Consider the following 227,559-nt stretch of genomic DNA (forward strand, 5'->3'; position numbering starts at 1 on the left):
AGAGCCACCAGCGGCCAGAGGATGAGAACGCCCTGAGCGATCAACGCCTGCATCGCTTCATCCCCTCCGCGCGATGCAGTTGAGCGCGCTCATCAACGCGCCGGCCATGGCAGCCCGCTCGCACGACCCTTCACGCTGGCGGACAGCCTCAGTAGGCATGCTTGTCCCAGATCAGGCGCACGACAGTCTCGAGGATGATCCGCAGATCAAGCAAGGGCGACCAATTCTCGATATAATAGATGTCATATTCGACACGTTTCTTGGCTCTCTCGATCGTATCGATCTCTCCGCGCAAGCCCCTAACCTGCGCGAGGCCGGTGATCCCGGGCTTCACGCGATGCCGCGCCGCATATCCACGGACCGCGTCGTGATAATAGGCATCGCCGACGCGCATCGCCAAGGCGTGGGGCCGCGGCCCGACCAGAGACATCTCACCCCTGAGCACATTCCACAACTGCGGCAGTTCGTCGATGCTGGTGCGACGAATGATGCGCCCCACCCGGGTGATCCGCGGATCGCCCTTGCGCGTCCGTTCGCCACCACTGACATCCTGACGATCGGTATACATCGACCGGAACTTGAGAACCTCGATTTCCAGATTGTTGAAGCCGAGGCGCTTCTGGCGGAACAGGATCGGCCCCTTGCTCTCCAGCCGGATGGCGAGCGCGGTGAGGATGAGCAGCGGCGCCAGAACGATCACGCCGATGAGCGCAAGAAGGCGATCCTGAATCTCCTTCAGAACGCCGTCGAAATCCCGCATCGGCAGTTGCCACACGCTGAGCACCGGCAGGGAGCCGATATAATTGACGCTGTACCGATCCCGCAGCACCAGAAACTCGCGCGGCATGATGCAAATGTCGATCGCGCCGGCACTGAGCTGCTCGATGATCTGGTTGAGGCGCTCCTGTCGCACCAGAGGCAGCGCCACGATCACCTGGTCCAGCATCCCCTGCTGCGCGAGGCCCAGCATCTCGTCGAACCCGCCGAGATACGGAAATCGCCCGATCATGCCCGTCTCGACCCGAGAGCGCCGGTCGTCTGCAAAACCAACGATGTTGATATGGGGCAGCCGCTCGATTTCCAGCAGTTCCAGCAGCCGGCTCGTTACCTCCCGGTCCGCGCCATAGATCGCCACGCGCTGTCCGATAATCTTGTGCTTCATCGCCACGCGAACGAGTTGCCGGAACAGCAGGCGCGAAAACACCAGAAAGATAAGGCAGACCAGCGAGAAGACGAGCGCGAAGCGGAGCGACAGATCGCCGCCTTTGCCAAACTGGACGAGGATGAATCCGGTCAGCGTCAAAGCCACGAGGAAGTCGAGGAATGTGCTGCCGCCAAGATCATCGCCCTGCCCTCGGAAGCCGGAATAGGCGTCCCGGGAAATCCGGATCAGGAAAAAGTTGATCGCCATGACGACCACGACGGTCGAATGCAGACGCGCGTCCAGATAATAGCCCAGGAAACTGCGGTAAAAGGCGACCGTGATCAGATAGGACAGCAGGAAGCACAGGCTGTCATTGATGATACCGCCCGAGCGCAACACGTTGGACGTGAAGCGGACATATTTGTTACGCGCAGGACGCTGAAAGCTGATCATGGTTCGCCGAATTACAAAACGGTGTCAAAAGCGACCAAACAGGCCGCGATCGGCCGGTTTGCCTGGGGGATCATCCACGAGATAGGCTGTCCGGGCATTGTCCAATCCATTCTGAGCCACGCTCGCGCAGGTCCCATCTTGTATGGCCGCGCATTGCGCCACGAGCAGGCTCCACGCCTTTTCCGACGACGGCAAAGCCCGGGCAAAATTGCGCGCGACCGACATACTCCGCGCCCTATCCCCCGAGTCATGAAGATATTGCATATAAGATTGCACCAGAGGAAAATTCTGGGGAATCTGCTTCAAGCCCTCTTCGTAGACCTGGCGGGCACGCCAGTTCTCGCCGCGCGCCCGATAAAGCTGCGCCACGGCCTGATAGGCGTCGGGATTGCGCGGATCGTTCGCCAGCGCCAGCTGCGCCGCTTCCAGCGCAGCGCGTGCGTCGCCCCTTTTCGCGGCATAGTGCGCGCGCAACAGCAGCGCGTCGACATTCTCGGGATCCTGCTTGAGCAGCGATTCGACCTGCCCCTCGACTCCCTTATCCTTACCGGTTTCCATGAGCAGGCGCAGCTTGAGCGGTGCGATCAAATCCTTGGCGCGCCCATCCGGCACGGAATTCAAAAGCAGATTGGCCGTCTCGCGATTTCTGCGCGCCAGCAGATAGCGCGAAACCGTCAGGACGGCGAGCGGGTCACGCCAATCCGTCGGCCCGCGCGCGACGTCGGGCGACAGCGGCGTGGGGTCGAACTCCCACCAGATTCGGGTGAGAACCTCATAATCCGACGGCTCTCGCAAACCCTCGCGGAGCAGCGCCAGGCTGGCCTCGCGGGCCTGCGGCAGCCGGCCCATCTTGTAGAGCAGGTTGATGCGGTCCAGCTTCATGGCCGTCCCGGCATTGCCGGTCGCGACCAGCCGGCCCAGCGCCTCAGCCATCGGCTCGGGCTTGCCCAGATAGCGGTACAGATTGACCTTGTTGGTCAACAGCGCCGAGGAATCGCCGGAGACACGCAACGCGTTGTCGATCAGGGCGATGGCCTCTTCCGCCTGCCCGCGCCGCGCCAGCACCCGCGCCTTCACGATAACACCGGCCTCATCCGTCGCCGAGCGCGCGAGAATCCGGTCCGCATAGGACATCGCATCGTCTAGCTGCTCGCGGGCCAGGGCGATCATGCCCTTCGTCTGGAGCGCGGGCATGGCATCGGGTTCCAGCGTCAACAGTCGGTCCGCTGCCGCTTCGGCATCTGCGATCTGCCCGAGCTGAACGCCGAGATTCGCCACATAGGCGAGGGCCAGGCGGTTCGTGGCATCGAACTCCAGCGCCCTCTGGAACGCCCGATAGGCCCCCGCAGGATCGCCCGACTGCAAGGCAATCATGCCAGCCAATTGCTGGAAATTAGGTCCATCTTCCCGCAGACGGATCGCCTCGCCAATCGCCCGTTGGGCACCGGCAAGGTCGCCCGCCTGCAGCAGCGCTTCCGCCGCCTGTGCCCGCTCGGCGGCCTGCTCGCTCGGGCTCTTGCAGCCGCCCAAGGCCGCAAGGATCAGCAAAGCCGCCAAAGCGTTCGATGATGGGCCTCTGCCCGTGGCCTTCGGCATTCGACTGCCGAAACGGGCAGCGCTGCCATGAGCGAAAGTCAGCCTGCCAAACCCGGTCATATCGCCCTGTCGTGAATATCGCCCAACCCGCGTCGCGTTACAGGGCTTAACCCCAGCAAGCAACGAAAGTAACCATTGCCCCCACATCATTAACCGAGCTTTTACGTAGTGACGGCATAGGGTTTTGGTATATGAAGCCTGCATTCCCGGCCAAGTAGAAGGATCCTCAACCGTGCGGTTTCCCGTAATTTCATGGTCCATGGCGGGCCTTCTTGCCGCCGTCGCAACGCTGCCAGCGATGGCGCAGCAGAACGCCGCTGCGGCAGGCGGTGCATCCAATCAGGTCGCCCGGCCCTATACAATTAACCCCGGCGACCAGATCGAGGTTTATGTGTGGGGCGAGGAGCGTCTGCAGCGCTCGATCCGCGTGCTGCCGGATGGCAGCTTCTCCTTTCCGTTGGTCGGCCGCATCGTCGCGCAGGGCATGCTGCCCGAGCAGGTCCAGACTGCGATCTCGAACGGATTGGCCAGCCAGTATCGGGGCGAGCCCCCGCAGGTGACCGTCTCGGTCGAGACGCCGTCGGGCTTCACCTTCTCGGTGGTGGGCCGGGTCCGCGGCCCCAGTTCGTTCACCCCGGGTCGCTATGTGAACCTGGTCGAGGCCATCGCCATGGCCGGTGGACCGGATGAGTTCGCCAATCTCGATAACGTCACCATCATCCGCAAGAACGGCAATGAGCTGTCCGCGCTGCGCTTTCGGCTCGGCGGCGCGATGAAGGGCAATCTTTCCGAAGAGGCTGCCCGCGCCATTCCCCAGATCCAGACCGGCGACACGGTGATCGTTCCATGAATAAGACGAAGCTGATCGGCTCGGCAGCCATCGCCGCCCTCATGCTCGGCAGCGCCGCGCAGGCTGACACCCGCATTGGCGCGGATCTCGGCGTCACCGGCGGTGTCGCCAGCAATCCCTATGGCACGGTGGGCGGCGATAGCGCCGCTGCCACGCTGGCCGGCAGCTTCGCCCCCACCGTCACGATCAATTCGCCGACGGGCACGACCCAGTTGCGCGGATCGGTGACGCATACGGAATATTCGCGACTCTACGACGGCACCACAGATTACGGTCTTTCCGGCAACATCAGCCGCCAGATCAGTCCGCTAACCTCGTTGACTGCAGGTCTCTCCTACTCCAGCTACGTGCGCAACGGCCTGTATCCGGTCTACGATCCGATCGTGGGCGGCCCGGTCGATCCTGGCGCCCCGATCATCGTCGATCCGAGCGGCAGCGTGAACTATCGCCAGCGGTCAGACGTGTTCTCCGGCCAGTTGGGGCTCGGCTTTACCCTCTCGCCCCGCGACACGCTCAACGTGTCGGCCAACGGCACGCGCGTGCGGTTCCCGGACAATATGGGCCTCTCCAAGGAATATGACACCTACGGTGGCGGCCTGACCTATATGCGCGCAATCGGTGCAAACACCTCGGTGGGTGTGGGCTTCAATGCGGCTCGCAGCGACTATCTCGATCCCGCCTTCGGCAAGACCACCCAATATACGCCGACCGCCCAGCTCAACACGCGGCTGGCGCCCCGGCTGAGCTTGAAGCTCGCGGCGGGCTTGACCTTCAGCGAGACGCAATTCCCCGCCGTGTCGATCAACAACACGTCCTTCTACGCCTCGGCAGATCTCTGCCGTGAAGGGGATCGCACGAGCTTCTGCCTCACGGGCTCGCATGGGGTTTCCCCCTCGTCGATCGCCGGCTCCTCGCGAGTCACGGCCATCGGCGCGCTGTACAATTACAAGATCGATCAGCGGAGCAGCTTCAACGCCAGCGCCTCTTATTCCCGGTCGAGCAGCCTTGTGGGAACCGGCGGCAATGATAGCGATTATGCGCGGGCGAGCGTCGGTTACGAGCGTTTGCTGCGTCCTCGGCTGTCTGCTGTCATTTCGGTAACCTATAGTGACACATATACCTCGCTCGTCTCACGCAACGCAAACATCCACGGACTCGTTGGATTGCGGTACAGGCTCGGTCAGAACTGATGAACAACGTCCACGCCAATTACGACACGGCTGAGGAGTCCGGCGGGGCATCGTTCCTGCCGCATATCCCGACGATCCTCATGCAGCGCAAATGGCTGGTCATCGTGCCCGCCCTTCTGCTGCTCCTGGCCGGCATCGCTACGGCGTTCCTTCTGCCGGTGCAGTACCAGTCCAAGGCGGTTCTGCTGGTCGAAGCCTCGCTTCTTCCCGAGGATGTGGCGGGCGATCCCCGCAGCGCAGACGGCACGAGCGTCGTCGACCAGCGCATGGCGCGCATTCGCCAGCAGGTCCTCAGCCGTCCGCAGTTGGTGGAACTCATCCAGAGGAACGGGCTCTACCAGACCGAGCTGCGGACCCAGTCGCTCTCCGAAGTCATCACCACGATGCGCGAAGCGATCGCCATCGAACCGGTCACAGCGGACATTCAGGCCGCCAATGGCGGGCGCCGCAGCACCATCGCCTTCTCGATGAGCTTCAACTATTCCGACCCGGTGAAGGCCCAGGCCGTCGCCCAGGCGCTGACCGACCAGGTGCTGCAGCTGGACGCGAGCACCTCGGCCGCGCAGTCGGTGAACACCATTCAGTTCCTCACCGACCAGCAAGCCGATTTGCAGACGCAGATCGCCGCGCTGGACAAGCAGATCGCCGACATCCAGCTGAAGAACGGCCTCACGCTGGCCAGCAGCACCATGGCGACGACCGGCGGCGGCACCATCGGCATCGACAGCCGCATCGCCGCACTCCAGTCCGCCAATGCGCAATTGCAGGCGCAGCGTGAACTCACGCAGAGCGCGGCTGACCGCGATCCGGTGATCGCCGAAGCGGAAGCCGCTGTGGCCACCGCCCGGGCGCGTTACACCGAGCAGCATCCGGACGTGGTTCTGGCCAAGCAGCGGCTCGCCGAGGCGCGGGAGCTAGCGAAATCCAATCAGTCGCGCATTCCTACTTCCGCTATTTCCGCGCAGATCGCCGCCAATAATCGCGAGATTTCCCGCCTTGAATCGGCGCGTGCCGCCGAAGAAGGCCGCAGCGCCTCCATTCTGAGCGCCCAGATCCGCGCGCCGGTGGTGCAGCAGGAACTGGCGCAGCTGCAGCAGCGCATGACGGGTCTCAACGAGCAATATCAGAAGGTCTCCAACCAGCTGATGAACGCCAAGGCTGGCAAGCGTGCCGAGGACGAGCAGCAGGGCGAGCGTCTTTCCGTGATCGACCCGCCGGTGGTGCCGGACGATCCCTATTCGCCCAATCGCCCGAAGATCATCCTGCTCGGCGCCTTCGCAGGCCTGGGTCTCGGCTTTGGCCTGATCTTCCTGATCGAAATGCTCACGCGGCCGATCCGTGGCGCTGACGCCGTCCTGCAAGCGACCGGTGCGTTGCCGCTGGTGGTCATTCCCACGATCATGTCGCGGGCCGAGCAGCAGCAGCGCGGTTTGAAGCGCCTGTGGCCCTTTGGCGGGCGCAAGGGCCGCACGAAGCCCGATGACGATGATGACGACGACTGATCCGCGCGCACTGTATCCAAGGAGTTTGAGCATTGTCTGATCAGCTTGCGCCATCGGCCCTGCAGGGCGCGCCTTTCCGCATTCCCGCGCCCAATGAGACGGCGCTGTTTACACCCGACCCGAAGCTTCTCGAAGCCCAGCATGTCGTGGCGTTCAGCAACCGGCACCTTGCCTCCCGCCCGTTCAGCCTGCTGCGCTCGCAGGTGGTCAAGCGGATGGCAGCGGGCGGGCACCGGATCATCGGGGTCACCTCCCCGGCTCCCGGTGCCGGCAAGTCGTTCCTGACCGCCAATCTTGCCGCCACGCTGAGCCGCCTGCCCGGCAAGCAGGTCCTCGTGTTCGACCTCGACATTCGCCGGGCCTCGCTCGCGCAGAATTTCGGCTTGGTGGGCGAAGTCGGCCTGGAGCGCTTCCTCGCCGGCGAAACCGACGATCTGCGCAAGATCGGCCGCCATGTCGAAGGCACCAACCTCACGCTCTACCCCTGCTATTCGAACGATCTCGACAGCATGCCGCTGCTCGCCGGCGACCGCTTCGACCGGTTCGTCAAAGCCCTGCGCACGCTGGATGACGATACGATCATCCTCTTCGACATGCCGCCCGTGTTCGCCAATGACGACGCCATGGTGATCGCCGGCCATGTCGATGCTTATCTGATGGTGATCGAACAGGGCCGGACCAACCAGAAGCAGGTCACCGATTCGATCCGCCTGCTCGACCCCGCCGAATGCCTCGGTTCCGTCCTCAACCGCTACGATGGCGGCGTGACCGATCCCTATGGCTATTCCTACGGCGGTTACGGCAAGTATACGGACTACTTCAGCAAGGAAGACTGAGCGGCTCCGGTTCGCCAGCCTACCGCATTGTTGCGCTGTAGCGACCGCACTGAATACAAGGGGTGTGAAGCGCTCGCTAACTCCCACCGTCACCCCGGGCTTGACCCGGGGTCCAGCTTCCTAATCCTCAAATACATTCCGGCGCACGGATGCACGGTTTGGTTGAAACTCCCTCCCCCGCAAGAAGCCTAGCGGGGCCCTCTGAGTTCACAAACGAAGTGCAACACCTCAGACAGGTGCTGCCATGTCCAGCTATCGCCAGTTATCGCTCGAGGAACGGTGTTCGATTGCCCGGCTTCATGAAGCCGGGCAATCGATCCGGCAAATCGCTGCAACTCTGGATCGCCAGCCGTCGACCATCGCGCGCGAACTGAAGCGCAACGCCGGTGCGCGGGTCGGCTACCAGCCCGCTTATGCGCAGCAACAAGCCCAGGCACGGCGTTGGACTGGCTCGCGGCTCGAACGCGACAAGACCCTGCGCGAAAATGTGCTCGACCGGCTTGCGATGGGCTGGTCCCCCGAGCAGGTCTCAGGGCGCCTCGCGCATGAGGCCGGGCGCAAGATCATCAGCCATGAGACCATCTATCGCTTCGTCTACACCCAGTTGAAGCGAACCAATGACAGGCTCTGGCGCTTCTATCTTCCTCGCGCCAAATACAAGCGCGGCTGGCGCACCAAGGGAGGCTGGCCCCGCTATGCCGATCGCCCTTCGATCCATGATCGCCCCCACAGCATCGCCACCCGCCAGCAAGCCGGCCACTGGGAGGCCGATGCCATGCTCTTCTCTTGCCCTGGTCAGGCCATCCTCGTCGCACATGAGCGCCACTCAAGGCTGACCATCGCTCTGCAGCAAAGCAGCCTCAAAGCTGACCCCGTCGCAGCAGCTCTTGTACGAATGCTGGGGCCAATGCCCGCCGCCTTGCGGCGCTCAATCACGTTCGACAATGGAACAGAGTTTAACCGGCATCAGCATATCGCCAACCAGCTCGGCCTCAGCACCTTCTTCTGCGATCCCCGCGCACCGTGGCAAAAAGGCGGCGTCGAAAATGCCATCGGCAGACTGCGACGAAGCCTGCCCAGAAAGACCGACGTCGACCAATTGCATCAGCTGAAAATCGATGACATTCTGGCTCTGTACAATCACACGCCCCGAAAATGCCTCGGCTTCCAAACCCCCGCTGAAGCCTTCCTCAACCCGTTGCACTTCAAATGTGAATCCACACCCGGGTCAAGCCCGGGGTGACGAGGGTGGTGGGCCGGCTCGTCGGGCGTCAGGCCGACGTCATGAGTTCGACCAAAGGCCGATAGCGCTGCACTCCAAACCCTCTCCCTCTGAGGGAGAGGGATGCGCAGACTACGCAGCGTGCTGCCTGGTCGAAGCTGGGAGAGGGGTAAGGGATCCGAAGGATCGCGCGAATCCGAAATCCGCTTCCCCCCATCACCGGCCAGCGGCGGCCTTCTCAAGCAACGGCCGCCACCATTGCTCATTCTTCAGATACCAGTCCAGCGTCTGGGCGAAGCCCTCGCTGAAGGTGCGGCGGGGCGCGTAGCCAAGTTCCGAGCGCGCCTTGGTTTCGTCAATCGCGTAGCGCCGGTCGTGCCCAGCGCGATCGGGGACGAAGGTCTTCAGCGTGTCCGATGCCTGTCCCCGCGCGGCTGGCGCATCGGGGAAGCGCTGCGCGAGCTGCGGATCGGCAGCGAAGGCGCGATCGACCGTCGCGCAAATCTCCTCGATAACGGTGAGATTGGGCAATTCCTGGCCGCCGCCGATATTATAGGTCTCGCCCGGTCGCCCGACCTGCAAAACCTTCTCGATGCCGTGGCAATGGTCCTCGACATGCAGCCAGTCGCGCACGTTCATGCCATCGCCATAAATAGGAAGGTTACGGCCATAGAGGCAGTTGAGCAGGAACAGCGGGATCAGCTTCTCGGGAAACTGGAAAGGGCCATAATTGTTCGAGCAATTGCTCGTCGTGACCTCAAGGCCATAAGTGTGGTGATAGGCGCGCACCAGATGATCCGAACCCGCCTTGCTGGCCGAATAGGGCGAGTTGGGCGCATAAGCGGTGGTTTCGCTGAACGCCGGATCGTTCGACCCGAGCGAGCCATACACCTCATCGGTCGAGACATGATGGAAGCGGTGCGGACGGCCTGTGCCGGTGTCAAGCCACAGCTTGCGCGCAGCCTTGAGCAGGCTGTGCGTGCCGATGACATTGGTCGTCACGAAGGCGTCCGGCCCTGTGATCGAGCGATCGACATGGCTCTCGGCAGCGAAGTGGACGATGGTGTCGATCTGCTTGCGGGCCAGCAGATCCTCGACGAGCGGCGTATCACAGATATCGCCCACCACCAGTTCGACATCGCTCAGGCCATCGAGATTGGCTGGATTGCCCGCATAAGTGAGCGCATCCAGAACCGTGACAACGTCGCCAGCATGATGGGCGCGCCAATAATGCACGAAGTTCGCGCCGATGAAGCCGGCACCGCCGGTGACGAGCAGATTAGCCATTCGCCTTGATCACTCCGAGCATGTCACGAAGATGGACGCGCCAGTGCGGCGCGGGTGCGCCGATGTGCGCAACGGTGCTGCTCTTGTCCAGAACCGAATAAGAGGGTCTTTGCGCCGGCGTGGGATAATCGCTGGTGCTGATCGGCAAGACCGGCACCGTCCGGCTCAGCAGGCCAAGCGCGACCGCTTCCTCCTGAATCGCTACGGCAAAATCATACCAGCTCGCCGCACCGCTGTCGGTCCAGTGATGGAGGCCGCTTGCCCGGACGGTTTGCAATCGCCAGAGGACGTCGGCCAACCCGGCGGCATAAGTCGGCGTGCCGATCTGATCGGCGACCACACGGACCTCGTCCCGCTCCGCCATCAGGCGCAGCATCGTCCGCACGAAATTAGGGCCGGTGTCGCCATAGACCCAGGCCGTCCGCACGATGAGGGCGTGCGGACACGCCGCAAGCACGGCTTCCTCCCCCGCCCGTTTGCTGGCGCCATAGACACCCAGCGGGGCAACGGGGCTGTCCGGCCGATAGGGCGTGCCCTGTGTGCCGTCGAACACGAAATCGGTCGAGACATGCACAAGGGTCGCGCCGCTCGAAGCCGCTGCCCGCGCCAGGTTGGCCGGCCCATCCGCGTTGATCCGCCAGGCAAGATCGCGTTCGCCCTCTGCCTTGTCCACGGCCGTATAGGCGGCCGCATTGAGTATGAGCGCGGGTTGGATCTCGGCGATGCACGCCGAAACCGCCGCCGCGTCCCCGATATCCAGCGCGGCCCGGTCCAGCGCGACTATGTCCGCATCCTCGGGCGCGCATCGCTGCAGCGCCTGGCCGAGCTGACCGCCGGCCCCCGTGATGATGACCTTCACGGGAAGGTCACCGCATCCGCCAGCGGCTTGCCCGCCATGTCCTTGGCCGAAAGCTGCGGTACGATGTCCCCCAATGGCCAGTCGATGCCGAGCGCCGGGTCGTTCCACAGCAGGCTGTGCTCATGGCTGGGATCGTAAAAGCCGCGGCACTTGTAGAGAAAGTCCGTGCCATCCTCCAAGCAAAGGAACCCGTGCGCCATGCCTTCGGGCACCCAGAGCATCCGCTTGTTGGCCGCGCTCAGTTCGACGCCCACCGATTTGCCGAAGGTCGGCGAGGACCGGCGCATATCCACAGCGACATCGAAGACCGCGCCGGCCGTGACCCGCACCAGCTTCCCCTGTGGGCCAGGCTGCTGATAGTGCAGCCCGCGCAGCACCCCGCGCGAGGAGCGGCTGTGATTGTCCTGCACGAAGTCGATATCGAGCCCGGCATCCTTGAACGCCCGCGCGTTCCAGCTTTCCAGAAAGAAGCCGCGCTCATCGCCGAAAACCTTTGGCTCGATGATGAAGACGCCATCAATGGCCGTTTCTATGAGGTTCATCAGGCTTTGCCGTCCAGCAGCTTGAGGAGATACTCGCCATAGCCGGACTTGCGCAGCGGCTCCGCGACGCGCAGCAGTTGCGCATCATCGATAAAGCCCATGCGCCAGCACAATTCCTCAGGGCAACAGATTTTGAGGCCCTGCCGCTCCTCCGTGATCCGGACATAATTGGCGGCGTCCGTCAGCGAGCCGTGCGTCCCGGTATCGAGCCAGGCATAGCCGCGGCCCATGAGCTCGACATTCAGCTCGCCGGCTTCCAGATAGACGCGATTGAGATCGGTAATCTCCAGCTCGCCCCGGGCTGAAGGCGCCAGCCCGGCCGCACGCTCCACCGCCTGCCCGTCGTAGAAATAAAGACCGGTCACGGCATAATTGGATTTGGGCTGCGCGGGCTTTTCCTCGATCGTCTGCGCCTTCCCATCGGCATCGAAAGAGACGACGCCGTAGGCTGTGGGGTCGCTGACATTATAGCCGAACACCGTCGCGCCATGCTCGCGCGCATTGGCGGCCTGCAACAGTTCGGTGAGACCATGGCCATAGAAGATGTTGTCGCCGAGGATCAGCGCGGACGGGTCCGTGCCGATGAAATCCGCACCGATATGATAAGCCTGCGCCAAACCTCGGGGCTCCGGCTGCACGGCATAATGCAGGTCCAGACCCAGCGCGCTCCCGTCGCCCAGCAAGGCCTGGAATGCCGCCTGATCATGCGGCGTGGTGATGATCATGATCTCCCGAATGCCCGCCATGATCAGCACCGAGAGCGGATAATAGATCATCGGCTTGTCGTAGACTGGCATGAGCTGTTTGGAGACGGCCTTGGTCAGTGGATAAAGCCTCGTCCCCGATCCGCCTGCCAGAATGATTCCCTTACGCAATAGCAACACTCCATGGCTGTGCCCGGACGGGCGCTCCGAGGTAACGCATCATCTTCACAATGCAAGGCGACCATTTTCGGCCGGTCCCGGGCCTGAACCATTTTGGCATGGCGGGATTATGCATCCATAGGACGAAAAGATCGTGAATCGCTTTGCGTTTTCATTTCAGAAAAATTAGCGGTTTCGGACCGATCGATCCTGCGATCAAAATTGTGCCGCCTGACGGGAGAAGACTGCATGGAAACAGTTTATGACTGGCTCTCTCTGGCGATATTTGCTGGCATCATCGTGCTGTTCCTCCAGCGCTCGTCGATGGAAAATCCGCCGGACCGGATGATCGACTATCTGCCGCCGGCGCTTGGCTGCGCCATTGCCAACCAGGCCGGCAATTATGCGATCGAGCATGACAGCATGATCATGCATGCCGCCGGGATTTTGCTGCTGGTCGGCGTGGTGGCCTATGTTTGGCTGGTGTTGAAGCCCAGTTTTAAATAGGCCTTGCGCCTGTTGGCGGCGTCGGGCTGCCGGCGCATCCACCGTGATTACGGCAAAAAGGGCGTGTTCCTGTGAGAATTACAATGATCGGCTCGGGGTATGTGGGCCTCGTCTCTGGCGCGTGCTTCGCGGATTTCGGCCATGACGTCATCTGTTTCGACAAGGACGAGGCGAAGATCACCGCCCTCCAGGAAGGCCGCATCCCCATCTTCGAACCCGGCCTCGATCATCTCGTCGCCAGCAATGTCGCGGCCGGCCGGCTGTCCTTCACGACGCAAGCGGCAGACGCCCTCGCCGACCCCGACGCGATCTTCATCGCCGTTGGCACGCCCTCGCGGCGCGGCGATGGCCATGCGGACCTGAGCTATGTGTACGGCGCGGCCGCGGAAATCGCGCCGTTCCTCAAGCGCTTCACCGTGGTGGTCGACAAGTCGACCGTGCCCGTCGGCACCGGCGACGAGGTCGAGCGGATCATTCGGGAGACCAACCCCGACGCCGATTTTGCCGTAATCTCCAACCCGGAGTTCCTGCGCGAAGGCGCGGCAATCGATGACTTCAAGCGTCCCGACCGCGTCGTGATCGGCGGCGATGATCGCCGGGCCCTGGACGTGATGCGGCAAATCTATCGCCCGCTCGTCATCGGCCGCTCGCCGGTGATCGAGATGAGCCGGCGCGGTGCGGAGCTGACCAAATATGCCGGCAACGCCTTTCTTGCGACCAAGATCACCTTCATCAACGAGATCGCCGATCTGTGCGAGAAGGTGGGCGCGGACGTGCATGAGGTCGCGCGGGGCATCGGCCTCGATAATCGGATCGGCGCCAAGTTCCTGCACCCCGGCCCCGGCTTTGGCGGCTCCTGCTTCCCCAAGGACACGCTCGCCTTGTTGAAGACCGCACAGGATTATGAGGCGCCGCAGCGGATCGTCGAAACGGTCGTCGCCGTGAACGATTCGCGCAAGCGCGCCATGGGGCGCAAGGTCATTCAGGCGATGGGCGGAGAAGTGCGTGGCAAAACCATCGCCGTGCTTGGTCTCACCTTCAAGCAGAATACGGATGACATGCGCGATTCGCCCGCCATCGCGATCATCGAGACGCTGCAGGACGCGGGCGCCGAGATCCACGCCCATGATCCCGAGGGCATGGAGCAGGCCAAGCTGGTGCTGCGCGACGTCACCTATTTCGGCAATGCCTATGACACGATGGCCGGCGCCGATGCGCTGGTGTTCATCACCGAGTGGGACGCCTTCCGCGCGCTCGATCTGGCGCGCATCAAGTCGCTGCTGAAGACACCGGTGATGATCGATCTGCGCAACCTCTACCCGCGCGATCTGGTCGAGGAGGCCGGCTTCTCCTACACGGCCGTCGGTCGGTAATTCGGCGGAACCGAGTTTCGTACCGACCGTTCTGACCTCGGCCTGGATGGATGCCCCACCAAATGGGGGCTTTTCATCCGGCCTTTGGGGCGGCCAATCGAACAATATGCGGTATCTTTACCTTAATGCTCGATAGGCACGTCCACGACTGACAGAGCAATCAGGGGGTTCATTTGACGATACGCAAAGCTGTCTTCCCGGTCGCCGGGCTTGGCACCCGCTTCCTGCCCGCCACCAAGGCGGTGCCGAAGGAAATGCTTCCCGTCGTCGATCGCCCGCTGATCCAATATGCCGTCGATGAAGCGCTGGAAGCCGGCATCGAGACGATGATATTCGTCACCGGGCGCGGCAAGGGCGCCATCGAGGACCATTTCGATATCGCCTTCGAGCTGGAGCGGACGCAGGCCGACCGCGGCAAGAGCGTCGCGGCGCTGGAAGGCACGCGCCTGACGCCCGGCAATGCGATCTTCGTCCGGCAGCAGGAACCCCGTGGCCTTGGCCATGCGATCTGGTGCGCGCGTGATATCATCGGCGATGAGCCCTTTGCCATCATCCTGCCGGACGAGCTTCTCGTCGGCCGTCAGAAGGGATGTCTGGCCCAAATGATCGAGCAATATGAAAAAGTCGGCGGCAATCTGGTCTGCGCATTGGAAGTCCCGATGGACGAAACGCCCAGCTATGGCGTGATCGATCCGGGCGCCCGCGACGGCGTGCTGACCGAAGTTCGGGGCCTGGTCGAGAAGCCGGCGCTGGGCACGGCGCCCTCCAACCTGATGCTGCCCGGCCGCTATATTCTGCAACCCGAGGTCATGGCCCTGCTTGCCACGCAAGAGGCTGGGGCGGGCGGCGAAGTGCAGCTCACCGATTCCATGGCGAAGCTGATCGGCCAGCAGCCCTTCCACGGCGTGACCTTCGATGGCGAGCGCTTCGACTGCGGCTCGAAGCTCGGCTTTGCCCAGGCCAATTTCGCGCTCGCCTGCCGCGACGATGCCATGGGCGGCGATCTCAAGAGCTGGGCTCGCGATTTCCTCGCCTGAGAGGCCTGCCAGCGCCCAGTAGCGAACATAGGCTTGCGCAGCAGCGCCTGACGCAAGCACGATCTTCAGACCGATCGGCACATAAAAAAGGGCGGATCCAGCGATCCGCCCTTTTTCTTATCTCGTCGGGTCTATCGACCCGGGCAGGAACCCTCAGTGCTTCTTGTTCGCCCAGATGTTCTGGTACGACATGTAAGCCAGCACCGTCGCGAACAGCAGGAAGATCACCACGGCGATGCCGGTGCTCTTGCGCGCTTCCATCTTCGGCTCGGCCGTCCACATCAGGAAGGCAGCGACGTCCGTGGCCATCTGGTCGACGGTCGGCTTGGGCTGACCCTCGCCATAGGTCACCTGACCCTCGGCCGTCAGCGGCGGCGCCATCGCGAGATTGAGGTTCGCGAAGTACGGGTTGTAGTGCAGCCCTTCCGGCGTCTTCGCGTCGGGGAACTTGCGCAGCAGTTCGGCCGGCTGCTCACGATAACCGGTCAGCAGCGCATGAACATAGTTCGCACCGTCATGACGGGCCTTGGCGATCAGCGAAAGATCCGGCGGAATGGCGTTGTTGTTGGCGGCAGCGGCAGCCACGCTGTTCGGGTAGACCAGCGGGAACTTGTCCGCCGGCACGCCTGGACGCGTGCTGGGTTCACCCGTGCTGGGGTCGATCGACGGCACCTGACGGGCTGCGGCGATCGCCTTGATCTCGGCTTCATTATAGCCAAGGTCGGCGAGGCTGCGGAACGCCACCTGATGGATCGAGTGACAGGCCGAGCAGACTTCCGTGTAGACCTGGAAGCCGCGCTGCAACTGCGCGCGATCGAATTTGCCGAACGGCCCTTCAAAGCTGAAGCCAGCCTTTTCGGGGTGGAGGTGGAACTCCTTCTCAGCCGTGGGCTGCGGCGGCTCGCTCACATAAGCGACCCCACCCCAGATGAAGCTGAGCAGCAGCATGCCGGAGAAAAACAGGCCGACAAGGAAGGCCAGGACACGAACCATTGACGGACCCCTTAATTAAGCTGCGCCGGTGGGCTGGGTATCGCTGCCCATGCCCGGAGGTGCAGACTGTTCTCCCTCGAACTTGCCCTTGGCCAGCACCGCTTCGGTAATCGAACCGGGGAGCGGCAGCGGCCGCTCGATGGACGCAATGATCGGCAAGATGATCAGGAAGTGCGCGAAATAATAAGCCGAAGCGATCTGGCTGATCATGACATAGGGCTCTTCCGCCGGTGCGCCGCCGCAATAGCCGAGCACGAGCACGTCCAGAATGAGCAGCCACCAGAACTTCTTGAACAGCGGGCGGTAGTTGCCCGAGCGGACCGGCGAGGTGTCGATCCACGGCAGGAAGAACAGCAGCAGAATGGACGAGAACATCGCCATCACGCCGAGGAGCTTCGCGGGAACCAGCACGATACCGGTGAACGGGATCACCAGATCCATCGTGAAGGCGCGCAGAATGGCGTAGAACGGCCAGAAGTACCATTCAGGCACGATGTGCGCCGGCGTCGAAAGCGGGTTGGCCTGGATATAGTTATCCGGGTGGCCCATCGAATTCGGCGCGAAGAACAGCACCAGTGCGAACAGGATGAGGAACACGCCAAGGCCGAAACCGTCCTTCGCCGTATAATAGGGATGGAACGGCACCGTATCCTGCGGCCCCTTCACTTCCACACCGGTCGGGTTGGACGAGCCGGGAATGTGCAGCGCCCAGATGTGCAGGATGATGACACCCGCGATCACGAAGGGCAGCAGATAGTGGAGCGAGAAGAAGCGGTTGAGCGCGGCATTGCCAGGCGCGAAGCCGCCGAGCAGCCAGGTCTGGATCGGCTCACCCACCACCGGAATGGCGGCGAAGAGGCCGGTAATCACCTGCGCGCCCCAGAAGCTCATCTGACCCCAGGGGAGCACATAGCCCATGAACGCCGTCGCCATCATCAGCAGGAAGATGACCACACCGAGCAGCCACACCATTTCGCGCGGCGCCTTGTACGATCCGTAATAGAGGCCGCGGAAAATGTGGAGATAGACGACGATGAAGAAGAAGCTCGCGCCGTTGGCGTGCGCATAACGCAGCAGCCAGCCCGAGTTCACATCGCGCATGATGTGCTCGACGCTGTCGAACGCCACGCCGGCATTCGCCGCATAGTGCATGGCGAGGATGATGCCGGTGATCAGCTGGATCGTCAGCGCGACGCCCGCGAGGACACCGAAGTTCCAGAAATAGTTGAGGTTGCGCGGCACTTCGTAGCCGCCGCCGACGGCGTTGTAGACGAAGCGCGGGAGCGGCAAGCGCTCATCCACCCACTTCATCACGGGATGCTTCGGCGTGTAATGCTCAGCCCAGGGAAAGCTCATTATCTTTATCCTCAGCCTACGAGAATGGCGGTGTCGGAGGTGTACTTATACTGCGGAACCACTAGGTTCTTCGGCGCAGGCCCCTTGCGGATGCGCGCGGCAGTATCATAGCTCGAACCGTGGCACGGGCAGAAATAACCGCCGAACTCGCCCCGGTTCTCACCCTCGCCGGCACCGAGCGGCACGCAACCCAGATGGGTGCACACGCCCATGGTGATCAGCCACTGCTTCTTGCCGTCGACCGTGCGCTCTTCCAGCGTCTGGGGATCGCGCAGGGTGGAGACGTTGACGGCGTCCGCTTCGGCAATTTCCTTGTCCGTCAGATGCCGCACGAACAGCGGCTGCGAGCGGAACACCGTCTTGATCGCCTGGCCGGCCTGGATCGCCGACAGATCGACTTCCGTCGTCGCCTGCGCCAGCACGTCCGCACTCGGACTCATCTGGGTAATCAGCGGATACAGAACGGCGAGACCGCCAACACCAGCGAAACTCACGGCTGCGATGTTGATGAAGTCGCGACGACGCACGCCTTCGCCATCGTCCATGACAGCTTCCGTCCCTTGCACTTCAGTGGCCATGCTTTGTCATTGCCTCCCTTTGTCCACGATCGCCCGAGAGCGTCGTGCACGCCGAAATCTCGATTCGGGCGCCAGTCGATCGCGCGGTCGAACCGAAAGGCTTCCTTATTGGCCGGAAGTCCGCTCGTCCGCCGAATGATACGACACACCGCACGCCAGGATGGTCCCGGCGCGTTCGGGCGCCTGATAGCGCCCTTGATTGCGATTTGCCAACCTTCAATTTCGTGGCCCGCCCGCCTTTTTCCAGCCGGGCGCAAGAGGGGTGGGATTGCGCAAGGGCCGTGGCTAGGAGGTAAGGATGCGCATCGCCCTCTATCAGCCCGATATCGCCGGCAATGTCGGCACCATCCTGCGACTGGCCGCCTGCTGGCAGATCCCGGTCGACATCATCCTTCCCTGCGGCTTTCCGGTGTCCGACGCGCAGCTGCGCCGGGCGTCCATGGATTATGGCGCGCAGGCCGATGTGACGCGGCATGTGGACTTTGAGAGCTTCCTCGCCGAGCGGCTGAAGGATGGCGCGCGTCTGGTGGCGTTGACCAGCGTGGGCAGCGTGCCCCTGCCTCAGGCCAGCTTCCAGCGCGACGACATCCTCTTGCTGGGCCGCGAGAGCGCCGGTCTGCCCGAGGCGATCCACGCACAAGCGGCTTTGCGCGTGCGGATTCCCATGGCGCCGGGCTTTCGCTCCTTGAACGTCGCGGTAGCAACTGGCATCGCGCTTGGCGAAGCTCTCAGACAGACCGGACTTTTCCCCGCATGACTTCCACCGCTCCCAACAGCCTCGACGATCAACAGCTGGCCGCCCGCGCCTGGTTCGAAAGCCTGCGAGACCGGATTTGCGCCGCGTTCGAAGCGATCGAGCGCGAGGCCGGCAGCGATGCGGCGTTCGATTATCTGTCCTGGTGGCGCGAGAGTGACGGCCAGCCCTCCGGCCCGATCGAACAGGGCGGTGGCGGCGGCGGCGTGCGCGGGGTGATGAAGGGCAAGGTGTTCGAGAAGGTCGGGGTGAATGTCTCGACGGTCGGGGGCGCCTTCTCGCCCGAATTCGCTCGTACGATCCACGGCGCGGGCGAAGAGCAGCCGGGCTTTTTCGCCACCGGCATCAGCCTCGTGGCGCACATGGCCAATCCGCATGTGCCGGCCGTGCACATGAACACGCGCATGCTGGTGACGACCAAGCGCTGGTTCGGCGGCGGCGCGGACCTCAATCCGCCCATCGTCTATGAGGAAGACACGGCGGACTTCCATGACACGCTGCGCCGCGCCTGCGATGCGCATGACGAGAGCTACTATCCGCGCTTCAGCAAATGGGCGGAAGAGTATTTCTACATTCCCCACCGGCAGGTTCACCGGGGCGTGGGCGGGATTTTCTACGACCATCTCGAAGGGCCGTTCGAGGAGAGCTTCGCCTTCACCCAAGCGGTGGGCGAGGCGTTTCTGGAGGCCTTTCCGCGAATCGTGCGCCGCCGCATGGGATTGCCATGGACGGCGGAGGAGGAAGCGCAGCTGCTCGAATGGCGCGGCCGCTATGTCGAGTTCAACCTCGTGCATGATCGCGGCACGCTGTTCGGCCTCAAGACCGGCGGCAATATCGACGCGATCCTGATGAGCCTGCCGCCGCGCGTCACCTGGAGCTGAACGGCGCTCCGGCTGCCGGCGCACCCGCCGTCGCCCGGTAAAGCGCGGCGCAGATCAGCACGACGAGCACCGTGCGGGCGGTTTCGACCAGCGCCGAGACCATCGCGATCAGCAGATCGGCGATGTCGGCGGGCAGCAGGAGCTCGGCGACCACCCCGACGACGGAGGTGAGCACGACCCCCAGCACAATCATCATGATGAAAATGAGGCCGAGCACGCCGAACACGCGCCACCCGTTCCCCCGCGTCAGCGCGGCACTGCGCTGGAGGATAGTGAGCGGGTTGCGCTGCGACTCCGCTGCGGCGACCGGCGCGATCAAGGCCAGCCGGCCGATCAGATAGCAGCCGGGCAGAATGAACAGCATGAAGCCGCCCATTGCGCCCAGTCCCTGCAGCAGATTCGCAAGGAAGAAACCGGGCAGGACTGGCAGTGCCATGACCAGAGCCTCCCGCACCGTCGGTCGCTCGCCGCGCAGCAGCAGCGCGTGCATCGCCAGCACGGCGAAGGACGAGATGGCGGCGAAGGCCAGCAGCGCGGGCCAGTTCAGCTCGGCATATTGGGTCAATCGCGCCAGCATCATGTCGTTGGTGGCGTTCTCGGCCAGTGGCTCGGGCTGCTTCACGAGCTGCTCGGCCACCAGAGCGGGCAGGAACATGAACATGCCGGCCACGGCGCCCAGAATGTCACGGTTTGCCGCGCCCATCTGCTTGGCGTCGTCCCATATCGCTGCCAGATCGATCCTGCTCAACCGCTTGTGCTCCCGTTTGCGCGCTCGATAGGCAATATCTGCCCCGCGCGCCATAGGCGAGCCTTGCCTTGCCAAATTTGGTCGCAGATCGCATCTCGGGCGGGATGACCGCCCCTTCCCTCCCCGAACAGGATTTCCCGGCCAGCCCTGAGTGGCGGATCGAGCCGGGATTGCTCGATTATGAAAGCGCGCTGGCCGATATGGATGCGCGCGTCGCGGCGATTGCGGCGGGCGAGGCGCGCGAGCGCATCTGGCTTGTCGAGCATCCTCCGCTCTACACTGCGGGCACCAGCGCGCTCTCGACCGATCTTCTGGCACCAGTCTTTCCCGTCCATGTCACGGGGCGCGGCGGGCAATATACCTATCACGGCCCCGGCCAGCGCGTCGTCTACCTCAATCTCGATCTGGGCCGACGCGGACGCGATGTGCGGCGCTTCGTCCGCGCGCTCGAGCAGTGGATGGTCGCCGCGCTGGCCGATCTCGGGGTCGAGGCCTGGACCGTCGATGGCCGCGTCGGCGTCTGGACGCAGGGGCCGCACGGGGCGGAGGCCAAGATCGGCGCCATCGGCGTGCGGGTCCGCAAATGGGTGACCCTGCACGGCCTCTCCATCAATGTCGCGCCGGACCTTGGCCATTATAGCGGCATCGTGCCCTGCGGAATCAGCGATCTGGGCGTCACCAGCCTGGCTGATCTGGGACGCCCGGCCGACATACACCACCTCGATGCCATTCTCCAATCGCATCTGCTGGCCATGCTGGCAGCGCTTGACTCCGACGGCGGGTGAACGGCCGCAGCCATGGGGTGGTCGGGTTCCACGGCCCCTTGAGCCCTGCGGCATCCCTCTTTAAGACCGGCTCTTCGTGCTGCCGAGGGGGCCTCGACCGATCGGGAAATCGGCCACGACCAAGAAGACCAGAAAGGATGCCGCTGATGCGCAAGACCCATGTTCCCCTTCTTCTGCTCGCGGCCATGGGCGGCCTCGCGCTCGCGGGCTGCGACGGCGCCGAGGACGCGCCGGGCAACACGGTCGAAATGCGCGACATGAATGTGCTGGAAGGCACGGTGAACGATTCGATGACCGATCTCGATGCCGTGAAGGCCGATGGCCTCGGCGCGGTCGGCAATGCCGGCAGCGTCAGCCGCAAGCAGACGAGCGAGCCCGCCGCCAATGCCAGCTCCGAAGACACTGAGACCGTCGCCTCGGAGTAACCCTACTTCAGCCCGAGCAGCTTGTGGGTCTGGAGGGACAGTCGCCAGCGGCTGTCTGACAGGACAAGCGCGATGGCGGCCTCCCGGTTAGCGGCATTGGCCTCCGGGGTCCCGCTGTCCATCGGCTGCACAAGAAACTGGCCGAAGTCCCAATCCAGCAGCTCGGCCGGGTCGATTCCAGGCTGTGGCCAGACCAGCTTGAGCTCATCGCCCCGACGCTGCGTCACGCTACTGCCGGCCTTGGGGCTGATGCAGAGCCAATCGACGCCCGGCGTCGCCGCCAGCGTGCCATTGCTCTCCACCGCGATTTCAAAGCCGGCGGCATGGAGCGCCTCAATCAGCGCCGCATCGAGCTGCAGCATCGGCTCGCCGCCGGTGATGACCACGAACCGCTGGCCGGCCTCATCACCCCAGAGATCGGCCACGGCCTGCGCGAGCGCCCGCGCCTCGCCGAAGCGGCCTCCATTCTCCCCGTCCGTCCCCACGAAATCCGTGTCGCAAAACTGGCAGATCGCACTCGCCCGATCCTGCTCCCGCCCGGACCAGAGATTGCAGCCGGCAAAGCGCAGGAACACCGCCCGGCGACCGGCCTGCATCCCTTCCCCCTGCAAGGTGAGGAACATTTCCTTGACGGCGTAGCTCATGCGGGCGGCTCAGGGATGCGTCGCGTAACGCGTCGGGTCGGGCAGGCCGGCTTCCTGATAACCCTTCGCGCGCAAACGGCAGCTATCGCACAGGCCGCAATGCAGGCCTTCGGGCGTCGGATCGTAGCAGGACCAGCTCATGCCGGCGTCCAGCCCCAACCGCGCGGCCTCGGCGGCGATCTGCGCCTTGCTCATATATTGGAGCGGGGTTGCGATCTGCACCGGCGCGCCTTCCACGCCCTGCTTGGTGGCCAGCGATGCCATATGCTGAAACGCGGCGATGAACTCCGGCCGGCAATCGGGATAACCGGAATAATCCAGCGCGTTCACCCCGATGTAGATGCGCTCTGCCCCCACCACCTCGGCCAGTCCAAGCGTGAGCGAGAGGAAGATCGTGTTGCGCGCCGGCACATAGGTGATCGGAATGCCCTCACCCACGCCCTCCTTGGGCACGTCGATGTCGGCGGTCAGCGCCGATCCGCCGAACAGCGAGAGGTCGAGCGGCAGCACGACATGGCGCTCCACCTCAAGCGCGGCCGCCACCCGCTTGGCGGCCTCCAGCTCGACACGGTGGCGCTGCTGATAATCGATGGTGAGCGCCGCCAGACGAAACCCCGCCTCGCGCGCCAGTCCGCCGGCGACCATCGAGTCGAGTCCGCCGGAAAGGAGGACAACCGCCATGGGGCCGTGCGATGCAGACGATATCGGTGACATGATGCCCCGCGCTAGCGCAAATCCCCTGCCCCTGTCACGGGATGAGATGATTTGGCGTTTTTCGAACGGGCGCTCGGGCGGGAGAACGCCGTTGCGGCAGTGCTAGCCCCTCCTCTTTAGGGGATCGTTGCGAAAGGGGTGATTGGGTCTTTTTCGTAAGCGACGGCGGATCTGGGTGCGTACTAGGGCCCTGAAGAGGGCGGCGTTTCGGCATCGGGAGGCCGCCCTCTTGGCGTTCTGGTGTCTGGCTCAAGCCAGTTTAAGCGATCGCTTCATGTTGTAGGCAAGGGCGAGCAGAAAGCAGTGACTTCGGTTTGCTTTCAGGCCGTTATAGCGCACCGCCGTAAACCCCATCCATCGCTTGAGCGTGGCGAACACGCCCTCGACCTGGGCACGGATGGGGGAGATCAGGTCGTTGTGGCGGCGCTGCAAGGGTGTAAGCGGCGGGCCGCCGCCCCAAGTCTTGTGCATGATCCGCGGCTTGATCCCGGCTGCCTTGAGCCACTGTCGCCGCGCCCGCTTGGCATAGGCCTTGTCGGCATAGACCGCCTGCTCGTCGCCGCACACGAGGCGCTCTGCCATGTCGGTGTCGGCCACATTTGCTCCGGTCAGTACCAGCCGGCGGATCAGGCGGCTGTCCTGATCCGTGCCGATATGCACCTTGTAGCCATAATGCGCGCGATGCTTGCGCATGGTCAGCGTCGCATCATCGTCCACTGCCTCGCGCGTGCCGCTGCTCGAGCCGGGGCGGAAGGGCGTTGCCACCAGCGAGGCATCGATCATCGTGCCGCGCTTGAGCACGAGACCGCGCGCCTCCAACTGGCGCGAGAACGCGCCAAACAGCTTTTCACTCAGCCCGGCCTCGGCCAGGCGATTGCGGAACCGGCACAGCGTCGTGTGATCGGGCGACGACGCTTCGAGCGGCAGGCCGATGAACCGCCGGAACGACACCCGATCGTTGATCGCCTCTTCCAGATCGGCATCCGACAGCCCATAGAACTGCTGTAAAAGCAAGGCCTTGAGCATCAGTAACGGCGGAAACGGCGGCCGTCCGCCCCCTTGATCGAGCCGCACCAGCAGCTTCTCGAACCGATACCACCGCACGTCCTGCGATAGCCGATCCAGGCTCTCGTTCCGACCAAGTTTGGGCGATACCCAACCCTCCGCAAAACCGAGCTGACCTGTCATCACCTGCCTCCTCAACGCAAGGCAAGTGAATCAAATGTCACACCGTTTTGCAACGATCCCCTTTAGAGGAGGGGAGACATGTCGTCAGCGCCCCGCAGCACCCGGGCGGCAGGCCCCCACCCGTCGGGCTTCCATCTCATGCGCAAAAGGGAGTCCATCGGACACGCCCTGCGACGAAATCTGCACGAGCCGCGAGGTCTCGATCCGCAGATCGGTGCGACCACGGCCGCCCTCGCCGCAGTCATAGGATGCCGCGACGGCACGCGGCGACTGGCGAATCAGGTAACGCTCGCACTGCCGATAGGGGTGCTTGGGCTGGAGCAACTGGCTGCCATCGCTGATGCAAATCCGGCGCGCAGCCTGATTGCTCCCCCGCTCGAGCAGCTCCCATTCGCCCGATTCGACCGCATCCAGCCCGCCGGCCTGCGGCGCCTGCGCCTTGGACATGGGCGCCAGCAAGCTGCCCAGCGCAAGCCCTATCGCCAGCATCGCTGCCTTAAATGCCATGTCGCTTCAGCCACTTCTTCGTTTGCAGGCGGCAACGGCCGACGAGGCCGGATACCTCAATATTTCAACGATGGAAATGCACGGCTTGTCGCAGATTGTCAAATCTGCCGGCGGGCGTGCGCCTCAGTGCGGGGCCTGCAACTCGGCCAAGGTGATATCGAAAATCCGCGAACAGAACGCGCAGTCGACCGCGATCACCCCGCGCTCGTCGGCCATGGAGGTGCGCTCGGCGGGGTCGAACCGGCCCAGCACGCCGCGAATCCGCTCCGGGTCGCACCGGCAGCCCTTGCGCAAATCGGCGCTGGAGAGCGCGCGAATCTCGTCTTCCTCATGGAACAGGCGCCAGGCGATATCCTCCAGCCCCAGTGCGGGATCGGTCAGTTCTTCCTCGGACAGGGTATTGCCGAGGATCATGACATGCTCCCAATCGGGATGATCGTGCCGCACATGCAGCCGCTCCCGCCCCACCTCGCCTTCGGGCAGATGCTGCAGGAGCATGCCGCCGCCAATGCAGCCCTCTTCCGCATCGTGCCGAACCGCGATTTTCACGATGCTCGGGATCTGCTCGGACTGGGCGAAATAATGCTCCGCCGCCGCGCCGAGGCCGGTGCCCTCGAGCGGGACGATGCCCTGATAGCGCTCGCCCGTGACCGCCTGATCGAAGGTGATCGCCAGATAGCCCTTGCCGAACAGACCGAACAGCGTGGGATTTTCGCCCAGCTCGGCGAGGCGCTGCTCATCGAACTGCGCATAACCGCGCACCGCGCCGCCCATATAATCGGCGACCAGCAGCGACACCGCACCCTGCTCGGTCTGCGCCTGCAGGGTGAGTTGGCCCTCATCATCCTTGAGCATAGCGCCGAGCAAAGCGGCCAGCACGAGGGCCTCGGCCACCAGCTTCTCGATGACGGGCGGATAACGATGGGCGGCGAGCACATCGTTCAGCGCAGGGCCAAGGCGCACGAGCCGACCACGGACATTGCGGGCAGGCAGGGCGAAACCGAGGACGCGGTCCTCTGTGCGGGTAGGATCGAATTCTGACATGGCGCCTAGATAGGCACTCCCCTCACGAAAGTCTAAGGGGCGAGAGTCTAAGGCGCCGCCTGCGAGGAAGCAGGCGGATGAGGCCGCGCCTCCAGCCGGGCCCGCAACCAGCGCCGCGATGGTGTCTCGAACAGGCGGGAGAGCACCGCGATGATGACCACGCTGGTCATAAAGATCAGAAAGAAGGCCGGCTCGCGCGCCATTTGATGGTCGGTCGCCAGACCCGGCACAGCGAGCAGCAGCACCAGCTGGACGGGAAAGTGCCACAGATAAATGCCGTAGCTGGCATCCCCCAGCCAGCGCGTCCGCTGTAACAGGCTCGCCCGCAGGCAGGGCTCCAACAGGGCGGCCAGCAGCACGATCGCCATGCTGAACAGCGGAACAGAGAGATAGCGCCGAATATCGAGACTATCGTCCCAGCTCGTCCATCCCCCTGCCCCCAGCAGCAGAACGACCAGCACGGAGAGCCAGATGGCGCGATTGGCGTGAACAGCAAACAGCGCCGCGCCGCCGAAGAAACCTGCCGCGCACATGAAGAGGATGTAGCCCTCGAACAGGAAGCATCCGGCGATGGCCGCTGCGGCCAGCAGGGCGGGCCCAAGCACGCCCGCGCGAAACAGCACCGGCAGGCTCAGCCAGAACAGCGCGTAGACGAGAAGCTCGATAGACACCGACCAGATCGGCGCATTGAAACTGTAGACCACCGTCGGCCACCAGTTGGAGGCAAGGCCAAGATGCAGCAGAAAATTGCCCAGCGTATTGTGCTGGTAGACGAGGAACGCGCCGAATTTTGCCTGCGCGATTCCCTGCAAGCCCGCCACGATCAGCAACGTCAGCACGTGAAGCGGATAGAGGCGCGCGACCCGGTTCACGACAAAGTCGCGCGTGCTGCTTTTCCGGCCATGATAGACATGGGCGAAGACGAAGCCGGATATCACCCAGAAGAGCTGCACGGCATATTTGCCATGCTCATAGAGCCAGCTGGCCTGCTCGAAAAAGGGCTGCTGCGGGCGGAAGCCGGCCATCGCCCGCTCGGCGCCCGGCGGGTAGAAGAAATGCTGATAGTGCCAGAAGATGATGACCAGCGCGGCCACGCCACGCATCGCATCGATCAGCAGAAAATGCCCCGACGTCCGCTCGGGCGGCGCGAACAGCGCGGCAATCCGCCGTGCCCCGGCGCCGATCATGCGTGAATGATGCCGGAGCGCGCGTTGGGCGCCCCGGCATATCCTGTGGGACTCCGGCACGGCGCCGGATGTCCTATACGTGGCCTAAGACGGACCAACATTCAGATGATGGCCGCCAGCGCTGAGTGACGGCTGGTCCTAGCCAATCAGGCCCGCCGCCCAGAGCAGCACCGACTTCTGGGCATGGAGCCGGTTCTCGGCCTCATCCCAGATCAGCGACTGCGGACCATCGATCACCTCTTCCAGCACCTCTTCCCCGCGATGGGCGGGAAGGCAGTGCAGGAACTTGGCATCGGGCTTGGCGCGGGCCATCAGCGCGGGCGTCACCTGATAGGGCATCATCGCGCGCAACTTGGCGTCGCCGCCGGCCTGACCCATGGAAATCCATGTGTCGGTCACAACGACATCCGCGCCGCTGGCCGCCTCCACCGCATCGCGGGTGAGCGTGATCGTCGCACCCCCGGCCCGCGCTGCCTGCGCAAAGCGCGGATCGGGATCGAACCCTTCCGGCACGCCGATGCGCACGTCGAACTTGAACAGCCCGGCCGCCTCGATGATCGAGTGCAGCACATTATTGCCATCCCCCAGCCAGGCCCACTGGCTGCCCGGCAAGGCGAGGCCATGCTCGATGACAGTCAGCAGATCGGCCATGATCTGGCAGGGATGCGAGAGGTCGGTCAGGCCGTTGATCACCGGAACGGTCGCATGATGCGCCATTTCCTCGATCTTGGCGTGATCGTCGGTGCGGATCATGATGAGATCGACCATGCGGCTCAGCACGCGGGCGGTATCCGCCACCGTCTCGCCACGACCGAGCTGGGTCGTGCCGCTGTCCAGGATCAGCGACGAACCACCGAGCTGGCGGATCGCCATGTCGAAGCTCACACGCGTACGCGTCGAGTTCTTCTCGAAGATCATGGCGAGCGTGCGACCCGCCAGCGGCGCGTCCTTGTCGACAGCGCCCTTGGGCATGCCCGCGCGCGCGGCCTTGCGGGCCATCGCATCGTTGAGAATGGCCGCGAGCGCGTCGCCGCCTGCATCCGTGAGATTGCGGAAATGCCGGATCATGATGCGTTCGCCTCTGCCTTGATGCTGGCGGCCCCAGCGGAGAGTTTGGCGATCGCTTCGTCGATATGAGACTGCTCGATCACCAGCGGGGGCAGGATGCGCACGACATTCTCGCCGGCCGCCACGGTCAGCAGGCCATGATTGTCGCGCAGATGCGCCACGAAGTTGCGCGCCTCCACCTGCGGCTTCAGCTTCACGCCGAGCATGAGGCCGAGGCCACGCACTTCCTCGAAGACATCGTCATGATTGGGGATAAGCTGCTCCAGCGCACCGCGCAGCCGCTCGCCGGTTGCAGCGACCTGCTCCAGGAAGCCCGGCTCCAGCAGCACGTCGAGCACCGCCATGCCCGCCGCCATCGCCAGCGGATTGCCGCCATAGGTACTGCCATGGGTGCCGAACACCATGCCCTTGGCGGCTTCTTCCGTCGCAAGGCAGGCGCCGAGCGGGAAGCCGCCGCCAATACCCTTGGCCACGGCCATCACGTCGGGCTTCACGCCATAATGCTCATGCGCGAAGAACTTGCCGGTGCGGCCATAGCCACATTGCACTTCATCGAGCACCAGCAGCAGCCCGTGCTTGTCCGCCGCCTCGCGCAGGCCCTTGATGAAGTCGGGCTTGCCGGCGGTCAGACCGCCCTCGCCCTGCACCGTCTCCACGAGGAAGCCGGCGGTCTCATCGTCGATCTTGGAGAGCGCCGTCTCCAGATCGTTGAACGCGACATAATCGAAGCCGGGCAGAAGCGGCTCGAACCCGTCGCGCATCTTGGGCTGGTCGGTGGCGCTGATCGTGCCCAAAGTCCGCCCGTGAAAGGCGTTCTTGAACGTGATCAGCTTGTGCCGCTGCGGGTTGCCATTGGCGAAGTGATAGCGCCGCGCGGTCTTGATCGCGCATTCCACCGCTTCCGCGCCGCTGTTGGTGAAGAACACCGTATCGGCAAAGCTGTTCTCGACAATGCGCTGCGCAAACGCCTCACCCTGCGGCGAGCCGTAGAGGTTGGAGACGTGCATGAGCGTCGCGGCCTGCTCGGCAATCGCTTTCACGAGGTGCGGGTGGCCATGGCCCAGCGCATTGACCGCGATGCCGCTCGCAAAATCCAGATAACGCTCGCCGCGCTCGCCGATCAGATAGCAGCCCTCGCCTCGCACCGGACGCACATCGCACCGGGGATAAACGGGCATGAGCGGGGTGATAGACATAAGACTACTCTTCCTTCCTCGCACGGCTTTTCAAACAGAAAAAGGCGGCCCGTGCGAGGCCGCCATCGTCAGGGGGTGGCTATAGCTGGATGCGGACTGGTTGGCAAGAAAAGCGCCTAGCGGACCTTCACCACCGCCGGGACACCGACCGCGAGAGCACCGGGGGGCACATCCGTCATCACCACCGCGTTGGCGCCAATGGCGGCGCCATCGCCAATCGTGACGCGCCCCATGATCACGGCACCGGCGCCAATGTTCACATTGCGCCCGATAATCGGGGCTTCATCCAGCCGCTGCAGGGACCGCAAGCCCAGCGTGCAGTTCTGCCGAATGATCGATCCATCGCCAATGATGCTGGCCCCATGCACCACGATGCCGCCCTGATGCTCGACGATCACGCCCCGGCCGATCGTCGCGGTATAGGGAATCTCGATGCCATAGACATTGCGGCAATGCCGGTAGCCCCAGCGATAGATCATACTGAGCGGCGCCCGCAGCAGCTTGGAGCGCACCGTCATCCGCCAATTGCCGAACCGGTGCCAGAATAAGGTGCGGAAACCCGGCCGGGTCCATTCGCGCCCATGCGCCGCATAATCCTCGCGCACGAGCTGACACATGTCTTTGAAGCTCATGGCCGCGCACTCCCTTCTGCGCCCTTATATTCGATGAGGCGGGCCGGCGCTCCCCCGCGCGCGCGCAGATGATAGCGCGCCAAGCCGCCGAATTGCGCGAACTTGCCGAGCATCATCCACAGACCATAGCCCATGGCGAAGCGCAGCGGCGACCCCGCCGCGCGCTTGCGGGCCGCGATCCGCACGACCTGCGCGGGATACATCAGCACCATCGCAAGCGCAGCCCAGATCAGCGGCGCCACGCCCGACACCAGCCCGAGCAGGATCGCGCCCAGGATGAGGAGCGGGATCATACCGCCCCACAGCAGGATGCTGTTGCGCTGGCGGCGCCAGCTCGGAAATGCCGCATCGCCATGGCGCGCGACATGCTCTGCAAAGGCATAGCCGGCCCGGCGCGCACGCAGCCATTGTTGGCGCGCATGATGAATGTCGGCATCATGCAGTGTCATTTCCGCGTCGATCCGCCGGACCTGCCAGCCCATCCGACCAAGACGCAGGCAAAGGTCGGGCTCTTCGCCGGCAATCAGGCTGCCGTCATAGCCATCGGCTTGCGACAGAGCCGCCACGCGGAACAGCACATCGCCGCCACAGGCCTCGACCTGCCCGATGGGGACATTCCATTCATCGTCGCACAGCGCGTTGTAGAAGCTGGCAGCGGGGAAGCGCTCGCGACGCCGCCCGAAGACCGCGCACAGTCCCGGCTCGGCATCCAGCGCTTGTTCGGCCCGACCGATCCAGTCCGGCGCAAGTTCGCAATCGCCATCGACGAATTGAACGAAATCGAGCGTGGGATGATCCGCCAGCAGGCGCCGCCATCCGGCATTGCGCGCACGCGCCGCAGTGAAAGGCTTCGCGACGTCAAGCTCCACCACGCCGATGCCGAGGCTCCGCGCGAAGGCGATGCTGCCGTCCGTCGAACCCGAGTCGACATAGATCACTGGACAATCAGCCGGCGCGCTTCTGAGGCAGCGCTTCAAGCGCTCGCCCTCGTTCCGCCCGATCGCCACGATGCCCGTGCGCGGCGCCACGACGCTCATGGCGCGGTCCAGCCCGGCGCACGGCCTGCTGGCTCATCCCACCGGGGGATGGAGGCGCGCCCATCCGCCCGCTTGGGCCAGAAGCCATGCCGCAAGGTCATCGACACCTCCTGCGGAACGGCGTCGGCCCTCGGTCCACGCAGGGGGCGCAGCGCAAGCGCCAGCGCCCGCCCGGCAAGCCACGCAAGGTTGGCACAGAACAGCCGCGCAACGCCGCCGGTGCGCACAAAATAACGCCGCCGCGCCTCGAAACGATAAGCCGGATAGGGCCGCACCGCGACCTGCGCGCCGCTCGCGACGCCCGTGGCGGCCCCGGCAATATGGATCACGCGGCTGCCCGGCACGAACCACATCTCCCAGCCGGTGCGGCCCATGCGGTGCATCAGTTCGACTTCCTCGAAATACAGGAAAAAGCCGTCGTCGAACAATCCGGTCTCTCGAAGGGCCGCACTACGAAACAGGACGCTGGCACCGGTGAGCCAGTCTGCCATGACAGGCGCGTCACCCTCGACCAAAGTCGGCGCAATGCCGAGCATCGTTCCGAGCTTGGCCATGCCGCATCCCCGGACGAACTCCCGGCCCGGCGTCGGGAAGCGAAAGGCGGAGCCCGCCAGCGCGCCATCAGGCTCCAACAAGCGACTGCAAACGGCCCCGGCGCGCGGGCGCGCGTGCATGGCCTCCAGCAAGGCCGTGATCGCGCCGGGCTGGACCAGCGTATCGGGATTCAGCACATGAATGAAGGCGGGCGGCATCGGGCGCTGGAGCAATTGCAACATCGCCTGATTATTGGCCCAGCCAAAGCCGCCGTTGCGCTCCAGCGGCAGCACCGTGACCCAATCCCGCCAGTGCGGTGCGGCGAAATGCGCGGTGAGTTTTTCTGCCGATCCGTCAGCCGAGCCACCATCAACCACGATGACCTCGAACGGCCCTGCCCGCACCCGTTCTGGGACCAGCGACTCCACGCAGCGGATGACATAATCCGCAGTCCGGTAATTGACGATGACGATCGCGAGATCGGAAGGAGAAGTGGCAGGCATGTCGGTTCCGATAAGGCATCATGGGCCGGCGCGGTCGACGCCGCCCCGCCCCGCTCTTAGCGGCATTTCCTAAACGAAAGCTATGGTCAGCGCGCGGCGCTGTAGCGGGCGCCGCCCTGATGCAGCGTGCCGACCGCACGGGAGACCGCCTGCATCAGCTCCCAGCGCTGTGGAATGCCCACCGTTGTCTCGCCGATCATCACCGCAATCGCATAGCTCGAGCCATCCGGCGCGGTCATGATGCCGACATCATTATAGCCGGTCGAACGCGGCGCCAGATCCTGCCCGGTGCCGGTCTTGTGGAGATAGGTCCAGCCCGCCGGAACGCCGGCCTTGATCCGCTGCGGACCGGTCTTCGCGCGCTCCATCGTCGCCAGCAGAACCTGCGTCGAAGATGGTGAGAGCATCTCGCCCTTCTGGAGCCGCGCCAGCGCGCCCACGATGGCCAGCGGCGCCGCGCCATCGGGCGGATCGGCCAGATAGCTGTCGAGCGCGCGCTCGCGCACGGAGCGCGGCAGGTTGGACCGCGCGGCATAGAAATTGCGCCCGGCGGACATGTTCTGCGACCAGGTCAGCCCGGCCGTCTGGCTCTGCAACAGCCGCTCGCCGGGGCCGAACCTGATGCTGTCCGATCCGATGAACCGGCGCGCCAGATAGCTGCGCACGGCGTCCGGCCCGCCCACGGTGCGCAAAACCGAATCGTTCGCGGTGTTGTCACTCTGCGTCATCGCCCGCTCGAACAGGCTGCGCAGCGAGGTGGTATAGCCCTTCTCGCTGTTCACCAGCGCCGCGATAGGCTGATGGAACAGCGTCAGGTCGGACGGGCGAATGGTGACATCCCGGTCCAGGGTCAGCTTGCCGCGGTCCACGGCATCGAGCATGGTCATCGCCACCCACAGCTTGGAGACGCTCTGCTGCGGGAACAGCAGATCGCCATTATGCGAGACGGTCCACCCCGCATCCACGCTCTGCACGGCGATGCCGACCTTGCCATTGAACTGGCGCCCGAGCGCCTGAATGCTGGCGACCAGCGCCGGCGGCGCCGCCCTGACCGGCACGCGCGGCGTGGGAACGGCATTGCGATTGGGCAGCCAAGGCGCGCTCACCGTGCCGCCGCGCTGCACCCGCTGAACGGCGGCCTGCTGCGGGACCGGCTGTACGACTTCACGCGGCGGCGCGTAGCGGACGGCGGGCTGCGCCGGCGCCGCGATCCGCGCGCTTGGATGTGTCGATGACGGAATGGCGGTGCACGAACTCGCCAATGCAAGCACCGCGAGCGCCGCCGACAATGGCCCCAGACCCTGCCTCACGCGCTGAAATCTTCCTTGCCGAACATAGGGATATACTGACCGAGCCCTGCGCATAATTCCAGAACGAAGCGATCAGTTGCGGTGTACCGAATCCCTTTTGCGACAAAGTGAGGATGTCGCGGGAACAAGCGCTGCCCTAATTATTGCAAATCGCAACGGTTTGATCTCTGTCAAAGCGCGCACTGCCGGCATCGCCCATAAACATTGTGACGCGACGATCCGCAGTCGAAGCGTTGAAGGCAGCTCTGCTGTTTTCCCTCCTAGTCAGAACCTCAGGGCGCGACGGCCTGGCCATCGCGCCCTTTTTTTTGCTCATTTTGACGTCAGGGCGCCAGCACCGTATCGACAGCCTCCGGCAGCATGTCGGGATGATCGAGCGTGTAATGCAAGCCCCGGCTCTCCTTGCGCTTGAGCGCGCTGCGGATGATCAGCCGGGCGACTTCAAGCAGATTGCGCAACTCGATGAGGTCGGACGTCACGCGGAAATTGCCGTAATAATCATCGACTTCGCGCGCGAGCAGGTCGGCGCGGTGCTGCGCCCGCTCCAGCCGCTTGGTCGAGCGGACGATGCCGACATAATCCCACATGAACCGGCGGATTTCCTTCCAGTTATGGGTCACGACGACTTCCTCGTCGCTGTCCGTCACACGGCTTTCGTCCCACGCCCGGATCGGCGGCGGCGCGGGGAGATCGGCCCATGTCGCCCGGATGTGATTGGCAGCCGCCTCACCGAAGACGAAGCATTCGAGCAGCGAGTTGGAGGCCAGGCGATTGGCGCCATGTAGGCCGCTTTCCGTCACCTCACCCGCCGCATAGAGGCCCGGCAGATCAGTGCGCCCGTCGAGGTCGATCACCACGCCGCCGCAGGTGTAATGCTGGGCCGGCACCACTGGGATCGGCTCCTTGGTGATGTCGATGCCCAGGCTCAGCAGCCGCGCATAGATGGTCGGGAAATGCTCCTTGATGAACTCGGGCGTCTGGTGGCTGATGTCGAGATGGACATAATCCAGCCCAAGCCGCTTGATTTCATGGTCGATGGCGCGGGCCACGACATCGCGCGGCGCGAGTTCGCCGCGCGGATCGAACCGGTCCATGAACCGCTCGCCGCCGCCGGGCACGCCCGCGGGCAGTTTGAGCTTGCCGCCCTCGCCCCGCATCGCCTCGGTAATCAGGAAGTTCTTGACCTCCAGATTGTAAAGGCAAGTGGGATGGAACTGCATCATCTCCATGTTGGAGACACGGCAGCCGGCCCGCCAGGCCATGGCAATCCCGTCCCCGGTCGCGCCACGCGGTGCAGTCGAGAACAAATAGGTGCGGCCTGCCCCGCCAGTCGCGAGGATCGTCGCCCGACCCACAAAGGCTTCCACGCGCCCGGCCTTGCTGTCGAGCGCATAGACGCCCCACACCCGGCCATCGCCGGAATAGCGCTCGCCATGACGGGAGGTGATCAGGTCGATCGCGACCATATTCTCCATCAGGGTGATGTTCGGATTGGCGCGTGCGGCGGCCATCAGCGCGACCTGCACCGCATGACCGGTCGCATCATCGACATGCACGATGCGGCGGTGCGAATGCCCGCCCTCGCGCGTGAGGTGCCAGCGCTCGCCAAAGGCCTCGCCCGCATTGAATGGCACGCCCAGCGCCGCCAGCCGCTCGATCGCGGCCGGGGCTTCGGACACGACGAACTCCACCGTCGCCCGGTCGTTCAGCCCACCGCCGGCGACCATGGTATCCTCGACATGCGCCGCAAAGCTGTCCCCGCCATCGAGCACCGCAGCAATGCCGCCCTGCGCCCAGTTGGTCGAACCGGAATCGAGCGCGCCCTTGGCAAGCACCAGCACCTTGTGCGTCTGCGCCAGGTTAATGGCGGCGGTCAGGCCCGCCGCGCCCGATCCGATGATGATGATGTCATGCGTGGAAATGGTCATGCACAAGGTCCCGAGCGGCCGCGTGGTGGAATGGCGCGCAATGCCGTGTCCTAGCCTGCGCGCGGCGCTTTGCAATGCGGCAGCTCGTAATAGACTGATCGAGAACGATCTTTCCGATTATTCGGCGGAAGCTCAAGGGAAGATAGTTAACGAAGAGGAAATATATCGCGAAATGGAGTACAAAGCCTCGTGTGACGCCTTGTGCGTTTGCGTGTGGGAGAAAAGATCATGAAATCACTTTATTTTCTGGGGGCGGCTGTCGCGCTCGCCCTGACTGGCCCCGCCATGGCGGCCAATCTCGTCACCAATGGTGGCTTCGAGTCGGGCAGCTTCAGCGGCTGGTCGTTGAGCAATGTCGGCGGCGGCACGGCTCCGGTGGTGATCGCTTATGGTCAGGGCTCGGGTTACCCGACCGGTGCCTATGGCGAATCCATTCCCGCCCCGGCTGGCGGCGGCACCTATGGCGCCTATTTCTCGTCCGACACGGCCAACCCTGACTCGCTCTCGCAGAGCGTGAACGTGGTTGCCGGCGTGAGCTACTATCTGTCGTTCGATTACTTTGTGCCGCTGAATGGCTATGGCAATCCGTTCGACGCCTCGCTCCAGTTCCTGATCGACGATGTACCGGCGGGGCTGACTCTCACGGCGGGCAGCGTGAGCGGCACCACGCCGCAGACCTGGTACACCTTCACGACGCAGTTCACCGCGACGAACAGCGGCCCGGCCAATCTGAAGTTCAATTTCTTCGGTGACGGCAGCACGGCAGCCGACTTCGTGGTCGACAATGTGTCGATGGCTGCGGTTCCCGAGCCGGCGACCTGGGCTCTGATGATCGGTGGCTTCGCGCTCGCCGGCATGCAGCTGCGTCGTCGTCGGGTTTCGACCAGCTTCGCCTGAGCCTCGCTCAGTCTGAACACATGAAAGGCCGCCGGTGCAAATCGGCGGCCTTCATTTTGCGCATCGTGCCTGGCGCGTGAGAGATTTCTTCAACCGTCCGCGCGGGTGAGAGTCAGGAAGACGTCTTCAAGGTCGGGGTCGTGCGTGGAGACGTCCACGATGCTATAGCCCTGCGCCTGCACGACATTGATCACATCGCCCGCCGTGGCCTTGTCCTTGAGATAGGTGATCTTGAGGCTCCGCGCGTCGGACCGCTCGACCCGCTCGAACCGGTCATGCGCGGGCAGCGTGCCGAGGTCGCGGTCGACGGTGACTTCCACCACCTTTTCCCGCGCCATGCCGACCAGTTCGCGCGTCGGCTTGTCCGCGATCAGCCGGCCGTGATTGATGATCGCGATGCGATCGCACAGCTCCTCGGCTTCCTCCAGATAGTGCGTCGTGAGCACGATGGTCACGCCCTGCGCGTTGAGCGAGCGGACATAGGACCAGAGCTGCTGGCGAAGCTCGATGTCCACGCCGGCGGTCGGCTCGTCCAGCACGAGGATCGGCGGGGCATGGACCATCGCCTTGGCGACCATCAGCCGCCGCTTCATGCCGCCCGACAACGTGCGCGAATAAGCCGATGCCTTGTCCTCAAGATGCACCGCGCGCAGCAGGTCCATCGAGCGCCGCTCCGCCTTGGGCACGCCATAATAGCCGGCCTGATTTTCCAGCGTTTCCAGCGGCGTGAAGAAAGGATCGAACAGGATTTCCTGATTGACGATGCCGATCGAGAGCCGCGCGTTGCGCGCATCCCGGTCGATATCGAACCCCCAGATCCGCGCCGTGCCGCTGGTCTTGTTGACCAGCCCGGCGAGGATGTTGATCATCGTCGACTTGCCGGCGCCATTGGGGCCGAGCAGGCCATAGATGCTGCCGCGCGGCACGGTGAGGTTCACGCCGTCCAGCGCGCGCTTGCCGCCCTTGTAGGTCTTGCAGAGATCCTGAATTTCGAGAGCGGCTTGCGTCATGGTTCGCGCCCTAGACCAAATCGCGGAGCAAGGGAACGCTCAGCGCTCGGCCGCCAGCGCGCAATAGCGCGCCGCGTTGAGGAAATCAGCGCGACGACGTGCGAGCCGCGCGCTCTCTTCAGCATCCTCGCCCCATTGCTCGGCCTGCCAGGCCTCATCCAGGCTCGCCGCCGCAAACAGATCCTGCGCCGACAGCCTGCCTTTCATCAGCGCGAGCGAACCGACCAGCGTGCCGCTGATCTGCACGAGCGTGGCAAAGCCTGCGAGCAGCCACGGATCAAGCGCTTCGACGGCGGCGCGCAGGCCCGCCAATGTCAGCGCGGGCTGATCCACCGGGATGATACCCTGCGTGACGACGAAGGCGATGCCAAAGCGCTCGCCAGCCCAGTCGAGCAAGGGCTGCCATTGGGCTTCCTGCCGCGCGATCAGCGTCTGCGGTCCATCGGCGCGGTAGCAGAGCAGATCGCTCTCGGCATAAGCCGCCACCTGCCCGCGAAAGTCGCCCAGCGCCGGCAGGACGCGGTCGATCGTCGCATTGGCAAAGCCGGTCATCGGCATGGTTGCGGGGTCGATCTCCTCGCCCTGCCCGTTCCATTCCTCCGCAATCGCCTGCGCCAGCGCCGCACCGGGCACGATCAGCAGCGCGCGCGCAGGCGTGCGCACCGCCCGCCCGTCCAGCCCGATCGACCAGCCGTCCTCGCTCGCAATTGCCTGCGCGGAAGTCCAGAACCGCTTCATGTCGGGGCTTAGCCTTTGTCCTTCGGCGTCGCGAACGCGCGCGCCAGCATCCGGGGCACGATGAGAAACTGGATGAAGCCAACGGTGGAGACGATCACGCCCATCCACTTCGCCTTGTCACCCTGCACCCAATCGAACCGCTCCAGCGAGATTGCCATGCCGAACAGCAGGATGAACGCGCCGGACAGCCGGAACAGGCCGATCGCGTAAAAGCGCTGCTTGGCTGCGGCCGCACGGCGGGCCTGCGCTGCGGGGTCGGACGGGTCCGGACCGGCGCTGTTGGGTGTCGTCTCTGTCATGAAAGGCCGATATGGCGCGCCAGCTCAGCACTGTCCATGGCCACGGATGCAGCACCGGCTTCGATCAGCTCTTCGGCGCGATGATAGCCCCAGGCCACACCCAGCGCCTGGACCCCGGCCGCCCGCGCCATCAGCATATCGAAGCTGGTATCGCCGATCATGACAGCGCTGGCCCGCTCGACGCCCGCCTCGGCAAGCGCCGCGCCGATCATCGCCGGGTCCGGCTTGGAGGGATTGCGATCCGCGGTCTGCAACGAGACGAAGCGCCTGGACATGCCATGATGCTCGAGCAGCAGCCGCAAGCCCCGCTCCGATTTGCCGGTAGCGATGGCGAGCAGCCAGCCCTGCGCTTCGAGCCGATCCAGCAGTTCGGCGATGCCCGGATACAGCGGCTCGCGCAGCCCACCAGAGGCGCGCAGATGCTGGAAGCGCAGCTTATAATGGTCGCAAATCTCGTCGCGCAGCGCCTCGGAGCCATCGGGCACCAGCCGGGCAATCGCATAAGGCAAGGAGAGGCCCACGACCGAGAGGCACTGCTGGCGGTCGGGCGGCACCAGCGACACCGCCCGAAACGCGCCATCCATGGCCTCGACGATGCTGTGCTGGCTGTCGACCAGCGTTCCATCGCAATCGAAAATGGCAAGACGCAGGCTCATGACAGGCGAGGCATCCGGATCAGGCGGGTGTGGCTGGACGGGCAGACCGTCCAGCCGCCCGTGCCAGACGCGCCGAGGGCACGCAAGGCCAGCGATGGCTGCCCCTGCGGACATCGCGCGAGGACAACACAGCCGGTCAGTCCGATTGCCGCGGGTCCTTCTCGCCCAGCTCGGGGTAGAACAGCGCCCGATTGTGGCGGGATTCGTTGAACACCGCGCGCTTGGAAAACAGCCATTTGCCGTCTTCCTTCACATAATCCTCGATGACATGGCCGAAGTAGAGCACCTGCACATCCGTCTGCGGCGTATTGTTCGTGAGCGCGAACCAATACACGCGGCCCGACGCGGTCTTGCCGTCAGGGTTCACCGTGATGTCGTGGTTGAGCACATAATGGCGCGTGCGTGGCTGCGACTTGGCGTCCGCTGGAATCGTCGCCTTTTTCGCGATCTGGCCGCGCCATTCCTCGATGGCCTTGCGGATCGCTTCGCGGCCATGTTCCACCCCGCCAATCCAGTCGAGCACGCCATCACTGGCGAAGCTCTCGGCATAGGTCTCGGCATCCCGCGCGTCGGACGCGATCATGAGCCGGTTCGACAGGTTGACGATCTCGGCGCGCGCGACCGCATAGTCCTCCGCCGAAAGGCTCTGCGCCCGGGCATTACCAGTCATGGCCAGCCCCATCGCTACGGCCGTCAGGGCCAGGCACCGCAGTCTCGTCATGGCCATATCTCTCTCCTCCTGTTCTTGTTGCCTCAAGGGCCTCGGTCTCATCACGCATCGATGCCTCCTGCTTTTGGAAAGGGCGCCAGTTCGTCCGGCCGCACCCAGATGCCGTGGACTTGCGGACCCGCGCGGAACGGCAGGATCACGCGGGCGATGTCGCCCTCCTCCAGCCGCTGCGCATCGGCAATGATCAGCTCGGAGCGCATCTCCGCATAATTGGAAGCCGTGCCGATCAGATAGCCATCGCCCTCCGGCGCGTCGGCATTGCGAGGAATGAAGCAGCACTCCTGCAGGCTGTGCGTATCGCCTGGGAAATAGCGATCGACCTTGTTCGTATGGAGATCGAACCGGGCATAGCTGTTCGTCACGCGCCCGCGCAGATTGCCCGCCCGCGCCTCGTCGAACGGCCGGGTCGGATCGGTGAAGCCCGTGAAGCAATAGCGGTTTTCCTGCGTCAGATAACGCGGATCGATCCGCCCCAGATCGCCGATGGGCAGCGGGAACAGGATCTCCTCCTCCCAGCTATCCTTCCTGGAGTTGAGGTCGAAGGTCAGGCGGCGCACATAGGCCTTGGCCCGCGTCGGGTCCCAGGGGGAGCCATCGACATTGGGGAAGAAGGGGAAGAAATTGGAATCGTAGAAGGGGGCGTAGAGCACGACCTTGTTGCCGATGGTCTGCGCGTTGAACGTGTGCATCATGCACCGCTCCGGGCCCTTGAACCAGCGGATGTCCTTGCCGTTGCCATCGCGCGGCATGATGCCGATGTAGCTGTCCTTGCTGCGGTCCCACCCCCAGTGAACCTTACCTTCGCGCAAGCGCTCCATGCTGGTGACATAACCACCGAACGGGAAGAGGATGTGCTTCTCCGTCAAGGCAATGTCATGCATCACCGAGACATAGGGCACCTCGAACCGCGTCTCGCGCGTCACCCGGCCCGCCTTGTCCATCGCGTAGACGAACACGTCCTTGGAGGCCGGCCCCGTCGCCTCATAACCATAAGCGATCATCTCGCCGGTGAACGGGTCGATCTTCGGGTGCGCCGTGAAGGTCTGGCTCTTATACTTGCCGTCGAAATCCCACGCGCCGATCGTGTCCAGCGTCACCGGATCGATCTGCTGCGGCAGCGAATCCTCCTTGAGCGTGAACAACTTTCCGCCATGGACCAGCGGCGTGGTGTTGGAGACGGTGCCGTCGATGCCCTGCACGCTGGGATCGTCGGTAAAGCGATTGCGATAATAGCCAAAGAGCTGCCGACCCGCCTTGAGATTGGCCTGGAAGCGCGGCGTGCGGACGAACTTGCCCTTGTAAGAGACGCGCCCATCCTTGAACCGGAAGGTGCTGACATAACCGTCGGTATGCAGCATCGCATCGTCCGGCTTGCTCGGCGGATAATACCATTCACCGCCCAAGCGCACGAAGGTGCCGACCAGATCGGCGGGCAGTGTGCCCTGCACTTCGCATTCGAGAATCTCGGCATCGTAGCGCTGCGGGGAAAAGAAGCCGCGCTTGGCCGGATCAGAAGAAAAATCGACCACTTGAACCTCCGGTCAAGGGCAGCCGCACATCTCGGCAGACCCGTTCAGACATAACAATTCACTCTGCGCAGCATCTCGTCCGACAGCGGCTCCACGCCCTCGCCGCTGCGGCACCCGCGCGGCGGATGCCAGGGCGCGGCGCGGCCGGTGCGGTCCAGCCACGGTTCGTTGGAATGGAAGGACAGCACGGCATCCATCCGGGTTGGTCCAGCCGCACGCGCCAGCACGGCGGAGCCGCCCGCGCCGATCAGCAAGGCGCCGACGCAGGCCCCGCGCAACATCTGGCGGCGGCTGGCCAGAAGCCCCAGTTCATGCGCCAACCGGGGACGATGCGCCCGATTGTCCGACTCCACCGACACGTGCTGCTCTCCTGCAATTGCACATGATCGATAAAAGGGCCGGCCCCGCGGGGCTTTACTGGCGACGCATCGTGCTTTGCATTGCCGGGAACAAAGTGCAGGCAGGCGAACGGCCTTGCGCCGCGTCCGGCAGCGGGCGGTCAGCCGAACCGGCGCAAAAGCTCGCAGAGTTGGGCGATCCGCTCCTGCCCGATGCGCGCATCGAAATGCGCCTCATAAGCATCGTGGCAACGCCGCAGCTCGGCCAGAAAATCCGTTCCCGCCGCCGTCATCCGCAGCAGGCGCACGCGACGATCCGCCTCGCTCACCTCACGCGCCACGAAGCCGCGCTTGACCAGATCGTCGAGAAGGCGCGTCATATTGTTGGAGGTGATGCCCATGATCTCAGAGAGGTCGCCGGGCGCGCAACCGGGATTGCTGTGGATCAGCAGGAGGACGGAATAAGCGCTCGGCGTCATGTCCGTGCCGGCGAAGAAGCGGTTGAACGTAGTCGAGGCATCGCGCCAGGCCGCATGGAGCAAAAAGCCGAAGGTGTGCTCCAGCCCGGCCAACTGGAAGCCCCTTTCTTTCAGCTGCTCTGTTCGTTCCACCGCCGCCTCGCTCATGTCCGCTCCAGCCTTGGCGCGGGCGATGCGCCCTGTCGACCCTCATGCGCGCGTGCCGGCCATCTTCGGCAGCCCAGTTCACCGGCAGACGAACAAGAGTTCCCTGTCCGCAAATTGCGAACGGACCGGACTTCCTAGAATGAGGCGAACCAGAGGAGCCTGCCATGCCCGCTCACCCCGGCGTCAGCAGACGAACGGCATTGAAAGCCGTCTTTGCTGCGACGACCGCTCCCGCCATCATTCTGCCAAGGGCTTTTGCGATGACATCATCCGAACCGATTGCCGACACGCAATATGGGCGCCTGCGCGGCAGCCTCGAAGGCGATGTCATGGCGTTCCGCGGCATTCGCTATGCGCGGGCCGAGCGCTTCCGCCCGCCCGTCGCGCCGGAGGCCTGGACAGGCATTGCCGATGCGCTTGCGTTCGGGGCCAGCGCGCCGCAATCCAACCCCAATCCGCCGCCCGGCCCGCCCTATGTCATCCTTGCGCAACTGCCGCGCCCGGCCAATGCGCCACCCCCACCCCCGCCGCTCCCGGAATCGGAAGACTGCCTGTTCCTGAACATCTGGACCAGCGGGTTGCGCGATGGCCGCAAGCGGCCGGTGATGGTCTCTCTGCATGGCGGCTTCTTCTATGGCGGCTCAGGCTCGGCGGTGGACGGCAGCAAGCTCGCAGCGCGCGGCGATGTCGTGTTCGTCAGCCTCAACCATCGTCTCAACGCCTTTGGCTACACCCACCTCGCCGGCCTGACGGAGAGCGACGAATTCACGCATGCCGGCAATGCGGGAATGCAGGACATTATCGCCGCGCTCGGCTGGATCCGCGACAATATCGAGAATTTCGGCGGCGATCCGGCGCGCATCATGGTGTTCGGCACCTCCGGCGGCGGAATGAAGACCAGCTTCCTGATGAGCAGCCCCGCCGCACAGGGCCTCATCCACCGTGCCGGCGTGCAGAGCGGCCCGGCGTTGCGCTTTATGGAGCGAGAGGATGCCGCGACAGCGACGGACCGGCTGCTGCACCGGTTGAACATCCCGCGCGACGACTGGCAAAGCCTGCTCACCCTCCCCGTGCAGACCCTGCTTGCAGGCTATCATGAGGTGGCGGACGAGCTGAAGCCGTGCAACTTCGCGCATCTGCCCTGTTTCGCCCCGGTGCTCGATCCGCTGTTGCTCCCGCGACACCCCTTCTCGCCCCGCGCGGCGCCGCTTACCAACGCCATCCCGATGCTCATCGGCTGCAATGCGCAGGAAATGAGCTTCTTCTGGGGCAATGATCCCGGCGCCTTCACGCTGGACGAGGCCGGCCTCGAGACCCGCTCCCAGGCAGTCCTCGGCGACCGCACTGGGACAGTCCTCAGCCGCTACCGGCAGGCCTATCCCGAGGCCACGCCGAGCCGGCTCTTCCTCCAGTTGTTCAGCGACTATTCCATCCAGGCACCGATCATCGCGCAGGCCGAGCGCAAGGAAGGCGCGCCCGCCTTCATGTACCGGCTCGATTATCAGAGCCCCGCGCTCGGCGGTAAGCTGGGCGCCCTTCACACCATGGAGACGCCGTTCATCCTCAACACGCCGCAATCCGCCCGTGCCCTGCTGGGCGAGGGCGACGCCCCGGCCATGCTCGCGGCCAAGATGAGCAGCGCCTGGGTCGCCTTTGCCACCAATGGCGATCCCAATGATCAGGCGAGCGGATTGCCGCACTGGCCGGCCTATGAGCGGAGCACCCGCGCGACGATGCTGTTCGACCAGTCGTGCCGCGTGGAGCCCGACGCAGGCCAGCTCGCGCGCGAGATCATGGGCGATCTGGTGGAAGGCTAGGCACGCGGGGACCGCAAGGACATTCCCTCCGTTCGTCCTGAGTAGCCGCTGAGCTTGTCGAAGCGGCGTATCGAAGGGTCGGCCCTTCGAAACGATGCTTCGATACGCCTCTTAGGTCCGCGCCTACTTCCCGTTGCCCGGCCCCCAGGGCGACGTCGCATTATAGGGCGCCGTGATGAACGTGGCTTCCACCCCGGTAATCATGCCGCCCTGGATCTTGAACATTTCCAGCAGCGCCCAGCTATGCGGCTCACGGAAGATGGATCGACGCGGCGTGCCGTCGGTCAGGGTGTAATCGGCCAGAACGCCCTTGTGATCGATGAAGCCGCGGAACAAGGAAATGCCCCGCTCCTCATCGACGAGGATCGGCACCCGCCTGACCTTATTGTTGAAGGCATAGCGACCCAGTCGGAAATCCTTCTCGATGTCGCCGAAGATCATGCCGTTTTCGTAGCGGATCGCATCGGGCGCAAAGCGCGTGTTGCGGATTTCGCCGATGTTATTCTCCAGCGTCTGGAAATAGCCATCGCCCAGGCTCAGCAATTCCTCACGGCTGTTGCGGCGCGCCTGAGGCACCGGCGTTGCACGGTCGGCGGGGCGCACAAAATCCTTGGGCTCCGCAAACGGCGTCGGCGGCGAGCTCAGGTTGCGCTTGGTCGAGAGCATATGCTCGACCTCGGTAATCTTCCGGTTCTCGATCTTCAGCCGGACGGCGAGATAGCCGGGAATTTCGCTCTGGTTGATGGCCATGAACGCCGCGGCCTGCCCGGTCTGCGGGTCGGAGAGCGTCAGCGCCGTGCCGACTTCCTCCGTCACAGTATCCCAACTCGCATCGGGAAACGCCATCTCGATATTGTTTTCCGTGAAGCGCACATGATCGGCAAAAGGCGCAGCCGAGACATCATGGGCCAGATAGGCCGCACGATATTGGCCCATAATCTCTTCAAGACAGGCTTTGTCGCAGCCAGCCTGGGCCTGCGCCGCGCCACTCGACATCGCCATCATCATCAATGCTCCCACACGCGCCAGAACCAACCGCATCGCATCCTCCACTCGATCGGCTGTCAGCCTAGCATCGTCACGCCCCCGCGCTTGTCGGGGTGGACACGCGCGTTTTGTCCGTGCGTGAACCGGCATCCAGCATCTGCGCGCGGTACGTCTTGGGCGCGGTGCCGAATTTTTCCCGGAAGGCGCGGCTGAAATGCGCGGAACTGCTAAAGCCGTTCTCGAAGGCGATCTGCGTCAGCGTCGTCTGCGCCGCCTTGGGCGACGCGAGCGCGGCGCGGCAGCTTTCAAGCCGCTTTCCCCAGATATATTCGCTGATCGTCTCGTCGCCATTGAAGACCTTGTGCACATAGCGCTTCGAGCACTTCATCGCTTGGGCGATCATATCCACGGACAAAGCGGGATTGCCGACGTTCCGCCGCACAAAAGCACGGATGCGGTCCTGGGTAAGTTCGCGCATCGGTGCCACGTCGCTGCCCAGCCGCTGCTCGTGCAGCAGCATGCGCATGAAATCGATCATCGTCTCGCCAAGATCGGCATCGAGCCGGTCGTCCGTCTCGGCAGTCGTGGTAATCGCGCCGTGCAGGCAGGCCTGCAGCATCCGTGCGATGCCGCCGCCGACCTGCAGCGCACCGGGCAGCCGGGCGATTGCGTCCTGCTCGTGGCGCGCCAGCCGGCCGAGCGGTAGTTGCAACGCCAGCTTGCGCGAGGCTTCCAGATGCGTCGCCACATAGGGATATCGCCCGTCGCTCACAGACCATTGCCCGGCCCGCACGATATGTTCGCCATGGCGGGTCGAGACGATTGTCGAGCCGCGGTGCTGAAACCAGATGCGGACATGCGGATCGCCTTCGCCTGCGGCAATCAGGCGCCGCGTCCACGCCGCGCGATGCGGGGACGTGTCGAGCCGAAAGACCTTGGCATCGCCGAGCGCCCGGCGGACGACGACGCCCTGAAAGGCGTGGTCCTCGATCCTGTCGGCTTCGACGCCGCCGATCGCCGCGGCGCCGGCATTCCAGAACCCCAGCCGGTCGCGGTCCGGGATGTCCTCAGTCGAGACTCTGCGCGCTGCGCCCACTGCCCTCTCCCGTCCTCATGTCCGGGCCGCTCTCATCCTTCTTAGGACCGGCCGCCCGCATTATCTCTTTGCGAGAGATTGTTTCGTGAGACCGCATACAAGTCAAGCCGCTTACAGTGCGGCCACTGTTGCTCCCGTGCATCATGAAACAAGTCCGGGTGCACCATTGGAGAAGGCAAATGCCTTTGCCTGCCGTAATTTGGCGGCGGTCTGCCTGATCACGGCCCTCGACCGGTCGGAAGAAAGAAACGGCCAGTCCCGATTTTGCGCTTCGCATCCTTAGATATCCCAATTATAGTAGGACAAAATAAATTACACACAGGGGAGATGTCATGAGAAAGTTCCGTTTTGCGCTCTTGTCGTCCGCGATCGCGCTGATCTCGTCGACCAATGCTTTTGCTCAGGATGCCGCGCCGCAGGCGGGCAATACGCAGGCCGCGAGCGACGGCGATATCATCGTCACCGCGCAGTTTCGCGAGCAAAATCTGCAGGATACGCCTATCGCCATCACCGCGGTGAATTCGGCGATGCTGGAGGCACGCAGCCAGACCGATATCAGCCAGGTCGCCAACCAGGCCCCCTCTGTGACACTGAAGCCACAGGGCGCTGCTTATGGCCCTGCTCTGGGCGCTAACATTCGCGGTGTCGGCCAGTTCGACTTCAACCCCGCGCTTGAGCCTGGCGTCGGCTTCTATGTCGATGACGTCTATTACGCCACGCTGACCGGCTCGATCCTTGACCTGCTCGACCTCGATCGCGTCGAAGTGCTGCGCGGCCCGCAGGGCACGCTGGCCGGCCGCAACTCCATCGGCGGCGCGGTAAAGCTCTATTCGCAAAAGCCGGAAGGCACGAACAGCGGTTATGTTGCCGCCGCTTACGGTAGCCGTAACCGCATCGATCTGCGCGGCAGCGCCGATTTCAACATCGCGCCGGGTATCGACATGCGCCTCGCTGGGGTGGCCAAGAAGCAGGAGGGCTATGTCACCCGTCTCGACTATGGCTGCGTCTACCCCGCTGGCGGCACGGCAACCTTGCCGACCACCGCACCGCTGAATGGCGGGAGCCTGATGAATCCTGTCGGCGGGATTCCTGCCCGCACCAGTCGCGCGGACTGCGTGCTCGGAAAGGAAGGCGAAGTGAACTACATCGCCGCGCGTGGCCAATTACGCCTGCGTCCGTCCGAGACGATCGATATCAACATCATCGGCGATTATACCGACGATGATCGTCAGGCCGCCGGTTCGGTGCTGCTGGCGCGCACGTACCCTAATGGCGGCCTTGCGAGCCCCAACTTCCCGCTCGCGCCGAACCCGCCCTACACCACTGGCACGCCGCCCTCAGGCGCGGTGCCGCGAGATATCCAGCCTTTTGCTGCAGTCGTGCCTTATGACACGCGCTTCGTGTGCGGGCCCTATTGCAACTACGCAACGTACGACATGCCAGCAGATGGCCCCTATCGCGCATCCAGCGGCAATGGCCGGGTTCGCTTCAAGGGCTGGGGCGTTTCGGGACAGATCGATTGGGAAATCGCGCCCAATCTGCAGATCAACTCGATCACGGCCTATCGTGAATATGAGTCGAACTTCAGCAACGACAACGACGTATCGCCGCTGGCCCACAGTCTCGGCTATGGCCCGCTGACCTTCCGATTCTTCAGCCAGGAACTGCGCCTGAACGGGTCGATCAACGACCAGATCGATTTCACCCTGGGCGGCTATTACAGCGATCAGAAGTCGGTCTACACCTCCTTCCAGGATCTGCGGTCCTCGGCGCTGCAGTTCCAGCAGAGTGATCCTGTCAACGCGGATAGCAAGGCTGCGTTCGCTCATATCTCCTGGAACCCGGTCGACGCGCTGACGCTGACTGGCGGCATCCGCTACACGGAAGAGGCAAAGACCTACACCTATGTGCGCCAGCGGCCCTATCTGGACCCCACGTCGGTCACGGCGAACGGCGTGCTGCCGCTCAACGGAACGGTGGGTAACTACAGCGGCAATCGCGTCGATTACCGCGCGAACGTCCAGTATGCCTTCTCGAACGACGTAATGGCCTATGCGCAGTTCTCCACCGGCTTCAAGGGCGGTGGCGTCAACCCGCGGCCCTTCTTCGTCCAGCAGGCCCTGTCCTTCGGTCCCGAGACGCTGAACGCTTATGAAATCGGCCTGAAGACCGACCTGTTCGACCGCATGCTGCGCTTCAACGTCGCTGCGTTCCTCAGCAAATATAAGGACATCCAGCTCTCGCTCGGTAATTGCACGGCTATTACCGGCGCCGGCTTCGGCGCGCCATGCGCCCTGCCGGTCAACGCTGGCGATGCCGACATCAAGGGCGTCGAAGTCGAAGTCACGCTGCGTCCCACCGAGGGCATGAGCATCGATGGCGCCCTGAGCTACATCGATTTCGAATATAAGAAGTTCGGCACCTACACGGCCGGCACCTCCACCGTATCGGTCGGCGGCCCCACCAATCTCAGCGGCCCGCAGTTCGGCGACTATGCGCCCTACACGCCAGAGTGGAAGTGGAGCCTCGGCGTACAGTATAAGATCGATCTCGGCACCGCCGGGTCGCTCACACCGCGGGTCGACGGCTCTTATCAGAGCAAGGTCTACACCGTGTCGGCCAACCGCTCGAGCAACCGCATCGACGCCTATGGCGTCGCGAATGCGCGGTTGACCTGGCGGAATGCGGATGAGGATCTGGACGTCTCGTTCGAGGTCACCAACCTGTTCGACGAATATTATCTGCTCACCATCTATGATCAGACCGTCGGCAGCCAAGGCTACTCCAACGGCCAGCCCGGCCGTCCGCGCGAATGGGCTGTGAGCGTGAAGAAGAAGTTCTGATCGCGGGCTACTAACGAAAAAGGAAGGGCTGCGACCGGCACAGGGTTGCAGCCCTTCTGCATTTTGGCTTCCAAACACACTTGTTGCATATTCTGCATGTGTCTTCTCGGCATCGTCATGCCGAAATCCCCTGATGGCCCTTCTAAGGATCGGGCGCAGATGCTAAGGCGCCACCACCGACGCCATGAGCTGTCGGCACCAGTAACTGACTGGGGATAAAAGCTATGTTCGCGGAGGCCGACGCTCTCCTGCTGGCGCGTATCCAGTTCGCTTTCACGGTGAGCTTTCACTTCATCTTCCCGGCCTTCTCGATCGGCCTGGCCAGCTATCTCGCCGTTCTGGAAGGGCTGTGGCTCAAGACGGGCAAGTCGGTCTACATCGACCTGTTCCGCTACTGGCTGAAGATCTTCGCCATCGTCTTTGCGATGGGCGTCGTCTCGGGCATCGTCATGTCCTACCAGTTCGGCACAAACTGGTCGGTCTTCTCGGATGTTGCCGGACCGGTCATCGGGCCGCTCATGGCCTATGAAGTCCTCACTGCCTTCTTTCTGGAGGCAGGCTTCCTCGGCGTCATGCTGTTCGGCATGAACCGCGTCGGCAAGAAGCTGCATTTCTTCGCGACGTTGATGGTCGCCATCGGCACCTTCGTCTCGGCCTTCTGGATTCTCTCGGTCAACAGCTGGATGCAGACCCCGCAGGGCCACATCATGGGCGCGAACGGCCAGTTCCTGCCGGGTGACAGCTGGCTGCCGATCATCTTCAATCCCAGCTTCCCCTACCGCCTCGTCCACACCGTGACCGCTGCCTATCTTACCACGGCGCTGGTCGTCGGCGCGGTCGGCGCCTGGCATCTGCTGCGCGATCGCGCCAATGCCCATGCGCGCAAGATGTTCTCCATGGCCATGTGGATGATCGCGCTGGTCGCGCCCATCCAGATTTTCGTCGGCGACATGCATGGGCTGAACAGCTGGGAGCATCAGCGCCCCAAGGTGCTCGCCATGGAGGGCCATTATGAGAGCTATCCGGATGGCGCGCCGTTCATCCTCTTCGGCGTGCCGAACGCCAAGGAAGAGCGGGTCGATTATGCCGTGAAACTTCCGGGCATGACCTCCCTCATCCTCGAGCACGACATCCACGCCCCGATTGAGGGCCTCAAGACCATTCCCGTTGACGAGCGCCCGCCGGTTGGCGTCGTCTTCTGGTCCTTCCGCATCATGGTCGGGCTGGGCATGCTCATGCTCGCGCTGGGCATGACCAGCCTGTTGGCGCGGTGGCGCAAGGGCCTGTACGACTGGTCGCTGCTCCACCGCTTCGCGCTGGTCATGGGGCCGGCGGGCTTCGTCGCCGTCATCGCCGGCTGGGTGACGACCGAAGTCGGCCGCCAGCCTTATGTGATCTATGGCCTGCTCCGCACTGCCGATGCGGCCTCGCCGCTCGCCGCGCCGGCCGTCGCCGCTTCGCTGCTGGCCTTCGTCGTCATTTACTTCGCGGTGTTCGGCGCAGGCACCTGGTATATCCTGCGCCTCATGAACATGCCGCCGCACCCCGGCGAGACGGGCGTGGAGGAGACCGAACGCGGTCCGATCCGGACCGCCGGCATCACACCTGGTCCTGCACAAGGCGACCCCAGGTCGACGTCACCAGTTCAGCCGACAGTACAGGGGAGGGCCGACTCATGATCGATCTCACGGTCATCTGGGCGTTCATCATCGCCTTTGCCGTCTTCGCTTATGTGGTGATGGACGGGTTCGATCTGGGGATCGGCATCCTGTTCCCCACCATCACGGTCGGCCACGGGCGCAATCGCGCGATGAATTCGGTCGCGCCGGTGTGGGATGGCAACGAGACCTGGCTGGTGCTCGGCGGCGGCGGCCTGATGGCCGCCTTCCCGTTGGCTTATGCGATCATTCTGCCGGCCACCTACCCGCTGGTCATCGCCATGCTGCTGGGGCTCGTCTTTCGCGGCGTCGCCTTCGAGTTCCGCTGGCGCGATCCGGGCCACCGCGCCTTGTGGGACATGTGCTTCTTCGGCGGCTCGGTGGTCGCCGCGCTGGCGCAGGGCATGATCCTGGGCGCACTGCTGCAGGGCATCGACGTCACCGGGCGATCCTATGATGGCAGTTGGTGGGACTGGCTGACGCCCTATACCCTGCTCACCGGCGCCGGCGTGGTCGCGGGCTATGCCCTGCTTGGCGCCTGCTGGATGATCTGGAAGCTGGAAGGCGAGGTGCAGGAGCATGCCTATCGGCTCGCCTTCAAGGCGGCGATCGCCACGCTGCTGCTCATGGGTGCGGTGAGCGCCTATAATCTGCTGCTGCTGTCCGATTATCGCGCCCGCTGGCTGGAAATGCCGAACATCCTATTCGCCAGCCAGGTGCCGCTGCTCACCGCCATCGTCGCCGGCGCGCTGTTCTACGCGCTCAAGACGCGGCGCGAACTGATGCCCTTCCTGCTGGCGCTGGCCCTGTTCTTCCTTGGCATGGCCGGTCTTGGCGTCACCATCTGGCCCTATGTCGTGCCGGATCAGATCACCATCTGGGATGCGGCAGCGCCTGAGAAGAGCCAGATTTTCATGCTGGTCGGCGTCGCGATCACCCTGCCGCTCATCCTCGCTTATACCGGCTGGTCCTATTGGGTCTTCCGGGGCAAGGTTGGCCATGAGGGCTATCATTGACCCGCGTCCCTGAAGAGGCACCGCTGTGGCAGCGCCTCGGCTGGATGGCAGGCATCTGGCTGGCGAGCGTGTGCGTGCTGGGCGTCGTGGCCTGGGTCCTGCGCCTCTGGATTGCCTGACACGCCGCCACGCCTAACTAGCCGGCATGATAATAATCAGCCGGCGCGCCGGGGGCCAATCCGCCTTTCGCTCATTATGCTCCTGCAACAGGAGCACCGCCATGACTGCCAACCCCTTTTCAATGTGGTTCGATTTCGCGCAGACCTGCATTCGGGCGACCGAAACGATGGTGAGCACGCACAATGTCCTGCTCGCCCGCACACCCATCATCATGGCGGCATGGCAGTCCCCCTTCACCGCCGATGGCCGCGAGCTCAGCCTGATGGTGACGGAAAAGACCGACGCCTTCGGAAAGGCGGCCCGCGCGCAGGATCGCGGCGCCCGCCGCTTGCGCCAGACCGGCGCGGCCAACGCCCGCGACATGCAGCGCCTCGCCTCGGGCCAGCCATTCTGGCCTCACGACTGGATGCGGCTGATGGAGCGCAATGTCGCGACGACCGTCGCCATGATGGCCCTGCCGGGCAAGATGCTGGCGCCTTATCACAGCGCCGTGACGGCTAACGACCGGCGTTTGCGCTAAGCGCTTATCGAGGCAGAGATCGTCGGGGCAACCTTGGCCCCTCCTCTTCAGAGGAGGGGTTGGGGTGGTGCAACAAACTTGAGAACACTCGCCAGCCCTGCGATGCTCGCGCATCGCCACCACCCCCGACCCCTCCTCTGCAGAGGAGGGGAGACTGGGCAGTCAACGCCTGGAACCCGGCGACCCTAAACCAGATCCTCCACCATATAATCGATCGGCCGAAAGCTCCCGCCATTGCTGGCATATGCCGAGCAGGCCGTCAGGCCGATGATCAGATCCATCTCCGCCTTGAGGACAATCCGGTCGCCCGCCGCGCTCAGCGGCGGCAGAACGCTGATCTTGCCGTCCGCCCCCACCGGCACATTCATGAAGCAATTGAACGCAACCGGGATCATATCGGCCGTGATGCCATAAGGCGCCAACGCCGCTGCTAGATTGCCGAAACAACCCGGAACGACCGGCTTGTCCGGATAAAAATGCAGGAAGGTATCGGTGCTGCACGGCGTCAGCAGAAAATCATGGCAGCCGACCGTATCCTGCTCGATCGTCAGCAGCACATTGGACCGGTTCGACCACAGCCTGTTGCCCGTCGTCAGCCGAATGGTCTCCTCATAATCCAGCGTGCGTCCATTGCTGAGCACCTCGCCAATGTCGGCGCGATTATATGCCAGCAGGTCCGCCACCTGGCACCCTTCCGGGTCGATCACGGTCAGATACTGGCCGGCAAGCAATTCGAACGCCACGCCCGAACGGGGCGGAATACGCTCTGCCATCACGCGACCTCGCGGGGGTCATGGAACGGGCATTTCCAGTCCTCGCCGACATGCCGCCCGCTATACTGCGCGGCCTCGCTGCTCGTGCCGTGGCGTGCAAGCATTGGATTGGCCTCACCGGCAAGATCGACATCGCGGGCGATGATCGTCTCTCGGATCTTTTCGTAGCGCCCTTCCTGACGCAACTGCTCGAACTGATCGTGCAGGTTGAACACGATCACCGGCCGCTCGAAACGCCGCGCCGGGCGGCTCGCTGCCGGATGCAGACCCACTGCGAAAAAGGCTTCCCCGCCAAAGCTCAGCGAGAAATGGGGATCGTCCGGATCGCGGCTCACCCGCTCATCATAGGGCAGGCCAAGCCACGCATCCTTGTCGGCCAGCGATTGCAGGCGGTCCCACATCGCCTGCTCATAGGCCTTTTCATCCAGCGGCGCCGCATGCGCGAAAATGATCGCGAGGCTGCGGAACAGCCCCGGATCGCTCGCATAGGATTGCGCCCAGGCCATCAATTCGCCGTGCAGGCGCAAATCGTCCCAGCCGCTGTCGATGGACCAGCCCACGAGAATGTTCAGCGTCCCGCGCGAGAGGGCCGATTTGGCCCCCACGCACGGAAAACTCCGGTCCATGATAAACGCCTCGAAAGAGGCGCGCAGCCGCGCTTCTTCCTCCTGTGAAATCAGCATCCGTCCTATATCCGCTATCTACTCAGTCTAATTCAGAAATCCTGCCCGGGGCATTCGTTCCAAATCGAGGCGGGTTCCCCGCACTAACAAAAAGCAAATGGCACGGATGGAGGGCTGGATTACTGCGCAGGAACGGGGAAGCCACGCTTGCGCAGCAGCGCATTCACATCCGGGTCGCGGCCGCGGAATGCCCGATAGGCTTCGGCCCGGTCGGTCTCGTTGCCGGTCGCGAGCAGCGCCTTGTTGAAGCGCGCGGCCAGCGCCGGGTCCCAGACATTGCCGGTCTCCTCGAAGGCGGCCCAGGTGTCCGCATCCATCGTCTCGGACCACAGATAGCTGTAATAGCCCGCCGAATAGGCATCGGATGAGAACAGGTGATTGAACTGCGGCAGGCGGTGCCGCATGATCATCTCCTTGGGCATACCGATTTCCGCCAGCGTCTCCCGCTCGAACTCATCGATATCGGTCGGCGCGTCGGGGCGATTGTGCAGCTTCATGTCGACGATGGCCGAGGAGAGATATTCGACCGTGGCAAAGCCCTGGTTGAAGGTGTCGCTGGCCTTGATCTTGTCGACCAGAGCCTTGGGGATTGGCGCGCCGGTCTGGAAATGGCGCGCATAGGTCTCGAGAATATAGGGCGTCAGCACCCAATTCTCATGAACCTGGCTCGGATATTCCACGAAGTCGCGCGGCGTCGTGCCCAGCCCCGGCCAGGTGATGTCATAGCTCAGATAATGCAGCGCGTGGCCGAACTCATGGAACAGCGTGGTCGCATCGTCGAGGCTGATCGTCGTCGGCGCCCCGGCGCTGCCCTTGGCGAAATTGTTATTGTTGGAGGCCAGCACATACTCGTTGCCGTTCAGATGATCCTGCCCCTTATAGGTGGTCATCCACGCCCCGGAGCGCTTGCCGCTGCGTGCCCAGGTATCGAGGTAGAACAGCCCGACGACCTTGCCGCCGCGCGTCACCTCGAAGGTCCGCACATCGGGGTGGAAGACCGGCACGGCGCCGGTATTCTCGGTGAAGGTGAAGCCGTAGAGGCGGTTCGCCATGTCGAACATGGCCGAGACCATCTTGTCGAGCTGGAAATAGGGCTTCACCTCATTCTGATCGAGGTCGTACTTCGCCTTGCGGACCTTCTCGGCGTAGAAGCGATAGTCCCAGGGCTCGATGGTGATCTTCGGCCCCTGCCCGGCCTTTGCCTCCGCATCAGCGATCGCCTGCATGTCCGCCACTTCCTCACGCACGCGGGCGACGGCCGCCGGCCACACCTTCATCATCAGGGCCATCGCCTTGTCCGGCGTCTGGGCCATGGTGTCGCGCATGCGGTATTCGGCATGGGTCTTGAACCCGAGCAGCTTCGCCCGCTGGGCACGCAGCGCCACGATCCGCGCGATGGTCGCATTGGTGTCATTGGCATCGCCATTGTCGCCACGATTGGCGAACGCCTCGAACACGCTCTTGCGCAGGTCGCGCCGTGTCGAGCTTTCCAGGAAGGGCTGCACATAGGAGCGGGTGTTGATCAGCAGCCAGCCATCCACGCCCTTGTCCTGCGCCGCAGACTTCATCGTCGCCACGAAGTCGGCCGGCAAACCCGCGAGATCGGCCTCGCTGGTGAAGGTGATGAACTTCTCCTCATCGGCCAGCACCTTGTTCTGGAAGCTGCTGAACTCCTGCGCCAGCGCGGTCTCGATGCCGATCAGTTCCTTCTTCTGCGCGGCATCCAGCATGGCGCCGTTGGCGACCAGATCCTCATAAGTGCGGGTCAGCAGCCGCATCTGCTTGGCATCAAGGCCCAGCGTGTCGCGTTTGTCGTAGAGCACCTTCACCCGCGCGAAATAGCGCGGATCGAGCGTCAGTTCGTTGAAGAAGGCGCTCAGCTTCGGGCTCCACTCACCCTGAATGCGGCGGATGTCGTCATTGGAGAGATTGGAGACATACACGCCCCAGATCGGCATCACCCGGTCGGACAGCGTCTCCTTCTGAAGCGCGGTGATCGTATTGTCGAACGTCGGGGCGGCCTTATTGGCCAGCACACCCTCGAACTGCGCCTTCACCGAGGCCATCACCGCCTCGAACGCGGCAGGGAATGCCGCCGGGTCCACCTTGTCCCATGCGGGCACGCCGCCATAGGGGCCGGTCCATGGCGCGGTGATGGTCTCCGCTTTTTGGGCGGCGAGCGGCGTGGACAGCGCGAGCGCGACGGCGCTCAACGGGGCAAGAACATGCTTTGAAGGCATTTGTCGGAAAACCTCAATCCTTGGGGAAACGCAGTGTCGCGTCACATGAGGCCAAACTTATCGGCTACCCGCTTGGTTTCAACCCCTTGCAGCCGACGCGACAGTCCTCTCGACAAGCCCCCTCGCCTATTGGCACGACGCGGACGCTACGGCGCAGCGTGATCGCCTTGCGCGCAGACCGCATGCCCGCCGGACCAGAAAATCGTCGTCACGCCGATGTCAAAGCGGGTGGCGCAGGCATTGCGCCTTGCCGGTTCGAGGCCGAAGCATCGAGATACGCGGCGATGGCCGTTGGTATCACGGCCATCGCCCTCGCCCACTCGGAGCACCAGCATGAATGCTCCCACGCAGACACGATCTGCTGCCCCATAGGATCCGCTGCTCCTCACCCCACGCGCGGATAGCGGATCGCCCCTCGGGTCACGCCTTCGCCGGCGATCCATCTGCATCTGCCAGAAGGTGATCGACCCGGCATCTCCCAAACGGGATATGCGCACGCTGCGACCCGCCATGGGACAACCGCATCCACAAGAAAGGGGCGCCCGGCCCGTGCCGAACGCCCCTTTCCAATCTTAACCGATACGCCGCGCTCAGGCCGCCTTCGCCTGCTCCTCTGCCGGCGCGAGGCGGATCAGATAATCGAAGGCGGAGAGCGCGGCGGTGGAACCTTGCCCCATCGCGATCACGATCTGCTTGTAGGGCACGGTGGTGCAATCGCCCGCCGCGAAAATGCCCTGCTGCGAGGTGTGCGCCCGCGCATCGATCTCGATCTCGCCGCGATTGCTCAGCGCCACCGCGTCGGTGAGGAATTCGGTGTTGGGCACCAGACCGATCTGGACGAAGATGCCTTCCAGTTCGACCAGATGCGATTCATCGCTGTTGCGGTCGCGATAGGTCAGGCCCACCACCTTTTCACCATCGCCATGCACCTGCGTTGTCAGGGCGGAGGTCACCACCGTCACATTCGGCAGGCTATGCAGCTTGCGCTGGAGCACGGCATCGGCGCGCAACTGGCTGTCGAACTCGACCAGCGTGACATGCTTGACGATGCCGGCGAGGTCGATCGCGGCCTCGACGCCGCTATTGCCGCCGCCGATCACCGCGACGCGCTTGCCCTTGAACAGCGGGCCATCGCAGTGCGGGCAATAAGCCACGCCCTTATTGCGATACTCGTCCTCGCCGGGCACGTTCATCGTGCGCCAGCGGGCACCGGTGGCGAGGATCACCGCCTTGGCCTTGAGGGTCGCGCCGCTCTCCAGCTGCACTTCGGCGAGGCCGCCCGGCGCCTTGGCCGGCACCAGCTTGCTGGCTTTCTGCAGGTTCATGATGTCGACATCATAATCCTTCACATGCTGCTCCAGCGCGGCAGCCAGCTTCGGCCCTTCGGTGTGCGGCACGGAGATGAAGTTCTCGATGCCCATGGTATCCAGCACCTGCCCGCCGAACCGCTCGGCAACGACGCCCGTGCGGATGCCCTTGCGCGCGGCATAGATGGCCGCGGCGGCACCGGCCGGCCCGCCACCGACCACGAGCACGTCGAACGGCTCCTTGGCGGCGATCTTCTCGGCCGCGCGGGCCACGGCGCCGGTATCCAGCTTGGCGAGGATCTGCTCGATATCCATGCGTCCGGAGGCGAACGGCTCGCCATTCAGATAGACGCTCGGCACCGCCATCACCTTGCGCTCATCGACTTCCGCCTTGAACAGCGCGCCATCGATGGAGACGTTGCGGATGCGCGGATTGAGCACGCTCATCAGGTTGAGCGCCTGCACCACGTCCGGGCAGTTCTGGCAGGAGAGCGAGAAATAGGTCTCGAACTGATAGTCGCCCTCCAGCGCCTTGACCTGCTCGATGACGTCATCGCTCACCTTGGGCGGGTGGCCACCGACCTGCAGCAGGGCCAGCACCAGCGAGGTGAACTCGTGCCCGAGCGGAATGCCGGCGAAACGCACGCCGATATCCGTGCCGACCCGGCGGATGAGGAAGCTTGGCTTGCGCGCGTCGCCTTCATCGGCCGCAATGGTCACAAGATCGCTCAGCCCGGCAATGTCTTCCAGGAGGCCCCGCAGCTCCGACGCCTTGGCGCTGTCGTCCAGCGACGGCACCAGCTCGATCGGCTGCTTGATGTTGGCCATATAGGCCTGCAACTGGCTCTTGATATTGGCTTCCAACATGGGATTTCCTTTGAATTTCTCCTGCTTTCAGCAGGGTAGGGTGGTGGCGATGCGCAGCACCGCGCAAAAGCGAAAGGTCGCAGCGTCGCCGTACCACCCTCTGCCCCTCCTCGCATGAAGAGGGGAGAGAACGACGGGATCGCCACGCGACCCCGTCGCGAAGCAGTCTTAGATCTTGCCGACGAGGTCGAGCGAAGGTGCGAGGGTCTTCTCGCCTTCTTCCCACTTGGCGGGGCAGACTTCGCCAGGGTGGCTCGCCCAATATTGCAGCGCCTTGATCTTGCGGAGCAGTTCGGCAGCGTTGCGGCCGACGCCTTCCGGCGTGATCTCGACCAGCTGGATCGTGCCTTCGGGGTCCACGACGAAGGTGCCACGGTCAGCAAGGCCGACGCCTTCGCGCAGGATCTCGAAATTGTTCGAGATGCTGTGGTTCTGGTCGCCCAGCATGTAGTAGCTGATCTTGCCGATGGCCGGCGACGTGTCGTGCCAGGCCTTGTGGCAGAAGTGCGTGTCGGTGGAGACCGAATAGACTTCCACGCCCATGCCCTGGAGCGTCGGGTAGATGTCTGCCAGATCCTCAAGCTCGGTCGGGCAAACGAAGGTGAAGTCAGCCGGGTAGAAGAAGAAGACGGCCCACTTGCCCTTCACGTCCGCCTCAGTCACGTCGACGAACTTGCCTTCCTTGAAGGCCGTGGCGGAAAACGGCTTGATCGGGGTGTTTACGAGACTCATGTCTGCTCCTCTTGGTGAATTGACGCCTTGCACATAGGCATCATTGTTGTTCAGGCAAAATTGATTAATCTCAACGCAAAGATCGATTTTGTCGATCTCTGCGCTGTCAATTGCGCGCCTGTCACACAGTTAGGGAAAAAAACATGTCGGCTAAAGGACAGGCGCGACCATCCAACGCACATCGCGCCCTGCCGGTCTTGAACCGGGCAGGGCGTCATGTGGCCAGAGCGGTGCCGCGCTCGCCTTTCGCGAAATCAATCCTTGGCGAGATGCTCGGCAAAGAAGGGCAGGACGAAGGCCCGGAAGCGCTCGCGCACGCGATTGCCATGGTCGCCCTCATAGACGGTATAGCTATGCGCAACCCCCATCCGGTCAAGCAGCTTGGCCATATCGCCATTATCCTTGATGAGGGTGTCCTTGTCCCCCACGTCAATCGCGATGGCCTTGAGGCTCTTGAGCGCCGGCAGATATTGCGGGGCCATGGCGAGCGGCGCATTGGCCGCCCATTGCGCGATGATCTGCGGTTGGACGACGCCCTTTTGCGTGCCAAGGTCGAGATAGAAGGGCGCCTTATCCGGCGCGGGCGACCAGGCCGAGGCTGCCGCGAAATCGGCCCGCACGCCAAAGTCGCCTTTGAGTGCTTCATCCATGCTCATCGCTTCGAGGCGTTGGCTGCGCTCTGCATCCACCGGCCGGGCGGAGAGGCAGCAGGCGCTCATCGCGTAGATGCTCGAAAACACGCCGGGATATTTCATGGCGATGCGCAGCGTTCCATAGCCGCCCATGGAGTGGCCGCTCAGGCCGCGGGACTCTTGCTTGGCCAGCGTGCGATAGTGCTTGTCCACATAGGCAACGAGATCCTGCGCAATGAAGCGCTCGAAATTGCCCGTGGTCGGTGAACTGGAATACATCGAGCCGCCATGGCGGGAGTTGGAATCCGGCACGACCAGAATCGCCTGGCGATTCTTGGCCTCGGCGGTGTTCAGCGCGTCGGCAAAGCCGATATATTTGTCATAGCCCTCGGCCGATCCCATGAAGCCGTGCAGGAAATAGACGACCGGATAGCGCTTGGTGCTCGTCGCATAATCCTCCGGGAGCAAGACGATCACGTCGCGGTCGGCGCTGTTTCCTTCCAGATTCCCTTCCACCGCCTGCGAGTGGACCTTGATATGCTCCACCTTCACCTCGGCCCGGCTGGCCGTCAGCGGGAGGATCATCAGGGACGCCGCCATCAGGCAGCGGGCAAACAGGGATTTGGGCGGCATCACTCTCTCCTCAACGCGCGACCCGCCCCTGCGGGCGGATCGTTAGACCATAGCGTTAGCAGGAGTTGCACGACCGCCGCCGACCGCGCAACCGTCTATGCGGTTGCGCGGTCGGTCTGATCAGCGTGCCTTGGCTTTCTCTTCGGCAAGCAGCGCCTTTGCCTGCTGGTTGAGATAAGCGCGGATGGCCTCGGCTTCCTCGGGCTTGAGATAGGCCGCAAAGCTCGCCATGCCATTCTGCGTCAGCGCACCGCCGATCACGACCTGCTGCCACAGATCCTTGTCGGCAATCATCGCCGAGCGCCGGAGGTTCGGGTTCACCGGCCCGCCATGGCATATCTGGCAGAACTGGAAGAAGCCCTTCTGGCCAGTCGCGATCTGCGCCGCCGTGAAGGTCTCGTTGCTCGGCGTCGGCTCCGGCTGCGGGATCGGCGTGTAGGGCGGCAGCTTGCCGCTGCCCTTGATCTTGAACGCCAGCACGAGGCCGTTGGGCATCTTGTTCTTCATGAACGGCGTGCCGCTTGCCATGCCCATCGAGCCGCCATAGCCGGCCATCACGGCAATATATTGCTCTCCATTGACACGATAGGTGATCGGCCCGGCCAGCACGCCGCGATGGGTCTGGAAGGACCATAGCTTCTTGCCATTGTCCGCGCTGAACGCCTCGAAGTCGCCATGCGGCGTGCCCTGGAAGACGAGGTTGCCGGCAGTCGCCAGCGTGCCGCCATTCCACGGCCAGTCGCGCTCGACCTCCCAGCGCGGCTTCTGCGTCACCGGATCATAAGCGACGAGCTTGCCCTTCACCATGGATTCGAGGGCCTTGCGGCGCCCTTCCACGGTATCGGGCAGACCCGGCATCGCGGGCGGATCAAGGAAGGACACAGCCGTATTCCAGCGCCCCTCATGGATCACGAACGGATCGGCATCGCCATAGACCAGCGGATGCTCCATCGCCGGAATGTAAACGAGGCCGGTCTTGGGCGAATAGCTCATCGGCATCCAGGCATGGGCGCCAATGCCCGAGGGAATAACCAGCGCCGGCCCATTGTCATAGCGCACGCCGGGCTTCTCGATCGGCCGCCCCGTCTTGAGGTCGATGCCTTCGGCCCAGTTCTGCCGCGCATAAGGCTTGGCGGAGATCAGCTTGCCGTTCGTCCGGTCGATCACATAGAAAAACGCGTTCTTCGGCGCCTGCATCAGCACCTTGCGGTCGCGCCCGTCGATCTTCAGGTCCGCGAGCATGATCTGCTGGGTGGCCGTGTAATCCCAGGTTTCGCCGGGATTGATCTGATAGTGCCATTTATAGGCGCCGGTATCCGGGTCGAGCGCGAGAATGGAGGAGAGGAAGAGATTGTCTCCCTTCCCTGCGCTGCGCCATTTGTGATTCCAGGGCGATCCATTGCCGACGCCGATGAGAAGCTGGTTCAGCTCCTGATCGTAGACCACGCTGTCCCACACGGTGCCGCCGCCGCCGAGCTTCCAGTAATTCTCGCCATACCAGGTCGGCCGGGCGAGCTTTTCGAGGATCGCATCGGACGCGGCACCATCGGGGCCGTCCTTCGGGTTGCCGGGCACCGTGTAGAAGCGCCAGACGAGCTTGCCGGTATTGGTATCGTAGGCCGACACATAGCCGCGCACGCCCAGTTCCGCGCCGCTATTGCCGATGATCACCTTGTCGCGCACCACGCGCGGGGCCATGGTGATGGTGTAGGGCTTCTTCTGATCGACCGTGATGGTCTCCCAGACCTTCTGGCCGGTCTTGGCGTCGATGGCGATCAGCCGACCGTCGATGGTGCCGACGAAGACGCGGCCCTTCCATACGGCGACACCACGATTGACGACGTCGCAACAGGCATGCGCGGCCTTGGAGCCTTCATTCTCCGGGTCGAACTGCCAGAGCTGCTTGCCGGTGGCGGCATCGATGGCGACGACCTTGGACCAGGCGGTAGAGGTGTACATCACGCCATCGACCACGATGGGCGTGCCCTCCTGCCCGCGGGCGGTGTCGAGTTCCAGCGCCCAGGCGAGGCTCAGCTCGCCGATATTGCCGTCATTGATCTGGGTGAGCCGCGAATAGCGCTGCTCATCATAGGTGCGGCCATAGGTAAGCCAGTTGTCGTCATCCTTGCCAGCCGCTTCGAGCCGCGCCTGATCGATGGCGGCGGGGCCGAGAGACGTTTCGCTCCCCTCAACGCCGCTGCACGCCGCCAGAAGCATCGTCAGCACCGCAATCGGCACAGGCCGGATCGACCGCAACACCATAATCCACTCTCCTCTTCGCGCGGCCCGCTCCGGCCCCGACTTTGTCCTGAAACAAAGATAAGAGGGGAATGCCCGGCAGGCAGTCCCCTCTTTCCCCCTTTTAGTCCGTCATTCTCAGAATTTGAACGACGCGCCGAGGTAGAAGCGGCGGCCATTCATATCATAGAAGTAGGCGTTGAACGGGCTGGCACCCACGCCATTCCCGAGCGGAGCCGCTGTATTATACTCGATCAGCGGCGGCGCCTTGTCGAACAGGTTGTCCACACCCCAACGCAGCGTCGCATCCCGTGTCACCGCGAACGAGCCGTTCAGGTTGAACAGATCGTAGGCCGGTGCGCCCACAAAGGTGGTGGCGTTGTTGGAAGTATAGGTGATCGACTTGGCGGCAGGCAGATGCTGCCACTGCACCCCAACCGTGACAGGCCCGACCGCATAGCTGAACGAGTTCAGCATCTTCCAACGGAAGGAACCAGGGTTGATGCCGTTCTCGGCAATGGCTGCGCTGCCCACCGGACCCAGCGTGCCGGCATATTCAACCAGCTGCCCGGCCGGTCCGGCCGAAGCCGGAAGGGGCGCAGATTTCATCGAGAGCAGATAGTTGAACACCGAGTTCACGCTGAACGTGCCCGGGCCCACCGGAACCGACCAGTCGAGTTGCACATCGATACCCGAGGTGCGGAAACGTCCGTTGTTCAGGTAGGTCACCTGCACATTGCCCAGCGCGCCATCGCCGGCCACGCGTCCAATGGCTTGGCAAGTCGCTGCTGCGGCAGCAGCGGCCGGATTGTTGCTGATCGCCGGATTGAACGCGGGGTCGAAACAACGGCGTTGTGCGGTGTCGAGCGTGAGGGGGCCGATGGCGTCGTCCACCTTGATATTATAATAATCGACCGTCAGCCGCAGGCGACGCAGCAACTCACTGGTCGCAGTGGATTTGAACACGGCGCCGAGAGTCCAGGTCTTGGCCTTTTCGGGCTGAATGCTCGGATTTCCAACGAGGGTCGGGAACGCAAAGGCCGGGCCCTGCGCATTGTAGAAGGCCGGGTCGGAGTAGAAGGTGTTTGCGGTCCCGGCGATCGTCTGGTCCATCAGGATGCGGCAGACCGCCAGCACATTGGCGGCGTTCGGATTGGTGGCCGTATTGGCGGACCAGCCCAAGGTGTTATTCAGGCGACAGACGTCACCGCCACCAGCCGCTGTGAAGGTCTGCTGGGGCGCCAAGAACAACTCGGCCACGTTCGGTGCCCGGATAGCCTTGTTGAACCCGCCACGGATGGTGAGAAAGTCGGCAACTTCCCAATCGGCCATCGCCTTCCAGGTGAAGGCATTGCCGGTCGTGTTGTAATGCGAGTTACGCGCACCCACGGTCACGTCCAGCTTGCGGATCAGCGGCAGATCGGAAAGCACCGGCACGAGCAACTCGCCGTAGAATTCATCCACGCGGATGAGCCCCTTTGAGTTGCCGCTCGGATAGATGCCGATCGCCTGATCCTGGAAGGACGTGCCCTGCGAGGTCAGCGTATCGTTCTCGAACTCATAGCGGTTCTGACGATGGCTCGCACCGACCGCCGCACGAACCTGACCGGCCGGCAGGTTGAACAGCCCGCCCTGCGCGTTCGCTTCAAACACGCTCTGCTGCATGACCGCGCGGTTCTTGAGGTCGGCACGGATGGCGTCGATACAATCCTGGGAGATCTGCGCGGCCTTGTTGAACGGATTGAAGCCGCTCGTGCAGGTGGCCGATGCCGCGCCGAAACCGCCAAAGGCTGCGTTCCCCTGTGAGCTGAATCCGGCGCCCCAGTTGGGCGATTGGATGACAGCCCGGAAGCGCGCGAGCGAGGCCGTGCCCGTAATCAGGGCATTGGTTTCGGACTCACCCTGGGACGCATAGGCTTCCCAGGTCCAGTCAGTGCCAGGCACCTTGCCTTCCAAACCGGCGACCAGATTGTAGGTGAACACATCTGTACGAGATTCGCGGTTGGCGTAATTAAGGTAGTAAGTGAGCTGCCATGGCGCAGTCGGATTACCGCGCGAAGCCAGCACCTGCGCCAACTCGGTTGGGATTGCTCGCCCATCGACGGGAATGAGCGCGGACCATCCGTTCACGGATGGCGAGGGCTGCTGGACCGTGCGGGTCTGAACACGCGTGAACGTGCCTTGCGCGAAGGCGCCGATCCAGTCGTTGATCTCGTAATTGCCGCGCGCATAGAGGTTGTAACGGTTGAGCGGCAGAACCAGCAGCTCGTCCTGGAAATTCTGCCCGAGCGTTCCGTCGCCCTGACGCTTCCATTTCAGGCCGGTCAGATCACCCTTGAAGCGCGAAACGCCCCCGGGAGGGCTCTGGAAGAAGCCGGTGAAAGCCGTGCCATCGTCGTTGAAGTAAAGCCGGCTGCCGGCCGCAACGCGCGCGGCGCCGCCCGCAGTCGTTCCGAACAGGTTGTTCAGCGCAGCCTGACTGGGATTGTTACCGCCGACCGGCTGATAGCCCGAGAAATCGGGGAAGAACTCGGTGCCGGTGAAGCGGGGGTCCTGCCACGCGCTGCGGAACCAGGGCCGGTCGCGGCGCAGGGCGCTTTCGCGATCGTTCATGGACAGGCCAATCGTGATGTTGCCTCGGCCATCGTCGAAGTTCGCGCCCATGATCCCGCTGATGGAAAACTCACGACCGTCGCCCCGCTGGGAGATGCCCATCTGGGTATCGAACTGAAGACCCTGGAAGTTCTTCTTCAGGATGAAGTTGACCACGCCGGCCACGGCGTCCGCGCCGTAGGTCGCCGAGGCACCGCCAGTGATGATCTCGACCCGCTCGATAGCCGCTGCCGGAATCGTGTTGATGTCGACAACGCCAAGCCCATTGGCCGGTGTTGCCCGGCGCCCATCGACCAGCACCAGAGAGCGGTTGGTGCCGAGGCCGCGCAGCGAAACCGTCGCAGCGCCGGGCGTGCTGGTAGCGGTCGGCTGAATGTCGCTCGCAATGGCGGGGGTTTGGACCGGCGTGAAGCCGGGAAGCTTGTTCAGGTTGGTCTCAAGCGCGGCGGTCGAGCTGTTCTGGAGCAGTTCCTGCCCCGCTGTGACGATCGGGCTGCTGGCTTCATAGTCGCGTCGAACGATGCGCGAGCCGGTGACCACGATGGATTGCTCGTCAGCGCCATCGGTCTGCTGCGCGATCGCGCCCGATGGCATGGACAGAACCGTCAGTGCCGTCGTGCACACCAATGCCGCGCGCACGCAAAACGAGTCCATTTTTACAGACATAGTTTCCTCTCCCTTTTCTCAGCCGCCTCCCGACGACTGCACTCCCGCCCACTTTTCGGAGCCCGATTCTGGGTCGTCAGGTCACTGACGCACCCCTTGTCGGCGCACTCTCGTAGTAAGCTAACTAATAGGCTAGGCGACGATCCGGGACAAACTCAAGCGGATAATATCATCGATAACGCAATCGAACCGACTGTTGCCAATTAGGCACAATTTTCAGAATTCCTATTTCTGCTCTAAAAACAGCACTTTGCATATATTTCCAGTCCAAAAATCACCGATAAACAAGGGGATGCCGCCGGCCAATAAGTGGATGAAGTCAATTTTCGCAAAAACGCTTTCGGCAGTGCTGTCGGATTTCATGCAAATTCCGGCCTGCGATCCCGCGCAGACTCCGTCGCGCGCCGCACGCGTTCGCCAAGGCTTGTGGCCTCGGCCAGCAGAGCTTAGATTGTGAGCATGGCCACCGCTGACCATCATATTCACAACCATGCCGAGCCGACGGGCATCAAGCTCTCTGCTGCGGCCCGCGCCACGCTCGAAGCCAAGGGTGAGCAGTGGACGGACATGCGCAGCGACATTTTCGATGTGCTCGCGGCCGAGGAAAAGCCGGCCTCTGCCTATGATATCGCAGACAAGGTCTCGCAAAAGCGTGGCAAGCGCGTCGCGCCCAACAGCATCTACCGCATCCTCGACCTGTTCGTGGCGACCAACCTCGCCCAGCGCGTGGAAAGCGCCAATGCCTATATCGCCAACGCTCATCCCGGCTGCCTGCACGACTGCATCTTCCTGGTCTGCAAGGCCTGCGGCGAGGCCACGCATATCGACAATGACAGGCTGACCAGCGAAGTCCGCCGCATCGCCGGAGAAGACGGATTCGCGACCGAACGTCCCGTCATCGAAGTGCTGGGCACCTGCGCCAAATGCGCCTGACCTGAGGCGCTCATAGGCACTGCGACATAGCGCCCTGCCCCTTAGACCAGTTGCCGCGATATGCGATGAGCGTATCATCACAGGTTGGATGACCGTTCGACAATGGCCGGTTAACGCACTAGATAAGAGCCGATGATGGACCAGCCCGAGACGCCCCTGCTCGATCAGGTGCGCACCCCCGCCGATCTTCGCAAGCTCGCCCCCGAACAACTGCGGCAGTTGGCCGATGAGTTGCGCGCAGAAACGATTTCCGCTGTCGGCACGACCGGCGGCCATCTGGGCTCCGGCCTTGGCGTCGTCGAGCTGACGACTGCCATCCATTATGTGTTCAACACGCCCGACGACAAGCTGGTCTGGGATGTCGGACATCAATGCTATCCGCACAAGATTCTGACCGACCGGCGCGACCGCATCCGCACGCTGCGCCAAGGCGGCGGCTTGTCCGGCTTCACCAAGCGCGCTGAGAGCGAATATGATCCGTTCGGGGCGGCGCACAGCTCCACCTCGATCAGCGCCGCGCTTGGCTTTGCCATCGCCAACAAGCTGAGCGGCCAGCCCGGCAAGGGCATCGCCGTCATCGGGGATGGCGCCATGTCGGCCGGCATGGCCTATGAGGCGATGAACAATGCGCGCGAGGCCGGCAACCGGCTCGTCGTCATTCTCAACGATAATGACATGTCCATCGCGCCGCCGGTGGGCGGCCTCTCGGCCTATCTGGCGCGGATCGTCTCCAGCCGCGAGTTCCTCTCGGTGCGCGAAGCGCTGCGCAAGCTGGCGCGCAAGCTGCCCCGCCCGCTCCATCAGGCCGCCCGCAAGACGGACGAGTTCGCCCGGGGCATGGCCATGGGCGGCACGCTCTTCGAGGAACTGGGCTTCTATTATGTCGGCCCCATCGACGGCCACAATCTCGACCAGTTGATCCCTGTGCTGGAGAATGTGCGCGACATGGCGGACGGGCCGGTGCTCGTCCATGTCGTCACGCAAAAGGGCAAGGGCTACGGCCCTGCCGAGGCGGCGGCCGACAAATATCACGGCGTGCAGAAATTCAACGTCGTGACCGGCGAGCAGGCCAAAGCCCCCGCCGGCCCGCCGAGCTACACCAATGTCTTCGCGCAGGCCCTGCTGGCCGAGGCGGAGCGCGACGAAAAGATCATTGCGATCACCGCGGCCATGCCGTCCGGCACCGGGCTCGACAAGTTCCAGAAGACCTTCCCGAACCGCTGCTTCGACGTCGGCATTGCCGAGCAGCATGCCGTGACCTTTGCCGCCGGCCTCGCCGCGCAGGGGATGCGCCCGTTCGCGGCGATCTACTCGACCTTCCTGCAGCGCGCCTATGATCAGGTCGTGCATGATGTCGCGATCCAGAACCTGCCGGTCCGCTTCGCGATCGACCGCGCCGGGCTGGTCGGCGCCGATGGCAGCACTCATGCCGGCAGCTTCGACATCACCTATCTCGCCACCCTGCCCAACATGGTGGTGATGGCCGCTGCCGACGAGGCCGAGCTGGTCCACATGGTCCACACCGCCGCCTGCCATGACAGCAGCCCGATCGCGCTGCGTTACCCGCGCGGCAATGGCGTCGGCGTTCCCCTGCCCGCCAAGCCGGAGCGGCTGGAGATCGGCAAGGGTCGCATCGTGCGCGAAGGCAAGCGCGTCGCCATCCTGTCGCTCGGCACGCGGCTCGAGGAAGCGCTCAAGGCCGCCGACGCGCTGGATGCGCGCGGACTTTCCACCACCGTCGCCGATCTGCGTTTCGCCAAGCCGCTGGATGAAGCGCTGATCCGCAAGCTGCTCACCACCCATGATGTGGCGGTGACGGTCGAGGAAGGCAGCATCGGCGGCTTCGGCGCGCATGTGCTCACGCTCGCAAGCGACGAGGGCCTCATCGACGCCGGCCTCAAGCTGCGCACCCTGCGCCTGCCGGACGTGTTCCAGGATCAGGACAAGCCGGAAAAGCAGTATGACGACGCCCGGCTGAATGCGCCGCATATCGTCGAGACCGTGCTGACGGCGCTGCGCCATAACAGCACCGGCATCGAGGAGACCGGAGCGCGGGCGTGACCGCCGGCACCGTCCGCACCGGCATCGGCGGCTGGACCTATGAGCCGTGGCGCGGCACCTTCTACCCAGCCGATCTGCCCAAGGCGAAGGAACTGGATTACGCCGTCAACCATCTCGCGACGATCGAGATCAACGGCACCTTCTACCGCACCCAGTCGGCGGCGATCTTTGCCAAATGGCGCGACGCGGCGCCGGACGGGTTCGTCTATGCGGTCAAGGCGCTGCAATATTGCGTGGCGAAGAAGAAGCTCGCCGAGGCTGGCGAATCGATCGGCAAATTCCTGAACTCGGGCGTCTCCGAGTTGGGCGACAAGCTGGGGCCAATCCTCTGGCAGTTCCGCCCGACCCGTCAGTTCGATGCCGACGACATGGCCGCCTTTTTCGCCATGCTACCGGACGAGATCGATGGCGTTCGCACCCGCCACGCCGTCGAGGTGCGTCATCAAAGCTTTGCGTGTCCCGAGTTCGTCGCCCTCGCCCGGCAACATGGCGTCGCCATCGTGATCGCCGATCATGACGAGCACCCGCAGGTCGCCGATCTGACCGCCGATTTTGTCTATGCGCGTCTGATGAAGAGTGATGAACAGGTCGAGACCGGCTACGCAGCCGCCGATCTCGATCAATGGGCTGCGATTGCCCAATCATGGGCGGCCGGAAAGGCGCCGGAAGCACTGACCTATATCACGCCAGACAAAGGGCCCGCGCAGCCCCGCGATGTCTTCGCCTACTTCATTTCCGGTGCGAAAGTGCGCAATCCCGCAGCGGCCATGGCACTCGCCGAGCGCCTGACCGCGCGGGACTGATCCGACAGATCAGACCGGCATCTGCGCGTGATCGCCGGCTTCCTGCGGATCGATGCGGCTGCCGGTCAGCAGCTTGAGACGGCCCTTGATGCCAAGATCGGCCGTCCAGATCTCAATGTCGCCAAGGTCCATCCGCAGCACCAGCAGCTTGGGGTCATCGCGCCCGTCGAACCACGCTTCGACAGGATTGCTCCAAAAGCGGTCGATCAGCCCCTCATCGGTTTCCTCGACAAGCTCACCTGAAACGCAGGCGAACACATCATGTCCCTTGGACATGAACTGCGCCATGGCCGGCCCGCCGGACGCAAGGCGATTGTCGCGCTCGGTAAAGAACCAGACCGCACCGCCATAAGCCGGGCCGAGATCCTTATCCAGGCAGGCATGCATGGGCAGCGCGTGCTCGTCGCTGCCATTGCGGCGGACCATCAGCACAGGGCTGGCGGCCAGCGCCTTCCAGAAATCATCCTTGATATCGTGAGACATGAGTGACTCTCCTTTCCTCCGCTCAACGAGCCGCTGAGGGGAAAGGTTGCAGCGCTGCCCTTCGGGGCGGCGCCGTCACTCATGCTGATAAGCTGCGCCTTATTGCGCGGACGCAACCACGCGCGCGAACTGGCCGTCACCCTCGGGCGCGGCAATGATGTCCTGCGTCACACGGCCCTTTTCGAGCACTTCCGTCTTCGGGTCGCCAACGACCGAGCGGATGCCGACCTCGGCCAGCGAACGGCCGGCTTCGCGCAGCGCGGAGGTCTCAGCACCGCTGCGCGCAGCGGTGCCGCCGAACATCGCCTCGAGCGCCTGCTGGTTGAGATTCTGCTGACTGGCTGCCGTGCCGGGGGCCGGGGGCGACAACGAGAAGTCCGGCGGAATGACCAGCGGAGGCTGGCGCGAAACCGCCATTTCGTCCGGCCGGTCACGGTTGAACAGGCTCGTGCCTCCGCAGGCGGACAGCAGGGACAGGCCGGCGAGCACAACCGGAAGACGATAAGACAGACGCATGTTAACGGGACTCCTTCGCTGCGGTCTTTTCGCGCAGCAGCAGCGCGCGTGCAAGCAGGATGACGACGCCGATACTGATTGCGGCATCGGCAAGGTTGAAAATGAGGAACGGCCGCCACTCGCCAATGTGGAAATCGGCATAGTCGATGACATAGCCCAGGCGCACCCGGTCGATGATGTTGCCGATGGCACCGCCCAGCACGAGGCCGAGCGCCAGCGCATCGTCGCGCTCCTTCTCACGCCAGATCCACCAGAGCACGAAGGCGGAGACGGCCATGGTCATGGCGACCAGCGCCCAGCGCATCACATCCGTCTCGGCATGGAAGAAGCCCATCGAGATGCCGCGATTCTCGGCATAGGTCAGCTTGAAGAACGGGATCAGCTCGATGCCGACAAGGCCGCGCTCGTGCAGCTCCAGCACCTGCGTGACGAAATATTTGACGAGCTGGTCAAGCGCAGTCACGCCGAGCGCAAGCCCCACCGCCGCCTTGCGCCAAGCCCCGGCAAGCGCCGCGCTCATGCCAGCACCTCCGCGCAACGCCCGCACAGGTCGCCATCCGCGTCCACCTCCGGCAAATGGCGCCAGCAGCGGCCGCATTTGTGCTTGTCCGTCGCCGTGATCGCCGGGGCAGCCAGATCGGCATCCTGCGTCACGCTGGCCACGATGCACATCTCCGCAAAATCCACGTCCTCGGGCACATCGGCCATCCGCACATCCGCCGCGAGGCTGGAGCGCACGACCTTCTCGCGCCGGAGCGGTTCAATGGCTTCGTTCACCTGATCGCGCGATGAACGGATTGCCGCCCAGCGCACGCCGAGCGACGGATCGCGCCACAGCCGGTCCACCTCGGGCCATTCGAGCAGATGCACCGAGCCATCCTCGCTCGGATAGCGCGCCTGCCAGACTTCCTCCGCGGTGAAGGGGATGATCGGCGCGGCATAGCGCACCAGTGCGTGGAAGAGATGGTCCAGCACCGTGCGATAAGCGCGGCGCTTGTCCGTCTCCGCGCCCGTCGCCGGGTTCACATCGCAATAGAGGCAATCCTTGCGGATATCGAAGAAGAAGGCCGAGAGATCGTTGTTGGCGAAGTCGTTGAGTGCGCGGGTATAGCGGCCGAACTCCAGCCAGATGTCCCGCTCCTCGCCCTTGTCGACCACCGCGCGCAGCTCCGCATCCAGCTCGGCGAGGCGATGGAGCATGTAGCGCTCCAGCTCCGGCATGGCAGACGTCGCCACCCGATCCGCCTTTTCGAACCCAGCCAGCGCGCCCAGCAGATAGCGGAAGGTGTTGCGCAGCTTGCGATAGGCATCGGATGCACCAGCCAGCACTTCCTTGCCGATACGCACATCGTCGAAATAATCGGTGGAGGCCGCCCACATGCGCAAGATGTCCGCGCCGCTTTCGTCCATCACCTTGAGCGGGTCGACCGTGTTGCCCAGGCTCTTGGACATCTTGCGCCCCTGTCCGTCCAGCGCGAAGCCATGGGTGAGCACCGCGCCATAAGGCGCATGGCCGCGCGTACCGCAGCTTTCCAGCAGCGAGGACTGGAACCAGCCGCGATGCTGGTCCGAGCCTTCGAGATACAGGTCGGCGCGGGCACCCTCGCCATAGCGCGCCTCGACCACGAAGGCGTGAGTCGAGCCGCTGTCGAACCACACGTCGAGAATGTCGTTGACGACCTCATAGTCGGCCAGCGCATAGTCCGGCCCGAGCAGCGCCTGATGATCCGCGCCGAACCAGGCATCCGCCCCGCCCTGCTTGAACGCCTCGACGATGCGGGCGTTGACGGCGGGATCGTTGAGATACTGGCCGGTCTGGCGGCTCACATAGAGCGCAATGGGCACGCCCCAGGCGCGCTGGCGCGAGATCACCCAGTCCGGGCGGTCGCTGACCATGGCGTGGATGCGGTTGCGTGAGCGGGCCGGCACCCAGCGCGTCGCCTCGATGGCATCGAGCGCAACTTCGCGCAGCGTCGGGCCGTTGCTGAGCGGCGCAGCGGCGTTGACGCCCAGCGCGATGCCCGCACCAATGCCAGCGAGCGGCGCGATCTCGACGTCGGACGTTGTGCTCGCCTTGTCCATCGGAATGAACCACTGCGGCGTGCAGCGATAGATGATCCGCGCCTTGGAGCGCCAGCTATGCGGGTAGCTATGCTGGAAATCACCGGCGGACAGCAGCGCCCCGGCCGCGCGCAGGTCGGTCAGGATCGGGCCATCGGGACCGTTGAACTTGGTGTTGATGACACTGCCCTGCCCACCGAGCCACGCCCAGTCGTCACGGTAGCGGCCATCATCGGTGACGGCGAACACAGGATCGATGCCGACTGCTTTGCAGGCGATGAAGTCTTCCTCGCCATGATCCGGCGCCATGTGGACGAGGCCAGTGCCGGCATCGGTGGTGACATGATCGGCCGCGATAAACGGGCGAGGGGTCGCGAAGAACCCGCCGAGATGATGCATTGGGTGACGGGCGATCGCGCCGGCGAGCTGCTTCCCGCTGTACTTGCGGGGACTGCGAGGTTCAATCGCAACTTTACTACCGGCAACCCGCCCCGGAAGATCAAACAATATCTGATTCAGCAGACGTCCGATGACAGCGTCCGCCAGGTGTGAAGCCACCAAGATGGGCATTTCGTTTAGTGGGTGATCGTAATGAATGCGCTCTGATGTCTCAGGGTTGACGTCATTAACGACCTCTACCTTCAAATAGAGCAGATCGTACTCAATATCCTCCCCATAAGCGATTGCCTGGTTCACAGGGATCGTCCACGGGGTCGTCGTCCAGATCACCGCATAGGCGCCGACCAGCTCTGGCGCATTCGGCGCCTCGACAATCTCGAACGCCAGATCGATCTGCGTCGAGGTGACATCCTCATATTCCACCTCGGCCTCGGCCAGCGCGGTCTTTTCGACCGGGGACCACATCACCGGCTTGGCGCCGCGATAGAGCTGGCCGCTCTCGGCGAACTTTAAAAGCTCGCCGACAATCGCTGCCTCGGCCTCGAACTTCATAGTGAGATAGGGGTCTTCCCAATCGCCCAGGATGCCGAGGCGCTTGAACTGCTCCTTCTGGACGCCCACCCACTTGTCCGCATAAGCGCGGCACTGGGCGCGGAATTCCTGCGGGGGAACCTCGTCCTTGTTCAGCTTCTTCTTGCGATATTCCTCCTCGATCTTCCACTCGATGGGGAGACCGTGGCAATCCCAGCCGGGCACATAGGGCGCATCCTTGCCGAGCAGGCTCTGGCTGCGCACGATGATGTCCTTCAACACCTTGTTCATCGCATGGCCCATGTGAATGTCGCCATTCGCATAAGGCGGGCCATCATGGAGGATGAAGCGGGTGCGGCCCTTCCGCTCCGCGCGCAGCTTACCGTAGAGATCCTGCGCCTGCCAGCGCGCGAGAATACCCGGCTCCTTCTGGGCGAGACCGGCCTTCATCGGGAAGTCGGTCTGCGGCAGGAAGACGGTGCTCTTGAAGTCTTCGCTCTTCTGGCTTGGCTGGTCGGTCATGGGCTTCCGGCAATCGCTATGGCGTCCGCATCGGGCGAGGCGCGGCGTCCGCCCCTGGCTGCCCTGCGCAGACGAACAGGAAATCAGCGCCCGCCCCTACGCGAGGGCGCGCGCTGGCGCAAGCGACGGGCAGCTCCACTGGCGCCGGCAAGGGCACATCGCGCCGCCCCCCGTGGAACTACACGCCGGGCCGGACGTTCCTTTGAGCAGCATCTGGGATGCGCGCGCGGGACACAGCCTGGGAGATCGCTGTCGTCCAGCCGTTTAAAAAGACCGGGAGGGTTGCATGTCGCTTCTCAACATCATCATCATCTTGATCGTCGTCGGCGTGTTGCTGTGGCTCATCAACACGTACATTCCGATGGACGGCAAGATCAAAAGCATCCTCAACATCGTCGTGGTGATCGCGGTGGTGCTATGGCTGCTGCAGGCCTTTGGCGTGCTCGGCTCGCTTGGCGGCGTCCACGTCAACTAGCGGGCGCCGATCAGCCCTATCAAATCCCCATTTCAGCGGCGCGCAAGTCCGCCGCGCAGCAATCGAACGAGGTTATCCATGAAACTTCCCGCCACTCTCGCCAGCCTGGCCCTCATCTCGCTGCCCATCGCAGCCTGCAGTGAGAAGGCGCAGCAGGAAACCAGCGAAGCGGCCGATGCCGTCGGCAACGATGTCGAGCATGTCGGTGACCATGCCGCGCAGGAATCTCGCGATGCGAGCCGCGAGGCCGGCGCCGCCGCAGACCGGATCGGCGACGACATCCAGCAGGGCGCGCGCGAAGCCGGCGCTGCGGCGGATCGCGTAGGCGACGACATCAGCCGTGGTGCCGATGCCGCAGCCGACCGTACGGGCGCTGCGCTGGAAAACACCGGACGCGCGATTCGCGACTAAATCTGAGGGGTAGCGCCTCCCGGCGCTGCTCCGCGTATATCACGGAAGGGCGGCTCGGTTTACGGGCCGCCCTTTTTGCGTCTGGGCAGCACAGCCCACATTCTCATGCTTTATCAAGATGATCGACGCGCTCTTAGAAGATCGCTTGTCACGCGATCCATAATTCCGTACATCAGGAATTAACGGTCACTGAGAGCCGTCTTGGGAGAGTGAACATGAGAGCTTTGTTGTTGTGCACCGTCGCGTGCGCCGCCTTCATCCCCGCCGCCGTCGCCGCACAGGGCGCCGCGGTTTCGCCGGCCGATACGACCAATGATGGCGGCCTAGTCGACATCATCGTCACCGCCCAGCGCGTGGAAGAGAACAGCCAGCGCACCCCCCTCGCCGTCGATGTGATTCGGCCCGAGGAACTGACCCGCCAGAATGTTGTGCGCGCAGAAGATCTCTCGCGCATCTCCCCGTCCCTGTCCGCATCCGGCGGCGGCGGGCCGACGACGGTCTTCTTCGTGCGCGGCGTGGGCAACTCCACCGTCAACGCCTATTCGGACCCGGCGATCTCGTTCAACTATGACGGCGTCTACATCGGTCGTCCCACCTCCACCTCCGGCGTGTTCTACGATCTGCAGCGCGTCGAAGTGCTCAAGGGGCCGCAGGGCACGCTCTATGGGCGCAACGCCACGGCGGGCGCCATCAATGTCATCCCCAATCGGCCCAAGCTGGGCGAGACATCCGGCAGCGCGACCCTGGGTTATGGCAATAATAACTGGTTCACGGGCCAGGCAGCCCTGAACGTGCCGCTCGGCGAAACTGTCGCGCTGCGTGCCGCCGGCACGTTCTCGCACCGCGATGCCTTCCAGACTGATGGCACGGGCAACCAGCGCGAACATGGCGGCCGCCTGCAGATCTATGCCGAGCCGACGCCGGACCTCTCGCTTCGTGTCGCTGCCGATTATGCCCATCAGGGCGGCGCGAGCAGCAGCGGCTATTATCTGGGCGCGGTCAACCCGACCTTCGGTCCGAACGGCCCCTCGGGCTACCAGTTCGTGCCCAGCAATTTCTCGACCCAGCAGGGCCTGCTCGATCCGGCCTCCAACGCCTATCTGGCGCCGCGCTTCTTCACGCAGGTCGGCCGGGCCGGCGCGGTCGTGGATGGCGTGCCGTTCAACGACAATGATTATTGGGGCATCACCGCCGAGTTGAACTACACCACGCCTGCCGGCACGCTGACGGTCCAGCCCGCCTATCGTGAGGCGGACCTCGAATATGCCTTCAACGGCGTGTTCCGGCAGGGTTACACCAAGGAAAAGGACAAGCAGACCAGCGTCGAAGCCCGCTGGACGGGCGACTTCGGCCCCTCGGTCGATTATCTGATCGGCGCGATGTACTTCGACGAGGAAATCGCAGCAGTCGCCCGCTACAACCAGCAGAGCCTCTCGCCCTACCAGAATTTCCGGACGAAAACGGAAAGCTGGGCCGGCTTCGGAAAGCTTACCGTGCGCCCCGTCGAGCAACTGAGCCTGACGGCCGGCGCGCGTTATACCTCAGACAAGAAGCGGTTCGACGGCACCTCGAATGTCTACATCCTGTTCTGCGGCAATCCCGCGCCGCCGCAGGATATCTGCCCCACCCTGCCGTTCATTCCGCTGGCAGAGACGGAAGCCGATTTGCAGGCCTTCTATGGCCAGCGCGGTATCCCGATCACGCCGGTCCCGCTCTTTGCGCTGCCGCCGATCGCCGGCGGTTCTCAGACCGCACCTTTTGTCCTGCGCTCGCAAATCCCGATCAATTCCGGCCTGACCAATAACAAGTTCACTTATCGCCTGGCTGCGCAATATGATTTCTCGCCGCGCAATATGGTCTACGCCAGCTTCGAGACGGGCTACCATGCCGGCGGCTTCAACTTCGCACGCGGCCTTGAAACCTATCGGCCGGAAACGATCGACGCCTACACCATCGGTACCAAGAACCGGTTCCTCGACAATCGCCTGCAGGTGAACCTCGAGGGCTTCCTGTGGAAGTACAAGGACCAGCAGTTCAGCCAGTTCGGCTATGATCTCGGCACGCCGCCTTCGACCGTGTTCCTGACGCGCAACATCGGCAACAGCACGATCAAGGGGCTGGATCTCGACGTGGAGTTCATGGCCACGCCGAACACCCTGCTCTCGGCGAATGTGCAGTATCTCGACACGAAATATGACAGCTTCGTCTACTTCGCGCCGAATCAGGGCCTGCCGGCCAACACCACCTGCGCCTCGACGCCCCAGCAGCAGGTGACGCCGGGCGGCACAATCAACGTGTTCCGCATCGATTGCTCGGGCAACCAGGCGTTCAACTCGCCGAAATGGTCGTTCAATCTCGACGCACAGCAGACCATTCCGCTTGGCACCTACAAGGCTGTGCTGCAGGGCGGGACGCGCTATCGTGGATCGAGCTATTCCACGGCGGACTATCTGCCCTATCTCCGGTCGGAAGCGGCGTTCGTGAGCTATGCGTCGCTGACGCTCGCAACGGAGGATGACCGGTTCTTCGTCACGGCATACATCAACAATATCGAGAACAATCAGCGCCTCATTACCGGCAACATCACATCGGCCTCGCTGGTCACGGCCAGCGCAGAACAGCCCCGGACCTACGGTCTGCGTATCGGCGGCAAGTTTTGAGCGAGGTCAGGCTCATCCAGGGAGTTATGCATGGTTAGCGTTACCGATCTTCATTATGTCGCCATGGCCGTGCCGGACCTTGCCAAGGAACGCGAGTTCTACGGCAAGACCTGGGGGCTGATTGAGGTCGCGGAGCAGGACGGCCGCGTCTACTTCGCCGCCGAAGGCATGCCCCACCCCTATGTGATCGTGCTGCGGGAAGACGCGGAGAAGAAGACCGATCTTGTCGGCTTCTCCGCCGCCTCCAAGGAGGACGTGCTGGCGATCTTCGAACAGGTGAAGGCAGCCGGCGCGAAGATCATCAGCGAACCCGCCCCGGCCAGCGGCCCGGCCGGGGGCTTCGCCTTTCGCTTCTTCGATCCTGACGGGCGGGCGATGGAGGTGATCTGCGACAGCACCCCGCGCGAGTTTCGCAAGCTCGACAAGGGCGAGGCCATCCCCATCGGCATCAGCCATGTGGTGTTCCACTCGCCTGACCATGTCGCGCTCGCAGACTTCTACCAGAAGGCGCTGGGCTTCCGCCTGTCCGACTGGATCGGCAAGTTCATGGTCTTCCTGCGCTGCAACTCGGCGCACCACCGCCTCGCGATCCTCCCCGGACCGCCGGCACTCAACCACATCGCGTTCGACGTGAGTTCGGTGGACGAGCTGATGCGCGGCCTCGCGCGGATGCATGAGAGCGGCATCAAGCTGAGCTGGGGGCCGGGCCGGCACACCGCGGGCAACAACACCTTCAGCTATTTCGTCACGCCCAACGGCAATGCCGTCGAGTACACCTCCGATCTTGAGGAAGTGGACGAGGATAGCTGGCAGGTCACGCATTATGAGCCGGGACCGAACACCATCGATCAATGGGGCACCGGTCGCATCATCACCGGCAATGTGCCCCATGCCGAAATGCAGCCCGACAAGGGCCTGTGGCAGGTTCCGGCCTAAGAAAGGCGCTTACAGCATGATCCGTACAGCATTGGTCGTCGGCGGCGGCGTCGGCGGCATGAGCGCGAGCCTGTCGCTCGCCAAACGCGGCGTCGCCGTGGAACTCATCGACATCGACCCGCAATGGCGCGCTTATGGCGCCGGCATCAGCGTCACCGGCCTGTCCTTACGGGCGTTCGATGACCTCGGCATTCTGGATGAAATCCGCGAGCAGGGCTTTGTCGGCACCGGCTTTCGCCTGCGCACGCCGGACGGCGCGGTGGTGATGGAAACGCCGCGCCATGCCGGGCTCGCTCCCATCGATTCGAGCGGCGGCATCATGCGCCCGGTGCTTCATGCCATCTTGCAAAAGCATGTTCGCAAGGCCGACGTCACCGTGACGCTGGGCGTCGAGCCGCGCGGGTTCCGGGAAAGCGGCGATGGGGTGACCGTCGCCCTGTACGACGGCACGGAGCGCACCGTCGATCTGGTCGTCGCGGCCGATGGCATTCAGTCCAAGACGCGCAAGGCCCTGTTCCCCGATGCGCCGGCTCCGCAGTTCACCGGACAGGGTTGCTGGCGCATCGTCGCCGACCGCCCCGAGGGTCTGGACGGCGCCGAAATGTATATCGGCGGCCCGGTCAAGCTCGGCCTCAACCCGATCTCGCAGGATAAGCTCTACGCATTCATCCTCGAGCATGTGCCGGACAACCCCTGGTATGCCGACGAGGACATGCTGCCGCGCGTCGCCGAGTTGCTCGCGCCCTACGGCGGCGACATCGTCAAGATCCGGGAAAGCCTCGGCGAAGACTCGCTGGTCAATTACCGCCCGCTCGAATGGCAACTCCTGCCCCTGCCCTGGCACAAGGGGCGCGTGGTGGTGATCGGCGATGCCGCCCATGCGACCACGCCGCATATGGCCTCGGGCGCGGGCCTGGCTGCCGAGGATGGCCTTGTGCTGGCCGATGAACTGGCGAAAACCGACGATGTCGAAGCCGCGCTGACCGCGTTTGGCGTGCGCCGGTTCGAGCGCGCGCGGATGGTTGTGGAAAACTCGGTGCGGATCGGCGAAATCGAGATGGCCGGCGGCAATCAGGTAGATGCCAACAAGATGCTCGGCGGAACGATGCAGAAACTCAAGGAGCCCTATTGATGACGGTTGGTTTGGCGACAGTGGGCACGGCTGCCGTGCTCGTCCGCGACGATCGCTTCGTCCCGCTGGCCCATTGGGGCGAGCAGCGCGACCTGCCCGGCCTTCTGGCGGCGTGGGACGAGATCCTGCCGCAGATCGAGCGCTGGGCCGCTGACGAGGCGGCCTTTGCCGGTGCGCAGAGCTTTGCCGAGGCGGATGTGCGGGCGCCCTATCGCCCCGGGCAGGTGTTCTGCACCGGCGCCAACTACAAGAAGCATGTCGTCGGCCTTGTCATGGGCGACCCCTCGATGCGCACGGCCGATGCCGAGGCGATGAGCGACGACGAGCGCCGCCGCAAAGTCGAGGAGATGATGGACGCCCGCGCGCAGGCGGAACCCTATTGCTTCATCAAGCTGCCCTCCTGCGTGGTCGGTCCGCGCGATGCCGTGGTGCTGCCGCGCAACGTCATCAAGCCGGACTGGGAGCTGGAACTGGGCGTGGTGATCGGCAAGCCGGCCCGCCATGTCTCCGCCGCGCAGGCCATGGACCATGTCGCCGGCTTCGTGGTGGTCAACGACGTCACCGCGCGCGAGCAGATTTTTCGCCGCGATGCCGGCGGGCTGGGCGCCGACTGGCTCTCGGGCAAATGCTTCCCGACCTTCCTGCCCTTCGGCCCGATGATCGTGCCCCGGCAGTATGTCGCCGATCCCTATGATCTGACGATCACCCTGTCGGTCAACGGCAAGGTCTACCAGAATGAGTCGACGCGCGACATGATGGTCAGCATCGAGCGGCAGATCGCCTATCTCTCCGACCGCGTGGAGTTGATGCCGGGCGACGTGATCTGCACCGGCTCGCCTTATGGCAATGGCTCCGCCTTCGGCGTGTTCCTGCAGCCGGGCGACGAGATGGAAGGCACGATCACTGGCCTTGGCACCCAGCGCAACCGCTGCGTCGCGGAAGGCGCCAGCTAGGTGCGGGGCCGCAGGCCGTTCATCAGCAGGTCGACGACGAACTCCTCATATCGGCTGGTCAGCTCCTCGGCAGCGATATCTGCCGGGAAGAGCTGCCTGACCACCGGCTCGGCAGTCGCAAAGAAGTCGAACAGTCCGAGGACCGCGACGTGAAGCAGGGCGGGATCGACGTCCCTGATCGAACTGGAGTCCCGCGCGAGCACCTCGCCCAGCCAGGCGACAGCCTCGCGGTTCATCTCGCCGAGGCGCTCGCCCACGTCGGACGATTTCGCGTCGGCCAGCTCGTCGACCATCAGCCGGTGGATATGGCGGTTGGAGCGGGTGAACCGCGCCGTGCGACGAATATTGTCTTCCACCACTTCATGCGCCGGGCGCGGATCGCGCGCGCTATAGGGCACCCGGTCCATCATCGAGGTCGCAACCGCCAGAAGCAGGTTGCTGCGGTCCTTGAAGTAATAGCGCACCAGCGCCGGGTCCACGCCCGCTTCCCGCGCGATCATCGCAATCGAGATGCGCTCGGGCGGATGCTCCTTCACAAGCCGTTCCGCCGTTTGCAGTACGACCTCGCGCCCAACCCCATTTTCGGCCGGCCGGCCCTGCCCCCGTTTGCGCGGTTTTTTCGCTTCACCCATGATGCTACGCTTGGCGCGAAAAATATATTCCTGCAAATAGGAATTGCTGGACCGCGCGCAATCGCTAAGCTTTGACGGATATCGACAGGAGAGACGGATGGCCAACTGGCCTTTCACCCAAGGGATTCATGACATCGGCAATGGCCTCTATGGCTATGTTCAGCCGGACGGCACATGGGGCTGGTCCAATGCGGGCCTGATCGCCAGCGACGGCGAGACATTGCTGGTCGATACGCTGATGAGCGTGCCGCTGACGCGCGAGATGCTGGACCGGTTCAAGGCCAAGGTGCCGGAAGCCGCGAAGATCGACCGGCTGGTCAACACCCATGCCAACCCCGATCATTTCTTCGGCAATGGCCTGGTGGCGGATGCGGAGATCATCGGCACCAACGAAGCCAAGAAGGAAATGGCCGGCTTCAACCCGAAGATGCTCGCCAACCTGAAGAACGTCTACACCGAGATGGGCGATACCGGCGCGTTTCTCTATGAGACCATGGGTCGCAAGTTCGATTTCTCGGGCGTGGATGAACTGACGCTGCCGAACCGCACCTTCGACGAGCGGCTCGATCTCAATATCGGCTCGAAGGCGGTCTCGCTGATCGACCTGGGCCCGGCACACACGGATTCCGACACGATCGTGTGGGTGCCGCAGGATCGTGTGGTGTTCACCGGCGACCTGCTGTTCAACGAGGGGCATCCAATCATGTGGGCCGGTCCGGTCGAGAAATGGATCGCCGCCTGCCAATATATCGTCGATCTCGATCCGCAGGTGGTGGTGCCCGGCCACGGTCCGATCACGGACACGACGGCCGTCCGCAACATGCAGGCTTATTTCGAATATGTCCGCGATGAATCGCGCAAGCGGTTCGAGGCCGGCCTTTCCTATGAGGATGCCGCGCGCGACATCAACATGCAGGAGTTCCGCGGCTGGAGCGACCCCGAGCGGATCGTCGCCAACGTCTTCTCGCTCTACAAGCAATGGGGCGCGCAGTTCACGCCGGAGCAGCAGCGCGATCTGTTCGGCGCGATGGGCCGCTACCATCACGAAATGCAAAGCCATGCAGAAGGGTGCGACCATGCCCATTGAGATCAACGCGACGCACGACCCGCAGCGCAAGAGCTGGGTCGAAAGCGCAAACGCAGCTGACAGCGATTTCCCGATCCAGAATTTGCCCTTTGGCCTGTTCCGTCACCGGGGGGTGGCGCGGGGCGGTGTGGCGCTGGGCGAGCACATCATCGATGTGCCCCGGCTCCACGCCGCCGCCTTGCTGGATGGCGACGCGGCCGAGGCTGCCGCCGCCATGACCGGCCCCTCGCTCGCGCCCCTGCTGGCTGCCAGCCCGGCCTCGGTCAGTGCCTTGCGTGCGCGCCTGTCCGATCTGTTCCGGGTCGATGGGTCGGGTGATCGGCAGCAACTCCAGGCCATGCTGGTGCCGATGGCCGAGGCGGAGCTGCTGATGCCGCTCAAGCCCACGGCCTTCACGGATTTCTGCACATCCTACGATCACATCGCGCGGATGGCGCAGAAGGCGCCGCCGCTGGCCGCGCTCTCGCTGCCGGTTGCCTATAACGGACGCGCCAGCTCCGTGCGCGAAGATGGCACGCCGGTCGTCCGACCGCAGGGCCAGTTCGAAGCCCCGCCCGGCAGCGGCAACGTCCAGTTCGCGCCGGAGCCGATGCTCGACTTCGAGCTGGAGTTCGGCGTGTGGCTGCGCGGCGGCAATCCGCTCGGGCAGAGCATTAGTGTGGCGCAGGCGGAAGACCTCATGTTCGGCTGCTGTCTCGTCAACGACTGGTCAGCGCGCGGAATCCAGTTCTTCGAATCCATTCTGGGGCCGCATCTGGGCAAGAGCTTCCTCACCACGATCAGCCCGTGGATCGTGACGATGGAAGCGCTCGCGCCCTTCCGCGTTGCCGCGCGCGGTCGGCCGGGCGACGAGCCGGCGGTCGCCGCCCATCTGCTCGACGCGCAGGATCGCGCGGCAGGCGGCATCAACATCGAACTCACCGCCGACTTCGCCAATGCGGCAGGATCGAGCGCCCGCATCGTGCGCAGCAATCTCGCCGAACTCTATTGGACGCTGGCACAGATGGTCGCGCATCAGGCCTCCAACGGGGCACCGCTGGAAGCGGGCGACCTGATCGCGACCGGCACCGTCTCGGGCGCCGCGCAGGAAGCACGCGGCTGCCTCGCCGAGATCGTGCTGCGCGATGGCGAGACCATCGACCTGCCCGACGGCACGACCCGCCGCTGGCTGGAGGATGGCGACACCCTCACCCTCAAAGGCCGCGCAATGGCGGAGGGCTATGTGCCCATCGGCTTCGGCCCGTGCAGCGGCACCATCCACCCGGCAGGAGCAAAGGCATGACCATCACCACCTGTGGCGACCGCCAGCCGATCAAGGTCGCCGCGCGCGGCAAGCATCTGGTGGTGGACATCCATTGCCACCTCGGCATTCCCGCTGCCGACGCCATCGTGCAGGCGCGCCACCCCGGCCCGCCGCCCGGCATCAACGATTTCACCAGTGCCAAGACGAGCGAGGTCAACCGCGCCCAGTTCGCGACGATGGGCCGCGCGCTCAACACACTCGACCAGCGGCTGGCCGATATGGACCGGCTCGGAATCGACGTGCAGGCAATCAGCCCCAGCCCCGGCCAATATTTCTATTATGCCGATGCCGATGTCGCGCGGGAGGCCGCACGCACCGTCAATGACGGCATGGCCGCAGCCGTCGCGCAGCACCCCGACCGGCTGGTCGGCATGGGCACCGTGCCGTTGCAGGATATCGGCCTTGCCGTCGAGGAAATGCGCCGCTGCGTGCGCGATCTGGATCTGCGCGGCATCGAGATCAGCTCCAACGTCAACGGCCGCGACTTCCATGCCGAGGAGTTTCGGCCGTTCTTCGCGGCCGCCGAAGAACTAGGCACCCTGCTCTTCATCCACCCGCTGGGCTTCACCCATGCCAACCGGATGAGCGAATATTATTTCAACAACCTCATCGGCAATCCGCTCGAATCGACGCTGGCCGTGGGTCATCTGATCTTCGGTGGCGTGCTGGATCGCTACCCCGGCCTGCGTATCTGCGTGGCGCATGGCGGCGGCTATATGCCCGGCTATTGGGGCCGGATGGACCATGGCTGGCGCGCGCGTGGCGATTGCAGCGAGCATTGCCAGCACGAGCCCTCCAGCTATCTGCGCAAGCTGTGGCTGGATACGCTGGTGTTCGATCAGGACCAGCTCGACAGCCTCGTGCGCACTCATGGCGCCGACAAGCTGTGCCTTGGCACTGACTATCCCTTCGACATGTCCGAGCCCGATCCGCTGGGCTTCCACGCCCGCCTGAGCGACGAAGAGCAGCGCAAGATCCTCGGCCTCAACGCCGCTGAACTGCTTGGACTGGAGACTGCCGACAAGAGCTGACCCAGCCACACACGACCACCACCAAGGCCGCCGCACGAAGCAGACCTCCCATAAGAGGCAGGGCCGATCAGGAGAGAAGACGGTGACGAAGACGCAGCACGGCGGGGCCTGGGTGCCCGGCTATACTCTGTTCCTGCTCTTCGTGAGCAATGTGTTCAATTATGCCGACCGGGCCTTGCTCGGCATCGTCGTCGATCCGGTGAAGGCCGATCTGCAGCTGAGCGACACGGCGATGAGCCTTGTGTCCGGCACGGCCTTCGTGCTGTTCAACCTGATCGTCGGCATCTTCATCGCCCGCTGGGTCGATCATGGCAATCGCAAGAAAATCCTGCTGCTCGGCGTCGCCATCTGGTCCGGCGCCACGGCGCTGACGGGCCTTGCGGAAGGCTTTGTGTCGCTGGCGCTCACCCGGGTTCTGGTCGGTGTCGGCGAGGCGACGGCCTTTCCGGTCGCCATCTCCGTCATTGCGGACCTGTATCCCAAGGATCGGCGGCCGCGCGCGCTGGGCATCTATCAGTCGAGCGCCTTCGTCGGCATCGTCGGCGGGTCGATCGCGGCGGGGATATTGGCCGCGATATTCGGCTGGCGGACGATGTTCTTCATCTGCGGCGGCGCGGGCCTCGCCTTCGTGCTGCTGCTCGCGCTGACCATGAAGGAACCACAGCGTGGTATGCATGACGAGCCGGATGCGGCGGATATGGGCATGCGCAACCTCCCCCAATCCATCCGCTTCCTGCTCGACGTGCCGGGCTTCCGCATGCTCGCGGTCGGCATGGGTATCTCGGCGATGGGCGCGGGCGTGCTGCCGGTGTGGGCGCCGGCGTTTCTGCTGCGCAGCCATGGCGTGAGCCTTGCCGAGGTGGGCGCCCTGATCGCGCCCTCGGTCGGCCTTGGCGGCATCGCCGGCGCCATTGCGTCCGGTTTCATGGCCAGCTACTTCACCAAGAAGCACGGGCGGGAGATCGACAGCCTCATGGTGCCCCTGATTGCACTGCCCCTGTCCATCCCCTTCTTCATCGCCTTCTGCTTCGCGCCGTCGCTGGCCCTCACGCTGGGCGCGGCGGCGATCATGAACTTCCTGCTCTCCAGCGGCATCACCCCCTGCTTCTCCGCCGCCATGGGACTGGCCACGCCGCAGACCCGCGCGGTGGCGTCGATGTTGTTGCTCGCTTCGTCGGGCATCATCGGCTCGGCGCTGGCGCCGCTCGTGGTCGGCGCGGCCAGCGATGCGCTGACGCCGCAGTTCGGCACCGAATCGCTGCGCTATGCCATGTCCGCCGTGACGGTTGCGCCGCTGCTGGGCTGCGTCTTCCTCTGGCTCGCTTATCGCCGCGCCCGCGCGACGGCCATGGCTGAGACCGCCACCGCGTGAGCACGCCAGCATCCCCGTCCGAGTTCCGCCATGGCTGGCCGGTGGTCCTCGCCGCCGCTTGCGGCTCGGGACTGGGGATTGCCGGATTGCTGACCTACTCGGCGGGCATCTTCGCGAAAGATCTCGAGAGCGCGATCGGCCTCAGCCGCACGACGCTGGGCGCAGCCTTCTTCCTGGCGACGGTGGCGCTGGCCATCGCCCTGCCCATCGCCGGCTGGCTGATCGACCGCGTCGGCCCGCGCTGGCCTGCCGTCGCCGGCTCACTGGCGCTGAGCGGCGGATTCGCGCTGCTCGGGACCGTCGTCCATTCGGTCGCCGGCTATATGAGCGTGATGGCAGGTATAGGCCTCCTGGCCGCCTGTTCGTCGCCCGTAGCCTACACACGCGCCGTCAATGCCGTCTTCGACCGCGCACGCGGACTGGCGCTCGGCCTGACGCAGGTGGGCATCGGCATTTCCGCCGCCGTCGTGCCGCCTGTTCTGGCCATCATTGTGGCAGAACGGGGTTGGCAGGCCGGCTATCTGGCGCTCGCCGCCATTGCCGCGATAGGCGTCATCCCGGCGCTCAGCCTGCGCAACCTCCGCAGCCCCCGGACGCCCGATTGCGCGGGCGGCATGGCCCGCGCCCAGATGCGCTCGCCCCTCTACCTGATGGTGCTGGCATCCTTCGGCATGATGGCGCTCTCCTTTGCCGGCTTGCTGCCCCATTTCGTGCCGATGCTGCGGGAATCCGGCCTGGATGCCCGCACCGCCGGATCACTGGCGGGGCTCATCGGCGGCTCCGTCATCATCAGCCGGATCGTTGTCGGCTGGCTGGCAGATCGGGTGCCGGCGCCACGCATTGCCGCGGCCTGCTGCGCCTTGTGTGCGCTGGGATGCATCGCGCTGGCAACCGGCGGCGCAACGCTCGCCTGGGTCGGCGCCATCGCGCTTGGCACGGCCATGGGCGCGGAAGCCGACCTCATCGGCTATCTGACCGCCCGCTACTTTGGCATCACCCATTATGGCGCGCTGTACGCCGTGCAATATGCCAGCTTCATGCTCCTGGCCGGGCTAGGCCCGCTCTGGGTCGGCGCGCTGGCCGACGCGACCGGCGGATATAATGCCCCGCTCTGGGTGGCCGCTGCCGGCCTCGGCTTATCCATCTTGCTGTTCCTGCGCTTGCCCAACCCGCAGCCAAGCCGCTAGAGCCAGCGGAAGGCAGGCCGCAACCAAACGACCGCCGCGACCATTCACCCGAGGTCGAAACGGCTTTGATCCGGCGCATGGCCGGGCCAGATTGACCGTCACCCCAAAACCGGAGGCCTGCGCCTGATGCCTTTCTGCCCGCCATCTGCTACCTTCGCCCGTCCTGTCGTACTGGCGCTGACGCTCGGCCTCACGCTCGGCGCCTTCGCATCGACCGCCTCGGCAAAGGAAAAGGAACCGCGCCGCGTGCGCATCGCCATCGGGCCGGAAATTCAGCCCAGCTTCCCCGGCGCGGACAGCCTCTCGGTCCGGCCTTTTCTGGAAGGCGACATTGCGCGCGGGGATGAACCATTCGAGTTCGAGGCGCCGGACGAGAGCTTCGGCATCCCGGTCGTGAGTGTCGGCGGTTTTGAGGTCGGCCCATCCATGGCCGTGGAAGGCAAGCGAAAGGCGGACGAGGTTCCCGGCTTCGTCAAGGTCAACCGCTCGCTGGAACTCGGCGGGTTCGTGCAGATGTTTCTGACCCCCTCCTTCCGCCTGCGCGCCGATCTGCGCCAGGGCGTGACCGGCCATGAGGCGCTGGTCGGATCGGTCAGCGCCGACTGGATCATGCGCGATGGGGACCGTTGGCTAGTGTCGGTCGGCCCGCGCGTCACGCTGGGCAGCGGCAAGCACCAGCGCACATGGTTCGGCGTGTCGCCTGCGCAAGCCACCGCCTCGGGCTTGCCGGTGTTCGAGGCGAATGGCGGCGTTCAGTCCGTCGGTGCCGCTGCCGGTCTGATCCGCCAGCTCGATGCGCGCTGGAGCCTCCACGGCTATGCCCGTTACGACCGGCTAGTCGGCGATGCCGCCGATTCGCCGGTCGTCCGGGCCTATGGCGCACGCGACCAGTTTTCCGGCGGACTGGCGCTGGGCTACACCTTCTGGTGGGGCAAACGCTAAGCCGCGCGGGCGCCCTATCGCCCCTCCAGCCGCGCGTAGGCCGGCGACCGGGTAAAAGCCTCCCAGCGCGTGCACCATTGGCGCACCGGCTTGGCATCCGGCCAGAAGGGCGTCCAGATCTCGCCCGGCTCGGCGCCCAGGGCCTGGGCGACCTTCTGGCTCGGCACATTGTCATCGGCGATCATGTGCAGCGTCTCGCTCTGGCCAAGGGCCTCGTGCGACCAGCGGAAGGCGGCGGCTGCCGCCTCGGCTGCATAGCCCTTGCCTTGTGCGGACGGGAAGATGCACCAGCCGATCTCGAACGCCGGCCAGCCCGGCGGGTTCATCGGCCCGACATGGCCGATGAATGCTCCGCTGGCTTTCTCTTCCACCGCGAAATTGCCATAGCCGCGCGCGACCCAATGGCCGGCAAGACTGCAGAAGCGCTGCCAGCTTTCGCCATAGCTAAGGCCGCGCCCTTCCTTGGTGATGAACCGCGCGAAGTCATCGTCCGCCATGGCCGCGCACAAGGGCTCGGCATCGGCAGCACGAAACGCCCGCAGGATCAGCCTGGGCGTTTCGATAGTCGGTGCGCGATCGATGGTCGGGGCGGTGCTGTTCTGTTGAGTCATCCGTGGCCTCTCCTTGTCAGCGCAAGTCTTGCTGGAGACCTGCGCGGTGACAAGGCATGATTAGGCCCCGAGGATGATCCGCGCCCGCACGACATCGGCGCTCATCTGCTCGACCAGCGCATCCAGGCTGTCGAACTTGCGCTCGCCCCGCAGCCGTTCGATGAGGGCGATCTCCAGCGTCTGGCCGTAAAGGCTGCCGGAGAAATCGAACAAATAGGTCTCCAGCAGCTCGCGCGGCGGCACGAAGGTCGGGCGGATGCCGAGATTGGCCGCGCCGCAGACGATTCGCCCATCGGGCAGCCGTGCGCGCACGGCATAGATGCCATAAGCCGGGCGCAGATAGTGGCCCATCTCCATATTGGCGGTGGGGAAGCCGATGGTGCGGCCGCGCTTGTCCCCATCGATGACTTCGCCGGCAATCGCGAAAGGACGCGTGAGGAGGCCCGTCGCCGTGGCGCAGTCACCGGCCAGCAGGGCCTCGCGCACGCGGCTGGAGGAGATGATCTCGCCCTGCTCGTCGCGCACCGGCGCCACGGCCTCGGCGGCCAAGCCGTGGACCGCGCCAAGCGTGCGCAAAGCAGCAACAGTGCCCGAGCGCCCGCGCCCGAAGGTGAAGTCCTCGCCTGTCACCACTCCAGCCGCGCCCAGTTCCGTCGCCAGCATGGCCACGAAGTCCTCCGCGCTGTGCGAGGCCAGCTCAGCGGTGAAGTGGAAGACCAGCATGGCATCCGCGCCCGCCTCGCCGAACAGGCGCTCGCGCTGATCGAGCGTGGTCAGGCGGAAGAAGGGCGCATCCGGACGGAACAGGCGCATGGGATGCGGATCGAAGGTCGCGACAATGGCCGGGCGGCCCTGCGCACGAGCCAGCTCCACGGCGCGGCCGACCACGGCCTGATGGCCCCGGTGAAAACCGTCGAAATTGCCGAGGGCAATGATGGCACCGCGCAAATGTGCCGGTATCGGCTGATCGCTGCTGATCCGTTCCATGGCGGGCGCCTATAGGGGGAGCGACGCGCGGGCGCCAGCCCCGATGGCGGCTCGCATGCGCACCGCGATCAGGCTCCGCGCCGCAGGAATGTGCGGTAGCTGAAGGCAGCGACTGCGCCCTCCGCCGGGTGATCCTCGCGCATCGTCTCTTCCCACCGGGCAGGATCGGGCGCATCGATGCGCGCATCGCCGGGCGGCGAGAGATGTACCTGCGTGATCTCCAGCCGGTCGGCCAGCGGCTCGAACAGCCGATAGACTTCCGCACCGCCAATCACCGACAGCACCGGCGCCTGCGCGGCGGCAAGGGCTTCATCGACGCTGTGGACCACCTCTGCGCCGTCCGCCTGCCACGCGCGGTCGCGGGTCAGCACGATGTGGCGACGGCCCGGCAGCAGCCCGGGGAGGCTGTCGAAGGTCTTGCGCCCCATCAGCATGGGCGTGCCCATGGTCATCGCTTTGAAGCGCTTGAGATCGCCGGGAATCCGCCAGGGAATGTCGCCCTCGCTGCCGATCACGCCATTGTCGGCGCGGGCGAGCAGCAGCACGATTTCTGGACGCGCGTCCATCGTCATGCCGCGCTATCGCTTATGTGCACGCGCGTTACATGGCCCATCTTGCGGCCGGGGCGTGCCTCGTTCTTGCCGTAGAGATGGAGATGCGCCGTCTCGTCGGCCAGAATCGCCTGCCACTCGTTGGCCTCGTCCCCGATCAGGTTCTGCATGGAGACGGCCGGCGCGGCGAGCGCCGTCGATCCGAGCGGCAGGCCGCAGACGGCGCGGACATGGTTCTCGAACTGGCTGGTGACAGCGCCCTCAATGGTCCAGTGCCCGCTATTGTGGACGCGCGGCGCCATCTCGTTGAAGATCGGCCCGGCGACCCCGGCAAAGAACTCCAGCGTAAGCACGCCAACATATTCCAGAGCCTGGGCGACCCGCGCGGCAATGGCCCGCGCTTCGGGCACCTGCGCGAGCACGACCGCCGGAGCCGGCAGCGTGGATGTCGCGAGAATGCCGTCGACATGCACATTATGCGGCGAATCCCAGAAGCGCACGGTGCCATCCTGTCCGCGCACGAGCACGACGGAAAATTCGTGGTCGAAGGTGACGAACCCTTCCAGCACCGCCGGATTGCAGCCGATTGCCTCCCAGGCGCTGTCCAGAGTCTCGGGCGCCGCATCCATCAGCCGGACTTGGCCCTTTCCGTCATAGCCAAAGCGCGTTGTCTTGAGGATGGCGGGCGCGCCGATCCGCGCGATTGCATCCTGCAGCACCGCGCCGCTGGAGACGGGCGCATAGGGCGCCGTCCGTCCGCCAAGGCCGGCGACGAAGCTCTTCTCGAGCAACCTGTCCTGCGCGACCGCCAGTGCGCGGGCATTGGGCCGGACGTGCCCGAGCTTGGCGAGCAAGGCAACGGCGTTGCTCGGCACATTCTCGAATTCATAGGTGATGATATCGACCGCGTCGGCGAAGGCGGTGAGCGCGGCGTCATCCTCATAGGGCGCCTGCGTCCACGCGCTCGCAATGTCAGACGCGGGGCCGCTCTCTTCCGGCGCGAAAATATGGACCCGATAGCCAAGCTGGATCGCGGCCATGCCGATCATCCGGCCAAGCTGGCCGCCGCCGACGATGCCGATGGTCGACCCGGGCGCAATCGTCATGGGGGAGGTCATTGCGGGCTGCCTGCCACCGAATCCGTTTGCGCCGCGCGCCATGCATCCAGTCGATCGGCCAGCGCCGCGTCGCTATTGGCTAATATTGCAGCTGCGAGCAAACCGGCATTCTTGGCGCCTGCCTTGCCGATGGCCAGCGTCCCGACCGGAACGCCGCCGGGCATCTGTACGATGGAAAGCAGACTATCGAGCCCGGAGAGGGTCGCCGATTGCACCGGAACACCAAGCACCGGCACGCGAGTCATGGCCGCGACCATGCCGGGCAAATGCGCCGCGCCGCCGGCTCCGGCGATGATCACCTGCAGACCTCGGCCTGCTGCAGTCTTGGCATAATCGACGAGTCGATCCGGTGTGCGGTGAGCCGAAACAATCCGCGTTTCGCATTCAATTTCAAGGTCTTGCAGAATATCGACGGCATGGCGCATCGTGTCCCAGTCGGACTGCGAGCCCATGATCACACCGATTTTCGCCATTCTTTGCCGCCCCGTCCTCGTGCTGCCTGGCGTCAACGGGAACGCCGGCCGGAAACTTCTCTTTAAGTCTCAGCCCATAGACACCAGCGCCATGGCGCACAACCGGTCAAAACGCTCTGATCATACGGCGGAACGCGGGTTCCGCAGTGCACAAAGGCAAAGCTTGGAACTATACCCAGCTCACAGGGTTACATGCTGCGGTCGCGCACAGGAGATAGAGCTTTGATGGAAGCCACTGCGCGGACGGTCGCACTCGATCTTCCCGCACCTGACATTTCAGCGCTTGAGCAGGAGTTGGATATACTCCGCCGGGAGCTGTCCCTTCTTAAAACCGCCAACAAGGAACTTGAACGACTCGTCATTCGCGATACGCTCACCCCGCTCTACAATCGGCGGCATTTCATGAACTGCCTTCGGGATCGGTTGGACCGGCTCGAACGGCATGAAGGCAAATGCGCGCTGGTGTTCATTGACGTGAACTCGATGAAGCGGATTAACGATCGCTTTGGCCATGGCGCCGGCGATGCCGCTCTGGTGCATATGGCGCGCCTTCTCGCGAATGGATTGCGGTCTACAGACGTCGCGGCCCGCATGGGCGGTGATGAGTTCGCGTTGTTGCTGGACGATCTTGACCCTGAGGCCGTGGAGGAAACCACCCGGCGGCTCCAGCGCATGATCGCGGAATCGGCCTGCTTGCACGAAGGCGTGCTGCTGCCGCTGTCTATTTCCGTCGGCTGGACGGCCCTCGAACAAGGTGACACGGAGTTTTCCGCCCTTACTCGCGCGGATATGGCGATGTATGCTGCCAAAAGACCCGGCAGCACCTTTGCCGAGGCAGCAGAATAAGGAGCAGGTCATGACCCACGCGGTTCAGGACAATGCCGAGCGCAACCGCTACGAGATCATAGTGGACGGCGGGATCGCTTTCGCCACCTATGAGCGCGATGGCGACACGCTGGCGATCACGCACACCTTCACCCCACCGGTTTTGCGGGGAAAGGGCGTCGCGGCCGATCTGGTCGCCGGGCTGCTCGACGATGCGCGCGCACGCGGCCTCAAGATCCGGCCGGTGTGCAGCTACGTCGTCACCTATTTCGAGCGCCACCCCGATCAGCGCGACCTGCTGGCCGCCTGACGCGCGGGCCGTCCGCTCACGGTCAGGCCCCCTCTAGCTCGGCCTTCTCGCGGTCCATCATCGCCTGGAGGATACGCCGCCCCTGCACCGCCGTTCCGTCGCTTTTGAGCATCAGCTCGGGCGGGAGGACGTCCAGCGTGGAAATGATCTTCTCGATTTCCTCGGTCGCGAACTTGTCCTCATCCAGCACCGGCTCGAGACGCCGGCGGGCGTCGTCCACCCGCGTCTGTGACGGCGCGCTCATCGCGAAGAAGTAGTTGCAGCTGGTCTTCTTCGCCGGCGTGACGGCATGCCAGACCCGGCTGGTGTGAAGCACCTCGCCGGCCTTGGCGTGACCCTGCGGATAGCGGGATTCCCCAATCCCTGCGTGAAAGCCAGGGAAGAAGAAATCCATTCCGGAGATGCGATCGACCACCCCGTCATGCACGCTGCGGTCATGATAAGGCGGCATCGGGGTATCGCGCATGATCCGCCGGCTCGACAGGCGGCGATCATTGAGGTCGCGCACTTCGGGCGTCGCGGCATCATCGGGCGTGCCGATCGATGTAGCATGGAGATAGCCAAGATGGCTCAGGTCCAGCAGGTTATCGTTGAGCAACTGATAGCGCCCATCGACATGCATGGAATAAAAGGCATCCGGGATCATGCCGGGAATGTTGAAACCGATCTCGTCCAGCGTCGGGATGAGCGACTCATCCGCCTTGTCGGGATCGCCCGGCCAGATCCACGCCCATAGCCCGCGCTCGACCAGGGGATAGCTTTTGATCCGGTAGACGCCGGGAATGGTGCTCTGGCTCGGCACCATCGTGCAGGCCCCCGAAGAATCGAAGGTGATGCCGTGATAGCCGCACTGGATCGCATCGCCGACGCGCTTGCTCGCGCCCAGGGGATAATGCCGGTGCGGACAGCGCCCCTCCACCGCCACGGCCGTGCCATCTTCCTTGCGGTAGAGAACGACCGGCTCGTTGAGGATCCAACGGCTGAGCAAATCCTCGCCGATTTCGCGCACAAATGCGGCGACGTACCAGCCGTTGCGCGGCGCGTAGCTGCCAGGGGTGAAAGGATACATGGGGTCCGCTCCTAATCGAACATCGTTCGTTTAGCGATTGATGCTTTTTCACCGGCAAACTGTCAAGGGAGCAGCATGTCATTCGCGAAGCTGGATCAGGACGGGATCGTCGAGGAAGCCATTGCGCTGCTGAAGGAAGAAGGGCTGGGGGCAGTCAGCCTGCGGAAGATCGCCACCCGGCTCAGCGTCAGCGTCTCATCGCTTTACTGGCATGTGGAGGACAAGCAGGCCCTCCACGCACTCATGTCCATCTCCATTTTCAAGGCCTGCCTCGACTCGGTGCCGCCGGCAGAAAGCTGGTGGGCATGGCTGCATGATTTTGGCATCGCCTTATGGGACGCGCAGACATCCATACGCGATGCGCGTCAGCTCATTGCCGTCACCCGCGCGCAGCGGGGAGCTGGCAACCATTTGATCGGGCAGATCGTGAAGGAGTTGACCGCGCTCGGCCTGAGCGCGGAGATGGCCGCCGTCGCACAGCGGTCCGTCCAGGCGCTCGTCACGGGCTGGACGACGCTGCGAGCGGTTCAGGTCGAGGCGGACCGGGACAGCTTCATCCTGGCGCTAGATGTTCTCATCGACGGCTGGCGAACACGCGCAGCAGCGGATCAGCCGTGACGGACACGCCAAAGCGCCCGGCCAGCAACTGACCGGGCGCCTGATCGGCAGAGGCAGGGCGAAAGCGCCCCGCCGCGCGTCTTCAGCCCTGGCGGGCCTTGAAGCGACGCTGCGTCTTGTTGATGACGTAGGTGCGCCCACGACGGCGGATCACGCGGTTGTCCCGGTGACGGTCCTTGAGCGACTTGAGCGAGTTGCGGATCTTCATGATCGGGTCCAAATGATTCTTGCGTGACGGAAAATTCGAAGCCGCGCCTCTATGGGTCAGCCTCCGGAAAGTCAAGGCGGCGGTGCAAGTTTTGCGCAGCCCCGTCCCCTCATGCCGGCAACCGCTTTCCTGAACAATCGTTAAGCCATCATGCAGCATTTCCGGTGCAAACTCGACCGATGAGACGCCATTTCAGAGAGATGGCCAGATGATAAGGGATGCAAGGCCATGACGAGCAGTTTTCCCATGCCGCCGCTCCATGGGCGGGCGACTCCCCACATCGAGGGTCGTCCGCGATTCGGCGCGCGCAAGGCCGGCGTCGCGGCCATTGTGCTTGGCGCGCTCGCCCTGGGTGGCTGCGCCACATCCACCGGGCCTGTCGACGTCACCCGATTCCATCAGCCGGACGTCGCCCGGCAGGGCACCGTGCTCATCGTGCCCGGAAATCCGGACGATAGCGCCAGCCTCGAATTCCGCACCGCCGCCAATGCCGTGAGCGCGGCGCTGGCGCGGACGGGCTTTTCTACCCTCCAGCCCGGCGCATCCGGTGCCGGGGCAGCGCAATATGAAGCGGTTGTGGACATGGGGCGGGAAACGATCGCGCCCCTGCCCGCACGCTCCCCGGTGAGCCTCGGCGTGGGCGGATCGACCGGTTCTTATGGCAGCGGCGTCGGCCTTGGCATCGGGATCAATCTCTCCGGCAAACCCAAGCCCGTGGTCGTGAACCGGATGCGCGTGCAGTTGCGCCGCGCGAGCGACAAGGTGGTTGTGTGGGAAGGTCGTGCCGAGACGCAGGCCAAGGAAGGCACGCCGGCCGCCCAGCCCGGCCTCGTGGTCGGTCGGCTTGCCGATGCGCTGTTCCAGGGCTTCCCCGGCACGTCCGGCGAGACTATCACGGTGCCATGACCGCACCCCTTCGCATCAACAGCAGCTTCGATAGCGGCAACATCCGCGTCGAAGCGATCGACGGCACTATTGCAACGCTCTCCATCCACAAGGACCATGAGAGCGATTTCTTCCAGTGGTTCCACTTTCGCGCCGCCGCGCCGGCGGGCACGCGCCTGACCTTGCGCATCACCGGCCTTGCACAATCCGCTTACCCCGATGGCTGGCCCGGCTATGCCGCCTGCGTATCGGAAGATCGCGAGCACTGGAGTCGTGCCGCCAGCCGCTACGATCCCGGCGTTGATGGCGGCACCCTCACCATCGACTACACCCTCGTCGGTGATGCCGCATGGTTCGCTTATTTCGCGCCTTACTCACAGGAGCGGCATCATGATCTCGTGGCGCAAGCGGCGGCCTGCGAAGGCGTATCGGTGCGCCAGCTGGGCGAGAGTCTGGACGGGCGCCCGATCGATTGCCTGGAATTGGGGAGCGGCGACAAGCCGATCTGGCTGATCGCGCGCCAGCACCCCGGTGAGACGATGGCGGAATGGTGGATGGAAGGCGCGCTCGACATGCTGACCGACCCCACCAATGCCCATGCCCGCGCTCTGCTTGCCGCCTGTCGCTTCTACCTCGTGCCGAACATGAACCCGGATGGCGCCTTTCGCGGCCATCTGCGCACCAATGCCCGGGGTATCAATCTCAATCGCGAATGGCACGAGCCGCAGGCCGACCGCGCGCCGGAAGTGCTCTGCGTGCGCAATCGCATGGACGAGACCGGCGTCGCCTTCGCCATGGACGTGCATGGTGACGAGGCAATCCCCGCCGTCTTCCTTGCCGGGTTCGAGGGCATTCCCTCGATCAAGGACGCGCAGCTCGCACTGTTCCGGCGCTATCGCGACACGCTGGCCATCCGCACGCCCGACTTCCAGACTCGCCTTGGCTATCCCGAGGCGCGGCCGGGCAAGGCCAATCTCTCCATGGCAACCGCCCAGATCGCCGAGCGCTACGGCGCGGTAGCGATGACGCTGGAAATGCCGTTCAAGGACAATGACGACCTGCCGGACACCGCCCAGGGCTGGAGCCCGGAGCGCTCCATGCAACTCGCGCGCGACTGCCTCGCCACGCTGGCGGAGATGGTCGGGGATATTTGAGAGCGGTCGGGACAAGGGCGCCCGGACTGTGCCTTCCTCCACCGTCGCCCCGGGCTTGACCCGGGGTCCAGCTCACTCTTCCTAGGACGTTCGCCTGACGGGATGAGGCGTGAAAGGAAGCTGGCCCCCGGGTCAAGCCCGGGGTGACGGAAAATTGGGAGCGATCAGCGCTCTCGCTTCACCCCAGTTCATCGCCCAAAAACGCCATCGCAGCGCGCCAGCTGCGCCGGTTGGTCTCCGGCTCGAAGCCGAAGCTGCGGTCCGCATTCAGCGGCACATCGTCTGCGGTGAAGGCGTGGCCGGTGCGACTATAGGTGGTGAACTGGAAGTCCACGTCCGCCGCCGCCAGCTCCTTGCACAGGGCCAGCTTGGCATCGGGCGGGCAGAGATTGTCGTTCCAACCGTCGCAGATCATCAGTTTGGCGGTGATCGGCGCGTTGGGGAATGGCGGCGCGTCGTAGACGCCGTGGAAGGAGACACCGGCCTTGATGTCCGCCCCGGCGCGCGCAAGATCGAGCACGCATTTGCCGCCCGCGCAAAAGCCGATGGCGCCGATCCGGCTGCCATCCACGCCCGGCAACGCACGAAGCTCCGCAAGGGCATCGAGCAGCCGGGCCTTCACCGCCTGGCGATCCGCCATGAAATCATGCAGCAGCTTACCCGCGCTCTCCATGTCCGTGCCGCGCTTGCCCTGGCCGTAATAGTCGACGACCAGCACCTTGTAGCCCTGTGCCGCCAGCGTCTCGGCCTTGGCGAAATCCCATTCCTTGGTGCCCATGAAGTTGGGGAACAGCAGCACACCTCGCTGATCGCCTGCATCCGCATCGCCGACGAACATCGATTCAAAGGGACCGCCGGGGCCTTCATGAAGGTGGACAGTGCGGGTGATCGCCATGGTTCCTGCTCCTTTGCTGCAATGGGATGATGCGCTCATCCATGGCGAATTGTGCTCGGGCGGACAAGGGCGCTTGCGGCAGTGATCCCGGCCGAAAAGACAGCCCGCGCCGGTGGTTTCTCAACATTTAACGCAGCAGGTCGCTTTTGCCGGAACCAACCGGCTCCGGCGCAGTTTTCTGCCAGCAATATGGGAGTTTACGAGATGAAGACGTTGTGGGATCCGGGCTTTCTCCAGAGCCAGATCCAGCAATTCGAAGCGCAGGCCACAACGGCGATGCACCCGGATGAGAAAGCCGCCTATCAGAGCTATGTGCAGCATTATCAGACGATGCTGAAAGCGCTTCAAGCGCGTGGCCACGCCGCGACCCTCGAGCACGCCTGAAGCGTCTCTGCGCGTCTTCAAGGCCGGCCCGAACGGATTGCGCTCACACCAAATCCCGCTATCAGGCCCCGATAACGGTAAAACCGCCGAAGATCGGGAGATAAGACCTCATGCCCACCCTCGTCCTCATCCGCCATGGCCAGTCGGCCTGGAACCTGGAGAACCGCTTCACCGGCTGGTGGGATGTCGACGTGACCGAGAAGGGCGCTGCCGAAGCCAAGGCTGCCGGCGCGCTGATGCGGGACAAGGGCCTCGATTTCGACCAGTGCTTCACCTCGCTGCAGACCCGCGCGATCAAGACGCTCAATCTGGCGCTTGAGGAAATGCAGCGGCTCTGGCTGCCGGTGGAAAAGGACTGGCGCCTCAACGAGCGGCATTACGGTGGCCTGACCGGCCTCGACAAGGCCGAGACGGCAGCCAAGCATGGCGATGAGCAGGTGAAGATCTGGCGCCGCAGCTTCGACGTGCCGCCGCCGCCACTGGAGGCCGGCAGCGAATTCGACCTGAGCAAGGACCGGCGCTATGCCGGCATCGCCATCCCGGCGACGGAGAGCCTCAAGGACACCATCGCGCGCGTGCTGCCCTATTGGGAGGGCCGGATCGCTCCCGAGCTGAAGGCCGGCAAGCGCGTGCTCATTTCAGCGCATGGCAATTCGCTGCGCGCGCTGGTCAAGCACCTCTCGAACATCCCCGACGACGAGATTACGGGCCTCGAAATCCCGACCGGCCAGCCCATTGTCTATGAGCTGGCCGACGATCTTTCCGCAAAGGACCGTTATTATCTGTCGGAGCGGTAAGGGTTAGGCGGCCGGTCAGGCCGCCACCTTCACCTCAAGCTGATCGACGGCGGCGAGCGCCGCCTCGATGCCGGCAGCGCGATGCTCGGGACCGACGGCAGCGCCTTCTGCCACGATGAACTCGGGCACGATGCCGATGAAGCCGAAGACGGCGCGCAGATAGCTCTCCGCATGTTCGACAGCGGCGGCAGGCGTGCCCGCGCCGTAAAAGCCGCCGCGCGAGAGCGCGACGATCACGCGCTTGTCGCCTGCCAAGCCGATGGCATTGCCGCTTTCATCATAGCGGAAGGTCTTGCCGGCCACCGCGATATGATCGATCCACGCCTTGAGCTGGGTGGAAATGGTGAAATTGTACATCGGCGCGCCGATCACGACGGTGTCCGCGTCCAGGAATTCAGCCAGCACCGCCGCCGCCTCGTCCGTGCCGAAGCCGGGCAGCGTCAGGTGGGGCAGCGGCTGGGCGGCGAGATCGCGATAGCGCACGTCCGCGCCGGGCTGCTCCGCCTTGAGGCGCTCGACAATGGCTGCCGAAATCTGGCGGGTGATGGAGTTTTCGCCCTGAATGCTGGAATCGATATGCAACACGGTCATGGTCGGCCCTTTCGTAAATTGCTCTTGAGAGACGGATCGGGAAGATCAGTTTCTGTTTGCAACCAGCTAGGGTGGACCTCTAGAACCAACAAGAACGCATTTTTTCGAGACCTAGTCACATGGATATGACCACCACCCGCCTCACCGTGACGTCGCACAAGGAGTGCATGCGGATCACGCAGACCCTCGCGCGATTCGGTGACAGATGGACGCTGCCGGTGGTTGCGGCTCTTGGTGACGGCACGATGCGCTTCAACCAGATCCGGCGGGAGGTGAGCAGTATCTCGCAGCAGATGCTCACCCGCACGCTGCGCGCGCTGGAGCGGGATGGCATGGTCAATCGCACCGTCCATCCGACCACCCCGCCGCAGGTGGATTACGCCCTCACCCCGCTCGGCCATTCGCTGGCCCGCGAGGCGATCCGCCTCGGCAAATGGGCGCAGATGCATCGCGAAGAGATCGACGCCCATCGGGAGCGGTTCGATCGCCTGCAGGAGGGCTGAGGCGCTCTACATCATACAAAGTGCTCCTGCGAAGGCAGGAGTCTAGGGCGGCAAGGCCCGACATCTGAGCCATGGGCTCCTGCCTTCGCAGGAACACTATGGTGGTCCTATGCCTTGCTGCGGACGAACGCCACGGCGATCCCCGCGACGAACAGCGGCAGCCCGAAGGCCAGCGCCACGCCGAACGGTCCAACACCCTGCGCCAGCAGCCAGCCGCCGGTCGCCGGACCGATGATCGCCAGCAGTCGCCCCGCCCCGGCCGTCCAGCCAAGCGCCGTGGAGCGGATCTGCGTGGGATAGGCGGCTGAGATGAAGGCATAGAGCCCGCTGATCGAGCCGACCACGAAGGCGCCGAAGGCAATCGCCATGAAGGCAGCCAGTGCAGGCGTGAACGGCTGGACCATATAGACGAGCATCGAGATGCCACCCGCGAAATAGCAGAAGAGCAGGGTGCGCTTGACGCCGATCCACCCGACCAGCGCGATCATGATGAACGGCCACACGATCGCGCCCACGGAGGAAAGGGCAAAGAGCGCTGCCGCATCCGCCATCGGGAAGCCGGCCTGCATGTGCCAGAAGGTCGGCGCCCAGGAGGCCACGGCATTGCCGACGAACATCATCATCCCGCCCGCCAGCATGAACAAGAGGGTCATGGCCAGCCGCCCCTCGGCAAAGACGGACTTGAGTGACGCCCGCCCGGCTGGCGGCTCATCGAGAAAATAATGGGCTGTGTCGCTGACGTCGCGCGTGATGTGCCGCAGGACGCGGTTGACTTGCGCGGTGCTGCGCCCGGCGGTGACGAGAAAGCGGGGAGATTCAGGCAGAGTGAAGATCAGCACCGGCAGGAGCAGCAGAGGTGCGGCGCCACCCGCCAGAAACGCGCCCCACCAATCGAGCCGATGAACAATGAGAGGCGCAAGCGCGCTGCCCATGGCCGAACCGAATGCAAAGCAGGCCGTGACCAGAATGATCTGGCGAGGCCGGATGTGGCGCGGCGAAATCTCCGCCACCATCGCGATGATGTTGGGCGTGATGCCGCCGAAAAACGCAAAGGCGACCAGCCGCAGCAGTGAGACGGTCGTCAGGGTCGATGCCAGGGCCGTCACAAGCGTGACGAGGCCGAAACCGAGCACGCACAGAATGACGATCGGCTTGCGTCCAACCCGATCTGCCAGCGGCGCGATGAAGGCGTAGCCCAGGGCAAGGCCGATGCCCTGCGCCACGAACACGGCGGAAATCGCGGCTGGCTCGACAGCAAGACCCGCAGCAAGAGCCGGCACGATGGCCCCGAGCATGTACATGTCGAAGCCCTCCATCGCCATGGCGATGCCGCAGAGCGCAAAGATGTACCAGCGCCAGGCCCCGTAAGGCCGGTCCAGAATGGTCTCGATGTCGATCCGCTGCCCGTCTGCATGGGACTGCGCCATGTATCTCTCCCCCGAAGGCTGGTCGGTCTATGTCTTCGAGGGTCTAATGATGAGAACCGCCCCCGCCGCATGTGCGCTCCTGCGGAACCGCTGCCCGTCTGGCAAGCCAGAATTCACCGTGACCAACCGCGCGCGAAGCAAGATTTTGCGCCGGCGAACAATGCCTTGCGGCTGCCTCCCATAGCGCCGGTCGAAGGAATTCTGGCCCTGCGCGAGCACGTAACGATAGCGCGCGCGCCTACGCTTTCATCGAAAACGGGTCCGATTGTGCGGTTGCACCAAAGTCGTGCGCCTGTAATGTCCCGCTCAGGTGCGCAATTCATCAGGCCACGAAGGGTCCCCAGTCTTGTTCGAAAAGTCCGCGACACTCATCCTGTTCGGCGCCACCGGCGATCTGGCGCACCGGATGCTGTTTCCTTCGCTCTATCATCTGCTGTGCGACGGGCTGCTGCCCGAGCCGTTCAACATCCTCGCCTCCGGCCGGTCCGAGATGGATGACGCGGCCTTTCGTGAAACCATCCGCAAGGCGCTGGCGACCTATCTCGCCGATGAGCATCATGATGAGGCGCGCGTTACCGCCTTTCTCGAAAAGATCAGCTATTGCGCCGTGTCCGCCGGCGAACAGGCGCATTTCGATGCGCTGGCGAAACGGGCGAAGGCGCTGGGCGATGGTCCCATTGCGGTCTATCTGTCCACCCCGCCCTCGCTCTTTGCGCCCACCGCCCAGGGTCTCGCCGCCGCGGGTCTGGTCGATGCGCACACCCGCATTGCCATGGAAAAACCCATCGGCAAGGATCTCGCCTCGTCCAAGGTGGTGAACGACGCCATTGGCGATCTGTTCGATGAGGAGCAGATTTTCCGCGTCGACCATTATCTGGGCAAGGAAACGGTGCAGAACCTGATGGCGCTTCGCTTTGGCAACCGCCTGTTCGAGCCGCTGTGGAACGGGGGCGCCATCGATCATGTCCAGATCACCGTCGCCGAGACGGTCGGGCTGGAGGGTCGCGTCTCTTATTATGACGGCGTCGGCGCGCTCAAGGACATGGTGCAGAACCACATGCTCCAGATCCTCTCGATCATCGCCATGGAGCCGCCCGCGCGGATGGATTCCACCTCGGTGCGCGACGAGAAGGTGAAGGCGCTGCGCTCGCTGCGGCCGATGACGCCCGAAACGGTCCGCACCCACAGCGTGCGCGGCCAGTATCGCGACGGCGCAGTGAAGGGCAAGATCATCGCCGGCTATGCCGAGGAACTGGGCAAGGAGAGCGATACCGAGACCTTCGTGGCGTTGAAGGCTCATATCGACAATTGGCGCTGGACGGGCGTGCCGTTCTACCTGCGCACGGGCAAGTGTATGCCCAACCGCCAGTCGGAAATCCTCATCCAGTTCAAGCCGGTGACGCACAGCATTTTCCGCCGCAACGGCTATGATCGCGCGCTCGAGCCGAACTCGCTGATCATCCGCTTGCAGCCGGACGAGAACATCCGCCTGTGCATCATGGCCAAGCGGCCGGGACTCGACCGGGATGGCGTGAAGCTGCAGGAAGTCGGCCTCGACGTCTCCCTCACCCATGCCTTTGCGGGCGAGCGCCGCCGGATCGCCTATGAGCGGCTACTGTTGGATCTGCTGGAGGGCGACACCACATTGTTCGTGCGCCGCGACGAGGTGGAAGCGCAGTGGACCTGGATCGATTCCATCACGCAGAGCTGGCAGGAATCCGGCCAGCAGGTCGTGCATTATGCCGCCGGCACCTGGGGGCCATCCGCTGGCATTGCCTTGATCGAGCGCGATGGAGCAAGCTGGTATGACTGATCTCAATTCCACCGTCGCCGCCGTCACGCAGCGCATCGTCCAGCGCAGCGCGGTCAGTCGCCGCAAATATCTCGACCTCATCGAGCGCGGGCGCGATGCCGGCACCAACCGGGATCGGCTTTCCTGCGGCAACCTCGCCCATGGCTTTGCCGCCAGCGGCGAGGACAAGCCGGTGATCCGCGCCGGCAATGCCATGAACATCGGCATCGTCACGGCCTATAACGACATGCTCTCGGCCCATCAGCCCTATGGCCGCTACCCGGAGGCGATCAAGATCGCGGCGCGGGAAGTCGGCGCCACGGCGCAGGTCGCGGGCGGCGTGCCGGCCATGTGCGACGGCGTGACGCAAGGCCTGGCCGGCATGGAGCTATCGCTCTTCTCGCGGGACACCATTGCGCTCGCGACCGCCGTGGCGCTCAGCCATGCGATGTTCGAGGGCGCGTTGATGCTCGGCATCTGTGACAAGATCGTGCCCGGCCTGTTGATGGGCGCGCTGCGCTTTGGCCACCTCCCCACCATCTTCGTCCCCGCCGGGCCGATGCCTTCGGGCCTCGCCAACAAGGAGAAGCAGCGCATCCGCCAGCTCTATGCCGAGGGCAAGGTGGGGCGCGAGGAGCTGCTGGAGAGCGAGAGCGCCAGCTATCATGGGGCGGGCACCTGCACCTTCTACGGCACGGCCAACACCAACCAGATGATGATGGAAGTAATGGGCCTGCACATGCCCGGCGCTGCCTTCGTCAATCCCGGCACCAAGCTGCGCAGCGAGCTGACCCGCGCCGCCGTGCATCGTGTCGCCTCCATAGGGTGGGATGGCGATGATTATCGCCCGCTCGGCAAGTGCATCGATGAGAAGGCGATCGTGAATGCCGCCGTGGGCCTGCTGGCGACTGGCGGATCGACCAATCATGCCATCCACCTGCCCGCCATCGCGCGCGCGGCGGGGATCGTCATCGACTGGACGGATCTCGCCGATCTCTCCGCCGCGGTGCCGCTGCTGGCGCGCGTCTACCCCAATGGCGCGGATGACGTGAACAACTTCCATGCCGCAGGCGGCATGGCCTGGATCATCACCGAATTGCTGCGCGGCGGCCTGCTGCACCGGGACGTGATGACCGTCGCCCGCGCTGATCTCACGGATTACGGGCGGATGCCGACGCTGGAGAATGACGCGCTCGTCTGGGACGAACCGCTAACCGCGCCCGGCAACGAGGCGATCCTGCGCCCCCTCTCCAACCCATTCAGCGCGGATGGCGGAATGCGGCTGCTCGCCGGCAATCTCGGCCGCTGCATCATGAAGACCAGCGCCGTGGACCGCGAACGCTGGACCATCGAGGCGCCGTGCCGTGTGTTCTCCGATCAGGATCAGGTCATGGCCGCATTCAAGGCGGGCGAGCTGGATCGGGACGTCGTGGTTGTCGTGCGCTTCCAGGGGCCGCGCGCCAACGGGATGCCGGAACTGCACAAGCTCACCCCACCGCTCGGCGTGCTGCAAGACAAGGGCTTCAAGGTCGCGCTGGTGACCGACGGGCGCATGTCCGGCGCCAGCGGCAAGGTGCCGGCGGCCATTCACCTTTCGCCCGAGGCGCTGGGCGGTGGCCCCATCGGCAAGCTGCGCGATGGCGACATCGTCCGCGTCTGCGCCGAGAGCGGCACGCTGGAAGCGAAGGTGGATGCCGCGGAATGGGATGCGCGCGATCAGGCCGAAGCGCCGCCGCCGCCCTATGACACCGGTCGGGAACTGTTCGCCCTGTTCCGCCATAACAGCGATCTGGCGGAAGCGGGCGCCTCGCCGCTGCTGGCAGCCATGGATGCGGAACTATGACCGATCTTGTCGCCGCCGACATTGGCGGCACCAATGCCCGCTTCACCCGTGCCACGCTCGATGCGCGCGGCGTGCCCACGCTGGGCACCGTGCGCAAGTACAAGGTCGCCGATCATGCCAGCCTGCAAAGCTGCTGGCAGGCCTTTCTGGCCGATGACGACGGGCCGGCGCCCGAGCGGGTCTCCATCGCCTTCGCCACGGCCATCGGGCGGGAGGTCATCAAGCTCACCAACTCCAGCTGGATCATCCGTCCTGCCCAGTTGGCCGATGACCTCGGCGTTGCGGCGGTGCGGCTGGTCAATGATTTCGAAGCAGTTGCGCACGCCATTGCGCGGTTGCCGCTCAGCGATCTACCGTTGCTGTTCGGGCCAGACGAGGCCTTTCCCGAGAATGGCTCGGTCACGATTCTCGGCCCCGGCACCGGTCTTGGCGTGGCGATGATCGCGTTTGACGAGGGCGTGCCGCATATCGTCGCGACCGAGGGCGGTCATGTCGATTTCGCGCCGCTCGACGCGCTGGAGGGCCGCATTCTCGCGCAGTTGCGCACCGATCTCGTGCGGGTCTCGACGGAGCGGATCGTCTCCGGACCGGGGCTCAATACACTCTACCGGGCGCTGGCGACGATCAGCCAGGTGCCGGTCACGCTGATGAACGACGCGGACCTGTGGGCCGCCGCTCTGGATGGCAGCAATCCCCTCGCCCGCACGGCGCTGGAGCGGCTGTGCATGAGCTATGGCGCCACGGCCGGCGACCTCGCTCTGGCGCATGGGCCGCATCATGTGGTGCTGGCCGGCGGACTGACGCAGCGGATGCGCGACTTCCTCGCGAACAATAGCGCCTTCCATGACCGTTTCACCGCAAAGGGTCGCTTCGAAGCCTTGATGAGAACCATTCCGGTTCGCTTGGCAACCCATCCTGAAATTGGCCTTTATGGCGCCGCCGCTGCATGGCGGGAGAAGAAAGCATGAGCATGACTGTCGATGACGTAATGGCGCTGGCACCGGTGATCCCGGTACTGATCGTGGAGTCCGTGGCGGATGCCGTCCCGCTGGCGCAGGCGCTGGTCGCCGGAGGTCTGCCGGCCCTCGAGGTCACCATGCGCACCCCCGTCGCGCTCGAGGTGATGCGCGAAATGGCACAAGTGCCCGGCGCCGTGGTCGGGGCCGGCACCGTGCTCAACCCCCGGCAGATCGATCAGGCGCTGGAGGCGGGGGCGCAGTTCATCGTGGCGCCCGGCCTCACCGAGCCGCTCGGCAAGGCCGCGATCGCCAATGGGGCCACCCTGCTCCCCGGCGTCGCTACGGCGGCGGACATCATGCGCGGACTGGATCTGGGGCTTGAGCGCTTCAAATTCTTCCCGGCCTCGACCAGCGGCGGCCTGCCTGCCCTCAAGGCGCTGGCGGCGCCCTTTGGCGGTGTGCGCTTCTGCCCGACCGGCGGCATCACGGCGGCCAATGCGCCGGAATGGCTGGCCCAGCCGTTCGTCGGTTGCGTCGGCGGAAGCTGGGTTGTGCCCAAGGGGCCGCTCGATCCCGCAGCCATAGAAGCGCTGGCGAGGGAAGCTGCGACGCTTCCGCGATAATCGGAGAGGCGCCGCTGGCGTGCCTTGATGGGCACGCCCACGCCGAGGTTACCGTCAGTCCAGCGCGCCCCACAGGCTCGCGGCCTGCACATAGCCGCGCCGGCCGTTCACCTCCATCGCGCACCAACCATCCGAACAGCCGGAGAGCCGCCCCACGACGCCCGGTGCCAGCCGGAACAGCAGGCGGGCGCTCTCGGAGGGACCGTCGCGCATCTGGGCGATATTATCCTTCACGATCGCGGTCGCTTCATCCTTGAGCAGCCGCACATGCATCCAGCCCTGCGTGCCGTCCGGATCCTCGATCTTGCGCCAATTGGTATAGACCTCGACCACCTTCACCGGCAGGTCGCGCTGGCGGTAGATCCAGCTCGCCGGATAGTCGGCGCTCGGCCCCACGCGCATCTTGGCCTCCCCCTTGGAGAGTGAGGCCCAATAGGGCGTCGGGCGACCGGTTTGCGCCTGCGCGTCGGCAGCACCCAGCCCGAGTCCCAATCCCAGGGCCAGCGCCGCAAAAGCCGTAAATAGCCCGCGCGCGTTCATGCCATCAATCTCCCGGAAAATGCCCACACCATAAGGTCCGCTTCTGCCACGGCCACCGCATGGCATCAACCGGAAGCAGCCTTGCGCGAATTGCCGCTTGCCTTTCCGCTCTCGCCTGAGCATTCCCGCCACATGTCCAGGCGTCCCCGGCCCGCTTCGCCCCGCGTGATCGTGACGCGGCGTCTGCCGCAAGCGGTGGAAGCCCGTTTGGGCGAACTGTTCGACGCCCGCTTCAATGTCGAAGATCATCCCATGACACGCGCCGAGTTGCATGAGGCCATGCAGCGGTGCGACGTGCTGGTGCCCACCGTGACGGACGATCTCGATGCCGATCTGATCGCCGGCGCAGGCGATGCGCTGCAGCTGATCGCCAATTATGGCGCCGGCGTGAACCACATCGCCCTGCCCGCCGCCCGCGCGAAGAACATCATTGTCACCAACACGCCCGGCGTGCTGACCGAGGACACGGCGGACATGACCATGGCGCTCATCGTCTCGGTGCCGCGCCGTCTGGCCGAGGGCGAGAAGCTGGTGCGCTCGGGCGAGTGGACCGGCTGGAGCCCCAGCAACATGCTCGGCCATCGCATCGGCGGCAAGGCGCTCGGCATCGTCGGCATGGGCCGCATCGGCCGCGCCGTCGCCCGCCGCGCCCGCGCCTTTGGGCTCTCCATCCATTATCATAATCGCCACCGCCTGCCCGAGGTGGCGGAGCAGGAAGTGGATGCGATCTGGCACCCCGACCTCGACGAGATGCTGCGCAGCATCGACATCCTGACGATCCACACGCCGCGCAATGCGCAGAGCGAGAACCTGATCGACCGGCGCCGCATCGGGCTATTGCGTCCCCATGTCTACCTCATCAACGCCTCGCGCGGTGGCATCGTGGATGAAGAGGCGCTGATCGAAGCGCTGGAAGCCGGGCAGCTTGCCGGCGCCGGCCTTGATGTGTGGGAGTTCGAGCCACAGATCGACCCGCGCCTGCTCGCTCTCCCCAATGTGGTGATGACCCCGCATATGGGCTCGGCGACCTTCGAGGGCCGCATCGCCTCGGGCGAACGGGTGATCGCGAACATCCGCATGTGGGTCGGCGGCGACCGGCCGCCGGATCAGATTCTCGAAGGCTGGGTTTGAGCGAACAGCGGGCTCCTAACCTCACGTCATCCCGGACTTGATCCGGGATCCCGCTTCTTCTTCGCTCACCGCAAAGGCAGCGAGACCCCGGATCAAGTCCGGCGTGACGAGAAAGGGATAAGGTGGGGCTGGCTTCCGCTCTTTAACCCGCCAGCGCCTTTGTCGCCTCGATCGCGCTGCGATAGGCTTCCTGCCGCGCTTCGCTCCAGTAAGCGAGTTCGCCGAGCGGGATTTCCACCCCGCTCACGGCGCAGATTACGAAACGGCCCGAGCGGACCACCTGATAATCCGCCGCGCGATATTTGAGGATGGCGAGGCCCGGCATGTCCGGCGTGCGCATCATGCTCATCAGTCCCCGGTGAGGATGCGGTCGACCAGTTGCTTCACGGTCGGCACGAACCCGTTGGAGTAGAAGGGGTCCTGCTTGAAGCGATAGGCGCCATGGCCGGCGAACAGCAGGTTCTTGTCGACATCGCCGCCATGCACCGCATCCTGCAGGGTCTTCTGGATGCAGAAGCTGCGCGGATCGGCGAGGCGACCGGTCGAATAATCGTCATGGTCCTTCCACGACGAAAAACCGCAGTGCGAGAGGCAGCCCATGCAATCGGCCTGATCCTTGCGGATCACGGCGCGGTCCTCGTCGGTCACGAAGACCAGCGTGTTGTCGGGCGTCTTGAGCGCCGTCTCATAGCCCTGCAGCACCCACTCGCGGGCGCGCAGCAGATCGTTGCGGGTCACCCAGTAATTGCGGCCCTTGATGCCGACATCGAGCTGATGGTTGTGGTCGCCCGCTTCTTCCATGGAGAAGGCGATCTGCCGCTCCGAGCGCGCCTCGAGATCGCGCAGGAAGGGATTGCGGATCGCGGAGGAATAGAAACCGGTCGGCGAGAAGCGGTGGAGGAGGATGTCGCCTTCCTCCAGCGTCATCAGCTTCTCCTTCCACGCCTGCGGAATCGGGCTTTCCTGCGTGAGCAGCGGACGGGTGCCGAACTGGAAGGCAATCGCTCCCAGCTCCGGATTGTCGATCCAGTCGCTCCAGTCCCGCAGATACCAGACGCCCCCGGCCATCACGATCGGCACGTCGTCGCTGATGCCGCCCTCGCGCATCGTGTCGCGCAGCGCCTTCACGCGGGGATAGGGATCTTCCGGCTTGGTCGGGTCTTCCGCGTTGGACAGGCCATTATGGCCACCGGCCAGCCACGGATCTTCATAGACCACCGCGCCCAGCCACTCCGCAGCCTTATGATAGGCCCGCTTCCACAGCGCGCGGAAAGCGCGGCCTGAGCTCACGATCGGCAGGTAGCTGACCTGATGCTGCGCAGCAATTTCGCTGAGCTTGTAGGGCATGCCGGCCCCGCAGGTCACGCCTGCGACCATGCCCTTGGTGCGCTCCAGCACGCCTTGCAGCACGGCCTGCGCGCCGCCCATTTCCCAGAGCACGTTGATGTTGATGGCGCCCTTGCCGCCGGCCATCTCATAAGCGCGCTTCACCTGCTCCACACCACCTTCGATGGCGTAGGCGATCAGCTCTTCATGGCGCTGCTGGCGCGTGCGGCCATGGTAGATTTGCGGGATGACATTGCCGTCGGCATCATAGCTGTCCGCATTCACGGCCGACACGGTGCCGATGCCGCCAGCGGCAGCCCATGCCCCGGAGCTCATGTGATTGGAGACCGCAACGCCCTTGCCGCCTTCGATAACCGGCCACACCTCGCGACCGCCATAGACGATCGGCTTCAAGCCCTTGAACAAATGAAACTCCTCAGTGCCCCATCGGCCAGCTTCGCAAGCCAGCCACGAGCGCCTTTACCAGCATTTTCCTCAAACCAAGTGCTAAAATGCCACAAAACTCAAAATAACGCCAGTTCGTTACCGACCGCCTCACCATAGAGCCGGGCGTAGAGCTGGATCATCACGGCTTCATCGAAACAGCGCCTCGCTCTGTCGCGATTGGCTGCGCCGATGGTCCGACGCAGATCGGCATCCCCGGCCAGTTCTGCAAGGGCAGCCTGAAAATCATCGGTCGCATCGGGGGCCACGATGAAGGGCCGGTTGTCCGGCGCGACCATGCCGAGCGTATCGCCGACGTCGGTCGCCACCACCGGCAGGCCGGCCGCCATCGCCTCCATCAGGGCAGTGGGGAACTGCTCGCTATCGGAGGACAATGCGAAAATATCGAAGGCGCCGACATAATCCTGCGGGCGCGGCAGGGCTCCGGGCATCAGCAGATCGTGCATGCCCTGACGCTCCGCCTCCGCAAGGATCGCCTCCCGCTCCTCCCCGTCACCGACGATGACCAGGCGCAGCCGGTCGCGCAGCGGCGCCACCGCCCGGACGAGCCGGGGCAGGTTCTTGACCGCACGCAGATTGGCGACGGTGCCCACGATCAGCCGTCCGTCCGGTACCAGCCCGGGAATCGCAGTGACCGGCCGGGTGCCCTCATAGGCGGCGATATCCAGCCCGTTGGGGATCTGGTGAACCTTCTCGGCGGGCTGCCGCCACTCCGCCTGAGCGATATGCGCCAACTGCGCCGACGGGACGACGAGCGCCCGCGCGCCTTGCAAGGCGATCTGGCGGTAGCGGTTGCGAGCGGCCTGGCGGACGAACGCCTCGTCCACATCGAAGCCCTCTTCGTGGTGGATCAACGGCGGCAGGCAGCGCAGCCGGCGGAAGAGACGGTGCGCCATGACGCCATCGATCGCGCCCCAATTGAAGCTCAGGATGAGATCATAGCCGCGCATCGCCTTGGCCAGCGCGTTGAACCGGGCGAAGGTCGCGGGCCCCTCCAGCGCGGGCGAATCGAGAAAGCGCACCTTCAGCGTGGGGTCGAGCAAGGCTTGCGCCCCAGTGGCACCCGGCTCGGCCAGCAGGATGTCGTGCTGCATCCGCCCACCCCAATGATTCATCAGCCGGGCAAGGCGCGCTTCCTTTCCGCCCAGATCGAAGGTGCGGTGAATTTGCAGCACGCGCAGCGGCTCGCGGGAGAGATCGCGCCGGGCCGCCCGCCGCGTCATGGCTTCTCGCTGATCCTGGCGAGCAGCCTGTCGAGCGCCGCCACCGCTTCTGGCTCTTCCAGCGTGGGTGCATGACCCACCCGCGGCACCGTCACCAGATCCAGCTGCGGGAGGCGCGTCTGCATCGCCTGCGCCGTCTGGACGGTCAGCAGATCGCTTAGCGCGCCACGCACCAAGGTGAGCGGGATATCGCCGATCGCCTCGAACGCCGGCCACAGGTCGACGCCCGCCGCACCGCCGGGCGCCCGAAACGGCTCGGCGAGGCGCTGGTCATAATCCAGCACGATGCGCCCCTGGCTCGTCAGTCGATATAGCCGCTTGGCGATGCGCAGCCAGTCGGTCAGCTTGTAATCGGGGTAGATCACCCCCTGCACATCCGCCACCGCCCGCGCCGCGTGAACCCAGGTCGGCTGCGCGCTACCGGTACCGACCCCTTGCCGGATGCGCTCCAGCCCTTCCTCGGCAATCTCCGGCCCGATATCGTTGATCAGCGCGCCCGCAAGGCTCCCGCGCCGGGTCGCCGCGATCAGCATCAGCATGATTCCGCCGAGCGACGTGCCGACTCCCACGAAGCGCGGCAGGGCCAGCTCATCGATCAGCTTGAGCAGATCCTGCAGATAGACCAGCGGCACATAGCTCATCGGGTCCTTGGCGTAAGCGCTCTCGCCGCGTCCGCGCAGTTCCACCACGATAACGCGCCACTCGCCGGCCAGCCGCTCCGCCACCGGCTCGAAGTCACGGACGTTGCGCGTCAGGCCTGGCAGGCACAGGATCGGCGGCCGATCCTCCCGGCCCGGATAGTCCCGGTAATGCAGCCGTAAATTGTCCTGCGACCACCAATATTTGTCTTCATAGCCCGACAAGCTTGATCCTTTCCCGGGGCGCCCCCCATATCAGAGCATGGACGCAGCGCTTAAGACAGACATATTTCATCCGGAACGCGCAATAGCTTCAATTGCGGACTTTCTGGCAGACCCCGTGCAGCCGGCGGATTTCCCGCAGACGATCCTGCGCTTCCGCAATGATCGCGCGGCCAGCACGGTGGGGCTGGCGGCGCTCGACGATGCGCAATGGATCAGCCATTTCGGCCGCTTCACGCCTCTGCCCGGCGCGCAGCCGGAGCCACTGGCGCTGCGCTATCACGGCCACCAATTCCGCACCTACAATCCCGATCTTGGCGATGGGCGCGGCTTTCTGTTCGCCCAGATGCGCGAGGCTGCGCCCGCCGGCGGCCGGCTGCTGGATCTCGGCACCAAGGGCTCCGGCCGCACGCCCTGGAGCCGCACGGCGGACGGCCGCCTGACCCTCAAGGGTGGCGTGCGCGAAATCCTCGCGACCGAAATGTTGGAGGCGCTCGGCGTCACCACCTCACGCACCTTCTCGATCATCGAAACCGGCGAACCGCTGGTGCGCGGCGACGAGCCTTCGCCCACCCGCTCGGCGGTGATGGTGCGGCTCAGCCACGGCCATATCCGGATCGGTAGCTTCCAACGGCTCGCCTATCTCGGCGAGCGCGAGGAGAGCGCACGGCTGATCGACTATTGCCTGCGCCATCTTCTGGCGGTGGAGCCCGGCGACGTGCCCGCGCTCACGCTGCTGGAGGCGGTCGTCGCGCGCACGGCCGATCTCGCGGCAAGCTACATGGTCGCCGGTTTCGTCCATGGCGTGCTCAACAGTGATAACATCGCGGTCACCGGCGAGAGCTTCGACTACGGGCCGTGGCGCTTCACCCCGCGCTGGGAGCCGGGCTTTACCGCCGCCTATTTCGACCAGACCGGCCTCTACGCCTTCGCCCGTCAGGCCGAGGCGATCCACTGGGATGTCGCGCAACTGGCGCAATCGCTGGTGGAGCATGCGGAGACGGAGGCGCTAGTCGAGATACTTCGGCGCTTCCCGGCCATGTATGAAAGCCGCCTGATCGAGCAGTTCCTCTGGCGGCTGGGCCTCGACGTGCCGGACGCGGAGGCCGGCCGCGCCTTCGTAATCGCCGCTGTCGAGGCGCTGCGCGGCAGCGATGTACTCATCGACCGCTTCTTCTTCGACTGGCGGCGTGGCGACCATGCCGGATCGCGTTATTCGGGCGCTGCGTGGGACAAGGTCCGGACAGCGCGCGAGCCCCTCACCTTACGGCCCGGCGCCGGTGACCACCCGTATTGGCACGGCGATGCGCCCTGCTCGATGCACATCGAGGAAGTCGAGGCGCTCTGGACGCCCATCGCCGAGCGCGATGATTGGGCTCCGCTTTACGCCAAGATCGAGGCGATCCGCGCCATGGGGGCGGCGCACGGCCCGGTGCCGGGCCAGCCGCTCGCCTCGCGCAGCGCATAAGCCGGTGCGCGCCCCGCAGCGCGCGTCGTAAATCCGCTGGAAACTAATTGCGCCGCATAGCCGCTGCATGTTGCACGCCCCGCTTCATGCCACCGAGGCTCCGCACGAGCCTTCCGTCCTCGAATCGCTCGATCCGGCGACGGGCGAGGCCGTCTGGCAGGGAGAGGAGACCGACCCCGCCGCGCAGATCGCGCTGGTGGCGCACCACTGGACCGCATGGGCAGGCCTCTCCTCCGCTGTCCGCATCGAGACCATGCGCCGCTTCGCCAACGGCGTGCGCGCCAGCGAGGAGGCTTTCGCGACCCTGATCTCGCGCGAAACCGGGCGACCGCTCTGGTCTACGCGGCAAGAGGTGATTAGCCTGTTCGAGCGCGTCGAGAAGGCCGTGCAGGCTTATTCCGAACGCACGGGCCAGCGGCAGAGCGAAGGCGCGATGGGCGCCCGCACCGCGCTGCGCCACAAGCCGCATGGCGTGCTCGCCATCATCACCCCGCATTGCCTGCCCGCGCGCATCCCGGTCGATCACATGGTTCCGGCGCTGCTGGCGGGCAATGGCGTGCTGTTCAAGCCCTCGGAGAAGGTGCCCGCCACGGGCGAGATGCTGGTGCGCCTGATGCACGAGGCCGGCGTGCCGCACGATCAGGTGCAATGCGTGATCGGCGGCCCGGCGGTCGGCGAGGCGCTGGCGGCCGCGCCGGATGTTCATGGCGTGCTCTTCACCGGATCGACCCGCACTGGCCGCGCCATCAACCGCGCCTGCGCCGACCAACCCGGCAAGATGCTGGCCCTGGAAATGAGCGGCAACAATCCGATCATTGCCTGGGACACACCGGACATCGCCAGCGCCGCCGCGCTCATCGTCCAGTCCGCCTTCGACATGAGCGGGCAGCATTGCCTGTCCGCCCGCCGCCTCATCGTGCGTGATACCCTCGCCGAGCCGCTGCTGGGCGCGGTGAAGGCCCTGACGGATCGCCTGATCGTCGGCCCGCCGACCGCCGATCCGCCCCCCTTCATGGGGCCGGTAATCGACATGGACGCTGCCGACGGCCTCACCGAGAGCTTCCTGTATCTGATGAGCCATGGCGGCCGCCCGATCCGGCACATGCAGCGCCCGGTCGAAGGCCTGCCCTTCGTCACGCCCGGTATCATCGACGTGACGGCCATGACACCGCGCAGCGACGTGGAACTGTTCGGCCCGATCCTGCAGGTCATATGCGTCACCAGCTTCGACGAGGCGATCATCGAAGCCAACAGCACCCGCCACGGCCTGTCCGCGACGCTGATCGGCGGCGGCCCGGAACATTATGATCGCTTCTGGGCCAACAGCCGCGCCGGCATCGTCAACTGGAACCGCCCCACTTACGCGCTCGCGGCCAATGCACCGGTCGGCGGTACCGGCCTGTCGGGCAATCACCGCCCCGGCGGCCACTATATGGCCGACCATTGCGCCTACCCCGTCGCCTCATCCGAAATGCCCCAGCCCCGCGCGACAATCGGCGTGGGGCTGCGCGCGATTGTGGCGGATCGGTGAAGTGAAGGCTCTCTGATAATTGGCCTGCATGGTTGCGGAAAGCAGCCTTTGCCCCCCTCTGAAGAGGACGGGAGACGTCTCCGCCAAATTTGAACGCCCGGACATCCTTCTCAACCACTCAGATACAGCGTGTGCATGGCAAGCATGGTACGGCAAACCCTCCCCCCCCCCAACCCTCACCGTTCGTGCTGAGTAGGGTCTGAGTAGCGCCGCAGGCGCATATCGAAGAGCCGTATCGAAGCACTGCAGCCCGAGGGCAAGTCCTTCGATACGCCGCTTCGACAGGCTCAGCAGCTACTCAGGACGAACGGAAATACCGTCTGCAATGTCGCTGTCTCTGGCCGAGCAGCCTCCATAATCGCTGCGAGTAGCCGGCATATGCACCAGCCACGCAGCCCAAAGCTCCCTCACGCCGCCAGCGGCTGCTCGTCCCGCCGCAACGTCAACACCTCGACGTCGGTCGCCGTCACCGCCACAGTGTGCTCGAACTGCGCGGAAAGCTTGCGGTCCTTCGTCACCACCGTCCAGCCGTCGCCCTTGGTCATCACGCCGCGCGTGCCCTGGTTGACCATCGGTTCGATGGTGAACACCATGCCCTCGCGCAGTGTGAGGCCAGTGCCCGGACGGCCGAAGTTCATCACCTGCGGGTCCTCGTGCATCTCGCGTCCGATGCCATGGCCGCAATATTCCCGCACGACCGAGTAGCCATGCTTCTTGGCGTGGCGCTCGATGGCAAAGCCGATGTCGCCGAGGCGCGCGCCGGGGCGCACCTGGCGGATGCCCTGCCACATCGCTTGCTGGGCAACACGCACGAGCCGGCGCGCCGCGGGTGAGACCGTGCCGACGAGATAGGTCTTGCTGCTGTCGGCAATGAAGCCGTTCTTCTCCAGCGTGATATCGAGATTGATGATGTCGCCATCCGCAATGATCCGGTCGGCATCCGGCACGCCATGGCAGACGACCTCGTTGATCGAACAATTGAGCACATAGGCAAAACCATATTGCCCCTTGCTCGCCGGACGCGCCGCCAGATCATCGACGATGAAGCGCTCGACCATATCGTTGACCGCCATGGTGGAGCGGCCGACGAGATCCTCCCCGTCCAGCATCTCGAAGACCGATGCGAGCAACCGGCCGGAGATGCGCATGAGGGCGAGTTCGTCTGGCGTCTTGACCATCTCAGGCGGCCTGGGCGGTGGCGAGGTCCTGCCGGTCCTTTTCGATCTTCACGATCTCGTTGAACGACAAGGTGGGATGGGCCTCGGCCAGCATCCCGATCTTCATCCAGAACTCGGCCTGAGCATTGATGGAGCGGCACATGACGGCGCTGGTGCGGCGCGCTTCCTCATGCAACCCATCCTCGATCTTGACCAAACCCATGAACCGCTCCGCATATAGATGATATGCGAATCATATATGGTTCATATCTTCAATCGTCAAATAGCGCGGCTTAGCCGGTGAGGCCTGCCAGCGTGGCTAGGCCCAGGAAGGAGAGGAAGCCCATCGAATCGGTGACCGTCGTCACGAAAATCGAGGAGGCAACCGCAGGATCGACGTTGAACCGCTCGAACAGGATAGGCACCGCGACTCCGGCAAAGCCGGCCGTGACGATATTCAGCACCATCGCGGAGCCGATCACCCCGCCCAGCAAGGGGTCCTGAAAGAACAGGCCAACGCCAATGCCGAGCACCACCGCGACCGTCGCCCCGTTAAGCACCGCCACGCGCAATTCGCGCATGATCATGCGCCAGGTGTTGGAGGCGGTGATCTGGTTGGTGGCAAGGGCGCGGACGGTGACCGCCATGGTCTGGCTGCCGGCATTGCCACCCACGCTGGCGACGATGGGCATCAGTACGGCCAGCACGACCATCTTCGCGATTGCATCCTCAAAGGCAGCGATGATCGCGGTGGCGAACAACGCGGTGATGAGATTGGCGAGCAGCCAGCGCACGCGCGCCTTGTAACTCTCCCGCACCGGCTCGTTGATGTCGCCTTCACCCGCACCGGACAGGCGGAGAATGTCCTCGCCAGCTTCTTCCTGAATGATGTGGACCACGTCGTCCACGGTGATCATGCCGACGAGACGCCCGCCCGGATCGACCACCGCTGCCGAGATCAGCGCATATTTCTGGAAGCGCAGCGCGACCTCTTCCTGATCCATGTCGACTGGGATCAGCGTCTGCTCGCGCTTCATCACATCGCTCATGGCGATTTCGCGCGGGCAGCGCAGCACCCAGGAGAGCTGGCAGGAGCCGATCGGCCGATGAGCCGCGTCGACAACGAAAATTTCCCAGAAATCCGATGTCAGGTCGCGGGTATCGCGCAAAAAGTCGATGGTCTGGCCGACGGTCCAATGCTCGGGCACCGCGACCAGATCGCGCTGCATGAGTCGGCCTGCGGATTCCTCGGGATAGCCCAACGCGCTCTCGATGGCGGCGCGGTCTTCCGGCTCCATCGCATCGAGGACGGTCTGCTGGTCCTCCTCGTTGAGATCCTCGATGATGGCGACGGCATCGTCGGTATCCAATTCGCCGGCCAGTTCCGCGAGCTGCTCAAGCTCCAGCGCCTCGACGACGGTATCGCGCACATAATCGTTCAGCTCGGACAGCACTTCCGCGCCGACCAGCGAGCCCAGCGCATGAACCAGCCCGGCCCGCCGATCCTCGGGCGTCAGCTCGAGAAGGTCGGCGATGTCGGCGGGGTGCAGCGTCTCGACCAGCGCCTGCGCGGCATCGTCCTTGCCCTCCTCGACTGCGGACAAAACGGCAGAGACGAACTCCGGCCGAAGACGATCGTCCTCGTCCAGATTGGTATCGACGAGCGCGTCTTCCTCCTCGGGAGGGATCGCGCCGGGCTGCGATGCGGCCTCGGTCTCGCTCATGCGGCGCCTCCCTTCCGGCTGCGGCCGCCACTGGCCACGCCTGCTCTCGATAATCGCTCCTTTTGCCCATGCCCGGGGCAAATGCAACGTCATGCAGCCTTCCCTTGACGAAAGCAGTCACTATAGAGGCCGCTCCATTCCCCCGCCCGCTTCCGCTCCGCTTTGCGACCCGAGGCCGGTAGAGACAAGGAGACTGCCCCCATGGCCGACCAGACCCTTACCCTGACGCTCGACACCGGCGACGTCGTGATCCAGCTGCGCCCCGATCTGGCCCCCAAGCATGTCGAGCGCATCAGCGCGCTTGCCAAGGACGGCTTTTATGATGGCGTGGTGTTCCACCGCGTGATCCCCGGCTTCATGGCGCAGGGCGGCGACCCGACCGGCACCGGCATGGGCGGCTCGAAGCTTCCCGATCTGCCGGCCGAGTTCAACAGCGAGCCGCATGTGCGCGGCGTGTGCTCTATGGCACGCAGCTCCAACCCGAACAGCGCCAACAGCCAGTTCTTCATCTGCTTCGACGATGCGACGTTCCTCGATCGTCAATATACCGTCTGGGGCGTTGTGACCGAAGGCATGGAGCATGTCGACGCGCTGCCCAAGGGCGAGCCGCCGGCAAAGCCGGGCAAGATCGTGAAGGCTACGGTGAGTGAAGCCTAAGGCAAGATTGCCTGCGCGATTGTAATACTATCGCGAAGTCTTCAAGTAAAACTGAACGCCAAGTGAATGGCCCCGTTGTGTAGCACATGTGCAACAGCGGGGCCTTTCCACAATTGCTCCACAATTCATTCGGGAACGGTTCATCTGGCTGAGCCATTTTAGGGACAGTGATCGACGCAGGTCGGTCGCGAAACGAGGACCTAAACAGTCCTGTTCTGTTAATAGAAGGTTCAGTGTTATGAAAGCTTTTCCCCTCACCCTCGCCGTTGCTCTCGCAGCGGGTCTCTCGGCCCCGGCTCTGGCACAGGACGCGAAGGGCCTGCAGCCCTATGTCGGCGTGATGGGCGGCCTGCATGACTTCGACAACCAGCAGCCTGCAGGTGGACCGCCGAGCGGCTATCGCGGCTGGGTCGCTGAAGGCGTGGCCGGTCTGAACTACGACCTCGGCCCCGTCGTGGTCGGTGCCGAAGGTAGCGTCGCCAAGGGCTTCGACAAGGACATCGACTGGGAATATGGCGCCGCAGGCCGTCTGGGCCTCAAGGCCGGTAAGGACAGCATGTTCTTTGCCAAGGTCGGTTATCAGTGGACCCAGTTCAATGACAAGACCGTGCCGCTGGCCGACACCGATCGCCACTATCACGGCGTGACTTATGGCGGTGGCGTCGAGCTTTCGCTGGCCGACATGGGCAGCACGGCCGAGACCAGCAACATCCGCCTGCGTGCGCAGGTCGACACGCGCGGTAACTTCAACAGCTTCCGCCCGATGGTCGGTGTTGTTGCCAAGTTCTGATGACGGATCGATGCGCCCCGCTGGCTAGGAGCGGGTCGCATGAAAAGAAGCGGCCGGGAGTTTCCTCCCGGCCGTTTTTTTAATGGCTTACCCTCCCGTTCTCCCTGAGCTTGTGGAAGGGCCGTCCTTTTCCTCTCTGGCCGAGGAAGAGGAAAGCAGCCCTTCCACAAGCTCAGGGCGAACGGATGAGTGAGAGGGGGCGGCAACGCCTGCCCGCCAGCCGTTCCTTAGCCGCTGTTGCGCAGAGCCGTGGCAATGGCGTTGATCGAGAGTTCAATGCCCTCCCGTATACGAGGATCGGTCTCCCCGGCGCGGTGGCGCTTGAGCAGTTCCACCTGCAGCAGATTGAGCGGCTCGATATAGGGCAGCCGCAAGCGGATGGAGGCGTCGAGCGCCGGGCTGTCCGCCAGCAAATGGGTCTGCCCGGTGGCAGCGAGCAGCTGATCATGCGCCAGATGCCAGCCCTCGCGGACGCGCTCGAAGATCGGATCGCCCACCGCGCGGTCCGAGACCAGCGGCAGATATTTGGCGGCGATCTCCAGATCCGACTTGGCGAGCACCATTTCCATATTCGCCATGCTCGCGCGGAAGAAGGGCCAGGCCTGCGCCATGTCCTTGAGCAGGGCGTCATCCCCGAAATCGCGCAGCGCCTGCCCGACGCCATACCAGCCGGGCAGCATCACCCGCGCCTGTGCCCAGGAGAAGACCCATGGGATCGCGCGCAGATCCTCGATGCGATTGCTCTTGGTGCGGCTGGCCGGGCGCGAGCCGATCTTGAGGCCGCTGATCTCCTGAATGGGAGTCAGCTCGCGGAAGAACTCACGGAAGCCCTTGGTCTCGTACACCAGCCCGCGATAGGCTTCAAACGCGAGACCTGAAATGCGCGTCATCGCCTGAGTGAATCGCTCGTTGTCCGCCGAGGAGAGCCGCTCGGGCTCCAGACTGGCCAGCAAGGCCGCGCTGGTGACGGCCTCAAGATTGGTCCGCGCGCTCTCCAGCGTGCCATATTTGGCGGCGATGACCTCGCCCTGTTCGGTGATGCGAATGCGTCCCTGCACGGTGCCGGGCGGCTGCGCCTGAATGGCCGCGAAGGACGAGCCGCCGCCGCGCCCGACTGCACCGCCGCGCCCATGGAAGAGCTGCATCGCAACGCCGGCTTCCTCGAACACCGGTGTGAGCGCAAGGCTGGCTTCGTACAGGCCCCACGTCGAGGTGAGATAGCCGCCATCCTTGTTGGAATCGGAATAGCCGATCATCACTTCCTGATGGCCCCGCGCCCGGACCAGCGCGCCGATCTCCGGCAGGCCGAAATAATCGCGCATGATGGCAGGCGCCTTTTCGAGGTCCGCGATCGTCTCGAACAAGGGCACAGCCATGATCGGCGCGTGCGGCGCGCCCTCGCCCTGCGCCGCGCGCCACAGGCCGGCTTCCTTGAGGAGGATGTTCACCTCCAGCATGTCCGAGACGCTCTCCGCCTTGGAGATGAGGTAATGGCGAATGCAGGCCGCGCCATAGCGGCGATGCGCCTCTGCGGCCGCCTCCACAATGCCGAGTTCGGTGGCGGTTTCCTCGCTCCAGTCCGCAAAGCGGGAGCCCAGCGGGCGGTTGGTGGCCAGTTCGCGGCGCAGCAAGGCGACGCGCGCCTCTTCATCGAGCGCGAGATAATCCGGTTCGACGCCGGCGACCTTGAGCAATTCCGCGACGACGCGCTCATGCACCGCGCTGTTCTGGCGCATGTCCAGCGTGGCGAGGTGGAAGCCGAACAGCTCGACCGCGCGGATCAGGCGGGCGAGACCGCCGCCGCTGCCGAGCGCGCCATTGCCTTCCACGGCGAGGCCGCGCCCAAGCGTCGCGAGATCGGCGCGCAGTTCGCCCGCATCGGCATAGGGCTCGCCCGAAAGGCGTGAGGGCCGCGGCGGCGGGGTGCCGATGAGCTGCTCATAGGTCGCGGCGACGCGCGCATAGATGCCGGCCACAGCGCGGCGATAGGGCTCGTCGCGCCGGCTGGCGGCCTCGTCACCGCTGGCGGCCGCCAGATCGCGCACGCCTGCGGGAATGGCCGCAAGCTCGCTGGAGATGGAGAGCTGCGCGCCCAGCTCGTGCAGCGCATCCATGTAGAAGCGCAGGGTCGATCCGCTCGCCCGGCCCAGCGCGGTGCGCAACTGCTCGGCCTGGACGAAGGGATTGCCGTCCCGGTCCCCACCGATCCAAGTGCCGAGCCGCAGGAAATTGGGGACGCGCTGCCCCAGCACCCGGTCCCAGCGGGCGTAAAGGCTCGGCAGCACCGGCATGAAGATGTCGCGAAAATAGGAGAGCGCATTGTCGATCTCGTCGCGCACGAACAGCCGCTCACGGCGCAGCGGGCGCGTCTGCCAAAGCAGCGCGATCTGGCGGCTGATCGCCTCGTCAATCGGCTCGCCATGATCGGTCTCGCTCGCGCCGGTATCGCGCAGGGCCATGAGATCGGAGATCACGTTGCGATGGTCGATCATCGACTTGCGGCGCACTTCCGTCGGGTGCGCGGTCAGCACCGGCACCACCAGCGCCGTTTCCAGCAGCTTGACGATATCGGAGGGGCTGACGCCATGCTCGCTCAGCTTGGCGGTCGCACTGGCAACGTCCGCGCCCGGTTCGGCGGCGACGCCCTGGCGGTCCTCGGCGAGATTGGCGAGCATGGAGAACAGCATGAAGCCGCGCACGAAGGCGAGCGTATCGTCCAGCGTTAGCGCATCCAGACCGCTGTCCACGCCCTCGGCAGGGGCGACGCCGCGCGCCCGGTCGACGGAGGCAGACCGGATATATTCAGTCTGTTTGAACAGGCGCTCGCCGCCATAGACGCGAATGACATCCCCGAGCAGGCGCCCGAGATAGCGAATGTCAGGATTTTGGGTGATGGCGGGGCGCATGGGTGACATGCACACCATGCTGCATTGCAGCGATCAACGGGTCAAGAACCGATTGGGCGGGCGGGCCGCAAGTTCACCCACCCGTCAGTCGGTCAGGCATGCTCCAGCGTGCACTGGAGGGGGTGCTGGTTCTGACGGGCGTAGTCCATCACCTGATTGACCTTGGTTTCGGCCACTTCATAGCTGAACACACCGCATACACCGACGCCGCGCTGGTGGACGTGGAGCATCACGCGGGTCGCCTGCTCGATGTCCATGCGGAAGAAGCGCTGCAACACATCGACGACGAATTCCATCGGCGTGTAGTCATCGTTGAGCATCAACACCTTGTAAGGCGTGGGCTTGCGAGTGCGCGCGCGGGTACGGGTGGCAACGCCAAGACCGGGATCGCCCGGCCCTTCCTCATCGGGCCGCCCAGCCATGAGCGGCTGATTCATGATCGCGCTTCTGTCTTGCATGGCCCAAAAATAGGGCATCGCCCCCCTTGGTTGCAAGGGCACAGAGACGGACTGCCCAAAAAAGCAAAGGCGGCCCGCCGGAGCGAGCCGCCTTTTCTGAATCAGATCGGCCTGATCAGGCTGCGATCGACTTCACCTTTTCCGTCACAACCGACACGCGGTTGCTGATCGGCTGGGAAATGTCGCTCACCAGCTTGAGCATCTTTTCGCTGTTCTTGGCAGCCTCGGACGCGAAGCTGTCCATCGTCTGGCTGAGCAGCTCGCTCTGAAGCTGGAAGAACTCGGCCGGCGACTTGATCGAGGCAAAGCTCTTCATCGTGGCGCTCGACTTCTCGAAGGACTTGCGGCCGAATTCGGCGGCGTCCTGGCCCAGCGTTTCCATGCCCTTGGCAGCGATCTTGGAGGATTCGACCATCGCTTCGAGATTGCCGCGCGTCAGTTCGCCCAGCTCTTCGAAAGCCCGGCCGGACTTCTCCATGGCCGCCTTGGTCTTCTCATTCATTTCAGTGAAGGCACTCTGCATACGGGTCTTGGCCTCCTCGGCATAGGTTTTCGCGGTGTCCATCATATCGGTCATGGTCGGTTCGCCTTTCGCTGCGGCGGATTTCCCGGTGTCGGGAAGGGGGAATGCATCCGCCAATTCTGGGTTCGAGACAGGTGAGAGGGGCGCCGGACTGGCATCAACGGCTTCAGCCTTGGCGGCAGCGCTGACGGGCCATTCCACCGGCGTTTTCACGGCCGGCACATCGACGGGCTTGCGCACAACTGTCGCAGTCGCAGGTGCGGCTTTAGGAGCCGCCGCGGCGACAGGCTTGCGCGCGACCGGAGCCTTCGGCGTCACCGGCGCCTTGACCGGCATCGGAGCGGCCGCCGCGACCTTCTCACCCGTGGGCTTGGCCACAGGCTTGGAAACGTCGTTCTTGGCCGGGCTCCGTGCAACGGACGTCGCGGGCCGGGGACCGGCTTTGGACGAACGGGACTTGCGCGGGGTTGCCAACAGACTCACTCCTCGAACTTTGCTGCGATGCAACATAAGCGAATCGGATCGAATCTGCAAGTAAAATGATGCAGTGCAACAAAACTGTCTCACAGGCAGTGAATCAACGCAAAAGCGCCGGTCAACGCTGCGTGACGTAGCGTCCGGGCGCATCCTCGATTGCGGGAAGTTTGCCTTCTCCCGGCATCCGCGCGCCGCTGGCACTGACCGTCTCTGGCGACAGCTCTGCCAGCCACGCCCGCCAATCAGGCCACCAGCTCCCCTTCGTTTCCTGCGCGGCTTTTCGGAAAGCGGCAAAGTCCGGCTGCGGCGCGGCGCTGGTCCAATATTGATATTTGCCTGCCGCGGGTGGATTGACTACGCCGGCGATGTGCCCCGAGCCCGCCAGCACGAACCGCCGGGCCCCGGAGAACTGGTCCATCAGCTTCCATACGCTGCAGGGCGGCGCGATATGATCCTCGACGCCGGCCTGAATGTAAGAGGGCGTCTCGACCTTGCGCAGGTCGATATGGATGCCCTCGACCTCAAGGCCGCCCGGCACGACCAGCCGGTTATCGCGATATAATTGGGTGAGATAGGCCCGGTGCCATTTCGCCGGCAGGTTGGCGGTATCGCCGTTCCAGTAGAGCAGGTCGAACTGGGGATAATCCTTCCCCAGCAGGTAGTTGTTGACCACATAGTTCCAGATCAGATCCTGCCCGCGCAGCAGGTTGAATGTTGCCGCAAGATAGCGCCCATCCAGATAACCGTCCTTCACGAAGCCATCGATCAGCGCCAGTTGCTCGTCGTCGACGAAAAGAGCGAGATCGCCGGCCTCGGAGAAATCGACCTGGGTGGTGAAGAAAGTGGCGCTGGCGACCTTGTCACCCTGCCCCCGCGCGGCCAGCCATGCGAGCGTCGCGGCCAGGAAGGTTCCGGCCACGCAATAGCCGATGGTATGAACGCTCGGCACGTCGAGCAGATCGCGCACCACGTCGATCGCATCGACCTGCCCCTTGAGCATGTAATCGGCAAGGTCAAAATCGGCCATGCTGGCATCGGCGGATTTCCAGCTGACCATGAACACGGTCAGCCCCTGATCCACCGCCCATTTGACGAAGCTCTTCTCCGGATTGAGGTCCAGAATGTAGAAGCGGTTGATCCACGGCGGGAAGATCAGCAGCGGGGTCTTCATCACCTGCGGCGTGGTCGGCTCATACTGGATGAGCTGGTAGAGCGGTGTCTCGTAGACCACTTTGCCCGGCGTGGTGGCGATGTTGCGCCCCAGCTCGAAGGCCGACCCGTCCGTGTGGGTGAGTTGGCCGCGATCAAGGTCGGCGAGCATATGCTCCAGCCCGGTCAGCAAGCTCTCGCCCTTGGTATCGATCAGCCGCTGGAGCGCGGCGGGGTTGGTGAACAGGAAGTTCGCAGGGCTGGCCGCCTCGACAAACCGCTCGGTCACGAAGCGCAGCTTCTCCTTGTCCCGCACATCGAGACCATCGACGCTGTCGGCCAGTTGCATGAAATAATCGGAGGCCAGCAGGTACATCTGGCGGATGAGGTCGAACACCGGATTGTCGTGCCAGCTCGGATCGGCAAAGCGCCGATCACGACTGGTGGGCGCAGGTTTCGTATCGCCATCAGGTCCTGCGCCGATGCCGTCCATTGCTCGCGCCAGCACCTGCTGCCACACCGCCATGCTGCGTTCCGCCGCCTGCGACTGGATGCGCGCGATCTTCTCGAGATTGGGCCGCGCCTCATGCCCGGGAAAGCGCGTCGCCTGCTCCGCCAGCTCAGCGCTGCGCTCCAATATGGCTTGCTGGGCGAGCCCCACCACCCGCGTCCAGTGCTGCAGCTGAGCAAGGCCGGTCGCGTCTTTCAGGTCCTGATCCATGGGAGATGCCTCGCTCGATTGTCCGGACGGTCTGTTTTCCAGACTCGCCGCCCGTTGTTTTGGTGGCACGACTGGCTGGCGCAAGCTATATGCAGCATTGGCCGGTCCTTACCACTTGCAGTGTGACACGGCCATTTCAACCCAAATGGAGATCGACATCCCAATGTCCGACGAATTCTACCGCATCAAGCGACTGCCGCCTTATGTCATCGCCGAAGTGAATGCGATGCGGGCAGCGGCGCGCGCGGCGGGCGAGGACATTATCGATCTCGGCATGGGCAATCCCGATCTGCCGCCGCCCGATCATGTGATCGCGAAGCTGGTCGAAGTGGCGCAAAAGCCCGATGCCCACGGCTATTCGCAGTCCAAGGGCATTCCCGGCCTGCGCCGTGCCCAGGCGAATTATTATGCCCGCCGCTTTGGCGTGGAGGTGGACCCGGAGACCGAAGTCGTGGTGACGATGGGCTCGAAGGAAGGCCTTGCCAGCCTCGCCACCGCGATCACCGCGCCCGGCGACGTCGTGCTCGCGCCCAATCCGAGCTACCCGATCCACACCTTCGGCTTCATCATTGCCGGCGCGACCATCCGCTCGGTGCCGACGACGCCGGACGAAAATTATTTCCGCGCGCTGGAGCGGGCGATGCACTTCACCGTGCCGCGCCCGAGCATCCTCGTCGTCAATTATCCCGGCAATCCCACGGCGGAGACAGTGGACCTCGCTTTCTATGAGCGACTGGTCGCCTGGGCGAAGGAAAACCAGGTCTGGATTCTCTCCGACCTAGCCTATTCCGAGTTGTATTTTGACGGCAACCCGACCCCTTCCATCCTGCAGGTGCCGGGCGCCAAGGACATCGCGATCGAGTTCACGTCCATGTCCAAGACCTATTCCATGGCCGGCTGGCGCATGGGCTTTGCGGTCGGCAACCAGAAGCTGATCGCGGCGATGACGCGGGTAAAGTCCTATCTCGATTATGGCGCCTTCACGCCCATTCAGGCCGCGGCCTGCGCGGCGCTGAATGGCCCGCAGGATATCGTCGAGAAGAACCGCCAGCTCTACCAGAAGCGCCGCGACGTGATGGTGGAGAGCTTCGCGCGGGCGGGCTGGGACATTCCGTCCCCGCGCGCATCCATGTTCGCCTGGGCGCCCCTGCCCCCGGCCCTCAAGGAGATGGGCAGCCTGGAATTTTCCAAGCAGCTCCTCACCCATGCCAAGGTCGCGGTCGCGCCGGGCGTCGGCTATGGCGAGGATGGCGAGGGCTTCGTGCGCATCGCCATGGTCGAGAATGAGCAGCGCCTGCGCCAGGCAGCGCGGAACGTGAAGAAATATCTGCAATCCATGGGCGTCAATACACCGGTGACCAAAGGCGCGGCCTGATGCCTGTGCCGGTGCTGGAAGCGCCCGAGGTCAGCCTCGTCGCGCACACGATCCAGTTGGCGGTGGCGCCGGTGTTCCTGCTCGCAGGCATCGGCGGCTTCCTCAACGTCTGCGCCAGCCGCCTCGCCCGCGTCATCGACCGGGCGCGGGCGGTGGAAGCGCAGGTGATGCGCACGACGGGCGCCGAACATGACCGGCTGATCGACGAGATCCGCATTCTCGACCGGCGCATCACAGTGGTGAATGCGGCGATCTTCCTTTCGGTGCTTGCCGCGCTGACGATCAGCGCGGTGGTCATTCTGCTGTTCGCCTCCAACCTCATTGAGGTGAATCTGGGCACGGTCATTTCGCTGCTGTTCGTGGGGTCGATGACCTCCATCGCCGCAGCATTCGCGATCTTTCTCTACGAGACCCGGCTCGGCTCGCGCGTGACGCACATCCGCAATGAGGTGCTGTATCACAAGGTGGAGAGCGAGCAGCTGAGCGAAGGGCCGCGCCCGAGCAAGCCGGCCATTCCCGCGCCCGAGGTCAGGCAGTCGCACTAAGCCCGATGCCCGAGCCGCTTCGCCTCGTCATGCCGGCGCCCATCTACCTGCCTGCCTATCGCGCGGCGTTGGAAGCGGGCTGGTCGCCGGATACGGTGCTGGGCAATCTGGCGACCCAGCGCGAGTTGGACCGGATCGACCGCGACGCCATGGCCTTTCTGCTGTCACTGGATGATCCCAAGGCCAAGGGGCCGCCGGTGCTGATGAAGGATGGGACGCCCCGGCCACGTCTACCGGGCTATCGCCGCTGGATGTGGGATGGCGAGTTCTGCGGCAGCATCAGCCTGCGCTGGCAGGAGGGCACGGCCGCGATGCCGGATTATTGCCCCGGCCATATCGGCTTTTCCGTCGTGCCTTGGAAGCGCGGGCACGGCTATGCGGCGCAGGCGCTGGGCGCGTTGCTCCCTGAGGCACGCGGATGCGGCCTCCCCCATGTCGACCTGACGACGAACATCGACAACGACGCGGCGCGCCGGACCATCGAGCGATGTGGCGGGATTCTGGTCGACCATGTCGAGAAGGACGCCGGCGACGGTGGCGGCAGCGCGGCAAGGTATCGGATCATGCTGGGATAATCCGCTCCGCGGCCGGCAACTGCTTATCGCTGCAGATATACAAGCCCAAATGAGAGGGGCCGCCGGAACCTCCCATCGGAGGCGCCGAGCGGCCCATCAGCATGGTCAGCGGCCGGAAGTGCCGCCACCCGGGGATTTACGCCGCGGTCCGGTTTCCCTCAGGAGACCCTCGCGCGACCCGCCACCAATGCCTTAGCGGCAGGCTCCCCGAACGGACTTGACCGACCCCATTGCTGAACCATGAGACATCGGATCACCTCCTTTCGCTTGCGTTGAAACTCTCTCGCCGGGTTGGCTGAAAGCCGTGCGTCCCTGCGATGGCTTAGATGTGAGTCATTCCGCGCCTGCGAACAAGACTTGTAATTATCTTTTTTCGAATCATAATCATGCGCTCGCCGATTTTAGGGCGACGCAGCCGGAACGGCCTAGCTCCGGCAGTCCTCTACAACGCGCCCGATTTCCGAGACCACCGGCAGAATGATCCGTTGCCCGCCTGCGGGCTCGATGGACACGCGACCGCGCGAAAATGCCATCCAGTCCAGCCCGGGATCATTGGCGGGGCGCGTAATGACCAGCGCGCCGGCGCCACCCATCGGCTGGCTTGCCCCACTCCAGTCGAGCACGCCCTTGCTGGTGCGCAGGGTGATGCGGGGACTGGCGCTCCCCGCCAGCGTCATCGACACTTGCCGACTGCTCTTCTGACAGCGCAGGACCACCAGCGGCGCGACAGGCGAGGCGCCGAAGCTGGCGACACTCTCGCCGCTGCGGCTTTCATAACCCCAGCTACCGGACGTCACCGGTGCCACTTCCCAGGCATCGTTCGACTGCGACGGGGCAGGGACTGGCGCGGGTGCCGGAGCAGTTGGCGCAGGCGTGGGCGCCGGCGAAGGCTGCCGACCGCCCGTTTCCGGCACGACCTGGCAACCAGCCAGCGCGATAATAACGAGGGAAGCCGCAATATGCGGCGCGACGCTTCTGCTGATACGCATGATCAGGGCCGGACCTGACCGGTGCCGCGCACGACCCATTTGTACGTCGTCAGCCCTTCCAGCGCCACCGGCCCGCGTGCGTGCATCCGCCCCGTCGAGATACCAATCTCCGCACCGAGACCGAATTCGCCGCCATCGGCAAATTGTGTGGAGGCGTTCCACATGCAGATCGCGCTGTCGCAGCGGGCAAGGAACTGCTCGGCAATCGCCGCGTCCTGCGTGATGATCGCATCGGTATGGTGGCTGCCATGCACGGCGATGTGATCGAGCGCCTCATCGACGCCATCCACGAAGCGCGCAGCGATGATGGAATCGAGATATTCGGTGTTCCAATCGCCATCCTGCGCCGGTTCGATGCGGGGGTCGAGCTTGGTGACGGCCTTGTCACCGCGCACCTCGCATTGCGCATCCAGCAGCGCTGCCACCAGCGCTTGCGGCTCGGCATAGCTCTTGTCGATCAGCAGCGTCTCTGTGGCGCCGCAGATGCCGGTGCGCCGCATCTTGGCGTTGACCACGATCTCACGGGCCATTTTGGGGTCGGCGGCGGCATGGACATAGGTGTGGCAGATGCCATCGAGATGGGCGAGCACGGGCACCCGCGCCTCGTCCTGCACGCGCGCGACGAGGCTCTTGCCGCCGCGCGGCACGATGATGTCGATCAGCCCCACCGCGCGCAGCATCGCGCCCACCAGCGCACGATCGGTGCTGGGAACATATTGCACGGCATCGGCGGGCAGGCCGGCCTCGGTAATGCCGCGTACCATGGCGGCGTGGATCGCCCGGTTGCTCTCCACCGCTTCCGATCCGCCGCGCAGGATTACGGCATTGCCGGAGCGCAGGCCCAGTGCAGCCGCATCAGCGGTGACATTGGGGCGGCTCTCATAGATGATGCCGATGACGCCGAGCGGCACCCGTACACGGCTAAGGCGCAGGCCATTGGGCCGCTCGGATTCATCGATGACCTGCCCCACCGGATCGGCAAGATTGGCGACCTGTTCGACCGCGTCGGCAATGCCATTGATACGCGCCTCGTCCAGCCGCAGCCGGTCCAGCATGGCAGAGGAAAGGCCATTGGCGGCGCCGCGCTCCATATCGGTGCGATTGGCTCGGATGATCTTCGGCATCGCCTCCCGCAGCGAGCGCGCCGCGGCAACCAGCGCCTGCGCCTTCAGCTCGCTCGGCGCCTGCGCCATGTCCGCAGCGGCGCGGCGAGCACGCGCACCCATCTGGGCAATGAGCATTTCAGGCGTCTGCGTGAGATCATTCATGGTAAGAGTCGTCCTGTCCGGCGGAGGGCACTCCCCATAGCATGGGGAGAGAGTCGCGCAAATGGCGGCAACCCGACGCATGGCGGAGCGTTTGCCCTTTCAGCCGAAGGGAACCGCAAGCGATGCCCAACAGGGAGACGAGCATGAACCGACTGAGCCAGATTTCCTCGATTGCCGCGCTCACCTTTATCCTTGCGGGATGCCAGGTGTCGCCCGATGCGGACAATCAGGCCAATGGTATGAACGCGGCGCAGGCGGACGAAGCCCTCGATAACGCGCTCAATGCCAATGACAGCGGCACCACTTCGGTACAGCCGGAATTTCTCGGCACGCTCGTTCCCCCTGCCCCTGGCGAGCAGGGCGGCCTGCCCGATGACCGCACCCCGCTCAACGAGGCGGCCGCGCGCGTGCCGACCAGCGTCGAGGCTTCCGGCGCGACCATTCAGCTTTGGGGCCTTGCGCTGGCTCAGGGCCGCTTTGGCGACGCCCACCGGCTCTACGCCGAGTCGGGCCGAGCCAGCGGCATGACGGAGGCGCAGTTTTCGAGCGCCTATAACCGCTACAAGGATGTGCAGGTTCTGGTTGGCCGCCCCCAGTCGACCAGCAATCAGCGCGTGAAGGTGCCGGTGCAGATGTATGGCCGCATGCGCGAGGATGGTCGCCCGTTCAACATGATTGGCACGATGACACTGGTGCGCAACCCCGGCGGACAGAAAGGCGAGAGCGGCCAGATGGCCTGGCTGATCGCGGAATCGGACCTCTCGCCGCGCGGCACGGTGAAGATCATCCCTCCAGGCGGCGAGACAGGCGCGGGTGCGATTCCGCAGGCCTTCCGGGGCAACTGGTCGTCCAGCGCCGCGGCATGCGGCAAGCCCGGCGACAATATGCGGCTAGCGGTGGGCGCGGACGACCTCACATTCTACGAGAGCGTGGGAAAGGTGACGCAAGCCCGCCCGCTTTCACCCAATCGCCTCAGCGTCACCGCCACTTACTCAGGCGAGGGCGAAAGCTGGACGGATACGGCCGCGCTGACGCTCTCCGGCGGGGGCGACGTGTTGACCATCGGGTCCGTCAAGCGCGTGCGCTGCCCGAGCTAGTGCCCGGCACGGCGCCAGCGCAATAGCAGGACATTTAACGGCCAACGTTTGAACAGTCGGGCACAGAAATGTCCGGAATGAGAGCCTTGCCTGCGTTGGCGATCCGCTTTACCCCGCCCTCGCCGCTCTGTTTGTCAGACAGTATCCGCCTCCGAAGGGGCGGACATGCAGCGCCGGCAGGGAGAGGCGCGATGAGTCAAACCACGAGGCTGTTGGCAGGCCGGCTTCGCTGGGGCGTCCTCGCAGTGCTGTTTGGCGTCACCGTCATCAATTATGCGGACCGGGCGATCCTCTCGCTGGCGGCGCCTTTGATGACGCGCGATCTCAATATCGATCCGCTGCAACTCGGCATCGTCTTCTCGGCCTTTGGCTGGTCCTATGTCGCGGCGCAGCTGCCGGGCGGATGGTTGCTCGACCGGTTTGGCGTTCGGCGCGTTTATCTCGTCGCCATTGTCGGATGGTCGCTATTCACGGCCGCGCAAGGGCTGGTGGTATTTCTCTCAGGCGCCGCCGCGATCACGACGCTCTTCCTGCTCCGGCTTCTCGTCGGCTTGGCCGAAGCCCCATCCTTCCCCGGTAATGCGCGGATCGTCGCCAGCTGGTTCCCGGCCAGCGAACGCGGCCGCGCCACCGCCATTTTCACCTCCGCGCAATATTGCGCGACGATCCTGTTCGCGCCCATCATGGCTTGGATCATCGGGGTCATTGGCTGGCCGGAGGTCTTCCTGTTCATGGGCGGGGTCGGGCTGGTCGCGGCCATGGCCTGGGCGCGCACAGTCCAAGAGCCCCATCGTCACCCGCGCATCCAGCCCGCAGAGCTGGCACTGATCGTCGATGGCGGCGCCTTGATCGAAAAGGCCGAACCGGCAGGCCGGCCGGATGGCGAGACGGCGCGGCACGTGCGGGCCCTCATTCTCGCCCCGTCGCTCTGGGGGCTTTATCTCCACCAGTTCTGCGTGAACGCCCTCACCTATTTCTTCATCACCTGGTTCCCGGTCTATCTCGTGCAGGAGCGTGGCCTCTCGATTATCGAGACCGGGCTGATGACCGCCATTCCATCGATCTGCGGCTTCCTTGGCGGCTTGCTGGGCGGCCTGTGGTCGGACTGGCTGCTCAAGCGCGGGCATAGCCTCACGCTGGCCCGCAAACTCCCCATTGTCACCGGCATGATGGGTTCGCTCGCTATTCTCGGCTGCAATTACACCAGCGCGCAAACCATGATCATGATCTTCATGAGCCTGGCTTTTTTCGGCAAGGGCTTCGGCGCGCTGGGGTGGGCCGTCATGTCCGACATCGCGCCACCCGGTGCGGCGGGCCTGAGCGGCGGCATCTTCAACATGTTCGGCAACATGTCATCCATCGTGACGCCGATCGTCATCGGCTTCATCCTGCAGCAGACGCAATCTTTCGAGCTGGTGCTGATCTTCCTCGCCGGCTGCGGCTTCACGGCCGCCTTCAGCCTGCTCTTCCTGTTCGGCAAGGTCGAGCGCATGAAAGCGCTCGCCCCTGCCGCTGGATAACCCGAAGCAATTTAGTCAGAGTTATTCATCGATCGGCTGCGGCTCGGGCAAGGCGTTGGTCGGCTTCGCCCCCCACAACGCATAGAACAGCACGTAGAGTTCGCACGCCGCCGTCAGCATGAAGGACATTTGCAGGCCATAGCTGTCCGCCAGCCAGCCCTGCACGATGACCAGCGCGCCGCCGGCAATTGCCATGATCAGCAAGCCCGAGCCTTCCTCGGTCAGCGGCCCCAGCCCCTTGATGCCGAGCGTGAAGATGGTCGGGAACATGATCGAGTGGAAGAAGCCCACAAGGATCAAGGCCCACATCGCTGCCGGGCCGGTGGTGAAGACCGTCACCAGCATCACCACAAAGGCACCGATGGAGAAGGCCGCCAGCACTGTCTCCGCCGGAATCTTCTGCATGATCGCCGAGCCGACGAAGCGGCCGACCATCATCCCGCCCCACAGGAAGGTGAGGTAGCGACCGGCCTGCTCATGGGTGAGGTTGGCGATGTGCGGCTGACTGACGAAGTTGACGAACAGATTGGCGACGCCGATCTCGGCAATCAAATAAATGAAGATCGCCGGCACGCCGAACACCAGATTGCGGTGCCGCCAGAGCGAGTGGTTGCGGCGCTCCTCCTTGCTCGCGCGATTGGCGGCCGACCCCATGGCGGGCAACGGAAAGCGCGCAATGACGATGGCGAGCACGATCAGCACCACCGCGACGAGGCCATAAGGCAGGATCACCGATTGCGCATCGGCAAGGCGCTCCGCCTGGGTGAGCACGACGCCCGCTTCCGCCGTGCCGCCCTTGGAGCGACCGAGGATCAGATAGGCCCCGAACAAGGGCGCGAACATCGTGCCCGCCGAGTTCATGGCCTGCACGAGATTGAGGCGGGAGGATGCCGTTTCCGGCGATCCGACCACCGCAACATAGGGATTGGCAGCCACCTGGAGCAGCGTGATGCCGCTCGCGATCACAAAGAGCATGACGAGGGTGACGCCATAAGACGGCAGGCTGGCGGCGAGCATCATGCCCAGCGACCCCGCCGCCATCACCAGCAAACCGACGACCAGCGATTTCTGATAACCGATCCGCTTGATCAGCCAGGCTGATGGGATCGACGCGACGAAATAGGCAATGAACCAGACCGATTCGATCAGCGTCGTCTGCGTATAATTGAGATCGAACACGCTGCGCAGATGCGGCAGCAGCGTGTTGTTGATGACGGTGATGAAACCCCACATGAAAAACAGGCTGGCCAACAGCACCAGGGCCGGGGTGTAATTGACCCCGCCGCTGTCCCTGCTCACCCCATTTGCAACCCCTGCCGGTCCGGCCATCGGCTCCATCCCCTCATCAATTTTGCCGGGGCGTTTTCGCCGGAATGTCGGCTTGCGTCAATGTCATTTGTCTGACTATAAACCCGCACAGCGCGGACAGAGATAAAAGGATTGGGGCAGGGATGCGAAGTGCATATTGGATAGCGATCATCTCCGGAACGCTGGCGATGGCGATGCCGGTTTCCGTGGTTCAGGCCGCCGAGGCGCACCGCGCAGCTGCCGGCACCCTCGCCGATGGCACCGCCATTGAGGCGATCACGCTCAAGAACGCGCAAGGCGTGGAAGCGAAGATCATCACTTATGGCGCCACGCTGCAGTCGCTGCTCGTCCCCGGGCGAGACGGCAAGCGGGCCGATGTCGTGCTCGGATTCGACAGTGCGGCCCAATATGAAGCGCACCCCAACTATCTTGGCGTTACCGTCGGGCGCTTCGCCAACCGCATCGCCAATGGCCGGTTCGCGCTGGATGGCAAGACCTACCAGCTCACGCAAAACGACGGCACCAATTCGCTGCATGGCGGCGGCAAGGGCTTCGATCGCGCCGTGTGGAAGGTCGTCTCGGTGGAGAGCGGCCCGACCGCGCGTGTCGTGCTCGCCCATGTCAGCCCGGATGGCGATGCCGGCTACCCCGGCAAGCTAGACGTTACCACCACTTACACGCTGGATGAGAGCGGCGCGCTCGGCATTGCCTTCGAGGCCAGGACGGACAAGCCGACCATCGTGAACATGACCAACCATGCGCTGTTCAACATGGCCGGCGAGGAGTCACCCGGCGGCGCGCTCGACCAGTTGCTGACCATTCCGGCCAAGGCCTTCACGCCCGTCGATGCCAAGCTGATCCCCACCGGCGAGTTGCGGCCGGTGGCCGGCACGCCGTTCGACTTTCGCAAGCCGCGCCGCATCGCGCAGGACATTCGCGATGGCCGGGACGACCAGATCCGCGCCGGCCGCGGCTATGACCATAATTTCGCGCTCGACAAGGGCGTGACGGCCAAGCCCGAACTGGCCGCCCGGCTTGAAGACCCCGCCTCCGGCCGCGTGCTCGAAGTGCTGACGACCGAGCCGGGCGTGCAATTCTATGGCGGCAATTTTCTGGATGGCACGGTGCCCGGCAAGAGCAGCCGCCTGTATCGCATGGGGGATGGCATCGCGCTCGAACCGCAGAAATTCCCGGATGCGCCGAACCATCCCGATTTCATTTCCGCCCGCGTCGATCCCGGTAAGCCCTATCGGCACGCCATGATCTACCGCGTTTCAATCCAGCAGGGCACGCACCACAAATGACAGACGCCAAGGGCTCGCGCCTGCGCTCGCGCGCATGGTTCGACAATGAAGACAATATCGACATGACGGCGCTCTATCTGGAGCGTTACCTGAACTTTGGCCTCAGCCTCGAGGAACTCCGCTCGGGCAAGCCGATCATTGGCATCGCCCAGACCGGCAGCGACCTCTCGCCTTGCAACCGCCACCATCTCGTGCTGGCCGAGCGGGTGCGCGAGGGCATTCGCGAGGCCGGCGGCATCGCCATCGAATTCCCCGTCCACCCCATTCAGGAGACGGGCAAGCGCCCCACCGCCGGGCTGGACCGCAACCTCGCCTATCTCGGTTTGGTCGAGGCGCTGTACGGCTACCCGTTCGATGGCGTGGTGCTGACCACCGGCTGCGACAAGACCACGCCCGCCGCGTTGATGGCCGCCGCCACGGTGAACATTCCGGCCATTGCGCTCTCCGTCGGCCCGATGCTGAACGGCTGGCATGAGGGCGAGCGCACCGGATCCGGCACGATCGTGTGGAAAGCGCGGCAGATGCTCGCCGCCGGCGAGATCGATGATGAAGGCTTCATCAGGCTGGTCGCCTCCTCAGCCCCCTCAACCGGCTATTGCAACACCATGGGCACGGCGACGACCATGAACAGCCTGGCCGAGGCGCTGGGCATGATGCTGCCGGGGTCCGCCGCCATTCCGGCGCCCTATCGCGACCGGCAGGAAGTGGCCTGGCGCACCGGCAAGCGCATTGTCGAGATGGTGGCGGAAGACCTCAAGCCGTCCGACATTCTGACGCTCGACGCCTTCCACAATGCCATCGTGGTGAATTCGGCCATCGGCGGCTCGACCAATGCGCCCATCCACCTCGCGGCGATTGCGCGCCATATCGGCGTCGATCTGCCGCTCAAGGATTGGGAGCGGCTCGGCCACAAGGTGCCGCTGCTGGTCAACCTCCAGCCGGCCGGCGAGTATCTCGGCGAGGATTATTATCGCGCCGGCGGCGTGCCCGCCGTGGTCGCGCAGCTCATCCGCCACGGCCTGATCCGCGAAGGCGCGCTGACCGTGAACGGCGCCAGCATGGGCGACAATTGCCGGGATGCGCGGATCATGGACGAGCGGGTGATCCATCCGTTCGAGCAGCCGCTGGTCGAGGACGCCGGCTTTCTGGTGATGAGCGGCAATCTGTTCGATGCTGCCATCATGAAGACCAGCGTGATCAGCCAGGAGTTTCGCGACCGCTACCTCTCCAACCCGGATGCGCCGGGCGTGTTTGAAGGCCCCGCCATCGTGTTCGACGGCCCGGAGGATTATCACAAGCGCATCGATGATCCGGCCACCGGCATCACCGAGAACACCCTGCTCTTCATGCGCGGCGCCGGCCCCATCGGCTATCCCGGCGCGGCAGAGGTGGTGAACATGCGGCCGCCAGCCTATCTCATCACGGAAGGAATCAGCGCCCTGCCCTGCATCGGTGACGGGCGCCAGTCCGGCACCAGTGCCAGCCCGTCGATCCTCAACGCCAGCCCGGAAGCGGCGGCCATGGGCGGTCTCTCCCTGCTGCGCGACGGCGACCGGGTGCGCATGGACCTGAATGCCTGCACGGTGGATGTGCTGATCGCCGACGCGGAGCTTGCCGAACGGCGTGAGGCACTGATAGCCAAGGGTGGCTATGCCTATCCCGCGTCCCAGACCCCATGGCAGGACATCCAGCGTTCGCTTGTCGGGCAGCTGGACAAGGGCGCAATCCTGGAAGGCAGCGAGCAGTTCCAGCGCATCGCGCAAACCCAGGGCCTGCCGCGCGACAATCACTAAGGCCGAAAGGGCAGCAGGATGACGGGCTGGCGGATCGTCGCGCGCGACGTGCGCGACGAGCTTGGCGAGGGCACGCTGTGGAGCGCGCGCGACAACGCGCTCTACTGGACGGACATTCTCGCGCCGGCTCTCAACCGGCTCTCGCTCGCCGATGGCACGGTCGACCGCTGGGCGATGCCCGAGCGGCTGGGCTGGGTGGTTGAGCGCGAAGAGGGCGGCTTCATTGCCGGGTTCCCGAGCGGCTTTGCGCGGCTCTCGCTCGATCCGCTGATCATCGAGCCGATCGGCAATCCCGAGCCGCATCTGCCGGACAATCGCATGAACGACGGCAAGGCCGATGCCAGCGGGACGATCTGGTGCGGCACCATGCACAGCCGGATCGAGGGCGAAAGCGGCACGCTCTACCGGTTCACGCCGGATGGTCGCTGGACGCCGATGGACAGCGGCTACACCGTCACCAACGGCCCTGCCTTCTCAACCTGCGGCCGCTGGCTCTACCATACCGACACCATGCGCGGCCTCATCTACCGGTTCGCGCGCACGCCGGATGGTGGCATCGCCGACCGCGAGGTCTTCGTCCGCTTTGGCGAGGGAGATGGCGGGCCGGATGGCATGACCGTCGATGCCGAGGACGGGCTGTGGGTCGCGCATTGGGGCGCCGGCCGGGTGAGCCGCTTCCGCCCCGATGGCACGCTGGATCATAGCATTGCGCTACCCGCCTCCCAGATCACCAATATCGCCTTTGCCGGTGAGAAGCTCGACCGGCTTTTCGTTACCTCTGCTGCGACCGGTCTGCCTCCGTCCGACTATGACGGCGCCCTGTTCGAGATCGAGACGCGTTTCAAGGGCGTCGCGCCGGGCCTTTTTCTGGCCTGACAACGACGCCGATCCTTCATCTGTCCATTCCTGATCACCTATTAGCGAGTGGCTATAACTTATAGCCTCACAGGCCGTTGCTTCTCCCTCCCTCTCCGCATGACAAGGTGTTTCAAAATAGGGAGAGCGACGATGAGCTTTGCAAGGAAGGTGGCGTCGAGAGCCGCGTGGCGTGGCGCCAGCCGGCTGATTATCGCGGCATGTGCGGGCCTTGGGCTTTCCGCCGCGATGGCACAACAAGGCGCGAATTCGCAGCAGGCCTCGCCGCCGGTCGGCCCTGACTGGACCTATTATCCGCAACCGACCAAGGCCCCCAAGGGCGCCCCCAATATCATCCTCGTCCTTATGGACGATGTGGGCTTCAGCGCCTCCACCGCTTATGGCGGCCCCATTCCGACACCGGTGTTCGACAGTCTGGCTGCCTCTGGCCTGCGCTACACGCGCTTCCACACAACCGCCATGTGCTCGCCGACGCGCGCCGCATTGCTCACCGGCCGCAATCACCATGCGGTCGGCAGCGGTTCGATCTCCAACGTGTCAATCGACGCGCCAGGTTATACCTCGGTAGTGCCGGACAGCGCCGCGACGCTGGGCCGCGTGCTGCGCGACAATGGCTATGACACGTCCTGGTTCGGCAAGAATCACAATATCCCCGACTGGGAGACCGGGCCGATGGGTCCATTCAAGCGCTGGCCGATCGGCATGGGCTTCGATTATTTCTACGGGTTCAACGGCGCGGGTGCCGATCAGTTCAACCCGACCATTGTCGAGAATATCAACCCCGTGCGGCGCGACCGGACGGACGATAATTATATCTTCGACCGTGACATGACCGACAAGATGCTGGGCTGGCTGGGCGCGCAGCAGGCGCAGGACCCGAACAAACCCTTCTTCCTGTATGTCGCGCCCGGCGCCATGCACGGCCCGCAGCAGGCCCCGGCCGATTGGGTGGCCAAGTTCAAGGGCAAGTTCGACATGGGCTGGGACAAGATGCGCGACCAGATCTTCGCGCGTCAAAAAGCCATGGGTATCATCCCCAAAGATGCCCGCATGGCGCCGCCCCTGCCCGGCATGCCGCGCTGGGATAGCCTGCCCGCCGACCAGAAGGCGCTTTACGCGCATATGATGGAAGTGGCCGCCGCGCAGCTTGCCTTCTTCGACAATCAACTGGGTCGCGTGATCGAGCGGGTGCGTCAGGATGGCGAGTTGGACAACACGCTGGTGATCTTCATCAACGGCGATAACGGCGCGGCGCTGCACAATATGTACGGCTCGATCAACGCTTACTCGCAGTTCGCCGGCATCAAGGAAACGCCCGAAACGCTGCTGCCGCAGAAGGACAAATTCGGTACAGAGGAAAGCTTCGGAAACTATCCGGTCGGCTGGGGCTATGCGCTTAACACGCCCTACCCATGGGGCAAGACGGTCGCCTCCCAGCTCGGCGGGCTGCGTGTGGGGATGGTCGTGTCCTGGCCTGACAAGATCAAGGACAAGGGCGGCATACGCACCCAGTTCAGCCATGTCGTCGACATCGCGCCGACCATCTATGACGTGGTGGGGATCACCCCGCCGGCCACGGTGGATGGCGTGGCCCAGCAGCCGATCGACGGCATTTCGATGAAGTATAGTTTCGATGCCCCCAAGGCCCCGTCGCAGCGGCGCGAGCAGTATTTCGAGATGCTGGGCAGCCGCGGCTATTACAAGGATGGCTGGTTCGCCGGCACCGAGGTCAATTGGGAGCCATGGGGACCGAACAAGACCGACCCGACCAAGGCTGGCTGGGAGCTGTATAATCTCAACGAGGACTGGTCGCAGACCCGCAATGTCGCCGCGCAATATCCCGACAAGCTGGCCGAACTGAAGGCAGACTTCGAGGCCGCAGCCCAGAAGTTCCATGTCTATCCGCTCTCGGCCGACTTCTTCGAGCGGCTGAACTACAAATATCGCCCCAACGCCCTCGCGCCCGAGCGGACGCGCACTTATTATACGAGCGACATTCGCTATCCGGCCGTAACCTTCCCGGAACTCAACCCCAACTGGACTGCTGAAGCCCGTGTCAAACTCACCGGCTCAGCGGTGAGTGGGCCGATCCTGACCCAGGGCGCCAAGTTCGCGGGTTACACCCTCGCGATGGAGAACGGCGTGCCGGTCTTCACCTACAACCCCTCGGGCCGCGCGCAGGAACGCAAGATCCTGCGTGGCACCCAGGCGCTCGGGGCCGGCGACCATGTGATCACCGCCCAGATCGCCCCGGCGAGCGAAGGGCTGACGATCTCGTTGCTGGTGGACGGCAAGTCGCAAGCAACGGCGTCGATCCCCCGCGTCATCAAGATCGTGACCGGCGAAGCGATGATCGGCCACGCGCTGATCGATGATCGCACGGGGCCACTGAACTTCCCCGATACGATCGAGAAGGTGACGATCACCAGCTACTGAAACCAGCACTTGCCCATGGCCGCCTGCCAATTGGTGGGCGGCCATGTCATTTGGGGTACGCAGGCCGCTTAACGGCCGCTGTTGACCAGCAGCAAGATGGCCACGATCAGGATCGCGAGTGCCTGGAAGGTCACGCGGCCCATCATCGCCTTGTTCTGGCGCAGGCTGGACTGGCTCGGGCCGGTGCCATCGCCTTTCAGCTCCGCCTCGGTCGTGCGCAGGAACGTCACAATGCCGCGAACGAGCATGAAAAGTGCGCCTAGCATGGCGAGCACCAGCAGGATGATCATGAGGGCGTTGCCCATAGCTTGTCTCCTTGTGGCCCCGATTTAGGAGGCTTCGACCCTGATTCCAACCGGAAAGCGGCCAGCCCGCAAATCTTCCGCGAGCGCCGGCCCGGAAAGGCCCTGATCGCGCAGTGCCGCGAGGCTCAGGCCATCGGCGCGCTTGGCAAGGCGCTTGCCCGCCGCATCCACGATCAGCCGGTGATGCCGGTAGCGCGGACTGGGGAGGCCGAGCAGCGCCTGCAGGGTGCGATGGGCGTGGGTGGAGGCGAACACGTCCCGCCCCCGAATGACATGCGTGACGCCCTGTACCGCATCATCGACCACCACCGCGAGATGATAGCTGGCTGGCCGGTCCCGCCCCTTGATGATCAGATCGCCCAACGCATCCGGCTCGACCGGGACGGTGCCGGCAAAATCGTCCTGCCAGACCAGCGGACCAGTGCGCGCCAGCGCCGCGCCCATATCCAGCCGCCAGCTATGCGGATCGCCCGCCGCGATCCGTGCGGCGCGCTCGTCCGGCGACAGCGCGCGGCAGGTGCCGGGATACAGCGGCCCGTCCGCGCCATGCGGGGCATGCAGGCTCGCGGCGAGTTCTCGCGCGATATCGCCGCGCGTGCAGAAGCAGGGATAGACGACGCCCGTTGCCTTGAGTCGGTCCAGCGCCTGCTCATAGGCATCGAAGCGCGTCGACTGGATCAGCAGCCCATCCCAGCCGATGCCGAGCCACTGCAGGTCTTCATAGATGCCCTCGGTAAACGCGGGCCGGCAGCGGGTGACGTCGGTATCCTCGATGCGCAGCAGGAAGGTGCCGTCATTTTCCCGCGCGAAGTCATGAGCCTGCAACGCCGACCAGCCATGGCCGATGTGCAGGCGCCCGGTCGGGCTGGGCGCGAAACGGGTCACCACATGTCGTGGAGAGTCGTTTTCCATCATACAAGGCCTTGACGAAGACTCATCGTCTCTGCTGTCATATGCGCGTCACGCTTCTCTTGGAGAGAGTGCGGCGAAACGAAAGGGGCAAGAGCGCGCATGTATCATCCCGATCGAATACGCCATCCAGAAAATTGCCCGGCGCTCGTGTTGAACGCCGACTACACCCCGCTTTCTTATTATCCGCTGAGCCTCTGGCCCTGGCAAACCGCCATCAAGGCGGTTTTTTTGGATCGGGTGGACATCGTCTCCAGCTATGAGCAGGAAGTTCATTCGCCCAGTCTGCAAATGCAAATCCCCTCGGTGATCGCGCTCAAGCAATATGTGCGGCCGAGCGAGCATCCCGCCTTCACCCGTTTCAACCTCTTCCTGCGCGACAAATTCTCCTGCCAATATTGCGGATCGACCAAGGATCTCACCTTCGATCACGTCGTGCCACGCCGCGCCGGGGGCCGCACGACCTGGGAGAATGTCGCCACCGCCTGCTCGCCGTGCAACCTCAGGAAAGGTGGACGCACCCCGCGCGAGGCGCATATGCCGCTGCGCCAAATGCCGATCCGCCCGACGACCTGGCAATTGCAGGACCATGGCCGCGCCTTCCCGCCCAACCATCTGCACGAGAGCTGGCACGACTGGCTCTATTGGGATGTCGAACTGCTGGCCTGAGCCAGGGAACCCGTCTCCGCCCTGCCCCTTGCACGCGGCTCTGGAGCCGCTAAGAAGCCGCGATGGACCGTATCCTCATCCGCGGCGGCAAGCCGCTCTCCGGCAAACTCCCCATCTCCGGCGCGAAGAACGCCGCGCTGACGCTGCTGCCTTGCGCGCTGCTGACCGAGGAACCGGTAACCCTGCGCAACCTGCCCCGCCTGGCGGACGTGGACAGCTTCGGCCATCTGCTCAACCAGCTTGGCGTCTCGACCACCATCGAGGGATCGCGGCAGGAAGATTTCGGCCGGGTGATGACGCTCAAGGCCGCGCGCGTCACCTCGTCGGTCGCGCCCTATGACATCGTGCGCAAGATGCGCGCCTCCATCGTTGTGCTGGGGCCACTGCTGGCGCGCACCGGCGAGGCGACCGTTTCGTTGCCCGGCGGCTGCGCGATCGGCAATCGCCCCATCGACTTCCACCTGCGCGCGTTCGAGACGCTGGGCGCGACGATCGAGATGGCCAATGGCTATGTCCGCGCCATTGCGCCGGATGGTGGTCTTAAGGGCGCGCTCGTCACCCTGCCCTTCCCCTCGGTCGGCGCCACCGAGAACACGCTGATGGCCGCCGCGCTCGCCAATGGCGAGACGATCATCGAGAATGCCGCGCGCGAGCCTGAGATTGTCGACCTGTGCGGCCTGCTTGTCGCCATGGGTTGCGAGATCGAGGGCATCGGTACGGACCGGATCGTCATCCACGGCAAGCAGCGCCTCTATGGCACCACCTATCGGGTGATGGCAGACCGCATCGAGGCGGGAAGCTATGCCTGCGCCGCTGCGATCACCGGCGGGGAGCTGGATCTGATCGGTGCCAATGCCGACGACATGCACGCGATCCTCAAGGGCCTGCGCGATGCCGGCGTCCACATTGAGGAAAGCAAGACCGGCATCAAGGTCGCGGCCGATGGCCCGCTCAAGCCGCTGACGCTGACCACCGCGCCGCACCCCGGCTTCCCCACCGACATGCAGGCGCAATTCATGGCGATGCTGACGCTGGCCGGTGGCGCGAGCGTGCTCACAGAGACGATCTTCGAGAACCGCTACATGCACGTGCCCGAGCTGGCTCGCATGGGCGCGGATATCACCGTGAATGGCCGCACCGCCGTGGTGCGCGGCGTGGAAAAGCTGACCGGCGCGCCCGTGATGGCGACCGACCTGCGCGCCTCGATGAGCCTGATTCTCGCCGGCCTCGCCGCACAGGGCGAAACCGTAGTGAGCCGCGTCTACCATCTCGACCGGGGCTATGAGCGGCTGGAAGAGAAGTTGAGCGCGGTCGGCGCCGACATCGAGCGCGACAGCGACGGGTAAGCTCGCGTGGGGCCGTACAGTCCCCGACTGAGTGACGTTTGCAGACAGACCCAGATCCTCCTTGAGCGTGCTCGAGGAGGGGGACCGCCGGCAAAACCGGTGGTGGAGGGGTCATAATCCGACGCTTCGCATCAGCCCCTCCACCATTTGCTGCGCAAACGGTCCCCCTCCCCATGCAGACATGGGGCGGAACTTGGAAGGCTGCTGCGAACTTCCCCTTTTCGTCATTCCCGCGAACGCGGGAATCCAGGGGCGCCTGCGCAGTGCGGCTGGATTCTGGATTCCCGCGTTCGCGGGAATGACGGTGATTGAAATCGGCGGATGACTCTGCCGCCGATCTTACCGGCAAAGGACTAGAGCGGCCCTCTCAGGCCGCCGTATCGATGCCCAGTTCGGCCAGCTTGCGATACAGCGTCGAGCGGCCGATGCCGAGGCGGCGCGCCACTTCCGTCATGCGGCCGCGATAATGGCCGATGGCGAGGCGAATGACGTCGGCCTCGATATCGGCCAGCGCGCGCAGATGGCCGTTCGGCTCATAGAGCGTGACGCCGATGCCACTTTCCTGCGCGTTGCGGACCATGGGCGTGACCTGCCCGTTCTCGCGTCGCACCGGCTCGCTCTGGTTGAGCTTGCCGGAGAGTTGCGGGAAATCCGCGGCCGTGAGGGCATCGCCCTCACACAACACGGCCGCGCGGAAGAGCGTGTTGTGCAACTGACGGACATTGCCCGGCCAATCGTGCAGGGCGAGCAGGTTGATCGCCTCATTGGTGATGCCGAGGCTGCGCATCCCCGGCTGCGCGACAACCCGCTCCAGCAGATGACGCGCCAGCGCGGGAATATCGCCGCGACGATCCCGCAGCGGCGGAATGGTCAGCTGGACGACGTTGAGGCGGTAATAAAGGTCTTCGCGGAAACGCCCCGCCTCCACCTCGTCAAGCAGCCGCTTGTTAGTCGCCGCGATCACGCGGACATCGACCTGACTGGGCAGGCGCGCGCCGACGGGCTGGATCTCGCCATCCTGCAACACCCGCAACAGCTTGACCTGCGCATCAAGCGGCAATTCGCTGATCTCGTCGAGAAAGATCGTGCCGCCATTGGCAGTACTGAACTTGCCGACATGCCGATCGAACGCGCCAGTAAAGGCGCCGCGTTCATGGCCGAACAGGTCCGATTCGACCAGATTGGACGGGATCGCGCCGCAATTGACCGTCACCATGGGCGCGCGGGCGCGCGGACTGGCGGCGTGGATGGCATGGGCGATGACTTCCTTGCCGACACCGCTTTCCCCCTCGATGAGGATGGGCACGCGAGCTCGGGCGGCTTTGGCGGCGATGGCGAGGGCAGAGCGGAAGGTGGGCGAGGAGCCGACAATCTCGTCGAAGCCGAGCGGTGCCCGGTTCTTTTCGGTGAGCGGGCGCAATTCACCCGCACTACCGGCATGGTTGAGCGCAGCCTGCAGCGCGCTCAGGAAACTGTCCGGCGCGATCGGCTTGATAAGGAAATCATGGGCGCCGGCCCGCATCGCATCCACCGCCCGCTCGGCAGAGCCATTGGCGGTGATGACCAGAACCGGCAATTGCGGGCGACGGACGCCGATGGCACGGATGAGGTCGCTGGCCTCGCCTTCCTGCGTCCAGTCGTCGATCATCACGGCATTGATGCGCGCGCCTTCACGGGACTCGAGCAGCTCGAGCGCATCCTCCGCCGTGCTCGCGCTCATCGCGCGCCAGCCTGCCCGATGCGCCATGGCAATATTGAGTCGGCGCTGCGCCGGCTCGTCATCGACCAGCAGCAGAACAGGATTTTCGGGATCGGTCATGCTCTCTTCCGCTCGTTGCAGCCGACGGAATTAAAGAGAGGGGGTAAAGAGGCTGTTAAGCCGACCTGTCTTTGCGGCAAGCTGCTTGAGGCCGCCAAATAATGCCGCTAGGACATTGCGAAGACGACAATCTGGAACAGGATAGCCATGGCGAACGAACAGGACATGAATCAGGCAACCGGCAGCTACAGCGGCTTCGTGACGCTGATGAAGTGGGGCACGATTCTCAGCGCAATCGCCGCGCTCATCGTCATCATGATCATCGCCTGATCCCTCCGAACGGGGGGATGTTCATGAAAATCGCCGTCATTCGCGAGACCGCCGCTGGCGAGCGGCGCGTGGCCGCGTCGCCCGAAACCGTCCGCAAGTTCAAGGCGCTCGGTGCGGAGCTGGCGGTGGAAACGGGCGCGGGCCTTTCTGCCAGCGTCTCCGATGCCGAGTATGAGGCCGCGGGAGCGACGGTGACCGACCGGGCTGCCACCGTGCAGAACGCGGGCATTATCCTGTGCGTGCAGGGGCCGGAGCCCGAGAGCATTGCGGGCGCGGCGCCGGGCGCATGGCTGGTCGGATCGCTCAACCCCTTTGGCGAGCGCGCGCGGATCGATCGTTATGCGGCCGCCGGGCTGGAAGCATTGGCCATGGAGTTCATGCCGCGCATCACCCGCGCGCAGAGCATGGACATTCTCTCCTCCCAGTCCAACCTCTCGGGCTACAAGGCGGTGCTGGACGCCGCTGCCGAATATGGCCGCGCCTTCCCGATGATGATGACGGCGGCCGGCACCGTGTCCGCCGCGCGCGTCTTCGTGATGGGTGTGGGCGTCGCAGGCCTTCAGGCCATCGCCACCGCCCGCCGGCTCGGCGCGCAGGTGAGCGCGACGGACGTGCGCGCCGCGACCAAGGAACAGATCGAATCGCTCGGCGCCAAGCCGATCTTCGTGGACGCGGTGAAGGGCATCGAGGGCGAAGGCAGCGGCGGCTATGCCACCGAAATGTCGCCGGAATATCAGAAAGCGCAGGCCGAGCTGGTTTCCAGCCATATCGCCAAGCAGGACATCGTGATCACCACCGCGCTGATCCCCGGCCGCGCGGCGCCGCGCCTGATCTCGGACGCGCAGATCGCGACGATGAAGCCGGGCAGCGTGATCGTGGATCTGGCCGTCGAGCAGGGCGGCAATGTCGAGGGCGCGGTGCCAGGCGAAATCGCCCTGCGCCATGGCGTGAAGATCGTCGGCCACCGCAACATGCCTTCGCGCCTCGCGGCGGACACTTCCGCGCTGTTCGCGCGCAATCTCTACAATTTCCTGTCCGCTTATTGGGACAAGGACGCCAATGCGCCTGTGCCGCCGGATGACGACGAGATCGTAAAAGGCATCCGCGTCACCCAGGGCGGCAAGGTGGTAAATGAGAGGCTGCAGACAAGCAGCACCTAGTCTCCATGGGAGGGGACCAGAATCATGGACTTCATTGCGATTCTTTCGATTTTCGTGCTGGCCTGCTTCGTCGGCTATTATGTCGTGTGGTCGGTCACGCCCGCGCTGCATACGCCGCTGATGGCGGTGACCAACGCGATTTCCTCGGTCATCATCGTCGGCGCGCTCATCGCGGCGGCGGAGGCTGGCAATCCGCTGGCTGAGTGGCTGGGGCTGATCGGTGTGGTGCTCGCCTCGATCAACATCTTCGGCGGCTTTGCCGTGACCGAGCGGATGCTGGCGATGTACAAGAAGAAGGAGCGCAAGTGATGCTGGCGTTCCTGCCTGTCGGGCCGCTGGCGGCCCTCGCCTATCTCATTTCCGGCGTGCTGTTCATTCTGGCGCTGCGCGGCCTTTCCAATCCGGAGAGCAGCCGGCGCGGCAATCGCTTCGGCATGCTCGGCATGTTTATCGCGGTGGGTACCACCGTGGCGACGCATGATGCGGTGGCAATGCCGCGCATCGGCATCGCGATCATCATGGGCGGCGTGCTCGGCTTCGTGATCGCGCGGCGGATCGCCATGACGGCCATGCCACAGCTCGTCGCGGCCTTTCACAGCCTCGTCGGCCTTGCCGCCGTGCTGGTCGGCGTCGCCGCCTTCCTCAGCCCGGTTTCCTTCGGCATTGCCGATGAGCTGACCGGCGCCATCCATGCCGCCAGCCGCATCGAGATGGCGCTAGGCGTGGCAATCGGCGCGATCACTTTCTCCGGTTCGGTCATCGCCTTCCTCAAGCTCAACGGCAATATGAGCGGCAAGCCCATCCTGCTGCCGGTGCGCCACATCATCAACATCGGCACGCTGCTGGCGATCCTCTTCTTCACCTACGGCTTCTGGCACAGCCAGGCGCCGATGGACTTCTGGATCATCCTCGTCCTCGCCTTCGTCATCGGCTTCCTGCTCATCATCCCCATTGGCGGGGCCGACATGCCGGTCGTCGTCTCGATGCTGAACAGCTATTCCGGCTGGGCCGCGGCCGCGATGGGCTTCACGCTCGGCAATAGCGCGATGATCATCACCGGGGCGCTGGTCGGCTCCTCGGGCGCGATCCTCAGCTACATCATGTGCAAGGCGATGAACCGCAGCTTCCTGTCCGTAATTGCCGGCGGGTTCGGCGCAGAAGCGGCGAGCGGCGACGGCGAAGCAAAGGAGCAGCGCCCGTGGAAGCGCGGCAGCGCGGAAGACGCGGCGTTCCTGATGAAGCAGGCGGACAGCGTCATCATCGTGCCCGGATACGGCATGGCCGTTTCCCAGGCGCAGCACGCGCTGCGCGAGATGGGCGACATGCTCAAGGCGGAGGGCGTGAGCGTCAAATATGCCATCCACCCGGTGGCAGGCCGCATGCCCGGCCATATGAACGTGCTGCTGGCCGAAGCGAATGTGCCTTATGACGAGGTGTTCGAGCTGGAGGACATCAACAGCGAATTCGCGCAGACCGACGTCGCCTTCGTCATCGGCGCCAATGACGTGACCAATCCCGCGGCCAAGACGGACAAGTCCTCGCCGATCTACGGCATGCCGATCCTCGATGTGGCCAACGCCAAGACCGTGCTGTTCGTGAAGCGCTCCATGGGCGGCGTGGGCTATGCGGGGGTGGACAATGACGTCTTCTACATGGACAACACCATGATGCTGCTCGCCGATGCCAAGAAGATGGTCGAAGAGATCGTCAAGTCGCTCGGGCACTGACACGCAAGATGGAGTTTTGATGCGCAAGCTTGGACTGATCGGTGGCATCTCCTGGACGTCCACGGCCCGCTATTACGACCTCATCAACCGCTCCGTGCAGCGCGAGCTGGGCGGGCTGCACAGCGCGACCCTGCTGATTGACAGCCTCGACTTTGCCGATGTCGCCCGCTGCGCCTCGGCCAATGACTGGGATTGCGGGGCCGGCCACATGGTCGGCGCAGCCAAGCGCCTGCAGGCCGCTGGTGCGGAAGCGCTGATGATCTGCGCCAACAGCCTACACAAGGTGGTGCCGCAGATCGGGGCGAGCGTGGACCTGCCGGTCATCCACATCATCGACGAGATCGGCGCGCGGCTGAAGGCGGACAAGGTGAAATCGGTCGCGCTGGTCGGCACCAGCAATGTGATGAGCGACCGCGATTATCGCCAGCATCTGGTGCAGGAAGGCGGCGTCTCACTGCTGCCAGCCGAGGCCGATCTGGCCGAGGGCATCGATAAGCTCGTCTATACCGAGCTGGCGGCCGGCATCATCACCCGCGAGGCCGAGCGCTACATGAAGACCGAGCTGACCAACATCGCCAAGGAGGATGTGCAGGCCGTGGTTCTCGCCTGCACGGAGCTCGACCTGATCGTGGACGTGAACGCCAATGTGTTGCCGATCTACGACAGCACGACCATCCATGCCGAGGCCGGCGCCCGCTTCGTGCTGGGCAAATAGCCGGACCGCTTTGGGCTTGTGCCGGGGTTCGCGCCGGGCGATACATACGGTCCTAATGGTTTGAAAGACCAAGCGAGAGGATCTGCCCGATGCGAGTCTCCCCGACCAAGATCTCGTTGCCTTTGATCGCCGCCGCGCTGCTGCTGAGCACCGCGCCTGCTTATGCCCAGATGCGGGCACTCAATGACGCGGTGGTGGCGCATCCCGACCCCGAATCGCTGTTCACCAGCCCGGACCCGAAGCTGCATCGCAACAAGCAGGCCGCGCTCAAGATCGTGAAGGAGCTGCTGGAGGCCAATCACTGGGACCGCGCGCCGCTCTACCTCACCGATCGCTACATCCAGCACAATCCGATGGCGGGTTCGGGCCTCAAGGCGGTGATGGACTTCTTCATGAACGTCGCCAAGCGCACGCCCACGCCGATCCCTGAAAAGATGAAGACCCCGGTAGTGGCGGTGCAGGCCGAGGGTGACTTCGTGACGGTCAGCTTCGTGCGGGAAGCGCCCTATCCCAACGATCCCTCCAAAACCTACACAACGACCTGGTTCGACATGTGGCGCTTTGTCGACGGCAAGGCCGACGAGCATTGGGACCCGGCGACGCTGCCCGCCGCCCCGCCGCCCGCCGCAGCCCCGACGGCGGCGCCCGCCGCGCCGTCCCAGCCCGTGCCGCCGCCGGCCGGCTGAACCATAAACAGGGAGAGGACAGATGACGACACGCACAACTCTGACCGGCGTGGCGCTGAGCGCACTCATGCTGGTCGCTCAGCCTGCCCCGCTGCTCGCGCAACATGCCGGGCATGGCGATCAGGCCGATCACGCCCGCATCCTTCAGGAAGTGCAGGATCGCACCCAGATCGAGAAGCTGATGTGGGATTATGTGCGCGCGGCCGACAGTCTGAATGCGGATGCCTACGCCGCGCAGTTTACGCCCGACGGCGCCTTCAACGACGTCAAGGGCAGCGAGGCGCTGCGCAAGATGATCACCGCCATGAAGACCAGCCAGGAGGAGCGCCGGGCCAAGGGCGAGCATATCGGCGCGATGCACCACATGATGAGCAACCAGACCATCACCTTCATCGACCGCGACCATGCGCAGGTAAATTATTACTGGCAGACGGTGTTCGCCGACCGCGCGCTCAATCCCCCGCCGCGGCTCGCCGCTGCCGGTCGCGGACGCGACGATGTGGTGCGCGTCAATGGCAAGTGGCTGATCCAGCTGCGCAATGTCGCGGTAAAGGACTAAGAGCGGAGGCCGCCCGTGCAGCAACAGGTCGCCGTCATCACGCTGGGCATCGGCGATCTGGCACGCGCGCGGCGCTTTTATCGCGAGGGTTTCGGCTGGACGCCGGTGTACGAGGGGGAGGACATCCTCTTCTACCAGATGAACGGCTTCGTCCTCGGGCTTTGGGCGAAGGACGCGCTGGCGCAGGACATGCAGCGCACGGTGGCTGGTGACGGGTCCACCGCCCCTTTCGCGCTGGCGCATAATGTCGCGACGCAAGCGGAGGTCGCGCCGCTGATTGCCCGGCTGGTGGAAGCGGGCGGCAGCCTGCTGCGGCCCGCCGACGCGCCGCCCCATGGCGGGATGCGCGGCTATGTTGCCGATCCTGACGGCCATGCCTGGGAGATTGCGTGGAACCCGGCCTGGCCGATCGATGCCGAGGGGCGCGTGACCTTCGCGCTTTGAATGGGGGTTAAGCTGTTTGTGCGCGCCTTAGCCCCTCCCCTTCAGGGGATCGTTGCGAAAGGTGTGATTGGGTCTTTTTGGTAAGCGACGGCGGATCTGGGTACGTACTGGGGCCCTGAAGAGGGCGGCGTTTCGGCATCGGGAGGCCGCCCTCTTGGCGTTCTGGTGTCTGGCTCAGGCCAGTTTAAGCGATCGCTTCATGTTGTAGGCAAGGGCGAGCAGAAAGCAGTGACTTCGGTTTGCTTTCAGGCCGTTATAGCGCACCGCCGTAAACCCCATCCATCGCTTGAGCGTGGCGAACACGCCCTCGACCTGGGCACGGATGGGGGAGATCAGGTCGTTGTGGCGGCGCTGCAAGGGTGTAAGCGGCGGGCCGCCGCCCCAAGTCTTGTGCATGATCCGCGGCTTGATCCCGGCTGCCTTGAGCCACTGTCGCCGCGCCCGCTTGGCATAGGCCTTGTCGGCATAGACCGCCTGCTCGTCGCCGCACACGAGGCGCTCTGCCATGTCGGTGTCGGCCACATTTGCTCCGGTCAGTACCAGCCGGCGGATCAGGCGGCTGTCCTGATCCGTGCCGATATGCACCTTGTAGCCATAATGCGCGCGATGCTTGCGCATGGTCAGCGTCGCATCATCGTCCACTGCCTCGCGCGTGCCGCTGCTCGAGCCGGGGCGGAAGGGCGTTGCCACCAGCGAGGCATCGATCATCGTGCCGCGCTTGAGCACGAGACCGCGCGCCTCCAACTGGCGCGAGAACGCGCCAAACAGCTTTTCACTCAGCCCGGCCTCGGCCAGGCGATTGCGGAACCGGCACAGCGTCGTGTGATCGGGCGACGACGCTTCGAGCGGCAGGCCGATGAACCGCCGGAACGACACCCGATCGTTGATCGCCTCTTCCAGATCGGCATCCGACAGCCCATAGAACTGCTGTAAAAGCAAGGCCTTGAGCATCAGTAACGGTGGAAACGGCGGCCGTCCGCCCCCTTGATCGAGCCGCACCAGCAGCTTCTCGAACCGATACCACCGCACGTCCTGCGATAGCCGATCCAGGCTCTCGTTCCGACCAAGTTTGGGCGACACCCAACCTTCCGCAAAACCGAGCTGACCTGTCATCACCTGCCTCCTCAACGCAAACCAAGTGAATCAAATGTCACACCGTTTTGCAACGATCCCCTTCAGAGGAGGGGTGGGGGTAGGGCTCAACCACCACGGATGTTCGCAATGCGAGCGATGCTGCGCATCGCCCCCACCCCCTTTCCCCTCCCCTGAAGGGGAGGGGCTGATGGACGTCAGGCGTCCGTCGGCTCGGCAGGCTCCTTGGCAAGCAGGATCGGATCGTCCAGCCCCGCCGCGAGCGCATCCTCGACTGTCTCCAGCCAGATGAACTCCAGCTTCTCCCGCGCATTGGCGGGGATGTCGTCATAGTCGCGCTTGTTGCGGGCGGGGAGCATCACGCGGGTGATGCCGGCACTCGCGGCGGCGACGACCTTCTCCTTGATACCGCCCACCGGCAGCACAAGACCGCGCAGGGAAATCTCCCCGGTCATCGAGGTATCGCTGCGCACCGTGCGGCCGGTGAGCAGGGAGGTGAGCGCCATGAACATGGCGACGCCCGCGCTTGGCCCGTCCTTGGGCGTGGCGCCGGCGGGGACATGGACGTGAATGTCGCTCTTCTCCAGCAGTTCCGCCGAGACGCCGAGGCTGTTGGCCCGGCTCTTGAGCAAGCTCAGCGCCGCCTGCGCGCTCTCCTTCATCACGTCCCCCAGCTGGCCGGTGAGGATGAGCCGGCCGGAGCCGGACATCTTCGTTGCCTCGATGAACAGGATGTCGCCGCCGACGGGCGTCCAGGCCATCCCGGTTGCCACGCCGGGCACGCTGGTGCGCTGCGCCACCTCATTCTCGAAGATGCGGTCACCCAGCACCTCGTGCAGATCATCGACGCCGATGGAAACCTTGTCCGCACTGCCCTCGGCAATCCGCACGGCGGCGTTGCGGATGGTCTTGCCGATCTCCCGCTCCAGGTTCCGCACGCCCGCCTCGCGGGTGTAATAACGGATGATCTCGCTCAGCACGGCATCGTCCACCGTCACCTGCTCGGCGGTGACGCCATTGGCGGCGAGCTGGCGCGCGACGAGATAGCGCTGGGCAATCGCCAGCTTCTCATCCTCGGTATAGCCCGAGAGGGTGATGATCTCCATGCGGTCGCGCAGCGGGCCGGGGATGGTCTCCAGCATGTTGGCCGTGGCGATGAACACCACCCGCGAGAGATCGAACGGCACGCCGAGATAATTGTCCCGGAAGCTGCCATTCTGCTCGGGGTCGAGCACTTCGAGCATGGCGGCCGAAGGATCGCCCTGCACACCGCGGCCCATCTTGTCGATCTCGTCCAGCATGATGACGCAATCGCGCCGCCCGGCCTTGCGGATCGCCTGGATGATGTTGCCGGGCATGGCGCCGACATAGGTCCGGCGGTGGCCGCGGATCTCGGACTCGTCATGCACGCCGCCCAGACTCACGCGCTCGAATGGGCGGCCCATGGCCCGCGCGATGGACTGGCCGAGCGAGGTCTTGCCGACGCCGGGCGGGCCGGCGAAGCACAGGATCGGCGCCTTGCCGCCGGGCGCGAGCTTGCGCACGGCAAGATATTCGACGATCCGCCGCTTGATCTTGTCGAGGCCATAATGATCCGCATCGAGCGTCTCGCGCGCCTTGGCGATGTCGATGGGCTGCTCCTCGGGAATGTCCCACGGCAGCTCCGTCAGCCAGTCAAGATAGGTGCGGATGATGCCATGCTCTGCAGCGGCCTCAGGCATCCGCTCGAGCCGACGCAACTCCTTGCGCGCTTCCTTCTCGACCGCCTCGGGCATCTTGGCGGCCTCGATCTTCTCGGTCAGCTCCGCGATCTCCGCCGCACGGCCATCATCCTCGCCGAGCTGGCGCTGGATGGCGGCCATCTGCTCGCGCAGGATCGCCTCGCGCTGGCGGCTGGTCAGCGTCTCCTGCACGTCCTTGCCGATCTCGGCTGAGAGGCGCAGCACCTGCAGGCGCTGCTCCAGCAGGCGCGAGACACGGTCCAGCCGCGCCGGCAGCGAGACAGTCTCCAGCAGCTCCTGCTTCTGAGTGGTGTCCACGTCCAGATAGGCGGAAACGGTATCGGCCAGCGTCGAGGCCGACGCGATGTTCTGGATCGCCTCGGCCAGACCCTGCGGCGCCTGCGGCAGCAGCTGCACCGTCTCCAGCGCCTGCTTACGGACATGGATCAGCCGCGCCTCGACGTCCGGCGTCTTGTCCTCCTGCTCGGCGAGCTTCTCGACGCGGGCGACCATGAACGGCCAGCCTTCCAGAAACTCCACGATGCGAAAGCGCGTTTCGCCCTGCAGAATCAGGTGATGGGTGTCATCGGGCGCGGTCACATAGCGCAGCACATTGGCGAGCGTGCCCATGGCGTGCATGTCCGCCGGGACGGGCGCGTCGACGCCCGCATCGCGTTGGGTGAGCACGCCAATCGGCAGGCTCTCGCGCACCGCCGCCTGTGCAGCGTTGACCGAGATCGCGCGGCTGAGCGCCAGCGGCATCACCACATCGGGGAACAGCACGAAGCCGCGCACGGGGACGATGATGATCGCATCCTCCGGCAGCGTCCGGAAAGGCTGCGTCTCGCCGGGCGCGGCGCCCTGGGGCTGCGCGGCGCCGGTGGACGTGGGATTGGCGGTGTTCGTGGTCAAAACTTCCATCAGAAGCGGCCTCCATCGACCTTGCTGAGCGTAACGAGCAGGCAGCCATTCACGGCGGTGCGACGCACACCGTGATACTGGCCGCCGGGTAACGGAAGGCGACGCTCGAAGCGGCCCTGCGGCAGTTCGAGGCGATGAATGCGCGCGGTGCGCAGCTCCGGCGGCAGGATGCGCTGGCCGCGCACGATGAGCACGCCATCCTCGATGAACGCCTCCGCCTTCTCGGCATCCACACCGGGCAGCGCCACGATGACCAGCACCTCATGCGCCGTCTCGATCATGTCGGCAGGCGGCTCCCAGGCCGGCGGACCGCTGGCGGCGCGGACGGGCGCATAATTCTGCTGCTGGAGGCGCTGCATGCGATCCAGCAGGTCGACCGCATCGGCCCACATCCAGTGCCTATTCCGCGAAGTCATGCGCGCCCTCTTCCCCATGGGTCACCGGGCGAGATGCGCGGCGTGCATCCAATAAGGTTGCTCGCCGGACCGATTTCAAGCCCGGCAGGAGGGCGCGGGAAGGCTGGGCGGAGAACTGGAGGCAACACAGTGCTCCTGCGAAACCAGGAGCCTATAGCAGACAGGGTTGGGCCCTGGGCTCCTGCTTCCGCAGGAGCACGCGTGAGACCTAATAGCGATAATCCACCGCAATGCGCACGGTGCGCGGGCGCTGGGGGGTGGTGTAGCCGCCGGTGCCGGTGCCAAAGGGCGTGCCGAGCGCGAAGCGGTTGCCGGTTGTGTCCAGCAGGTTGGTGAGCGACAGCGTCACCCCCCGTCGCGTATCGCCGTAGCGGGCGGTGACGCCGGTATCGACATAATCGCCTTGCTCGTCGCCCAGCACCGGCCCGATGCCAAGGCGCGAGGGACCGATATATTTGAGCCAGCCGGCCAGCCGCAGATCCGCCGCCCCCAGCGGCACGCGATAATCGATGCGGGCCTGCGCCGCATATTCCGCGACATTGGGAATGCTGCCAGGCGAGGCATCCGCGCTGAGCTGACCGAGAGAGCCCAAAGCGGGAAGCTGGGCCAGGGCGTTGGTCACCGGCAAATCAGTGGCCCGCAGCGCGGCAAGCCGGAACGCCTCGGGCGTCAGCGCGATGACGCGGCTGTGATTGTAGACGGCATTGAGATCGATCTGCAGCCCGTCGAGCGGGAAGAGCGACAGGCTGCCGGCGATGGAGGTGATGCGGCCATTGCCGATATTGGCCGTGGTCGGCAGCCCGGTCCCGTCGATGAAATCGGCCTGAATGTCGCGCCAATAGGCATAAGCTGCCGAAAGGCTGGCGGCGAAGCCATAATAAGCGCTACCCATCCGCACCCCGCCTTCCAGGCTCTGGATGTGATCGTTGCGGAACTGGCGGACGAACTGGGATTCGATGGCAAGGCCGCCGGGCCGGAAGCCCTCCTCATAGCGGGCATAGACGGTGAGGCCCGGCACCAGATGCGCCAACACCTCGCCGGAGGGCAGCAGCTTGGTCTCGGTCCGGCTCGCGACAATATCGCCGCCCTGCAGGGCGAACAGCGGCTGCACATCCTCCGCGCTGCCGCTCAGCCGGCTGTGCGTGATCCGCCCGCCGCCGCTCAGCAAAATGCCGCGCGACACCTCGACGCTGAGCTTGCCATAGCCGGTCAGCTCCGTGACGCGATTGCGCACGCCGGTGGCAGCGGCCCGCAGCGTGGTGAGCCCCAAGGCGCGGCGCTGCTCGGCCTCATTGTCGATGGCGCTGATGCCCAGCACCCAGCCAAAGCCATTTTCGACCGGGCGCCATAGCCGGGTCTCGCTGGTCAGCATCCGCGTGCGGTTGCGCTGCTCGAACACGCGTGGGAGCGTGTCGGTCCGCGTCGCATCGAAGCGCTCGTCCAGACCGTGGTTGACATAGGCATTGGAGGATTGGAAGCGCAGCGCGCCGAAATCCTTGCGGACCACCAGCGTCGCCATGCCATAATCGGCATTGGCATCCTCGACCACAAAGCTGTTGCGGGTGAGCGGCGGGGCATCGCGGTCGGCATATTGGGAATCGTCGATGAGCGTCGACTGATAGATGCCGCCGACATCCACCGTCCATGCATCGCCCGGGTCCAGCCGCAGCACGGCGCGCCCGCCAGCAATGCGCGTGCGGTTGACATCGTTCACGCCGCGCACCGGATTGTCGATATAGCCGCCGTCGGTGATGCCATAGCCGGTCAGGCGCAGGGCATGGCCGCGCGTGCCGATGGGCATGTTGACGGTCGCGGCGACATCGGCGCCCGGCTCGCCATGCTGGGTGAAGCTGAGCCCAGCGCTGGTCTCAACCGTGAACCCGCGCGGATCAGGATCATTGGGCACCAGCCGGATGATGCCGCCGAGGGACCCCGCACCATAGAGCGTGCCCTGCGAGCCCTCCAGCACCTCGACCTGCTTGATGTCCTGCAGGCGCAGATCCGGATCCGGCGCATTATAGGTGAGGCGCAGGTCGCCCAGATACTGCCCTACCGTCGCCTGCGTTGGCCCGGTGAAGCTGGAATCGGCGATGCCCCGGATGAACAGCTTGTTGCGCCCGGAGCCCAGATGCGTCGAGGCAACGCTGGCGAGGCGCGAGGCGATGGAGTCCGTGCCGCGCTCACCGCCAAACCGCAGGTCACTGCCATCGAGCAGATGCACCGCGCCCGGATAATCCTCATAGCGCTGATCGAGCTTGCTGGCGGTGACGACGAAGGATTCCACTTCGGCCGGCGGGGCCGGAGGGGGTGGCGGAGCGACCGGACGCCTGGGCCTTTGCGCCTGCGCTACGGCAGCGGGCGCGCTCACCGCATCGATCCGCCAGCTCGTGGCGCTCAACTGCACGGCCCGGCTGCGCGTGCCGGCCAGCATCCGCGCAATGGCCTCGGCCGGCGTCATGGTGCCGCGCACGGGCTTGACCTTTGTGCGCCAGAGCGCGTCGCTGGTCACACTGATGCTGATGCCCGCCTGCCGCGCGAGTTGCGGCACCCGATCGGACAAGCGCCCTGCAGGCACGTCGATGGGCCGGGTCTGCGGCGCCTGCGCGGCGGCCGGCCCGGCGACGCCCAGCAGCGCCGCCGTGGCGAACAGCGCCAGCTGGGCACGAGCTATCTTGAGAGCGTCCACCCTCCGCTTTCCTTTGTCGCAGAGGTGCCGGAAAGGGCCGCGAGATCGTTCACCAGCCGTTCCTCGGGCAGATCGGTGCGCAGGGCCCCGCGGAAGCGGATGCCTGCCGCGGCTGGCGTGGTGCGCAGGGCAATGCCGGTGGTGCGCGCGACTTCCGCCGCGACATCATCCAGATGCACACCATCATAGACGAGCTGGCCGGCGCGCCAGCCGCCTACCGCTGCGGGACTGACCGCGCTCAGGTCCGTCGCGCTGCCATCATCGCGGGCGGTGAAGCGATAGCCGGCATCGACGCGGATCGCCGCGCCGCGCGGATTGTAGACCACCGCACCTTCCGACACGGCCACGCTGATCCGCCCGTCATTGCGCGCGACATCGAACACCGTGCCCACATCGACCAGCTCGGCGCCGCCGACCGAAACCCGGAACGGCGCAGCATCCTTGTGGACGACGGAGACGAGCACCTGCCCTTCCTCCAGCTCGATCCGGCGCGGATCGCTGCGGCTGAGCTTGACCGAGGAGCCGCCGTTCACCGCAATCTCGCTGCCATCGACAAGCGTGACCACTTGCGAGCGGCCCAGTGGAGTCTTCACCCGGTAGCTATCCGACGACGCCTGAAACAGGCCGATGCCGACCATGCCCGCGATGGAAGCAGCGAGCGCACCGCCCACCCACAGCCGACGGCTGAACCGGCGCGGGATAGGCGGCGTGGGCGAGGCAGCCCGGCCCCCGTCCCGCGCGACGGCGCCACCCTCCGGCCAGATGTCCTCCGGGCGAGCGGGCAAGGTATCAAGATCGGCATCCAGCGCGGCGAGCTGGTGATAGGCCGTCGCATGGGCCGGATCGCTCTCGAGCCAGTCGGTGAAGGCCTCCCAAGCATTGAAGGCCGGATCGCGCTGGCGCATCAGCCAGTCGATGGCCGCTGCGTCCGCCGGGTCCATCCCCGCCTGCCGATCATGCGTCATCGGACTGTCTCCTTGCGGCCAGCAGGGCAGCATAAGCACGACGCAGATCGCTCTCGACCGTGCTGAGGCTTACCCCCAGCTCGGCGGCAATCTGACGCTGGGGCACGCCATCAAGACGATAGCGGCGGAAAACCTGGGAGGCGCGCGAGCCCAGCGCCTCCAGCGCGCGGTCGAACCGCCGCAAATCCTCGCGCGCAATCAGCTGCGCTTCCGCAGTCGGCTCGGGTACGACCTCGCCCATGCCGCGCGCCTCCGTCCACGCCTGGTCGCGGGCCCGGGCCTGCCGCTCGGCACGATAGCGATCGACCATGAGGTTGTTGGCGGCGCGATACAGATAGCCCAGCGGATTGCCGACCGGACCAGTAGGGCGCTGGGTGACGCGCATCCACAATTCCTGAAACAGATCCTCGGCGGCATCCCCGGCGCCATGGGCGACCAGAAAGCGGATGAGCTGGACGCGATGCGCCATCAGCGCACTGGCCAGCCCCTGCCCTTCGACAGGACCGGTATCGGTTCCCGTTTCACCTCTCATGGTCCGTCCGTTGTGGCTTCCCCGTGCCTTCATCGCCCGGCACCCTGCGTCCCGGGGCGCACCTGAAGCTCCTGCGCGGTATAGCCCGCTGACACCGCCACGCAAGGGCCGGCGCGGCCTACTCCACACAGGCTCCACGCCCCGTGAGCGAACGGCGCAAGGGGATTGTGAGCCAGCATGCGTGCAGCGGTCGATCGCAAGGACGGTCATCTCCATTCAACTCCGGGTTGGGCAAGAGGGAGTGGGGGTGGTGGGCAAGGTTCCACGCTCCCTCTTGCCCGCACATCGGCCTCAAGAACCGCTTAGAGGCCGATGCGAAGACTGGCGCGCAGCGACAGAGCCCAATTGCCCTGATACTGCTCCGCGCCGAGTTCACCGCCGATCTGGAAGCCGCTGTTGCCGGCGACGCCGCGCAGGCGCCCGACCCAACCGCTTTCCCGATCATCGGGCAGCAGCGTGAACGCCTCGCCACCCTTGAACTGCGCCACCGTGGTGCCGAGATTGCCGCTCACGATCTCACGGCGACCGGCCTCGACCTCCAGCCGGGACCAGCCGGACCACTCATCCTGGCCGCCCATGTCGATGCCCAGCACTGCGGTGCCGGTGACCGCCAGCTCGTCGCTGGTCCGCGAGCGCACGATGAGGTTCATGGCATCGCCGCCGCCCGTCTCGGTGTAGCCATTCTCCTTCAGCCGGAAATAATCGAGCGACACGACCGGGCGGAAGGAGATTCCGCCCTGCGACACCCAGTCGTAGGAGAGCGTGCCCATGGCCGAATAGAGCCGGGCATTGCGATCGCTATTGGCGGTCAGCGTGGTGGCGGTGCCATCCTTCAGCCCGTCGAAGCTGCGCTTGCCTTCCAGGTCGACGAAGCCGACCGACCCTCGCGCCGTCGCCCGCAAGCGCCCGGTCTTCAGGCGCCAGTAGCCGGCGACCTCGATCTGGTTGGCGGTCACCTGATTGGCCGTGTCGCCATCGCGATTGCGACCCCACAGATAGGCTACCGACGTGCCGAAGCTGCCAAGGCCGGTCTTGATTTCGGCGCCGCCGCCAAAGCCCCAGCCGGAGGTCTCATACGCCGCCGTGTCGCCGCGCCCCTTTTCGACGCCCCAGACGAGCTGGTTGATCCAGTAGCCCCATTTGCCTTCATCCTTGAACGGGCCGGTGGGGTCATCCAGCATCCGCCCGAAGGTGCGCGATCCTTGCGTGACGACCTGGAAGGTGCCGCCGGCATGATCAGGCAGGAGCTGGCGCAGGCTGGTGCGGAAGTCCTCGCCATCGGTGATGCCGAGGAAGGCGGTTTCCACCCGTTCGTCCTTGGAGAGCGCGGCATAGATCGCATCGAACGCCGACGCTTCCGAGCGGTTGAGGCCAAGGTCCGCAGTGGTCTTGCGGCCGAGGGTCACGCTGAGCGTGTTGGCGCTGCTGCTGAGCGTCGCCTTGTAGAGATAGGGCACCAGCGCGGTTTCGGCATTCAGGTTGCCGGCGCCGGTGAGTGTGCCGGCGGTCAGCACCAGATGATTGCCCACCGCATTCTCGATATCGCTGACCCGCAGCACCAGCCGCGAGTCCGCCGCGAAGCTCGCGGTGCCGGCGACCGAGAGATAGGCCGTGCTGTTGCCCGCCGCCCCCAGCGTGATGCCGAGCGCGCCCTTGTCGGTCACGACCAGGCTGCCGATCTGCGCCGGGCCCGTGAGATCGAGTGCGCCGCCCGCAAGGCTGAGCGCCAGTTGGCCGGCATTGGCGAAGGTGCCGGAATAGACGGCAGTGCCGCCAATCGAGAGCGTGCTCGCGGTGCTGCCGAAATCGGTCGTGCCCTTGAAGCGCGACGTGCCGGCAAGGCTCATCGTGCTCGTGCCGGTACCGAAGTCGACATTGCCGGTGTAGACCGCATCGCCGCGTAGTTGGAGCGTGTCGGCTCCGGCCCCGAAGCTGGTGTTGCCGGTGACCGTGCCGTCCGCGATGTCAAAGAGGTCATTGCCGCTGCCGAACCGGACGTCGCCCACAATGTTGGGCGCGGTAGCGCTGGCGGCGACCTCGGTCTGCTTGACGGTCACGCCGCTGCCGTTGGCGGTGAGATCGATAGCGATGTTACGGCCCGAATCCGCCTTGGCGCCGGTCGCCGAGATGGCGCCGCTATTCTCGATGAGCGTCAGCCCGCCCGAGGCATCGATGATGGCGACCGCGCTGCCGGCCTCGCCGGTCGTCGCCTTGATCGTGCCGGCATTGCGGAGGGTCGGCAAGCCGGCACCGGCATCGACGCGCACGGCGGTCGCCGTCGTGCCATCCTTGCTGGTGCCGGTCGCCTCGACCTTGCCGGTGACGTGCAGCAGCGGTGTCGATGCCCCGGCGCCGAGGCGCAGGGCCGTTGCCGAGGCATCGCGGGCGGAGGCCTCGACGCTGCCACTGATGCCGATGCCCCCGGCGATGGTCACGGCGCCGCCCTGCCCGCCGACGAGCAGGCCATTGCCCTGCACGCCGGTGTAGAGGCCGCTGCCGGACACCGTGCCGTCGATGATCAGGCCATAGCCGCTGCCCGTCGCCGGCACCGCACCGATGGCGATATCGCGCCCGGCCGCGCCGATCCGCATCGCCGGTGCCGCGCCATAAGAGCGCACGACGGCCGAGCCTTCCTCGCTGTCCTTGATGCCGTCCTTGTCTTCGTCATCATCGGTGGTGCTGGCGTCCTTGGGCGGTACGGCAAGGATGATGCCGCCAGCGACATCGCCTTCCACGATCACGGCCGAGCCGCCCTGCAGCAGATCGTCAGCATCCAGCTTGGAGGGGTCGGACGGCGGCGTGGTGTAGCGATAGCCGGTGGCGCTGATCGCGCCCTGAATGGTCAGCGTGCCGCCGACATTGCCTAGGAACGCCGCGCCAACCGCATTCACCCCCTGAGCGCCGACCGTGCCGGCGAGACGGACATTGCCGCTGATATCTCCGGCCTGCACGCCGATCGCACGATCGCCCAGCACGCTGGTCGTTCCATCGTGCGAGAGGGCGCCGGTGAGCGGACCGCCCAGCCGGATGCCGAAGGAATCATTGCCCTCGATCTGGATCGTGGCACCGCGCGCCACGGTGATGGCGCCGGAATAGGCGCCCAGCGTGCGGATGCCGTAGCGCCCGGTGCCGACCGCGAACGGCCCGTCGAGATCGCCATCATTGTCGCCGTCGGTGGGCGTGTAGCTCTCATCAATGATGATCTTGCCGCTGTGGACGATGCCGCCCGACGTGCCGGCATTTGCGACGATGCCCGCGGCATTGTCCGCATTGCTGATCTGGATTGTGCCTTCATTGGTGATCTTGTTGGCACTGTTGACCGTGACCGCAACGCTACCCGCGCCGGTCAGTTCGATCGATCCCGCCGAGCCGATCTTGATATCGTCGGCCGCGCCATTGTTGGCGGTGGCCGTCGCGATTGCGCTGGTCCGCTTGGTCGTGATCGAGGTTTCCGCTGACGCCGCACTGGCAAGAGCGAAGGCGCAGGTGGAAGCAAGCAGGAAATGACGCATGAATACTCCGCTGGTCGTTCAGTACCGGGGAGTGTTCCCTCCCCCCTTGACCAGCAGGACGGAGCCGAGGGCATACAGCCTTGGCTCCGACCGATATTCTGCGCCGCGTGATGCGGCGACCGGCGCACTGAGGCCCGCCGATCCCGCAGCTTACTGCGGTTTTGCCGCCACGCTCATCACATAAGTGGCGACGTCGTTGATGTCCTTCTCGCTCAACTGGCCCTCATAGCCGGGCATGGCGCCGGCGCCCTTCGTGACGCGCTCGACGATCAGCGCGTGGGTAAGGTTGGCATTGCCATCCAGCGAGGGGCCGATGGGGCCGCTGGCATCAGCTGCGGCCAGCGTGTGACAGGCGCCGCATACGGTGCTCTCGAACACCTGCTTGCCATGGGCAGGATCGCCGGCGGGCGCATCGGCTGCCTGCGCCGGAATCAGGGCAAGCGGTGCTGCGGCGAGCAGGGCGGCAATCGCTGCTATGCTCGACATCTTGGCGGCGTTTGCGCGTGTCACAGAAAATCCCTCCATCCGAATCATTGCCATTCTAATCATCTGCGCCCTAAGTCAGGATCGACAAAAAAGTCCAGAACCGCGCCTGACGCTCAAGGCCTTCGTCCCGACGCCTGAACCGGGGCGGCTGAACGGCGGCTGACGCGCGCGACAAGACGAGAGGAGCAGAGCCATGGGCCAGGCAAACACAACGCGCTTTTCTGACGTGCGCTTTCCCCAGAGCGGCGGGTGCCAGTGCGGCGCGGTGCGCTATGAACTGAGCGCGCCGCCGCTGGGCATCTGGGCCTGCCACTGCAGCCTGTGCCGGAAACAAAGCGGCAGCGCCTTCGGGCTCTCCATGGGCGTAGCTATCGAGAGCTTGGTGTTCACGCAGGGGACGCCAGCGATCTGGACGCGCGACACCGACTCCGGCCATCGGCTCGACTGCCTGTTCTGCGCCGTCTGCGGGTCACGGCTGATCCATCGCCGCCATCGACATGAAGGCATGCAGACGCTCAAACCGGGCACGCTGGACGATACGAGCTGGGTGGTGCCGGGGCGCCATTTCTTCGCAGAGAGGGCGCTGGATTGGGTGAGGCCGCTGATCCAGGGCACGGACTGAAGGACGACCTAAAACCTATTTGGAATGTTTTTTTGAGGTTGATCATTCCAAATTGACGTGTCTGTGCCTGAGGCTGCAAACACCTCAAGTCTCTGGTGCCCCCTGCACTTGCCAATATCCCCGGTCAGGCCCATGGGATGGGGATGCTTTCGCTGCTCTCCATTCTGATCGGCGCGGTCGCGCTGATTCTTGCCATTCCCGCCATCATCCCCGGCCTTGGCTGGGCCAATTGGGTGATTGTGCCGATGGCCCTGTTCGGGGCGCTGATCGGCCAGTTCGCGGCGGGCACCGGAGCGCGCAATTTCTGCCTCGCCGTGGCCGCCTTCGGCATGTTGCGCCTGTGGGCCGGCGGCGGAATTTTCTGAACGAGAGCGGCAATATGAGCAGCCAACCCACCGACATCGCGGATGCCGAACAGGCGGCCCAACGGCGCGCGGGTCTGCTCGCCGGCGTCGGCGCCTATGCGATCTGGGGCCTGATGCCGCTTTATTTCAAGCTGCTCGGCCATGTCTCTCCCTTCGAGATCGTGGCGCATCGGGTGATCTGGTCCGTCGCCTTTCTCGCCATCGTGCTGGCGGCGATGCGGCAATATCGCGCCTTCGTCGCGATCTTCAGACAGCCGCGCATTCTTGCAGCGCTGGCGCTGAGCGCGGTGCTGATCGGCATCAACTGGCTCGTCTATATCTGGGCGGTGGATACCGACCATGTCGTGGCGGCGAGCCTGGGCTATTTTCTCAACCCGCTGGTTAATGTGCTGCTCGGCACGCTGGTGCTCAAGGAAGTGCTGCGCCGCCGGCAGGCTGTCGCCATCGGCATCGCGGCGGTGGGCGTGGCATTGCTCGCCATCGGCGAGTGGCAGACGCTCTGGATCAGCCTCGCGCTGGCGATCAGCTTTGCCTTTTATGGCTTGGTCCGCAAGCTGACGCCGGTGCCCTCGACCTCGGGTCTGGCAGTGGAGACGCTGGTGCTGTGCGCCCCGGCCCTCGCACTGGTCAGCTTTTATGCGGCGCAGGGCACGCTGGCGTTCGGCGACGATCGCTGGGTGACGCTCGGCCTGATCGGCACCGGGGCGCTCACCTCCGTGCCGCTGATCCTGTTTGCCATTTCCGCGCGCGCCCTGCCGCTCGTGACCCTTGGGCTGATGCAGTATATCGCCCCCTCGCTGCAGTTCCTGTGCGGGGTGTTCCTGTTCGGCGAGCCGATGTCCGCCGGGCGCTGGGGCAGCTTCCTACTGATCTGGGTCGCCCTCGCGCTGTTCGTGTGGGATAGTCTGAGCGGCGCTCGCGCGCGGCGGCGCACGCTGGCATGAGCAGCGCCGCCGCTGCCGCGGCCCCCTCCGCGCCCGCACGCCGCGACCGGCCCCTGTTCGCGATCATGCTGCGGCTGCTGGCGATGATGATGATCGGCGCGACCTACGCCATCGGCAAGCTGCTGATCGAGCGCGGCGCCAATCTGGCCGAAGTGGTTTTCTACCGGCAGCTCTTTGCCTTCCCCGTCGCGGCGATCTGGGCGGTCGCACTGATGGGCACGGCCCTGCTGCCCAAGGCGCCGATGCGCACCCATATCACCCGCACCAGCCTCGGCATGATCGGCATGTTGCTCAACTTCGGCGCGGTAGCGCTTCTGCCATTAGCCGAGGCGACCTCCATCGGCTTTACCATGCCGATCTTCGCCACAATCCTTTCCGCTCTTCTGCTGCGCGAACAGACCGGTATCCACCGCTGGAGCGCGGTTCTGCTCGGCTTTGTCGGCGTGGTCATCATGACCCATCCGGACTCCGCCAATTTCGCCTCTGCCGGCGTGTTGGTGGCGCTCGGCGGGGCGATGGTGACGGCGCTCGTCGCCATCGTGCTGCGCGATCTTGGCAAGCGCGAATCGGCACCGATCATCGTCTTCTGGTTCACCCTGCTCTCGCTGCCGCCGCTCGGGCTGATGCTGATCTGGCACGGGCAAAGCCACGATCCCGTCGCATGGCTGCTGTTCATCGGCCTTGGGCTGACCGGCGGGGCGGCGCAATTGTTCATGACCTCGGCCCTGCGCTACGGGCCGGTCTCCATCGTCATCCCCATGGATTATAGCCAGATGATCTGGGCCACGCTGGCCGGCTGGCTGCTTTGGTCCTACTGGCCGGAGCCTTCAACGTGGGTCGGGGCGGGCCTGATCGCGGCGAGCGGCCTCTACATCGCCTGGCGCGAGCATGTGCGCCGCCGGGCGCTCACCGTCAGCCCGGATGAGGACCGCGCCGGAAGATCAGGCTGAGATTATTGGCCGGCATCTCGACAACGCGCTTCAGCTCGAAGCCCTCGGACGCCGCTGCCGCCTCGACATCATGCACCCAGCGCAGGCCCCAGGCGGAGTCGCGCGCGCGCAGCGACTCATCGAAAGCGATATTGCTTGGGGCAGTCTCCACCTCGCGGCGGAAATAGGGGCCGTAAAGAAAGAGCGGCGCGCCTTCCGGCAACAGCATCGCCGCGCCGTGGAGCAGGCCGAGCGTTGCAGCCCAAGGCGAGATATGCACCATGTTGATGCACAGGATCGCGTCCGCCTCGCCGATCGGCCACGCCTCGGGATCGGCAGCGTCGATCTGCAGCGGCGGAGCGAGATTGGGCAGCGCCACCTCATCCGCCCAGGCGGTGATCGAGGCGCGCGCGACCGGGTCAGGGTCGCTCGGCAGCCAGCGCAGGGCAGGGAAGCAGCGCGCGAAATGCACGGCATGTTCGCCGGAGCCGCTGGCGATCTCCAGCACGAGCCCGGTGGCCGGCAGGGTCTGCGCGAGCAATTGAGCGATGGCATCGCGGTTGCGCACCGTGGCGGGAGCATGACGCTTGCCGCCCCGTGCGGGGGCTTCACCGGTCAGCCAAGGCTTCGACCTGTCATCCATCGATCCATGCTCCCTGTTCAAGCTCACCCTCTATAACAGACCGGGCGACGAAAAGAGGCATCAAACCGACCTAAAATGGCTCAATCCCAGCGCATGACGGTCTTGCCGATCAGCGCACCCGCCTCCAGCGCGGCGTGCGCCTCGCGCAGCGTGTCGACACTGGCGGTGAGCGTTCGGGTGCGGGTGGAAACCAGCGTGCCCGCATCGACCAGCGCTGCAATCTGCCGCAAAACCGCCTGCTGCTCGGCCATGCGAAAGCTGCTGATCGACTTGGCGAACATGAACTCCCAGTGGACCGAGAGCGCCTTCTGCTTGAACGGCAAGATGTCCAGCGCGGCGGGATCGTCAATGACCATGAGATGGCCAAAGGGGCGCAGCAGCGCGGGGATGACCGGCAGATAGGCGTCGGTATGCGTGGTGCTGAAGATGGCATGGAGATCATGCAGGCCCAGCGCCGCCAGTTCGGGCTGCACGTCGCGGCCGATGACATGATCGGCGCCCATAAGCTGCGCGAAGGCGACCGTCTCCTGCCGGGACGCGGTGGCGATGACGGTGGCCGGGGTCAGCGCCTTGAGCAGCTGGATCGCCATCGAACCGACACCCCCTGCCCCGCCGATGATCAGCACGCGGCTGTCCGCATCATAGACGATGCCGCGCTCCAGCATCGCCTCATAGGCGGTGAGCGCGGTCAGCGGCAGGGCGGCGGCATCGGCGAAATCGAGGCTCGCGGGCTTGTGCGCGACAAGGCGATGATCGACCGCTTGCAGGCGGGCATAGCTGCCCGGCCGGTTGAGATCGCCGGCATAATAGACCGCATCACCGACCGCAAAGCCCTGCACCTGCGCACCCACGGCCTCGACGATGCCGGCAGCGTCCCAACCGAGCACGACCGGCGCATTCGCCGTGCCGCCCCGGCGCTGGCGGATCTTGGTATCGACCGGATTGAGCGCGAAGGCCTCGACCCGGACCAGCAGATCCTGTGGGCCGGGCACCGGATCGGGCAGGTCGCGCAGGGTGAGCGCAAAGTCCGTCAGCGGGTGGGCGGCGTCATAAGCAAAGGCCTTCATCGCGGGTCGACTCCTGGCTCCTGAATTGGGCATCTGGTTGGAAAGGGCGCCGTCAGTCCTTCAGGCGGACCCAGACCGGGGCGTGATCGCTGGCTTTCTCCCGCCCGCGATAGGCCTTGTCCACCTGCGCATCGGCCAGCCGGTCGGCAGCAGTGGGCGAGAGCAGCAAATGGTCGATGCGGAAGCCTGCATCGCGCTGCCAGGCACCGGCCTGATAATCCCAGAAGGTCCACACGCCGCCGAGCGGATGGCGCGCGGCCAGCGCATCGGTCCAGCCGTCGTTGAGCAGGGTCTTGTAGGCGGCGCGGCTCTCCGGCTGCATTAACGCGTCGCTGGCCATGGCGGGTGGCGACCAGACATCGCGATCGAACGGGATGACATTATAATCGCCGGCTAGCACGGCGGGCACTTCCTCCGCCCAGATCTGCGCCGCACGGGCGCGCAGCCGCGCCATCCAACGCAGCTTGTACTCGAACTTGGGGCCGGGAACGGGATTGCCATTGGGCAGATAGATGGAAGCGATGCGCACGCCGTTCACGTCCGCCTCGATGTAGCGGCTGTGCTCGTCTTCCGGCTCGCCCTCCAGCCCGCGCGTCACTTCCTGCGGAGTAGCGCCCTTCGCCAGAATCGCGACGCCGTTAAAGCCCTTCTGGCCGTGCCAGATGGCGCCATAGCCGGCATCTTCGATATCCTTGATCGGGAAGCCTTCGTCCTGCGTCTTGATTTCCTGTAGGCAGGCGACGTCCGGCTGGGTTTCCGTCAGCCACTCGACCAGACGCGGCAGCCGCGCCTTGATGCCGTTGATATTGAAGGTCGCGATCCGCATGAACTAAAGCCCTTTTGCCGGCACCTGCCAGTGAGGGTCCGTCTTAGGGAGAAGCATGGCGCTTCGACAAGCGCGTCCCGGCGCGAACGCTCAGAAAGTCAGACCGAGAAGCTGGTTCCGCAGCCGCAGCCGGCGGTCGCATTGGGATTTTCCACCTTGAAAGCCGCGCCACCGAGATTGTCCACAAAATCGACCACGCAGCCGCGCACCAGATCGAGGCTCATTGAATCAACGACCAGCTTCACGCCGTCCGTCTCGACCATCACATCGTCCGCCTCGGGCGCATCGGCCAAGCCGAAGCGATACTGGAAGCCGGAGCACCCCCCGCCTTCCACCGCGAGGCGGAGAATGGCCGGCTTGCTCTGGCGCTCGGCGATCCAGGCGACCCGCGCGGCGGCGGTGGGAGAGAGGCTGATATCCATGGCTGCTAGATAGGGCGCACACGCCGCAACGGCAAGCGGCGGCCCGCAAGGGAGCCGCGTCGCGCTTGACGATGGAGAAGAAAACTCAGGACAGCCTGCTCACCCGAGCGGGCGAGCGGCGATCAACGATCGCGGTTGTCGGTGGGGCGGTTGGCTTCCGGGCCACCCATGGCGACCTGACGATCGCTGTGCTCCTTGGCCTCGGCCAGAGCCAGCTCGTAATTGGTGCCTTCCAGATAGGGCATCGGGTTCACGGCGCTGCCGGCGATGCGGACTTCATAATGAAGGTGGCTGCCGGTCGAGCGACCGGTGGAGCCCATCAGGCCGATGAGCTGGCCGCGACGGACGCGCTCATTGGGCTGGGCGATCAGCTTGGACATGTGGCCGTAGCGGGTCTCGAGGCCGTTGCCATGGTTGATCTCGACGAGATTGCCATAGCCGTTCACCCACTGCGAGCGGCGCACGACGCCATCGGCTGTCGCATAGATCGGCGTGCCGATCGGGCCGGGAATGTCGATGCCCTGATGCATGCGAGCGCGGCCGTTAAACGGATCGCTGCGAGTACCGAAGGAAGAGGTGAGACGCACATCGTCGACCGGCTGGCGCGACGGGATGGAGGCCTTGCTGTCCGTGCTCTGCTCGGTGGACTGCTCCATCTGGACCATCGCCGAGAAGAGCGAGGCAAACTGGGCGTCGTGGCCGGCATCGGCCAGGGCAGGAGAGGCAACCATCAGACCGGCAATCGCCAGAACCTTCGCGGCAGCTTTGAGGACACCCTCTTTGGCGAAGGTCATAGCGCTCGAATCGATCATTTGGACCCCGTGATGGGCCGTGACCGACCCCTCAATGTTTTTGTGTTTCCGGCTCATGTGAACCGGCTGGGGCTTTTCGAGCGAAGAACGGGTTAAGGCGCAAGAGGCAGGTAGAAATCGCGCGTCAAACCGGCCTGACTCCGCGCTGAGTCGTTGAACGGCGGCTTAACGGCACCGCGAAAGTGGCGCCGAACCAACATTTGGTAGCTTTCCTGCGGGTTTGCGCCGGATCGATTCATCGACCACAAAAACCACTTCGTCCCTGCGCCGACATGACGAACTTCGTCGTCAACGATTCGGGTCAGCATCCGCGCGGTCCGCTGATCGTTGAAATGCCTGAAACGCACGATGGTTTCCGGCGTGATGTCCAGCGCCCGCGCTTCCAGCACCATCGGGACGATGGCGAGGCGAGCAGCGACGTCATGCGCGGTTTCGATCGCGGCCTCCCATAGACCATCATGGGCAGGCAGATCGCCATAGGCGCTGCCCAGTTCCTCCAGCCGGCGCGCAAGCAGGGCGAAATGCATCGCCTCGTCGGCACCGACACGCAGCCAGTCGTCGGCAAAGTCGGGCGGGAAGTCCGCGCCAAAGCGCGCGATGAGATCGAAGGCCAGGTCGATGGCGACGAATTCGATATGCGCCAGCGCGTGAATCATGGCGATGCGGGCACGCTCCGAGCCACCCTTGCCGCGCTTGGGCATGCGGTTGGGCGGCAGAAGCTCAGGGCGCTCGGGCCGGCCGGGCCGGTCTGGCAGTGGCGTATCGAACCGGTGCGCGAGGCGCCCGAGGCGCCAGTCCCGCGCAGCCTTGCGCGCCGCCATCACCTTCTCGCGCGGATTGCTGCATTGCAGCACTGCAACGCAGGCCTCGCCCAGAGTAGCGGGTTCAGTCAGAGCCATTCCATCAGAGCCTTCCCGATGTAGAGCATGCCAATCGCGGTGACGATCCACGCCGTATAGCGGCGGAAGTGGCCGTCACTGATCCGATCCAGCAGTCGTCCGCCCAGCATCGTGCCGACCATGGACAGTGGCACCGCGATGGCGACCACCCACCAGGGCGGCATGACGCTCCGCCCCGCAAGCAGCATCGGCGTTCCGAACACGCCGATCTTCGCGACATGGCTGAAAACCTGACCTGCCGCCTTGGTCGAGACGATCTGGTGGCGGGTCAGCGGCGTGCGAACGAAGAACACGTCCATCATCGGGCCGGCAACGCCCGCCGTCAGGTTAAGGCCTGACACGGTGAACCCGGCAAGGAAGGCATGGGAGGGCCGGGATGCATCGAGAGCGATCCAGCGGCGGGGCAGCCAGATGACCAGCGGCACCAACCCGAGCAGCAGGAACAGCAAGGGTCGCGAGGGCGAGAAGCCGACCATCGCGACCACCGCACCTGCAGCAAAAACGCCCAATGCGTAAGTGCGCATGATCGGCCAGACGACATGTTCGCGATGCACCACCGCGCGCCAGCCATTGGCGACAAGCTGGAGGATGCCATGCGTAACGAACGCCGCCGACACCGGCAGCAGGAAGGCGAGGATGCCCATCAGCAGCAAGCCCCCCGCCATACCGAAGATGCCGGAAAGAAACGCGGTGGCGAAGGCCGCGATTATGATCAGGACGCCCGTCATCGTCGGCGCGGTTAGCCGCTTTTGGTCGGCCCGTCACCCGCCTGCTTGCCCATCACCAACGCGCCGCCGCATCAGTCTTGCCGGGCGAGAACGACGCGCCTAGGGCGAAACCGTGTGACGGATCAATGATCGCGACAGCACGGAGGGGACCAGGCATGATGAGCGCGCAGCAGATGAGGGACCGACGGCAATGAGCAGCGGCACCTTTTCTCCGTTGCGCCACCGGACCTTCCTGCTGATCCTGCTCGGCAGCCTATTCTCGCACTTCGGCAATGCCATCCAGTCCGTGGGCGCAGCCTGGCAACTCACCATCACCGGCCAGCCGGCTGACGTCATCGCCCTCGTCCAGAGCGCAACCAATCTGCCGATCATGCTACTGGCCCTGCCGGCCGGTGCATGGGCGGACATGTTCGACAAGCGACTGGTGATGCTCGGCGCGCAGACCGGTATGGTCTCGCTTTCCATCCTGCTGGCGGCGCTCGCCTTTGTTGGCACGACACCGCCGGGGCTGCTCATCGGCCTCACCGCCCTGCTCGCCTGCGGCGTGGCCTGCTTCAACCCGGCGCTCGCCTCCTCCATCGGCAGCATCGTGCCGCGCAACGAGCTGGCCGCGGGCGTCGCGCTCAACATTCTGGCCTTCAACATCGCGCGCAGCCTTGGCCCGGCCATCGGCGGCGGCATCGTCGCGCTGGGCGGCGCGAAGGCCGCCTTCGTCGTCAATGCCCTCTCCTATCTGATGGTCATCGTCATCCTGCTGCGCTGGCGCACCGCGCCGCCAGCGCCGTCCACAAGGCGCCCCCTGCTGACGGTGATCGGCGAGGGCTTCCGCTTTGCGCTCGGCTCGTCGGCGATCCGCACGGTGCTGGTCCGCGCGATCAGCTTCACGCTCGCCGGCAGCGCCGCCTGGGCGTTGATGCCGCTGGTCGCAACGCAGATGCTCGGCCGGGGATCGATGACCTTTGGCCTGCTGCTCGGCGCACTCGGCCTTGGCGCCGTGATCGGCGCGGCGAGCAGCACCTGGTTCCGCCAGCGCTTCTCCAGCGAGGCGATCATCCGCGGCTCCGGGCTCCTCTATGGCGCGGTGTGCGTATGCGTTGCGCTCGGCATCGGGCTGGTGCCCACACTCGTTCTCCTCGTGCTGGGCGGCGCAGGCTGGGTGCAGGCGCTCTCCGGCTTTGCCGTCGCCGGCCAGATGTGGTCGCCCGCCCCGCTTATCGGGCGCATTACCGCCATGGTGAGCAGCCTCACCTTCGGCGGGATCGCGCTGGGGAGCTGGCTGTGGGGCCATGTGGCGCAGGCCCATGGCGTTGCCAGCGCGCTGCTGTTCTCCGGTCTGGCGATGCTGGTTCTGCCGTTCATCGGCCTGATCTGGCCGATGCCCCGGCACGAGGGCGCCAAGCCTGCCTGAGGCTCTGCGTTCTCGGAGCCTCCCCCGCCCTCCTGGCCCCACGCTCTTGCCGCCGCTGGCCCACGCGCCTAGGGAAGCAAGGGACCATGGCCGATCCCCGCATCATCGACATCGTGCTCGACGAGAAGACGATATTGTGGCGCAGCGCGGATGTGGAGCAGGAGCGACGGATCGCGATCTTCGACCTGCTGGAGGACAATCATTTCGCGCCGGTGCGCCAGCATGAGGACGGCTATGCCGGCCCTTACCGGGTGTTTCTGCGCGTGGCGGACGGGCGGCTGGTGATCGAACTGCGGCGCACGGATGACAGCGCGCTGGAAGCGATCATCCTCGGCCTCGCCAGCCTGCGGCGCGCGATCCGGGACTATTTCGCGATTACGGAGAGCTATTATCAGGCGATCCGGCAAGCGACGCCGAGCCAGATCGAAACCGTCGACATGGCCCGGCGCGCTGTCCACAACGATGCCGCCGAATTGCTGCGCGGGCGGCTGGAGGGGAAGATCGACGTGGATTTCGATACCGCGCGGCGGCTGTTCACGCTGATCTGCGTGCTGCATATCCGCGCATAACAGGACTGACGAACGACATGAGCACCACAAAGGCCAAGCGCATGAGCAGCGCTCCGGGCGCCCGGCGCCGGCGGATCAAGGTGACGCCGCTGCGCCTCTTCATGCTGCTGCTGGTGATCGGCGGCGGACTGGTAGCGGGCCTGTTCATGCTCGCCCGCAGCTGGACGCCCTCGGCCAGATATTTCCCCGTGCAAGGCATCACGCTGAGCGCCCAGAGCGGCGCGATCAACTGGCGGATGGCCCGCGCGGCAGGTGCCGACTTCGTCTATCTGCGCGCCACTGATGGCGCGCGCGGGCGGGACAGCGCCTTTAATGATTATCTCGCCGGCGCGGTCGCCAACGACATGCGCCACGGCGCGATCCATCGCTATGATCTGTGCAGCAGCGCCTCGGCGCAGGCCACGCGGTTCATCGCCACCGTCCCGCGCGACCCACAGATGCTGCCGCCGGTGGTGGAAATGGGCTTCGACCTGCCCTGCACGGCGCGGCCCAACCGCGATACGCTGCTCGCCGAGCTGAACACCTTTCTCAATCAGATCGAAACCCACTCCGCCAAGCCCGCCGTGATCCGCACCAGCCGCGAATTCGAGGCGGCCTATGACGTGGCCGGTGGCATCAACCGCACCTTGTGGGTGGACGGCGACTTCTTCGTGCCCGATTACACCACGCGTCCCTGGACGATGTGGACCGCCTCCACCTGGAAGCGGATCAACGGCATCGAGGGGCCGATCGAATGGAATGCGGTGCGGCAATGAGCGATGAAGCGACCCGACAAGACCCGACAGCGCCGACACCGGACGAACGCGCCCTGATCGACGCCGCGCGCGGCGCCATGGCGCAGGCCCATGCGCCCTATAGCCGCTTTGCGGTTGGCGCGGCGCTACGATTGACCGACGGGACGATCCTCACCGGCGCCAATTTTGAGAATGCGAGCTACGGCCTGTCGCTCTGCGCCGAGACCGTGGCCATCGCTGCCGCCAATGCGCAGGGGCAGCTACGGGATATCGCGGCCATCGCGGTGACGGGCGGCGCGATGGACGGCGGGGATGGCGGCATCATCACGCCCTGCGGTCGCTGCCGGCAGATCATCAAGGAGGCGCAGGATATGGGCGGGCGCCCGCTGACGATCCTGTGCGCCACGCCAGATGGCAGCGCCGTGCTGCGCCTCACGCTCGACGCGCTGCTGCCGCACGCCTTCGGCCCGGCCAATCTCGGCATCGGCCCGGGCTGATCCTCACATATCATCGCCTCTGGCATTCGGGGCGGCGAGCGATTAGCAACGCCCCCATGGCCATACTCTCCGACAAATGGATTCGCCGTCAGGCGCAGGAAAACGGCATGATCGAGCCGTTCGTGGAAAGTCAGCGGCGCGAGGGCTGCATCAGCTACGGCCTCTCCTCCTACGGCTATGACGCGCGAGTGGCCGAGGATTTCAAGATCTTCACCAATGTCGATAGCGCCGTGGTGGACCCCAAGGACTTCGCCGCCAACAGCTTCGTCGACCGCAAGACGGACGTGTGCATCATCCCGCCCAACAGCTTCGCGCTGGCGCGGACGGTGGAATATTTCCGCATCCCGCGCGATGTGCTGGTGATCTGCCTCGGCAAATCCACTTATGCGCGCTGCGGCATCATCGTGAACGTGACGCCGCTGGAGCCGGGCTGGGAAGGCCATGTGACGCTGGAATTCTCCAACACCACGCCGCTACCCGCCAAAATCTACGCCAATGAAGGCGCCTGCCAGTTCCTGTTCCTGGAAGGCAATGAGCCGTGCGAGACGAGCTATGCCGACCGCGCCGGCAAATATATGGGCCAGCGCGGCGTGACGCTGCCCAAGCTCTGACGGGGGCCAACCTGTCGCCGGAAAGCTTTTGCTAAGCACGATTGCGCTGGCCGGATCGCGCCCGCTCGTTTTATATGGAGAGGCACATGTTTGGCCTCTTCAAATCCAAGTCAAAGCCTGAACCTCTGACCCATGCGCCAGACCTGGGCGAGGGCCGCCGCGTCTACGCGATCGGCGACATTCATGGCCGGCTGGATCTGCTGCTCGAACTTATCGATCTGATCGCGGCCGACGACCATAGCCGTGGCCCGACCGGCAGCACGCAACTGGTGTTCCTGGGCGATTATGTCGATCGCGGGCAGGACAGCAGGGGCGTGATCGACTATGTGCTGCAACTGCGCGACTGGTGGCCGAACATCCTGTGCCTGCGCGGCAATCACGAAGAAGTGTTCGCCATGGCCGTGGAGGGCGATGAGAGCGCGCTGCGCTTCCTCACCCGCATCGGCGGCCGCGAGACGCTCCTCTCCTATGGCGCGAGCGAGACCGATCTCGATACGATGACGCTGGGGGAACTGCGCGACTGGCTGACGAGCGCCGTGCCGGATACGCATCGCGCCTTCCTCGCCGGCCTGACGGACAAGGCGATCATCGGCAACTACGCCTTCGTCCACGCCGGCGTCCGGCCCGAAGTGCCGCTGGACGAGCAGGACGAAAAGGACCTGCGCTGGATCCGCGAGGAATTCCTGTTCTACGACGAACCGCACGATTATTTCATCGTCCATGGCCACTCGATCACCGAGGCGGTTGAGCAGCGCGAGAACCGGATGGGAATCGACACCGGCGCGTACAAGTCCGGCGTGCTGACAGCGGCCGGACTTGAGGGCACGGAGCGGTGGTTTCTCTCGACCGGTAGATCGGGGGGCTAGGTCGGCTCCGTCGGGCACAGCGCAGACATTGCGATGAGTGCAGCCCGGCTGCCCTGGCTTCCCGTCACCTACGGCTCCCCACCGCTCCGCTCGTGTCGAGCGAAGTCGAGACACGGTTGGCACAGGCCTCGCGTGTCTCGACTTCAGCCAAAGGCTGAAGTTCATCCCGAGCGCTCGCCTGCGGGCAGTCGGAGGGCGCGACACGAACGGCGCGTCTGTTCTGAGCACATGATGCGATCACGCCGAGGGCCATCGCCACGGGCTTGAGGCCGCGCGCAACTGCTTTAAAGGCTTCCGCTCACGCTATACGAGCGCCTTGTCGGTCGCCGCGCGTGCCCGCCCGGCAGCGCGTGTCAGGAATTTGAATCACCATGAATTATCGCCATTCCTTCCATGCCGGCAACAGCGCCGATGTCGTGAAGCACAGCCTGCTGATCGCCCTCGTGCGGGCCTTGCAGCAGAAGCCGGGCGCCCTGACCCTGATCGATACCCATGCCGGCTGCGGGCTGTACGACCTTGGCGGCGAGCAGGCCCAACGCACCGGCGAGGCCATGAACGGCGTGCTGCGCGCCTTTGCCGATCCTAACCCCTTGCTGAGCGACTATCGCGCCGCCGTGCAGGCGGTGAACGTGGGAGCCGAGCCGCGCCTCTACCCCGGATCGCCGAAAATTCTGGCGCAGCTTCTGCGCCCGCAGGATTTGCTGATCCTCAACGAAAAGCATCCCGAAGACGCTTACTCTCTGCGCGGGGTGATGCGCGGCACGTCCGCCGCCGTGCACGAGCGCGATGCCTACGAGCTTTGGCTGGCGATGGTACCGCCCCGCACCTCGCGCGGCGTGGTGGTGGTCGACCCGCCCTATGAGCAGACGGACGAACGCGCCCGCATCACCGCCACCCTCGCCGCCGCTCACCGCAAATGGGCGCATGGCGTGACGGTGATCTGGTATCCGCTCAAAGACCGCGCCACCCATCAGCGGTGGAAAGGCCAACTCCGCAAGCTCGGCATCCCGAAGTTCTTGATGGTGGAGCATTGGCTGTACGATCGGGATCAGCCAGACATCTATAACGGCGCGGGCCTCTTTATCGTGAACCCGCCCTACGCCTTCACGCAGGCGCTGCCGCCGCTGCTGGAAGCCCTGCGCGCCGCGCTGGCACCGGAGGGGCATCGCGGCGAGATCATAGCCGATTGGTTGGGGGATTAGGGTAAAATTCGATCCGGGGCGGCAGTGGGCCGAAAGTCGACGTTTTCCGGTGGGTCCGCGCAAGACCAGTCCTTCGATACGCTGCTTCGACAGGCTCAGCAGTTCCTCAGGACGAACGGAGGGAGTGGGGGCTACGGTGTCGTGCCCGGACAGGCAGCTTTTAGAGCAGAGGCAATTTGCCGCCGTTCGGATGACCGTGCTGGGTTTAGGAAGCAGTCTTAGCCCCTCCCCTTCAGAGGAGGGGTTGGGGTGGTGCAGCAACGCCTCGGTCACTCACTCCCATGCCCCCCCCGCCCCTCCTGCGAGCCGCAGGCCAGCCAAGCTCCATAGGAGAGAAGGATCGTCCGGATGCCGTTTTCGGTCGCAGATGACGAGGCCGCTATTCCGTCCAAGACTGCATCTGCCTGGCGCGCGCCGATCCAGTCGAGGTGCTTGTTCGCCCTGGGCTCCTGCCTTCGCAGGAGCACGTGGTGGTTTTTGGAGGTCGGGCGTGTCCGGTATAAGGGGCGTATAGGCTGCCCGCATGCGGCTGGGTTTCTGCACGCCTATCCCGCGTCCACCGGTTCGACGAGGCCCACGTAGCAAAGGCCGACGTATCGCCCCGCCGGCCTTTGCCATAAATCCCGTTCGCAGCGTGAAGTCAGGCGACCTGCGCCGTCTCCAGCTCGTCGATGATCTCGTCGGGATCGCGCAGCACATAGCCGCGGCCCCAGACGGTCTCGATGTAATTGTCGCCGCTGCACGCGAGGCTCAGCTTCTTGCGCAGCTTGCAGATGAACACGTCGATGATCTTGAGTTCCGGCTCGTCCATGCCGCCATAGAGATGATTGAGGAACATCTCCTTGGTGAGCGTGGTGCCCTTGCGGAGCGAGAGCAGCTCCAGCATCGCATATTCCTTGCCGGTGAGGTGGACGCGATTGCCATCCACTTCCACGGTCTTGGCATCGAGATTGACCGACAGCTTGCCGGTGCGGATGACGCTTTGCGAATGGCCCTTGGAGCGGCGGACGACGGCATGAATGCGCGCGACCAGCTCTTCCTTGTGGAACGGCTTGGTGACGTAATCGTCTGCACCGAAGCCGAAGGAGCGGACCTTGCTGTCCATCTCCGCAATGCCGGAGAGAATGAGGACCGGGGTCTGCACACGAGAGGCGCGGAGCTTCTTGAGCACGTCATAGCCGTGCATGTCCGGCAGGTTCAGGTCGAGGCAGATGATATCGTAATCGTAGAGCTTGCCGAGATCGAGGCCTTCTTCGCCCAGATCGGTCGTGTAGACGTTGAACCCCTCGGTGGTCAGCATCAGCTCGATAGCTTTGGCAGTCGTCGGTTCGTCTTCGATCAGCAACACGCGCATACACCAGCCCCTTTGCTCAGTTGGCCGGAGAGCTGCTCGTCACTCAATCCAACCACCAGTAACTATTAACCATATGAAGAGTGAACGCAAAAGGTTAATTTTACGTAAACTGGCCTGAAAGCACGAGTCGCGGGCCGTTTGCGTGCTTAATGGAGTGAGAATCAATGCGGCTCCCTCCGCCAATGGCAAGTAAATGGAGGCCATCCCTCCCTGCGTCTTCCCCCTGCGGGCGATAGCGCCTAGGGAGGCACCATGTCCTTTACCCATAATCCCCGGAACAGCCGCAGAGGGTCGCCCGCGGGCGATCTGTCCCCCCTTACCGACCGGGTGATCTTCATGGATGGCGAGGCCATCGTGCTGGACAAGCCGGCGGGCCTGCCCGTCGACCGCCCGCGCGACGGCGCGCTGAGCCTGGAAAATCATCTCGACAGCCTGACCTTCGGCTTCCAGCGCTGGCCGGTGGCGGTGCATCGGCTGGACCGGGACACGAGCGGCTGCCTGCTGCTCGCCCGTAATCCCAAGGCTGCCAAGCGCTTCACCCAGGCCTTCGAAGCGCGCGAGGTGGAGAAAGTCTATCTTGCCGTGCTGGACGGCGTGCCGGCGGAGCGCGAAGGGGTGATCGATCTGCCGCTGGGCAAGACCAGCACGCGCGAGGATGGCTGGCGGATGCAGCCGGACCCGAAGGGCAAGCCGGCTGTGACGCGCTGGCGCCTGCTGGAGGCGCGCGATGGCCGCGCGCTCGTGCAGTTCCGCCCCGAAACCGGGCGCACGCACCAGCTGCGCGCCCATGCCCTGCACGGCCTCGGCCTCGGTATATTGGGCGACCGTTATTACCCCTCCGCGCCACCCGGGGCGCCATGGGATGGCCGGATGCTGCTGCACGCAGTCAGCCTCAAGCTGCCGCGCGCAGGCAAGCCGCCCGTCGAGGCCGAAGCCCCGCCCCCGGCGCCGTTTGCAGCGGCGGGCTTCCCAGATGCCGAGGCGCTTAACCGGGACGCGCCTTCACCGGCCGAGGGCTAACAGGGCTGGTCAAACCTGCGCCTTGAAGGGCGTGAAATCGGTCTGCTCATCATAGACATCCAGCCCCTCGCGCCGCTTGAAGAAATTGACGGCGAGATAGGTGACCGGCGTCAGCACCGCCTCCCAGCCCACTTTCAGCGCCCAATTGGTGACCATCACGGTCAGCACCTGATCGGTGGACCAGAGGCCATAAAAGGCCAGCGGATAGAAGAGCAAGCTGTCGACGCCCTGCCCGACGATGGTCGAGCCAATGGTGCGGGTCCACAGATGCTTGCCTTTGGTCAGCAGCTTCATCTTGGCGAGCACGAAGCTGTTGGTCAGCTCACCGGCCCAAAAGGCGAAGATCGAGGCGAAGACGATCCGCGGCACCTGGCCAAAAACCGACTCATAGGCCGCCTGCCCGTCCCAGCCGTCCGCCGGGGGCAGCGAGACGACCACCCAGCTCATCAGGGCCATGAACAGCATCGCGGCGAAGCCGGCCCAGATGCAGCGCCGGGCGCGGGCGTATCCATAGACTTCCGTCAGCACATCGCCCAGCACATAGCCTAAAGGAAAGAACAGGATGCCGGCGCCGAAGGTGAAGCCCCACAGGCTCGCCAGCTTGGCCGCGCCGATGACGTTGGAGAGCAGCAGCACCGCGACGAAGGCCGCCATTACGAAATCATAATATTGCAGCCTGTGCCCGGCGAGCGCGCTGGCATCGACATGAGCGATCGAATGGGGAGCGATCGAGGGCGGAGTCGCGGCGGACGGGGCGTCGGAGGGAGCAGCCATGGCGCGGGACTATGCCGCGCGATATCGCGCCCTGCAATCGATCTTGCAGCCTCTTGCTCCCACGCAAAACCGCGCGCGGCATCGCTTTGCCATTGCCAGACGCCTGGCGATGCGGTTAGCGGATCGTTCCGTGGCCCCGTAGCTCAGCCGGATAGAGCATTCGCCTTCTAAGCGAATGGTCGCAGGTTCGAATCCTGCCGGGGTCGCCACTCCTTCCGTCGGCGCTGGCCAAGGCCGCGGAAACTACGCCCGCGCCGCCTGTGCCTGAGCGCGCCGTCGCTTGGCGGCATAGAGCGCCTCGTCCGCCTCGCGCATCAGTACTTCCATGTGGCTCTCCTCGGCGCGCGCGGTCGCGGTGCCGATGCAGGTGGAAATGCGGATGCGATTCCCCTCGATGACGAAGGGCTGCGCGATGGCGCGAACAACGCGATCAGACAGCAGTGTGGCATCCTCCGCCTTGTCGAGGCCGAACTGCACGATGACGAACTCATCGCCGCCCAGCCGCGCCACGATATCCTCGCTGCGGATGGCGCTGCTCAGCCGCTTGGCGACCATCTGCAGCAGCGTATCGCCGGCGGCGTGTCCGTGGGTGTCGTTCACCGGCTTGAACCCGTCAAGATCGAGATAATGAACAGCCACGACCCCCTTTCCCCGCTTGAGGACCACGGCCTCATCGAACCGCTCGCGCAAGGCGAGGCGATTGGCGAGGTTGGTCAAAGGATCGCGCCGGGCCAATGATCCCGAGGTCAGCCGCTTGCTGATGCCTGTCACGGCAGACTCATGCCGCGTCGCCAGACTTTGCGCACCAGCATAGAGGAAGGCGAGAATGGACGCGCCGGTGGCGATCGACATAGCATCGGCACGGATAAAGGCGGCCAGAGCGGTGGGGAGGCTGGCCGCCAGCATGCCCGGCACGGCAACGGGGGGGCGCAGGCCCGACCCGGCGGCGAGGCCGGCACAGAAGCCGACGACCAGACACACCATCAATGGCTGCCCGTCCGACTTCTGCAGGATGACAAGCCCGCTGAACAGGCCAAGCGCGAGGGCAAAGCTGAGCTGGGGTATGAGGAACATGAGCTCGAGCTGTCTGGCCCGGACCGGGTGAAGATCGCTGGCGAGCGCCTGTCCGCGCAAACGCAGCGTGACGATGATCCGCACCCCCATCGCCAGCACCCCGGCCACGCCGAGCGTCAGCGTGAGCCGGTCCCGCGTCTCGTTCACAATGAGGGCGACGCTGAGGGTAAAGGCGACCGCCATGATGGCAGACGGCGTCACATTGACGAACAGGCTGCGCACCAGTTCGACATACACCTTGTCTGCGAGCAGCACCTGCCGGTTGATCATTGGCCCTCTTCCCTGCCCCTTTGTACCAGCAAAACACACGGGCGCCGAGAATGTTCGCCGGGAGCCGGAAAAGACGGGAAATGCCAAGACGGCGCAGTGGTTCCCTACGCGCGGAGTTGGCGCGTTATCCGCGGATCAAGGTTCCGGCGGCCCGCAGGCTTTCATCGCTATTGACGAGCATCGACCAGCCCTGCGCATGCTGCTGCTCCAGCAGGCGGCCGATCTCGCGATAGCCCTGCGCCAGCGGGTAGCGCTCGTGCGCCTCCAGCCAGAGCCGTAGCAGCAGCCGCTCGCGACCGGGCGTGTTGGTAAAGCCGGTGCGCGAGTGCATCACCCGGAAATTGTGCCAGAAGATCATCTCGCCCGGCTGCAGGGTGAAGGACACCTTCAGCTCCGGCCGCGCCGCCATGCGCATCAGGACGCGCAAGGCCTCCACGAAACGCTCCGGCACCGGCTCGCCCCTGATCTGTGCGGCCTGCACAATGAACAGCACATAATTGTAGATGCCGATATGCCCGTCGATCACGGAGAAGCTGGGCACCTTGTAATCGGTGACGCTCTCCAGGCTGGTCGGGTAATAATAGCCCTCCTCCAGCACTGCCAGGACGTCCGGTCGCTCTGCCTGGATCGCCGCATAGACGGCGGCGGCACTGACCAGCCCGCTCACCCCGCCCTCCGGCGAGGTGACGACGGAGGCCAGGCTGAGGATTTCGTGATAGTCGGTGTGCGGCCCGAGCTCGGTATCGTTAAGATAGCCGCGCCGTTCGGGATTGGGCTCCTTGCGCACCAGCCCGATGCGATCGTGGCGCGCACTCTGCTCCACGGCACGGCCCAGATGCGTCCCAAGACCGAAGTGCAGGCGCTGGAACGCCTCCAGATCGTAGCGCGCGATGTCGATCCCGCTCAGCAACACGGCGCCGCGCCCGGCCATCAGGTCGTAATTCACCGCTGCCATCAGGCTCGCGATCGCCGGCGCGCCGAAATCCTCCCGCGTAACGGATGTTGGCGCGCGGCCCTGCGTGGCGCGGACGGCAGCGTCGAGCGCGTCGAGTTGCGCCGGTCCCAGCCGCCGGGTCAGGCCCTCGGCACCCCCGCCGAGCGTGCCGGTCCATGCGCCGGAGGGCTTGCCGAGACGGGTCAGTTCGCTCGGCTCGGGGCGGGATAGGGTCGCGCTGTCAGTCATCAATACTCTCAATTCACGGGATTATTCCGCCGCGGCGGCCTGCTCGGCTTCCGGCATCTTGCCTGCCTGGTCATGCAGGAACACGCCCTGCCTGCGCAACTCTGCCTGCAGGCTGGTCACATCGAGCGCGCGGGGCTGGACGCCGGCGTTCACGCTGAGCGCGGCTGCAGCACCGGCGGCCTGGCCGGTCAGCCAGCATTGCGGGATCTCGCGCATGAAGCCATGCGAGTTGGCATCGCAGCTGATGTGCTTGCCGCCCGCCAGCAAGCCATCGAGCTTGCGCGGGACCAGCGCGCCATAGGGCACCGAGATCACCGGATATTTGAGGCTGACCGAAGGGCTGACGCCAACCTCGTCAGGCAGCGCAATGCCGTCGGCCCACTGGCTGCGCAGGATCTTGCCCATGCCGGCCAGACGCCGTGTGTGCCGCACGCCAAGCTGCGAGCCGCTCTGCAGCATATAACATTGCTCGAAGCCCGGCGCATGCTCGAGGAAGAACTCGCAATGCGTCTGCATGAAGCGGTGCGAGCGGATCTCCAGCTCGGTCTGGTCATCCACGTCCAGCGCCGAGAGGCCGGACTGGCGCGGGCCGAGGAACAGCGCGATGTCGTTGCGCCAGGAGACATAAGGCGGCTGGAAGAAGCCGAGCCGCTCGCGGCCGAGCTTGGCGAACTCGGCATATTGCTCGGGCTCATTGGCGCGGAAGGCCAGCCAGCGGTCCATGTCCACACCGCCCAGCATGAAGCCGGTGTTGGCGCTGTGGTGGACGTCGCCTTCCTCGATGTCGGTGTCGAACTCGGCCCCGGCGCGCGCGAAGATGTCGCCATCGCCAGTGGTGTCGACCACCACCTTGGCGCGCAGCGCCTGACGCCCGGCCTTGGATTCGAACACCACGCCCTCGACCTTGCCATCGGCGACCATCGGCACCGCTGCCCAGCTGTGGAACACCAGCCGCACGCCGGCTGCCAGCAGCATCTCCTGGCTGATCAGCTTCAACCGCTCGGGATCGAGCGTGGGCGACCAGCAGACCGTGCCGTGGAAGGCCGCAGTGCGCTGGCCCCAATAGCTCGCCTTCTTGGGATCGCGCGAGCCCCAGTCGGCGCGCGGTGGTCCGGCAAGGCCAGCGGCGGGCAAGCGCCCGAGCACATCATTGGCAAAGCCCTGGATGACCTGGCGACCGGTCCAGTCGGTCATCCGGTCGATCCAGATGACGAGGCCGCCGGTGGAAAGCCCGCCAAGATGATTATAGCGCTCCATCAGCACCACATCGGCCCCGGCCTGCGCCGCCGCCCAGGCCGCCGCCGTGCCCGAAGGCCCGCCGCCGACCACCAGCACGTCGCAGCTGTGATACACCGGAATCTCGCGTGCAGGCTCGACCCAGGTCCCCGTGCCATTGGCCCGCGGCAGCACCCGACCACCCGTCTCGAACACGTCAGAGGCCAGAAAACGATCCTCCGACTGGCGAACCTGACGGACCTTCGGCGTCTGCTCTTCAGCCATCTGACATTCTCTCCTCACTGATTCGCCTTGCTTCATAGTCAAGGCAACAAATTTTCGCTCGTGTATAGAGAGCTTGCTAATTATTAGTTCAGATGTAGCTAAACAGGTAGCGAAATGATCGCGGTCCCGGCAAAGGACGGCGAGATATGGATAATCTGCGCGAAGAGGGAGATGCCTGCGGTATGGCCAGAGCGGCAAAAACGGTTGATCTTGCGACGTTGCTCGACGGACGCAAGCTCACGCCCTTCAACTATCTGCTGATCATGCTCTCCTGGCTCGTCACGCTGTTCGACGGGCTGGACATGATGATGATGTCGTTCACCGCCCCTTACATGCAGGACGAGCTGCAGCTCACGGACATCGAGATCGGCAATGCCTTCTCGGCCGGCACAGTGGGCATGGTCGTCGGCGGGTTGATCTTCACTTATGTCGGCGACCGCATCGGCCGCCGCCCGACCATCATCATGTGCACCTTCGCCTTTGGCATCCTGACCTTCCTCACCGGTTTCGCGACCAATTATCCGGCCCTGCTCACCCTGCGCTTCCTCGATGGTCTGGCCATTGGCGGCGCTCTGCCGCTCGCCTGGGCGCTCAATGTCGAGTTCGTGCCGCCCAAGTTGCGTGCCACGGTGATCGCCTTCATCATGATGGGCTTCAGCCTCGGCAGCGCGGCCGCCGCCCCGCTCACCAACATGATCGCGCCGTTCCATGGCTGGGAAGGCGTGTATTTCGCCGGCGGCATCGGCTCGGTCGTCTGCGCGCTCGCCATCGCGATTTTCCTGCCGGAATCCCCGCGCTTCCTGGCCAGCAAGGGCATCAAGCCCGAGCTGATCGTCGCGACCATCAAGCGGCTGGATAAGAGCATCGACGTGCAGGCGGACGACCAGTTCATTCTGGCCGACGAAGGCAAGCACAAGCGCAACTTCCGCTTCAGCGACCTGTTCGTCGGCAATCTGCGCCTGCTCACGCCGATCATTTGGATCGGCTATGGCGCCAGCGCCCTCGGCATCTTCTTCAAGTCCGCCTTCGGCCCCCTGGTGCTCGAGCGGATGGACGTGGCGCGGGAAACCGCCGCCAATGTCTCGGCCATCGGCGCGCTGCTCGGCGCGGTTGCCGGCGTGGTCATCATGCGCTTCTCTGCCCGCTACGGCCTCAAATTCGCGGCTGCCTGCACGCTCCTCATCGTGCCCATGGCCGTCGGCATCGGCATGGAATGGATTCCGCGCGCGATGCTGCTGCCGACCATCGTGGTGCAGAGCATGCTGGTCGGTGGCTGCCATGCGGCGATCATCAGCCAGCTCGCGCTTTATTATCCGAGCGCGATCCGGGCGAGCGCCGGCGGCTGGGCATCGGCGGTCGGCAAGATCGGCGGCATCGTCGGCCCGCTCATCGGCGGCGCGATCCTCGCAAGCGGCATCCCCGCCGTGCGTACCTATGCGCTCGCGGCGATCTGCCCCTTCATCCTCTTCCTCTCGATCCTCGTGATCAACATGCTGCTCAAGCGGCCGGAACGCCCGGCGCCGGAGGCTGCGGGCACTGCGGCGGCTTAACGAGATCCTCACCGCTCGCGGGGAGGGGGACCGCCGAAGACGGTGGAGGGGGTCTCGCCCGCCCCCTCCGTCAGCGCTGCGCGCTGCCACCTCCCCATATATGGGGAGGATTTGAAGCGCGCTTAGCCGAGTGCGCGCTCAATGAGTGCCATGGTCGAAGGGTCGAAGCCCTGCGCGCCATTCTGTTCGATGGACTTGGCGATCTCCTTGCCGAGTTCCACGCCGAACTGGTCAAAGCTGTTGATCTCCATCAGCACGCCATTGGCAAAAGTGCGGTGCTCGTAGAAGGCAATCAGCGCGCCCAGCGTGTGCGGGCTCAGCTCATCGATGAGGATCGTTGTTGAGGGACGGTTGCCCGGATAGGCCCGGGCCGGATCGGCAGCATTCTCGCGACCCTGCATCAGCGCGGCGCCCTGCGCGAAGCAATTGACCAGAAGCGTCTGGTGATGGGCAGGGTCGAGCGTGTCGCCCGGTTCGGTCACCGCGACGAACTCCACCGGCACGACATGCGTGCCCTGATGGAGAAGCTGGAAAACCGCGTGTTGCGCGTCCGTGCCGACACCGCCCCAGGTGATCGCAGACGTCGGTCCATCGACCGGGCTGCCATCCGCCTTCACCGACTTGCCGTTGCTCTCCATCTCCAGTTGCTGGAGATAGGAAGGCAACAGCCGCAACCGTTGATCATAAGCGAAGACGGCGCGGGTCTGGCAGGCCATGACGCGGGCATAGAACAGGTCGATAAAGGCAGCGCGCAGCGGGGCATTGTCGCGGGCGTGGGCGTGGCGGAAATGCCGGTCCATCGCCGCAGCACCCTCTAGCAGCGCCTCATAGGCATCCCAGCCCAGCGCCAGCGCGGCCGGGAAGCCGATGGAAGACCAGAGCGAATAGCGCCCGCCCACGCTTTCGGAAAAGCCCAGGATGCGCGTTTCGTCCACGCCCCATTCGATGGCCTTGTCCGGCGCGGCGGTGAGCGCGATGACCTGGCCATAGGGATCGTCCACCCCGGCCTGCGTCATCCACGCGATCGCGCTGGCGGCATTGAGCATCGTCTCGGTGGTGGTGAAGGTCTTGGAGGCGATGACGAGCAGCGTGAAGGCCGGATCGAACCGGGCCATCGCATCCTCCAGCGCCACGCCATCGACATTGGAGACGATGGCGACGTCATAGCGGTCGGCATGACGAGCAAGCGCATCGACCAGCAGATCAGGCCCCAGCGCCGATCCGCCGATGCCGACGTGCAGGATGTGGCGGATCTCGCCGAGCGCGCCGGCCTCGATCGCGTCGATCAACGTGCGCATCCGCACCTTGTGCTCGCGTGCGGCGGCCACGCTCTCCGGATTGCCCTCGCCACGCTCGGCGGTGTGCTCGACAGCGCGCCCTTCAGTCACGTTGATAACCTCGCCGGCGAACATCGCCGCGCGCTTGCCGTTAAAATCAACTGCCTGTGCCAGCGCCTCGAAGGCCGAGAGCGTCGTCTCGGTGAGGTGCGTCTTGGAGAAATCGAAGCGCAGGCCGGCCTCCTCGACCACATGGCCCGCCAGCCGATCCGCCTCGTCGCGGAACAGGCTGCGCAGATCGGGAATCGGCGCCGCCTTGATGTCGGTCCAGCAAGCGGTGATGCGATCAGGGTCGGTCATGGTGCGTAAGCGCTCCCGTATGGCGTTGCTTCATTAAGGGGCGGCATATCCAATGCGCAGGCCTATTGCACGTGCGAAGCGCGCCACAATGCTTGACGCCGCCACCCCCGCCCCGCAAAGACGCTATATTCCCGTCATCGCGACGAACCTGTCTGGAAAGCTGCCCTTCGATGTCCCACAAATCCGAGACACGGGATTTCCTGTGGTTCCTCGTCAAGCTTGTGGTGATCGTGGTGGCGATCCGCTCGCTGCTGATCGCGCCGTTCAATATTCCCTCCGAATCCATGCAGCCGCGCCTGCTGATCGGCGACTATCTGCTCGTCTCCAAATGGTCCTACGGCTATTCGCGCTACAGCTTCCCGTTTCAGCCCGCTTTGTTCGAGGGGCGGGTGATGGGCAAGGTGCCCGAGCGGGGGGACGTGGTGGTGTTCGCCTCGCCGGGCAATCCCAAGGAAGACTGGATCAAGCGCGTCATTGGCCTGCCGGGCGATACCATCCAGATGCAGGACGGCGTCGTCTATCTGAACGGCAAGGCCATTCCCAAGCGGCGAATCGATGATCTGGTGATCCCGGTGACCGCCAACATGCTGCAGGCAGCCAATACCGAGCGCAGCCCCTCGCCCTGTTTCATCGAGGAATTCGAGTTCACGGATGCCAAGGGCGAGGCCTTTTGCCGCTACCCGCGCTATCGCGAGACGCTGCCGAACGGAAAAAGCTACGAAGTGCTGGACCTTATCGACGGTCCGGCGGACAATAGCGCCGTCTCTGTTGTACCGGAGGGCCACGTCTTCGTCATGGGCGACAATCGCGACCGCAGTGCCGACAGCCGCATTCCCGTCGACGCCCGGGGCGTCGGACCGTTGCCGATCGACCATCTGATCGGGCGGGCGCTGGTCAGCTTCTTCTCCACCGACGGTTCGGCCAATCTGCTCCTGCCCTGGACATGGTTCACCGCCGCCCGGCCTGAACGTATCGGCGAAGGCTTTTGAGCACGGCCGATCTCGACGCCTGGCTCGCCGACCTTATCGGTCAGGCGCCGGGGCAGCGGGCGCTCTATGAGCAGGCGCTGACCCATGGCAGCGCCAGCGCGACCCATTATGAGCGGCTGGAGTTTCTGGGCGACCGGGTGCTGGGGCTGGTGATGGCCGATTGGCTCTACGTCCGCTTTCCCGCCGAGAAGGAAGGCCAGCTCTCCCGCCGGTTCAATCAGCTGGTGACCGGCACTAGCTGCGCGCAGGTTGCTCGCGAGATTGGCGTGCGCACGCATCTGCGCCTCGGCAAGCAGGCGCGCGACGATGGCGCGGTCGAGAGCGACAATGTGCTGGGCGATGTCGTGGAAGCGCTGATCGGCGCCATGTATCTGGACATCGGCATGGATGCCGCGCGCGCATTCATCCACCGCATGTGGGAGCCGATGGTCGAGGGACAGGCCAGCGCGCCCAAGCACCCCAAATCCGCGCTGCAGGAATGGGCGGCCGCCCATAACCGCCAGCCGCCCCATTATGAGCTGCTGGAGCGCAGCGGGCCGCAACATGCCCTGCGCTTCACCATCTCGGTGTCGATCCGCAGTGCGGGTGAGGCGCAGGGCGAGGGCCATTCCAAGCAGGAGGCCGAGACGGCCGCCGCCATTGCCCTGCTCGCCAAGCTCAAGGCATGACCCGCCCCCCCTTTTCAGCCAGCGCGCGCCATGCGCCCGACGGAGTGACCAGTGACCTCAACGCCATCGCCTGACCATCAACGCTGCGGCGTCATCGCGGTCGTGGGGGCTCCGAATGCGGGCAAGTCCACGCTGACCAATGCCCTGGTCGGCCAGAAGATCGCGATCACCAGCCCCAAGGCGCAGACCACCCGCACGCGGGTAATGGGCATCGCCATCGAGGGGCCCGCGCAGATCATCCTCGTCGATACGCCGGGCATCTTCCAGCCGGACAGGCGGCTCGACCGCGCCATGGTGCAGGCCGCGTGGGGCGGCGCGCAGGATGCCGACTTGATCGCGCTGATTGTCGACGGCCGCGCCGGCCTTGGGCCCAAGATGGAGCCGATCCTCGATGGCCTCGCCCAGCGGCGCGAAACAAAGTGGCTGATCGTCAACAAGGTCGACATCGCCGCCAAGGACAAGCTGCTCACGCTGACCCAGCGCCTGCACGAGCGGGTGGATTTCGCTGAGACCTTCTTCGTGAGCGCCACCACCGCGGACGGGCTGGTCGACCTCAAGGCCGCCATGGCCGCCGCCGTGCCGGAAGGGCCGTGGCATTTCCCCGAAGATCAGGTTTCGGATGCCACAGACCGCCTGCTCGCCTCCGAAATCACGCGCGAGCAGCTCTATCACCAGCTCCACGACGAACTGCCCTATCAAAGCGCGGTCGAGACCGAGCAATATAAGGAGCGCGCCGACGGGTCGGTAGAGATCCACCAGCAGATCCTCGTCGCGCGGGCAACGCAGCGCGGCATCATTCTCGGCAAGGGCGGGCAGCGGCTGAAGGAGATCGGCAGCAAGGCCCGGGCCGAACTGTCGAGCCTGCTGGGCGTGCCCGTCCACCTCTACCTGCATGTGAAGGTGAAGGAAGGCTGGGACGAGGACCGCCACGTTTATCGTGACATCGGTCTCGACTGGGTGGACTGACCCCATCCCTCGCGCAATCCCGGATTGGATCAATCCGCTCCTCGCGTCGAAACCAGTGGTTGACGCCACGACCCTGCTTTTTCATGGAGCTTAGGTCGCTACCGAACGCCGGGAGGCTCGGTCGCGGGGGTGGGAGGATTGATCGCTTTTGGGAAGAGCGCTGCCCAGTCTGACCGAAGCTATCCTGAGTGCGCCTCTCACCGAGGGCGGCTGGGAGGGCGCCTTGCGTGCGCTCGCCAGAGAGACGCGGTCTTTGTCCGGCCAGTTGCTCGGGATCGGATCGCCAACCACGCTGGCCTTCAACCTCCTCACTGATCCGGTGAACGAGCGTCTCTGCCGCCAGTTTGACAGCGAGGTTGCCAATTATTCCCATGGAAACTGGCGGGTCGCCGCTGCCAGCGGTCCGCTCGATGTGCGCCACGAATATCATTATGATGCCATCAAGGCCGCGCAGAACACCGACATCTATGACGACTTCACGCATGACGCCAACATGCCACATGGCTGCCAAGTGGTGCTCGTCAATGACGGGCAGGTGATGGTCGGACTGGCCGTTCTGCGCACCTATCAGGATGGGCGCACCACCGAGGCTGATCGCGCCGTTTTCACGCAGGCCGCGCCGCTAATGCAGTCCGCCGTCAGGATGCAGCGCACGCTGGAAGGCGAAGGCGCAAAGCTGCTCGCCGGATCGCTGGACACGATGAACACCGCCGCTTTCGTGTGCGACGGGCTGGGCCGGGTGTGCGCCACTACCCGCGCCGGCGAGGCGCTGCTCCGCGCCGAAGACCTGATCATGCTGCGCGACGAGCGGTTGACCGCCCCCAACAGCGCCGAAGCGCGCGAACTGCGGATGCAGATTGGCGCGATGCTGCAGGCAGGTGACCTGGCGCTGCCGAGTTGCGGGGTGTGGCTGGGCCAGCAGCGCCCCATCGCCCAGCGCCGCCTGTGCGAGATCTTCCGCCTGCCGGCCAAACCCGCTGCGCTCGGCTTCGAGCCGCGGCTGCTCGTCACTGTACGCGCGGCTGGCAACATTGGCGCGATGGAGCGCCAGGCATTGCAACGCATGATGGGCCTGACGCGGGCCGAGACCGAGATCGCCATGCTGCTGGCCGAAGGCACCTCCCGCGAAATGATCGCCCTGCAGCGCGGCACGAGCCTTGGCACGGTCAACATCCAGATCAAGCGCCTGTTCGAGAAGACGGGCACCAATCGGGAAGCCGAGCTGGTCGCGCTGATCAACCGCCTACTCCGCTGAGCGGCTTTTCGGACTTTATCAACGTCAACCATCGCGCATGGCTTGACCGGCGGGGGACAAGCGGGCAGCAGCGGCAGCACGAGACTTTTCGAGAGGAGCCGGAAATATGAGCGCCGGAAATATGAGCGATCGCCGCATGGTGACCATTGCGCCCACCGGGGGCACCACCTTCAAGAGCGCCAACCCGGCGCTGCCCACCCAGCCGCAGGAAATCGCCGACGACGTCTATGCCTGCTACAAGGCCGGCGCCTCGATCGCCGCCATCCACGCGCGCCGCCCGGACGACGAGGCCACCTGCAACCCGGCCATCTATCGCGACATCAACGAGCGCATCCGTGCCAAGTGCGACATCATCCTCAACAACTCCACGGGCGGCGGCAACAGCGGCGACATGCTCATCGAGCGGCCCGACGGCATGTTCGAGAACAGCTTCGAGGAGCGCCTCAAGGGCACCGAGGGCGGCGCGGAAATGTGCACCTTCGACGGCGTGACCGTGGTCGACACGATCAGCGGCAAGGACGTGCTGGTCATCACCCCGCCCTCGCGCTGCGAGACGCTGGTCAAGGCGATGGTCGACAAGGGCATCAAGCCGGAGTGGGAAGTCTTCTCGCCTGATCACATCCTTCAGGACGTGACGCGCCTGATCCAGAAGGGCTATGACAAGCCGCCCTACTACATCAACATCGTGCTGGGCGGCGAAAAGGGCTTTCAGGGCGCAATGCCCTACAGCACCGACATTCTCGACTTCATGGTGAAGTGCCTGCCGCCGCAGTCCATCTGGTGCATCTCCGGCATCGGCCCGGCCCAGCTTCCGGCCACCACGCAGGCGCTGCTGCTCGGCGGTCATGTCCGCGTGGGGCTGGAGGACAATCATTATTATTCGCGCGGTGTGAAGGCGACCAATTTGCAGCTGATCGAGCGGCAGGTGCGCATCATGAACGAGATGGGCATCGAGCCGATGAGCGCGGCGGAGTCGCGGGAGTTGCTGGGATTGAAGGCGGTCTGAAGTCAGGCGGTGGGGGGTGAGTGATGTGCCGCTGCCTCGACGGCAGGCACAGGTGCGAGCTTGCTCCCCACCCCAACCCCTCCCCTGAAAGGGATGGGCTTAGGAGGGTACGCGCAGCGGTTTGACTCTGCTGCACTGACCATCCAAGGTTGCCCGGTCGATGAACGCGCGGACGGGCTGCTGAGATCTGCCTCATCGAGCATGGAACCGCCCGATTGTCCGCGCTGACCGCGCCGGCCTGACGGCTGCCGGGGATTGGGACGGACAGCATGGCGGACGCATCGATGGGTTTCGGGCTGGGGCAGGCCATCATCCTGATGGGGGCCGGCGTGATTGCGGTGCCGCTGTTCCGGCGGCTGGGTCTCGGATCGGTGCTAGGCTACCTCGCCGCCGGCCTCTCCATCGGTCCCTTCGGGCTAGGGCTGATCAACGATCCGCAAGCACTGCTGCACATCGCCGAGCTAGGCGTGGTGATGTTCCTCTTCATCATCGGCCTCGAGATGCGGCCGCGCAAGCTGTGGAACCTGCGCAAGCAGATCTTCGGCCTTGGCGCGGCGCAGGTGCTGCTGTGCGGGGCGCTGCTGACCCTGCTCGGCATGGCGGCCGGCCTGCCTCCGGCCGTAGCGGCGGCAGGCGCGATGGGCTTCGTCCTCTCCTCCACCGCTGTCATCATGCAAATGCTGAACGAAGCTGGGGACGCGGGCACCGAGGAAGGCCAGAAGGCGATCTCGATCCTGCTGCTGGAAGACCTCGCCATCGTGCCGCTGCTCGCGCTCGTCGCCTTCTGGGCGGCGTTCCATGGCGCGGTGGGTGTGGAGGACGCGCCACCAGTCTGGCAGAGCATCGGCCTGGCGCTGGCGGCGCTCGCGGCGTTGATCGCGGCGGGGCGCTGGCTGCTCGATCCGCTGTTCGGCCTGATCGCGCGGGCCGGCGCACGCGAAGTGCTGACCGCCGCGGCGTTGCTCATCGTGTTGGGATCGGCCGTGTTGCTGGATGCAGCCGGGCTTTCTATGGCGATGGGCGCTTTCCTCGCTGGCGTGCTGCTCTCCGAATCCAGCTATCGCCATGAGCTGGAGGCCGATGTCGAGCCGTTTCGCGGCATCCTGCTCGGCCTGTTCTTCATCAGCGTGGGCATGTCGCTCGATCTCTCCACCGTGCTGCGCGAGTGGCAGCTGGTGCTGGGCGGCGTCCTCGCCTTCATGGTCGTCAAGGCGATCGGCATTTATGCCGTCGCGCGGCTGATGGGCTCGGCCCACAGCGCCGCAAGCCACCGCGCAGCGCTGTTCGCGCAGGGCGGCGAGTTCGCTTTCGTGCTCTATGGCGCCGCGCTGGCAGTGGGCCTGTTCGATGCGCGGATCGCAGCGATCATGAGCGCGATCGTCATCCTCTCCATGGCGCTGACGCCGCTGGTGCTCATCGTGCAGAACCGGATGCGCCGCAACGCGCCGGTTTCGCTCGACGGCGTAGACAAGGCCAAGGACCTGACCGGCCGCATCCTGTGCATTGGCTTCGGCCGGTTCGCGCAGGTGGCGAGCCAGGCGCTGCTCGCGCGGCGCTTCGAGCTCTCGTTGATCGAGAATGATGTCGAGATGATCCAGGCGGCCGGCAATTTCGGCTTCAAGGTCTATTATGGCGATGGCACGCGGTTGGACGTGCTCCATGCCTCCGGCGCCGGGCGGGCCGAGGCGATCCTCGTCTGCGTCGACAAGCCGGATGTGGCCGACAAGATCGTCGAGCTGTGCCGGCACGAATTCCCGCTCGCCAAGCTCTATGTGCGCGCCTTCGACCGCGGCCATTCGCTGCGCCTGATCAAGGCGGGCGTCGACTATCAGATCCGCGAGACGTTCGAATCCGCGCTGGCCTTCAGCGAGGCGGTGCTGACCGACCTCGGCGTGGACGAGGACGACGCGCGCGAGGCGATCGAGGACGTGCGCGAGCGCGATGCGCAGCGGGTGGAACTGCAACTGGTCGGGGGGATCACGGCCGGGCGTTCACTCATGCGCGGGAATATGGTGACCCCGGAGCCGGAGCCCTTCTTCCCGCCGCAGCGGGCTGAGGGCGGCTAGGGGGAACTGCCACGTTCCGTTCGCGTCGAGCGAAGTCGAAACACGCCTAAGCCGCGCATGGTGTCTCGACTTCGCTCGACACGAACGGGCGTAGGGGATGGGGATAAACGTAAAAGCAGCGCACGCTCTTCCCTTTTCCGTTCGCCCTGAGCGAAGTAGCCGCGGGAGGGCCGCTCGCCTCAGCCCTCGCTGAGCGCAGCCACCAGGGCTTTCACCTTCTTCTGCCGCCATTGCGGGAGGGGAGCGATGAGCCAGTAGCCGGGGCCATTGCGTGGTTCGCCAAGGGCGGCCACGCGGCCGGTGGCGATGTCCGCTTCCGCAAGCAGCGCGGGTACGCAGGCGCGGCCGAGGCCGTTGGCTGCGGCATCGATGGCGAGGCCGGCGTCGGCGACGCGGACGATGGCCTTGCCGTCATCGACCGGGCAGCCGGGCCAGGCGATGGGCGACTCCAGTCCGCCGCCATCGGGTGCGCCGACCGTGACGAAGCGTGGCTCGCCGAGGGCGACGCCCTCATGCTCGCCGGCACCGTCGGTCAGGCGCAAAGCGAGATCGAGATTGGCCTCGGTGAAATCCAGCGCATCATCCGCCGCGACGAGCATGAACTGCACGCCCGGTTCCTGCGCTGCATAAGCCGCGAGGCGCGCGCTCAGCCATTTGGCGGTGAGATCGCGCGGAGCGGCGATGGTGAGATGCTGGCTGCTCTGCCCGGCCTGCATGGCGCGGACCGATTCCTCGAGTTCCAGGAAGGCGCTGCGTAGCGCAGGAAGCCCCGCTTCCGCTTCCGGGGTCAGTTCCAGCCCGCGGGGCGTGCGACGGAACAATACGACGCCGAGCATATCTTCCAGCGCACGGATCTGCTGGCCGACCGCGGCGGGCGTCACCGCCAGCTCATCCGCCGCGCGGGTGAAGGAGAGATGCCGCGCCGCCGCGTCGAACACGCGCAGGCCGTTCAGCGGCAGATGGGTGCGCTTCATCCCGAGACCGCCGGCGCCTGCAGCGCGAAGCGGGGGATGCGCACATCCAGCAGGCTGCCACCGGCATCGAGCATCTGGTAGCTGCCTTCCATCCAGCCGGTCGGCGTGGAGAGCGGGCAGCCGGAAACATAATCATAAGCCGCGCCGGGATGGATCACCGGCTCCTCGCCGACGACGCCCTTGCCCTCGCGCTTGTAGAGCGCGCCGCGTCCGTCCGCGATGGTCCAGTGGCGCGTGAGCAATTGCACCGGCGCCTTGCGGCCATTTTCGATGCGGATGTGATAGGCCCAGAACCACTTGCCCATGTCCGGCTCCGATTGCTCGGAGAGAAAGTTGACGGACACGCGCACGGTCACGTCATGCGTGGTCTCGGCATAGGCAAAAAGGGCGTTCATCAAGGCATTCATGCTACGACCCGTCCTGTCTCGCCCGCCCGGATGTTGACCCTACTCAAAGCCCGACAGCGGTCAATGCCTGATCCAGATCGGCGATGATGTCCTCGGGATCTTCAAGGCCCACGTTGATGCGCACCATGCCATCGCCCACGCCCGCCTCGGCGCGGCCTTCCGGCCCCATATTGTTATGGGTCGTGGATGCCGGGTGGCACAGCAATGTGCGCGAATCGCCGATGTTGTTGGAGATGTCGCACAGCTCCATCGCATTGAGCAGGGCCATGGCCTGCGCGCGATCGGCAAGATTGAACGAGAAGATCGGCCCGGCGGCGCTCATCTGCTTCATCGCGAGATTGTGCTGCGGATGGCTCGGCAGGCCGGGATACAGCACATCCACGCCACGCTGCTCCATGAAGCGCGCGACCTTGAGCGCGTTCTCGGACTGGCGATGGGCGCGCAGGTCCAGCGTCTCCAGTCCCTTCAGCACCACCCAGGCGTTGAAAGGCGAGCAGATCGGCCCGGTGTTGCGCTGGAACGGCGAGAGCACGCCGTTGATCCACGCATCCGTGCCGCAAATGGCGCCGGCGAGCACCCGGCCCTGCCCGTCCATCAGCTTGGTGGCGCTGTAGGCCACCACATCCGCGCCGAAATCGAGCGGGCGCTGGAGCACCGGCGTCGCGAAGGCATTGTCCACCACCGTGGTGATGCCATGGGCACGGGCAAGGCCGCAGACATGCTCCAGATCGACAATGTCCATCGTGGGATTGGCCGGCGTCTCGAAGAAAAACACCTTGGTGTTGGGCTGGATCGCCTTTTCCCACGCATCATTGTCCCGCGCGTCGACGACGCTGTGGGTGATGCCGAAGCGGTTGAGCACGTTGGAGAGAATCCAGCGGCACGAGCCGAAGGCCGCGCGGCCCGCGACGACATGATCGCCGGCGCTCAGCATGCACAGCAGCGCGCTGGTCATCGCCGCCATGCCGCTCGCCTGCACCTTGCACGCCTCGGCGCCTTCCATCAGCGCGATGCGCTCTTCCAGCATCTGCACCGTCGGGTTCTGGAAGCGGGAATATTGCATCCCCGTCGCTTCCCCGGCGAAGCGGGCGGCGACTTCCTCCGCGCTGTCATAAGTATAGCCCGAGGTGAGGAAGAGCGCCTCGCTCGTCTCCCCCTGCTCGGAGCGCCAGGTGCCGCCGCGCACGGCCTGTGTCGCGGGCCGCCAGCGGCTGGTGCGGGAACGATCCTGTCCGGTTTGTCTCTTCATGACGTTGCCTTCTAGACCCTGTCAGGGGCCGGTCAATCCAATGGCGTCAGAGCGCCGCGAGCACAGCATCGCCCATGGCAGACGTGCTCATTGAGCCGCCAAGGTCGGCAGTGCGGGCACCACCGGCCAGCGCCTCGGCCACGGCCGCCTCGATGCGATCAGCCGCCTGTGCCTGATCGAGCGAGAAGCGCAGCATCATCGCGGCGGAGAGGATCGTCGCCAGCGGATTGGCCTTGCCCTGCCCGGCGATATCCGGCGCGGAGCCGTGGATCGGCTCATACAGCCCCTTGCCGTTGGCATCGAGCGAGGCCGAGGCCAGCATGCCGATGGATCCCACGCACATGCTCGCCTGGTCGGAGAGAATGTCGCCGAACAGATTGCCGGTCACGATCACATCGAACTGGCCGGGATTGCGCACGAGCTGCATGGCGGCATTGTCGACATACATGTGGGACAGCTCGACATCGGGATAGTCGGCGGCAACCTCGATCACCACGTCGCGCCAGAGCTGGCTGGTTTCCAGCACATTGGCCTTGTCCACCGAGCAGAGCTTGCCCCTGCGCGCCTGCGCGGCGCGGAAGGCGCTGTGGGCGATGCGGCGCACCTCGGCCTCGTCATAGGACATGATGTCATAGCCCTCGCGCAGGCCGTCGGCGGTCTTGCGGATGCCCTTCTCGCCGAAATAGACGTCGCCATTCAGTTCACGGACGATCAGCAGGTCGATCTTCTCGGCGACCTCCTTGCGCAGCGTGGAGGCATCGGCCAGCTCCGCGAACATCTTTGCGGGGCGCAGGTTGGAGAACAGGGTCAGCTCCTTGCGCAGGCCGAGAATGGCCTGCTCTGGCCGCAAGGCGCGCTCAAGCGAATCGCAATCGGGATCGCCCACCGCGCCGAACAGGATCGCGTCCGCGCGCTTTGCCAGATCGAGCGTAGCGGGAGGCAGCGGATGACCCTCCGCCTTATAGGCCGCGCCGCCGACCGGCGCTTCCTCATAGGTCAGGCCGGGGATCGCCAGCGCATCGAGCACGCGCTTGGCCTGCGCGGTGACTTCCGGACCGATGCCGTCTCCGGGCAGGATCGCAACGAGCATGGGTTTCCCTTTCTCAATCTGAAGACGGGCGGTGCTGCTAGACAGGCGCGCCGGCCCTGAGGATGTGGGCTGAGCCATTGCCTCAAGCAGGCCGGGTCACGCAACCGCTCTTTTGAGCCGTTCGATCAGCCGCTCGCGCGCGGCCAGCACGTCAGACCGGCGTGGATCGAACAACGACTGGGCGAGGAAATGGCCGGTCAGGTCAAAACCGGCCAGAATATCCGGCCAGCCTGCCTCGCCACCTTCGGTGAGGAAGGCTGGCAAGGGCAGCAACCGGTCGCGATGCGTGCCCGCCGCCACTGCCGTCACCGCGCGGCCGGTGCGGGGGCTGACATAAGCCAACCCTTCGCGCGCACCGGTGACTGCGCATTCCGCCAGATCGAGCCCGAAGCCCAGCTCGGCAAGCAGCAGCAGTTCGTAACGCACCAGCCCCACGGCCCAGCCGCGCGCAGCGGGCGCTGCTTCCACCGCATCGAGCACCGCGCCCAGCGCGGCGTAGAGCGCGGGGTAGGGATGGCCTTCCGGCAGTGTCACCGCCGTGAAGGCGCAAGCCCAATCGATCGCGGCGGCGGGCAGCGGCTCTGCCAGCAGCGGCCCCCGGCTGTGCTCCAGCTCGACCGAGAGGCTGGCGAGCTGATCGGCGGTGCGGGCGCGGAAGGTGCCGCGCACGATATTGCCGGGCAGAAGCACCGGGCGCATCCGGCTCGAGCGGCCGCCCTGCACATAGCCCGCGACCAGCCCCGCATCCGCCGTGAGCGCCCGCACGATCGCGGCATGCTCGCCATGCGCCCGAACGGCGCAGACGATGGCAGTGGCGGCGAGCGTGGACATGGGCGCTGTCTACCGGCTCGCGACCGGTTTAGCGATGCCGATCAAGCTGCGGCGATGATCGGCCCGAATTTGGCGGCGGTGAGGCTCGCCCCGCCGACCAGTGCGCCGTCGACATTGTCGGTGTGGAGGATATCCGCGGCGTTCTCACCGCTCACCGAGCCGCCATAGAGGATGCGCATGGCATTGCCGGCCTCCGCGCCCAGCGCCTTGACGAGCGCGGCGCGCAGCGCGGCGTGCATGGCCGCGATCTGCAGCGGGGTGGCGACCTTGCCGGTGCCGATCGCCCAGACCGGTTCATAGGCGATGGTCAGCCATTGCGGATCGGCGCCCTCGGGCAGCGAAGCGACAAGCTGATCGGCCACGAAGGCGTGCGCGACATCATCGCCCTGTTCGCGCGTGTCCAGCGTCTCGCCCACGCACAGCACCACGGAGAGACCGCCCTTGTGCGCGGCGAGTGCCTTGGCCGCGACATCGGCATTGCTCTCATGCTGATATTGCCGGCGCTCGCTATGCCCGACCAGCGTGCTGCGCGCGCCAGCTTCGGCCAGCATGGCGGCCGAGAGATTGCCGGTATAGGCCCCGGCCTCCGCCTGATGGCAATCCTGCGCGCCAATGAGCACGGCGCCGCCAAGCGGCGCGGCGGGCGCGATGAGCGTGGCCGGGAGATAGAGCGCCACATCGATATCGTTGCGGGCGGCGGCAAGCTCGGCAATGGCGGAGACCTCGCCAAGCTGCCCCTTGAGGCCGTTCATCTTCCAGTTGCCGGCGACGAATTTGCGGCGGATGGTCATAGCTTCACTCTCCTGCACAGGTGATCAATGATCTGGCGGCCCGGATGAACGGGCAGGACGGCTTTGTCCAGCCGGCACCGCATGGCTGTGGGGGCCCCATGGCCAGCCAAGCGCGCAAAGGCTTGATGCCATCGGATGCCCGCCCTAAAGCAGCCCCCAGCCTTTCGCCGCCTTTCTGGACAAAGACCCCATGCAGATTTTCCGTCGTCTTCTCGGTTCGAAATTTGGCGGCCTGTTCGCAATCGGATTTCTCGCGATCATCGCCTTCGCGTTCATCGCGGGCGATATCAGTGGCAATAGCGTGAATTTCGGCGGCAGCTCCAAGACGGAAGTCGCCAAGATCGGCGACCGCCCGCTGACCGTCGCCGAGTTGCAGAGCCGCACGCAGATGGTGTTCGAGCGGCAGCGGCAGGAAAATCCCGCGCTGACCATCGACCAGTTCCTGGCCCAGGGCGGCCTCAAGCGCGTGGCCGACGAGCTGATCTCCTCGCGCGCCCTGATTGCCTATGGCGAGAAGCACGGGATGCGGGTGAGCAAGGCGCTCATCGATGCGGAGATCGCCCGCAATTCCGCCTTCACGGACGCGACCGGCAATTTCAGCGAGACGGTATTCCGCCAGATGCTCGCCCAGCAGCGCGTCTCCGAGCAGGATCTGCGGGACGATATTGCCGCGCAGATCATCCAGCAGCAGCTGCTCCAGCCGGTGGGCGTGGGCACCAAGGCGCCGGCGAGCATGGTGCCGCCCTATGCCGCGATGCTGATCGAGGAACGCGCCGGCGAGATGTTCGCGATTTCCGCCGCCAGGTTCGCGCCGCAGACCGCGCCGACCGAGGCGCAGCTGCAGGATTATTACAAGCAGCATGGCAGCCAGTTCGCGATTCCCGAGCAGCGCCAGCTGCGCTACGCGCTGGTCAATCTCGCCCGCTTCGAGCCCCAGGCGACGCCGACCGACGCGGAAATCGCCGATCTCTACAAGAGCCGCCAGAGCCAGTTCGCCGGCCGCAAGACGCGCGATTTCAGCCAGCTGATCCTCGCGACGGAAGCGCTCGCCAAGGATGCCGCCGCCAAGGCGAAGGCCGGCCAGTCGCTGCAGGATGTCGCCAAGAGCCTCGGCCTCGCCGCCTCGCGCCTCGATGGCGTGGACGAGAAGCAGCTTGCTACGCAGATGAATGCGGAGATCGCCAAGGCCGGCTTCGCCGCCGCGCAGGGGGGTATCGTCGGTCCGGTCCGCTCGCCCGCCGGCTGGGCAGTGCTGCGCGTGGAAGCCCAGCGTGACGTGCCCGGCAAGACGCTGGCCGAAGCGCGCGAGGAACTGTCCGCCGAAGTGCGCCAGATCAAGGAGCGCCAGCTCTTCAGCGAGTTTCTGAACGATATGGATGGCCGCTTGGGCGCCGGCGCGACGCTGACCGACATCGCCAAGGAGCACAATCTCACCATCGTCGAGACGCCGCTGATCGTGCGCAACGGCCAGTCGCTGCGCGACCCGGCGTTCAAGCCCGACGCGACGCTGCAGGCGCTGCTCGAAGGCGGCTTCGCGGCGCGGCAGGATGACGATGCGCAGATCGTGCCGGTGAAGCCCGACGAGGAAGCCGCGCTCCTGACCGTGGCCGAAGTGGTGCCCGCCGGCCCGCCGCCCTTCGCGCAGGTGAAGCCGGCCGTGGAAGCGGCCTGGAAGCTGGCGCAGGGCGTTGGCAAGGCGCGCGAAATCGCCACGCAGCTCGCGGCGCAGCTGGGCAAGGGCGCCGAACCGGGGCCGCTGCTCGCCAAGCTCGGCATCGCCGACGCGCCGCGCCAGCCGCTCTCCGCGCGCCGCGCCGACATCAACCAGCAGGGCGGCCAGATCCCGCCCCCGCTCAAGGCGCTGTTCAGCATCCGCCAGGGCGGAACGCAGATGGTACCGCTGGAGAATAATCAGGGTTTCATCGTCGTGCGGCTGGACAAGATCACGCAGAATGATCCCACGCAGGTGCCGCAGCTGATGCAATCCACCGCGGCCGGCCTCAGCAATGTGCTGGGCGGGGAATATGCGCAGCAGTTCGTCACGGCGGTCCAGCAGGAGCTGGGCGTCAAGCGCAGCGAAGCGGCCATGGCGGCTGTGGAGCAGGAGCTGCGCCGCGCCTATGGCGGCAGCGCGGAATAAGGCGGGCCCGTTGACCATCGCGCAGGACAGCATCGACGCCGCACGCGCGGCCCTCTCCGCCGGGCGCTCCGCGCTCGTGTGGGCACGGCTGATCGCGGATACCGAAACCCCGGTCTCCGCTGCGCTCAAGCTGATCGAGCCGGAACGGGGCGACTTCATTCTCGAATCGGTGGAGGGTGGCGCTGTACGCGGGCGCTACAGCCTGATCGGCATCGCGCCGGACCTCGTGTTTCGCGCCACTGGGCGCAGCGCCGAGATCAACCGCGACTGGCGGACCGACCGGACCGCCTTCACGCCGCTGGAGAGTGATCCCCTCGCCGCGCTGCGCGATCTGGTGGCGGAATGCCGGGCGGATGTCGACCCGGCGCTGCCGGCTGCGCTCGCCTGCCTCGTCGGCTATTTCGCTTATGAGACCTTCGGCCTGGTCGAAAAGCTGCCGCGCCCGGCCGACAATGGCCTCGGCACGCCCGACATGCTGTTTGTGCGCCCGACGGTGGTGCTGGTGTTCGATCGGCTGGCCGATGCGCTCTACATCGTCGCGCCGACCTGGGCCGACCGGCTCGGCACCGGCGAGGCCGCCATCGACGCGCTGATCGATACGGCTGTGGGGCGCATCGAGGATGTCGCGGCGCAGCTCGCCCGGCCGCTCGCCGCGCAGACCGGTCAGGCCCCCGCCATCGACCTTGCCGCCATCACGCCAACGCCGGTGATGGAGCCGGGCGCCTATGCAGAGATGGTGAGCAAGGCCAAGGACTATATCGTCGCGGGCGACATCTTTCAGGTCGTGCTGGCGCAGCGCTTCACCACCCCCTTCCCGCTTCCGCCGATCGACCTCTACCGGGCGCTGCGGCGGATCAATCCCTCGCCCTTCCTCTACCATCTCGATCTGCCCGGCTTCGCGCTCACCGGCTCCAGCCCGGAGATTCTGGTCCGTGTGCGCGATGGGGAAGTGACGATCCGGCCGATTGCGGGCACCCGACCGCGCGGCAAGACGGCCAGCGAGGATGCCGAGAATCGCGATTCGCTGCTGGCCGATCCCAAGGAGCGCGCCGAGCATCTGATGCTGCTCGACCTGGGACGCAACGATGTCGGCCGCGTTGCCAGCGCTGGCTCGGTGAAGGTGACGGACAGCTACACCATCGAATTCTACAGCCATGTGATGCACATCGTCTCAAATGTGGTCGGCAAGCTCGACCCGAAGCACGATCCGCTCGATGCGCTGTTCGCCGGCTTCCCGGCCGGCACAGTATCCGGCGCGCCCAAGGTGCGCGCCTGCGAGATCATCGCCGAGCTGGAGCCGGAGACGCGCGGGCCTTATGCGGGCGGCGTCGGCTATTTCTCGCCGGATGGAAACATGGATAGCTGCATCGTGCTGCGGACGGCACTGGTGAAGGACGGCGTGCTGCACGCGCAGGCGGGCGCCGGCATCGTCGCGGATTCCGAGCCGGCCTATGAACAGCGCGAATGCGAGCACAAGGCCGGCGCCCTGTTTGCGGCCGCGCGGGAAGCCGTGAAGGTCGCGCAGGACGGGCGCTTCGGGCAGTAAGGGCTAGCTTTCCGCAACTGCCGTGCTCCGGCGAAGGCAGGAGCCTAGGGCCTAACGGACGAACTTAGCCGCCCTGGGCTCCTGCCTTCGCAGGAGCGCGGTAGGGGTGGGACGCTACCGCGCCACAAAAGCCCCCTTAGCACGATCCTTCACCACCTGATCCGCACGGAACACCGTGCCATTCATGGTGATGTAAACGCCCGGCGGGGCGATCTGCGCCGTCGCGAAGGCCATGCCGAGATTGAAGGTGGCGTCGCTCTCCGAGAAGCGCGCCGGGGCCAGCGCGCCCACCAACACAATGGTCTTGCCCGATATGCCCGCCAGTGCAGCGGCCGTGTCCGTCATCGTATCCGTGCCGTGGGTGATAACGATGCGCTCGGCGGGCGAGGCCGCAACCCGCGCCGCGATCAGCGCGCGATCATCGGCGGTCAGCTCCAGACTGTCCTTGCGGGTCACTTCCTCGATCTCGATCGGCAGCTTCACCCGCGCGATCTCCAGCAGGCGCGCGAGGATCGACTCGCCGATCTGATATTCGCTCAGCGCATCGAAATAGAGCTTGTCGATTGTGCCGCCGGTGGTGAGCACATGGATGCGCGGATTTGTCTGGGTCATGCCCGCGCTTATAACCGGCCAGCGCCGCCTTGTCCTGCTTGCGCGGCGGAGCAGTGGCCCGTAGAAGCCGGCTATGATCCTCGTCATCGACAATTATGACAGCTTCACCTGGAATCTCGTCCATTATCTGATGGAGCTGGGCGCGCAGGTCGAGGTGGTGCGCAACGATGCCATGTCCGCCGGGCAGGCGCTGTCCTCAGGCGCGGAAGCCTTTCTGCTTTCGCCCGGGCCCTGCACGCCCAATGAAGCCGGGATCAGCCTCGATCTCGTCGCGGCCTGCGCCGATGCCGGCAAGCCGCTGCTCGGCGTGTGCCTGGGCCATCAGACGATCGGCCAGCATTTCGGCGGCAAGGTGGTGCGCGGCGGCCTGATGCACGGCAAGACATCACCGGTCACGCATGACGGCACCGGGCTGTTCGAGGGCCTGCCCTCGCCCTTCACCGCCACGCGCTATCACTCGCTGATCGTCGAGGACATTCCCGATTGCCTGCTGGTCAATGCCACCAGTGAAGATGGATCGGTGATGGCGTTCCGCCACGCGAGCCTGCCCATCCACAGCGTGCAGTTCCACCCGGAGAGCATCGCGACCGAACACGGCCACGCGATGCTGGCCAATTTCATGCGTCTCGCCGGAATGCTGGTGACCGCGCGCGCAACGGCCTGACCCGAAACCGTTCGTCCCGTTTGAGGGAACGCCCATTTATCTCCCACGTTGGTCGGCCATCATGCGAATGCGCCGCAACAGTGGAGACTATAGGTGAAAATCGACCCTGCGGCCGCGCTCGCCTTGGCCCTTCTACTAGCGGCCTGCAGCGGTCGCGATGACGCGGCCAATCAGCATCCCGATGAGCCTGCCGTCCAGCTGATCGCCCATCCCGGCTCTCAAGCCGCCAAGGGCAAGGCCGCGCTGAATCTGACCGAACGCGAACTGCTCGATGCCGAACTGGTCGATACCGACGGCACCGAACTGGGCGATGTGATCGCCCTGAAGCGCGGCCCCGGCGGTGCTGTCGAAGGGCTGGTGATCGCGGTCGAAGGCAGCATGCCCGAGCAGCATGTCTATCTCCCCCTCGATGGTCTCGCGCCCCTACGCGAGGGCGATGACTGGACGATCGTCACGAGCCTCACCCCTGCGCAGATCGCCGCGCTGCCCAAGGCCAATCCTGACCCGCCGACCGGCCAGCCCGCAGCTGCCACCGCCGGTTCGGCGCCGTCTCACGGAGCAGCCAACGTCCGTTGAGGGCAAGCGCCGGCCACGTCTGGCACCCGCGACAATCCACCTAATATTAACGCCGGGCTGATAGGACGCCCCTGTCCGATCCCGGTGCGGCTGCCATGGTTGCCGCTTGTTCACGGTCCAGCGGCGAGTTAATAGGTGCCACAAAGTACGACAAGCCGATCCATGTTGCTCGACAAGATGAGGGGGATGCTCAGGCAGCCGATGGCCGGGCATATACTGGCCGCAATCTTCCCGCCGCACATGTAATGATTTGTAGGCATCTTGCCTCACCCACTGCTTTCTAGGATGACAGGCTCGATCGGGGGATCGCCGGGCCTTCAACCGAGAACCGATTTTTACCACTTCACGCTTGTTCTGGAGACTATGGATGTCACTGCTGAGGAACGTCTCGCTCGTTGCGCTCGCTTCCCTTTCCCTCACGATCGCCGGCTGCGAGAAAAAAGCCGAAGGTCAGGTCGTGGCCGTGGTCAATGGTGAGGAAATCACCCTGACCGAACTGAACGCCGAGATCGCCGATCTCAACGTCCCTGCCAGCGCCGACAAGGACATGGTGCGCAGCCGCGTGCTGCAGCGCATGGTCGACCGCCGGCTGCTGGTGCAGGCCGCCAAGGAAGCCGGGCTGGACCGCGACCCGGAATATCTGACGCAGGAGCGCCGGATGCGCGAGCAGCTGCTCGTCAACCTGTACGGCCGCAAGACGATGGACACGGTGAAGGTCCCGGATAACGCCGCCATCGACAAATATATCAGCGAGCGCCCCAACGCCTTCGCGCAGCGCAAGCGCTTCGCCCTCGAGCAGCTGCAGATGGATCCGCCGTCCAAGCCGGATGGCCTCAAGGAGCTGGAAACCGCCAAGACGCTCGATGAGGTCGCATCCCGCCTGACAGCCATGGGCATCGCCTTCGAGCGTGGCCGGGGCTCGCTCGACACCGCCGTGATCGATCCGCAGATGCTGGCCCGCATCGAGGCGCTGCCCCCGGGCGAGCCATTCATCGTGCCGGCCAATGGCAAGCTGGTCGTGAGCGTGATCACCGGCAGCGAAGCGACCCCGGTTCCGCAGGAGCAGGCCCGCCAGATCGCCGCGCAGGCCATGCGCAACGAGGAGCTGAACAAGATCGGCGAATCGCGCCTGAAGGAAGCCAAGGCCAAGGCCAAGATCGAGTATCAGCCGGGCTATGCACCCAAGGACGATGCCAAGGCCGCCGGCGCCCTGCCCGCCGCCAAGTAACGGCGAGGCGTTTTCCGCACGATATGAGGAGAGGAGGCACCAGCCTCCTCTCCACCCCCTCGAAGCGTCGACGCGCCAGTCGCCAGACGCGGGAATGAAGGCATGATGATCCTCGACTCTCTGGCTTGGCTCATCATTGCCATACCCGTGCTCCTGCTGGCCGTGCTGGCCGTGGAGCTGGCCCTGGGCCTGATCGCCGGCCGCCCGGCAAGGCCGCGCACTGCCGCCCCCCATAGCGCCATCATCCTCATGCCCGCCCATAATGAGGCCGCCGGCATTGCCCGTACCATCGCGCTGCTCCAGCCGGCGCTGGATGTGCATATCCGCCTCATCGTCATTGCCGACAATTGCACGGACGACACCGCCGCCGCCGCGCGCGCGGCCGGGGCACAGGTTATCGAGCGCAATGACCCCAGCCAGCGCGGCAAGGGCCATGCGCTGGCCTTCGGTCGGGATTGGATCAAGGCTGCGACAGACACCGCGCCGCCGGATTGTATTGTGGTGCTGGACGCCGACTGCGAAATCGACGGTGCGTCGCTGCGCGCGCTGATCGACGCGACCTGCGCCAGCCATCGCCCGGTGCAGAGCTGCTACCTGCTCCGCTCGGCCGCCGATGACGGGGCGATGACGCAGATTTCCAACTTTGCGATGCTCATCAAGAATCGCGTTCGCCAGCGCGGCGCCTCGATTCTGGGATCGCCCGCCATTCTCGGCGGCACCGGCATGGCCTTCCCATGGGCCCTGATCGAATCGGCGCCGCTGGCGACGAGCCACCTGGTCGAAGACCTTGTGCTCGGCCTCCATTTCGCGCGAGCGGGCGCAGCGCCCCTCTATCTGGAGGCCGCGACGACCTGGAGCGACCCAGCGAGCCAGAGCGACACGCTTACGCAGCGGGCGCGCTGGGAGCATGGCTATATCCAGACCGCCCTGCAGCAAGGCGCGCCGGTCGTGCTTGAAGGCGTGGCCAAGGCCAGGCCCAGCCTCGCCTGGTTCGGCCTGAGCCTGCTCGTGCCGCCGCTGGCCCTGTTGATGAGCCTGAGCCTGATCGCGCTTGTGGTGAGCGCCGGGCTCGCGCTGCTGGGCGCCACCGCTGCCGCGCCTGCTACGCTGGCGGGTCTGTTGACGCTGGTCGCGCTGCTACTAGCCCTCGCCTGGATGCGCGACGGGCGCGACACGGTCTCGGCGGCAACGCTAGCGCGCATCCCGCTCTACATTCTGTGGAAAGTCCCCGTCTATCTGCGGCTGGTCAAGAAGCGCGAGACCGAATGGGTGCGCACGCGCCGCAAAGGCGAGTGATGAAGCGAGGCGCCAAACCGGTGCCCTGAACCGCTCAACAGCCTCGCATTGATGATCTTTCAACTTGCATTGGCCGCCGCAAAGCGCGCTATGATGGCGCAACGCCAGCAGGTGAAGGAGAGGGCATGACGGGAACGAGCGAAGCGACGAGCGCGCGCGGCTGGGGTGGGTTCCTGCTGATCCTCATCGCGCTGATGGTCGAAGGCTTCGACTTGCAGGCCGCCAATTTCGCCGCGCCCTCCATCCTGGAAGATTTTGGCGTAAGCCGCGCCGAGATCGGACCGCTGCTCTCCGCCAGCCTGTTCGGCGTGCTGATCGGCGCCGTGTTCATCGGGCCGCAGGGCGACCGGCTGGGCCGCCGGACGATCTTGATCAGTTGCTGCATCGGCTATGGCATCATGTCGCTGGTGGGCGCGCTGGCGACGAACCTCACGCAACTCATCGTGCTGCGCTTTCTCATCGGGATCGGCCTTGGCGCCGTGCTGCCCAATGCGTTGGCGCTGGCCGGCGAACTGGCGCCGCGCAAATATCTCGCGCGGGCGACGGCGCTGGTCGGCATCGGCATCACCTTTGGCGGGGTGCTTGCCGGCATCGCTGCCGCCAAGCTGCTTGCGCCTTATGGCTGGCAGAGCTTGTTCATCCTCGGCGGTCTCCTGCCCATCGCAATTGCGGCGCTGCTCTGGATCGGCTTGCCGGAAAGCCCGGTGCTCAACCGCGCACAGCACCCTGCACCGGGCGAGCGCGGGCTTTCGGCCATTCTTTCCCCTGCTCAGCGCGCCCGCACGATCGCGATCTGGATCATCTTCGCGCTGGTGCTGATGGTCGTCTATCTGGTGAGCGGCTGGGTGCCCCTGCTGGTCAAGGATCAGGGCTATTCGACGACCACCGCCTCGTGGATCGCCACCGGCACCCATGCCGGCGGTGTGGTCGGCGGTGTGGTCGCCAGCCTGTTGCTGGTGCGCCGCAACTGGTCAGTCGTGGCGCTGTTCGCAGGGCTTGGCGCGCTTACCCTGGCGATCATCACCGTGCATGATTGGGGCATTGTCGGCCTCACCGTGTTGCTCGTGCTGGTCGGCCTGTTCAGCACCGGCACGCAGAATGGCCTCAATGGCTCATGCGGCGCCACCTATCCCGCGACCATGCGCGCCTCCGGCCTTGGCTGGGCGCTCGGCATGGGGCGCGTTGGCTCGATCGCCGGGCCGCTGGTCGGCTCGCTTGCGGTGCTGCTCGGCCTTTCGGCGCCGCGCACCTTCTTCATCCTGCCGGTGATTCCGCTGGTGATCGCGGCCGCGCTGGCGCTCTGGCTCGCCCGCCGGACCGGCCCCGCCGCGCCCGAGACCAGCGCTCAGGACAGCCCGGCTCCCCTTTCCGCCCCCATCATGGAGACTGCCCGATGACGAAGATGCGCAAGATCGCCACCGAAGAAGCCTGGTCGATCCCCGAGGTCGCTCATGCCCTGCGGGATGTGACGCGCGGGCCATCGCAAAGCCTCGACAAGCTGCTCGTCGGCGGCATCTACGATCCGCCCGAAAATGCGACCGGCTATGCGGCGATGAACTTCCTCGATGGTCTGCTGGATATCGAGGAAAAGCGCCTGCCGGAGATGGACGCGCTGGGCGTGGACATGCACCTGCTCTCGCTCACCGCGCCGGGCGTGCAGATGTTCGATGCCGACACGGCGACCGATCTGGCCGCGCTCGCCAATGACCGGCTGGCCGAGATCTGCCGCAAGCGCCCCGACCGCTTCGCCGGCCTCGCCAGCTTCGCCCCCCACAGCCCCAAGCGCGCGGCAAAGGAAATGGAGCGGGCGATCAATGATCTGAAGCTCAACGGCTTCATCCTCAACAGCCACACCCATGGCGAATATCTGGACGATCCCAAATATTGGCCCTGCCTCGAAGCCGCCGAAGCGCTCGATGCCTGCATTTACATCCACCCGCGCGCCGCCTCCGACACGCTGAAGGGGCCGTTGCAGGATTACGGCATGGACAGCGCCATGTGGGGCTATGGCGTCGAGGTCGGCACGCATGTCGTGCGGATGATGGCCAGCGGCGTGTTCGATGCCTTCCCCAAGCTCAAGATCTGCATCGGCCATATGGGCGAGGCGATTCCCTTCTGGATCTGGCGCATCAATTTCATGAACACCCGCGCCCAGAAGATCAGCCGCGCGCCGAAGACGAAGCTGAGCATCGCGGAATATTTCCAGCGTAACTTTGTGGTGACGACGAGCGGCGTCGAGGACCCGCTGGCGCTACGCTACACTATCGACAAGCTCGGCATCGATAATGTGCTCTGGGCGATCGATTACCCTTATCAGCCGCAGCAGCCGGCGGTGGATTTCATGGATGCGGCGCCGGTGACGGAGGCGGAGCGCCACGCGCTGTACCACGGCAATGCCGAGCGCATCTTCCACATCGCGCCGCTCAGCGACTGACGGCGACTGACTAAACCTAGCAAAAGGGGCCGGACGTCATCGACGTCCGGCCCCTTTTTGTGGTCACAGTCCGGTCAGAAATCGACGGACAGAGACGCCTTGTAGGTGCGCGGCGCGCCCTGCAGGAGTTGGGGGCTGAACGCATCGAAGGCGGAAGCCCAGTACCGTTCATTGGCGACGTTATCGACGTTGAAGCGGAAAGTGACCGGCTGCGAACCCAGCACCGCCACATAGCGCGCACCAAGATCGACGCGCGTCCACTCGGGCAGGCGCAGGGTGTTGGCATTGTCTGCCATCTGTTTGCCGGTGTGGACGACGCGTCCGGTGAGCGTGAGGCCGGGGACAAATGCGGTGTCCCATTCAAGCCCGGCATTGACGAGATAGTCCGGAATGCCCGGCACGTTGTTGCCTTCATTGACGCCATTCAGCGTCTCGCGGAACTTGGCTTCATTCACCGAGGCACCGGCAATGAGGTACAGGCCCTTCGTCACTTCGCCATCTAGCGAGACCTCAATGCCCCGATTGCGCTGTTTGCCATAGGCGCCGTAGCGCAGCAGGCCCGACCCTTCCGGATCAGGAATCGCATAAGCGCTGGGCTTTTCGGTCTGGTAGAAGGCGAGTGAAGCCGCGATGCCGCCGATGTTGAGCTTGCCGCCAAACTCATATTGGGTGGACTTGAACGGCGCCAGCACCTCGCCACGATTGATGACGGCCGCCTCGTTCGGCGCGGTGGCGCCGCGCTGCAGGCCCTCGATGCGGTTCGCGAAGAGCGACAGGCCCTCCACCGGCTTGATGACGAGACCAGCGACCGGGGTCAGCTCGCTTTCGTCATAAGTGTCATCCAAGCTTCCGTCCCCTGTGGAGTAGGTACGAACCTTGATTGCCTGAATGCGCACGCCTCCCGTCAGCAATATCCGATCCTCCCAGAAGCCGAGCGTATTTGATGCAAATACGCTCGCCAGACGGCTGCGCTCGATCGGATAGGGATCATTGATATCGCCACCGGCGAACGTCACCGCCGAGGATCGGGGAAGCACGACCGGATTGTAGATGTTGGTCATGCCGCTCGACGTATAAAACTCGTAAGCATTGCGATTGGTGAGCCAGTTCACCGAGCCGCCGATATTGGCCTGACTGCTCACAACATCATTGCCGAACTTGGCGCGCAGGCCGGCCTGAACGCTCTCATTGTTATCGGTGCGGGGGATGTACGAACTCGAATAATCCGCAGCGCCGGTGGCGGCGTCCGCCACCGTGATGCTGCCGTAGATGCCATGCTCGCTGCTGTCGCGCGCGCCGGCCGAGGCATAGAACAGCACGTCGTCGGCGAGGTCGTATTCCAGCTTGGCGATGCCGAAAATGTCGCGCGCCGTGGTATAGGTCCATGGCTGGGCATAGTTGGTGTCGGCAGCGGGTACGGCCGGAATGGCGCCGGCGAACCGCAGCTTGGGCCGCAGGCCGCGCACATGCATCCGCTGATAGGCCACATCCAGCGACATGCGCAGCGGCCCGGAACTATAGTCGAACGCGCCGCCGACCAGATAGGTGCTGCGGAACTCGTCGTCGATAGCGACATCGCCGCGCCGAGCCACGGCATTCAGGCGCACGCCGAACGCGCCGTCGCCAAAGCGCTGGCCGACATCGAGGCTGCCGCCGAAATGCTCGCTGGAGGTATAGTTCAGCGTCGCGCGCTTCAGGCCGTCCGCCGTTGCCCGCTTGGGGACGAGGTTGACGCTGCCGCCAAGGCCGCCACCGCCGGGCGCCGCGCCGTTGAGAAAGGCGCTCGCGCCGTTCAGCACCTGCACCGACTCGTAAAGCTCCGGCGCGACGAGCTGGCGGGGGACGATGCCATAGAGGCCGTCAAAACCGACATCGTCGCTGGCCAGCGTAAAGCCGCGAATGACGAACACTTCCTGCGCGTTGCCAAAGCCGTAGGTCGTGCGGACCGAGGGATCGTTCTCCAGCACCTGTCCCAGCGTCTGCGGCTGCTGGTTGAGGATGAGCGCCGCGTTATAACTCTTCACGCTGAACGGCACATTCTCGGCCGGCTGATTGCCGAGCACGCCGACGCTCCCCTCGCGGCTCACCTGCGTGCGATTTTCGCGCTGCGCCGTGACGATGATCTCGCTGGCCTCCTGCGCCGCAGCAGGCGCGGCTACGGCAGCGGCCGAAGCGATCAGCGCAGCTTTCAACATTTGGCTGGAACGATGGAAATTCATGCGTCTTTTCCCTTTGAAACGCGCTTGCATGCGCGGCTTGTTCTCATGATCGGCGATATCGGAAAGCCCAGAGGGTGGCGGCGAGCGGCGCGGCCAGCGCGATCCAGGACAAAGCGTCGGCCCAGCCATCGCCGGTCAGCGCGCTGACCAGACCGACGATGCTGAGCAGGGCGAGGGCGAGCGGCATCGCGAAGATGCGGCCGAGCGGCGTGCGGCGGCTCATTCGGCTGGCGCCACAAGGCCGCCGCTCTCGACCTCCCGCACACGGGCCGCCAGCGGGGCGCGACGCTTGCCGAGCCAGAGGTAGAGGCCCGAGCCCAGCACGACGATGGTGAACAGCGTCAACGCCGCCCACAGCAGCTTGAGCGGCAGCCCGCCATAATCGCCAAAGTGCAGCGGCTGCGAATAGAGCAAGGCCAGCGTGTACCAGGGCATTGGCCGCACATCGGTCAGTTCGCCGGTCTCGGCATCGATGAGCGCCGGGGTGAGCGCGCGCTGGGTGAGCGGCGTGTTACCCTGGAAGAAAACCGCATAATGGTGCTTGCTGCTGTACGAGCCGCCGGGAAAGGCGATGAATTGGGGATTGTTGCCGGGCAACGCCTGCCGGGCGGCGGCCATGGCCTTGTCCAGCGAACCATAGCGCTCGGGCGGCAAGGCCGGGCGACCGGCATAAGCACCGGTCATCTCGGCCAGTTCGCTCATCTGCCACACCTTGATGATGGGCGTCGCGAGCGCGTTGATGACCCCGGTCAGGCCCACGACACTCATCCAGGCCAGCGCCACGATGCCGAGCAGATTATGATAATCCAGCCATTTGAGCCGGCGACTGCGGCTGACCCGGATCGTCCCGAACTCCAGCTTGCGCATGAAGGGCGCATAGAGAACCACGCCGGAGACGATTGCGGCGAAAAACAGCACGCCCATCGCGCCGAGGAACAGCATGCCCGGCAGGCCCAGGAACATGTCGGTATGGAGCTGCAGGAGGAAGTGCATCACGCCCTCCTCGACCACTTGCCCCGCCGGCTCCCCGGTCACGCGGTTGAAGAGCTGGATGGTCATGGCACTGCCCGGCGAATCCGGTGCCGGGGCAGTGGTGACCGTGAGAATCGGCGTCTCATTGTCGAAGGCCATGAATACCGGCACCTCGCCCGGTCGTGCGGCCAGTGCCTTGCCGAGCATGACGTCCAGCGGCTGCAGGCCCGGCCCGTCGCCGGACGAGCCCGCCCCCTGCATCGCCGGTGCCTCCCCGGTCATCACCTCGATTTCGTCATGGAAAATCAACGGCAAGCCGGTCAGGCAGAGCATCAGCAGGAACGCCGTGCAAATCAGGCTCGTCCATTTATGGACGAGATACCAGATGCGGAGACTGCGCGTTCTCAACGAGACACAAACCTTGATATTGCGAGCGATTTGCATGGGCGCTTAATAGGAAGCCCTCGCAATTGCAACATGAGCCGGCGGCAATTCGGCGCATAAGCCCTGCGTCGATTGGCGCGGACGGGTTGTCGCGCGAACAGCACAGCCAACCAGCCCTTGCCCCCACGCTGTCCATGGCTATGACGGCGCGGTGACCTCTTCAATCGTGATCGGGACGGATGCGCACGGCGCGCCGGTGCCCATGGACATGGAAGAACTGCTGGCCACCCGGCTGCTCGTTCAGGGCAATAGCGGGTCCGGAAAGTCGCATCTGCTGCGCCGGATGCTGGAAGAAAGCGCCGGCCTGCTGCAGCAGGTGGTGATCGACCCGGAAGGCGATTTCGTCACGCTGGCCGAGCCGTTCGGCCATATCGTCATCAACGGCGCGGCGCATAATCCCGGCGAGATCGAGACGCTGGCGGCCAAGGTCCGGGCGCGCCGCGCCTCCGTGGTGCTGGCGTTGGACGAGCTGGAGCTGGAAGCGCAGATGCGCTGCGCCGCTCAGTTCATCGCCGCCTTGTTCGATGCGCCCCGCGAGCATTGGTATCCCGCTCTGGTGGTGGTCGACGAGGCCCAGATGTTCGCCCCGGCCGCCGCTGGGGAAGTGGCTGACGACATCCGCCGCATGTCGCTCGCGGCGATGACCAACCTGATGTGCCGAGGCCGCAAGCGCGGCCTCGCCGGCGTGATCGCCACCCAGCGCCTTGCCAAGCTGGCGAAGAATGTGGCGGCGGAAGCCTCGAACTTCCTGATGGGGCGCACCTTCCTCGACATCGACATGGCGCGCGCCGCCGACCTGCTCGGCATGGAACGGCGGCAGGCCGAGCAGATCCGCGACCTAGAGCGCGGGCGCTTCCTCGCGCTCGGCCCGGCGATCAGCCGCCGCCCCGTTTCCGTGAGGATCGGCGCGGTGAAGACCAGCGCACGGACCTCTTCCCATTCCCTCATTCCCCTGCCCGGCGAGCCGACCAGCGACCTTGAGGATCTGCTCGCGCCGCAACCTGGCGAGGAGCAGCCCGAACTGTTCGCCGCGCTGATCGCGCCGCCCCCGGCCGTCGACAACAGCGCCCGGCTGGAGCGCGAAGACCCGCCCACTGCCGAGGGCCCCTTGTCTGTGGATGAAGAGTCGGCCGTCGAGACAGCCAGTCCTGCCGCCACCGAGACGCCGGACCGCCCTGCCCGCGAGCCGGTGATCCGCGCGGTTTTGGCCGACATGGCTGCGGAAGAAGACTGCACCTATCGCTCGACCGCCGCGCTATTCCAGGATTTCGCGGTGCGCTGCCGGATGCAGCGGATCGGCAATCCCGGCATCGATCTGCTCAGCTTTCGCCGGCGCTTCGCGGTCGCCGTGGCGGGTGGCGAGGAGGATGAAGACCCGCGCTGGCAGGCCGCGCTCGCGCTCTCCAGCCGGGTGCAGGACGATGTGCTCGCGCCGTTCCTGCTCATCGCCCGCGCCGCAATCAAAGGGCAGCCCTGCCCCGACGACGAAGCGCTGGCCCGCGCCTATGGCACGCGCTCGGTAGGTCGAATCCGGCGGTTGCTGGATTATCTGGAGAAGGGTGACCTCATTGTCGTGCGGACCGACTTCGGTGGGCGGCGCTCGGTTGGCATTCCCGAACTCGGACTGACCACCGCCCCCGCTGAAGGCTGACCGCCGCCAGGATGGCGCTAAGCAGCGGCTGGCGGAGACTTTTGCATCGCCTCATAGGCCCGGCGCAGCAGTTGCTGCAGCGTCTTCACCTCTTCCTCAGACAAGGCATCATGAATCGGCTGCTCGACGTCCTGGGCGCGGGCGATCATCTGCGCGGCAAGGCGCTGGCCTTCGGGCGTGAGCGACAGCGTGTTGCGCCGCCGGTCCCGCGTCGAGCGCATCCGGCGGGCAAGACCGCGGGCTTCCAGATCGTCGATGATCGCCACCATCGCCGAGTCGTCCATCGCGACTTCCCGCGCGATTTCGGATTGGGAGCAATCGGGATTCGCCTCGATCAGTGCCATGGTGGAGAGGGCGCCGTGGCGCAGACCGAATGACGAATAGACGTCCACGATCCGCACCGACAGCTCATTCCGTAACAGCCGAACGACTGTGCCTACTGCCTGATCGAGCGCACCCCAGTTCAGGCCGGTCTCCTCCGGCCGCTTCCCGTCTTTCATAACACTCCCCTTCGACCCGGTGCCTTATTGGCTTGCCGCTGTGTAACTTATAGCAATGATTGTGGTGCCCGACTATTTGGATCGTCGATTACTGGGGGCTACTCAAAAAAGGCGATGCTGCGGCATTCGATGCTCTCGCGCGGCACCGCGTTGGGCAGGCTGTCATCCCAGAATGCCGTATGCGGTACCCGCCAGGCGCCGCTGCGGTCGCTATCGTGGAATTTGAACAGCAGGGCTTCGTCCCGCACCATGTTGGAGAAATACCACCAGCGGTGAGCGGGATTGTGCCGGAAGATGTGCGCAGCCGGTTGGCGATCATCGTCCATCGGCGCGAACATGGCGTCGCCTTCGGGGATCTTGTCGACGATCCACAGGATATTGGTGGTGCCCTCATCATCGCCGACACTGCGCGCATCGCACAGGGCCAGCGGACAATCCTGTGGCGGCGGCGAATAGCTGCGCCAGAAGCTGGAGACGATGAACCGGCGGAACCCCGGCCCGTCCGGACGGGCCTTGCGATAGGCGATCTCGGCGGCGCGCTGCTGCCGGGCGGGGTCGGTATCGACATGCACCTCGCCAGCAGGCGGCTGCACGCCCTCGGCATGGCGATAGGGCGCATCCAGCTTCTTCTGCCGGCTGGCAAGATCGCCGGACGTGCGGATCATCCAGCCACCGACGACGACGAGATCGGCGCCGGTTGCCTGTTGGACATAGCGGGAGACCTCGCCCGGGTAGACGCGATTGACCTCATCCCGGTCGGTGAAATCGGCGACGTCACTCGGCGCATCGAGCAGCACGAAGCCCTGCCGATCGAGCGTAAAATGCGGACGGATGGCGCGCGCGTCGCGGATCGTGACGGGGAATGGCCCGTAGCGGCCGGTGTTCACCTCCACCCCGGCGGAGACGAACCGCCGATTGATCGCGGGGCCGGGCAGCAGATATTGAAGCTGCGCCTCGACGCTGCGCACCGTGGCTTCGGGATCCATGACCTCATTACTCATTATCTGCTCTCCTAAGCGACGCCCGACTCTTTTGCCGCACCATGGCAGGCTATCCCGCTCCCCCGCAAGCGCCTGCATCGGCAACTATTCTTCGGCGCCTCTTGGCGAACGCGCGCCCGCCTGTCATGGCTGGCGCGGGATGAGTTTGACTAACAATCCATCGGAGGGAGGAGCCAGCATAGCGTCGGACGACGCCGCGGCCTTGCGTCGCTCGCGGCTGGCCGCTGTCGTTCTGGCCGCGACGTCCTTCATGGTCGCCATTGATTTGATGGTACTACTGACCGCGCTGCCGCGCATGGCTCAGGACTTCGCCGTGCCGTTGACCCTGCTGAGCGCGACGATCACCATCTACATTCTCGTCACCGTGCTGGTACTGCCGATCAGCGACTGGGTGGGCAAGCGCTTCGGCACGCGCCGGGTCTGCACGCTTGCCATTCTTGGGTTCGTGCTGGCCTCGCTGGGGGCTGGCCTGTCGCCCAATCTTCCGGTCTTTCTGGCGATGCGGATGTGTCAGGCGGCCTTTGGCACCCTGATCGTGCCGGTGGGCAGCATCGCCCTGCTCAGCATCACGCCCAAACGCTACCTTGTCACGGCGATGACGATCAGTTCCACCCCGGCCCTGATCGCGCCGGTGATCGGCCCGCCCATCGGCGGCCTCATCACCACCTTTCTGGACTGGCGCTGGGTGTTCTTCCTGAACGTGCCCACAGGTCTCCTCGCCTTTGTCCTCACCCTGCGCTTCATCCCCAATATCCATGCTGTGGAGCGAAGGCCCTTTGACGGGCGCGGCTTTGTACTGGTCGGCGGGTTCCTCGCCTGCATCATTGCCGGGTTCGAGCGGCTGGGCGCCAAGGGCGGCGGCTGGCAGCAAGGGCTGCCGCTGATCGCGCTCGGGATTTTCCTGGGCTGGCTGTGCTGGCGACACATCCGCCGCGTGCCCCACCCGGTCGTTCCGCTCGATGCGCTGCGCCACCGCAGTTTCTTCGTTTCCACGATCGGCGCGGGAATGCCGGCGCGCACGGCCTTCATGGCGACGGCGTTCATCATCCCGCTGATGATGCAGGTCGGCCTCGGCCTCACCGCCTTTCAAGCCGGGCTGCTGCTGCTTGCCCAGAATGCCGGCGACCTGGCGCTCAAGGCGATCGCCACGCCCTCGGTACGGTGGCTCGGCATCCGGATGGCGCTGACCAGCGGGGTGGTGACCATGGCGCTCTCCTTTGCCGCCTGCGCGCTCCTGACCCCGACCATGCCCTTCTGGCTGCTGGTGGCGATCATGGTCTTCGTCGGCATGGCCCGCTCGGTCCACATGACCGCGATCATGGCGCTGCGCTTTGCCGACGTGCCGCAAAGCGAAGTCGGCGGCGCGACGGTGCTCGGCAATATCGCCAACCAGATTTCGCAGGCGCTGGCGATTTCCGCCGCGGCCGCCCTGCTCAACCTGCTCTCGCTTGGTGTCGCGGAACCGACCCTCGCCGATTTCCAGATCGCGATGCTGGTCTTTGCGGGCCTCGCGCTGGCCGCCGCGCCTTTCTATGCGCGCCTTGCGAAGGATACCGGCGCCGCCGTGACCGGGCGCGAGACGCGGGGCCTGCGCGCGATTCGCAGCGAGGAGGTTTAGATGAGTGCTACAGCCTCCGCGCGACCCCGCTGCTTTTCCGTCTGCGTCAAAGCGTGGCTCTATCTCAGTCAAAGCCTCGCTTCGGGCAAAAGGATAGTGAGCTTCCTAGCCAACGGACGGACGGGGCGCTCCATGAGAGCCTTGCGCCGCGTCGTCTGGCTGCCGGTCATTGCGTCCCAACGGCGAAAGCCGCCCGACCTTTCCGCCTGACAGAGGCGGGCAGGCGGCTCACGCGGGGACGAAGAAACGACCGGCAAAGCGAAGAGGAGGGGAGATTCACCAATGAACAAAGTTCGTCATAACCGCGCACGCACCGTGTCGCGCATGGCGCTGAGCGCCGGGACCATGTTGTCCGGCGTGCTGATGCTCGCAATGCCCGCAATGGCCCAGACTGCCGCGCCGCAGGGCGCCGCTGAGGGCAATGTCGACGACATCATCGTCACCGCGCAGATGCGCGCGCAGAATGTGCAGGACATTCCACTGGCAATCACCGCCATCAGCGGCGACCAGCTCGAAGCCCGCAGCCAGACGCGCCTAACCGACATCACCGCGCAGGCACCGAACGTCATCCTGCAGCAGAACCCCTCGGGCTCGGGCAACTCGATGCGCGCCTATATCCGTGGCGTCGGCCAGGGCGATGCCAGTCCCTCGGTGGAGCCAGGCGTGGGTATCTATGTCGACGATATCTATTTCGGCACCGTCACGGCCTCGGCCTTCGACTTGACCGACCTCGAGCGCGTCGAAGTGCTGCGCGGCCCGCAGGGCACGCTTGCCGGCATGAACTCGCTGGGCGGCGCGGTGAAGCTCTACTCGCGCAAGCCCGAAGGCCGAGGCGGCTATGTCGAACTGACCGCCGGCTCGCTCAACCGCCGCGACATCAAGGCGAGCGCCGACTTCACCGTGGTGCCCGATGCCGTGTTCGCCCGCATCACTGGCGTGTCACGCAACCGCGATGGCCATGTCACGCGCTACGATTATGCCTGTCTCAACCCCAACGATCCCTATGTGCAGCCGGGCACCAGCGTGGTGCAGCCGGGCGGCGCGGCGATCCCCAGCCTAGCATCGGGCGGCAATTGCAAGCTCGGCACGCTGGGCGGCCAGAGCATGTACGCCGTGCGCGGATCCTTGCGCATTGCGCCGGTGGGCAGCCCGCTGGAGATCAACCTGTCGGGCGATTACACCCACGACACCTCCACGACGCAGGCCTCCGTGCTCATCGCCAGCGCCGAGCTGACTGGGCGGCAAAATAACAGCATTCCCTATCAGGGCGCGCCGTTCGACAACCGCTTCGTGACCTACGGCCAGTATCGTCGCGCCGGCGCGGTGCTGAACGATCCCTATGCGACCTACGCCAACTTCTACGATCCGGGCGTGACCTATCGCGCGGCGACGACGGCGTCTGCGGGTGGCCCCGGCACGGCCGGCGCGCCCAATGGCCCAACCTATGCCGAACCCCTGAGCGGTGTGAAAGGCTGGGGCGTGTCCGCCGAGATCAACTACACGCTGGGCGACAATCTCGCGCTCAAGTCGATCACCGGCTACCGCAAATATGATTCGCGCAGCTCGGACGACAACGACAACTCGCCGATTGCCTTCATCGGCGGCGTCTACAGCGACTTCTCGCACAAGCAGTTCAGCCAGGAACTGCGCCTCTCGGGCAAGGTGCTGGACGATGCGATCTCCTTCACCATCGGCGGTTTCTATTATGATGCAGACACGCGCTATAACGCCCGCATCCACACGCCGTTCTCGGGCTTCGGCGAATATGCCGTTTCCCCCTGCGGTGGCGCGCTCCCGGCGTGCGTGATCGCCAAGCCGACCTTCTCGTTCATCAACGACGATACAGCCAGCCTGCGCACCTATGCCGGCTTCGGTAACGTTGCGTGGAACATCACGCCGGCCCTGACGCTGGAAGCCGGCATCCGCGTGAGCCACGAGAAGAAGGACTATCTCTACAACCGCCTCAACCCCAATGGGGTCGGCGACTATCTGCCGCTCAGCAACGCCACCAATCCGCTGACCGGCCAAGTGGGTACCTACAAGGAAACGCTGACCGACTATCGTGCGGCGCTCTCCTACAAGATCACGCCCGACATCATGGCCTATGCGCAGTTCGCGACCGGCTTCAAGGGTGGCGGCGTGGCACCCCGTCCGTACAGCTTCCAGCAGATCCGCCCGTTCGGCGCGGAAAAGCTGAAGTCATATGAAATCGGTATCAAGGCGGACCTGTTCGACCGGCTGCTGCGGATCAACGCCAGCGGCTTCCGCATGGACTATACCGACTATCAGGGCATTCCGCAGGTCTGCCTCGACTCCAACAACAATCCGCTCCCGGTCAACCAGGGCGGCGTACCCGGCCTGTGCGGCCAGTATCTGAATATCGGCGATGCCCGCGTGAACGGCTTCGAGCTGGAAACCACGCTGCGCCCGGTCGAGGGTTTCACCATCGACGGTTCGCTCAGCCTCACCGACTTCAAGTTCACCTCCATCAACTATCCCACGACCTCCATCGTCGTCGGCGCGAGCCGGCCCGGCGTGGGCAAGTGGAAGTGGAGCCTGGGCGCGCAGTATCAGGCTGATCTGGGTGATGTTGGCACGCTGACGCCGCGCATCGACGTCTCCTATACGGACGGCTATTGCGGCGACTTCCTCTGCACACCGATCGCCATCGTGGACAGCTACACGCTGGCCAATGCCCGCTTGACTTATGAGACTGTGGACAAGGACTGGTCGGTCGCGCTGGAAGTGACCAACCTGTTCGACAAGCTGGTCTACCTCAACAAGTTCACGAACGCCTGGTATGCGACGGCTCAGCCCGGCCTGCCGCGCCAGTGGGCCGTGACCGTGCGCCGCAAGTTCTGATCAAGCGGTGCGCAACACAGATTGATCCGATAGAAAGAAGAGGAGAGGGGCAACCCTCTCCTCTTTGTCGCTGGGGCGACGACAGAATGATAAATTGGGAGAGTGGCATGACATATTGGCGGACCGGTTCGAGCGCATTCCTTCTGTCCCTGCTGGCGATGACCGTCCCGGCGGCCCTCCAGGCCCAGCCGAGTTCAGCGCCGCCGCCGGGCGTGGGCGCCGATCTCGCCGCACAGGCCGCCGTCCAGATGATGGAAGAAAGCCGGGCGCCAGACAGCACAGGCACCGGGCCATACAAGGCCATCAAGCGGCAATATGAGAATTTCCCCGGCTTCGTCGTCTATCAGCCCGCCGACCTGAGCGCGCTGGGCGCTCGCAAGATGCCGGTCTATGTGTTCGGCAACGGCGCCTGCACCGAAGATGGCGCCTCATCCCGCCAGCATTTGCTGGAGGTCGCCTCCCATGGCTATCTCGTCATCGCGCCGGGCGGCATCTACAGCGGCCCGGGCGTGACCGTCACGCCGCAGAGCTGGGAGCAGCATCGCGACAAGACGCGCTACCAGCAGCTCGGGCAGGCTATCGACTGGGCTGCGGCCGAGAATGGCCGCGCGGGCAGCCCGTTCAAGGGCAAGATCGACACTGCGCATGTCGCGGCCTCCGGTTATTCCTGTGGCGGCATTCAGGCGCTCAAATATGCCGGCGACAAGCGCGTCAGCACCTTCGTCATCATGAACAGCGGTATCATGAACGGTCCGGTCCCGGGCGGCTCGGGCGAGATGTCTGCGCAGAAGAGCCTGCTCCAGAAGATCGACAAGCCGACCCTCTATGTGCTCGGCGGCAAGACGGACATCGCCTACCCCAATGGCATGGACGATTATGCGCGGCTCACCCACATCCCCTCCGCCGTGATCAACACCGACGTGACGCACGCTGGCACCTACGCCGAGCCGAATGGCGGACGCGCGGCACAGGCCGTGGTGGCGTGGCTGGACTGGCAATTGCGCGGCGACAAGGCGGGGCGGACGTGGTTCGTCGGGGAGGATTGCAAGCTGTGCAGCGATCCTGCGTGGACGATCGAGAGCCGCAAGCTGGACACGCTGCCATGAGCCGGTTGTTGCGGGCAGCGCTGGCTCTGGCGCTGATCGCGCCCGGTGTGGCGATGGCGCAGCAGGGTGGCGCTTCTGACAGAGCGCTCGCCCAGCGCGTGCAGGTGCTGGAAGACCGCGAGGCGATCCGCCGCGCGATCATTGCTTATGGCGAATATCTCGATGCGCGCGATTATGCCGGCTATGCCGGGCTGTTCGCCAGCGACGGGACTTGGTCCGGCGGGCTGGGCAGCGCCACCGGGCCGGCGGCGATCCAGAAGCTGCTTGAGGAGAAGCTGGGCAAGCCGGAAGCGGGCTTCGTCAACAAGCGCAGCTTCCACCTCGTCACCACCGAGGTGATTGACGTGACCGGCGACACCGCCATCGCTCGCTCCCGCTACATGTTCTACACCGCCGACGGGGAGGGCCGCCCCGCGACCACGCTGGCCGGGCGCTATGTCGATCATTTCGTGCGCGAGAACGGCGCCTGGAAGATCAAGACGCGGACCAGCCATGGCGTGATCCCATGGCGCGATGGCGACAATCCAGAGCGCCCGCCGCTGCCGCCGCAATTGCAGGGCGCGGTGAAGAACTGAGGGGTGGGACAACTTCGCAGGCACGCGCAGTCACCCTTCGTCATTCCCGCGAACGCGGGAATCCATCTGCAACGCTGCTCGTCAGCGCGAAGCCGAACTGGATTCCCGCGTTCGCGGGAATGACGGGGGTTGGTGCAGGCTGGCGCGCCCCGGCGCCTCATTCCTCGCGATGAGTGCGCAGCTCATCGCCCCGGATGGTCGCGACATGGAGCACATTGGTGGACCCCGGCGTACCGAAGGGCACACCGGCGAGCACGATGATCTTGTCGCCCGCCCCCGCAAAGCCGTGGCGCATGGCCATGCGCTTGGCCTTGCCGATCATTTCCTCAAAGCTGCCGATATCCTTGGTGCGCACGGCGTGGACACCCCACATGAGGCCCATGCGCCGGGCGGTATCCATGCGCGGGGTGAGCGCCAGGATCGGTGCGCCCGGCCGCTCACGCGCAATGCGCCGCACAGTGCTGCCAGAGGTGGTGAAGCACACGATGACCTTGGCCGAGACCGTGTTGGTGATGTGCTGGCTGGCGCCGGCCAGTGCGTCAGACGTTGTCGGGTCCGGCATGGTCTTGGTGAAGTGCAGCCGGTCCAGATAGCCCGGATCATGCTCGACGCTGTGGGCGATGCTGTCCATCATCGCCACGGCTTCCTCCGGCCAGTCGCCCGCCGCCGTCTCCGCCGAGAGCATCACTGCATCCGCGCCGTCATAGACCGCCGTGGCGACGTCCGACACCTCGGCGCGGGTCGGCGTGGGCGCCTTGATCATCGATTCCAGCATCTGCGTGGCGACGACCACCGGCTTGCCCAAGCGCCGGGCGCTCTCCACGATCTGCTTCTGCAGCGGCGGCACGGCATAAGGCGGCAGCTCGACGCCGAGGTCGCCACGGGCGACCATCACCGCGTCGGACATCTCGACGATTTCCTCCAGCCGCCCAAGCGCGGCCGGCTTTTCGATCTTGGCGAGCAGATAGCCATAGCCGCCCATCAGCTTGCGCGCCTCGGCAAGGTCATCGGGCCGCTGGACGAAGCTAAGCGCGATCCAGTCCACGCCGGCCTCGATGGCGAAGGAGAGATCGCGCCGGTCCTTCTCGGTCATCGCCGCCATCGGCAGCACGACGTCCGGCACGTTGACGCCCTTGCGCTCGGACAGCGAGCCGCCGACCTCGACCAGCGTATCGATGACATCGTCACGCACCGCCCGCACGCGCAGGACAAGCTTGCCGTCATCGATGAGCAGGCGCATCCCTTCCTGTGCGGCCGCGAAAATCTCCGGGTGCGGCAAAGCGACGCGGCTGCTGTCGCCGGGCGCGGGGTCGCGATCCAGCCGGAAGGCGGCGCCCTTTTCCAGAAAGACCGCACCCTGCGCGAAGGTGCCGATCCGCAGCTTCGGTCCCTGCAGGTCCGCGAGAATGGTGGTCGGGCGGCCGAACTCCTTTTCGAGTCCCCGGATGATGGCGACATTGGCGGCATGAACGTCGTGCGTGCCGTGGCTCATGTTCAGCCGGAAGGCATCGGCGCCGGCCAGGAACAGCTTGCGGATCATCACCTCGCTGCTGCTCGAAGGACCGAGGGTCGCCAGAATGCGGACCTTGCGGGTGCGGGGAGTGAGCTTCTTCATTTGGCCTCTTGCTTCGGTGCGTTCTCTGCCCACATGGCGAATGCCGGGGCGGCCACCCGGCGTGGCCCGAGGTTGGAACCGGACATGAAGGTGCAAGCAATGACGATAGACACGCTCGATGACAAGACAGCGGCAGAAGCTTTTCGCCGGCTCGTCCACCATCTGCGTCACCGCACCGATGCGCAGAATGTCGATCTGATGGGTCTGGCGGGCTTCTGCCGCAACTGCCTGGCCGACTGGGTGGCCGAGGCCGACGGCACGCTGGACAAGGCCGCTGCACGCGAACTTATCTACGGCATGCCGCAGGATGAGTGGAAGACGCGCTACCAGACCGAGGCGACGCCTGAGCAGCTCGCGCGGATGAAGGACAGCGTCGCGAAGAACAATCACTGAGCGACGTCACGTCTAAAAAGGCATTTCTCAAGCGGCGCGCGATCCCCTAAAGCGCGAACATGCCTGCGCGCATGATCCGCACTGATACCGGCACCGCACCGGGCCGAGGCCTGATCGCCGGGCTGCTGGCGCTTGTGCTGCTCGCGCGGCTGCTGGTGCCGGCCGGTTTCATGCCCGCCGTGCAAAACGGTCCCGCGGTCGTGCTCTGCACTGGCGCCGGCATGGATCGATGCGGACGGCACCGTCCGCAAGCAGCCGGACAAGCAGAACACCGCCCCGGATGCGCCCTGCGCCTTTGTCGGGATCGGTGCCTCGCTGGACAGCATCCCGCCCGCGATCGCGCGGGTCGCCGTGACGATAGTGACGGTACCCATCCTCAGCCCGAGCACGGCCGTGAGCATCGGACGCGGTCTGGCGGCGCCGCCGCCCCCGCAGACCGGCCCGCCGCATCAGCCCTGACGCTGCCATCGCTGTCGCCTCGCGTGACATCCTCATTTCGGCACGCGCCCGCGCGCTGCCCGTCAAGGCTGATCCTTTCATGACCCGATTGCTCTACTGCTGCGCAGCCATGCGCCGCCCTCCCCTCGCCCGTGCGCCATTGTCCGCCGGAGGCCGCCGATGAGCGCGCGCTCCACGACCGGCGGCGGCTTCTATCAGGCCGTCTGGCGCTGGCATTTCTATGCCGGGCTGATCGTCCTCCCGATACTGCTCTGGATGGCGATGACCGGGGCGCTCTATCTCTACAAACCGGAAATCGAGCGGCTGGTCTATGCGGACTGGTCGCATGTGACGCCAAAGGATGCGCCCCAGCCGCTGAGCCAGATGATCGCCACCGTCGAGCGGGAATCCGGCCAGCAGGTGAGCCAGATCCAGCGGCCTGCCGAGCCGACAGAGAGCTGGCGCATGACCCTGCAGGGCGCGGACGGCGCGCGCCGGCTCGCCTTTGTCGATCCCTATCGCGGCACGCTGCTCGGCACCACGCAGGCCGGCGGCGTCATGCAGACCGTGCGCGATCTGCACAGCCTGATCATCACCGGACCGGTGGGCAATGCGCTGGTGGAGATCGTCGCCGGCTGGGCGATCCTGCTGGTGCTGAGCGGGCTTTACCTGTGGTGGCCCCGGCGCGGCAGCCCGGTCGTCGGCCTGCGCGGGCAGGCGCGTGGGCGACTGTTCTGGCGCGATCTGCATGCCTCGACCGGCTTGCTCGCCGGTGCGGTGATCCTGTTTCTGGCGATCACCGGCCTGCCCTGGTCCGGCTTTGCGGGCAAGCAGTTGCAAGGGTTCGTCGCCCGTGCGGAGCTGGGCCGCCCCAAGGCGCCCGGTCCCAATCCCTGGGAGGCGCCGGCACCACGCGCGCATCACGGCCACGGCCATGACGAGGGCGCAAAGCAGAGCCTGCCCTGGTCGATGCAGGAGGCAGCGCCGCCAGCCGCATCGGGCCGCGACGACATCGGCGTAGACCGGGCCGCGGAGATCGCCAGCAAGCGTGGCCTCGCCGCCCCTTGGACGCTCACCCTGCCGATGGCGGACGGTGCGCCCTATCTCATGTCGCAGACCGTGCGCCGGGCGCAGGATGCGCGCGCCATC

The 227,559-nt window shown here is 64.9% G+C and carries 215 protein-coding genes and 1 tRNA gene (2 of these 216 cut by a window edge); 105 read left to right on the plus strand and 111 right to left on the minus strand.

Annotated elements, in window-relative coordinates:
• From M2342_RS14445 to M2342_RS14455, 3 genes are all read right to left on the minus strand, one after another.
• Positions 1–53, minus strand: partial view of a hypothetical protein gene (locus M2342_RS14445; protein WP_264579594.1) — the 5' end (the start) only. 1,369 nt of this gene lie to the left of the window's left edge; 53 of the gene's 1,422 nt are visible here — the first part of the coding sequence; it begins with the start codon at positions 51–53; the stop codon falls past the left edge of the window.
• A gap of 95 nt (positions 54–148) precedes the next feature.
• Positions 149–1,597: an undecaprenyl-phosphate glucose phosphotransferase gene (locus M2342_RS14450; RefSeq protein WP_181560414.1), complete on the minus strand. Its 1,449-nt coding sequence runs from the start codon at positions 1,595–1,597 to the stop codon at positions 149–151.
• Positions 1,598–1,621: 24 nt separating this feature from the next.
• Positions 1,622–3,154, minus strand: coding sequence for a tetratricopeptide repeat protein (locus tag M2342_RS14455; RefSeq protein ID WP_264579595.1), 1,533 nt, complete (start codon positions 3,152–3,154; stop codon positions 1,622–1,624).
• A gap of 271 nt (positions 3,155–3,425) precedes the next feature.
• Here M2342_RS14455 and M2342_RS14460 point away from each other — a divergent pair, with 271 nt between their 5' ends.
• The 5 genes from M2342_RS14460 to M2342_RS14480 all read left to right on the plus strand — a co-directional run bounded on the left by M2342_RS14460 (position 3,426) and on the right by M2342_RS14480 (position 8,814).
• Positions 3,426–4,043 carry a polysaccharide biosynthesis/export family protein gene (locus tag M2342_RS14460; RefSeq protein WP_264571104.1) on the plus strand — a complete coding sequence of 206 codons (618 nt, stop codon included), beginning with the start codon at positions 3,426–3,428 and terminating at the stop codon, positions 4,041–4,043.
• Positions 4,040–5,233 (plus strand): hypothetical protein, encoded by a 1,194-nt coding sequence (locus M2342_RS14465; RefSeq protein WP_264579596.1) that lies wholly within the window; start codon positions 4,040–4,042, stop codon positions 5,231–5,233. The genes M2342_RS14460 and M2342_RS14465 overlap by 4 nt, the downstream gene beginning before the upstream one ends.
• Positions 5,233–6,735 (plus strand): GumC family protein, encoded by a 1,503-nt coding sequence (locus tag M2342_RS14470; RefSeq protein WP_264571106.1) that lies wholly within the window; start codon positions 5,233–5,235, stop codon positions 6,733–6,735. The genes M2342_RS14465 and M2342_RS14470 overlap by 1 nt, the downstream gene beginning before the upstream one ends.
• 32 nt (positions 6,736–6,767) lie before the next feature.
• Positions 6,768–7,571 carry a CpsD/CapB family tyrosine-protein kinase gene (locus M2342_RS14475; protein ID WP_264571107.1) on the plus strand — a complete coding sequence of 268 codons (804 nt, stop codon included), beginning with the start codon at positions 6,768–6,770 and terminating at the stop codon, positions 7,569–7,571.
• A 244-nt stretch (positions 7,572–7,815) separates the two neighbouring features.
• Positions 7,816–8,814: an IS30 family transposase gene (locus M2342_RS14480; RefSeq protein ID WP_264579175.1), complete on the plus strand. Its 999-nt coding sequence runs from the start codon at positions 7,816–7,818 to the stop codon at positions 8,812–8,814.
• A 195-nt stretch (positions 8,815–9,009) separates the two neighbouring features.
• Here the strand turns inward: M2342_RS14480 and rfbB are convergent, their stop codons facing one another.
• From rfbB to rfbA, 4 genes are read right to left on the minus strand one after another with little or no spacing between them, the layout of a single operon-like run.
• Complete coding sequence (rfbB, locus tag M2342_RS14485) at positions 9,010–10,080, minus strand: dTDP-glucose 4,6-dehydratase (RefSeq protein ID WP_264579597.1); 1,071 nt, start codon at positions 10,078–10,080, stop codon at positions 9,010–9,012.
• Positions 10,073–10,939, minus strand: a complete 867-nt coding sequence (rfbD, locus tag M2342_RS14490; protein WP_264579598.1) for a dTDP-4-dehydrorhamnose reductase — start codon at positions 10,937–10,939, stop codon at positions 10,073–10,075. Before rfbD ends, rfbB begins: the two co-directional genes overlap by 8 nt.
• Positions 10,936–11,481, minus strand: coding sequence for a dTDP-4-dehydrorhamnose 3,5-epimerase (gene rfbC / locus M2342_RS14495; RefSeq protein ID WP_264575150.1), 546 nt, complete (start codon positions 11,479–11,481; stop codon positions 10,936–10,938). The genes rfbD and rfbC overlap by 4 nt, the downstream gene beginning before the upstream one ends.
• Entirely contained in the window at positions 11,481–12,356 is an 876-nt protein-coding gene (gene rfbA, locus M2342_RS14500) for a glucose-1-phosphate thymidylyltransferase RfbA (protein WP_264571111.1), read from the minus strand. Before rfbA ends, rfbC begins: the two co-directional genes overlap by 1 nt.
• Positions 12,357–12,593: 237 nt before the next feature.
• Between rfbA and M2342_RS14505 the strand changes: the two genes are divergently transcribed.
• The 3 genes from M2342_RS14505 (at position 12,594) to M2342_RS14515 (ending at position 15,261) form a co-directional block, all read left to right on the plus strand.
• Entirely contained in the window at positions 12,594–12,851 is a 258-nt protein-coding gene (locus M2342_RS14505; RefSeq protein ID WP_264579599.1) for an XrtV sorting system accessory protein, read from the plus strand.
• 71 nt (positions 12,852–12,922) lie between these two features.
• Positions 12,923–14,224 carry a UDP-glucose dehydrogenase family protein gene (locus M2342_RS14510; protein WP_181560424.1) on the plus strand — a complete coding sequence of 434 codons (1,302 nt, stop codon included), beginning with the start codon at positions 12,923–12,925 and terminating at the stop codon, positions 14,222–14,224.
• A 173-nt stretch (positions 14,225–14,397) separates the two neighbouring features.
• A complete protein-coding gene (locus M2342_RS14515; protein WP_264579600.1) occupies positions 14,398–15,261 on the plus strand; it encodes a UTP--glucose-1-phosphate uridylyltransferase in 864 nt (287 codons plus the stop codon).
• A 153-nt stretch (positions 15,262–15,414) separates the two neighbouring features.
• On the opposite strand, the gene M2342_RS14520 is transcribed toward M2342_RS14515, so the two are convergent.
• From M2342_RS14520 to petA, 3 genes are read right to left on the minus strand one after another with little or no spacing between them, the layout of a single operon-like run.
• Positions 15,415–16,254 carry a cytochrome c1 gene (locus M2342_RS14520; RefSeq protein WP_181560426.1) on the minus strand — a complete coding sequence of 280 codons (840 nt, stop codon included), beginning with the start codon at positions 16,252–16,254 and terminating at the stop codon, positions 15,415–15,417.
• Positions 16,255–16,269: 15 nt separating this feature from the next.
• Positions 16,270–17,610 (minus strand): cytochrome b, encoded by a 1,341-nt coding sequence (locus M2342_RS14525; RefSeq protein ID WP_181560427.1) that lies wholly within the window; start codon positions 17,608–17,610, stop codon positions 16,270–16,272.
• Positions 17,611–17,621: 11 nt separating this feature from the next.
• Positions 17,622–18,188, minus strand: a complete 567-nt coding sequence (gene petA / locus M2342_RS14530; RefSeq protein WP_181560428.1) for a ubiquinol-cytochrome c reductase iron-sulfur subunit — start codon at positions 18,186–18,188, stop codon at positions 17,622–17,624.
• 298 nt (positions 18,189–18,486) lie between these two features.
• On the opposite strand from petA, the gene M2342_RS14535 reads away from it, so the two are divergent.
• Both M2342_RS14535 and hemF read left to right on the plus strand, forming a co-directional pair.
• Positions 18,487–18,945, plus strand: coding sequence for a tRNA (cytidine(34)-2'-O)-methyltransferase (locus M2342_RS14535; protein WP_264579601.1), 459 nt, complete (start codon positions 18,487–18,489; stop codon positions 18,943–18,945).
• A complete protein-coding gene (gene hemF / locus M2342_RS14540; RefSeq protein ID WP_264579602.1) occupies positions 18,942–19,823 on the plus strand; it encodes an oxygen-dependent coproporphyrinogen oxidase in 882 nt (293 codons plus the stop codon). Before M2342_RS14535 ends, hemF begins: the two co-directional genes overlap by 4 nt.
• Here hemF and M2342_RS14545 read toward each other — a convergent pair.
• Positions 19,810–20,571, minus strand: a complete 762-nt coding sequence (locus M2342_RS14545; RefSeq protein WP_264579603.1) for a hypothetical protein — start codon at positions 20,569–20,571, stop codon at positions 19,810–19,812. The genes hemF and M2342_RS14545 overlap by 14 nt on opposite strands.
• Before the next feature lie 104 nt (positions 20,572–20,675).
• On the opposite strand from M2342_RS14545, the gene lipB reads away from it, so the two are divergent.
• Together lipB and M2342_RS14555 are read left to right on the plus strand one after the other, a co-directional pair.
• Positions 20,676–21,356, plus strand: a complete 681-nt coding sequence (gene lipB, locus M2342_RS14550) for a lipoyl(octanoyl) transferase LipB (protein WP_264579604.1) — start codon at positions 20,676–20,678, stop codon at positions 21,354–21,356.
• A gap of 146 nt (positions 21,357–21,502) precedes the next feature.
• On the plus strand, positions 21,503–21,781 hold the full coding sequence (locus tag M2342_RS14555; RefSeq protein WP_264579605.1) for a hypothetical protein: 279 nt from the start codon (positions 21,503–21,505) through the stop codon (positions 21,779–21,781).
• A gap of 2 nt (positions 21,782–21,783) precedes the next feature.
• On the opposite strand, the gene queE is transcribed toward M2342_RS14555, so the two are convergent.
• From queE to nadB, 13 genes are all read right to left on the minus strand, one after another.
• Positions 21,784–22,425 (minus strand): 7-carboxy-7-deazaguanine synthase, encoded by a 642-nt coding sequence (queE, locus tag M2342_RS14560; protein ID WP_264579606.1) that lies wholly within the window; start codon positions 22,423–22,425, stop codon positions 21,784–21,786.
• A 9-nt stretch (positions 22,426–22,434) separates the two neighbouring features.
• Entirely contained in the window at positions 22,435–23,139 is a 705-nt protein-coding gene (queC, locus tag M2342_RS14565) for a 7-cyano-7-deazaguanine synthase QueC (RefSeq protein ID WP_413715143.1), read from the minus strand.
• A gap of 249 nt (positions 23,140–23,388) precedes the next feature.
• On the minus strand, positions 23,389–24,327 hold the full coding sequence (locus tag M2342_RS14570; RefSeq protein ID WP_264577804.1) for an IS5 family transposase: 939 nt from the start codon (positions 24,325–24,327) through the stop codon (positions 23,389–23,391).
• An 84-nt stretch (positions 24,328–24,411) separates the two neighbouring features.
• Positions 24,412–24,834: a DUF3617 domain-containing protein gene (locus M2342_RS14575; protein WP_264579608.1), complete on the minus strand. Its 423-nt coding sequence runs from the start codon at positions 24,832–24,834 to the stop codon at positions 24,412–24,414.
• A gap of 123 nt (positions 24,835–24,957) precedes the next feature.
• On the minus strand, positions 24,958–25,878 hold the full coding sequence (locus M2342_RS14580) for an Hsp33 family molecular chaperone HslO (RefSeq protein WP_264579609.1): 921 nt from the start codon (positions 25,876–25,878) through the stop codon (positions 24,958–24,960).
• 47 nt (positions 25,879–25,925) lie between these two features.
• Positions 25,926–27,065, minus strand: coding sequence for an acyltransferase family protein (locus M2342_RS14585; protein ID WP_264579610.1), 1,140 nt, complete (start codon positions 27,063–27,065; stop codon positions 25,926–25,928).
• A gap of 138 nt (positions 27,066–27,203) precedes the next feature.
• Entirely contained in the window at positions 27,204–28,133 is a 930-nt protein-coding gene (gene argF / locus M2342_RS14590; RefSeq protein WP_264579611.1) for an ornithine carbamoyltransferase, read from the minus strand.
• Complete coding sequence (locus M2342_RS14595; RefSeq protein ID WP_264579612.1) at positions 28,130–29,329, minus strand: aspartate aminotransferase family protein; 1,200 nt, start codon at positions 29,327–29,329, stop codon at positions 28,130–28,132. Before M2342_RS14595 ends, argF begins: the two co-directional genes overlap by 4 nt.
• Positions 29,330–29,445: 116 nt before the next feature.
• Positions 29,446–29,961 (minus strand): serine O-acetyltransferase, encoded by a 516-nt coding sequence (locus M2342_RS14600; protein WP_264571125.1) that lies wholly within the window; start codon positions 29,959–29,961, stop codon positions 29,446–29,448.
• Positions 29,958–30,998, minus strand: a complete 1,041-nt coding sequence (locus tag M2342_RS14605) for a glycosyltransferase family 2 protein (RefSeq protein WP_264579613.1) — start codon at positions 30,996–30,998, stop codon at positions 29,958–29,960. Before M2342_RS14605 ends, M2342_RS14600 begins: the two co-directional genes overlap by 4 nt.
• On the minus strand, positions 30,995–32,035 hold the full coding sequence (locus tag M2342_RS14610) for a glycosyltransferase family 2 protein (RefSeq protein WP_264579614.1): 1,041 nt from the start codon (positions 32,033–32,035) through the stop codon (positions 30,995–30,997). Before M2342_RS14610 ends, M2342_RS14605 begins: the two co-directional genes overlap by 4 nt.
• 86 nt (positions 32,036–32,121) lie before the next feature.
• Positions 32,122–33,345, minus strand: a complete 1,224-nt coding sequence (locus M2342_RS14615) for a class A beta-lactamase-related serine hydrolase (RefSeq protein WP_264579615.1) — start codon at positions 33,343–33,345, stop codon at positions 32,122–32,124.
• A gap of 323 nt (positions 33,346–33,668) precedes the next feature.
• Positions 33,669–35,273: an L-aspartate oxidase gene (nadB, locus tag M2342_RS14620; RefSeq protein WP_264579616.1), complete on the minus strand. Its 1,605-nt coding sequence runs from the start codon at positions 35,271–35,273 to the stop codon at positions 33,669–33,671.
• A gap of 228 nt (positions 35,274–35,501) precedes the next feature.
• On the opposite strand from nadB, the gene M2342_RS14625 reads away from it, so the two are divergent.
• Positions 35,502–36,170 carry a PEPxxWA-CTERM sorting domain-containing protein gene (locus M2342_RS14625; protein ID WP_264579617.1) on the plus strand — a complete coding sequence of 223 codons (669 nt, stop codon included), beginning with the start codon at positions 35,502–35,504 and terminating at the stop codon, positions 36,168–36,170.
• 89 nt (positions 36,171–36,259) lie between these two features.
• Here M2342_RS14625 and M2342_RS14630 read toward each other — a convergent pair whose 3' ends face one another.
• The 8 genes from M2342_RS14630 to M2342_RS14665 all read right to left on the minus strand — a co-directional run bounded on the left by M2342_RS14630 (position 36,260) and on the right by M2342_RS14665 (position 42,096).
• Positions 36,260–37,180 (minus strand): ABC transporter ATP-binding protein, encoded by a 921-nt coding sequence (locus M2342_RS14630; RefSeq protein WP_264579618.1) that lies wholly within the window; start codon positions 37,178–37,180, stop codon positions 36,260–36,262.
• 39 nt (positions 37,181–37,219) lie between these two features.
• Positions 37,220–37,918, minus strand: coding sequence for an ATP12 family chaperone protein (locus M2342_RS14635; protein WP_264579619.1), 699 nt, complete (start codon positions 37,916–37,918; stop codon positions 37,220–37,222).
• A gap of 8 nt (positions 37,919–37,926) precedes the next feature.
• Positions 37,927–38,217 (minus strand): purine permease, encoded by a 291-nt coding sequence (locus M2342_RS14640; RefSeq protein WP_264579620.1) that lies wholly within the window; start codon positions 38,215–38,217, stop codon positions 37,927–37,929.
• Positions 38,214–38,873, minus strand: a complete 660-nt coding sequence (locus tag M2342_RS14645) for an HAD-IA family hydrolase (RefSeq protein WP_264579621.1) — start codon at positions 38,871–38,873, stop codon at positions 38,214–38,216. The genes M2342_RS14640 and M2342_RS14645 overlap by 4 nt, the downstream gene beginning before the upstream one ends.
• Before the next feature lie 136 nt (positions 38,874–39,009).
• Positions 39,010–39,600, minus strand: a complete 591-nt coding sequence (locus tag M2342_RS14650) for a nuclear transport factor 2 family protein (RefSeq protein ID WP_264579622.1) — start codon at positions 39,598–39,600, stop codon at positions 39,010–39,012.
• A gap of 44 nt (positions 39,601–39,644) precedes the next feature.
• Positions 39,645–41,132: a carotenoid oxygenase family protein gene (locus M2342_RS14655; RefSeq protein ID WP_264579623.1), complete on the minus strand. Its 1,488-nt coding sequence runs from the start codon at positions 41,130–41,132 to the stop codon at positions 39,645–39,647.
• A 44-nt stretch (positions 41,133–41,176) separates the two neighbouring features.
• Complete coding sequence (locus M2342_RS14660; protein WP_264579624.1) at positions 41,177–41,491, minus strand: hypothetical protein; 315 nt, start codon at positions 41,489–41,491, stop codon at positions 41,177–41,179.
• Between the two features lie 140 nt (positions 41,492–41,631).
• Complete coding sequence (locus tag M2342_RS14665) at positions 41,632–42,096, minus strand: MarR family winged helix-turn-helix transcriptional regulator (protein ID WP_264575125.1); 465 nt, start codon at positions 42,094–42,096, stop codon at positions 41,632–41,634.
• A 260-nt stretch (positions 42,097–42,356) separates the two neighbouring features.
• Between M2342_RS14665 and M2342_RS14670 the strand changes: the two genes are divergently transcribed.
• Positions 42,357–43,913: a carboxylesterase/lipase family protein gene (locus M2342_RS14670; protein WP_264579625.1), complete on the plus strand. Its 1,557-nt coding sequence runs from the start codon at positions 42,357–42,359 to the stop codon at positions 43,911–43,913.
• A gap of 123 nt (positions 43,914–44,036) precedes the next feature.
• On the opposite strand, the gene M2342_RS14675 is transcribed toward M2342_RS14670, so the two are convergent.
• Together M2342_RS14675 and M2342_RS14680 are read right to left on the minus strand one after the other, a co-directional pair.
• Complete coding sequence (locus M2342_RS14675) at positions 44,037–44,954, minus strand: hypothetical protein (protein WP_264579626.1); 918 nt, start codon at positions 44,952–44,954, stop codon at positions 44,037–44,039.
• A gap of 37 nt (positions 44,955–44,991) precedes the next feature.
• Positions 44,992–45,996, minus strand: a complete 1,005-nt coding sequence (locus M2342_RS14680; RefSeq protein ID WP_264579627.1) for a helix-turn-helix domain-containing protein — start codon at positions 45,994–45,996, stop codon at positions 44,992–44,994.
• 332 nt (positions 45,997–46,328) lie between these two features.
• Here M2342_RS14680 and M2342_RS14685 point away from each other — a divergent pair, with 332 nt between their 5' ends.
• The 5 genes from M2342_RS14685 to M2342_RS14705 all read left to right on the plus strand — a co-directional run bounded on the left by M2342_RS14685 (position 46,329) and on the right by M2342_RS14705 (position 52,153).
• A complete protein-coding gene (locus M2342_RS14685) occupies positions 46,329–48,839 on the plus strand; it encodes a TonB-dependent receptor (RefSeq protein WP_264579628.1) in 2,511 nt (836 codons plus the stop codon).
• Positions 48,840–49,063: 224 nt separating this feature from the next.
• The gene (locus tag M2342_RS14690; protein ID WP_264579629.1) at positions 49,064–50,518 is read left to right on the plus strand and encodes a cytochrome ubiquinol oxidase subunit I; all 1,455 of its coding nucleotides are present in this window, start codon (positions 49,064–49,066) and stop codon (positions 50,516–50,518) included.
• Positions 50,515–51,513, plus strand: a complete 999-nt coding sequence (gene cydB / locus M2342_RS14695) for a cytochrome d ubiquinol oxidase subunit II (RefSeq protein WP_181560456.1) — start codon at positions 50,515–50,517, stop codon at positions 51,511–51,513. The genes M2342_RS14690 and cydB overlap by 4 nt, the downstream gene beginning before the upstream one ends.
• Positions 51,510–51,632 (plus strand): DUF2474 domain-containing protein, encoded by a 123-nt coding sequence (locus M2342_RS14700; protein ID WP_264579630.1) that lies wholly within the window; start codon positions 51,510–51,512, stop codon positions 51,630–51,632. Before cydB ends, M2342_RS14700 begins: the two co-directional genes overlap by 4 nt.
• Before the next feature lie 101 nt (positions 51,633–51,733).
• Positions 51,734–52,153: a hypothetical protein gene (locus M2342_RS14705; RefSeq protein ID WP_181560458.1), complete on the plus strand. Its 420-nt coding sequence runs from the start codon at positions 51,734–51,736 to the stop codon at positions 52,151–52,153.
• Positions 52,154–52,338: 185 nt separating this feature from the next.
• Here M2342_RS14705 and M2342_RS14710 read toward each other — a convergent pair whose 3' ends face one another.
• From M2342_RS14710 to M2342_RS14750, 9 genes are all read right to left on the minus strand, one after another.
• Positions 52,339–52,926 carry an urea carboxylase-associated family protein gene (locus M2342_RS14710; protein ID WP_264579631.1) on the minus strand — a complete coding sequence of 196 codons (588 nt, stop codon included), beginning with the start codon at positions 52,924–52,926 and terminating at the stop codon, positions 52,339–52,341.
• On the minus strand, positions 52,926–53,609 hold the full coding sequence (gene gntA / locus M2342_RS14715; RefSeq protein ID WP_264573468.1) for a guanitoxin biosynthesis heme-dependent pre-guanitoxin N-hydroxylase GntA: 684 nt from the start codon (positions 53,607–53,609) through the stop codon (positions 52,926–52,928). The genes M2342_RS14710 and gntA overlap by 1 nt, the downstream gene beginning before the upstream one ends.
• Before the next feature lie 119 nt (positions 53,610–53,728).
• A complete protein-coding gene (locus tag M2342_RS14720) occupies positions 53,729–55,849 on the minus strand; it encodes a M3 family metallopeptidase (RefSeq protein WP_264579632.1) in 2,121 nt (706 codons plus the stop codon).
• A 146-nt stretch (positions 55,850–55,995) separates the two neighbouring features.
• A complete protein-coding gene (locus M2342_RS14725; RefSeq protein WP_264579633.1) occupies positions 55,996–56,184 on the minus strand; it encodes a hypothetical protein in 189 nt (62 codons plus the stop codon).
• A 255-nt stretch (positions 56,185–56,439) separates the two neighbouring features.
• A complete protein-coding gene (ahpF, locus tag M2342_RS14730) occupies positions 56,440–58,023 on the minus strand; it encodes an alkyl hydroperoxide reductase subunit F (protein WP_264579634.1) in 1,584 nt (527 codons plus the stop codon).
• Between the two features lie 168 nt (positions 58,024–58,191).
• Entirely contained in the window at positions 58,192–58,755 is a 564-nt protein-coding gene (ahpC, locus tag M2342_RS14735; RefSeq protein WP_181560465.1) for an alkyl hydroperoxide reductase subunit C, read from the minus strand.
• A gap of 254 nt (positions 58,756–59,009) precedes the next feature.
• Positions 59,010–60,020 carry an alpha/beta hydrolase gene (locus M2342_RS14740; protein ID WP_264579635.1) on the minus strand — a complete coding sequence of 337 codons (1,011 nt, stop codon included), beginning with the start codon at positions 60,018–60,020 and terminating at the stop codon, positions 59,010–59,012.
• Positions 60,021–60,140: 120 nt separating this feature from the next.
• On the minus strand, positions 60,141–62,282 hold the full coding sequence (locus M2342_RS14745) for a PQQ-dependent dehydrogenase, methanol/ethanol family (protein ID WP_264579636.1): 2,142 nt from the start codon (positions 62,280–62,282) through the stop codon (positions 60,141–60,143).
• A 114-nt stretch (positions 62,283–62,396) separates the two neighbouring features.
• Positions 62,397–65,537 (minus strand): TonB-dependent receptor plug domain-containing protein, encoded by a 3,141-nt coding sequence (locus M2342_RS14750; protein WP_264579637.1) that lies wholly within the window; start codon positions 65,535–65,537, stop codon positions 62,397–62,399.
• Positions 65,538–65,996: 459 nt separating this feature from the next.
• On the opposite strand from M2342_RS14750, the gene M2342_RS14755 reads away from it, so the two are divergent.
• The 3 genes from M2342_RS14755 to M2342_RS14765 all read left to right on the plus strand — a co-directional run bounded on the left by M2342_RS14755 (position 65,997) and on the right by M2342_RS14765 (position 69,334).
• The gene (locus M2342_RS14755; protein ID WP_264571155.1) at positions 65,997–66,470 is read left to right on the plus strand and encodes a Fur family transcriptional regulator; all 474 of its coding nucleotides are present in this window, start codon (positions 65,997–65,999) and stop codon (positions 66,468–66,470) included.
• Positions 66,471–66,602: 132 nt separating this feature from the next.
• Positions 66,603–68,531, plus strand: coding sequence for a 1-deoxy-D-xylulose-5-phosphate synthase (gene dxs, locus M2342_RS14760; protein ID WP_264579638.1), 1,929 nt, complete (start codon positions 66,603–66,605; stop codon positions 68,529–68,531).
• The gene (locus M2342_RS14765) at positions 68,528–69,334 is read left to right on the plus strand and encodes a DUF72 domain-containing protein (protein ID WP_264579639.1); all 807 of its coding nucleotides are present in this window, start codon (positions 68,528–68,530) and stop codon (positions 69,332–69,334) included. Before dxs ends, M2342_RS14765 begins: the two co-directional genes overlap by 4 nt.
• A 9-nt stretch (positions 69,335–69,343) precedes the next feature.
• Here M2342_RS14765 and M2342_RS14770 read toward each other — a convergent pair whose 3' ends face one another.
• The 4 genes from M2342_RS14770 to M2342_RS14785 form a co-directional block, all read right to left on the minus strand.
• Entirely contained in the window at positions 69,344–69,817 is a 474-nt protein-coding gene (locus M2342_RS14770; RefSeq protein WP_181560471.1) for a pyridoxamine 5'-phosphate oxidase family protein, read from the minus strand.
• A gap of 99 nt (positions 69,818–69,916) precedes the next feature.
• Positions 69,917–70,333 carry a DUF3035 domain-containing protein gene (locus M2342_RS14775; protein WP_264579640.1) on the minus strand — a complete coding sequence of 139 codons (417 nt, stop codon included), beginning with the start codon at positions 70,331–70,333 and terminating at the stop codon, positions 69,917–69,919.
• Position 70,334: 1 nt separating this feature from the next.
• Positions 70,335–70,853: a signal peptidase II gene (gene lspA / locus M2342_RS14780; RefSeq protein ID WP_264579641.1), complete on the minus strand. Its 519-nt coding sequence runs from the start codon at positions 70,851–70,853 to the stop codon at positions 70,335–70,337.
• Positions 70,850–73,846 (minus strand): isoleucine--tRNA ligase, encoded by a 2,997-nt coding sequence (locus tag M2342_RS14785; protein WP_264579642.1) that lies wholly within the window; start codon positions 73,844–73,846, stop codon positions 70,850–70,852. Before M2342_RS14785 ends, lspA begins: the two co-directional genes overlap by 4 nt.
• Before the next feature lie 286 nt (positions 73,847–74,132).
• On the opposite strand from M2342_RS14785, the gene M2342_RS14790 reads away from it, so the two are divergent.
• The 6 genes from M2342_RS14790 to M2342_RS14815 all read left to right on the plus strand — a co-directional run bounded on the left by M2342_RS14790 (position 74,133) and on the right by M2342_RS14815 (position 80,413).
• Positions 74,133–74,321: a Thivi_2564 family membrane protein gene (locus tag M2342_RS14790; protein ID WP_181560474.1), complete on the plus strand. Its 189-nt coding sequence runs from the start codon at positions 74,133–74,135 to the stop codon at positions 74,319–74,321.
• Between the two features lie 78 nt (positions 74,322–74,399).
• On the plus strand, positions 74,400–74,732 hold the full coding sequence (locus M2342_RS14795; RefSeq protein ID WP_264579643.1) for an entericidin EcnAB: 333 nt from the start codon (positions 74,400–74,402) through the stop codon (positions 74,730–74,732).
• A 215-nt stretch (positions 74,733–74,947) separates the two neighbouring features.
• The gene (locus tag M2342_RS14800; RefSeq protein ID WP_264579644.1) at positions 74,948–77,392 is read left to right on the plus strand and encodes a TonB-dependent receptor; all 2,445 of its coding nucleotides are present in this window, start codon (positions 74,948–74,950) and stop codon (positions 77,390–77,392) included.
• A gap of 30 nt (positions 77,393–77,422) precedes the next feature.
• Positions 77,423–78,328, plus strand: coding sequence for a VOC family protein (locus tag M2342_RS14805; RefSeq protein WP_181560477.1), 906 nt, complete (start codon positions 77,423–77,425; stop codon positions 78,326–78,328).
• A gap of 16 nt (positions 78,329–78,344) precedes the next feature.
• Entirely contained in the window at positions 78,345–79,460 is a 1,116-nt protein-coding gene (locus tag M2342_RS14810) for an FAD-dependent oxidoreductase (protein ID WP_264579645.1), read from the plus strand.
• The gene (locus M2342_RS14815; protein ID WP_181560479.1) at positions 79,460–80,413 is read left to right on the plus strand and encodes a fumarylacetoacetate hydrolase family protein; all 954 of its coding nucleotides are present in this window, start codon (positions 79,460–79,462) and stop codon (positions 80,411–80,413) included. The genes M2342_RS14810 and M2342_RS14815 overlap by 1 nt, the downstream gene beginning before the upstream one ends.
• Here the strand turns inward: M2342_RS14815 and M2342_RS14820 are convergent.
• The gene (locus M2342_RS14820; protein ID WP_264573482.1) at positions 80,410–81,045 is read right to left on the minus strand and encodes a TetR/AcrR family transcriptional regulator; all 636 of its coding nucleotides are present in this window, start codon (positions 81,043–81,045) and stop codon (positions 80,410–80,412) included. The two genes, M2342_RS14815 and M2342_RS14820, sit on opposite strands and share 4 nt — an antisense overlap.
• 97 nt (positions 81,046–81,142) lie before the next feature.
• Here M2342_RS14820 and M2342_RS14825 point away from each other — a divergent pair, with 97 nt between their 5' ends.
• From M2342_RS14825 to M2342_RS14850, 6 genes are all read left to right on the plus strand, one after another.
• Positions 81,143–82,132: an MBL fold metallo-hydrolase gene (locus M2342_RS14825; protein ID WP_264579646.1), complete on the plus strand. Its 990-nt coding sequence runs from the start codon at positions 81,143–81,145 to the stop codon at positions 82,130–82,132.
• Positions 82,122–83,414 (plus strand): fumarylacetoacetate hydrolase family protein, encoded by a 1,293-nt coding sequence (locus M2342_RS14830; protein WP_264579647.1) that lies wholly within the window; start codon positions 82,122–82,124, stop codon positions 83,412–83,414. The genes M2342_RS14825 and M2342_RS14830 overlap by 11 nt, the downstream gene beginning before the upstream one ends.
• Complete coding sequence (locus M2342_RS14835) at positions 83,411–84,466, plus strand: amidohydrolase family protein (RefSeq protein WP_264579648.1); 1,056 nt, start codon at positions 83,411–83,413, stop codon at positions 84,464–84,466. Before M2342_RS14830 ends, M2342_RS14835 begins: the two co-directional genes overlap by 4 nt.
• Before the next feature lie 82 nt (positions 84,467–84,548).
• The gene (locus M2342_RS14840) at positions 84,549–85,838 is read left to right on the plus strand and encodes a spinster family MFS transporter (RefSeq protein WP_264571169.1); all 1,290 of its coding nucleotides are present in this window, start codon (positions 84,549–84,551) and stop codon (positions 85,836–85,838) included.
• Complete coding sequence (locus M2342_RS14845; RefSeq protein ID WP_264579649.1) at positions 85,835–87,025, plus strand: MFS transporter; 1,191 nt, start codon at positions 85,835–85,837, stop codon at positions 87,023–87,025. The genes M2342_RS14840 and M2342_RS14845 overlap by 4 nt, the downstream gene beginning before the upstream one ends.
• 126 nt (positions 87,026–87,151) lie before the next feature.
• The gene (locus M2342_RS14850) at positions 87,152–87,967 is read left to right on the plus strand and encodes a MipA/OmpV family protein (protein ID WP_264579650.1); all 816 of its coding nucleotides are present in this window, start codon (positions 87,152–87,154) and stop codon (positions 87,965–87,967) included.
• Positions 87,968–87,981: 14 nt separating this feature from the next.
• On the opposite strand, the gene M2342_RS14855 is transcribed toward M2342_RS14850, so the two are convergent.
• The 5 genes from M2342_RS14855 to purE all read right to left on the minus strand — a co-directional run bounded on the left by M2342_RS14855 (position 87,982) and on the right by purE (position 91,707).
• Positions 87,982–88,578: a GNAT family N-acetyltransferase gene (locus tag M2342_RS14855; protein WP_264579651.1), complete on the minus strand. Its 597-nt coding sequence runs from the start codon at positions 88,576–88,578 to the stop codon at positions 87,982–87,984.
• 60 nt (positions 88,579–88,638) lie between these two features.
• On the minus strand, positions 88,639–89,565 hold the full coding sequence (locus M2342_RS14860; RefSeq protein ID WP_264579652.1) for a bifunctional riboflavin kinase/FAD synthetase: 927 nt from the start codon (positions 89,563–89,565) through the stop codon (positions 88,639–88,641).
• Positions 89,566–89,633: 68 nt separating this feature from the next.
• Positions 89,634–90,131 carry a dihydrofolate reductase gene (locus M2342_RS14865; RefSeq protein WP_264580054.1) on the minus strand — a complete coding sequence of 166 codons (498 nt, stop codon included), beginning with the start codon at positions 90,129–90,131 and terminating at the stop codon, positions 89,634–89,636.
• Positions 90,132–90,133: 2 nt separating this feature from the next.
• The gene (locus M2342_RS14870; protein ID WP_264579653.1) at positions 90,134–91,222 is read right to left on the minus strand and encodes a 5-(carboxyamino)imidazole ribonucleotide synthase; all 1,089 of its coding nucleotides are present in this window, start codon (positions 91,220–91,222) and stop codon (positions 90,134–90,136) included.
• Between the two features lie 8 nt (positions 91,223–91,230).
• Entirely contained in the window at positions 91,231–91,707 is a 477-nt protein-coding gene (purE, locus tag M2342_RS14875) for a 5-(carboxyamino)imidazole ribonucleotide mutase (protein WP_264580055.1), read from the minus strand.
• Positions 91,708–91,932: 225 nt separating this feature from the next.
• Here purE and M2342_RS14880 point away from each other — a divergent pair, with 225 nt between their 5' ends.
• Positions 91,933–92,553, plus strand: a complete 621-nt coding sequence (locus tag M2342_RS14880; protein ID WP_264571176.1) for a GGDEF domain-containing protein — start codon at positions 91,933–91,935, stop codon at positions 92,551–92,553.
• Between the two features lie 10 nt (positions 92,554–92,563).
• Positions 92,564–92,842, plus strand: coding sequence for a GNAT family N-acetyltransferase (locus M2342_RS14885; RefSeq protein WP_264579654.1), 279 nt, complete (start codon positions 92,564–92,566; stop codon positions 92,840–92,842).
• A gap of 22 nt (positions 92,843–92,864) precedes the next feature.
• Here the strand turns inward: M2342_RS14885 and M2342_RS14890 are convergent, their stop codons facing one another.
• Positions 92,865–93,911: an aromatic ring-hydroxylating dioxygenase subunit alpha gene (locus M2342_RS14890; protein WP_264579655.1), complete on the minus strand. Its 1,047-nt coding sequence runs from the start codon at positions 93,909–93,911 to the stop codon at positions 92,865–92,867.
• Between the two features lie 75 nt (positions 93,912–93,986).
• Here M2342_RS14890 and M2342_RS14895 point away from each other — a divergent pair, with 75 nt between their 5' ends.
• On the plus strand, positions 93,987–94,529 hold the full coding sequence (locus tag M2342_RS14895) for a TetR family transcriptional regulator (protein WP_264579656.1): 543 nt from the start codon (positions 93,987–93,989) through the stop codon (positions 94,527–94,529).
• Positions 94,530–94,611: 82 nt separating this feature from the next.
• On the opposite strand, the gene ykgO is transcribed toward M2342_RS14895, so the two are convergent.
• Positions 94,612–94,737: a type B 50S ribosomal protein L36 gene (ykgO, locus tag M2342_RS14900; RefSeq protein WP_008069451.1), complete on the minus strand. Its 126-nt coding sequence runs from the start codon at positions 94,735–94,737 to the stop codon at positions 94,612–94,614.
• A gap of 228 nt (positions 94,738–94,965) precedes the next feature.
• Between ykgO and M2342_RS14905 the strand changes: the two genes are divergently transcribed.
• Positions 94,966–95,643 (plus strand): DUF4136 domain-containing protein, encoded by a 678-nt coding sequence (locus tag M2342_RS14905; RefSeq protein WP_264579657.1) that lies wholly within the window; start codon positions 94,966–94,968, stop codon positions 95,641–95,643.
• Positions 95,640–96,776 carry a M14-type cytosolic carboxypeptidase gene (locus tag M2342_RS14910; protein WP_264579658.1) on the plus strand — a complete coding sequence of 379 codons (1,137 nt, stop codon included), beginning with the start codon at positions 95,640–95,642 and terminating at the stop codon, positions 96,774–96,776. Before M2342_RS14905 ends, M2342_RS14910 begins: the two co-directional genes overlap by 4 nt.
• A 178-nt stretch (positions 96,777–96,954) precedes the next feature.
• Here the strand turns inward: M2342_RS14910 and M2342_RS14915 are convergent, their stop codons facing one another.
• On the minus strand, positions 96,955–97,671 hold the full coding sequence (locus M2342_RS14915) for a dienelactone hydrolase family protein (protein WP_264579659.1): 717 nt from the start codon (positions 97,669–97,671) through the stop codon (positions 96,955–96,957).
• Positions 97,672–97,752: 81 nt separating this feature from the next.
• Between M2342_RS14915 and M2342_RS14920 the strand changes: the two genes are divergently transcribed.
• Together M2342_RS14920 and gpmA are read left to right on the plus strand one after the other, a co-directional pair.
• Positions 97,753–98,055 (plus strand): hypothetical protein, encoded by a 303-nt coding sequence (locus M2342_RS14920; RefSeq protein ID WP_264571182.1) that lies wholly within the window; start codon positions 97,753–97,755, stop codon positions 98,053–98,055.
• 110 nt (positions 98,056–98,165) lie between these two features.
• On the plus strand, positions 98,166–98,852 hold the full coding sequence (gene gpmA, locus M2342_RS14925; RefSeq protein WP_264573500.1) for a 2,3-diphosphoglycerate-dependent phosphoglycerate mutase: 687 nt from the start codon (positions 98,166–98,168) through the stop codon (positions 98,850–98,852).
• A 15-nt stretch (positions 98,853–98,867) separates the two neighbouring features.
• Here gpmA and M2342_RS14930 read toward each other — a convergent pair whose 3' ends face one another.
• A complete protein-coding gene (locus M2342_RS14930; RefSeq protein WP_264579660.1) occupies positions 98,868–99,443 on the minus strand; it encodes an FMN-dependent NADH-azoreductase in 576 nt (191 codons plus the stop codon).
• Positions 99,444–99,562: 119 nt separating this feature from the next.
• On the opposite strand from M2342_RS14930, the gene M2342_RS14935 reads away from it, so the two are divergent.
• Positions 99,563–99,946 carry a winged helix-turn-helix transcriptional regulator gene (locus M2342_RS14935; protein WP_181560501.1) on the plus strand — a complete coding sequence of 128 codons (384 nt, stop codon included), beginning with the start codon at positions 99,563–99,565 and terminating at the stop codon, positions 99,944–99,946.
• A 107-nt stretch (positions 99,947–100,053) separates the two neighbouring features.
• Here M2342_RS14935 and M2342_RS14940 read toward each other — a convergent pair whose 3' ends face one another.
• The gene (locus M2342_RS14940) at positions 100,054–101,373 is read right to left on the minus strand and encodes an MFS transporter (RefSeq protein ID WP_264579661.1); all 1,320 of its coding nucleotides are present in this window, start codon (positions 101,371–101,373) and stop codon (positions 100,054–100,056) included.
• 346 nt (positions 101,374–101,719) lie between these two features.
• Here M2342_RS14940 and zwf point away from each other — a divergent pair, with 346 nt between their 5' ends.
• From zwf to eda, 4 genes are read left to right on the plus strand one after another with little or no spacing between them, the layout of a single operon-like run.
• The gene (zwf, locus tag M2342_RS14945) at positions 101,720–103,186 is read left to right on the plus strand and encodes a glucose-6-phosphate dehydrogenase (protein WP_264579662.1); all 1,467 of its coding nucleotides are present in this window, start codon (positions 101,720–101,722) and stop codon (positions 103,184–103,186) included.
• Positions 103,179–105,008, plus strand: a complete 1,830-nt coding sequence (gene edd / locus M2342_RS14950; protein WP_264571188.1) for a phosphogluconate dehydratase — start codon at positions 103,179–103,181, stop codon at positions 105,006–105,008. The genes zwf and edd overlap by 8 nt, the downstream gene beginning before the upstream one ends.
• Positions 105,005–105,976, plus strand: coding sequence for a glucokinase (locus M2342_RS14955; RefSeq protein ID WP_264579663.1), 972 nt, complete (start codon positions 105,005–105,007; stop codon positions 105,974–105,976). The genes edd and M2342_RS14955 overlap by 4 nt, the downstream gene beginning before the upstream one ends.
• On the plus strand, positions 105,973–106,590 hold the full coding sequence (gene eda / locus M2342_RS14960) for a bifunctional 4-hydroxy-2-oxoglutarate aldolase/2-dehydro-3-deoxy-phosphogluconate aldolase (protein WP_264579664.1): 618 nt from the start codon (positions 105,973–105,975) through the stop codon (positions 106,588–106,590). Before M2342_RS14955 ends, eda begins: the two co-directional genes overlap by 4 nt.
• A gap of 54 nt (positions 106,591–106,644) precedes the next feature.
• On the opposite strand, the gene M2342_RS14965 is transcribed toward eda, so the two are convergent.
• Positions 106,645–107,130 (minus strand): SH3 domain-containing protein, encoded by a 486-nt coding sequence (locus tag M2342_RS14965; RefSeq protein WP_264579665.1) that lies wholly within the window; start codon positions 107,128–107,130, stop codon positions 106,645–106,647.
• A 132-nt stretch (positions 107,131–107,262) separates the two neighbouring features.
• On the opposite strand from M2342_RS14965, the gene M2342_RS14970 reads away from it, so the two are divergent.
• Positions 107,263–108,261, plus strand: coding sequence for a 2-hydroxyacid dehydrogenase (locus M2342_RS14970; RefSeq protein WP_264579666.1), 999 nt, complete (start codon positions 107,263–107,265; stop codon positions 108,259–108,261).
• A 142-nt stretch (positions 108,262–108,403) separates the two neighbouring features.
• Here the strand turns inward: M2342_RS14970 and M2342_RS14975 are convergent, their stop codons facing one another.
• The 4 genes from M2342_RS14975 to M2342_RS14990 form a co-directional block, all read right to left on the minus strand.
• Positions 108,404–108,610, minus strand: a complete 207-nt coding sequence (locus tag M2342_RS14975) for a DUF2093 domain-containing protein (RefSeq protein ID WP_264571193.1) — start codon at positions 108,608–108,610, stop codon at positions 108,404–108,406.
• Positions 108,610–110,013: an NAD(P)H-dependent flavin oxidoreductase gene (locus M2342_RS14980; RefSeq protein WP_264579667.1), complete on the minus strand. Its 1,404-nt coding sequence runs from the start codon at positions 110,011–110,013 to the stop codon at positions 108,610–108,612. Before M2342_RS14980 ends, M2342_RS14975 begins: the two co-directional genes overlap by 1 nt.
• Positions 110,014–110,111: 98 nt before the next feature.
• On the minus strand, positions 110,112–111,275 hold the full coding sequence (locus tag M2342_RS14985; protein WP_264579668.1) for a glycosyltransferase family 4 protein: 1,164 nt from the start codon (positions 111,273–111,275) through the stop codon (positions 110,112–110,114).
• Entirely contained in the window at positions 111,272–112,138 is an 867-nt protein-coding gene (locus tag M2342_RS14990) for an alpha/beta fold hydrolase (protein WP_264579669.1), read from the minus strand. Before M2342_RS14990 ends, M2342_RS14985 begins: the two co-directional genes overlap by 4 nt.
• Before the next feature lie 37 nt (positions 112,139–112,175).
• On the opposite strand from M2342_RS14990, the gene M2342_RS14995 reads away from it, so the two are divergent.
• Both M2342_RS14995 and M2342_RS15000 read left to right on the plus strand, forming a co-directional pair.
• The gene (locus M2342_RS14995; RefSeq protein ID WP_264579670.1) at positions 112,176–113,603 is read left to right on the plus strand and encodes a protein adenylyltransferase SelO family protein; all 1,428 of its coding nucleotides are present in this window, start codon (positions 112,176–112,178) and stop codon (positions 113,601–113,603) included.
• Positions 113,604–113,670: 67 nt separating this feature from the next.
• On the plus strand, positions 113,671–115,134 hold the full coding sequence (locus tag M2342_RS15000) for a succinylglutamate-semialdehyde dehydrogenase (RefSeq protein ID WP_264579671.1): 1,464 nt from the start codon (positions 113,671–113,673) through the stop codon (positions 115,132–115,134).
• A gap of 407 nt (positions 115,135–115,541) precedes the next feature.
• Here the strand turns inward: M2342_RS15000 and map are convergent, their stop codons facing one another.
• The 3 genes from map to mgtE all read right to left on the minus strand — a co-directional run bounded on the left by map (position 115,542) and on the right by mgtE (position 118,015).
• Positions 115,542–116,312 carry a type I methionyl aminopeptidase gene (gene map, locus M2342_RS15005; protein ID WP_264579672.1) on the minus strand — a complete coding sequence of 257 codons (771 nt, stop codon included), beginning with the start codon at positions 116,310–116,312 and terminating at the stop codon, positions 115,542–115,544.
• Position 116,313: 1 nt separating this feature from the next.
• The gene (locus M2342_RS15010) at positions 116,314–116,514 is read right to left on the minus strand and encodes a ParD-like family protein (RefSeq protein WP_264579673.1); all 201 of its coding nucleotides are present in this window, start codon (positions 116,512–116,514) and stop codon (positions 116,314–116,316) included.
• A 70-nt stretch (positions 116,515–116,584) separates the two neighbouring features.
• On the minus strand, positions 116,585–118,015 hold the full coding sequence (gene mgtE / locus M2342_RS15015; protein ID WP_264579674.1) for a magnesium transporter: 1,431 nt from the start codon (positions 118,013–118,015) through the stop codon (positions 116,585–116,587).
• 201 nt (positions 118,016–118,216) lie between these two features.
• Here mgtE and M2342_RS15020 point away from each other — a divergent pair, with 201 nt between their 5' ends.
• The gene (locus tag M2342_RS15020) at positions 118,217–118,672 is read left to right on the plus strand and encodes a peptidylprolyl isomerase (protein ID WP_181560519.1); all 456 of its coding nucleotides are present in this window, start codon (positions 118,217–118,219) and stop codon (positions 118,670–118,672) included.
• Positions 118,673–118,910: 238 nt separating this feature from the next.
• Positions 118,911–119,462, plus strand: a complete 552-nt coding sequence (locus tag M2342_RS15025; protein WP_264579675.1) for a porin family protein — start codon at positions 118,911–118,913, stop codon at positions 119,460–119,462.
• 227 nt (positions 119,463–119,689) lie between these two features.
• Here M2342_RS15025 and ppc read toward each other — a convergent pair whose 3' ends face one another.
• The 4 genes from ppc to M2342_RS15045 form a co-directional block, all read right to left on the minus strand.
• A complete protein-coding gene (ppc, locus tag M2342_RS15030) occupies positions 119,690–122,377 on the minus strand; it encodes a phosphoenolpyruvate carboxylase (protein WP_413715144.1) in 2,688 nt (895 codons plus the stop codon).
• Between the two features lie 83 nt (positions 122,378–122,460).
• Complete coding sequence (clpS, locus tag M2342_RS15035) at positions 122,461–122,805, minus strand: ATP-dependent Clp protease adapter ClpS (RefSeq protein ID WP_264571201.1); 345 nt, start codon at positions 122,803–122,805, stop codon at positions 122,461–122,463.
• Positions 122,806–122,941: 136 nt separating this feature from the next.
• Positions 122,942–123,976 (minus strand): phasin family protein, encoded by a 1,035-nt coding sequence (locus M2342_RS15040; RefSeq protein WP_264579677.1) that lies wholly within the window; start codon positions 123,974–123,976, stop codon positions 122,942–122,944.
• Positions 123,945–125,696 carry a PHA/PHB synthase family protein gene (locus tag M2342_RS15045; RefSeq protein ID WP_264579678.1) on the minus strand — a complete coding sequence of 584 codons (1,752 nt, stop codon included), beginning with the start codon at positions 125,694–125,696 and terminating at the stop codon, positions 123,945–123,947. The genes M2342_RS15040 and M2342_RS15045 overlap by 32 nt, the downstream gene beginning before the upstream one ends.
• Before the next feature lie 163 nt (positions 125,697–125,859).
• Here M2342_RS15045 and M2342_RS15050 point away from each other — a divergent pair, with 163 nt between their 5' ends.
• From M2342_RS15050 to M2342_RS15060, 3 genes are read left to right on the plus strand one after another with little or no spacing between them, the layout of a single operon-like run.
• Entirely contained in the window at positions 125,860–127,071 is a 1,212-nt protein-coding gene (locus tag M2342_RS15050) for an LL-diaminopimelate aminotransferase (protein WP_264573517.1), read from the plus strand.
• Positions 127,071–127,616: a DUF2721 domain-containing protein gene (locus M2342_RS15055; protein ID WP_181560524.1), complete on the plus strand. Its 546-nt coding sequence runs from the start codon at positions 127,071–127,073 to the stop codon at positions 127,614–127,616. The genes M2342_RS15050 and M2342_RS15055 overlap by 1 nt, the downstream gene beginning before the upstream one ends.
• Positions 127,617–127,621: 5 nt before the next feature.
• Entirely contained in the window at positions 127,622–128,191 is a 570-nt protein-coding gene (locus M2342_RS15060) for a GNAT family N-acetyltransferase (protein WP_264579679.1), read from the plus strand.
• A 425-nt stretch (positions 128,192–128,616) separates the two neighbouring features.
• On the opposite strand, the gene M2342_RS15065 is transcribed toward M2342_RS15060, so the two are convergent.
• Together M2342_RS15065 and M2342_RS15070 are read right to left on the minus strand one after the other, a co-directional pair.
• Positions 128,617–129,180 carry a hypothetical protein gene (locus M2342_RS15065; RefSeq protein ID WP_264579680.1) on the minus strand — a complete coding sequence of 188 codons (564 nt, stop codon included), beginning with the start codon at positions 129,178–129,180 and terminating at the stop codon, positions 128,617–128,619.
• A gap of 2 nt (positions 129,181–129,182) precedes the next feature.
• Positions 129,183–130,448 (minus strand): glutamate-5-semialdehyde dehydrogenase, encoded by a 1,266-nt coding sequence (locus M2342_RS15070; RefSeq protein ID WP_264579681.1) that lies wholly within the window; start codon positions 130,446–130,448, stop codon positions 129,183–129,185.
• 143 nt (positions 130,449–130,591) lie between these two features.
• Between M2342_RS15070 and M2342_RS15075 the strand changes: the two genes are divergently transcribed.
• Positions 130,592–131,545: a hypothetical protein gene (locus tag M2342_RS15075; protein WP_264579682.1), complete on the plus strand. Its 954-nt coding sequence runs from the start codon at positions 130,592–130,594 to the stop codon at positions 131,543–131,545.
• Positions 131,546–131,736: 191 nt separating this feature from the next.
• Complete coding sequence (locus M2342_RS15080; protein ID WP_264579683.1) at positions 131,737–133,065, plus strand: MFS transporter; 1,329 nt, start codon at positions 131,737–131,739, stop codon at positions 133,063–133,065.
• 21 nt (positions 133,066–133,086) lie between these two features.
• On the opposite strand, the gene M2342_RS15085 is transcribed toward M2342_RS15080, so the two are convergent.
• The gene (locus M2342_RS15085) at positions 133,087–134,394 is read right to left on the minus strand and encodes a sugar MFS transporter (RefSeq protein ID WP_264573523.1); all 1,308 of its coding nucleotides are present in this window, start codon (positions 134,392–134,394) and stop codon (positions 133,087–133,089) included.
• Between the two features lie 173 nt (positions 134,395–134,567).
• Here M2342_RS15085 and M2342_RS15090 point away from each other — a divergent pair, with 173 nt between their 5' ends.
• The 4 genes from M2342_RS15090 to M2342_RS15105 all read left to right on the plus strand — a co-directional run bounded on the left by M2342_RS15090 (position 134,568) and on the right by M2342_RS15105 (position 140,782).
• Complete coding sequence (locus M2342_RS15090) at positions 134,568–135,677, plus strand: aldose epimerase family protein (protein WP_264580056.1); 1,110 nt, start codon at positions 134,568–134,570, stop codon at positions 135,675–135,677.
• Positions 135,674–137,470 (plus strand): IlvD/Edd family dehydratase, encoded by a 1,797-nt coding sequence (locus tag M2342_RS15095; RefSeq protein WP_264579684.1) that lies wholly within the window; start codon positions 135,674–135,676, stop codon positions 137,468–137,470. The genes M2342_RS15090 and M2342_RS15095 overlap by 4 nt, the downstream gene beginning before the upstream one ends.
• 18 nt (positions 137,471–137,488) lie before the next feature.
• Positions 137,489–138,346 (plus strand): SMP-30/gluconolactonase/LRE family protein, encoded by an 858-nt coding sequence (locus tag M2342_RS15100; protein ID WP_264579685.1) that lies wholly within the window; start codon positions 137,489–137,491, stop codon positions 138,344–138,346.
• A 132-nt stretch (positions 138,347–138,478) separates the two neighbouring features.
• Positions 138,479–140,782, plus strand: a complete 2,304-nt coding sequence (locus M2342_RS15105; RefSeq protein WP_264579686.1) for an arylsulfatase — start codon at positions 138,479–138,481, stop codon at positions 140,780–140,782.
• Between the two features lie 68 nt (positions 140,783–140,850).
• Here M2342_RS15105 and M2342_RS15110 read toward each other — a convergent pair whose 3' ends face one another.
• Both M2342_RS15110 and gluQRS read right to left on the minus strand, forming a co-directional pair.
• Positions 140,851–141,087, minus strand: a complete 237-nt coding sequence (locus tag M2342_RS15110; protein ID WP_181560534.1) for a twin transmembrane helix small protein — start codon at positions 141,085–141,087, stop codon at positions 140,851–140,853.
• A gap of 24 nt (positions 141,088–141,111) precedes the next feature.
• Complete coding sequence (gene gluQRS / locus M2342_RS15115) at positions 141,112–142,002, minus strand: tRNA glutamyl-Q(34) synthetase GluQRS (protein WP_264579687.1); 891 nt, start codon at positions 142,000–142,002, stop codon at positions 141,112–141,114.
• A 96-nt stretch (positions 142,003–142,098) separates the two neighbouring features.
• Between gluQRS and M2342_RS15120 the strand changes: the two genes are divergently transcribed.
• Positions 142,099–142,665: an HNH endonuclease gene (locus tag M2342_RS15120; protein ID WP_264577436.1), complete on the plus strand. Its 567-nt coding sequence runs from the start codon at positions 142,099–142,101 to the stop codon at positions 142,663–142,665.
• A 62-nt stretch (positions 142,666–142,727) separates the two neighbouring features.
• On the plus strand, positions 142,728–144,011 hold the full coding sequence (gene murA / locus M2342_RS15125) for a UDP-N-acetylglucosamine 1-carboxyvinyltransferase (protein ID WP_264573530.1): 1,284 nt from the start codon (positions 142,728–142,730) through the stop codon (positions 144,009–144,011).
• Between the two features lie 367 nt (positions 144,012–144,378).
• Here murA and M2342_RS15130 read toward each other — a convergent pair whose 3' ends face one another.
• Complete coding sequence (locus tag M2342_RS15130) at positions 144,379–145,830, minus strand: sigma-54-dependent transcriptional regulator (protein ID WP_264579688.1); 1,452 nt, start codon at positions 145,828–145,830, stop codon at positions 144,379–144,381.
• Positions 145,831–145,977: 147 nt separating this feature from the next.
• On the opposite strand from M2342_RS15130, the gene M2342_RS15135 reads away from it, so the two are divergent.
• From M2342_RS15135 to M2342_RS15170, 8 genes are all read left to right on the plus strand, one after another.
• Positions 145,978–146,100 carry an aa3-type cytochrome c oxidase subunit IV gene (locus M2342_RS15135; RefSeq protein ID WP_264579689.1) on the plus strand — a complete coding sequence of 41 codons (123 nt, stop codon included), beginning with the start codon at positions 145,978–145,980 and terminating at the stop codon, positions 146,098–146,100.
• Between the two features lie 23 nt (positions 146,101–146,123).
• Positions 146,124–147,260 (plus strand): Re/Si-specific NAD(P)(+) transhydrogenase subunit alpha, encoded by a 1,137-nt coding sequence (locus M2342_RS15140; RefSeq protein WP_264579690.1) that lies wholly within the window; start codon positions 146,124–146,126, stop codon positions 147,258–147,260.
• Positions 147,261–147,284: 24 nt separating this feature from the next.
• Positions 147,285–147,569, plus strand: a complete 285-nt coding sequence (locus tag M2342_RS15145; RefSeq protein ID WP_264573533.1) for an NAD(P) transhydrogenase subunit alpha — start codon at positions 147,285–147,287, stop codon at positions 147,567–147,569.
• Positions 147,569–148,987 (plus strand): NAD(P)(+) transhydrogenase (Re/Si-specific) subunit beta, encoded by a 1,419-nt coding sequence (locus tag M2342_RS15150; protein ID WP_264577433.1) that lies wholly within the window; start codon positions 147,569–147,571, stop codon positions 148,985–148,987. The genes M2342_RS15145 and M2342_RS15150 overlap by 1 nt, the downstream gene beginning before the upstream one ends.
• Before the next feature lie 19 nt (positions 148,988–149,006).
• Positions 149,007–149,702, plus strand: a complete 696-nt coding sequence (locus tag M2342_RS15155; protein ID WP_264579691.1) for an aspartate/glutamate racemase family protein — start codon at positions 149,007–149,009, stop codon at positions 149,700–149,702.
• An 89-nt stretch (positions 149,703–149,791) separates the two neighbouring features.
• Positions 149,792–150,388 (plus strand): nuclear transport factor 2 family protein, encoded by a 597-nt coding sequence (locus M2342_RS15160; protein ID WP_264579692.1) that lies wholly within the window; start codon positions 149,792–149,794, stop codon positions 150,386–150,388.
• Positions 150,389–150,410: 22 nt separating this feature from the next.
• On the plus strand, positions 150,411–150,947 hold the full coding sequence (locus M2342_RS15165) for a nuclear transport factor 2 family protein (protein ID WP_264579693.1): 537 nt from the start codon (positions 150,411–150,413) through the stop codon (positions 150,945–150,947).
• A 15-nt stretch (positions 150,948–150,962) separates the two neighbouring features.
• The gene (locus tag M2342_RS15170; protein ID WP_264579694.1) at positions 150,963–151,391 is read left to right on the plus strand and encodes a VOC family protein; all 429 of its coding nucleotides are present in this window, start codon (positions 150,963–150,965) and stop codon (positions 151,389–151,391) included.
• 174 nt (positions 151,392–151,565) lie between these two features.
• On the opposite strand, the gene M2342_RS15175 is transcribed toward M2342_RS15170, so the two are convergent.
• From M2342_RS15175 to M2342_RS15210, 8 genes are all read right to left on the minus strand, one after another.
• Positions 151,566–152,504: an IS5 family transposase gene (locus tag M2342_RS15175; protein ID WP_264577804.1), complete on the minus strand. Its 939-nt coding sequence runs from the start codon at positions 152,502–152,504 to the stop codon at positions 151,566–151,568.
• Positions 152,505–152,680: 176 nt separating this feature from the next.
• A complete protein-coding gene (lon, locus tag M2342_RS15180; RefSeq protein ID WP_264579695.1) occupies positions 152,681–155,125 on the minus strand; it encodes an endopeptidase La in 2,445 nt (814 codons plus the stop codon).
• The gene (locus M2342_RS15185) at positions 155,125–155,541 is read right to left on the minus strand and encodes an Hsp20/alpha crystallin family protein (RefSeq protein WP_264579696.1); all 417 of its coding nucleotides are present in this window, start codon (positions 155,539–155,541) and stop codon (positions 155,125–155,127) included. The genes lon and M2342_RS15185 overlap by 1 nt, the downstream gene beginning before the upstream one ends.
• A gap of 208 nt (positions 155,542–155,749) precedes the next feature.
• Positions 155,750–158,227, minus strand: a complete 2,478-nt coding sequence (locus M2342_RS15190; protein WP_264579697.1) for a TonB-dependent receptor — start codon at positions 158,225–158,227, stop codon at positions 155,750–155,752.
• Positions 158,209–159,192: a FecR family protein gene (locus tag M2342_RS15195; protein WP_264579698.1), complete on the minus strand. Its 984-nt coding sequence runs from the start codon at positions 159,190–159,192 to the stop codon at positions 158,209–158,211. The genes M2342_RS15190 and M2342_RS15195 overlap by 19 nt, the downstream gene beginning before the upstream one ends.
• The gene (locus tag M2342_RS15200; protein WP_264579699.1) at positions 159,182–159,724 is read right to left on the minus strand and encodes a sigma-70 family RNA polymerase sigma factor; all 543 of its coding nucleotides are present in this window, start codon (positions 159,722–159,724) and stop codon (positions 159,182–159,184) included. The genes M2342_RS15195 and M2342_RS15200 overlap by 11 nt, the downstream gene beginning before the upstream one ends.
• A gap of 302 nt (positions 159,725–160,026) precedes the next feature.
• The gene (locus M2342_RS15205) at positions 160,027–163,236 is read right to left on the minus strand and encodes an autotransporter domain-containing protein (RefSeq protein WP_264579700.1); all 3,210 of its coding nucleotides are present in this window, start codon (positions 163,234–163,236) and stop codon (positions 160,027–160,029) included.
• 150 nt (positions 163,237–163,386) lie between these two features.
• Entirely contained in the window at positions 163,387–163,746 is a 360-nt protein-coding gene (locus tag M2342_RS15210; RefSeq protein WP_181560552.1) for a c-type cytochrome, read from the minus strand.
• Positions 163,747–163,915: 169 nt separating this feature from the next.
• On the opposite strand from M2342_RS15210, the gene M2342_RS15215 reads away from it, so the two are divergent.
• From M2342_RS15215 to M2342_RS15230, 4 genes are all read left to right on the plus strand, one after another.
• Complete coding sequence (locus M2342_RS15215; protein WP_264579701.1) at positions 163,916–164,344, plus strand: GFA family protein; 429 nt, start codon at positions 163,916–163,918, stop codon at positions 164,342–164,344.
• A gap of 137 nt (positions 164,345–164,481) precedes the next feature.
• Entirely contained in the window at positions 164,482–164,709 is a 228-nt protein-coding gene (locus tag M2342_RS15220; RefSeq protein WP_413715145.1) for a hypothetical protein, read from the plus strand.
• Between the two features lie 14 nt (positions 164,710–164,723).
• Positions 164,724–165,653, plus strand: coding sequence for an EamA family transporter RarD (rarD, locus tag M2342_RS15225; RefSeq protein WP_264579702.1), 930 nt, complete (start codon positions 164,724–164,726; stop codon positions 165,651–165,653).
• A complete protein-coding gene (locus tag M2342_RS15230; RefSeq protein WP_264579703.1) occupies positions 165,650–166,603 on the plus strand; it encodes a DMT family transporter in 954 nt (317 codons plus the stop codon). Before rarD ends, M2342_RS15230 begins: the two co-directional genes overlap by 4 nt.
• On the opposite strand, the gene M2342_RS15235 is transcribed toward M2342_RS15230, so the two are convergent.
• The 7 genes from M2342_RS15235 to M2342_RS15265 form a co-directional block, all read right to left on the minus strand.
• Positions 166,566–167,225, minus strand: coding sequence for a class I SAM-dependent methyltransferase (locus tag M2342_RS15235; protein ID WP_264579704.1), 660 nt, complete (start codon positions 167,223–167,225; stop codon positions 166,566–166,568). The two genes, M2342_RS15230 and M2342_RS15235, sit on opposite strands and share 38 nt — an antisense overlap.
• Before the next feature lie 80 nt (positions 167,226–167,305).
• Positions 167,306–168,292 (minus strand): zinc-binding alcohol dehydrogenase family protein, encoded by a 987-nt coding sequence (locus tag M2342_RS15240; RefSeq protein ID WP_264577418.1) that lies wholly within the window; start codon positions 168,290–168,292, stop codon positions 167,306–167,308.
• A 52-nt stretch (positions 168,293–168,344) separates the two neighbouring features.
• Positions 168,345–169,118: an exodeoxyribonuclease III gene (gene xth, locus M2342_RS15245; RefSeq protein ID WP_264571238.1), complete on the minus strand. Its 774-nt coding sequence runs from the start codon at positions 169,116–169,118 to the stop codon at positions 168,345–168,347.
• 98 nt (positions 169,119–169,216) lie between these two features.
• Positions 169,217–169,540: an iron-sulfur cluster insertion protein ErpA gene (gene erpA, locus M2342_RS15250; RefSeq protein ID WP_181560559.1), complete on the minus strand. Its 324-nt coding sequence runs from the start codon at positions 169,538–169,540 to the stop codon at positions 169,217–169,219.
• A 122-nt stretch (positions 169,541–169,662) separates the two neighbouring features.
• Complete coding sequence (locus M2342_RS15255; protein ID WP_181560560.1) at positions 169,663–170,352, minus strand: M23 family metallopeptidase; 690 nt, start codon at positions 170,350–170,352, stop codon at positions 169,663–169,665.
• A gap of 92 nt (positions 170,353–170,444) precedes the next feature.
• Positions 170,445–171,251, minus strand: coding sequence for a ferritin-like domain-containing protein (locus tag M2342_RS15260; protein WP_264579705.1), 807 nt, complete (start codon positions 171,249–171,251; stop codon positions 170,445–170,447).
• Positions 171,242–171,979, minus strand: a complete 738-nt coding sequence (locus M2342_RS15265) for a sulfite exporter TauE/SafE family protein (RefSeq protein WP_264579706.1) — start codon at positions 171,977–171,979, stop codon at positions 171,242–171,244. Before M2342_RS15265 ends, M2342_RS15260 begins: the two co-directional genes overlap by 10 nt.
• 190 nt (positions 171,980–172,169) lie before the next feature.
• Here M2342_RS15265 and M2342_RS15270 point away from each other — a divergent pair, with 190 nt between their 5' ends.
• From M2342_RS15270 to M2342_RS15300, 7 genes are all read left to right on the plus strand, one after another.
• Entirely contained in the window at positions 172,170–173,387 is a 1,218-nt protein-coding gene (locus M2342_RS15270) for an MFS transporter (RefSeq protein ID WP_264579707.1), read from the plus strand.
• An 86-nt stretch (positions 173,388–173,473) separates the two neighbouring features.
• Positions 173,474–173,956 (plus strand): UPF0262 family protein, encoded by a 483-nt coding sequence (locus tag M2342_RS15275; RefSeq protein WP_181560564.1) that lies wholly within the window; start codon positions 173,474–173,476, stop codon positions 173,954–173,956.
• Between the two features lie 17 nt (positions 173,957–173,973).
• The gene (locus M2342_RS15280; protein WP_264579708.1) at positions 173,974–174,711 is read left to right on the plus strand and encodes a GH25 family lysozyme; all 738 of its coding nucleotides are present in this window, start codon (positions 173,974–173,976) and stop codon (positions 174,709–174,711) included.
• Positions 174,708–175,187 (plus strand): cytidine deaminase, encoded by a 480-nt coding sequence (locus tag M2342_RS15285; RefSeq protein ID WP_264579709.1) that lies wholly within the window; start codon positions 174,708–174,710, stop codon positions 175,185–175,187. The genes M2342_RS15280 and M2342_RS15285 overlap by 4 nt, the downstream gene beginning before the upstream one ends.
• Before the next feature lie 56 nt (positions 175,188–175,243).
• Complete coding sequence (dcd, locus tag M2342_RS15290; RefSeq protein ID WP_181560566.1) at positions 175,244–175,798, plus strand: dCTP deaminase; 555 nt, start codon at positions 175,244–175,246, stop codon at positions 175,796–175,798.
• An 86-nt stretch (positions 175,799–175,884) separates the two neighbouring features.
• Complete coding sequence (locus M2342_RS15295) at positions 175,885–176,664, plus strand: metallophosphoesterase family protein (RefSeq protein WP_264579710.1); 780 nt, start codon at positions 175,885–175,887, stop codon at positions 176,662–176,664.
• A 371-nt stretch (positions 176,665–177,035) separates the two neighbouring features.
• Positions 177,036–177,866 (plus strand): 23S rRNA (adenine(2030)-N(6))-methyltransferase RlmJ, encoded by an 831-nt coding sequence (locus M2342_RS15300; protein ID WP_264579711.1) that lies wholly within the window; start codon positions 177,036–177,038, stop codon positions 177,864–177,866.
• Between the two features lie 640 nt (positions 177,867–178,506).
• Here M2342_RS15300 and ctrA read toward each other — a convergent pair.
• Complete coding sequence (gene ctrA / locus M2342_RS15305; RefSeq protein WP_181560569.1) at positions 178,507–179,220, minus strand: response regulator transcription factor CtrA; 714 nt, start codon at positions 179,218–179,220, stop codon at positions 178,507–178,509.
• A 306-nt stretch (positions 179,221–179,526) separates the two neighbouring features.
• On the opposite strand from ctrA, the gene M2342_RS15310 reads away from it, so the two are divergent.
• Positions 179,527–180,240, plus strand: a complete 714-nt coding sequence (locus M2342_RS15310) for an RluA family pseudouridine synthase (protein ID WP_413715172.1) — start codon at positions 179,527–179,529, stop codon at positions 180,238–180,240.
• Positions 180,241–180,249: 9 nt separating this feature from the next.
• Here M2342_RS15310 and M2342_RS15315 read toward each other — a convergent pair whose 3' ends face one another.
• A complete protein-coding gene (locus tag M2342_RS15315) occupies positions 180,250–181,014 on the minus strand; it encodes a queuosine precursor transporter (RefSeq protein WP_413715146.1) in 765 nt (254 codons plus the stop codon).
• 132 nt (positions 181,015–181,146) lie between these two features.
• Here M2342_RS15315 and M2342_RS15320 point away from each other — a divergent pair.
• Positions 181,147–181,223: transfer RNA gene (locus M2342_RS15320), tRNA-Arg, on the plus strand.
• A gap of 34 nt (positions 181,224–181,257) precedes the next feature.
• Here the strand turns inward: M2342_RS15320 and M2342_RS17055 are convergent.
• The 3 genes from M2342_RS17055 to M2342_RS15335 form a co-directional block, all read right to left on the minus strand.
• On the minus strand, positions 181,258–182,358 hold the full coding sequence (locus tag M2342_RS17055) for a GGDEF domain-containing protein (protein WP_319801096.1): 1,101 nt from the start codon (positions 182,356–182,358) through the stop codon (positions 181,258–181,260).
• A 124-nt stretch (positions 182,359–182,482) separates the two neighbouring features.
• Positions 182,483–183,541: a TauD/TfdA family dioxygenase gene (locus M2342_RS15330; RefSeq protein ID WP_264573559.1), complete on the minus strand. Its 1,059-nt coding sequence runs from the start codon at positions 183,539–183,541 to the stop codon at positions 182,483–182,485.
• 21 nt (positions 183,542–183,562) lie between these two features.
• A complete protein-coding gene (locus M2342_RS15335) occupies positions 183,563–185,041 on the minus strand; it encodes an FAD-dependent oxidoreductase (protein ID WP_264571248.1) in 1,479 nt (492 codons plus the stop codon).
• A 182-nt stretch (positions 185,042–185,223) separates the two neighbouring features.
• Between M2342_RS15335 and M2342_RS15340 the strand changes: the two genes are divergently transcribed.
• Positions 185,224–186,591 carry an MFS transporter gene (locus tag M2342_RS15340; protein WP_264577408.1) on the plus strand — a complete coding sequence of 456 codons (1,368 nt, stop codon included), beginning with the start codon at positions 185,224–185,226 and terminating at the stop codon, positions 186,589–186,591.
• A gap of 122 nt (positions 186,592–186,713) precedes the next feature.
• On the opposite strand, the gene pgi is transcribed toward M2342_RS15340, so the two are convergent.
• Positions 186,714–188,228 (minus strand): glucose-6-phosphate isomerase, encoded by a 1,515-nt coding sequence (gene pgi / locus M2342_RS15345; RefSeq protein ID WP_264579712.1) that lies wholly within the window; start codon positions 188,226–188,228, stop codon positions 186,714–186,716.
• A gap of 170 nt (positions 188,229–188,398) precedes the next feature.
• Here pgi and lepB point away from each other — a divergent pair, with 170 nt between their 5' ends.
• The 6 genes from lepB (at position 188,399) to M2342_RS15375 (ending at position 195,178) form a co-directional block, all read left to right on the plus strand.
• A complete protein-coding gene (lepB, locus tag M2342_RS15350) occupies positions 188,399–189,217 on the plus strand; it encodes a signal peptidase I (RefSeq protein WP_181560576.1) in 819 nt (272 codons plus the stop codon).
• Complete coding sequence (gene rnc, locus M2342_RS15355) at positions 189,214–189,885, plus strand: ribonuclease III (protein ID WP_264579713.1); 672 nt, start codon at positions 189,214–189,216, stop codon at positions 189,883–189,885. Before lepB ends, rnc begins: the two co-directional genes overlap by 4 nt.
• Before the next feature lie 51 nt (positions 189,886–189,936).
• Positions 189,937–190,851 (plus strand): GTPase Era, encoded by a 915-nt coding sequence (gene era, locus M2342_RS15360; RefSeq protein ID WP_264579714.1) that lies wholly within the window; start codon positions 189,937–189,939, stop codon positions 190,849–190,851.
• 223 nt (positions 190,852–191,074) lie between these two features.
• On the plus strand, positions 191,075–192,106 hold the full coding sequence (locus M2342_RS15365; protein ID WP_264579715.1) for a helix-turn-helix transcriptional regulator: 1,032 nt from the start codon (positions 191,075–191,077) through the stop codon (positions 192,104–192,106).
• A gap of 106 nt (positions 192,107–192,212) precedes the next feature.
• Positions 192,213–193,112: a 3-keto-5-aminohexanoate cleavage protein gene (locus tag M2342_RS15370; protein ID WP_264579716.1), complete on the plus strand. Its 900-nt coding sequence runs from the start codon at positions 192,213–192,215 to the stop codon at positions 193,110–193,112.
• A 269-nt stretch (positions 193,113–193,381) separates the two neighbouring features.
• Positions 193,382–195,178 (plus strand): monovalent cation:proton antiporter-2 (CPA2) family protein, encoded by a 1,797-nt coding sequence (locus tag M2342_RS15375; RefSeq protein ID WP_264579717.1) that lies wholly within the window; start codon positions 193,382–193,384, stop codon positions 195,176–195,178.
• A 179-nt stretch (positions 195,179–195,357) separates the two neighbouring features.
• On the opposite strand, the gene M2342_RS15380 is transcribed toward M2342_RS15375, so the two are convergent.
• The 6 genes from M2342_RS15380 to tpiA all read right to left on the minus strand — a co-directional run bounded on the left by M2342_RS15380 (position 195,358) and on the right by tpiA (position 200,520).
• A complete protein-coding gene (locus M2342_RS15380; RefSeq protein WP_264579718.1) occupies positions 195,358–196,152 on the minus strand; it encodes a LysR family transcriptional regulator in 795 nt (264 codons plus the stop codon).
• Positions 196,149–196,547, minus strand: coding sequence for a Co2+/Mg2+ efflux protein ApaG (gene apaG, locus M2342_RS15385; RefSeq protein WP_181560583.1), 399 nt, complete (start codon positions 196,545–196,547; stop codon positions 196,149–196,151). The genes M2342_RS15380 and apaG overlap by 4 nt, the downstream gene beginning before the upstream one ends.
• A gap of 55 nt (positions 196,548–196,602) precedes the next feature.
• On the minus strand, positions 196,603–197,808 hold the full coding sequence (metZ, locus tag M2342_RS15390; protein WP_264579719.1) for an O-succinylhomoserine sulfhydrylase: 1,206 nt from the start codon (positions 197,806–197,808) through the stop codon (positions 196,603–196,605).
• Positions 197,809–197,854: 46 nt separating this feature from the next.
• Positions 197,855–198,898, minus strand: a complete 1,044-nt coding sequence (gene leuB / locus M2342_RS15395) for a 3-isopropylmalate dehydrogenase (RefSeq protein WP_264579720.1) — start codon at positions 198,896–198,898, stop codon at positions 197,855–197,857.
• Positions 198,899–198,994: 96 nt separating this feature from the next.
• The gene (gene recO, locus M2342_RS15400) at positions 198,995–199,729 is read right to left on the minus strand and encodes a DNA repair protein RecO (RefSeq protein ID WP_264579721.1); all 735 of its coding nucleotides are present in this window, start codon (positions 199,727–199,729) and stop codon (positions 198,995–198,997) included.
• A 41-nt stretch (positions 199,730–199,770) separates the two neighbouring features.
• Entirely contained in the window at positions 199,771–200,520 is a 750-nt protein-coding gene (tpiA, locus tag M2342_RS15405) for a triose-phosphate isomerase (protein WP_264579722.1), read from the minus strand.
• 190 nt (positions 200,521–200,710) lie between these two features.
• Here tpiA and M2342_RS15410 point away from each other — a divergent pair, with 190 nt between their 5' ends.
• On the plus strand, positions 200,711–202,660 hold the full coding sequence (locus tag M2342_RS15410) for a peptidylprolyl isomerase (RefSeq protein WP_264579723.1): 1,950 nt from the start codon (positions 200,711–200,713) through the stop codon (positions 202,658–202,660).
• Positions 202,641–204,206, plus strand: a complete 1,566-nt coding sequence (locus M2342_RS15415) for an anthranilate synthase component I family protein (RefSeq protein ID WP_264579724.1) — start codon at positions 202,641–202,643, stop codon at positions 204,204–204,206. The genes M2342_RS15410 and M2342_RS15415 overlap by 20 nt, the downstream gene beginning before the upstream one ends.
• A 114-nt stretch (positions 204,207–204,320) precedes the next feature.
• On the opposite strand, the gene M2342_RS15420 is transcribed toward M2342_RS15415, so the two are convergent.
• The gene (locus tag M2342_RS15420; RefSeq protein ID WP_264579725.1) at positions 204,321–204,818 is read right to left on the minus strand and encodes an asparaginase; all 498 of its coding nucleotides are present in this window, start codon (positions 204,816–204,818) and stop codon (positions 204,321–204,323) included.
• Positions 204,819–204,891: 73 nt separating this feature from the next.
• On the opposite strand from M2342_RS15420, the gene M2342_RS15425 reads away from it, so the two are divergent.
• From M2342_RS15425 to M2342_RS15450, 6 genes are all read left to right on the plus strand, one after another.
• Positions 204,892–205,482: an anthranilate synthase component II gene (locus M2342_RS15425; protein ID WP_264573574.1), complete on the plus strand. Its 591-nt coding sequence runs from the start codon at positions 204,892–204,894 to the stop codon at positions 205,480–205,482.
• A 93-nt stretch (positions 205,483–205,575) separates the two neighbouring features.
• Positions 205,576–206,058: a PRC-barrel domain-containing protein gene (locus tag M2342_RS15430; protein ID WP_264579726.1), complete on the plus strand. Its 483-nt coding sequence runs from the start codon at positions 205,576–205,578 to the stop codon at positions 206,056–206,058.
• 367 nt (positions 206,059–206,425) lie between these two features.
• Positions 206,426–207,286: an EpsD family peptidyl-prolyl cis-trans isomerase gene (locus M2342_RS15435; protein WP_264579727.1), complete on the plus strand. Its 861-nt coding sequence runs from the start codon at positions 206,426–206,428 to the stop codon at positions 207,284–207,286.
• Between the two features lie 102 nt (positions 207,287–207,388).
• Positions 207,389–208,582, plus strand: coding sequence for a glycosyltransferase family 2 protein (locus M2342_RS15440; protein WP_264573576.1), 1,194 nt, complete (start codon positions 207,389–207,391; stop codon positions 208,580–208,582).
• A gap of 125 nt (positions 208,583–208,707) precedes the next feature.
• Complete coding sequence (locus tag M2342_RS15445; protein ID WP_264579728.1) at positions 208,708–209,979, plus strand: MFS transporter; 1,272 nt, start codon at positions 208,708–208,710, stop codon at positions 209,977–209,979.
• Positions 209,976–211,016 carry an amidohydrolase family protein gene (locus M2342_RS15450; RefSeq protein WP_264573578.1) on the plus strand — a complete coding sequence of 347 codons (1,041 nt, stop codon included), beginning with the start codon at positions 209,976–209,978 and terminating at the stop codon, positions 211,014–211,016. Before M2342_RS15445 ends, M2342_RS15450 begins: the two co-directional genes overlap by 4 nt.
• Positions 211,017–211,090: 74 nt before the next feature.
• On the opposite strand, the gene M2342_RS15455 is transcribed toward M2342_RS15450, so the two are convergent.
• The 3 genes from M2342_RS15455 to M2342_RS15465 are packed head-to-tail and all read right to left on the minus strand — an operon-like array spanning position 211,091 to position 214,615.
• Entirely contained in the window at positions 211,091–213,235 is a 2,145-nt protein-coding gene (locus tag M2342_RS15455; RefSeq protein ID WP_264579729.1) for a TonB-dependent receptor, read from the minus strand.
• A 43-nt stretch (positions 213,236–213,278) separates the two neighbouring features.
• Positions 213,279–213,458 carry a hypothetical protein gene (locus M2342_RS15460; protein WP_181560596.1) on the minus strand — a complete coding sequence of 60 codons (180 nt, stop codon included), beginning with the start codon at positions 213,456–213,458 and terminating at the stop codon, positions 213,279–213,281.
• Entirely contained in the window at positions 213,455–214,615 is a 1,161-nt protein-coding gene (locus M2342_RS15465) for a PepSY-associated TM helix domain-containing protein (protein WP_264579730.1), read from the minus strand. Before M2342_RS15465 ends, M2342_RS15460 begins: the two co-directional genes overlap by 4 nt.
• Positions 214,616–214,802: 187 nt before the next feature.
• On the opposite strand from M2342_RS15465, the gene M2342_RS15470 reads away from it, so the two are divergent.
• Positions 214,803–216,302 carry an ATP-binding protein gene (locus M2342_RS15470; protein WP_264571269.1) on the plus strand — a complete coding sequence of 500 codons (1,500 nt, stop codon included), beginning with the start codon at positions 214,803–214,805 and terminating at the stop codon, positions 216,300–216,302.
• Between the two features lie 17 nt (positions 216,303–216,319).
• Here the strand turns inward: M2342_RS15470 and M2342_RS15475 are convergent, their stop codons facing one another.
• Both M2342_RS15475 and M2342_RS15480 read right to left on the minus strand, forming a co-directional pair.
• The gene (locus tag M2342_RS15475) at positions 216,320–216,802 is read right to left on the minus strand and encodes a MarR family winged helix-turn-helix transcriptional regulator (RefSeq protein ID WP_264571270.1); all 483 of its coding nucleotides are present in this window, start codon (positions 216,800–216,802) and stop codon (positions 216,320–216,322) included.
• Between the two features lie 98 nt (positions 216,803–216,900).
• Complete coding sequence (locus M2342_RS15480) at positions 216,901–217,803, minus strand: CmcJ/NvfI family oxidoreductase (protein ID WP_264579731.1); 903 nt, start codon at positions 217,801–217,803, stop codon at positions 216,901–216,903.
• A gap of 202 nt (positions 217,804–218,005) precedes the next feature.
• On the opposite strand from M2342_RS15480, the gene M2342_RS15485 reads away from it, so the two are divergent.
• The 4 genes from M2342_RS15485 to M2342_RS15500 all read left to right on the plus strand — a co-directional run bounded on the left by M2342_RS15485 (position 218,006) and on the right by M2342_RS15500 (position 223,964).
• Entirely contained in the window at positions 218,006–219,421 is a 1,416-nt protein-coding gene (locus tag M2342_RS15485) for an MFS transporter (RefSeq protein WP_264579732.1), read from the plus strand.
• Positions 219,422–219,703: 282 nt separating this feature from the next.
• The gene (locus tag M2342_RS15490) at positions 219,704–222,283 is read left to right on the plus strand and encodes a TonB-dependent receptor (RefSeq protein ID WP_264579733.1); all 2,580 of its coding nucleotides are present in this window, start codon (positions 219,704–219,706) and stop codon (positions 222,281–222,283) included.
• A gap of 107 nt (positions 222,284–222,390) precedes the next feature.
• Positions 222,391–223,389 carry a hypothetical protein gene (locus M2342_RS15495; RefSeq protein ID WP_264579734.1) on the plus strand — a complete coding sequence of 333 codons (999 nt, stop codon included), beginning with the start codon at positions 222,391–222,393 and terminating at the stop codon, positions 223,387–223,389.
• Positions 223,386–223,964 carry a nuclear transport factor 2 family protein gene (locus M2342_RS15500; RefSeq protein ID WP_264579735.1) on the plus strand — a complete coding sequence of 193 codons (579 nt, stop codon included), beginning with the start codon at positions 223,386–223,388 and terminating at the stop codon, positions 223,962–223,964. Before M2342_RS15495 ends, M2342_RS15500 begins: the two co-directional genes overlap by 4 nt.
• Before the next feature lie 157 nt (positions 223,965–224,121).
• On the opposite strand, the gene pyk is transcribed toward M2342_RS15500, so the two are convergent.
• Positions 224,122–225,579 carry a pyruvate kinase gene (gene pyk, locus M2342_RS15505; protein ID WP_264579736.1) on the minus strand — a complete coding sequence of 486 codons (1,458 nt, stop codon included), beginning with the start codon at positions 225,577–225,579 and terminating at the stop codon, positions 224,122–224,124.
• A gap of 99 nt (positions 225,580–225,678) precedes the next feature.
• Here pyk and M2342_RS15510 point away from each other — a divergent pair, with 99 nt between their 5' ends.
• Positions 225,679–225,972 (plus strand): DUF1244 domain-containing protein, encoded by a 294-nt coding sequence (locus tag M2342_RS15510; protein WP_181560605.1) that lies wholly within the window; start codon positions 225,679–225,681, stop codon positions 225,970–225,972.
• On the opposite strand, the gene M2342_RS15515 is transcribed toward M2342_RS15510, so the two are convergent.
• A complete protein-coding gene (locus M2342_RS15515; protein WP_264579737.1) occupies positions 225,966–226,373 on the minus strand; it encodes a hypothetical protein in 408 nt (135 codons plus the stop codon). The genes M2342_RS15510 and M2342_RS15515 overlap by 7 nt on opposite strands.
• 217 nt (positions 226,374–226,590) lie before the next feature.
• Here M2342_RS15515 and M2342_RS15520 point away from each other — a divergent pair, with 217 nt between their 5' ends.
• A protein-coding gene (locus M2342_RS15520) for a PepSY-associated TM helix domain-containing protein (RefSeq protein WP_264579738.1) crosses the window boundary here: on the plus strand, positions 226,591–227,559 show its 5' portion. Its footprint extends 381 nt past the window's final position; only the first 969 of its 1,350 coding nucleotides appear in the window; it begins with the start codon at positions 226,591–226,593; the stop codon falls past the right edge of the window.

The organism is Sphingobium sp. B8D3A, assembly GCF_025961995.1.
Taxonomy (GTDB): Bacteria; Pseudomonadota; Alphaproteobacteria; order Sphingomonadales; family Sphingomonadaceae; genus Sphingobium.

Excerpts from the sequence above, each read along its gene's own strand:
- M2342_RS14450 (WP_181560414.1), bottom strand. The coding sequence starts at position 1,597 with ATGATCAGCTTTCAGCGTCCTGCGCGTAACAAATATGTCCGCTTCACG.
- M2342_RS14465 (WP_264579596.1), top strand. The coding sequence starts at position 4,040 with ATGAATAAGACGAAGCTGATCGGCTCGGCAGCCATCGCCGCCCTCATG.
- M2342_RS14470 (WP_264571106.1), top strand. The coding sequence starts at position 5,233 with ATGAACAACGTCCACGCCAATTACGACACGGCTGAGGAGTCCGGCGGG.
- M2342_RS14480 (WP_264579175.1), top strand. The coding sequence starts at position 7,816 with ATGTCCAGCTATCGCCAGTTATCGCTCGAGGAACGGTGTTCGATTGCC.
- rfbB (WP_264579597.1), bottom strand. The coding sequence starts at position 10,080 with ATGGCTAATCTGCTCGTCACCGGCGGTGCCGGCTTCATCGGCGCGAAC.
- rfbC (WP_264575150.1), bottom strand. The coding sequence starts at position 11,481 with ATGAACCTCATAGAAACGGCCATTGATGGCGTCTTCATCATCGAGCCA.
- M2342_RS14505 (WP_264579599.1), top strand. The coding sequence starts at position 12,594 with ATGGAAACAGTTTATGACTGGCTCTCTCTGGCGATATTTGCTGGCATC.
- M2342_RS14520 (WP_181560426.1), bottom strand. The coding sequence starts at position 16,254 with ATGGTTCGTGTCCTGGCCTTCCTTGTCGGCCTGTTTTTCTCCGGCATG.
- M2342_RS14525 (WP_181560427.1), bottom strand. The coding sequence starts at position 17,610 with ATGAGCTTTCCCTGGGCTGAGCATTACACGCCGAAGCATCCCGTGATG.
- petA (WP_181560428.1), bottom strand. The coding sequence starts at position 18,188 with ATGGCCACTGAAGTGCAAGGGACGGAAGCTGTCATGGACGATGGCGAA.
- M2342_RS14535 (WP_264579601.1), top strand. The coding sequence starts at position 18,487 with ATGCGCATCGCCCTCTATCAGCCCGATATCGCCGGCAATGTCGGCACC.
- hemF (WP_264579602.1), top strand. The coding sequence starts at position 18,942 with ATGACTTCCACCGCTCCCAACAGCCTCGACGATCAACAGCTGGCCGCC.
- lipB (WP_264579604.1), top strand. The coding sequence starts at position 20,676 with ATGACCGCCCCTTCCCTCCCCGAACAGGATTTCCCGGCCAGCCCTGAG.
- M2342_RS14555 (WP_264579605.1), top strand. The coding sequence starts at position 21,503 with ATGCGCAAGACCCATGTTCCCCTTCTTCTGCTCGCGGCCATGGGCGGC.
- queE (WP_264579606.1), bottom strand. The coding sequence starts at position 22,425 with ATGAGCTACGCCGTCAAGGAAATGTTCCTCACCTTGCAGGGGGAAGGG.
- queC (WP_413715143.1), bottom strand. The coding sequence starts at position 23,139 with ATGTCACCGATATCGTCTGCATCGCACGGCCCCATGGCGGTTGTCCTC.
- M2342_RS14570 (WP_264577804.1), bottom strand. The coding sequence starts at position 24,327 with ATGACAGGTCAGCTCGGTTTTGCGGAGGGTTGGGTATCGCCCAAACTT.
- M2342_RS14575 (WP_264579608.1), bottom strand. The coding sequence starts at position 24,834 with ATGGCATTTAAGGCAGCGATGCTGGCGATAGGGCTTGCGCTGGGCAGC.
- M2342_RS14580 (WP_264579609.1), bottom strand. The coding sequence starts at position 25,878 with ATGTCAGAATTCGATCCTACCCGCACAGAGGACCGCGTCCTCGGTTTC.
- M2342_RS14585 (WP_264579610.1), bottom strand. The coding sequence starts at position 27,065 with ATGATCGGCGCCGGGGCACGGCGGATTGCCGCGCTGTTCGCGCCGCCC.
- argF (WP_264579611.1), bottom strand. The coding sequence starts at position 28,133 with ATGATCCGGCATTTCCGCAATCTCACGGATGCAGGCGGCGACGCGCTC.
- M2342_RS14595 (WP_264579612.1), bottom strand. The coding sequence starts at position 29,329 with ATGTCTATCACCCCGCTCATGCCCGTTTATCCCCGGTGCGATGTGCGT.
- M2342_RS14600 (WP_264571125.1), bottom strand. The coding sequence starts at position 29,961 with ATGAGCTTCAAAGACATGTGTCAGCTCGTGCGCGAGGATTATGCGGCG.
- M2342_RS14605 (WP_264579613.1), bottom strand. The coding sequence starts at position 30,998 with ATGAGCGTCGTGGCGCCGCGCACGGGCATCGTGGCGATCGGGCGGAAC.
- M2342_RS14610 (WP_264579614.1), bottom strand. The coding sequence starts at position 32,035 with ATGCCTGCCACTTCTCCTTCCGATCTCGCGATCGTCATCGTCAATTAC.
- nadB (WP_264579616.1), bottom strand. The coding sequence starts at position 35,273 with ATGACCATTTCCACGCATGACATCATCATCATCGGATCGGGCGCGGCG.
- M2342_RS14625 (WP_264579617.1), top strand. The coding sequence starts at position 35,502 with ATGAAATCACTTTATTTTCTGGGGGCGGCTGTCGCGCTCGCCCTGACT.
- M2342_RS14630 (WP_264579618.1), bottom strand. The coding sequence starts at position 37,180 with ATGACGCAAGCCGCTCTCGAAATTCAGGATCTCTGCAAGACCTACAAG.
- M2342_RS14635 (WP_264579619.1), bottom strand. The coding sequence starts at position 37,918 with ATGAAGCGGTTCTGGACTTCCGCGCAGGCAATTGCGAGCGAGGACGGC.
- M2342_RS14640 (WP_264579620.1), bottom strand. The coding sequence starts at position 38,217 with ATGACAGAGACGACACCCAACAGCGCCGGTCCGGACCCGTCCGACCCC.
- M2342_RS14645 (WP_264579621.1), bottom strand. The coding sequence starts at position 38,873 with ATGAGCCTGCGTCTTGCCATTTTCGATTGCGATGGAACGCTGGTCGAC.
- M2342_RS14650 (WP_264579622.1), bottom strand. The coding sequence starts at position 39,600 with ATGGCCATGACGAGACTGCGGTGCCTGGCCCTGACGGCCGTAGCGATG.
- M2342_RS14665 (WP_264575125.1), bottom strand. The coding sequence starts at position 42,096 with ATGAGCGAGGCGGCGGTGGAACGAACAGAGCAGCTGAAAGAAAGGGGC.
- M2342_RS14670 (WP_264579625.1), top strand. The coding sequence starts at position 42,357 with ATGACATCATCCGAACCGATTGCCGACACGCAATATGGGCGCCTGCGC.
- M2342_RS14675 (WP_264579626.1), bottom strand. The coding sequence starts at position 44,954 with ATGCGGTTGGTTCTGGCGCGTGTGGGAGCATTGATGATGATGGCGATG.
- M2342_RS14685 (WP_264579628.1), top strand. The coding sequence starts at position 46,329 with ATGAGAAAGTTCCGTTTTGCGCTCTTGTCGTCCGCGATCGCGCTGATC.
- M2342_RS14690 (WP_264579629.1), top strand. The coding sequence starts at position 49,064 with ATGTTCGCGGAGGCCGACGCTCTCCTGCTGGCGCGTATCCAGTTCGCT.
- cydB (WP_181560456.1), top strand. The coding sequence starts at position 50,515 with ATGATCGATCTCACGGTCATCTGGGCGTTCATCATCGCCTTTGCCGTC.
- M2342_RS14705 (WP_181560458.1), top strand. The coding sequence starts at position 51,734 with ATGACTGCCAACCCCTTTTCAATGTGGTTCGATTTCGCGCAGACCTGC.
- M2342_RS14710 (WP_264579631.1), bottom strand. The coding sequence starts at position 52,926 with ATGGCAGAGCGTATTCCGCCCCGTTCGGGCGTGGCGTTCGAATTGCTT.
- gntA (WP_264573468.1), bottom strand. The coding sequence starts at position 53,609 with ATGCTGATTTCACAGGAGGAAGAAGCGCGGCTGCGCGCCTCTTTCGAG.
- M2342_RS14720 (WP_264579632.1), bottom strand. The coding sequence starts at position 55,849 with ATGCCTTCAAAGCATGTTCTTGCCCCGTTGAGCGCCGTCGCGCTCGCG.
- M2342_RS14725 (WP_264579633.1), bottom strand. The coding sequence starts at position 56,184 with ATGCTGGTGCTCCGAGTGGGCGAGGGCGATGGCCGTGATACCAACGGC.
- ahpF (WP_264579634.1), bottom strand. The coding sequence starts at position 58,023 with ATGTTGGAAGCCAATATCAAGAGCCAGTTGCAGGCCTATATGGCCAAC.
- ahpC (WP_181560465.1), bottom strand. The coding sequence starts at position 58,755 with ATGAGTCTCGTAAACACCCCGATCAAGCCGTTTTCCGCCACGGCCTTC.
- M2342_RS14740 (WP_264579635.1), bottom strand. The coding sequence starts at position 60,020 with ATGCCGCCCAAATCCCTGTTTGCCCGCTGCCTGATGGCGGCGTCCCTG.
- M2342_RS14745 (WP_264579636.1), bottom strand. The coding sequence starts at position 62,282 with ATGGTGTTGCGGTCGATCCGGCCTGTGCCGATTGCGGTGCTGACGATG.
- M2342_RS14750 (WP_264579637.1), bottom strand. The coding sequence starts at position 65,537 with ATGTCTGTAAAAATGGACTCGTTTTGCGTGCGCGCGGCATTGGTGTGC.
- M2342_RS14755 (WP_264571155.1), top strand. The coding sequence starts at position 65,997 with ATGGCCACCGCTGACCATCATATTCACAACCATGCCGAGCCGACGGGC.
- dxs (WP_264579638.1), top strand. The coding sequence starts at position 66,603 with ATGATGGACCAGCCCGAGACGCCCCTGCTCGATCAGGTGCGCACCCCC.
- M2342_RS14770 (WP_181560471.1), bottom strand. The coding sequence starts at position 69,817 with ATGTCTCACGATATCAAGGATGATTTCTGGAAGGCGCTGGCCGCCAGC.
- M2342_RS14775 (WP_264579640.1), bottom strand. The coding sequence starts at position 70,333 with ATGCGTCTGTCTTATCGTCTTCCGGTTGTGCTCGCCGGCCTGTCCCTG.
- lspA (WP_264579641.1), bottom strand. The coding sequence starts at position 70,853 with ATGAGCGCGGCGCTTGCCGGGGCTTGGCGCAAGGCGGCGGTGGGGCTT.
- M2342_RS14785 (WP_264579642.1), bottom strand. The coding sequence starts at position 73,846 with ATGACCGACCAGCCAAGCCAGAAGAGCGAAGACTTCAAGAGCACCGTC.
- M2342_RS14790 (WP_181560474.1), top strand. The coding sequence starts at position 74,133 with ATGTCGCTTCTCAACATCATCATCATCTTGATCGTCGTCGGCGTGTTG.
- M2342_RS14795 (WP_264579643.1), top strand. The coding sequence starts at position 74,400 with ATGAAACTTCCCGCCACTCTCGCCAGCCTGGCCCTCATCTCGCTGCCC.
- M2342_RS14800 (WP_264579644.1), top strand. The coding sequence starts at position 74,948 with ATGAGAGCTTTGTTGTTGTGCACCGTCGCGTGCGCCGCCTTCATCCCC.
- M2342_RS14805 (WP_181560477.1), top strand. The coding sequence starts at position 77,423 with ATGGTTAGCGTTACCGATCTTCATTATGTCGCCATGGCCGTGCCGGAC.
- M2342_RS14810 (WP_264579645.1), top strand. The coding sequence starts at position 78,345 with ATGATCCGTACAGCATTGGTCGTCGGCGGCGGCGTCGGCGGCATGAGC.
- M2342_RS14815 (WP_181560479.1), top strand. The coding sequence starts at position 79,460 with ATGACGGTTGGTTTGGCGACAGTGGGCACGGCTGCCGTGCTCGTCCGC.
- M2342_RS14820 (WP_264573482.1), bottom strand. The coding sequence starts at position 81,045 with ATGGGTGAAGCGAAAAAACCGCGCAAACGGGGGCAGGGCCGGCCGGCC.
- M2342_RS14825 (WP_264579646.1), top strand. The coding sequence starts at position 81,143 with ATGGCCAACTGGCCTTTCACCCAAGGGATTCATGACATCGGCAATGGC.
- M2342_RS14830 (WP_264579647.1), top strand. The coding sequence starts at position 82,122 with ATGCCCATTGAGATCAACGCGACGCACGACCCGCAGCGCAAGAGCTGG.
- M2342_RS14835 (WP_264579648.1), top strand. The coding sequence starts at position 83,411 with ATGACCATCACCACCTGTGGCGACCGCCAGCCGATCAAGGTCGCCGCG.
- M2342_RS14850 (WP_264579650.1), top strand. The coding sequence starts at position 87,152 with ATGCCTTTCTGCCCGCCATCTGCTACCTTCGCCCGTCCTGTCGTACTG.
- M2342_RS14855 (WP_264579651.1), bottom strand. The coding sequence starts at position 88,578 with ATGACTCAACAGAACAGCACCGCCCCGACCATCGATCGCGCACCGACT.
- M2342_RS14860 (WP_264579652.1), bottom strand. The coding sequence starts at position 89,565 with ATGGAACGGATCAGCAGCGATCAGCCGATACCGGCACATTTGCGCGGT.
- M2342_RS14865 (WP_264580054.1), bottom strand. The coding sequence starts at position 90,131 with ATGGACGCGCGTCCAGAAATCGTGCTGCTGCTCGCCCGCGCCGACAAT.
- M2342_RS14870 (WP_264579653.1), bottom strand. The coding sequence starts at position 91,222 with ATGACGATTGCGCCCGGGTCGACCATCGGCATCGTCGGCGGCGGCCAG.
- purE (WP_264580055.1), bottom strand. The coding sequence starts at position 91,707 with ATGGCGAAAATCGGTGTGATCATGGGCTCGCAGTCCGACTGGGACACG.
- M2342_RS14880 (WP_264571176.1), top strand. The coding sequence starts at position 91,933 with ATGGAAGCCACTGCGCGGACGGTCGCACTCGATCTTCCCGCACCTGAC.
- M2342_RS14885 (WP_264579654.1), top strand. The coding sequence starts at position 92,564 with ATGACCCACGCGGTTCAGGACAATGCCGAGCGCAACCGCTACGAGATC.
- M2342_RS14890 (WP_264579655.1), bottom strand. The coding sequence starts at position 93,911 with ATGTATCCTTTCACCCCTGGCAGCTACGCGCCGCGCAACGGCTGGTAC.
- M2342_RS14895 (WP_264579656.1), top strand. The coding sequence starts at position 93,987 with ATGTCATTCGCGAAGCTGGATCAGGACGGGATCGTCGAGGAAGCCATT.
- ykgO (WP_008069451.1), bottom strand. The coding sequence starts at position 94,737 with ATGAAGATCCGCAACTCGCTCAAGTCGCTCAAGGACCGTCACCGGGAC.
- M2342_RS14905 (WP_264579657.1), top strand. The coding sequence starts at position 94,966 with ATGACGAGCAGTTTTCCCATGCCGCCGCTCCATGGGCGGGCGACTCCC.
- M2342_RS14910 (WP_264579658.1), top strand. The coding sequence starts at position 95,640 with ATGACCGCACCCCTTCGCATCAACAGCAGCTTCGATAGCGGCAACATC.
- M2342_RS14915 (WP_264579659.1), bottom strand. The coding sequence starts at position 97,671 with ATGGCGATCACCCGCACTGTCCACCTTCATGAAGGCCCCGGCGGTCCC.
- gpmA (WP_264573500.1), top strand. The coding sequence starts at position 98,166 with ATGCCCACCCTCGTCCTCATCCGCCATGGCCAGTCGGCCTGGAACCTG.
- M2342_RS14930 (WP_264579660.1), bottom strand. The coding sequence starts at position 99,443 with ATGACCGTGTTGCATATCGATTCCAGCATTCAGGGCGAAAACTCCATC.
- M2342_RS14935 (WP_181560501.1), top strand. The coding sequence starts at position 99,563 with ATGGATATGACCACCACCCGCCTCACCGTGACGTCGCACAAGGAGTGC.
- M2342_RS14940 (WP_264579661.1), bottom strand. The coding sequence starts at position 101,373 with ATGGCGCAGTCCCATGCAGACGGGCAGCGGATCGACATCGAGACCATT.
- edd (WP_264571188.1), top strand. The coding sequence starts at position 103,179 with ATGACTGATCTCAATTCCACCGTCGCCGCCGTCACGCAGCGCATCGTC.
- M2342_RS14955 (WP_264579663.1), top strand. The coding sequence starts at position 105,005 with ATGACCGATCTTGTCGCCGCCGACATTGGCGGCACCAATGCCCGCTTC.
- eda (WP_264579664.1), top strand. The coding sequence starts at position 105,973 with ATGAGCATGACTGTCGATGACGTAATGGCGCTGGCACCGGTGATCCCG.
- M2342_RS14965 (WP_264579665.1), bottom strand. The coding sequence starts at position 107,130 with ATGAACGCGCGCGGGCTATTTACGGCTTTTGCGGCGCTGGCCCTGGGA.
- M2342_RS14970 (WP_264579666.1), top strand. The coding sequence starts at position 107,263 with ATGTCCAGGCGTCCCCGGCCCGCTTCGCCCCGCGTGATCGTGACGCGG.
- M2342_RS14975 (WP_264571193.1), bottom strand. The coding sequence starts at position 108,610 with ATGAGCATGATGCGCACGCCGGACATGCCGGGCCTCGCCATCCTCAAA.
- M2342_RS14985 (WP_264579668.1), bottom strand. The coding sequence starts at position 111,275 with ATGACGCGGCGGGCGGCCCGGCGCGATCTCTCCCGCGAGCCGCTGCGC.
- M2342_RS14995 (WP_264579670.1), top strand. The coding sequence starts at position 112,176 with ATGGACGCAGCGCTTAAGACAGACATATTTCATCCGGAACGCGCAATA.
- M2342_RS15000 (WP_264579671.1), top strand. The coding sequence starts at position 113,671 with ATGTTGCACGCCCCGCTTCATGCCACCGAGGCTCCGCACGAGCCTTCC.
- map (WP_264579672.1), bottom strand. The coding sequence starts at position 116,312 with ATGGTCAAGACGCCAGACGAACTCGCCCTCATGCGCATCTCCGGCCGG.
- M2342_RS15010 (WP_264579673.1), bottom strand. The coding sequence starts at position 116,514 with ATGGGTTTGGTCAAGATCGAGGATGGGTTGCATGAGGAAGCGCGCCGC.
- mgtE (WP_264579674.1), bottom strand. The coding sequence starts at position 118,015 with ATGAGCGAGACCGAGGCCGCATCGCAGCCCGGCGCGATCCCTCCCGAG.
- M2342_RS15020 (WP_181560519.1), top strand. The coding sequence starts at position 118,217 with ATGGCCGACCAGACCCTTACCCTGACGCTCGACACCGGCGACGTCGTG.
- M2342_RS15025 (WP_264579675.1), top strand. The coding sequence starts at position 118,911 with ATGAAAGCTTTTCCCCTCACCCTCGCCGTTGCTCTCGCAGCGGGTCTC.
- ppc (WP_413715144.1), bottom strand. The coding sequence starts at position 122,377 with ATGTCACCCATGCGCCCCGCCATCACCCAAAATCCTGACATTCGCTAT.
- clpS (WP_264571201.1), bottom strand. The coding sequence starts at position 122,805 with ATGAATCAGCCGCTCATGGCTGGGCGGCCCGATGAGGAAGGGCCGGGC.
- M2342_RS15040 (WP_264579677.1), bottom strand. The coding sequence starts at position 123,976 with ATGCGCCCGGACGCTACGTCACGCAGCGTTGACCGGCGCTTTTGCGTT.
- M2342_RS15045 (WP_264579678.1), bottom strand. The coding sequence starts at position 125,696 with ATGGATCAGGACCTGAAAGACGCGACCGGCCTTGCTCAGCTGCAGCAC.
- M2342_RS15050 (WP_264573517.1), top strand. The coding sequence starts at position 125,860 with ATGTCCGACGAATTCTACCGCATCAAGCGACTGCCGCCTTATGTCATC.
- M2342_RS15055 (WP_181560524.1), top strand. The coding sequence starts at position 127,071 with ATGCCTGTGCCGGTGCTGGAAGCGCCCGAGGTCAGCCTCGTCGCGCAC.
- M2342_RS15060 (WP_264579679.1), top strand. The coding sequence starts at position 127,622 with ATGCCCGAGCCGCTTCGCCTCGTCATGCCGGCGCCCATCTACCTGCCT.
- M2342_RS15065 (WP_264579680.1), bottom strand. The coding sequence starts at position 129,180 with ATGCGTATCAGCAGAAGCGTCGCGCCGCATATTGCGGCTTCCCTCGTT.
- M2342_RS15070 (WP_264579681.1), bottom strand. The coding sequence starts at position 130,448 with ATGAATGATCTCACGCAGACGCCTGAAATGCTCATTGCCCAGATGGGT.
- M2342_RS15075 (WP_264579682.1), top strand. The coding sequence starts at position 130,592 with ATGAACCGACTGAGCCAGATTTCCTCGATTGCCGCGCTCACCTTTATC.
- M2342_RS15080 (WP_264579683.1), top strand. The coding sequence starts at position 131,737 with ATGAGTCAAACCACGAGGCTGTTGGCAGGCCGGCTTCGCTGGGGCGTC.
- M2342_RS15085 (WP_264573523.1), bottom strand. The coding sequence starts at position 134,394 with ATGGCCGGACCGGCAGGGGTTGCAAATGGGGTGAGCAGGGACAGCGGC.
- M2342_RS15090 (WP_264580056.1), top strand. The coding sequence starts at position 134,568 with ATGCCGGTTTCCGTGGTTCAGGCCGCCGAGGCGCACCGCGCAGCTGCC.
- M2342_RS15095 (WP_264579684.1), top strand. The coding sequence starts at position 135,674 with ATGACAGACGCCAAGGGCTCGCGCCTGCGCTCGCGCGCATGGTTCGAC.
- M2342_RS15100 (WP_264579685.1), top strand. The coding sequence starts at position 137,489 with ATGACGGGCTGGCGGATCGTCGCGCGCGACGTGCGCGACGAGCTTGGC.
- M2342_RS15105 (WP_264579686.1), top strand. The coding sequence starts at position 138,479 with ATGAGCTTTGCAAGGAAGGTGGCGTCGAGAGCCGCGTGGCGTGGCGCC.
- M2342_RS15110 (WP_181560534.1), bottom strand. The coding sequence starts at position 141,087 with ATGGGCAACGCCCTCATGATCATCCTGCTGGTGCTCGCCATGCTAGGC.
- gluQRS (WP_264579687.1), bottom strand. The coding sequence starts at position 142,002 with ATGATGGAAAACGACTCTCCACGACATGTGGTGACCCGTTTCGCGCCC.
- M2342_RS15120 (WP_264577436.1), top strand. The coding sequence starts at position 142,099 with ATGTATCATCCCGATCGAATACGCCATCCAGAAAATTGCCCGGCGCTC.
- murA (WP_264573530.1), top strand. The coding sequence starts at position 142,728 with ATGGACCGTATCCTCATCCGCGGCGGCAAGCCGCTCTCCGGCAAACTC.
- M2342_RS15130 (WP_264579688.1), bottom strand. The coding sequence starts at position 145,830 with ATGACCGATCCCGAAAATCCTGTTCTGCTGCTGGTCGATGACGAGCCG.
- M2342_RS15135 (WP_264579689.1), top strand. The coding sequence starts at position 145,978 with ATGGCGAACGAACAGGACATGAATCAGGCAACCGGCAGCTACAGCGGC.
- M2342_RS15140 (WP_264579690.1), top strand. The coding sequence starts at position 146,124 with ATGAAAATCGCCGTCATTCGCGAGACCGCCGCTGGCGAGCGGCGCGTG.
- M2342_RS15145 (WP_264573533.1), top strand. The coding sequence starts at position 147,285 with ATGGACTTCATTGCGATTCTTTCGATTTTCGTGCTGGCCTGCTTCGTC.
- M2342_RS15150 (WP_264577433.1), top strand. The coding sequence starts at position 147,569 with ATGCTGGCGTTCCTGCCTGTCGGGCCGCTGGCGGCCCTCGCCTATCTC.
- M2342_RS15155 (WP_264579691.1), top strand. The coding sequence starts at position 149,007 with ATGCGCAAGCTTGGACTGATCGGTGGCATCTCCTGGACGTCCACGGCC.
- M2342_RS15160 (WP_264579692.1), top strand. The coding sequence starts at position 149,792 with ATGCGAGTCTCCCCGACCAAGATCTCGTTGCCTTTGATCGCCGCCGCG.
- M2342_RS15165 (WP_264579693.1), top strand. The coding sequence starts at position 150,411 with ATGACGACACGCACAACTCTGACCGGCGTGGCGCTGAGCGCACTCATG.
- M2342_RS15175 (WP_264577804.1), bottom strand. The coding sequence starts at position 152,504 with ATGACAGGTCAGCTCGGTTTTGCGGAAGGTTGGGTGTCGCCCAAACTT.
- lon (WP_264579695.1), bottom strand. The coding sequence starts at position 155,125 with ATGGAAGTTTTGACCACGAACACCGCCAATCCCACGTCCACCGGCGCC.
- M2342_RS15185 (WP_264579696.1), bottom strand. The coding sequence starts at position 155,541 with ATGACTTCGCGGAATAGGCACTGGATGTGGGCCGATGCGGTCGACCTG.
- M2342_RS15195 (WP_264579698.1), bottom strand. The coding sequence starts at position 159,192 with ATGACGCATGATCGGCAGGCGGGGATGGACCCGGCGGACGCAGCGGCC.
- M2342_RS15200 (WP_264579699.1), bottom strand. The coding sequence starts at position 159,724 with ATGAGAGGTGAAACGGGAACCGATACCGGTCCTGTCGAAGGGCAGGGG.
- M2342_RS15205 (WP_264579700.1), bottom strand. The coding sequence starts at position 163,236 with ATGCGTCATTTCCTGCTTGCTTCCACCTGCGCCTTCGCTCTTGCCAGT.
- M2342_RS15215 (WP_264579701.1), top strand. The coding sequence starts at position 163,916 with ATGGGCCAGGCAAACACAACGCGCTTTTCTGACGTGCGCTTTCCCCAG.
- M2342_RS15220 (WP_413715145.1), top strand. The coding sequence starts at position 164,482 with ATGGGGATGCTTTCGCTGCTCTCCATTCTGATCGGCGCGGTCGCGCTG.
- rarD (WP_264579702.1), top strand. The coding sequence starts at position 164,724 with ATGAGCAGCCAACCCACCGACATCGCGGATGCCGAACAGGCGGCCCAA.
- M2342_RS15230 (WP_264579703.1), top strand. The coding sequence starts at position 165,650 with ATGAGCAGCGCCGCCGCTGCCGCGGCCCCCTCCGCGCCCGCACGCCGC.
- M2342_RS15235 (WP_264579704.1), bottom strand. The coding sequence starts at position 167,225 with ATGGATGACAGGTCGAAGCCTTGGCTGACCGGTGAAGCCCCCGCACGG.
- M2342_RS15240 (WP_264577418.1), bottom strand. The coding sequence starts at position 168,292 with ATGAAGGCCTTTGCTTATGACGCCGCCCACCCGCTGACGGACTTTGCG.
- xth (WP_264571238.1), bottom strand. The coding sequence starts at position 169,118 with ATGCGGATCGCGACCTTCAATATCAACGGCATCAAGGCGCGGCTGCCG.
- erpA (WP_181560559.1), bottom strand. The coding sequence starts at position 169,540 with ATGGATATCAGCCTCTCTCCCACCGCCGCCGCGCGGGTCGCCTGGATC.
- M2342_RS15255 (WP_181560560.1), bottom strand. The coding sequence starts at position 170,352 with ATGATCGATTCGAGCGCTATGACCTTCGCCAAAGAGGGTGTCCTCAAA.
- M2342_RS15260 (WP_264579705.1), bottom strand. The coding sequence starts at position 171,251 with ATGGCTCTGACTGAACCCGCTACTCTGGGCGAGGCCTGCGTTGCAGTG.
- M2342_RS15265 (WP_264579706.1), bottom strand. The coding sequence starts at position 171,979 with ATGACGGGCGTCCTGATCATAATCGCGGCCTTCGCCACCGCGTTTCTT.
- M2342_RS15270 (WP_264579707.1), top strand. The coding sequence starts at position 172,170 with ATGAGCAGCGGCACCTTTTCTCCGTTGCGCCACCGGACCTTCCTGCTG.
- M2342_RS15275 (WP_181560564.1), top strand. The coding sequence starts at position 173,474 with ATGGCCGATCCCCGCATCATCGACATCGTGCTCGACGAGAAGACGATA.
- M2342_RS15280 (WP_264579708.1), top strand. The coding sequence starts at position 173,974 with ATGAGCACCACAAAGGCCAAGCGCATGAGCAGCGCTCCGGGCGCCCGG.
- M2342_RS15285 (WP_264579709.1), top strand. The coding sequence starts at position 174,708 with ATGAGCGATGAAGCGACCCGACAAGACCCGACAGCGCCGACACCGGAC.
- dcd (WP_181560566.1), top strand. The coding sequence starts at position 175,244 with ATGGCCATACTCTCCGACAAATGGATTCGCCGTCAGGCGCAGGAAAAC.
- M2342_RS15295 (WP_264579710.1), top strand. The coding sequence starts at position 175,885 with ATGTTTGGCCTCTTCAAATCCAAGTCAAAGCCTGAACCTCTGACCCAT.
- M2342_RS15300 (WP_264579711.1), top strand. The coding sequence starts at position 177,036 with ATGAATTATCGCCATTCCTTCCATGCCGGCAACAGCGCCGATGTCGTG.
- ctrA (WP_181560569.1), bottom strand. The coding sequence starts at position 179,220 with ATGCGCGTGTTGCTGATCGAAGACGAACCGACGACTGCCAAAGCTATC.
- M2342_RS15315 (WP_413715146.1), bottom strand. The coding sequence starts at position 181,014 with ATGGCTGCTCCCTCCGACGCCCCGTCCGCCGCGACTCCGCCCTCGATC.
- M2342_RS17055 (WP_319801096.1), bottom strand. The coding sequence starts at position 182,358 with ATGATCAACCGGCAGGTGCTGCTCGCAGACAAGGTGTATGTCGAACTG.
- M2342_RS15330 (WP_264573559.1), bottom strand. The coding sequence starts at position 183,541 with ATGACTGACAGCGCGACCCTATCCCGCCCCGAGCCGAGCGAACTGACC.
- M2342_RS15335 (WP_264571248.1), bottom strand. The coding sequence starts at position 185,041 with ATGGCTGAAGAGCAGACGCCGAAGGTCCGTCAGGTTCGCCAGTCGGAG.
- M2342_RS15340 (WP_264577408.1), top strand. The coding sequence starts at position 185,224 with ATGGCCAGAGCGGCAAAAACGGTTGATCTTGCGACGTTGCTCGACGGA.
- pgi (WP_264579712.1), bottom strand. The coding sequence starts at position 188,228 with ATGACCGACCCTGATCGCATCACCGCTTGCTGGACCGACATCAAGGCG.
- lepB (WP_181560576.1), top strand. The coding sequence starts at position 188,399 with ATGTCCCACAAATCCGAGACACGGGATTTCCTGTGGTTCCTCGTCAAG.
- M2342_RS15370 (WP_264579716.1), top strand. The coding sequence starts at position 192,213 with ATGAGCGCCGGAAATATGAGCGATCGCCGCATGGTGACCATTGCGCCC.
- M2342_RS15375 (WP_264579717.1), top strand. The coding sequence starts at position 193,382 with ATGGCGGACGCATCGATGGGTTTCGGGCTGGGGCAGGCCATCATCCTG.
- M2342_RS15380 (WP_264579718.1), bottom strand. The coding sequence starts at position 196,152 with ATGAAGCGCACCCATCTGCCGCTGAACGGCCTGCGCGTGTTCGACGCG.
- apaG (WP_181560583.1), bottom strand. The coding sequence starts at position 196,547 with ATGAACGCCCTTTTTGCCTATGCCGAGACCACGCATGACGTGACCGTG.
- metZ (WP_264579719.1), bottom strand. The coding sequence starts at position 197,808 with ATGAAGAGACAAACCGGACAGGATCGTTCCCGCACCAGCCGCTGGCGG.
- leuB (WP_264579720.1), bottom strand. The coding sequence starts at position 198,898 with ATGCTCGTTGCGATCCTGCCCGGAGACGGCATCGGTCCGGAAGTCACC.
- recO (WP_264579721.1), bottom strand. The coding sequence starts at position 199,729 with ATGTCCACGCTCGCCGCCACTGCCATCGTCTGCGCCGTTCGGGCGCAT.
- tpiA (WP_264579722.1), bottom strand. The coding sequence starts at position 200,520 with ATGACCATCCGCCGCAAATTCGTCGCCGGCAACTGGAAGATGAACGGC.
- M2342_RS15410 (WP_264579723.1), top strand. The coding sequence starts at position 200,711 with ATGCAGATTTTCCGTCGTCTTCTCGGTTCGAAATTTGGCGGCCTGTTC.
- M2342_RS15415 (WP_264579724.1), top strand. The coding sequence starts at position 202,641 with ATGGCGGCAGCGCGGAATAAGGCGGGCCCGTTGACCATCGCGCAGGAC.
- M2342_RS15420 (WP_264579725.1), bottom strand. The coding sequence starts at position 204,818 with ATGACCCAGACAAATCCGCGCATCCATGTGCTCACCACCGGCGGCACA.
- M2342_RS15425 (WP_264573574.1), top strand. The coding sequence starts at position 204,892 with ATGATCCTCGTCATCGACAATTATGACAGCTTCACCTGGAATCTCGTC.
- M2342_RS15435 (WP_264579727.1), top strand. The coding sequence starts at position 206,426 with ATGTCACTGCTGAGGAACGTCTCGCTCGTTGCGCTCGCTTCCCTTTCC.
- M2342_RS15440 (WP_264573576.1), top strand. The coding sequence starts at position 207,389 with ATGATGATCCTCGACTCTCTGGCTTGGCTCATCATTGCCATACCCGTG.
- M2342_RS15445 (WP_264579728.1), top strand. The coding sequence starts at position 208,708 with ATGACGGGAACGAGCGAAGCGACGAGCGCGCGCGGCTGGGGTGGGTTC.
- M2342_RS15450 (WP_264573578.1), top strand. The coding sequence starts at position 209,976 with ATGACGAAGATGCGCAAGATCGCCACCGAAGAAGCCTGGTCGATCCCC.
- M2342_RS15455 (WP_264579729.1), bottom strand. The coding sequence starts at position 213,235 with ATGAATTTCCATCGTTCCAGCCAAATGTTGAAAGCTGCGCTGATCGCT.
- M2342_RS15460 (WP_181560596.1), bottom strand. The coding sequence starts at position 213,458 with ATGAGCCGCCGCACGCCGCTCGGCCGCATCTTCGCGATGCCGCTCGCC.
- M2342_RS15475 (WP_264571270.1), bottom strand. The coding sequence starts at position 216,802 with ATGAAAGACGGGAAGCGGCCGGAGGAGACCGGCCTGAACTGGGGTGCG.
- M2342_RS15480 (WP_264579731.1), bottom strand. The coding sequence starts at position 217,803 with ATGAGTAATGAGGTCATGGATCCCGAAGCCACGGTGCGCAGCGTCGAG.
- M2342_RS15490 (WP_264579733.1), top strand. The coding sequence starts at position 219,704 with ATGAACAAAGTTCGTCATAACCGCGCACGCACCGTGTCGCGCATGGCG.
- M2342_RS15495 (WP_264579734.1), top strand. The coding sequence starts at position 222,391 with ATGACATATTGGCGGACCGGTTCGAGCGCATTCCTTCTGTCCCTGCTG.
- M2342_RS15500 (WP_264579735.1), top strand. The coding sequence starts at position 223,386 with ATGAGCCGGTTGTTGCGGGCAGCGCTGGCTCTGGCGCTGATCGCGCCC.
- pyk (WP_264579736.1), bottom strand. The coding sequence starts at position 225,579 with ATGAAGAAGCTCACTCCCCGCACCCGCAAGGTCCGCATTCTGGCGACC.
- M2342_RS15510 (WP_181560605.1), top strand. The coding sequence starts at position 225,679 with ATGACGATAGACACGCTCGATGACAAGACAGCGGCAGAAGCTTTTCGC.
- M2342_RS15515 (WP_264579737.1), bottom strand. The coding sequence starts at position 226,373 with ATGCTCACGGCCGTGCTCGGGCTGAGGATGGGTACCGTCACTATCGTC.